This window comes from Lentzea jiangxiensis, assembly GCF_900104175.1.
In the GTDB taxonomy this organism is placed as follows: Bacteria; Actinomycetota; Actinomycetes; order Mycobacteriales; family Pseudonocardiaceae; genus Lentzea; species Lentzea jiangxiensis.
On sequence record NZ_FNIX01000001.1, the window covers coordinates 392,154 to 571,504 of the forward strand.

Annotated in this window: 187 protein-coding genes and 1 pseudogene (1 of these 188 only partly in view); 98 read left to right on the forward strand and 90 right to left on the reverse strand. The window is 70.5% G+C overall.

Features of this window, described 5'->3' with window-relative positions:
* The 5 genes in view from BLQ91_RS02100 to BLQ91_RS02120 are tightly spaced (at most 8 nt apart) and all read left to right on the forward strand, a layout consistent with a single transcriptional unit that may run on beyond the window.
* Positions 1–287, forward strand: partial view of an ABC transporter ATP-binding protein gene (locus BLQ91_RS02100; protein WP_090094838.1) — the end only. 1,312 nt of this gene lie to the left of the window's left edge; the window shows 287 of its 1,599 coding nt (coding positions 1,313–1,599); its start codon lies beyond the left edge, outside the window; it ends in the stop codon at positions 285–287.
* A complete protein-coding gene (locus BLQ91_RS02105) occupies positions 287–1,360 on the forward strand; it encodes an ABC transporter permease (RefSeq protein ID WP_090094839.1) in 1,074 nt (357 codons plus the stop codon). The genes BLQ91_RS02100 and BLQ91_RS02105 overlap by 1 nt, the downstream gene beginning before the upstream one ends.
* 8 nt (positions 1,361–1,368) lie before the next feature.
* A complete protein-coding gene (locus tag BLQ91_RS02110; protein WP_090095921.1) occupies positions 1,369–2,610 on the forward strand; it encodes an ABC transporter permease in 1,242 nt (413 codons plus the stop codon).
* Positions 2,603–2,992 carry a cytidine deaminase gene (locus BLQ91_RS02115; protein ID WP_090067213.1) on the forward strand — a complete coding sequence of 130 codons (390 nt, stop codon included), beginning with the start codon at positions 2,603–2,605 and terminating at the stop codon, positions 2,990–2,992. Before BLQ91_RS02110 ends, BLQ91_RS02115 begins: the two co-directional genes overlap by 8 nt.
* Positions 2,989–4,263: a thymidine phosphorylase gene (locus BLQ91_RS02120; RefSeq protein ID WP_090094840.1), complete on the forward strand. Its 1,275-nt coding sequence runs from the start codon at positions 2,989–2,991 to the stop codon at positions 4,261–4,263. Before BLQ91_RS02115 ends, BLQ91_RS02120 begins: the two co-directional genes overlap by 4 nt.
* A 6-nt stretch (positions 4,264–4,269) precedes the next feature.
* Here the strand turns inward: BLQ91_RS02120 and BLQ91_RS02125 are convergent, their stop codons facing one another.
* Positions 4,270–5,742 (reverse strand): serine/threonine-protein kinase, encoded by a 1,473-nt coding sequence (locus BLQ91_RS02125; protein WP_245732990.1) that lies wholly within the window; start codon positions 5,740–5,742, stop codon positions 4,270–4,272.
* A gap of 197 nt (positions 5,743–5,939) precedes the next feature.
* The gene (locus tag BLQ91_RS02130; protein ID WP_090095923.1) at positions 5,940–7,319 is read right to left on the reverse strand and encodes a hypothetical protein; all 1,380 of its coding nucleotides are present in this window, start codon (positions 7,317–7,319) and stop codon (positions 5,940–5,942) included.
* Positions 7,320–7,678: 359 nt separating this feature from the next.
* On the opposite strand from BLQ91_RS02130, the gene BLQ91_RS02135 reads away from it, so the two are divergent.
* On the forward strand, positions 7,679–8,773 hold the full coding sequence (locus BLQ91_RS02135; protein WP_090095924.1) for an adenosine deaminase: 1,095 nt from the start codon (positions 7,679–7,681) through the stop codon (positions 8,771–8,773).
* Positions 8,774–8,900: 127 nt separating this feature from the next.
* On the opposite strand, the gene BLQ91_RS02140 is transcribed toward BLQ91_RS02135, so the two are convergent.
* Genes BLQ91_RS02140 through BLQ91_RS02160 form a run of 5 tightly spaced genes read right to left on the reverse strand, consistent with a single transcriptional unit; the run spans position 8,901 to position 12,530 of the window.
* Complete coding sequence (locus BLQ91_RS02140; RefSeq protein WP_090094841.1) at positions 8,901–10,118, reverse strand: primosomal protein; 1,218 nt, start codon at positions 10,116–10,118, stop codon at positions 8,901–8,903.
* Between the two features lie 54 nt (positions 10,119–10,172).
* Entirely contained in the window at positions 10,173–10,619 is a 447-nt protein-coding gene (locus BLQ91_RS02145) for a YbaB/EbfC family nucleoid-associated protein (RefSeq protein WP_090094842.1), read from the reverse strand.
* Positions 10,607–10,960: a hypothetical protein gene (locus tag BLQ91_RS02150; protein ID WP_143022491.1), complete on the reverse strand. Its 354-nt coding sequence runs from the start codon at positions 10,958–10,960 to the stop codon at positions 10,607–10,609. The genes BLQ91_RS02145 and BLQ91_RS02150 overlap by 13 nt, the downstream gene beginning before the upstream one ends.
* 41 nt (positions 10,961–11,001) lie before the next feature.
* Positions 11,002–12,207, reverse strand: coding sequence for a C40 family peptidase (locus BLQ91_RS02155; protein WP_090094844.1), 1,206 nt, complete (start codon positions 12,205–12,207; stop codon positions 11,002–11,004).
* Entirely contained in the window at positions 12,204–12,530 is a 327-nt protein-coding gene (locus BLQ91_RS02160) for a hypothetical protein (protein ID WP_090094845.1), read from the reverse strand. Before BLQ91_RS02160 ends, BLQ91_RS02155 begins: the two co-directional genes overlap by 4 nt.
* A gap of 92 nt (positions 12,531–12,622) precedes the next feature.
* Here BLQ91_RS02160 and BLQ91_RS02165 point away from each other — a divergent pair, with 92 nt between their 5' ends.
* Positions 12,623–13,159, forward strand: coding sequence for an SMI1/KNR4 family protein (locus BLQ91_RS02165; protein ID WP_090094846.1), 537 nt, complete (start codon positions 12,623–12,625; stop codon positions 13,157–13,159).
* On the opposite strand, the gene BLQ91_RS02170 is transcribed toward BLQ91_RS02165, so the two are convergent.
* The 3 genes from BLQ91_RS02170 to BLQ91_RS02180 all read right to left on the reverse strand — a co-directional run bounded on the left by BLQ91_RS02170 (position 13,156) and on the right by BLQ91_RS02180 (position 16,636).
* Positions 13,156–13,683: a VanZ family protein gene (locus tag BLQ91_RS02170; protein ID WP_090094847.1), complete on the reverse strand. Its 528-nt coding sequence runs from the start codon at positions 13,681–13,683 to the stop codon at positions 13,156–13,158. The two genes, BLQ91_RS02165 and BLQ91_RS02170, sit on opposite strands and share 4 nt — an antisense overlap.
* Before the next feature lie 77 nt (positions 13,684–13,760).
* Complete coding sequence (locus BLQ91_RS02175; RefSeq protein WP_090094848.1) at positions 13,761–15,950, reverse strand: FtsX-like permease family protein; 2,190 nt, start codon at positions 15,948–15,950, stop codon at positions 13,761–13,763.
* Positions 15,947–16,636 carry an ABC transporter ATP-binding protein gene (locus BLQ91_RS02180; protein WP_090094849.1) on the reverse strand — a complete coding sequence of 230 codons (690 nt, stop codon included), beginning with the start codon at positions 16,634–16,636 and terminating at the stop codon, positions 15,947–15,949. The genes BLQ91_RS02175 and BLQ91_RS02180 overlap by 4 nt, the downstream gene beginning before the upstream one ends.
* Positions 16,637–16,745: 109 nt before the next feature.
* Here BLQ91_RS02180 and BLQ91_RS02185 point away from each other — a divergent pair, with 109 nt between their 5' ends.
* The 3 genes from BLQ91_RS02185 (at position 16,746) to BLQ91_RS02195 (ending at position 18,826) form a co-directional block, all read left to right on the forward strand.
* Complete coding sequence (locus tag BLQ91_RS02185; protein ID WP_176959534.1) at positions 16,746–17,876, forward strand: sensor histidine kinase; 1,131 nt, start codon at positions 16,746–16,748, stop codon at positions 17,874–17,876.
* Positions 17,873–18,499 (forward strand): response regulator transcription factor, encoded by a 627-nt coding sequence (locus tag BLQ91_RS02190; RefSeq protein ID WP_090094851.1) that lies wholly within the window; start codon positions 17,873–17,875, stop codon positions 18,497–18,499. The genes BLQ91_RS02185 and BLQ91_RS02190 overlap by 4 nt, the downstream gene beginning before the upstream one ends.
* 72 nt (positions 18,500–18,571) lie before the next feature.
* Positions 18,572–18,826: a helix-hairpin-helix domain-containing protein gene (locus BLQ91_RS02195; RefSeq protein WP_090094852.1), complete on the forward strand. Its 255-nt coding sequence runs from the start codon at positions 18,572–18,574 to the stop codon at positions 18,824–18,826.
* Here BLQ91_RS02195 and BLQ91_RS02200 read toward each other — a convergent pair.
* The 7 genes from BLQ91_RS02200 to BLQ91_RS02230 all read right to left on the reverse strand — a co-directional run bounded on the left by BLQ91_RS02200 (position 18,784) and on the right by BLQ91_RS02230 (position 24,805).
* Positions 18,784–19,647, reverse strand: a complete 864-nt coding sequence (locus BLQ91_RS02200; protein WP_090094853.1) for an aldehyde dehydrogenase family protein — start codon at positions 19,645–19,647, stop codon at positions 18,784–18,786. The genes BLQ91_RS02195 and BLQ91_RS02200 overlap by 43 nt on opposite strands.
* The gene (locus tag BLQ91_RS02205) at positions 19,640–21,067 is read right to left on the reverse strand and encodes an aldehyde dehydrogenase family protein (RefSeq protein ID WP_090094854.1); all 1,428 of its coding nucleotides are present in this window, start codon (positions 21,065–21,067) and stop codon (positions 19,640–19,642) included. The genes BLQ91_RS02200 and BLQ91_RS02205 overlap by 8 nt, the downstream gene beginning before the upstream one ends.
* A gap of 4 nt (positions 21,068–21,071) precedes the next feature.
* Positions 21,072–22,028, reverse strand: a complete 957-nt coding sequence (gene deoC / locus BLQ91_RS02210) for a deoxyribose-phosphate aldolase (RefSeq protein WP_090094855.1) — start codon at positions 22,026–22,028, stop codon at positions 21,072–21,074.
* A 166-nt stretch (positions 22,029–22,194) separates the two neighbouring features.
* Positions 22,195–22,839, reverse strand: coding sequence for a DUF1707 SHOCT-like domain-containing protein (locus tag BLQ91_RS02215; RefSeq protein ID WP_245732994.1), 645 nt, complete (start codon positions 22,837–22,839; stop codon positions 22,195–22,197).
* A 19-nt stretch (positions 22,840–22,858) separates the two neighbouring features.
* Entirely contained in the window at positions 22,859–23,056 is a 198-nt protein-coding gene (locus tag BLQ91_RS02220; protein WP_090094856.1) for a hypothetical protein, read from the reverse strand.
* Between the two features lie 111 nt (positions 23,057–23,167).
* Complete coding sequence (locus tag BLQ91_RS02225; protein WP_090094857.1) at positions 23,168–24,160, reverse strand: Gfo/Idh/MocA family protein; 993 nt, start codon at positions 24,158–24,160, stop codon at positions 23,168–23,170.
* 33 nt (positions 24,161–24,193) lie between these two features.
* Positions 24,194–24,805 (reverse strand): maleylpyruvate isomerase family mycothiol-dependent enzyme, encoded by a 612-nt coding sequence (locus BLQ91_RS02230; protein ID WP_176959535.1) that lies wholly within the window; start codon positions 24,803–24,805, stop codon positions 24,194–24,196.
* Positions 24,806–24,838: 33 nt separating this feature from the next.
* Here BLQ91_RS02230 and upp point away from each other — a divergent pair, with 33 nt between their 5' ends.
* Positions 24,839–25,462 (forward strand): uracil phosphoribosyltransferase, encoded by a 624-nt coding sequence (gene upp, locus BLQ91_RS02235; RefSeq protein WP_090094859.1) that lies wholly within the window; start codon positions 24,839–24,841, stop codon positions 25,460–25,462.
* A 95-nt stretch (positions 25,463–25,557) separates the two neighbouring features.
* Positions 25,558–26,856, forward strand: coding sequence for a glycoside hydrolase family 18 protein (locus tag BLQ91_RS02240; protein ID WP_090094860.1), 1,299 nt, complete (start codon positions 25,558–25,560; stop codon positions 26,854–26,856).
* An 87-nt stretch (positions 26,857–26,943) separates the two neighbouring features.
* Here BLQ91_RS02240 and BLQ91_RS02245 read toward each other — a convergent pair whose 3' ends face one another.
* The gene (locus BLQ91_RS02245; protein ID WP_090094861.1) at positions 26,944–27,543 is read right to left on the reverse strand and encodes a TetR/AcrR family transcriptional regulator; all 600 of its coding nucleotides are present in this window, start codon (positions 27,541–27,543) and stop codon (positions 26,944–26,946) included.
* A gap of 56 nt (positions 27,544–27,599) precedes the next feature.
* Here BLQ91_RS02245 and BLQ91_RS02250 point away from each other — a divergent pair, with 56 nt between their 5' ends.
* From BLQ91_RS02250 to BLQ91_RS02265, 4 genes are read left to right on the forward strand one after another with little or no spacing between them, the layout of a single operon-like run.
* Positions 27,600–27,806: a type II toxin-antitoxin system VapB family antitoxin gene (locus BLQ91_RS02250; RefSeq protein ID WP_090094862.1), complete on the forward strand. Its 207-nt coding sequence runs from the start codon at positions 27,600–27,602 to the stop codon at positions 27,804–27,806.
* 32 nt (positions 27,807–27,838) lie between these two features.
* Entirely contained in the window at positions 27,839–28,225 is a 387-nt protein-coding gene (locus BLQ91_RS02255) for a type II toxin-antitoxin system death-on-curing family toxin (RefSeq protein ID WP_090094863.1), read from the forward strand.
* A 34-nt stretch (positions 28,226–28,259) separates the two neighbouring features.
* Complete coding sequence (locus tag BLQ91_RS02260; protein ID WP_090094864.1) at positions 28,260–28,637, forward strand: MerR family transcriptional regulator; 378 nt, start codon at positions 28,260–28,262, stop codon at positions 28,635–28,637.
* Between the two features lie 47 nt (positions 28,638–28,684).
* Positions 28,685–29,596 carry an aldo/keto reductase gene (locus BLQ91_RS02265; protein ID WP_090095926.1) on the forward strand — a complete coding sequence of 304 codons (912 nt, stop codon included), beginning with the start codon at positions 28,685–28,687 and terminating at the stop codon, positions 29,594–29,596.
* A gap of 70 nt (positions 29,597–29,666) precedes the next feature.
* Here the strand turns inward: BLQ91_RS02265 and BLQ91_RS02270 are convergent, their stop codons facing one another.
* Complete coding sequence (locus BLQ91_RS02270; protein WP_090094865.1) at positions 29,667–30,119, reverse strand: flavodoxin family protein; 453 nt, start codon at positions 30,117–30,119, stop codon at positions 29,667–29,669.
* A 93-nt stretch (positions 30,120–30,212) separates the two neighbouring features.
* Between BLQ91_RS02270 and BLQ91_RS02275 the strand changes: the two genes are divergently transcribed.
* Positions 30,213–30,839 (forward strand): class I SAM-dependent methyltransferase, encoded by a 627-nt coding sequence (locus BLQ91_RS02275; RefSeq protein ID WP_090094866.1) that lies wholly within the window; start codon positions 30,213–30,215, stop codon positions 30,837–30,839.
* A gap of 21 nt (positions 30,840–30,860) precedes the next feature.
* Positions 30,861–31,196 carry a hypothetical protein gene (locus BLQ91_RS02280; protein ID WP_245732996.1) on the forward strand — a complete coding sequence of 112 codons (336 nt, stop codon included), beginning with the start codon at positions 30,861–30,863 and terminating at the stop codon, positions 31,194–31,196.
* On the opposite strand, the gene BLQ91_RS02285 is transcribed toward BLQ91_RS02280, so the two are convergent.
* From BLQ91_RS02285 to BLQ91_RS02295, 3 genes are read right to left on the reverse strand one after another with little or no spacing between them, the layout of a single operon-like run.
* The gene (locus BLQ91_RS02285; RefSeq protein ID WP_090094868.1) at positions 31,189–32,790 is read right to left on the reverse strand and encodes a phospho-sugar mutase; all 1,602 of its coding nucleotides are present in this window, start codon (positions 32,788–32,790) and stop codon (positions 31,189–31,191) included. The two genes, BLQ91_RS02280 and BLQ91_RS02285, sit on opposite strands and share 8 nt — an antisense overlap.
* Complete coding sequence (locus BLQ91_RS02290) at positions 32,787–33,578, reverse strand: purine-nucleoside phosphorylase (RefSeq protein WP_090094869.1); 792 nt, start codon at positions 33,576–33,578, stop codon at positions 32,787–32,789. The genes BLQ91_RS02285 and BLQ91_RS02290 overlap by 4 nt, the downstream gene beginning before the upstream one ends.
* A gap of 9 nt (positions 33,579–33,587) precedes the next feature.
* A complete protein-coding gene (locus tag BLQ91_RS02295) occupies positions 33,588–35,222 on the reverse strand; it encodes a serine/threonine-protein kinase (protein WP_090094870.1) in 1,635 nt (544 codons plus the stop codon).
* 143 nt (positions 35,223–35,365) lie between these two features.
* On the opposite strand from BLQ91_RS02295, the gene BLQ91_RS02300 reads away from it, so the two are divergent.
* The 7 genes from BLQ91_RS02300 (at position 35,366) to BLQ91_RS02330 (ending at position 43,794) form a co-directional block, all read left to right on the forward strand.
* Positions 35,366–37,123, forward strand: a complete 1,758-nt coding sequence (locus BLQ91_RS02300; protein WP_245732998.1) for a methylmalonyl-CoA mutase family protein — start codon at positions 35,366–35,368, stop codon at positions 37,121–37,123.
* Positions 37,120–39,255 carry a methylmalonyl-CoA mutase gene (gene scpA, locus BLQ91_RS02305; protein WP_090094872.1) on the forward strand — a complete coding sequence of 712 codons (2,136 nt, stop codon included), beginning with the start codon at positions 37,120–37,122 and terminating at the stop codon, positions 39,253–39,255. Before BLQ91_RS02300 ends, scpA begins: the two co-directional genes overlap by 4 nt.
* Positions 39,248–40,240, forward strand: coding sequence for a methylmalonyl Co-A mutase-associated GTPase MeaB (gene meaB / locus BLQ91_RS02310; RefSeq protein WP_090094873.1), 993 nt, complete (start codon positions 39,248–39,250; stop codon positions 40,238–40,240). Before scpA ends, meaB begins: the two co-directional genes overlap by 8 nt.
* 56 nt (positions 40,241–40,296) lie before the next feature.
* Positions 40,297–40,590 (forward strand): hypothetical protein, encoded by a 294-nt coding sequence (locus BLQ91_RS02315; RefSeq protein WP_090094874.1) that lies wholly within the window; start codon positions 40,297–40,299, stop codon positions 40,588–40,590.
* Between the two features lie 215 nt (positions 40,591–40,805).
* Entirely contained in the window at positions 40,806–41,978 is a 1,173-nt protein-coding gene (locus tag BLQ91_RS02320) for a M20 family metallopeptidase (protein ID WP_090094875.1), read from the forward strand.
* Positions 41,979–42,031: 53 nt separating this feature from the next.
* Positions 42,032–43,252, forward strand: a complete 1,221-nt coding sequence (locus BLQ91_RS02325) for a M20 family metallopeptidase (protein WP_425412434.1) — start codon at positions 42,032–42,034, stop codon at positions 43,250–43,252.
* A gap of 194 nt (positions 43,253–43,446) precedes the next feature.
* Complete coding sequence (locus BLQ91_RS02330) at positions 43,447–43,794, forward strand: hypothetical protein (RefSeq protein WP_090094877.1); 348 nt, start codon at positions 43,447–43,449, stop codon at positions 43,792–43,794.
* 81 nt (positions 43,795–43,875) lie between these two features.
* Here the strand turns inward: BLQ91_RS02330 and BLQ91_RS02335 are convergent, their stop codons facing one another.
* Positions 43,876–45,585, reverse strand: coding sequence for a glycerol-3-phosphate dehydrogenase/oxidase (locus BLQ91_RS02335; protein ID WP_090095927.1), 1,710 nt, complete (start codon positions 45,583–45,585; stop codon positions 43,876–43,878).
* Positions 45,586–45,871: 286 nt separating this feature from the next.
* Between BLQ91_RS02335 and BLQ91_RS02340 the strand changes: the two genes are divergently transcribed.
* Positions 45,872–46,615: an MIP/aquaporin family protein gene (locus tag BLQ91_RS02340; RefSeq protein WP_090094878.1), complete on the forward strand. Its 744-nt coding sequence runs from the start codon at positions 45,872–45,874 to the stop codon at positions 46,613–46,615.
* Between the two features lie 13 nt (positions 46,616–46,628).
* The gene (glpK, locus tag BLQ91_RS02345; RefSeq protein WP_090094879.1) at positions 46,629–48,137 is read left to right on the forward strand and encodes a glycerol kinase GlpK; all 1,509 of its coding nucleotides are present in this window, start codon (positions 46,629–46,631) and stop codon (positions 48,135–48,137) included.
* Between the two features lie 55 nt (positions 48,138–48,192).
* Here the strand turns inward: glpK and BLQ91_RS02350 are convergent, their stop codons facing one another.
* Both BLQ91_RS02350 and BLQ91_RS02355 read right to left on the reverse strand, forming a co-directional pair.
* Positions 48,193–48,732 (reverse strand): sortase domain-containing protein, encoded by a 540-nt coding sequence (locus BLQ91_RS02350; protein WP_176959536.1) that lies wholly within the window; start codon positions 48,730–48,732, stop codon positions 48,193–48,195.
* A 198-nt stretch (positions 48,733–48,930) separates the two neighbouring features.
* Entirely contained in the window at positions 48,931–50,334 is a 1,404-nt protein-coding gene (locus BLQ91_RS02355; protein ID WP_090094881.1) for an NAD(P)H-quinone dehydrogenase, read from the reverse strand.
* 109 nt (positions 50,335–50,443) lie between these two features.
* On the opposite strand from BLQ91_RS02355, the gene BLQ91_RS02360 reads away from it, so the two are divergent.
* Positions 50,444–50,893 (forward strand): gamma-glutamylcyclotransferase family protein, encoded by a 450-nt coding sequence (locus BLQ91_RS02360; protein ID WP_090094882.1) that lies wholly within the window; start codon positions 50,444–50,446, stop codon positions 50,891–50,893.
* Between the two features lie 370 nt (positions 50,894–51,263).
* Here BLQ91_RS02360 and BLQ91_RS02365 read toward each other — a convergent pair whose 3' ends face one another.
* The 8 genes from BLQ91_RS02365 to BLQ91_RS02400 form a co-directional block, all read right to left on the reverse strand.
* The gene (locus BLQ91_RS02365) at positions 51,264–52,043 is read right to left on the reverse strand and encodes an ESX secretion-associated protein EspG (RefSeq protein WP_245733000.1); all 780 of its coding nucleotides are present in this window, start codon (positions 52,041–52,043) and stop codon (positions 51,264–51,266) included.
* A 26-nt stretch (positions 52,044–52,069) separates the two neighbouring features.
* Positions 52,070–53,317, reverse strand: coding sequence for a PPE domain-containing protein (locus tag BLQ91_RS02370; RefSeq protein ID WP_090095928.1), 1,248 nt, complete (start codon positions 53,315–53,317; stop codon positions 52,070–52,072).
* A 2-nt stretch (positions 53,318–53,319) separates the two neighbouring features.
* Positions 53,320–53,685, reverse strand: a complete 366-nt coding sequence (locus tag BLQ91_RS02375; RefSeq protein WP_090094884.1) for a transcriptional regulator — start codon at positions 53,683–53,685, stop codon at positions 53,320–53,322.
* Between the two features lie 97 nt (positions 53,686–53,782).
* A complete protein-coding gene (locus BLQ91_RS02380) occupies positions 53,783–54,367 on the reverse strand; it encodes a DUF3558 domain-containing protein (protein ID WP_245733008.1) in 585 nt (194 codons plus the stop codon).
* Positions 54,368–54,373: 6 nt separating this feature from the next.
* Entirely contained in the window at positions 54,374–54,940 is a 567-nt protein-coding gene (locus tag BLQ91_RS02385; protein ID WP_176959537.1) for a GNAT family N-acetyltransferase, read from the reverse strand.
* 11 nt (positions 54,941–54,951) lie between these two features.
* Entirely contained in the window at positions 54,952–55,650 is a 699-nt protein-coding gene (locus BLQ91_RS40035; RefSeq protein WP_143022492.1) for an HAD-IA family hydrolase, read from the reverse strand.
* Positions 55,629–56,015: a DUF1707 SHOCT-like domain-containing protein gene (locus tag BLQ91_RS02395; protein WP_090094886.1), complete on the reverse strand. Its 387-nt coding sequence runs from the start codon at positions 56,013–56,015 to the stop codon at positions 55,629–55,631. The genes BLQ91_RS40035 and BLQ91_RS02395 overlap by 22 nt, the downstream gene beginning before the upstream one ends.
* Before the next feature lie 31 nt (positions 56,016–56,046).
* Positions 56,047–57,819 carry an acetyl/propionyl/methylcrotonyl-CoA carboxylase subunit alpha gene (locus BLQ91_RS02400; RefSeq protein WP_090094887.1) on the reverse strand — a complete coding sequence of 591 codons (1,773 nt, stop codon included), beginning with the start codon at positions 57,817–57,819 and terminating at the stop codon, positions 56,047–56,049.
* A gap of 133 nt (positions 57,820–57,952) precedes the next feature.
* Between BLQ91_RS02400 and BLQ91_RS02405 the strand changes: the two genes are divergently transcribed.
* Entirely contained in the window at positions 57,953–58,609 is a 657-nt protein-coding gene (locus BLQ91_RS02405) for a hypothetical protein (protein WP_090094888.1), read from the forward strand.
* Between the two features lie 87 nt (positions 58,610–58,696).
* Here the strand turns inward: BLQ91_RS02405 and BLQ91_RS02410 are convergent, their stop codons facing one another.
* The 3 genes from BLQ91_RS02410 to BLQ91_RS02420 form a co-directional block, all read right to left on the reverse strand.
* On the reverse strand, positions 58,697–59,983 hold the full coding sequence (locus tag BLQ91_RS02410; protein WP_090094889.1) for a dicarboxylate/amino acid:cation symporter: 1,287 nt from the start codon (positions 59,981–59,983) through the stop codon (positions 58,697–58,699).
* 183 nt (positions 59,984–60,166) lie between these two features.
* The gene (locus BLQ91_RS02415; RefSeq protein WP_090094890.1) at positions 60,167–60,766 is read right to left on the reverse strand and encodes a Maf family protein; all 600 of its coding nucleotides are present in this window, start codon (positions 60,764–60,766) and stop codon (positions 60,167–60,169) included.
* A complete protein-coding gene (locus BLQ91_RS02420) occupies positions 60,726–62,138 on the reverse strand; it encodes an MFS transporter (protein WP_245733010.1) in 1,413 nt (470 codons plus the stop codon). The genes BLQ91_RS02415 and BLQ91_RS02420 overlap by 41 nt, the downstream gene beginning before the upstream one ends.
* A 77-nt stretch (positions 62,139–62,215) precedes the next feature.
* Between BLQ91_RS02420 and BLQ91_RS02425 the strand changes: the two genes are divergently transcribed.
* Positions 62,216–62,605 (forward strand): hypothetical protein, encoded by a 390-nt coding sequence (locus BLQ91_RS02425; RefSeq protein WP_090094891.1) that lies wholly within the window; start codon positions 62,216–62,218, stop codon positions 62,603–62,605.
* On the opposite strand, the gene BLQ91_RS02430 is transcribed toward BLQ91_RS02425, so the two are convergent.
* A complete protein-coding gene (locus tag BLQ91_RS02430; RefSeq protein ID WP_090094892.1) occupies positions 62,602–62,838 on the reverse strand; it encodes an acyl-CoA carboxylase subunit epsilon in 237 nt (78 codons plus the stop codon). The two genes, BLQ91_RS02425 and BLQ91_RS02430, sit on opposite strands and share 4 nt — an antisense overlap.
* Positions 62,835–64,481, reverse strand: a complete 1,647-nt coding sequence (locus tag BLQ91_RS02435; protein WP_090094893.1) for an acyl-CoA carboxylase subunit beta — start codon at positions 64,479–64,481, stop codon at positions 62,835–62,837. Before BLQ91_RS02435 ends, BLQ91_RS02430 begins: the two co-directional genes overlap by 4 nt.
* A 117-nt stretch (positions 64,482–64,598) precedes the next feature.
* Here BLQ91_RS02435 and BLQ91_RS02440 point away from each other — a divergent pair, with 117 nt between their 5' ends.
* Genes BLQ91_RS02440 through BLQ91_RS02450 form a run of 3 tightly spaced genes read left to right on the forward strand, consistent with a single transcriptional unit; the run spans position 64,599 to position 66,859 of the window.
* The gene (locus BLQ91_RS02440) at positions 64,599–65,405 is read left to right on the forward strand and encodes a biotin--[acetyl-CoA-carboxylase] ligase (protein WP_090094894.1); all 807 of its coding nucleotides are present in this window, start codon (positions 64,599–64,601) and stop codon (positions 65,403–65,405) included.
* A 13-nt stretch (positions 65,406–65,418) separates the two neighbouring features.
* On the forward strand, positions 65,419–65,943 hold the full coding sequence (locus BLQ91_RS02445; protein WP_090094895.1) for a PH domain-containing protein: 525 nt from the start codon (positions 65,419–65,421) through the stop codon (positions 65,941–65,943).
* Entirely contained in the window at positions 65,930–66,859 is a 930-nt protein-coding gene (locus BLQ91_RS02450) for a hydroxymethylglutaryl-CoA lyase (protein WP_090094896.1), read from the forward strand. Before BLQ91_RS02445 ends, BLQ91_RS02450 begins: the two co-directional genes overlap by 14 nt.
* A gap of 161 nt (positions 66,860–67,020) precedes the next feature.
* Here the strand turns inward: BLQ91_RS02450 and BLQ91_RS02455 are convergent, their stop codons facing one another.
* Entirely contained in the window at positions 67,021–67,470 is a 450-nt protein-coding gene (locus tag BLQ91_RS02455) for a MaoC family dehydratase (protein WP_245733012.1), read from the reverse strand.
* Positions 67,471–67,566: 96 nt separating this feature from the next.
* On the opposite strand from BLQ91_RS02455, the gene BLQ91_RS02460 reads away from it, so the two are divergent.
* From BLQ91_RS02460 to BLQ91_RS02475, 4 genes are read left to right on the forward strand one after another with little or no spacing between them, the layout of a single operon-like run.
* A complete protein-coding gene (locus tag BLQ91_RS02460) occupies positions 67,567–68,037 on the forward strand; it encodes a YbaB/EbfC family nucleoid-associated protein (RefSeq protein WP_245733014.1) in 471 nt (156 codons plus the stop codon).
* The gene (locus BLQ91_RS02465) at positions 68,034–68,348 is read left to right on the forward strand and encodes a WXG100 family type VII secretion target (protein ID WP_090094898.1); all 315 of its coding nucleotides are present in this window, start codon (positions 68,034–68,036) and stop codon (positions 68,346–68,348) included. The genes BLQ91_RS02460 and BLQ91_RS02465 overlap by 4 nt, the downstream gene beginning before the upstream one ends.
* A 1-nt stretch (position 68,349) precedes the next feature.
* Positions 68,350–70,968 (forward strand): TNT domain-containing protein, encoded by a 2,619-nt coding sequence (locus tag BLQ91_RS02470; protein WP_090094899.1) that lies wholly within the window; start codon positions 68,350–68,352, stop codon positions 70,966–70,968.
* Positions 70,965–71,225 carry a hypothetical protein gene (locus BLQ91_RS02475; protein WP_090094900.1) on the forward strand — a complete coding sequence of 87 codons (261 nt, stop codon included), beginning with the start codon at positions 70,965–70,967 and terminating at the stop codon, positions 71,223–71,225. The genes BLQ91_RS02470 and BLQ91_RS02475 overlap by 4 nt, the downstream gene beginning before the upstream one ends.
* Here the strand turns inward: BLQ91_RS02475 and hisN are convergent.
* Positions 71,206–71,985 (reverse strand): histidinol-phosphatase, encoded by a 780-nt coding sequence (gene hisN / locus BLQ91_RS02480; protein ID WP_245733020.1) that lies wholly within the window; start codon positions 71,983–71,985, stop codon positions 71,206–71,208. The genes BLQ91_RS02475 and hisN overlap by 20 nt on opposite strands.
* A gap of 31 nt (positions 71,986–72,016) precedes the next feature.
* Here hisN and BLQ91_RS02485 point away from each other — a divergent pair, with 31 nt between their 5' ends.
* Both BLQ91_RS02485 and BLQ91_RS02490 read left to right on the forward strand, forming a co-directional pair.
* Positions 72,017–72,691, forward strand: a complete 675-nt coding sequence (locus BLQ91_RS02485; RefSeq protein WP_090094902.1) for a response regulator transcription factor — start codon at positions 72,017–72,019, stop codon at positions 72,689–72,691.
* Positions 72,691–73,965: an ATP-binding protein gene (locus tag BLQ91_RS02490; RefSeq protein WP_090094903.1), complete on the forward strand. Its 1,275-nt coding sequence runs from the start codon at positions 72,691–72,693 to the stop codon at positions 73,963–73,965. Before BLQ91_RS02485 ends, BLQ91_RS02490 begins: the two co-directional genes overlap by 1 nt.
* 18 nt (positions 73,966–73,983) lie before the next feature.
* Here the strand turns inward: BLQ91_RS02490 and BLQ91_RS02495 are convergent, their stop codons facing one another.
* From BLQ91_RS02495 to BLQ91_RS02505, 3 genes are all read right to left on the reverse strand, one after another.
* A complete protein-coding gene (locus BLQ91_RS02495; protein ID WP_090094904.1) occupies positions 73,984–74,520 on the reverse strand; it encodes a GtrA family protein in 537 nt (178 codons plus the stop codon).
* On the reverse strand, positions 74,450–75,049 hold the full coding sequence (locus tag BLQ91_RS02500) for a GtrA family protein (protein WP_425412435.1): 600 nt from the start codon (positions 75,047–75,049) through the stop codon (positions 74,450–74,452). The genes BLQ91_RS02495 and BLQ91_RS02500 overlap by 71 nt, the downstream gene beginning before the upstream one ends.
* A 111-nt stretch (positions 75,050–75,160) precedes the next feature.
* Positions 75,161–77,452 carry a sigma-70 family RNA polymerase sigma factor gene (locus BLQ91_RS02505; protein ID WP_090094906.1) on the reverse strand — a complete coding sequence of 764 codons (2,292 nt, stop codon included), beginning with the start codon at positions 77,450–77,452 and terminating at the stop codon, positions 75,161–75,163.
* A 141-nt stretch (positions 77,453–77,593) separates the two neighbouring features.
* On the opposite strand from BLQ91_RS02505, the gene BLQ91_RS02510 reads away from it, so the two are divergent.
* From BLQ91_RS02510 to BLQ91_RS02540, 7 genes are all read left to right on the forward strand, one after another.
* Positions 77,594–78,361 (forward strand): GGDEF domain-containing protein, encoded by a 768-nt coding sequence (locus BLQ91_RS02510; RefSeq protein ID WP_245733022.1) that lies wholly within the window; start codon positions 77,594–77,596, stop codon positions 78,359–78,361.
* Positions 78,362–78,472: 111 nt separating this feature from the next.
* Entirely contained in the window at positions 78,473–78,853 is a 381-nt protein-coding gene (locus BLQ91_RS02515; protein ID WP_090094907.1) for a GntR family transcriptional regulator, read from the forward strand.
* On the forward strand, positions 78,850–79,644 hold the full coding sequence (locus BLQ91_RS02520) for an ABC transporter ATP-binding protein (protein WP_090094908.1): 795 nt from the start codon (positions 78,850–78,852) through the stop codon (positions 79,642–79,644). Before BLQ91_RS02515 ends, BLQ91_RS02520 begins: the two co-directional genes overlap by 4 nt.
* Positions 79,641–80,600 (forward strand): ABC-2 transporter permease, encoded by a 960-nt coding sequence (locus BLQ91_RS02525; protein WP_090094909.1) that lies wholly within the window; start codon positions 79,641–79,643, stop codon positions 80,598–80,600. The genes BLQ91_RS02520 and BLQ91_RS02525 overlap by 4 nt, the downstream gene beginning before the upstream one ends.
* Positions 80,601–80,624: 24 nt before the next feature.
* The gene (locus BLQ91_RS02530) at positions 80,625–81,821 is read left to right on the forward strand and encodes a 5-(carboxyamino)imidazole ribonucleotide synthase (RefSeq protein WP_090094910.1); all 1,197 of its coding nucleotides are present in this window, start codon (positions 80,625–80,627) and stop codon (positions 81,819–81,821) included.
* Positions 81,818–82,306 carry a 5-(carboxyamino)imidazole ribonucleotide mutase gene (purE, locus tag BLQ91_RS02535; protein ID WP_281199204.1) on the forward strand — a complete coding sequence of 163 codons (489 nt, stop codon included), beginning with the start codon at positions 81,818–81,820 and terminating at the stop codon, positions 82,304–82,306. The genes BLQ91_RS02530 and purE overlap by 4 nt, the downstream gene beginning before the upstream one ends.
* Before the next feature lie 78 nt (positions 82,307–82,384).
* The gene (locus BLQ91_RS02540) at positions 82,385–83,548 is read left to right on the forward strand and encodes an acyl-CoA dehydrogenase (RefSeq protein WP_090094911.1); all 1,164 of its coding nucleotides are present in this window, start codon (positions 82,385–82,387) and stop codon (positions 83,546–83,548) included.
* Here BLQ91_RS02540 and BLQ91_RS40040 read toward each other — a convergent pair.
* The 5 genes from BLQ91_RS40040 to BLQ91_RS02560 all read right to left on the reverse strand — a co-directional run bounded on the left by BLQ91_RS40040 (position 83,478) and on the right by BLQ91_RS02560 (position 86,498).
* Complete coding sequence (locus BLQ91_RS40040; protein ID WP_143022493.1) at positions 83,478–84,167, reverse strand: hypothetical protein; 690 nt, start codon at positions 84,165–84,167, stop codon at positions 83,478–83,480. The genes BLQ91_RS02540 and BLQ91_RS40040 overlap by 71 nt on opposite strands.
* Positions 84,168–84,234: 67 nt before the next feature.
* Positions 84,235–84,999, reverse strand: a complete 765-nt coding sequence (locus BLQ91_RS02545) for a GntR family transcriptional regulator (RefSeq protein ID WP_090094912.1) — start codon at positions 84,997–84,999, stop codon at positions 84,235–84,237.
* A gap of 222 nt (positions 85,000–85,221) precedes the next feature.
* Positions 85,222–85,581 (reverse strand): hypothetical protein, encoded by a 360-nt coding sequence (locus BLQ91_RS02550; protein WP_143022494.1) that lies wholly within the window; start codon positions 85,579–85,581, stop codon positions 85,222–85,224.
* A 111-nt stretch (positions 85,582–85,692) separates the two neighbouring features.
* Positions 85,693–86,175, reverse strand: a complete 483-nt coding sequence (locus BLQ91_RS02555) for an SRPBCC domain-containing protein (RefSeq protein WP_090094914.1) — start codon at positions 86,173–86,175, stop codon at positions 85,693–85,695.
* A complete protein-coding gene (locus BLQ91_RS02560) occupies positions 86,172–86,498 on the reverse strand; it encodes an ArsR/SmtB family transcription factor (protein ID WP_090094915.1) in 327 nt (108 codons plus the stop codon). Before BLQ91_RS02560 ends, BLQ91_RS02555 begins: the two co-directional genes overlap by 4 nt.
* Before the next feature lie 109 nt (positions 86,499–86,607).
* Here BLQ91_RS02560 and BLQ91_RS02565 point away from each other — a divergent pair, with 109 nt between their 5' ends.
* The 3 genes from BLQ91_RS02565 to BLQ91_RS02575 all read left to right on the forward strand — a co-directional run bounded on the left by BLQ91_RS02565 (position 86,608) and on the right by BLQ91_RS02575 (position 88,262).
* Positions 86,608–87,366, forward strand: coding sequence for an META domain-containing protein (locus BLQ91_RS02565; RefSeq protein WP_090094916.1), 759 nt, complete (start codon positions 86,608–86,610; stop codon positions 87,364–87,366).
* Between the two features lie 10 nt (positions 87,367–87,376).
* A complete protein-coding gene (locus tag BLQ91_RS02570; protein WP_090094917.1) occupies positions 87,377–87,718 on the forward strand; it encodes an META domain-containing protein in 342 nt (113 codons plus the stop codon).
* A 127-nt stretch (positions 87,719–87,845) separates the two neighbouring features.
* Positions 87,846–88,262, forward strand: a complete 417-nt coding sequence (locus tag BLQ91_RS02575) for a DoxX family protein (RefSeq protein ID WP_090094918.1) — start codon at positions 87,846–87,848, stop codon at positions 88,260–88,262.
* Here BLQ91_RS02575 and BLQ91_RS02580 read toward each other — a convergent pair.
* The 3 genes from BLQ91_RS02580 to BLQ91_RS02590 form a co-directional block, all read right to left on the reverse strand.
* Entirely contained in the window at positions 88,243–88,926 is a 684-nt protein-coding gene (locus BLQ91_RS02580; protein ID WP_090094919.1) for a TIGR03089 family protein, read from the reverse strand. The two genes, BLQ91_RS02575 and BLQ91_RS02580, sit on opposite strands and share 20 nt — an antisense overlap.
* A 9-nt stretch (positions 88,927–88,935) precedes the next feature.
* Positions 88,936–90,123 carry an LCP family protein gene (locus BLQ91_RS02585; RefSeq protein WP_090094920.1) on the reverse strand — a complete coding sequence of 396 codons (1,188 nt, stop codon included), beginning with the start codon at positions 90,121–90,123 and terminating at the stop codon, positions 88,936–88,938.
* Between the two features lie 66 nt (positions 90,124–90,189).
* Positions 90,190–91,737, reverse strand: coding sequence for an LCP family protein (locus tag BLQ91_RS02590; protein WP_245733024.1), 1,548 nt, complete (start codon positions 91,735–91,737; stop codon positions 90,190–90,192).
* Positions 91,738–91,863: 126 nt separating this feature from the next.
* Between BLQ91_RS02590 and rfbB the strand changes: the two genes are divergently transcribed.
* Positions 91,864–92,850 (forward strand): dTDP-glucose 4,6-dehydratase, encoded by a 987-nt coding sequence (gene rfbB / locus BLQ91_RS02595; protein WP_090094921.1) that lies wholly within the window; start codon positions 91,864–91,866, stop codon positions 92,848–92,850.
* On the forward strand, positions 92,808–93,704 hold the full coding sequence (gene rfbD, locus BLQ91_RS02600; protein ID WP_245733026.1) for a dTDP-4-dehydrorhamnose reductase: 897 nt from the start codon (positions 92,808–92,810) through the stop codon (positions 93,702–93,704). Before rfbB ends, rfbD begins: the two co-directional genes overlap by 43 nt.
* Positions 93,705–93,935: 231 nt before the next feature.
* Here rfbD and BLQ91_RS02605 read toward each other — a convergent pair whose 3' ends face one another.
* Genes BLQ91_RS02605 through BLQ91_RS02625 form a run of 5 tightly spaced genes read right to left on the reverse strand, consistent with a single transcriptional unit; the run spans position 93,936 to position 99,453 of the window.
* Positions 93,936–95,027: a glycosyltransferase family 4 protein gene (locus BLQ91_RS02605; RefSeq protein ID WP_090094922.1), complete on the reverse strand. Its 1,092-nt coding sequence runs from the start codon at positions 95,025–95,027 to the stop codon at positions 93,936–93,938.
* The gene (locus BLQ91_RS02610) at positions 95,028–97,514 is read right to left on the reverse strand and encodes a glycosyltransferase (protein ID WP_245733028.1); all 2,487 of its coding nucleotides are present in this window, start codon (positions 97,512–97,514) and stop codon (positions 95,028–95,030) included.
* Positions 97,515–97,517: 3 nt separating this feature from the next.
* A complete protein-coding gene (locus tag BLQ91_RS02615) occupies positions 97,518–98,069 on the reverse strand; it encodes a hypothetical protein (protein WP_090094923.1) in 552 nt (183 codons plus the stop codon).
* Positions 98,066–98,500, reverse strand: coding sequence for a hypothetical protein (locus BLQ91_RS02620; protein WP_090094924.1), 435 nt, complete (start codon positions 98,498–98,500; stop codon positions 98,066–98,068). The genes BLQ91_RS02615 and BLQ91_RS02620 overlap by 4 nt, the downstream gene beginning before the upstream one ends.
* A gap of 50 nt (positions 98,501–98,550) precedes the next feature.
* Positions 98,551–99,453 (reverse strand): glycosyltransferase family 2 protein, encoded by a 903-nt coding sequence (locus BLQ91_RS02625; RefSeq protein WP_245733030.1) that lies wholly within the window; start codon positions 99,451–99,453, stop codon positions 98,551–98,553.
* A 20-nt stretch (positions 99,454–99,473) separates the two neighbouring features.
* Here BLQ91_RS02625 and BLQ91_RS02630 point away from each other — a divergent pair, with 20 nt between their 5' ends.
* The 3 genes from BLQ91_RS02630 to BLQ91_RS02640 all read left to right on the forward strand — a co-directional run bounded on the left by BLQ91_RS02630 (position 99,474) and on the right by BLQ91_RS02640 (position 102,550).
* Entirely contained in the window at positions 99,474–100,460 is a 987-nt protein-coding gene (locus BLQ91_RS02630) for a glycosyltransferase family 4 protein (protein WP_090094926.1), read from the forward strand.
* Positions 100,461–100,528: 68 nt separating this feature from the next.
* The gene (locus BLQ91_RS02635; protein WP_090094927.1) at positions 100,529–101,656 is read left to right on the forward strand and encodes a glycosyltransferase family 4 protein; all 1,128 of its coding nucleotides are present in this window, start codon (positions 100,529–100,531) and stop codon (positions 101,654–101,656) included.
* 48 nt (positions 101,657–101,704) lie between these two features.
* The gene (locus tag BLQ91_RS02640) at positions 101,705–102,550 is read left to right on the forward strand and encodes a glycosyltransferase family 2 protein (RefSeq protein ID WP_176959538.1); all 846 of its coding nucleotides are present in this window, start codon (positions 101,705–101,707) and stop codon (positions 102,548–102,550) included.
* 293 nt (positions 102,551–102,843) lie between these two features.
* On the opposite strand, the gene BLQ91_RS41005 is transcribed toward BLQ91_RS02640, so the two are convergent.
* On the reverse strand, positions 102,844–103,248 hold the full coding sequence (locus BLQ91_RS41005) for a hypothetical protein (RefSeq protein ID WP_090094929.1): 405 nt from the start codon (positions 103,246–103,248) through the stop codon (positions 102,844–102,846).
* A 101-nt stretch (positions 103,249–103,349) separates the two neighbouring features.
* On the opposite strand from BLQ91_RS41005, the gene manB reads away from it, so the two are divergent.
* Together manB and BLQ91_RS02655 are read left to right on the forward strand one after the other, a co-directional pair.
* Complete coding sequence (manB, locus tag BLQ91_RS02650) at positions 103,350–104,417, forward strand: mannose-1-phosphate guanylyltransferase (RefSeq protein ID WP_245733032.1); 1,068 nt, start codon at positions 103,350–103,352, stop codon at positions 104,415–104,417.
* Positions 104,410–105,291, forward strand: coding sequence for a DNA-3-methyladenine glycosylase family protein (locus BLQ91_RS02655; RefSeq protein ID WP_090094931.1), 882 nt, complete (start codon positions 104,410–104,412; stop codon positions 105,289–105,291). Before manB ends, BLQ91_RS02655 begins: the two co-directional genes overlap by 8 nt.
* On the opposite strand, the gene BLQ91_RS02660 is transcribed toward BLQ91_RS02655, so the two are convergent.
* From BLQ91_RS02660 to BLQ91_RS02675, 4 genes are read right to left on the reverse strand one after another with little or no spacing between them, the layout of a single operon-like run.
* Positions 105,288–105,815, reverse strand: coding sequence for an NUDIX hydrolase (locus BLQ91_RS02660; RefSeq protein ID WP_090094932.1), 528 nt, complete (start codon positions 105,813–105,815; stop codon positions 105,288–105,290). The two genes, BLQ91_RS02655 and BLQ91_RS02660, sit on opposite strands and share 4 nt — an antisense overlap.
* Positions 105,812–107,134 carry a coenzyme F420-0:L-glutamate ligase gene (locus BLQ91_RS02665; RefSeq protein WP_090095938.1) on the reverse strand — a complete coding sequence of 441 codons (1,323 nt, stop codon included), beginning with the start codon at positions 107,132–107,134 and terminating at the stop codon, positions 105,812–105,814. The genes BLQ91_RS02660 and BLQ91_RS02665 overlap by 4 nt, the downstream gene beginning before the upstream one ends.
* On the reverse strand, positions 107,127–108,080 hold the full coding sequence (gene cofD, locus BLQ91_RS02670) for a 2-phospho-L-lactate transferase (protein WP_090094933.1): 954 nt from the start codon (positions 108,078–108,080) through the stop codon (positions 107,127–107,129). The genes BLQ91_RS02665 and cofD overlap by 8 nt, the downstream gene beginning before the upstream one ends.
* Positions 108,081–108,113: 33 nt before the next feature.
* The gene (locus BLQ91_RS02675) at positions 108,114–108,869 is read right to left on the reverse strand and encodes a site-2 protease family protein (RefSeq protein ID WP_090094934.1); all 756 of its coding nucleotides are present in this window, start codon (positions 108,867–108,869) and stop codon (positions 108,114–108,116) included.
* Positions 108,870–109,114: 245 nt separating this feature from the next.
* Here BLQ91_RS02675 and BLQ91_RS02680 point away from each other — a divergent pair, with 245 nt between their 5' ends.
* Positions 109,115–109,420, forward strand: coding sequence for a WhiB family transcriptional regulator (locus tag BLQ91_RS02680; RefSeq protein ID WP_051784712.1), 306 nt, complete (start codon positions 109,115–109,117; stop codon positions 109,418–109,420).
* A gap of 31 nt (positions 109,421–109,451) precedes the next feature.
* Complete coding sequence (locus BLQ91_RS02685) at positions 109,452–112,613, forward strand: glycosyltransferase family 2 protein (RefSeq protein WP_090094936.1); 3,162 nt, start codon at positions 109,452–109,454, stop codon at positions 112,611–112,613.
* A gap of 299 nt (positions 112,614–112,912) precedes the next feature.
* Here BLQ91_RS02685 and BLQ91_RS02690 read toward each other — a convergent pair whose 3' ends face one another.
* Entirely contained in the window at positions 112,913–113,356 is a 444-nt protein-coding gene (locus tag BLQ91_RS02690) for a metallopeptidase family protein (RefSeq protein WP_090095939.1), read from the reverse strand.
* 93 nt (positions 113,357–113,449) lie between these two features.
* On the opposite strand from BLQ91_RS02690, the gene BLQ91_RS02695 reads away from it, so the two are divergent.
* The 8 genes from BLQ91_RS02695 to BLQ91_RS02730 all read left to right on the forward strand — a co-directional run bounded on the left by BLQ91_RS02695 (position 113,450) and on the right by BLQ91_RS02730 (position 120,892).
* A complete protein-coding gene (locus BLQ91_RS02695; RefSeq protein WP_218130139.1) occupies positions 113,450–113,809 on the forward strand; it encodes a DUF3499 domain-containing protein in 360 nt (119 codons plus the stop codon).
* A gap of 84 nt (positions 113,810–113,893) precedes the next feature.
* The gene (locus BLQ91_RS02700; protein WP_090095941.1) at positions 113,894–115,246 is read left to right on the forward strand and encodes a phosphomannomutase/phosphoglucomutase; all 1,353 of its coding nucleotides are present in this window, start codon (positions 113,894–113,896) and stop codon (positions 115,244–115,246) included.
* 13 nt (positions 115,247–115,259) lie between these two features.
* Complete coding sequence (locus tag BLQ91_RS02705; protein WP_090094937.1) at positions 115,260–115,460, forward strand: Trm112 family protein; 201 nt, start codon at positions 115,260–115,262, stop codon at positions 115,458–115,460.
* 4 nt (positions 115,461–115,464) lie between these two features.
* Entirely contained in the window at positions 115,465–116,541 is a 1,077-nt protein-coding gene (locus BLQ91_RS02710; RefSeq protein WP_090094938.1) for an SIS domain-containing protein, read from the forward strand.
* 7 nt (positions 116,542–116,548) lie between these two features.
* On the forward strand, positions 116,549–117,763 hold the full coding sequence (gene manA / locus BLQ91_RS02715; protein WP_090094939.1) for a mannose-6-phosphate isomerase, class I: 1,215 nt from the start codon (positions 116,549–116,551) through the stop codon (positions 117,761–117,763).
* Between the two features lie 47 nt (positions 117,764–117,810).
* Positions 117,811–118,734: a cation diffusion facilitator family transporter gene (locus BLQ91_RS02720; protein ID WP_090094940.1), complete on the forward strand. Its 924-nt coding sequence runs from the start codon at positions 117,811–117,813 to the stop codon at positions 118,732–118,734.
* A 141-nt stretch (positions 118,735–118,875) separates the two neighbouring features.
* Positions 118,876–120,411: an amino acid permease gene (locus BLQ91_RS02725; RefSeq protein WP_090094941.1), complete on the forward strand. Its 1,536-nt coding sequence runs from the start codon at positions 118,876–118,878 to the stop codon at positions 120,409–120,411.
* Between the two features lie 25 nt (positions 120,412–120,436).
* Complete coding sequence (locus BLQ91_RS02730; protein WP_090094942.1) at positions 120,437–120,892, forward strand: MarR family winged helix-turn-helix transcriptional regulator; 456 nt, start codon at positions 120,437–120,439, stop codon at positions 120,890–120,892.
* Here the strand turns inward: BLQ91_RS02730 and BLQ91_RS02735 are convergent.
* Positions 120,889–121,497 (reverse strand): hypothetical protein, encoded by a 609-nt coding sequence (locus tag BLQ91_RS02735; RefSeq protein ID WP_090094943.1) that lies wholly within the window; start codon positions 121,495–121,497, stop codon positions 120,889–120,891. The two genes, BLQ91_RS02730 and BLQ91_RS02735, sit on opposite strands and share 4 nt — an antisense overlap.
* Before the next feature lie 17 nt (positions 121,498–121,514).
* Here BLQ91_RS02735 and BLQ91_RS02740 point away from each other — a divergent pair, with 17 nt between their 5' ends.
* Positions 121,515–122,750 (forward strand): glutamate mutase L, encoded by a 1,236-nt coding sequence (locus BLQ91_RS02740; RefSeq protein WP_090094944.1) that lies wholly within the window; start codon positions 121,515–121,517, stop codon positions 122,748–122,750.
* Here the strand turns inward: BLQ91_RS02740 and BLQ91_RS02745 are convergent.
* Complete coding sequence (locus tag BLQ91_RS02745; RefSeq protein WP_090094945.1) at positions 122,747–122,965, reverse strand: helix-turn-helix domain-containing protein; 219 nt, start codon at positions 122,963–122,965, stop codon at positions 122,747–122,749. The two genes, BLQ91_RS02740 and BLQ91_RS02745, sit on opposite strands and share 4 nt — an antisense overlap.
* Complete coding sequence (locus tag BLQ91_RS02750) at positions 122,965–123,444, reverse strand: DUF2975 domain-containing protein (protein WP_090094946.1); 480 nt, start codon at positions 123,442–123,444, stop codon at positions 122,965–122,967. The genes BLQ91_RS02745 and BLQ91_RS02750 overlap by 1 nt, the downstream gene beginning before the upstream one ends.
* A 77-nt stretch (positions 123,445–123,521) precedes the next feature.
* Between BLQ91_RS02750 and BLQ91_RS02755 the strand changes: the two genes are divergently transcribed.
* Complete coding sequence (locus BLQ91_RS02755) at positions 123,522–124,100, forward strand: TetR/AcrR family transcriptional regulator (RefSeq protein WP_245733034.1); 579 nt, start codon at positions 123,522–123,524, stop codon at positions 124,098–124,100.
* Here the strand turns inward: BLQ91_RS02755 and BLQ91_RS02760 are convergent.
* Together BLQ91_RS02760 and BLQ91_RS02765 are read right to left on the reverse strand one after the other, a co-directional pair.
* Positions 124,093–124,617 (reverse strand): GNAT family N-acetyltransferase, encoded by a 525-nt coding sequence (locus BLQ91_RS02760; RefSeq protein ID WP_090094948.1) that lies wholly within the window; start codon positions 124,615–124,617, stop codon positions 124,093–124,095. The genes BLQ91_RS02755 and BLQ91_RS02760 overlap by 8 nt on opposite strands.
* 10 nt (positions 124,618–124,627) lie before the next feature.
* Complete coding sequence (locus tag BLQ91_RS02765) at positions 124,628–127,033, reverse strand: hypothetical protein (RefSeq protein WP_090094949.1); 2,406 nt, start codon at positions 127,031–127,033, stop codon at positions 124,628–124,630.
* A gap of 98 nt (positions 127,034–127,131) precedes the next feature.
* On the opposite strand from BLQ91_RS02765, the gene ahcY reads away from it, so the two are divergent.
* Both ahcY and BLQ91_RS02775 read left to right on the forward strand, forming a co-directional pair.
* Positions 127,132–128,595 carry an adenosylhomocysteinase gene (gene ahcY / locus BLQ91_RS02770; RefSeq protein WP_090094950.1) on the forward strand — a complete coding sequence of 488 codons (1,464 nt, stop codon included), beginning with the start codon at positions 127,132–127,134 and terminating at the stop codon, positions 128,593–128,595.
* Positions 128,596–128,645: 50 nt separating this feature from the next.
* Positions 128,646–129,116, forward strand: a complete 471-nt coding sequence (locus BLQ91_RS02775; RefSeq protein ID WP_143022495.1) for a hypothetical protein — start codon at positions 128,646–128,648, stop codon at positions 129,114–129,116.
* On the opposite strand, the gene BLQ91_RS02780 is transcribed toward BLQ91_RS02775, so the two are convergent.
* Together BLQ91_RS02780 and BLQ91_RS02785 are read right to left on the reverse strand one after the other, a co-directional pair.
* Entirely contained in the window at positions 129,100–129,273 is a 174-nt protein-coding gene (locus tag BLQ91_RS02780) for a DUF397 domain-containing protein (RefSeq protein WP_090094952.1), read from the reverse strand. The genes BLQ91_RS02775 and BLQ91_RS02780 overlap by 17 nt on opposite strands.
* Entirely contained in the window at positions 129,248–130,102 is an 855-nt protein-coding gene (locus tag BLQ91_RS02785) for a helix-turn-helix domain-containing protein (RefSeq protein ID WP_090094953.1), read from the reverse strand. The genes BLQ91_RS02780 and BLQ91_RS02785 overlap by 26 nt, the downstream gene beginning before the upstream one ends.
* Positions 130,103–130,258: 156 nt before the next feature.
* On the opposite strand from BLQ91_RS02785, the gene BLQ91_RS02790 reads away from it, so the two are divergent.
* Positions 130,259–132,382 (forward strand): TerD family protein, encoded by a 2,124-nt coding sequence (locus BLQ91_RS02790; RefSeq protein ID WP_090094954.1) that lies wholly within the window; start codon positions 130,259–130,261, stop codon positions 132,380–132,382.
* A gap of 147 nt (positions 132,383–132,529) precedes the next feature.
* Here BLQ91_RS02790 and BLQ91_RS02795 read toward each other — a convergent pair whose 3' ends face one another.
* Positions 132,530–133,498 carry a hypothetical protein gene (locus tag BLQ91_RS02795; RefSeq protein ID WP_090094955.1) on the reverse strand — a complete coding sequence of 323 codons (969 nt, stop codon included), beginning with the start codon at positions 133,496–133,498 and terminating at the stop codon, positions 132,530–132,532.
* A 142-nt stretch (positions 133,499–133,640) separates the two neighbouring features.
* On the opposite strand from BLQ91_RS02795, the gene BLQ91_RS02800 reads away from it, so the two are divergent.
* The 5 genes from BLQ91_RS02800 to BLQ91_RS02820 all read left to right on the forward strand — a co-directional run bounded on the left by BLQ91_RS02800 (position 133,641) and on the right by BLQ91_RS02820 (position 139,559).
* Positions 133,641–134,285 (forward strand): dTMP kinase, encoded by a 645-nt coding sequence (locus BLQ91_RS02800; protein WP_090094956.1) that lies wholly within the window; start codon positions 133,641–133,643, stop codon positions 134,283–134,285.
* 76 nt (positions 134,286–134,361) lie between these two features.
* On the forward strand, positions 134,362–135,192 hold the full coding sequence (locus tag BLQ91_RS02805; RefSeq protein WP_218130140.1) for an SAM-dependent methyltransferase: 831 nt from the start codon (positions 134,362–134,364) through the stop codon (positions 135,190–135,192).
* A gap of 185 nt (positions 135,193–135,377) precedes the next feature.
* Positions 135,378–136,055 carry an MtrAB system response regulator MtrA gene (gene mtrA, locus BLQ91_RS02810; RefSeq protein WP_030471262.1) on the forward strand — a complete coding sequence of 226 codons (678 nt, stop codon included), beginning with the start codon at positions 135,378–135,380 and terminating at the stop codon, positions 136,053–136,055.
* Between the two features lie 10 nt (positions 136,056–136,065).
* On the forward strand, positions 136,066–137,826 hold the full coding sequence (mtrB, locus tag BLQ91_RS02815) for an MtrAB system histidine kinase MtrB (RefSeq protein WP_090094957.1): 1,761 nt from the start codon (positions 136,066–136,068) through the stop codon (positions 137,824–137,826).
* Positions 137,823–139,559: an LpqB family beta-propeller domain-containing protein gene (locus tag BLQ91_RS02820; RefSeq protein WP_090094958.1), complete on the forward strand. Its 1,737-nt coding sequence runs from the start codon at positions 137,823–137,825 to the stop codon at positions 139,557–139,559. The genes mtrB and BLQ91_RS02820 overlap by 4 nt, the downstream gene beginning before the upstream one ends.
* A 228-nt stretch (positions 139,560–139,787) precedes the next feature.
* Here BLQ91_RS02820 and BLQ91_RS02825 read toward each other — a convergent pair whose 3' ends face one another.
* A complete protein-coding gene (locus BLQ91_RS02825; protein WP_090095943.1) occupies positions 139,788–140,405 on the reverse strand; it encodes a ComF family protein in 618 nt (205 codons plus the stop codon).
* Positions 140,406–141,394: 989 nt separating this feature from the next.
* On the opposite strand from BLQ91_RS02825, the gene hpf reads away from it, so the two are divergent.
* Together hpf and secA are read left to right on the forward strand one after the other, a co-directional pair.
* Entirely contained in the window at positions 141,395–142,060 is a 666-nt protein-coding gene (gene hpf, locus BLQ91_RS02830; protein ID WP_090094959.1) for a ribosome hibernation-promoting factor, HPF/YfiA family, read from the forward strand.
* 360 nt (positions 142,061–142,420) lie between these two features.
* Entirely contained in the window at positions 142,421–145,360 is a 2,940-nt protein-coding gene (gene secA / locus BLQ91_RS02835; protein WP_090094960.1) for a preprotein translocase subunit SecA, read from the forward strand.
* Between the two features lie 252 nt (positions 145,361–145,612).
* Here secA and BLQ91_RS02840 read toward each other — a convergent pair whose 3' ends face one another.
* On the reverse strand, positions 145,613–146,020 hold the full coding sequence (locus BLQ91_RS02840) for an Rv3235 family protein (RefSeq protein WP_090094961.1): 408 nt from the start codon (positions 146,018–146,020) through the stop codon (positions 145,613–145,615).
* 67 nt (positions 146,021–146,087) lie between these two features.
* Here BLQ91_RS02840 and BLQ91_RS02845 point away from each other — a divergent pair, with 67 nt between their 5' ends.
* On the forward strand, positions 146,088–146,498 hold the full coding sequence (locus BLQ91_RS02845) for an HAD-IA family hydrolase (protein WP_245733036.1): 411 nt from the start codon (positions 146,088–146,090) through the stop codon (positions 146,496–146,498).
* Between the two features lie 45 nt (positions 146,499–146,543).
* Here the strand turns inward: BLQ91_RS02845 and BLQ91_RS02850 are convergent, their stop codons facing one another.
* Positions 146,544–147,290 carry a TrmH family RNA methyltransferase gene (locus tag BLQ91_RS02850; protein WP_090094963.1) on the reverse strand — a complete coding sequence of 249 codons (747 nt, stop codon included), beginning with the start codon at positions 147,288–147,290 and terminating at the stop codon, positions 146,544–146,546.
* 105 nt (positions 147,291–147,395) lie between these two features.
* Between BLQ91_RS02850 and BLQ91_RS02855 the strand changes: the two genes are divergently transcribed.
* From BLQ91_RS02855 to BLQ91_RS02865, 3 genes are read left to right on the forward strand one after another with little or no spacing between them, the layout of a single operon-like run.
* Positions 147,396–148,061, forward strand: a complete 666-nt coding sequence (locus BLQ91_RS02855) for a phosphotransferase (protein WP_090094964.1) — start codon at positions 147,396–147,398, stop codon at positions 148,059–148,061.
* Positions 148,062–148,070: 9 nt separating this feature from the next.
* On the forward strand, positions 148,071–149,465 hold the full coding sequence (locus BLQ91_RS02860) for a WS/DGAT/MGAT family O-acyltransferase (protein ID WP_090094965.1): 1,395 nt from the start codon (positions 148,071–148,073) through the stop codon (positions 149,463–149,465).
* The gene (locus BLQ91_RS02865) at positions 149,462–149,953 is read left to right on the forward strand and encodes a DUF6912 family protein (protein WP_090094966.1); all 492 of its coding nucleotides are present in this window, start codon (positions 149,462–149,464) and stop codon (positions 149,951–149,953) included. The genes BLQ91_RS02860 and BLQ91_RS02865 overlap by 4 nt, the downstream gene beginning before the upstream one ends.
* Positions 149,954–149,956: 3 nt before the next feature.
* Here the strand turns inward: BLQ91_RS02865 and BLQ91_RS02870 are convergent, their stop codons facing one another.
* Positions 149,957–150,784, reverse strand: a complete 828-nt coding sequence (locus BLQ91_RS02870) for a GNAT family N-acetyltransferase (RefSeq protein ID WP_245733038.1) — start codon at positions 150,782–150,784, stop codon at positions 149,957–149,959.
* A gap of 2 nt (positions 150,785–150,786) precedes the next feature.
* The gene (locus BLQ91_RS02875; protein ID WP_176959540.1) at positions 150,787–151,173 is read right to left on the reverse strand and encodes a VOC family protein; all 387 of its coding nucleotides are present in this window, start codon (positions 151,171–151,173) and stop codon (positions 150,787–150,789) included.
* Between the two features lie 36 nt (positions 151,174–151,209).
* On the opposite strand from BLQ91_RS02875, the gene pruA reads away from it, so the two are divergent.
* Entirely contained in the window at positions 151,210–152,838 is a 1,629-nt protein-coding gene (pruA, locus tag BLQ91_RS02880) for an L-glutamate gamma-semialdehyde dehydrogenase (RefSeq protein ID WP_090094969.1), read from the forward strand.
* Here the strand turns inward: pruA and BLQ91_RS02885 are convergent.
* The 4 genes from BLQ91_RS02885 to aroA form a co-directional block, all read right to left on the reverse strand.
* Complete coding sequence (locus BLQ91_RS02885) at positions 152,835–153,551, reverse strand: NAD-dependent epimerase/dehydratase family protein (protein ID WP_245733040.1); 717 nt, start codon at positions 153,549–153,551, stop codon at positions 152,835–152,837. The genes pruA and BLQ91_RS02885 overlap by 4 nt on opposite strands.
* A 66-nt stretch (positions 153,552–153,617) precedes the next feature.
* Entirely contained in the window at positions 153,618–154,088 is a 471-nt protein-coding gene (locus BLQ91_RS02890; protein ID WP_090094971.1) for a hypothetical protein, read from the reverse strand.
* A gap of 2 nt (positions 154,089–154,090) precedes the next feature.
* Positions 154,091–155,089 (reverse strand): ribosome small subunit-dependent GTPase A, encoded by a 999-nt coding sequence (rsgA, locus tag BLQ91_RS02895; RefSeq protein ID WP_090094972.1) that lies wholly within the window; start codon positions 155,087–155,089, stop codon positions 154,091–154,093.
* A 2-nt stretch (positions 155,090–155,091) separates the two neighbouring features.
* Positions 155,092–156,360, reverse strand: a complete 1,269-nt coding sequence (gene aroA, locus BLQ91_RS02900; protein WP_090094973.1) for a 3-phosphoshikimate 1-carboxyvinyltransferase — start codon at positions 156,358–156,360, stop codon at positions 155,092–155,094.
* Between the two features lie 85 nt (positions 156,361–156,445).
* On the opposite strand from aroA, the gene BLQ91_RS02905 reads away from it, so the two are divergent.
* The 4 genes from BLQ91_RS02905 to BLQ91_RS02920 all read left to right on the forward strand — a co-directional run bounded on the left by BLQ91_RS02905 (position 156,446) and on the right by BLQ91_RS02920 (position 158,960).
* A complete protein-coding gene (locus BLQ91_RS02905; protein WP_090094974.1) occupies positions 156,446–157,135 on the forward strand; it encodes an SOS response-associated peptidase in 690 nt (229 codons plus the stop codon).
* Positions 157,132–157,743: an alpha/beta hydrolase family protein gene (locus BLQ91_RS02910; protein WP_090094975.1), complete on the forward strand. Its 612-nt coding sequence runs from the start codon at positions 157,132–157,134 to the stop codon at positions 157,741–157,743. The genes BLQ91_RS02905 and BLQ91_RS02910 overlap by 4 nt, the downstream gene beginning before the upstream one ends.
* Before the next feature lie 41 nt (positions 157,744–157,784).
* Entirely contained in the window at positions 157,785–158,327 is a 543-nt protein-coding gene (locus BLQ91_RS02915; protein WP_090094976.1) for a DinB family protein, read from the forward strand.
* Between the two features lie 126 nt (positions 158,328–158,453).
* Complete coding sequence (locus tag BLQ91_RS02920; protein WP_090094977.1) at positions 158,454–158,960, forward strand: hypothetical protein; 507 nt, start codon at positions 158,454–158,456, stop codon at positions 158,958–158,960.
* Here BLQ91_RS02920 and ybaK read toward each other — a convergent pair.
* Positions 158,957–159,433 carry a Cys-tRNA(Pro) deacylase gene (gene ybaK, locus BLQ91_RS02925; RefSeq protein WP_090094978.1) on the reverse strand — a complete coding sequence of 159 codons (477 nt, stop codon included), beginning with the start codon at positions 159,431–159,433 and terminating at the stop codon, positions 158,957–158,959. The genes BLQ91_RS02920 and ybaK overlap by 4 nt on opposite strands.
* A 50-nt stretch (positions 159,434–159,483) precedes the next feature.
* Between ybaK and BLQ91_RS02930 the strand changes: the two genes are divergently transcribed.
* Together BLQ91_RS02930 and rsrA are read left to right on the forward strand one after the other, a co-directional pair.
* Positions 159,484–160,149 carry a sigma-70 family RNA polymerase sigma factor gene (locus BLQ91_RS02930; RefSeq protein ID WP_245733212.1) on the forward strand — a complete coding sequence of 222 codons (666 nt, stop codon included), beginning with the start codon at positions 159,484–159,486 and terminating at the stop codon, positions 160,147–160,149.
* Positions 160,146–160,406 (forward strand): mycothiol system anti-sigma-R factor, encoded by a 261-nt coding sequence (gene rsrA / locus BLQ91_RS02935; protein ID WP_090094980.1) that lies wholly within the window; start codon positions 160,146–160,148, stop codon positions 160,404–160,406. The genes BLQ91_RS02930 and rsrA overlap by 4 nt, the downstream gene beginning before the upstream one ends.
* Before the next feature lie 63 nt (positions 160,407–160,469).
* On the opposite strand, the gene BLQ91_RS43705 is transcribed toward rsrA, so the two are convergent.
* Positions 160,470–160,544 carry a 50S ribosomal protein bL37 gene (locus BLQ91_RS43705; RefSeq protein WP_369809028.1) on the reverse strand — a complete coding sequence of 25 codons (75 nt, stop codon included), beginning with the start codon at positions 160,542–160,544 and terminating at the stop codon, positions 160,470–160,472.
* 54 nt (positions 160,545–160,598) lie between these two features.
* Between BLQ91_RS43705 and BLQ91_RS02940 the strand changes: the two genes are divergently transcribed.
* A complete protein-coding gene (locus tag BLQ91_RS02940; protein WP_090094981.1) occupies positions 160,599–162,077 on the forward strand; it encodes a sensor histidine kinase in 1,479 nt (492 codons plus the stop codon).
* A gap of 142 nt (positions 162,078–162,219) precedes the next feature.
* On the opposite strand, the gene BLQ91_RS02945 is transcribed toward BLQ91_RS02940, so the two are convergent.
* Together BLQ91_RS02945 and BLQ91_RS02950 are read right to left on the reverse strand one after the other, a co-directional pair.
* On the reverse strand, positions 162,220–162,474 hold the full coding sequence (locus BLQ91_RS02945; RefSeq protein ID WP_015104912.1) for a WhiB family transcriptional regulator: 255 nt from the start codon (positions 162,472–162,474) through the stop codon (positions 162,220–162,222).
* Positions 162,475–162,718: 244 nt separating this feature from the next.
* A complete protein-coding gene (locus BLQ91_RS02950) occupies positions 162,719–163,660 on the reverse strand; it encodes a diacylglycerol/lipid kinase family protein (protein WP_090094982.1) in 942 nt (313 codons plus the stop codon).
* A 251-nt stretch (positions 163,661–163,911) separates the two neighbouring features.
* Between BLQ91_RS02950 and BLQ91_RS02955 the strand changes: the two genes are divergently transcribed.
* From BLQ91_RS02955 to BLQ91_RS02965, 3 genes are all read left to right on the forward strand, one after another.
* A complete protein-coding gene (locus tag BLQ91_RS02955) occupies positions 163,912–164,331 on the forward strand; it encodes a hypothetical protein (RefSeq protein WP_245733042.1) in 420 nt (139 codons plus the stop codon).
* An 82-nt stretch (positions 164,332–164,413) separates the two neighbouring features.
* The gene (locus BLQ91_RS02960; protein WP_090094984.1) at positions 164,414–165,124 is read left to right on the forward strand and encodes a S1 family peptidase; all 711 of its coding nucleotides are present in this window, start codon (positions 164,414–164,416) and stop codon (positions 165,122–165,124) included.
* A 147-nt stretch (positions 165,125–165,271) separates the two neighbouring features.
* The gene (locus BLQ91_RS02965; protein ID WP_090094985.1) at positions 165,272–166,084 is read left to right on the forward strand and encodes an SAM-dependent methyltransferase; all 813 of its coding nucleotides are present in this window, start codon (positions 165,272–165,274) and stop codon (positions 166,082–166,084) included.
* Positions 166,085–166,163: 79 nt separating this feature from the next.
* Here the strand turns inward: BLQ91_RS02965 and BLQ91_RS02970 are convergent, their stop codons facing one another.
* The 3 genes from BLQ91_RS02970 to BLQ91_RS02980 all read right to left on the reverse strand — a co-directional run bounded on the left by BLQ91_RS02970 (position 166,164) and on the right by BLQ91_RS02980 (position 167,774).
* Entirely contained in the window at positions 166,164–166,580 is a 417-nt protein-coding gene (locus tag BLQ91_RS02970; RefSeq protein WP_218130141.1) for a DUF5684 domain-containing protein, read from the reverse strand.
* Between the two features lie 124 nt (positions 166,581–166,704).
* Complete coding sequence (locus tag BLQ91_RS02975) at positions 166,705–167,178, reverse strand: GNAT family N-acetyltransferase (protein WP_090095945.1); 474 nt, start codon at positions 167,176–167,178, stop codon at positions 166,705–166,707.
* Positions 167,178–167,774 carry a histidine phosphatase family protein gene (locus BLQ91_RS02980; protein ID WP_090094986.1) on the reverse strand — a complete coding sequence of 199 codons (597 nt, stop codon included), beginning with the start codon at positions 167,772–167,774 and terminating at the stop codon, positions 167,178–167,180. The genes BLQ91_RS02975 and BLQ91_RS02980 overlap by 1 nt, the downstream gene beginning before the upstream one ends.
* 68 nt (positions 167,775–167,842) lie before the next feature.
* On the opposite strand from BLQ91_RS02980, the gene BLQ91_RS41010 reads away from it, so the two are divergent.
* Both BLQ91_RS41010 and BLQ91_RS02985 read left to right on the forward strand, forming a co-directional pair.
* Positions 167,843–168,004, forward strand: a complete 162-nt coding sequence (locus BLQ91_RS41010) for a hypothetical protein (protein ID WP_176959541.1) — start codon at positions 167,843–167,845, stop codon at positions 168,002–168,004.
* A gap of 183 nt (positions 168,005–168,187) precedes the next feature.
* Positions 168,188–170,857, forward strand: coding sequence for a dienelactone hydrolase family protein (locus BLQ91_RS02985; protein ID WP_143022496.1), 2,670 nt, complete (start codon positions 168,188–168,190; stop codon positions 170,855–170,857).
* A gap of 82 nt (positions 170,858–170,939) precedes the next feature.
* Here BLQ91_RS02985 and BLQ91_RS02990 read toward each other — a convergent pair whose 3' ends face one another.
* Both BLQ91_RS02990 and BLQ91_RS02995 read right to left on the reverse strand, forming a co-directional pair.
* Positions 170,940–171,638 carry an SAM-dependent methyltransferase gene (locus tag BLQ91_RS02990; RefSeq protein ID WP_218130142.1) on the reverse strand — a complete coding sequence of 233 codons (699 nt, stop codon included), beginning with the start codon at positions 171,636–171,638 and terminating at the stop codon, positions 170,940–170,942.
* A 115-nt stretch (positions 171,639–171,753) separates the two neighbouring features.
* Entirely contained in the window at positions 171,754–172,578 is an 825-nt protein-coding gene (locus BLQ91_RS02995; protein ID WP_090094989.1) for a GAF domain-containing protein, read from the reverse strand.
* A 302-nt stretch (positions 172,579–172,880) separates the two neighbouring features.
* On the opposite strand from BLQ91_RS02995, the gene BLQ91_RS43710 reads away from it, so the two are divergent.
* Complete coding sequence (locus BLQ91_RS43710) at positions 172,881–173,309, forward strand: ATP-binding protein (RefSeq protein ID WP_425412436.1); 429 nt, start codon at positions 172,881–172,883, stop codon at positions 173,307–173,309.
* Between the two features lie 884 nt (positions 173,310–174,193).
* On the opposite strand, the pseudogene BLQ91_RS43715 reads toward BLQ91_RS43710, so the two are convergent.
* Positions 174,194–174,382 (reverse strand): annotated as a pseudogene (locus BLQ91_RS43715) (helix-turn-helix domain-containing protein); the annotation flags it as partial.
* Positions 174,383–174,460: 78 nt separating this feature from the next.
* Here BLQ91_RS43715 and BLQ91_RS03015 point away from each other — a divergent pair.
* Complete coding sequence (locus BLQ91_RS03015; protein ID WP_090094992.1) at positions 174,461–175,168, forward strand: HAD family hydrolase; 708 nt, start codon at positions 174,461–174,463, stop codon at positions 175,166–175,168.
* A gap of 531 nt (positions 175,169–175,699) precedes the next feature.
* On the opposite strand, the gene BLQ91_RS40055 is transcribed toward BLQ91_RS03015, so the two are convergent.
* The gene (locus tag BLQ91_RS40055; RefSeq protein WP_143022498.1) at positions 175,700–176,506 is read right to left on the reverse strand and encodes a hypothetical protein; all 807 of its coding nucleotides are present in this window, start codon (positions 176,504–176,506) and stop codon (positions 175,700–175,702) included.
* A 1,334-nt stretch (positions 176,507–177,840) separates the two neighbouring features.
* Here BLQ91_RS40055 and BLQ91_RS41015 point away from each other — a divergent pair.
* A partial coding sequence (locus BLQ91_RS41015) for a tetratricopeptide repeat protein (RefSeq protein ID WP_176959542.1) occupies positions 177,841–179,351 on the forward strand: 1,511 nt, incomplete at its 3' end.

The following is a 179,351-nucleotide window of genomic DNA, read 5'->3' on the forward strand; positions in this document are numbered from 1 at the left end:
GCGGCGTGGACGTCGGCGCGCAGGCGCTGATCTGGGACGAGATCAAGCGCGCCCGCGCCGCCGGTCTCGCGGTGCTGCTGATCTCCGCCGACCTGGACGAGCTGATCGGCCTCTCGGACACGATCAAGGTCATGCTGCGCGGCCGCCTGGTGGCCGACGCCGACCCGAACACCGTCACGCCCGAGGACCTCGGCAGCGCGATGACCGGTGCGGGTGCGACGAGTGCTTCCGTGCAGGAGACCGGCACCGCGCACGGAACCGCGGTAGTTGAGGAAGGCGCGAACTGATGGGACACCTGCGCGGCAAACTCCTGCCGCCCGCGTTGGCGATCGTCTTCTCGATGCTGCTGTGCGGCGTGGCGCTCGTCATCTCCGGCGCGAACCCGCTCAGCGCGTTCGGCGCGATGGTGACGCAGGTCGGCAAGGGCTCGACGCTCGTCGACATCGTCAACTCGACGGGCATCTACTACATCGCGGCGCTCGCGGTGGCGATCGGGTTCCAGATGAACCTGTTCAACATCGGTGTCGAGGGCCAGTACCGCGTCGCGGCCGTCATCGCGGCCGTCGTCGGCGGCTCGATCGCGCTGCCCCCCGGCATCCACACGCTGGTGATCATCGTCGTGGCGGCGCTCGCCGGTGCCGCCTGGGCCGCGATCCCCGCGATCCTCAAGGTGACCCGGGGCGTCAACGAGGTCATCTCGACGATCATGATGAACGGGCTGGCGATCGGACTGTCCGCCTACCTGATCCGCCGGGACGTCTTCGGTGAGCTGCGGGGCAACAACATCCGCACCGCCGAGATCCCGGAGAGCGGCTGGATGCCCGGCATCAGCTTCGGCGGCGGCGGCACGATGTTCGGCTTCATCTTCGTGGCCATCGCCCTGGGCGTCGGCTACTGGGTGATGATGAACAAGACCCGGTTCGGCTTCGAGCTGCGGGCCTCGGGCGAGTCGTCCACCGCCGCCTCGGCCGGTGGCGTCAACGCCAAGAAGATGGTGCTCGTCTCGATGCTGCTCTCCGGGGCCATCGCGGGCCTCATCTCGCTGCCGGAGCTGCTCGGCCGCGACCACACGTTCAGCCTGAACTTCACCGCGGGCATCGGCTTCTCGGGCATCGCGATCGCGCTGCTCGGCCGCAACCACCCCGGTGGCATCGCTTTCGGCGCGCTGCTCTGGGCGTTCCTCGACAAGTCGGGCCTCGCGCTCGACAACGTCGGCGTTCCCAGGGAGATCGTCACCATCATGCAGGGCTCGATCGTCCTGTCGGTCGTCGTCGCCTACGAGGTGGTGCGCCGCTTCGAGCTCGCCGCCGAACAGCGCCGCGTCGGCCGCGAGCTCGGAACTGTCGGAGGTGCCGCGTGATCACGACGATGGAGGAGAAGCCCCACGTCCCGGCGGCGCCTCGCAAGCGCAAGATTCCCGGCTGGGCGGTCGGCGTGCTCGGCGTCGCCGGCGCGATCGTGCTGCTGTCGACGACGTCGTACATGACGGGCTTCCCGCAGCTCACGTCGTCCGGCACGACGCAGACCGCGGTCCGCCTCGCGCTGCCGATCCTGCTCGCCGGTCTCGGCGGTCTGTGGGCGGAACGCGCCGGTGTGGTCAACATCGGTCTCGAAGGCATGATGATCATGGGCACCTGGGGCGCGGCGTGGGCCGGCTACCAGTGGGGTCCGTGGGCCGCGGTCGTCGCCGCCGTCGTGTTCGGCGCGCTGGGCGGGCTGCTGCACGCGATCGCGACGGTCACGTTCGGCGTCAACCACATCGTCTCCGGTGTGGCGATCAACCTGCTCGGCGCCGGCCTGACGAAGTACCTGTCGACGCTGATCTTCCTGCCGCTGTCGAACAACCCGCGGCAGTCGCCGCCGGTCACGCCGTTCGACACTTACTCGGCGGCGGGCTTCGCCGACTGGCTGGGCGAGCTCGAGGCGGGCCAGCGCGTGTTCATCTCGGACGTCGCCGGCATCCTGCGCGGCCTCGTCACCGGCGTCTCGCCGCTGACGATGCTCGCGATCCTGCTGCTGCCGCTGTCGTACTACCTGCTCTGGCGCACCCGCTTCGGCCTGCGCCTGCGCTCGGTCGGCGAGAACCCGCACGCGGCGGACTCGCTGGGCGTCAAGGTGTACTTCCACAAGTACGTGGCCGTGATCGTCTCCGGTGGTCTCGCCGGTCTGGGCGGCGCCGCGCTGGTGCTGAACCCCGGCCAGCTGTCCTACCTGGAGGGGCAGACCGGTGGCCGCGGCTACATCGGCCTCGCCGCGATGATCTTCGGCAACTGGCGGCCCGGTGGCCTGCTCGGCGGTGCGGCGCTGTTCGGCTACGCCGACGGCCTGCAGCTGCGCTCGGGCGGCGAGACCGTGCTCGGCCTCGTCTACGGCGTGGTGATCCTGCTCGGCGTGATCGTGGTGTGGCAGCTGGTCCGCCGGAAGTGGTTCTCCGCCGCGGCCGCGATCGTCGTCGCCGTGCTGCTGTACCTGCTGTACGTCAGCCTCGACGAGATCCCGAGCGAGTTCGTCTCGTACGCGCCGCACATGGTGACGCTGGCCGTGCTGGCCGTGGCGTCGCAACGGCTGCGGATGCCCGCGGCCGACGGCCTGGTGTACCGCCGTGGCTGAGGTCGACTGGGACCTGCTCCGGGCACGGGCGGTGGAGGCGGCGTCGTTCGCCCACTGCCCGTACTCGGGACTGCAGGTCGGCTCCGCGGCCCTGTGCGACGACGGCCGCATCGTGACCGGTTGCAACGTCGAGAACGCCTCCTACGGGGTCGGGCTCTGCGCCGAGTGCGCGATGGCGGGCCAGCTGCAGCTCACGGGCGGCGGCCGGTTCGTCGCCGTCGCCTGCCGGTCCGGTGCCGGTGAGCTGCTGATGCCGTGCGGGCGGTGCCGTCAGGTGCTGTACGAGCTGGGCGGTCGCGACTGCCTGGTGGACACCCCGTCCGGGATCCTGCCGATGTCGTCGGTGCTGCCGGACGCGTTCGGACCGGAGGACCTGCCATGAGCCTTTCCGCCGTGGACGTCATCCGCGCCAAGCGCGACGGCCGTGCGCTGTCGGACGCGGAGATCGACTGGGTCGTCGACGCCTACACGCGCGGCGCCGTCGCGGACGAGCAGATGTCCGCGCTGGCGATGGCGATCTTCTTCAACGGCATGACCGCCGCCGAGACCGCGCGCTGGACGCAGGCGATGATCTCGTCGGGTGAGCGGCTGTCGTTGCACGTCGACCGCCCGACCGTGGACAAGCACTCGACGGGCGGCGTCGGCGACAAGATCACGCTGCCGCTGGCCCCGCTCGTCGCCGCCTGCGGCGCTGCCGTGCCGCAGTTGTCCGGTCGCGGCCTCGGCCACACCGGCGGCACCCTGGACAAGCTGGAGTCGATCCCGGGGTGGCGGGCCGCCCTGTCCACCCGCGAGATCCTCGACCAGCTGTCCTCGGTCGGGGCGGTCGTGTGCGCCGCCACCGAAGGACTCGCGCCGGCGGACCGCAAGCTCTACGCGTTGCGGGATGTCACCGGGACCGTCGAGGCCATTCCGCTGATCGCCTCCTCGATCATGTCGAAGAAGATCGCCGAAGGTGCCGAGTCGCTGGTGCTGGACGTGAAGGTCGGCTCCGGCGCGTTCATGAAGGACCTGCCGTCCGCCCGCGCCCTCGCCGAGGCCCTGGTGGCCATCGGCGTCGAGCACGGCGTGCGGATCTCGGCCCTGCTGACGGACATGTCCGTGCCGCTGGGCCGTGCCGTCGGCAACGCGGTCGAGGTGGCCGAGTCCGTCGACGTGCTGCGCGGCGCTGGTCCCGCCGACGTCGTCGAGCTGACCGTGGCGCTCGCGTCGGAGATGCTGTCGCTGGCCGGGATCTCCGCCGACCCGGCCGCCGTGCTGGCCTCCGGCGAGGCGTACGAGGTGTGGGCGCGGATGATCCGGGCCCAGGGCGGCGATCCGGAAGCTCCGCTGCCGGTCGCCGCGCACCGCCACGTCGTGGAGGCACCGGCCTCCGGTGTGCTGTCCACTTTGGACGCCTACGGCGTCGGGGTGGCGGCGTGGCGGCTCGGTGCCGGCCGGGCGCGCAAGGAGGACCCGGTGCAGGCCGGTGCCGGCGTGCTCTGCCTCGCCAAGCCCGGCGACGTCGTCGAGGCCGGGCAGCCGTTGCTGGAACTGCGCACCGACACCCCGGACTCCGTCGCCGGCGCCCTGCAGGCGCTGGAAGGCGCCTACTCCGTCACGGACTCCGCGCCGGAGCGGTCGCCGCTGGTGATCGACACCATCCGGGGCTGAGCGGCGCTAGCCGACGAGCGAGCCCGCCAGGGGCGACCTGTCCTGCTTCCACAGCACGCACAGGACCTCCTGGCGGCCCGGCGCGGTGACGTCCTGGTAGGCGTCCCACTCCTTCTGCGTGGGGATGAGGCCGGTGAAGCCCAGCGGCTCCTCGATCTTCGGCTCGATCACCTTGAACTGCTCGGTGCAGTAGTTCTTCGTGAAGTCCGCCAGCCACTCCACACCGGGGTACGGCGAGTCCTTCGGCTTGTCCCACATCGGGGTCGCGGCCGAGAAGAGCTGGATGCCGTGCGGGCCGTCGCACGGCACGTCCGACCTCACCGGCGAACCCTGGGTGAGGAAGTCCTTGGCGCACTGCGTGCCGGAGATGTTCCACTCGGGCACGTCCCCGCCGCGGCCGAACGTGGCGATGCGGCGGGACGGCAGCGGCGCGCCAACCGGGAGCTGCGAGGCCTCGGTCCACTGGGTGGAGTTCTGCTCGCCGGACGCGGAGTTCGTGGTGCTCGGGCCGGCAGTGGCGGTGTCCTGCGGCTTGAAGGCCTGGTATCCGGCGAACGCCGCGCCCGCGAGCACCACGGCGCTGAGCGCGATCGCGCCGGCCACGACGAGCTTGTTCTTCTGGCGACCGCTGTTCTTCTTCCGCGGCAACGGAACCGGCGCCGTGCCCTGCACGATCGCGACCAGCATCTGACGTGCCTGGGGCGCGGTCAGGCGGTGCGCGGGGTCGACCGTGAGCAGCCCGCGGATGACCTGCGCCAGCGCGGGCGAGGCCAGCCGGAGCACCGGCGGCTCGTTCATGACGGCGTGCAGCGTCGACGCCGTGGACGTCCGCTCGAACGGGCTGATGCCCTCGACGGCGTTGGCGATCGTGACGCCGAGCGCCCACAGGTCCGACGCGGGCGAGGCCTCCCAGCCGCTCAGCCGGTCCGGCGACATGTACGCCGGCGACCCGACGATGCCGCCGTTGTGGGTGAGCCGCGGGTCGTCCGCCGCCTGCGCGATGCCGAAGTCGGTGAGCTTCACGGCCCCGTCCGGCCGCACCATGATGTTGCTGGGCTTGACGTCCCGGTGCACGATCCCTGCCTGGTGCGCGGCCTCCAAAGCCCCCAGCACCTGCAACGCGACCCCGGCCATCCAGGTGGAGTCGCGCGGCCCGTGCCGCTGCACGATGCTGGCCAGGTCGAGCGCGTCGACCAGTTCCATCGCGAGGTAGGTGCGCCCGTCCTCGCGGACGACGTCGTAGACGGTGACGACCGCCGGGTGGTTCAGCCTGCCCGCGGTCCGCGCCTCGCGGAGCATGCGCTCCTCCAGCACGGTGCGTTCCTCGGCGGCGATGCCCTGCGGCGGGTGCAGCTCCTTGAGCGCGACCGCGCGGCCCAGCAGCTGGTCCTGGGCGCGCCACACGACACCCATCGCACCTCTGCCGAGCTCGGCGAGCAGGGTGTAGCGGTTGGCGACGACTCGCTGTTGCTGCTGCACGGACTACCCCTTCTGGACGCCCCCCAGCTCCGGCGAGCATAGCGACGTCGTGTGAGCGCTCCCTCCAGCAGTCACGTGCCGCGCGCGCCGTTGGTTCGGCCGGAGCGCACGTCTCATTTGGTTTGCGGGCACCGAAAAGCGGAACGACCCCGGAGCGACGCTGCTCCGGGGCCGTTCCTCGTGGATGGCTCAGGCGATCAGGCGCCCTCAGCCGCCAGGTCGTCGTCGTCCATGTCCTTGCCGCCGCCTGCCGGCTTCGGGCCGCCGTTCTTGCGGGTGCGGCGCTGCGGGCGGGGCAGGGCGGTGGGCGGCGGGGGAGGCGTGGGCGAGCCGCCGCCGAGGATGAGCTCGGCGAAGGTGGCCATGGCCTCGTCCAGCTGGCCGCCGATGCGCAGTTCCGACTCCTGGTTCGACCTGCGGACCAGGGACTGCAGCGCGTCGGCGTCCGGGCGGGCGCCGACGGTCTCGGCGACCTTCGTGAGACCCGCGTCGACGCTGCCGCCGAGCTCGGAGATCCGGGCGGCGAAGCCGTCCTCGACCTTGTCCAGGCGGTTGGTCATGGTGTCGAGCTGCGAGGTGACGAGCTCCAGGCGGCGGGCCAGGGACTCGAGGCGGTCGGCGGCGTCGACCTGGTCGCGGGACTGCTCGATCGCCGCGTACAGGGCGGTGCGGGCCTCGTCCAGCTTGCCGTTGACGACGTCGCGCGTGTCGGCGACGGCGGAGGCGAGCTCGGTGCGGGTCTCGGCCAGCGACGACGCCAGGGCGTCGCGGGTCTCGGCGACCGTGCCGGCCAGCTCTCCGCGGGTCTCCGCCACGGCGCCGGACAGCTCGGTGCGGGTCTCGGCGAGCGCGCCCGCCAGCTGGTCGTGGCGGTCGGTCACCGCGGTCACCAGCTCGGCGCGGCTCTCGGCGACGGCGGCGGCCAGCTCGGCGCGCGCGGCGGCGAGGGCGTCGCGCTGCTCGTCGGCGCGGCCGTGGATGCCCGAGAACGACTCGGCGAGGATCTTCTGCAGCGCCTCGCGGGTGCCGTCGAGGTGCTCGTGCACGCCCTCGTCGACCTCGTCGAGACGGCCGCGCAGCGCGGCTTCGAGGGCCTCGACGCGCTCGCGCAGCGGGGTGGTGACCGCGCCGGGGATCGCGTCGACCTTGCCGTCCTGCTTGTCCAGGTGGCCGTCGAGGTCGTCGATGCGCTTGTGGATGCCGGCGAGCTTGTCCTCCAGCCCGTCCATGCGGCCCGCGACGCCCTCGAAGCGGCCGGCGACGCCGTCGAGGCGCCCGTCCAGCTGCGCGAACGGCTTGGCGAGCTTGTCCACCAGGGCGTCGACCGCGCGACCGATGCCGGCGACGGCGTTGTCCTGGGCCTCCAGCTTGGCGAGGGCCTCGTCCAGGCGCTCCGCGAGAACGCTGACCTCAGTGCGGTCCGGGAGCTCCGACAGGCGCTTGCGGACCGAACCCAGCGACTCCAGAGGCGACATCCGGGCGTGGATCTCGTCCAGCGCGTCGAAGATCTGCTGCTGCTCGCTCTCACGGATCTCCGCGGCGCGCGTGAGCATGTTGCGCATCCGATCGAAGCTCATCGTGGAGTTGTTGTTCTCTGTCACGGCTGAGTGCCTTCGTCCAAGGGGAGGGGAGACCACGGGAGCCTATCCGCGTCGCGGCGTGACCCTGTACCACCCCCGACGGAAAATCGCCGGGCACGGACGGGGGACTGCTCCGATCAGGCTACCTCGCTACGCTCAACGCCAAGTTACCGGTCGGAAGCGCGCAGTAGCCACGGATGATGTTCCTGCCTTGGGGTGATGCAAGCGCCGTCGTGGTTGCAGAAAGTTGCCGATCACGGATCTGCAACAACGGTGGAAGAGCAAAGGGCCATGCCGCCGCCAAGATCGTTTCGGTTGACGCTGAAGCGGCGTGTCGCCTGGAGTAACGTGTAGTGATGTCCACGCCGCTTACCTTGGAGACCATCCGCAGCGCGCCGAAGGTGCTGCTGCACGACCACCTCGACGGTGGCCTCCGCCCGCAGACGGTGATCGAACTCGCCGATGCCTCCGGCTACCGGGGCCTGCCCACCACCGACGCGGGCGTCCTCGGCGGCTGGTTCCGCGACAACGCGAACTCGGGTTCGCTCGTGCGCTACCTCGAAGGCTTCGCCCACACGTGCGGCGTCATGCAGGACGAGGCGTCCCTGGTCCGCGTCGCCGCCGAGGCGGTCGAGGACCTGGCGGCCGACGGCGTCGTCTACGCCGAGATCCGCTACGCCCCCGAGCTGAACACCGAGAAGGGCCTCTCCCTGGAGCAGGTCGTGGAGGCCGTCCAGGAAGGCTTCCGCGTCGGCACCGCCCGCGTCGCCGAGACCGGCCGCACGATCCGCGTCGGCACGCTGCTCTGCGCCATGCGCCAGAACGAGGGCTGGCTGCGCATCGCCGAGCTGGCCGTCCGCTACCGCGACCTCGGCGTCGTCGGCTTCGACATCGCGGGACCCGAGGCGGGCTTCCCTCCCACCAGGGGCCTCGACACGTTCGAGTACCTGCGCCGGCAGAACGCGCACTTCACCATCCACGCCGGCGAGGCGTTCGGCCTGCCGTCGATCTGGGAGGCGATCCAGCACTGCGGCGCCGAACGCCTCGGCCACGGCGTGCGGATCGTCGACGACATCAAGGTTTCCGGCAACGATCCTGCCGGTGCCGAGCTGGGCCGCCTGGCCGCGTACGTCCGCGACCGCCGCATCCCGCTGGAGATGTGCCCGACCTCGAACCTGCAGACCGGCGCCGCCCAGACGCTCGCCGACCACCCGATCGGCCTGCTCGCCGAGCTGCGGTTCCGCGTCACCGTCAACACCGACAACCGCCTGATGAGCGACTGCACGCTGTCGAGCGAGTTCGCCGCGCTGGCCGAGACGTTCGGCTACGGGTGGGCGGACCTGCAGTGGTTCACGATCAACGCCATGAAGTCGGCGTTCATCGGGTTCGACGAGCGGCTCGCGATCATCAACGGGCTGGTCAAGCCGGGGTACGCGGCGCTGTCGGCTTGACCGGTTCTCGTTCCGGCTCGCGTTGACCGGTAGACGACAGCTTCCGCCGGCGGGCCGGGAATGCCGGACGACGAGAAGAGGGTCACCCCCGCACCGGGGGGGTGACCCTCTTCCACGTCACGAAGGCTCAGTTGACGTTGAGCCGGTCCTCGAACTTCGCCTGCAGCTCGCGGAAGGCGGCCACCTCGGCGTCGTAGGGAGCGGACGGCGCGAGGCGCGTCGGGTCCGGTGACACGACGAACGACACGAGCCAGCCCAGCGACTCGGACGAGGCGAGCGCGTCCTTCACGGACTCGTCCTCGGCCCACTCCGCCGCGTCCTCGAACAGTTCGACGGCGAGGTCGAGCTGCTGCGGGTCGAGGGAGTCGGGGCCCTCCTCCATGTCCTCGGCGATGCCGGTCAGGACGTAGACGTTGTCGTCGTCCACCTCGACGTCGAGCTCGCCCGCGGTGGCCTTGACCTTGATGTCGTTCCAGGTCTCGACCTCGGCCAGGTCGTGCTCGTCGTTCTCGGCGACGAAGCGGCTCAGCGCGCGCGGCGAGCCGAAGACCTCGATCTTGCCCCGGCGGCCCAGGAACACCGGGTCGTCGCCGAGGTAGCAGCGCAGCGTGTAGAACTCGCCGGCGGACGTGATGATCTTGATGGGGTCGACGCCGACCTCGGCCCAGAAGCCGGTGGGCTCCTCGGCCTCGTCGTCGGAGTCCTCCGAGGGGGAGTCGACGGCGGCAGCGGCGGCCGTCTCGGCCTCGAGCGCGGCCAGCTCCTCCTGCGCGACGGCGAGCTCCTTGTCCGGGACGTCCGGCGTGTTCACCACGCCGTCGATCGCGTCGAGGACCTCGTCCCACTTCTCGGAGACGACCTCGGACAGCTCGGCCCACAGCTTCGCGCCGTCACGGCCGCTGAACGGCAGCGTGCCCTGCGGCAGCAGCGAGAAGCCCTCGGCGCTGTCGAGCACCTCGTGGACCTTCTCCAGGTCGCAGACCTCCGCGAGCGAGCGCACGATCGCGATCACGTCGGCGAGCTCGCCGATGGTCCAGGTGTCCGGGTCCTCGGCGACGAGCTCGGGCACGCCGACGAGGTCGAACTGGTGGTTGTCGTCCGGGGACAGGTCCGCGAGGCCCAGCGACGGCACGACCGGCCACGCGGGGTGGTCGATCAGGTCGTGCTCCTCGGCGGTGCGCACGAAGGCAGCGAGGTGCGCGGCGTCGGGGAAGACGAACAGGTCTTCCTCGTCGCCGAGGAACGCCTCCCACTCTTCGCCCTTCTCGCGCCAGCGGGGTGCCCACAGCGTGACCACGTCACCCTGCGTCAGCCCCAGCTCGATGGGGACGATGTCCTGCGCCATCCTGACCTCCCGGTCACGCCTGCCCGATGCCGTCGACGAGCCTAACGGTGCTGATCACCGAAGCCACGAGGGGTTGTCGAAGAAAGCGTCGTCGTCGGTGTCCGCGACGCGCGGGGACCGCGGCCTGCGCTCCGGTGGTGCCTGCTCAGCAGGGGGTTTCGGCGGCACGACCGGGTTCCACGTCGACCGGAAGGGCGAGTCGCCCGCGATCGACTCGACGTCGATCGCCATCCCGTCGCCGAGGGCCAGCGCCGTCTTGTTGAAGCTCGTCTGCACGGCCGCGTTGGTGGCGAGCCGGACGGTCTCGGTGACGACCTGGCCGACGGCCTGAGCGCCCTGCCGCAGCAGCGCCGGGTGCAGGTGCAGGGCCCTGATCTCGCCCGCCGGCGACGCCGTGACCGTGCACAGCCCGTTCGGGTGCTCGACCGTGGCGGTCAGGACGGCGAGATCGCGCCGGAGCTGCTCGGTGGCCCGCATGCGCTCCTCGTTCACCGGTGCCACCCGAAGTCGTCCTCGTCCGGCCCGCGTTCGATCCCCGTCGCCGCCAGCTCGCGCGGGTCGACGACCCGGTCCAGCGCCTGGTGCAGCCGGGTGTTCGCGGTGCGCCGCGCCCTGTCCGCGATGCGCATGATCTCGGCGGCGAGCCCCTGCGGACCCATCCGCAGCGCCGCCGGGCTCACCACTACCTGCTGCGGCGGGCCTCCCGGCGTGGCGACCACCGTCACCGCGCCGTCTGGAGACGACGCACGACCCGTGATGGGTCCTGTGCGCGTGACGCGTTCCGCCACGGCTTGCTCGACCTCGCGCACCTTCCGCGCGGCGCGCTCGACGTCATCGTCCACCTCGATCACCCCCTGCTGCCGACAGTGTGCCCCAACCGGGCTCAGCCCGTCGGCCGGTAGAAGCCGTAGAACGACATGCCGCTGTTCGTCGTGCGGATCGGCTGCACCTGCACCGGGTCACCGGCCTCGACCATCTGGCCGTTGCCGATCACCATCGCCACGTGCCCGTCCCACACCACGAGGTCGCCGGGCAGCAGCTGGTCCGGCGGCACCGAGGCGCCCATCGCCTGCGACGAGGCGGGACGCGGGACGTCGAAGCCCGCGCCGGCGTACGCCCACTGCGTGAGGCCGGAGCAGTCGGTGCCCTGGGGCGGGTTCGCGCCGCCCCACACGTACGGGGTGCCGAGGGCGGACAGCGCGTTGCGCACGGCCATGGCGGCGATCTCGTTCGGCGCCTCGGCGCTGCTGCCGTCGGGCAGGTTCACGCCGACGCCGTCACCGGGCTGCGGCGGGATCGCGACGGGCAGGCGCGGGCCGGAGCCACCGCCCCCGCCGCCTCCTCCTCCACCGCCGCCACCACCGCCCGAACCGCCACCGCCGCCCCCACCGGAGCCGCCGCCCCCACCGGAGCCGCCGCCGCTGCCGTTGCCGTTGCCCGAGTTCGAGCCGGGACCGGACTCCTGCCGGGGCGTGTCGGTGACTCCGGCCGCGACGGTGGAGCCCTCGTCACCGCCGAGCGGTTCGCCGAGCTTCTCCAGCGCGCCGGGATCCGGTTTCGGCAGGCCGCCCAGCTGCCCGACGAGCTGCGTGAGCTGGTCGCGCACCTTCTGCAGCTCGGCGGAGGTCCTGCCCTGGTAGCCCGAGGCCATTCCGGCCAGGTCCGCCACGGCCGCCAGCACCACGCCGGGACCCGCCACGACCGAGAGGGCCAGCGCGGCCGCGAGCTTCGGCGTCGCCTTGGCCGTGAACTCGTCGATCAGGCCCTGGATGGCGGTGCGGCCGCCGGTCACCGCGGCGACGCCGGTCGAGGCGACCGTCTTCACGGTGGAGGCGTTCGAGGCCAGCAGGGCCGCGGCCGAGGCGAAGGTGGAGACGCGGGAGGTGAAGGCGTTCGCCTTGTCGCCCGACCACGTGTTCAGCACCGCCGTCGAAGCCGAGCCGTGCCGCGAGCCCAGGTCCGCCAGCGCGGTCTGGGCGCGGCCGAAGGCGTCACCGGCCCGCGTGGCGCCGCCGGTGTCGCCGTCGAGCTTGGCCAGGTCCTCCTTCATGGGGGCGATGAACTGGCTCAGGAGTCCCTCGACGCTCATGCCCGCGCCGCCTTGCCGAGCGCGGCCCTGTTCGCGTCCTCCTGGGCGATGTAGGCCTCGCGGGCCTTCGCGACCGCCGTGCCGAGACCGGCGAGGCCCGCCGACGCCGCCTTGAGCGCGTCGAGCTGGACCTGGGCCGCCGCCTGGAACGCCGCGTTGAGGCCCACCTCGTTGCCGATCTTGCCGAAGCAGTCGCCCGGCAGAGCGGTGGTGCCGCTCAACGTGCCGGTGCCGACCGCGCCGACCTCGCTCGCCAGACCGCTCACCGCCGAGGCGTATCCCGTCAGGGCGTCGAGGTCGACCTCGAGACCTTGTTCCGCCATCTGAAAGCTCTTCCCCCAGTCGTGACCTGTTCGCCCCGATCCTGCCCCGATGAGCGGTACCTCGCCCGTCGTTCCGCCAAGATCATGGATCGGTGGGTGTGATCGAGCACTGGAACCGGATCCTGGCATGGCTGGCGGAACACGCTCCCGCCACCCGCGCCGTGCTGCGTCCCAGGTACGACGCACTGCCGGATCTCCGGGTTCCGATCGACCTGCAGCTGTGGTGGAGCGTCTTCGGCGGCACCGAGGACGGCCTGTACGCCGAGATCCTGCCGCCCTTCTACACGCCGCTGTGCGCCGACCGGGCGTTCGTGCTGAGGGACACCCACGCGAGCAAGCCGGTGGACTCGACCGAGGCGGGCGCGCCGACCTCGGGCTTCCACCCGGGCTGGCTGCCGATCGCGTTCGACGGCACGGGCGACGTGCTCGCGGTGGACCTGAGGCCCGGCGTGCTGCGCGGCTGCGTGGTCGAGTGGGACCAGGAGCGCAACGAGATGCTCAAGCCGGAGTGGTCGTCGATCGTGGAGATGTTCGACCAGGTGGCGACGGCTCTGGAGACCCGCAGCACGGTCGGGCACTGCTTCCCGGAGGTCAACACCGCGGGCGAGCTCGGCTGGCGCACGAGCTAGGAACCTGGCACGCCGGCGAGCTCGCGCGGCGGCACCGAGGCGGCCTTCACGCGGGCGTGGACCTTCACGGCGGCCAGCGCGCCGAGCCAGCCGAGCGCGGTGCCGGTGGTGTTGGTGATCAAGTCGTCGACGTCGAAGATCCGGTTGGCCCACAGCAGCTGCGAGGCCTCGATCAGCAGTGAGACGCCGCAGCCGATCAGCGCGGCCTGCCCGATGGTGCGCTTGCCCCAGAACACCAGCATCGTGCCGAGGGGCACGAACAGCAGCAGGTTCAGCGTCATCTGGTCGAACGCGACCTGCCCGTCGCGGAAGGTGTCGGTGATCCACTGGAACGGGACCAGCTGCACGGACTGGCGCGGCGGAACGGTCTGCACCGGCAGGAACGTCGCCGAGAAGAGCATGCTCGCGTAGACGGTGATCGCGGTGCCGCGAAACGTCAGCCGGCGGAACAACAGCTGCGGGAGCAGGAAGACGACGGAGAGGAAAACGCCCCATTGGATGCTCGCGAGCTGTGCATTCGTCATGAATCCAAGCTAGGAAAAAGGCCCTCGGCGCACATCGCGCTGAGGGCCGGTTCCGGTCTCGTACTTCCGGCCGAGCACTACTCCGCCGCGTAATCCCGTGGGCTGACACCGCGTAGTACCGGGCCGCAGGCCAGGGCCGCCACCAGCGCGACCAGCACTCCGACGGCCACCGGGGCCACGACCCACGGCGTGAGCGGCAAATCCTCACCGCCCACCATGCCGCGCGCCAAAGTGAGCAATCCGAGGCCCACGACGATTCCCGCGCCACACGCCGCAATTGTGACGGCGAGCACGGGCAGCACCACTTCGCGGCGCAATGCGTGAGCCAGCACGCGAACGGGAGTTCCGGCCGCGATCAACGCGCCGAAAGTGCGCCTTCGGTCGATCACCGATCCCGCCGCCGCGACCGCCGCGCCGATGCCGCCGAGCACCGTCGCGATGGAGAGGCCGATGACCGCGGCCCGCCGCAGGTCCTCGCTGAGCGTGTCGCCCCACAGGCCGGTGACCTCGCCGTCGGTCAGCGGTGCTCCGGGCAGCGCGCGGATGAACGCGGTGTGCACGGCCTCGCGGTTCTCCGGCGTGGTCGGCACCCCGACCAGGGACACCCTGCCCTGCACGGAGGGCAGCAGTTCGGGGTCGATCACCGCCTGGACCCTGCCGGTCCCCGGGAACGGCCGCGTCACGTGCTCCGCGGGCAGCTTCGCGGTGATCTCGTCGTCCTGCGAGCCGGCGCGGAAGTGGTCGTACCTCAGCTCTTCCGGCCCGTAGACGGCCGGGCCGTCCTGGCAGCGCAGGTCTTCGAGCACCCTGGCGACCTCGGTGCACCGGCCGACGAGCACGGAGTAGCCGTGGTGCTCGCGGTCGCCGTTGCCGACGTTGCCGGCGAGCATCGGGACGATCGGCGCCGAGGTCGCGAGCCGCAACGGCGTGACGTCGAGACCCACCTGCTCGGCGACGATCGCGTCCGCCCGCCACGTGCCGTCGCGGCTCGGCACCGTGGTTTCGAGGCCCGGCAGCATGGTCAGCGCCATCGAGCCGGTGAACACCGCGATCACCACGCCGGCCGAGCCGCGGAACGCCGCCACCGGGTCGCCGGCGAGCCTGCGTCCCGCGAGCAGCGTCGACGGCCTGCTCCACCGCCCGACGAAGAACCTGCCGACCCACGCCGTGACGACAGGACCGGTCAGCACCAGCGCGAGCGCCACCGCCCCGAGCCCGGTGAGCACGACGGTGAACTGGTTGTCGCCCCTGGCCTGCTGCGCGTACGCGATGCCGAGGAAGAACACGCCGATCGCGCCCGCGATCGTCAGCACCCGCCACGACCGCACCCTGCGCTTCTCCTCTGCCGCAAGGGGTTGCTGCACGACGCGGCGCAACCCCATGATCGCCGCGCCGACGACCAGGACCGGGGCGAGCACGGCCACCGCCGTGATCACGAACGGATCGGGCACGAAGTCGCCGGGGTACCAGGTGCCGCCCTCCCAGGGGATCTTCGCGGTGAGGTGGCTGAACGGCTGGGCGAGCAGCACGCCGAGCACGCTGCCGACGACGGCGCCGACCGCGGTCTCGATCGCGGTCATCACGACGACCTGCCGCGGGGACGCGCCGGCGAGCCTCAGCGCGGCGAGCCGCCGTTCGCGCTTCGCCGCCGTCAGCCTGGCCGCCGACGCGACCAGCACGAGGCACGGCACGACCAGCACCACCAGGCCCACGCGGGTGAGCAGGTGGAGCAGGCCCCGGTAGTCGTCGGTGTACGTCGCGTAGGTGTTCGCGAGCCCGGTCGTGGGCAGGCCGTTGGCCACGTCCTCGTGACCGACGATCGCGACGAGCTCGCCGTCGTGCTTCAGCGCTTCCCGGCCGAGCTCGGCGATCACCGCGCCGGGGAACCGGTTGCCGAGGTTCTCCGCCGGGGCCGCGCGCACGAGGTCCGCGAGGGCGGGGGACAGCAGCACCTCGCCCGCCTCCGGGAACCGCGCGATGCCCTTCGCGACGGGCACCTCGCCGGGCCGGTCGCGGGCGACGTCGTACCGCTCGATCAGCCTGCCCCGGTAGGAGTCCCTGGTCGCCGCGACGGAGATGGTGCTCCTGTCGTCCGCGTTGGTGGAGATGTCGCGCCACGCCGTGCGCTCGGCGCGCGCCTGGAGGCCGTTCGGTGCCGCGAGGAGCCACAGGACCAGCGACACGGCGATCATCACGCCGAGGGCGACCAGGCCGGTCGCGATCTGGCTGCGGCGGTCGCGGCGCAGCACCGCGAGAGCGATCCTCACGCGGGCACCGCCTTGGCGGAGTCCGTGTTCGCGATCTTGCCGTCCTGGATCTCGACGACGCGCAGCGCGCGGTCCGCGATGGCCTTGTCGTGCGTGACGATGACGACGGCCGCGCCCGTCTCCTCCGCGGCCCGCAGCAGGGCGGTCATCATCTCCTGGCCGGTGCGCGTGTCGAGCGCGCCGGTCGGTTCGTCGGCGAAGATCACGCGCGGCCGGTGCGCGAGGGCCCGCGCGATCGCGACCCGTTGCGCCTGACCGCCGGAGAGCTGGCTCGGCAGCCGCTTCTCGAGCCCCTGCAGGCCGAGCCGCGACAGCCACAGCCTCGCCGCGCCGAGCGACTCCTCCCGCGAACCGCCCGCGAGCAGCATCGGCAGGGCCGCGTTCTCCTCGGCCGTGAGCTCGGCGACGAGCATGCCCGACTGGAACACGAACCCGAACGCGGTGCGCCGCAGCGCGCTGCGCCCCGTCTCGTTCAGCTCGCCGATCGCGCGCCCGTCGAGGAACACCTCGCCCCCGTCGGCGCGCAGGATGCCGGACAGCACGTGCAGGAGCGTCGTCTTGCCGGACCCGGACGGACCGACGACAGCCAGCACGTCCCCGGCGGAGATGTCGACGTCCACCCCGGCGAGCGCGTGCACGTCGCCGTAGGTCTTGACCAGGCCACGAGCGGCCAGAACCGGATTCATGGTCCTCAAGGTGCTCCTCGCGCGCGGCGAAAACCTCAGCCTTGACGACACACCGGATCAGCCGGATGACCGAGGCCGGAGAGGTGTGGTGGTCCTACCGTTGTCTGCCGTGGACAGTCACCGGGGCCAATGGCCGATCGCCGCCGTGCTCGCCTTGCTGATGCTCGGCGAGCTGCTGCTGATGAGCGGGGGCAGCAGCCGCCAGGCGCTGGTGTGGCTGATGACCGTGCCCGTGTGCATCGTGGCGGTCACGTCGTTCAAGTCGCGCGTCTTCGCCATCCCGGTGGCCGTGGTGTCGATCTTCCTGTCGTCGTTCGTGATCCGGCTCTTCCAGGTCTACCTGCCGACGATCCTCAGCCCGCTGACCGTCGCCGAGACCGCCGCCTGCCTGGTCATCACGGCCGTCGTGGTCCGCGAGGAACCGCGCCGCGCGGCCACGTGGTCGGTCGGCTCCCTGATGGCCGTGAGCTTCTTCGCCGCGATCGTCCGCGACAACTGGCTCTCCGGCAGCAACTACAACGAGATGCTCGGCTCGCTCGTCCTCGGCTTCGCCGCCGTCGGCACGGGCCTCTACTTCCGCGCCCGCGACACCGAGAGCGGCCGCCTGATCGCCGCCGCCGTCGTCGACGCGCAGAAGGAGGAGCGCATCGCCCTGGCCCGCGAACTGCACGACGTGGTCGCCCACCACGTGACCGGCATGCTCGTGCAGGCCCAGGCGGCCCTGGAGGTCTCCGACGAAGACCCGCGAGCCGCCCACCGCCTGCTCCCCGGCATCGTCCGATCGGGCACGGAAGCCCTGGGAGCCATGCGCCGCCTCGTCGGCACCCTGCGCCAGGGCGAGAACGAGGCCGCCACCACCGACCTCGCCGCCGACGTCATCTCGGCCGTCGAACGCACCCGCGAACTCGGCTTCGACACCCGCCTGCGCATCGACCTCCCCGACGAGGTCCCGCCGGAGCTCGGCCGCTCGGTGCTTCGCCTGGTCCAGGAGTCCCTCACCAACGTCCACAAGCACGCGGTCTCGCCCACGATGGTCGACGTGGAGATCTCCCGGACGCCCGCGAGGGCGTTGCGCGTGGTCGTGGCCGACGACGGTCAGCCGCACGAGCTGAACCAGGGTGGCTACGGTCTCGTGGGGATGCGTGAGAGGGTCGACCTGCTGGGCGGCCTGTTCTCCGCGGGTCCGCGTGAGACCGGCTGGCAGGTGCTCGCCGAGCTACCCCTGGAAGGGAAGAAGTGATCTCGGTCCTCATCGCCGACGACCAGGAGATGGTCCGCGTCGGGTTTCGGATGATCCTGGAGAAGCAGCCGGACATCACCGTGGTGGCTGATGTCGCCGACGGGGTCGCGGCTGTGACCGCGGCTCGCGAGCACAAGCCGGATGTCGCGTTGCTGGACATCCGGATGCCCGGGCTGGACGGGCTCGAGGTGACGAAGAAGTTGTCGCCCACCACGAAGGTAGTGGTGGTGACCACTTTCGACCTGGACGAGTACGTGCACACAGCGCTCGAGAACGGTGCGTCCGGGTTCTTGACCAAGGATGCCGGGCCTGCGTTGCTGGTCGAGGCCGTTCGGGCTGCTGCCGCCGGGAACGCCTTGATCTCGCCCCGGGTGACGGTGCGGATGCTGGAGCACTTCGCCCGGCCGGCGTCCCGGCCTGACCTGGGGTTGCTGACCGCTCGGGAGCAGGACGTGGTCCGGGAGGTGGCTCGGGGGCTGTCCAACCAGGAGATCGCTTCCGAGCTCTACCTCTCCCTGTCCACCGTCAAGACGCATCTGGCGTCGGTGCAGGCCAAGTTGAACGTCCGGAACCGGGTGGGGATCGCTTCCTGGGCTTGGCGGGCCGGGTTGGTCAATTCCTGATCGCCGGTTCGCAGGCAAAAGCCGAAGCGGCTCGCCTTCGGCGTCGTGGGTGCGTGTGGTGGACTTCCTGGCATGTCCGAGCTGCCCGGGTCCGAGTTTCCGCGCACCATCGGCAAAGTCGCCGACCGTGAGTTGGTCGCGCACGGCTATGCGACGTTCGACTCGCTGACGAAGGTGCCGGCCAAGGCGCTGTTGAAGATCCACGGCGTGGGGCCGAAGGCGATCAGGATCCTCGGCGAGGAGTTGGCGGCGCAGGGGAAGGCCTACGCCGCCGACTGGGGGTGTCAGACGCCCATGGGGTGCCAGACCGTCTTCGTTTCGAGGTAGGCGCGCAGGCGGGACATGTCCGGCGTCGCGGTGAAGTCCTCGTTCGGCTTGGTGCGCAGCACGCGCTTCACGGTGCCTGCCGCCGCGCGTTCCAGGTCGGCGCGCAGGGAGTCCGGGGCGCCGGTGAGGTCCAGGGCGTTGACGTCCGCGTGCGAGGCCAGCCACGGGGCGATTTCCGCCGTGCGGCCGGTGATGATGTTGACCACGCCGCCGGGGACGTCGCTCGTGGCCAGCACCTCGGACAGGGTGATGGCGGGGAGCGGGCGGTCCTGGGAGGTGATGACCACGCAGGTGTTGCCGGAGGCGATCACCGGGGCGATCACCGAGACCAGGCCCAGCAGTGAGGACTGCTGGGGCGCCAGTACCGCCACCACGCCCGTGGGTTCGGGGGTGGAGAACGAGAAGTACGGGCCCGCGACCGGGTTCGAGGAGCCCAGGACGGCCGCGATCTTGTCGGTCCAGCCCGCGTACCAGACCCAGCGGTCGATGGCCGTGTCCACCAGGGACTGGGCCTTCTTCGCCGGGACGCCCTCGGAGGTGGCGACCTCGGAGATGAACTGCTCGCGGCGGCCTTCGAGGACCTCGGCCACGCGGTACAGGACCTGGCCCCGGTTGTAGGCGGTGGCGCCGGACCACGCGTCGAAGGCCTTGCGGGCGGCGGCCACGGCGTCGCGGGCGTCCTTGCGGGAACCCTGTGCGGCGTTGGCGAGGAAGGTGCCCTTGGCGTCCGCCACCGGGTAGCTGCGGCCGGACTCCGAGCGCGGGAACTTGCCGCCGATGTAGAGCTTGTAGGTCTTCGCGACCGTGAGTCGATCAGACATCGAGGTAGGCCTCCAGACCGGTGCGGCCGCCCTCACGGCCGAAGCCCGACTCCTGGTAACCGCCGAACGGGGCGGTCGGGTCGAAGCGGTTGAACGTGTTGGACCACACGACGCCGGCGCGCATGCGCTGTGCCATCCAGAGGATGCGCGAGCCCTTCTCGGTCCAGATGCCGGCGGACAGGCCGTACGGCGTGTTGTTCGCCTTGGCGACCGCCTCTTCGGGCGTGCGGAAGGTCAGGACGGACAGGACCGGGCCGAAGATCTCCTCGCGGGCGATGCGCATCGCCTGCGAGACGTTGGAGAAGACGGTCGGGGCGAAGAAGAAACCCTTGTCCGGCAACGGGCAGGAGGACGTCCAGCGCTGGGCGCCCTCGGCGTCGCCGGACTCCGTCAGCTCCTTGATCCTGGTGAGCTGCTCGCGGGAGTTGATCGCGCCGACGTCGGTGTTCTTGTCGAGCGGGTCGCCGACGCGCAACGTGCTGACGCGCGCGTGCAGCTTCTCGACCAGCTCGTCGGCGATCGACTCCTGCACGAGGAGGCGGGAGCCGGCGCAGCAGACGTGGCCCTGGTTGAAGAAGATGCCGTTGACGATGCCCTCGACGGCCTGGTCGAGCGGGGCGTCGTCGAAGACGATGTTCGCCGCCTTGCCGCCCAGTTCGAGCGTCAGCTTCTTCGACGTGCCCGCCAGCCGGCCCTGGATGACCTTGCCGACGTCGGTCGAGCCGGTGAAGGCGACCTTGTTCACGTCCTCGTGGCCGACGAGCGCGGCGCCGACGTCACCGGCGCCCGGGATGATGTTCACGACGCCCGGCGGCAGGTCGCACTGCTGGATGACGTCCGCCAGCACCAGCGCCGTCAGCGGCGTGGTCTCGGCGGGCTTGAGCACGACCGTGTTGCCGCACGCGAGCGCGGGAGCGATCTTCCACGCCGCCATCAGCAGCGGGAAGTTCCACGGGATGACCTGCCCAGCGACGCCCAGCGGCTGCGGGTCCGGGCCGTAGCCCGCGTAGCCGAGCTTGTCCGCCCAGCCCGCGTGGTAGAAGAAGTGCGAGGCGGCCGTCGGGACGTCGACGTCGCGCGACTCCTTGATCGGCTTGCCGTTGTCGAGCGACTCCAGCACCGCGAGCTCACGGCCGCGCTCCTGGATCTGCCGCGCGATGCGGTAGATGTACTTGGCGCGCTCGCTTCCCGGCATCTTCGACCACACGCGGTCGTAGGCCTTGCGCGCGGCCTTGACCGCGGTGTCCACATCGGACTGCGACGCGGTCGAGACCTCCGCGAGCACCTCCTCGGTGGCCGGGTTGACGGTCTTGAGCGGCTCGCCGGTGCCCTCGACGAACTTGCCGTCGACGAACATCTTGTACGAGGGCTTGAGGTTCGCGATGTCCCGCGACTCGGGCGCGGGGGCGTATTCCCACATGTCTTCAGTCCACCGTCACGTAGTCCGGGCCGCTGTAGTGGCCGTCCAACTGGGTCCGACGCTGCATGAGCAGGTCGTTGAGCAACGTCGACGCGCCGAACCGGAAGAGGTGCGGGTCGAGCCACTCCGGACCGGCCACCTCGTGCACGGCCACCAGGTACTTGATCGCGTCCTTGGTCGTGCGGATGCCGCCGGCGGGCTTCACCCCGCGCAGCTCTCCGGTCTGCGCCTTCCAGTCGCGCACGGCCTGCAGCATCACGTGCGTGACCGGCAGCGTCGCGGCGGGCTGCACCTTGCCGGTCGAGGTCTTGATGAAGTCGCCGCCGGCCAGCAGCGCGAGCCACGACGCGCGGCGCACGTTGTCGTACGTCACGAGCTCGCCGGTCTCGAGGATGACCTTGAGGTGCGCGTCCCCGCACGCCTCCTTGACCTTGACGATCTCCTCGAACACCTGCCCGTACCGGCCGCTCAGGAACGCGCCGCGGTCGATCACCATGTCGACCTCGCTCGCACCCTCCCGCACGGCGAACCGGGTGTCGGCCAGCTTGATGTCGAGCGTGCTGCGCCCGCTGGGGAACGCCGTCGCGACGCTGGCGACGTTGATCCCGGTGCCCTGCAGCTCCTTCGCCGCCGTGGCGACCATGTCCGGGTAGACGCAGACCGCCGCGACCGGCGGCACGTCCGGCCGCTCGGGGTCGGGCCGCTTCGCCTTCGCGGCGAGGCCGCGCACCTTGCCCGCGGTGTCCGCGCCCTCGAGCGTGGTCAGGTCCACCATGCTGATCGCCAGGTCGATGGCGTGCAGCTTCGAGGCCTTCTTGATGCTCCGCGTGCCGAGGCCCGCGGCTCGTTGCTCGACGCCGACCTGGTCGACGCCGGGGAGCCCGTGCAGGAAACGCCGCAGCGACGATTCGTCGCGCACGGCGTCAGCCAGGGCCGACGGCGGTGTCGTTGGAGCAGCCATGCCCAGGAGTCTAAGCGGAATGGGACGCCCGTCCTAAGTGAGCATGTTCGCGCAGCTCAGAGGGCCTATTCGGAGGTGTGACGAGCCCCGCGCACCGCCTCTGCGCGAGCACCGCCGGCACGGCGGTTCAGCGGCACCGCGCGCTCGATGGGGTCGGCCAGCCGCATCAGTCCAGCAGTTCGCGCAGGACCTGGGACTTCTTCCGCTTGGGTCCCTTCACCTCCACGCCGCCCATCAGCGCGAGCCCCGTGATCCGCACGGTCGGCGCGCCCGGGATGTGCCGGCGGCCGGGCGCGCGGTCCTCGAAGGCGCCCATGAAGCCGAACCCGTCGACGTGGACGTTGATGTCGTCGGGCACCCGGATCTCGACGCCGCCCCAGAACGCGAAGCAGCTGATGGTGACCTCCTGCTCGGCGAACCGGGCGTGGGTCAGGTCGATCTCGATGCCGCCCATCACGGCGACCGCGTTGTGCATGCGCGGGACGACCCACTGGCCCTTGCGGTTCACGCCCGACCAGAACGCCACCGACACCGCGCTGCCCGGTTGGCCGCCGATGCGGTCGCTCACCGCGGGCTGGTACTGCGGGATCGCCGGGCTCTGCGGCAGGCCGCTGATGACCAGGTCGGCCGTGATCGGGACGAGCTCGCCGTAGGTCTTCGCGGCGTAGACGGCCGCCAGGCGCTCGTCCAGCTCGTGGATGTCGAGGCGGCCTTCGGCGGTCGCCTTGTGCAGAACCTGCGCGATCTGTTCCCGGTCCGCGTCCGAGGCGCGCAGGTGACTCTGATCAGCGGGTACCAGCTCGTCGCTCACCCGATCGAGTCTAGAGCGCTCACTTGCGGTTAGGTGCGTACTTGACCGTGATCGCCAGGGCGAGCAGCAGGGCGGCGGCGAGCGCCGAGGCCAGGGCCGGGCTGTAGCCCCACGTCAGCGGCAGCACCCCGATCACCACGGCGATCGACACCGACACCCCCATGATGACCAGCGGGGACTCGCACCACTGCTGGGCGGGCTTCTGTTCGATTCTCACTGTCACACCTCCGCGTCTCCACTAGCTACGAGACACATCGGTGCCGGTGGGGCCGTTCTGCATTCCCGGAACGGGTTGTACAACCCCCTGATCAGGTGATTTTCGGTCGCGTCACGATGTCGGCCTGCGCGGCGGCAGCCCGGCCGCGCGGTAGACCGCGTCGATCACGGTCATGGTGCGCACCGCGTCGTCGGCGGTCGTCGGGAACGGCTCGCCGCGCAGCACCGCCGCGGTGAACGCGTCGAGCTGGTACGCGTAGGTCGAGCGCCGCCCGAACGTCTCCGTGGACTTCCTGTCCTTGAGCCGCAATGACAACCGGTGCGCCAGCTGCGGGCCGAGCGGGTTGAGGACGTGCAGCACGCCGTTCTCGCCGATAGCCTTCATCGACAGCTTGAGCACCGTCGACGACCACAGCGACGCGTGCACCGATCCCGTGTGGCCGGCCGGGAAGCGCAGCGTCGCGCGCATCGCCCGGTCGACGGAAGGCCCGTGCGGCAACGCCTTCGCGGACCGCACCTCGGGTTCCTCGCCGCCGAGCAGGCGGACCATGTGCACCGCGTAGCAGCCGGCGTCCATCATCGCGCCGCCCGCCAGCGAGTAGTCGTAGCGGATGTCGGAGAACTTCGGCAGCGGGAAGCAGACGGACGCCTCGACGTGCCGCAGCGGTCCGAGGACACCGGACCGCACGATCTCGTCCACGCGCACGGCCAGCGGGTGGTAGCGGTAGTGGAACGCCTCCATCACCACGAGGCCGGAGGCCTGCGCGGCCTTCGCCACCTCGGCCGCTTCGGCGGCGTTCGCGGTGAACGGCTTCTCGCACAGGACGTGCTTGCCGGCCTCCAGGGCTGCGAGCGTCCACCTGCCGTGCAGGCCGTTGGGCAGGGGGTTGTAGACGGCGTCGACGGCCGGGTCGGCCAGCAGGTCCTCGTACGAGTCGTGCACGCGCGCGATGCCGTGCCTGTCGGCGAACGTCCGGGCGCGCTCGGCCGACCGCGCGGCGACGGCCACGACCTCGGCGACCGTCGAGGAACGGGCCGGGCGGACGACGGCGATGGGCGCGATCGTGGCCGCGCCGAGCACTCCGATGCGCACGTGGTCTGTCACCCGGCCGACGCTACACCGGTTGGTTAACGGCGTTCACTCCACCAGATTGGTGTCCCTGAACGGGAAGAACGGCAGCTGGTCGACCGGCGACGGGTCCGACCACTTCCACGCCCGCACCTGCCGCCGCGAGCGCCTGCCGAAGAACGCGCGCCACAGCTCGTAGCCGTCGGCCTCCAGCGTGATCGGGCCGTCGCCGAGCACCCCCAGCTCCGTCTTCACCGCCACGCCGGCCAGCCGGCGAGGGGTGATCCAGACGAGCGTGGGCTGCCAGGCCGAGTCGGGGAGGCGTTCGCGGCCGAGCGCCGCCCGCAGGTCGGCCTCGTGCGTGAGCGCGTCGAGTGCCAGCTGGTAGGGGATGCGCGACATCTCGGCGATCCGGTCGCCGGAGGCGTTCCACTGCTCCAGCAGGTCGTCGGCGGGCACGTCCGCGCGCTCGGCGACGTGCCGCGCGGTCCACTCGTCCGACGGGGCTCCCTCCATGCGGCCGCCGGCGAGATCGGACGCCGCGCCGGACAGGTGCGCGAGGAGCTGGTGCACGGTCCACTCAGGACAGGCGGGGACGGCGCGCGAGAGCTCCTCGGCGCTCAGCCCCATGGTCAGGCCGACGATCCGCTGACGTGCCTCGCGGTAGATCTCTTCGAACACCCTTCGCTCCTCCCAGCGGTTACGGTGTCGGTCATGGACGTTCTCGTCGTCGATCATCCACTCGCCAAGGCGAGGCTCACAACCATGCGCGACGCGCGCACGGACAACGCCACGTTCCGCGCCGCATTGCACGAACTCACCGTGATGCTGGTCTACGAAGCGATGCGCGAGGCACCGCTGAAGGAAGACCGCACGCACACGCCGGTTGCTCGTACCACCGGCTACCGGCTGGCAAACCCGCCGCTGCTCGTGCCGGTGCTGCGGGCCGGTCTGGGCATGGCGGACCAGGCGCACAAGCTGATCCCGGACGCCCAGATGGGGTTCGTCGGTCTCGCGCGCGACGAGGAGACGCTCCAGCCGACGCCGTACATGGAGTCGTTGCCGGAGGACCTCGCGGGACGGCCGGTGTTCGTGCTCGACCCGATGCTCGCGACCGGCGGGTCGATGGCCTACACGATCCGGCTGCTGACCCAGCGCGGCGCGACCGACGTGACGGCCGTGTGCGTGCTCGCGGCTCCCGAGGGGATCAACCACCTCGAGGACTCGAAGCTGCCGTGCCGCCTCGTCACGGCGTCGGTGGACGAGAGGCTCAACGACTCCGGCTTCATCGTGCCCGGCCTGGGTGATGCCGGTGACCGTCTGTACGGGGCGGTTTAGGACATACCTCCGATCGGACGTAGCAGTGGTCTAGACCTTAGGCATATCGTGCTGTGGACCACATCGCCGCTGCCGCGATCTGACTGAGGAGTCACATGTCCAGACGGAGATGGGGTGTCGCCGCGCTCGCGGTCGGCGCCCTGTCAGCGTCGCTGGCCTCCGCGCCCGCGCACGCCGACGTCGCGACCACCGGGCACCACGGTTTCTCGAAGACCCGCACCGTCGGGTACTTCATCCAGTGGGGCGTGTACGACCGGAACTTCCGGGTCAAGAACCTCGTGGACAGCGGGGCCGCCGCGCGGCTCACGCACCTGAACTACGCCTTCGGCTTCCTCGACGAGTCGGGCAAGTGCGTGAGCTCCGACCCGTGGGCCGACTGGCAGATGCCCCACACCGCGGAGCAGTCGGTGAGCGGCAAGGCCGACGAAGCGGGCCAGGCGCTGATGGGCAACCTGAACCAGCTCAAGCAGCTCAAGGCCAGGTACCCCAAGCTGAGGGTCAACATCTCGCTGGGCGGCTGGACGGGCTCGCGCTGGTTCTCCAACGCCGCGCTGACGCCCGAGTCGCGGGCCGCGCACGTCAAGTCGTGCACCGACATGTGGATCAAGGGCAACCTGCCCGGTCTGCCCGAGGGCGCCGCGAAGGGCGTCTTCGACGGCGTCGACCTCGACTGGGAGTGGCCCGGCAGCAATGGCAACACGACGCCGCCGAACGTCGTGCGTCCCGAGGACAAGCAGAACTTCACCAAGCTGCTCGCCGAGTACCGCAGGCAGATGGGCTGGAACCGCGACCTGACGGCGTTCCTGCCGGCCGACCCGAGGCAGGTCGACGCGGGCTTCGAGGTTAGGAAGGTGTTCTCCTACCTCACCTTCGGCACCCTGCAGGGCTACGACTACCACGGCGCGTGGGACGCGGCGGCGAACCAGCAGTCCGCGCTGCGCGTGCCCAAGGGCGACCCGTCGGAGTTCGAGTTCAGCTCCGAGGTGACGGTCGACGCGTGGCTCTCGCGCGGTGCCCCGCGGTCCAAGGCGGTGCTCGGTGTTCCGTTCTACGGCCGCGGCTGGGACGGCGTCGCCCCCGGCGCGCGCAACGGCCTGTTCGGCACCGGCGTTCCCGCGCCCGCCAAGTACGAGGCGGGGTACGAGGACTTCCACCGCATCAAGGCGAAGCTCTCGGAGCCGGGCAACACGTACCGGATCTACCGCGACGAGCGCGCCGGCTTCGCGTGGATCTACGACGGCAAGACTTGGTGGACCTACGACGACGCGACGGAGATGAAGCGCAAGGCGCGCTACATCAACGACCGCAGGCTCGGCGGCGCGATGGTCTGGTCGCTCGACGGCGACACGCCGCAGGGTGAGCTGATCAAGGCGCTCGACGGCGCTCTCAGGTAGGCCGCACCGAAGACGGACTGTCCTAATCGGACAGTTCAGCGGGTCCGGGGAGGTTTCGCGGCGGCCGCCTCCCCGGATTCCGTGGTTCTACAGGGTTTTCCCGGCTTCCGCCCGCCAGCCCCTGCCGTGCGCGCGCAACGCCAGCTCGTAGGTGGCGGCCGCGTCCACACCGGGCGGCAGGTTGCCGTTGAGCTCCAGGCTCACCAGGCCGTGCGCGATGCCCCACATCGACATCGCGATCTGCTCCGGGTCCTCCGCGAGGTAGACGCCCTGCTCCACCGCGCGCCGCACCGCGTTGATCACCGGTGCGAACGTCCTGCCCGCCGCGCGGCTCATCTCCTTCGTCGGTGCGACGACCTTCGAGTAGAGCACCGAGTAGAACTGCGGGTCCTCCAGCGCGCTGCGCCGGTACGCCAGCCCGATCCGCAGCAGGTCCTCCGCCGGGTCGTCCGTGACCGGCACCGCGGCGAGGTTGCGGCCGAACCGCGTGAACGCCTCGTCGTAGAGCGCCTCGAGCAGCGCCGGCTTCCCGCCGAAGAGGGAATAGACCGCCGTCGTCGAGGTGTTGACGTCGGTGGCGATCTTGCGCAGGCTCACTGCGGCGGGACCTTCGGTGCTGAGCAGCTCGCCCGCCCGCTCGAGCAGACGCCGCCGCAGCGCGTCGTCGTGGGTCTTGGGCCTGGGCACCGGCCGATCCTATCTGCCCCTGGTCCGTGTGGTATCAAGTTGATACCGTGCTGGGAATGGCGATGACCTTGCGGTTGACCGACGAGGAGAACCAGCGGCTCGCTGAACTGGCGCACGCCGAGGGCCGCTCCAAGCAGGAGGTCGTGCGGCTCGCGATCGCGGAGCGCTACCGGCGCATGCAGCAGGAGGAGAAGCTCGGCGAGGTGCTGGGGCGGGTCCTGCCCAAGTACCGAGGTCTTTTGGATAGGCTCGGTTCTTCCTGAAACTGTCAGACCTCTGTGATCAACTGGATGCCGTGATCTCCTACCTCGACGCCGGGGACCTGTTGGTGCTGGCCACAGCCGTGACCGGCGGCGATCTCGTCGTCAGGGACATCGGCCTGCTGGACACGGCGGCGTACCGTCCCCGCGCGACCGTTCTCGGCGTGGAGGCGTACGACACGCTGTGGCTCAAGTCCTCCGCCCTGCTCGACTCCATCGTCAGGACCCGCCCTCTCGTCGAGGGCAACTGGCGGCTCGCCTGGGTCGCCGCCGTCACGATGTGCGACATCAACGGCTACTGGATCGACGCCGACGAGGACGACGCGCTGGACCTCGTCCGCTCCCTCGGCCGCGACAAGATCGACGTGCCGGAGATGGCGGGTCATCTCGAAGCGTGGGGAATCTCCAAGGATTCCGCTTGACCTAGAGTGCACTCCAGGTCATAGCGTCGCGTTCGTGAGTTACTCGATAGCCCAAGCCGCGCAGCGCAGCGGGTTGTCCATCGACACCTTGCGCTACTACGAACGAATCGGGCTCGTCGACCCGCCCGCCCGGGACTCGGGCGGCCGTCGCAGCTACTCGGAGGAAGACCTCGGCTGGCTGGCTTTCGTGACGCGGCTGCGCACGACCGGCATGCCGATTCGCATGATGCGCGAGTTCGCGCAGCTCAGGCACAAGGGCGACCTGACGGCAGGCCGCCGCAAGCAGATCCTCGTCGAGCACCGCGGCGACGTCCGCGCCCGCATCGCGGAGCTGCAGACCTGCCTGGAGGTGCTCGACTACAAGATCGACCACTACGCGGTGGTCGAGCGGGACTTGGAGGCGACGGCGTGAGCCGTTCATTGGGATCGCTGCAGGTCGGGCCGCAGGGCCTCGGCTGCATGGGGATGTCGGAGTTCTACGGCGCAGGCGACGAGCAGGAGTCGATCGCCGTCATCCACCGGGCCCTGGAGCTCGGCGTGACGCTGATCGACACCGCCGACATGTACGGCCCGCACGTGAACGAGGAACTGGTGGGCCGTGCGCTCGCCGGCCGCTCGGGCTACGTGCTCGCCACGAAGTTCGGCATCGTCCGCGAGGGCGGCGGCCGGTCGATCCGCGGCGACCGCGCCTACGTGCGCTCGTCGGTCGAGGGCTCGCTCAAGCGTCTCGGAGTGGAGACGATCGACCTGTACTACCTGCACCGCGTGCCGTCCGACACCCCGATCGAGGAGACCGTCGGCGCGATGGCCGAGCTGGTCACCGAGGGCAAGGTGCGGCACCTCGGCCTGTCCGAGGCGGGCGCCGACACGCTGCGCCGCGCCCACGCCGTGCACCCGATCACCGCCCTGCAGAGCGAGTGGTCGCTGTGGTCGCGCGACATCGAGGCCGAGATCGTCCCGACCGCCCGTGAGCTGGGCATCGGCATCGTGCCGTACTCGCCGCTCGGCCGTGGCGTGCTGACCGGGCGTTTCGCGTCGCCGGCCGACTTCGAGGAGGGCGACTTCCGCGCCGTGAACCCGCGGTTCTCCGGCGAGAACCTCGACGCGAACCTGAAGATGGTCGCCGAGCTGAAGGCGCTGGCCGCGGAGCGCGGTGTGACCGCCGGTCAGCTCGCGCTGGCGTGGGTGCAGCACCGGGGCTCCGACGTCGTGCCGATCCCGGGCACCAAGCGGATCAGGTACCTGGAGGAGAACGTCGCGGCGGCGTCCCTGGAGCTCTCGGAGGCGGACTTGGCCGCCGTCGAGGCCGCGGTTCCCGCGTCCGCCGTCGCCGGTGAGCGGTACCCGGACATGAGCTCGATCGGGCGTTAGAACACACGTTCGAAAGCATCCCCAGGGTTGTCCACAGGGTGGGGACAACAAGCTGTGGACAACCCTGGGATCATGTGGACAACTGGGCCGCCACGGTGGCGCCGAGCTCCCAGCACGCCTGGAGGTCGGCCTTCCCCGGCTCACCCGTGACGAGCACGTGCTGAGCCGCCTTCTCCCAGCCCAAGCCGGTCGTGGCGGTCTCCACGCTGCGCACCGCCCCCGTCGTGTCGTTGTTGCCGTGCACGTAAAGCCCGAACGGCCTGCCGCGCGTGGAATCGAGGCACGGGTAGTAGACGGTGTCGAAGAAGTGCTTCAGCGCGCCGCTCATGTACCCGAGGTTGGCGGGCGTCCCCAGCAGGTAGCCGTCGGCTTCCAGGGTGTCCACAGCGGTTGTGGACAACGCTGCCCGGCGCACCACCTCGACGCCCTCGACCTCGGGGGTGGTGGCACCGGCGAGCACGGCCTCGAACATCGCCTGGAGGGCGGGCGACGGGGTGTGGTGGACGATCAAGAGGCGCGGCATGGCCCCACGCTGACGTGCTGATCGCGGACGCGCAAGCCGCACGAGCGGCGTTCGCCGGACAGCGGGGCCCGCGGTGCAGCAGCATGGACGACCATGACCCGCGCCTCCTACGACACCGTCGCCGCCGACTACGCCCGGCTCCTCCCGGACGCGCACGACGGCCGCCCCCTCGACGCCGCCGTCATGCGCGCGTTCGCCGAGATGACCGAGGGTCTGGTGGCGGACCTGGGCTGCGGCACCGGCCGGATCACCCAGCACCTGCACGAGCTGGGCCTCACCTCGTTCGGCATCGACCTCTCCGACGGCATGGTCGACCAGGCGCGGCGGGCCTACCCGCACCTGGCCTTCTCCCAGGGCGACATGAACGCGCTCGACCTCCAGGACAACATCCTCGGCGGCGCCGTCGTCTGGTACTCCACGGTCCACATGCCGGCGAGCGAGGTGCCGTGGGAGGAGTTCTGCCGGGTCCTGAAGCCCGGCGGCCACCTGTTGCACGCCTTCAAGCTGGGCGACCGGAAGCAGCACCTGCCCCACGCCTACGGCCACGACGTGGACCTGGAGGTGTACTGGCACGGCATCGAGGAAACCGTGGCCAACGCGACCGCGGCCGGGTTCGACGAGGTGGCACGGCTGCAACGCCGCAAGGGTGCGGACGAAGGAGGACCGCAGGCGTTCCTGTTGCTGGGCAAACGGAACCCTGCGGCCGGAAGCACGTCCTAGAAGGTGTACACAGGAGGGACCATGAAGACCACCGCCCTAATGCACACCAGTCCTCGCCAGCGCCGCATCACCTGGGGTTCCGGCCTCGCCGTCGGCATCGGGATGATCGGGATCGGGCCTCTCTTCGCGTCCGTGTGGCCGGGGTTCGACCACAGCCCGTGGGACGTCAACACGATGCTGCTCGGGCTCGGCGTGGGGCTCTGCACGATCGCGTACATCTTCGGCCGGATCGCCGTCGCGGCGGTCACCGAAGGACGCCGCAACGCGGTGTCCCCGCCGACCAGGAGGGCCTACTTCGTGGCCGGCGGGGGTTTCGCCCTGGCTGCGCTGTGCCTCGCGATCGCGATCGCTAGCTGACGAGCGCCGTCACCCGTTCCCGCAGTTCCGCGAGCCTGGCCCTGCCCGCCGCACGGGCGGACTCCAGTCCGTCCGTGACCGGCTCGACGACCTCGAGGTACGCCTTGAGCTTCGGTTCGGTGCCGGAGGGCCGCACGATCACGCGCACGCCGTCCGCCGTCCAGCGCAGCACGTCCGCGCCGGGCAACAGGTCCTCCGACGCGAAGTCCGGCGGTGGTTCGGCGCGCAGCCGCGCCATCGTCGCGCCGATCAGGCTCAGATCGGTGTAGCGCAACGAGACCTGGTCGGTCAGGTGCAGGCCGTGGTCCACCGCCAGCTGGTCGAGCGCGTCCAGCAGCGTGCGGCCCGAGGCCTTGAGCCCGGCGGCCAGGTCCGCGGCGACGACGGCGGCCGAGATGCCGTCCTTGTCGGCCACGTGCTCGGGGTCGACGCAGTTGCCGAGCGCCTCCTCGTAGGCGAACACCAGGCCCTCGCCCGCGCGCGCCAGCCACTTGAAGCCCGTCAGCGTCTCGGCGTAGCGGGCACCGTGCGCGGCCGCGACCGACTTCAGCAGCGACGACGACACGATCGTGGTCGCCACCAGCGGGTCCGCCGACTCGGTGGTGGACAGCACGAGCGAGCCGAGCAGCACGCCCGTCTCGTCACCGCGCAGCATCCGCCACGTGTCGCCGTCCTTCACGCCGAGGGCGCACCGGTCCGCGTCCGGGTCGAGGGCGATCGCCAGGTCGGCGTCCACCGACGCCGCGAGGGACAGCAGCTCGTCGGCCGCGCCGGGCTCCTCCGGGTTCGGGAACACCACTGTCGGGAAGTCCGGGTCCGGCACCGCCTGCGACCGCACCACGTGCACGTCGGTGAAGCCCGCGCGCCGCAACGCTTCCACGGCGAACGCGCCGCCGACGCCGTGCATCGGCGTCAGCGCGATCTTCAGCTCACGCGAGTTCCCGCGCGGCAGCGACGCCACCCGTTCGAGGTACGCGTCCACCTCCGCGTCGGAGACCGTCGTGTACGAGGAGTTCCGAGGTACGGACACCGCGGCCGGAACGGCCTCGATCGCCTTCTCGATCTCGCCGTCGGACGGCGGGACGATCTGCGAACCACCGGCCAGGTAGAGCTTGTAGCCGTTGTCCGCAGGAGGGTTGTGCGACGCGGTGATCTGGATGCCCGCCACGGCGCCGTGCGCGCGCACCAGGTACGCCAGCACCGGCGTCGGCAACGGCTCGGGCAGCACCCGCACGTCGAAGCCCGCCGCCGCCATGACCTCGGCCGCGGCGGTGGCGAACTCCTCGGACCCGTGCCGCGCGTCACGACCCACGAACACCAGGCCGGACGTGCTGAGCCACGACGCCAGGCCGGCCGTCGCGCGGACCACGGTGGCCACGTTCATGCCGTTCGTGCCCGCCCGCACCGGCCCGCGCAGCCCGGCGGTGCCGAACGTCAGCGGACCGGCCATGCGGTCCCGCAGGTCCTCCAGAGCGGCGGGGTCGCCGCCCATCGCCCGTGCCAACACGCCCTGCAACTCGGTTCGAGTCACGTCCGACGGGTCGTCGGCGATCCACCGGAACGTCGCGTCACGCAGTGCCGGCGTCAGGCTCATGCCCGGTCCACCAGCTCGCGCAGCAGGGTGCCCATGCGCTGGGCCGCGGCGGCGCCGGCGTCCAGCACCTCCTGGTGGTTCAGCGGCTCGCCGGTGATGCCCGCCGCGAGGTTCGTGACCAGCGACAGGCCGAACACCTCGACGCCCTCGGCCCGTGCGGCGATGGCCTCGTGCACGGTTGACATGCCGACCAGGTCGGCGCCCAGGGTGCGCAGCATCCGGATCTCGGCGGGCGTCTCGAAGTGCGGTCCCGGCAGGCCCGCGTACACGCCCTCCTCCAGCGACGGGTCGATCTCCTGCGCGACCTTGCGCAGCCGTGGCGAGTACAGGTCCGTGAGGTCGACGAACCGCGCGCCGACCAGCGGCGACAGCGAGGTGAGGTTGAGGTGGTCGGAGATCAGCACCGGCTGCCCGACGGTCATGCCCTGCCGCAGGCCACCGGCGGCGTTGGTCAGCACGACCGTCTTCACGCCCGCGGCCGCGACGGCACGCACGCCGTGCACGACCTTCTGCACGCCCTTGCCCTCGTAGCCGTGGGTGCGGCCGAGGACGACGAGGACCTTCTTGCCGCCGACCTCGACGGAACGGATGGTGCCGCCGTGGCCGAGCGCGGTCGGCGCCTCGAAGCCCGTCAGCTCGCCCACCCCGATCTCGACGACGGGCTCACCGATCACGTCGGCGGCGGGCCGCCAGCCGGAGCCGAGCACGATGGCGATGTCGTGCTTCTCGTTGCCGGTGCGGCTCTGGATCTCTTCCGCGGCCTTGCCGGCCAGCTCTTCTGGAGTCACCGCCAGATGTTAAACCGGGGCGAACGTCGAGGCGATCGCGTCGAAGAGGCGCACCCTGGCCTCGTCCTCCTGCTCCGTCGGCACCACGACCTCGACCACCCACAGGTCGTCGCCGTGGGGGAGCACCCGGGAGAGGTGCGACCGCCGCAGCGCGTTGGGTTCGTCACCCTCGACCGTGCGGTAGAGGAACTGGGTGCTCGCCTCGGCGCGCGGCCCCGGGAGGTCCGGCGTCGGCACCCTCTCGCCGCCGAAGAAGCGCCCGGGCCACCGCGCCCGCACACCCGCGACGTACGCCTTGATGTCGCGCTTCGGGTAGTAGTCCGGGAACCGCTGCACGGTCACCTCGTACGCGCCGCTGCCCGACACGAAGTGCACGACCGCCGACACCGGGAACCGCGCGTCGGCGGCCCGCTGCTCGGCGTACGTCGTCCAGCTCTGGTCGACGCTCATGGTGAACTCGCCGCCCTGGTCGCCGATGGCCGTCACGGCGGAGGCGGTGCGCGGCCGCAGCGTCGCCGACGTGGGCAACGTCGGCAGCGTCTGCACCGTCTGCCGGGTCGGCGGCAGCAGCGTCGCGCCGGCCGCGAGCCTCGTCAGCGCGAACCCGCCGCCCGACCCCGCCAGGAACAGCAGGACGGCGGCGACCAGCACGAACGCCGAGGCGAGGCGTCCCCGCGGCGCCGGCGGGTGCGGTGTGGTGAGCGCGAACGGCAGCGGGCCGGGGTCGTCGGCCAGCGGCGCGTCCGGCTCGATCCTCGGCTTGGGCCGCACGACCACCGGCAGCGGCACCGTCTCGCGGACCTCGAACGCGTCAGTGCCGGGCTCGGGCAGCAGCGGGTACACCTGCTTGCGCACGTCGACGAGCGACAGCCGTTCGGCCGGGTCCTTGCGCATCAGCCCGCTGATCACCGGCGCGAGCCGCCCGGCCCCCGCGGGCACCGGCACGTCGCCGTTGATCACCGCGTTGATCGTCTGCATGACGTTCTTGCCGGCGTACGGCGGCTCGCCGGCCATCGCGGCCCACACCGTGGCGCCGAGCGACCACCGGTCCGCAGCCTCCGACACGTCACCGCCCTGCGCCACCTCGGGCGCGATGTAGGCGGGCGTGCCCAGCGTGATGCCGCGCGCGGTCATCGTGGCCTCGGCGACGTTGCGCGCGATGCCGAAGTCGGTGAGCTTCACCCGGCCGTCGTCGGCGATCAGCACGTTGCCGGGCTTGACGTCCCGGTGCGTGATGCCCGCCCGGTGCGCCGCCGCGAGCGCCGCCGCCACCGCGTCCAGCACCGCCGCACCTTGCTTCTCGGTGAGACAGCCCTGTTCCTGCAACACGTCGCCGAGGCTGCGTGACGGCACGAGCTCCATCACGACGTACGGGTCGCCCTCGTGCTGCACGACGTCGTAGAGCGTCACGACGTTCGGGTGGGAGAGCGCGGCGACGGCGCGGGCCTCGCGCATGGTCCGCTCGCGCAGCTCGTCGGCGGCCACGTCGGGCATGCCGGGCGGCCTCAGGATCCCCTTGACCGCGACCTGCCTGCGCAACACCTCGTCGTGAGCGGCCCAGACGGTGCCCATCGAGCCCTGGCCCAGCAGGTGCAGCAGCCGGTACCTAGCCGCGATCAAGCGATCCTGGTCACCGTTCTCCACGGCGTCATTCTTCCCGACACACCGGGGTCCGCTCCGGGGGTACCGCCCGTGGAGCGGAAAACTCCGCCCCGTCAACGGCGGTGAACCTCACATAGCCGTGCCGGTAGCGTTCGGTAACACTGCAACGCATGATGGAGTTGGCATTGACCGCCGAATTCCGCCCGAACGAGTTCCCCGCCGCGTCGGGAGAACAGTGGCGAGAGCTGGTCGACGCAGTTCTCCGCAAGACCGGCGCGAGCTTCGACTCGCTGGTCACGAAGACGTACGACGGCATCGAGCTCCAGCCGCTCTACACCCTCGACGACGCCCTCGAGCCGTACGCTCTCGCGCCGGTGAAGCAGGGCTGGGACGTTCGCCAGCGCCACTCGGTCCCCGATCCGGTCGCCCTGATGAACGACCTCGAGGGCGGCGTCACCTCCCTGTGGCTGGCGGTCCCCGCCTCCTCCCTGGAACGCCTGCTGGACGGCGTCTACCTCGACCTCGCGCCGATCGTGCTCGACGGCTCCGCCGACGCCGCCCGCGCGATGCTCCGGATCTACGACCAGGCGCCGGTGCTGGCCACCGAGGTGCGCGGCAACCTCGCCCTGCGGCCTTCTGGTGACGCTTTGGACGTCATCCGCGAGGCCCGCTCGCGGTTCCCCGGCCTGCGGACCGTGGTGGTCGACGCGCTGCCGTTCCACGACGCCGGTGGCTCGGACTCCGAAGAGCTGGGCGCCTCTCTCGCGCTGGCCGTGTCGTACCTGCGTTCCCTGACCGGCGCGGGGTTCACCGCTTCGGAGGCGTTCGAGCAGCTGGAGTTCCGCTTCGCCGCCACCGCCGACCAGTTCACGACCATCGCCAAGCTCCGCGCCGCCCGCCGCCTCTGGGCTCGCGTCGCCGAGGTGTCGGGCGTCGAGACCGTGCAGGTGCAGCACGCGGTGACGTCGTCGGCGATGATGACCCGCCGCGACCCGTGGGTGAACATGCTGCGCACCACGGTCGCCTGCCTGGCCGCCGGACTCGGCGGCGCGGACTCCGTGACGGTGCAGCCGTTCGACGCGGCGATCGGGCTGCCGGACGAGTTCGCCCGGCGGATCGCGCGGAACACGCAGAACCTGCTGCTGGAGGAGTCGCACCTCGGCGAGGTGATCGACCCCGCGGCCGGCTCCTGGTACGTGGAGCGGCTGACCGACGCGCTGGCGGCCGAGGCCTGGAAGTGGTTCCAGGAGGTCGAACGGGCGGGCGGGTTGCCGTCCGCGCACGGCCTGGTCGCCGCGCGGATCGCCTCGACCTGGGCGGCGCGGTCGGCTCGGCTGGCGGATCGGAGCGACCCGATCACCGGGGTGAGCGAGTTCCCGAACCTGGCGGAGAAGCCGGTGGTGCGCGACCAGGCCGCCGGAATCGATTCCGACTCGCAGACCCCCAGGGGGGACGCGCCCCCCACCCCAAGTGTCTCGAGCGGGTCTGACACCTTCGGCCTCCCGAGGGTCCGCTACGCCCAGGCCTTCGAGGAGCTGCGCGACCTCGCCGACGCCCAGCCCGAACGCCCCCGGGTCTTCCTGGCCACCCTCGGACCGGTCGCGGCCCACACCGCGCGGGCCACCTTCGCCGCCAACCTCTTCAACGCGGGCGGCTTCGCCACCCCGGACGCGGGCGCGACCGCCTCGGCGGAGGAAGTGGCCCGCAGGTTCGAGGAGTCCGGCGCCAGGATCGCCGTCCTGTGCGGCAGCGACGGCAGCTACGCCGACCAGGCCGTCGCCACCGTCGAGGCGCTGCGCGCCGCGGGCGCCGAACGGGTGCTCCTCGCGGGCAAGAAGACCGACGCCGAGGTCGACGGGTTCGTCCACCTCGGCTGCCCGGCGCTCGAGATCCTCACGAACACGTACGGGTTCCTCGGCATCGACAAGGGAGCGGAGCGATGATCCCCAACTTCGCGGACGTCGACCTCGGTCCTCTCCCGAGGGCGGAGTACAAGACCGACCTGCCGCCGTGGGAGACGCCGGAGGGCATCGCGGTCAAGCCGGTCTACGGCCCGTCCGATGTGGAGGGTCTCGACTTCCTGCGGACGTACCCCGGCATCGCGCCGTTCCTGCGCGGCCCGTACCCGACGATGTACGTCAACCAGCCGTGGACCGTGCGCCAGTACGCGGGTTTCTCGACGGCCGAGGAGTCGAACGCCTTCTACCGGCGCAACCTCGCGGCTGGGCAGAAGGGCCTGAGCGTGGCGTTCGACCTCGCCACGCACCGCGGCTACGACTCGGACCACCCGCGCGTCGCCGGTGACGTCGGCATGGCCGGGGTGGCGATCGACTCGATCTACGACATGCGCACGCTGTTCGACGGCATCCCGCTGGACAAGATGTCCGTGTCGATGACGATGAACGGCGCGGTGCTGCCCGTCCTCGCCCTGTTCGTCGTGGCGGCGGAGGAGCAGGGGGTGAAGCCGGAGCAGCTCATGGGGACGATCCAGAACGACATCCTCAAGGAGTTCATGGTCCGCAACACCTACATCTACCCACCGCGGCCGTCGATGCGGATCATCTCCGACATCTTCAGCTACACCTCGCGGCACATGCCGAAGTTCAACTCCATCTCGATCTCCGGCTACCACATGCAGGAGGCCGGGGCGACGGCCGACCTGGAGCTGGCCTACACGCTCGCGGACGGTGTCGAGTACCTCCGCGCGGGCCGGGAGGCCGGGCTGGACGTGGACGCGTTCGCGCCGCGGCTCAGCTTCTTCTGGGCCGTCGGCATGAACTTCTTCATGGAGATCGCCAAGATGCGGGCCGCGCGCCTGCTCTGGGCCAAGCTCGTCAACGAGTTCCAGCCGAAGTCGCCGAAGTCCCTCAGCCTGCGCACCCACTGCCAGACGTCGGGGTGGAGCCTCACCGCGCAGGACGTGTTCAACAACGTCGCGCGCACGTGCGTCGAGGCGATGGCCGCGACGCAGGGACACACGCAGTCGTTGCACACCAACGCACTCGACGAGGCGCTCGCGCTGCCGACGGACTTCTCCGCGCGCATCGCCCGCAACACGCAGCTGCTGCTCCAGCAGGAGTCCGGCACGACGCGCGTGATCGACCCGTGGGGCGGCAGCGCGTACGTCGAACGGCTCACCGCGGAGCTCGCGGCCAAGGCCTGGGAGCACATCACCGAGGTCGAGAAGGCGGGCGGCATGGCCCGCGCGATCGACGAGGGCATCCCCAAGCTGCGCATCGAGGAAGCGGCGGCGCGGACCCAGGCGCGCATCGACTCCGGGCGCCAGCCCGTCATCGGCGTCAACAAGTACCTCGTGGACGCCGACGAGCAGATCGAGGTCCTCAAGGTCGACAACGCCGGCGTGCGCGCCCAGCAGCTCGAGAAGCTGCGCAGGCTCAGGGAGGAGCGCGACCAGTCCGCGGTGGACAGTGCGCTCGAGGCCCTGACGAACGCGGCGGGCAGCGGCGGCAACCTGCTGGAGCTGGCGATCGGCGCCGCTCGCGCCAAGGCCACGGTCGGGGAGATCTCCGAGTCGCTCGGCAAGGTGTGGGGCCGCCACAGCGCGCAGATCCGCACCATTTCCGGCGTGTACCGGCAGGAGGTCGGTTCGGTGTCCAACGTGGACGGCTGCCGCGAGGTCGTCGAGGCGTTCGCGGAACAGGAGGGCCGCCGCCCGCGCATCCTGGTCGCCAAGATGGGCCAGGACGGGCACGACCGAGGCCAGAAGGTGATCGCCACGGCGTTCGCGGACCTCGGCTTCGACGTCGACGTCGGCCCGCTGTTCCAGACGCCGGAGGAGGTCGCGCACCAGGCCGTCGAGGCCGACGTGCACATCGTCGGCGTCTCCTCGCTCGCCGCGGGCCACCTCACGCTGGTGCCCTCGCTGCGCGAAGAGCTCGCGAAGCTCGGCCGCGAGGACATCATGATCGTCGTCGGTGGCGTGATCCCGCCGCAGGACTTCGACGAGCTGCACGCGGCGGGCGCGGCGGCCATCTTCCCGCCCGGCACCGTGATCGCCGACGCTGCGAAGGACCTGCTCGTGAAGCTGGCCGGCCAGCTCGGGCACCATGCCTAGGGTCGTCGACGTCGCCGAGTACGCGAAGGGCGTCCTCGACGGCAACCGCGGTGTGCTGGCCAGGGCCATCACGCTCGTCGAGTCGACGCGCGCCGATCATCGGGCCCGGGCGCAGGAGCTGCTGGTCGAGCTGCTGCCGAAGTCCGGTGACGCGATCCGGGTCGGGATCACCGGCGTGCCCGGCGTGGGCAAGTCGACGTTCATCGACGCGCTGGGCACCATGCTGACCGAGCGGGGGCACCGGGTGGCGGTGCTCGCCGTCGACCCGTCCTCGACCCGCACGGGCGGCAGCATCCTGGGCGACAAGACCCGCATGCAGCGGCTGTCGGTCAACCGCGACGCGTTCATCAGGCCGTCGCCGACCAGCGGCACGCTCGGCGGCGTCGCGCAGGCCACCCGCGAGACGATCGTGCTGGTCGAGGCCGCGGGTTTCGACGTGGTGCTGGTGGAGACGGTCGGCGTCGGGCAGTCGGAGGTGGCCGTCGCGAACATGACGGACTGCTCGTTGTTCCTGACGCTCGCGCGCACGGGTGACCAGTTGCAGGGCATCAAGAAGGGCATCCTGGAGCTCGCGGACGTCATCGCGGTCAACAAGGCCGACGGCGAGCACGAGATGGACGCCCGCAAGGCCGCCCGCGAACTGGCCGGGGCCCTCAAGCTGCTGCGCCCGCCGGACGCGGTGTGGCACCCGCCGGTGCTCACCTGCTCAGGCCTCACCGGAACCGGTCTCGACGAGCTGTGGTCCCGCGTGCTGGAACACCGCCGCACCCTCGAGCAGGCAGGCGAGCTGGACGAACGCCGGCGCCGCCAGCAGGTCGACTGGACCTGGATGATGGTCCGCGACGAGCTGTGGCGGCAGGTCCGCGAGAGCCCCGCCGTGCGGTCCGCCGCCGGCGTCCTGGAGGAGAAGGTGCGGTCGGGAGAGCTCACCGCGACGCTGGCCGCCGAGCAGCTTCTGCAGGCGTTCCAATCGGACTCCCCGTAGGCGCTTAACTAGTTTGGGTGACCTTCGATCGTGGTATTCGAGGTAGAGTTCAGGCCATGTCGAGGTTGCTGCTGGCCTGCGTGTTCTCGGTGTTGAGCGTTCTCGGGATCGCCGGTGCGGCGTCCGCGCAAGAGGCGGCGGACACGCCCGTGGCGGCTGCGCAGCAGACCGCGGTCAACCCGGCTCCGGACGTGAACGCGCCGCAGGCGCCGTCGCCTGAAGCTCGTCAGGAGACCAAGCGCAAGCTGTGGATCGGCGGCATCGCCGTGGTGCTGTTCGCGCTGGTCTACTACCGCAACAAGAAGCGGTGGGCGAAGTGGCGCAAGGAGCGGGCGGCCAAGAAGGGGTAACCGGGCGGCCGCCCCGACCGTTCGACGCCGAGACACCGCGTTCCACCTGGTGGGACGTAATAGTGGAAGTTAAGCGTGTCTCCCGACCATCTGCGTCATCGTTGATCGGTCAGACCGAAACTCGCTCACCGCTTGGCGCAGCGCTGCGACCGGCCGTCCGGTTGATCATCATCAGCGCACCGCGTCCCACGGGCGGTGATGCAGGATGGTGGCCAATGGGTACCGACTTGAAGACCAGCACGCGCTCGGCCGTCGAGCGGTACTCCGACGTGCTGCTGGACCTGTCGCACTCGATCCACGCCGAGCCCGAGCTGGCCTTCGAGGAGCACCGCAGCGCCGAGAAGATCGCCACCCTGCTGGCTCGCGAGGGCTTCGAGGTCGACCGCGGGGTGGCCGGCCTGGACACCGCCTTCGTCGCGACGTACGGCGCCGGTGAGCTGGTGCTGGGACTGTGCGCTGAATACGACGCGTTGCCCGAGGTCGGGCACGCGTGCGGGCACAACGTCATCGCCGCGGCCTCGGTCGGAACGGCCCTTGCGCTGCGTGACGTCGCTGACCAGCTGGGTGTCACCGTGAAGGTGATCGGCACCCCGGCGGAAGAGGTCGGCGGCGGCAAGGTGCTCATGCTGGAACGGGGCGTGTTCGACGACGTCTCGTTCTCGATGATGGTGCACCCGGCGCCGTACGAGTCGTGTGCCGCGAAGTCGCTGGCCATCACCGATCTCGAGGTGCACTACCAGGGCAGGCCGTCGCACGCGGCCGCCGCCCCGCACCTCGGCATCAACGCCGCGGACGCGGTGACCGTCGCGCAGATCTCGATCAGCCTGTTGCGGCAGCACCTCGAGCCCGGTCAGATGGTGACCGGCATCGTCACCCACGGCGGCACCGTGCCGAACGTAATACCCGCCCACGCGTCGGCGATGTTCGACGTGAGGGCGGAAAACCTGGAATCGTTGCAGCGTCTGGAGAACCGAATCCGGGACTGCTTCACAGCCGGCGCGCTCGCGACCGGCTGCACCCATGAGGTCGTGCAGGTCTCACCGATCTACGCCGAGCTGACTCCTGACCCGTGGCTCGCGGACGCCTACCGGCGTGCTGCCACTGACCTGGGACGACGGCCGCTTTCGCGAGAGCAGGAGCAGCGCGAGAAGATCGGGAGCACCGACATGGGCAACGTCACCAGAGTGTTGCCCGCCATCCACCCGACCATCGCAATCGACTGCGGAGACGCGGTGAACCACCAACAAGAGTTCGCGACCGCCTGTGCCTCGGCGTCGGCCGACCGAGCGGTGCTCGAAGGAGCACTCGCCATGGCTTGGACGACGATCGCGACGGCCACCGATCCACGGCAGCGTGAACGGCTGCTGGCCCGCGGAGGTGCGGCATGACGGTCCTGGACTCCCGACCTTCGGGTTCCTCAACTGTGAAGACGTCCCCTGAGATGCTCGTGGACCCCACCGGGGTGAGCATGTCTGTTGTGGATGATCTGGGTGAAGGCCGCGGCCCCGCGTGGCTCGACGACTGGTTGAAGGCGCACGCCGCGGACGTCATCGCGTGGCGGCGCCACATCCACTCCCACCCCGAGCTGTCCCGGCGCGAGTACAACACCACCGAGCTCGTGGCGAAGCTGCTGCGCGAGGTCGGCCTCAAGCCGCGGGTCCTCCCCGGCGGCACCGGCCTGATCTGCGACATCGGCAGCGGCCCGCGCTGCGTGGCCCTCCGCGCGGACATGGACGCCCTGCCGCTGCACGAGAACACCGGCCTGCCGTTCTCGTCCACTGTGGACGGTGTGTCGCACGCGTGCGGTCACGACGCCCACACCACGGTCCTGATCGGCACCGCGCTGGCCCTCGCGTCCGCGACGGAGCTGCCGGGCCGGGTGCGGCTCGTCTTCCAGCCCGCCGAGGAGGTCATGCCCGGAGGCGCGCTCGACGTGCTCGCGGCCGGTGGCCTCGACGGCGTGGAGCGGATCTTCGGCCTGCACTGCGACCCGCGCCTGCAGGTCGGCCGCATCGGCACCCGCATCGGCGCCATCACGTCGGCCTCCGACCTGCTGGAGCTGCGCCTGTCCTCGCCGGGCGGCCACACCTCGCGCCCGCACCTGACGGCCGACCTGGTGCACGCGCTCGGCACCGTGATCACCGGCCTGCCGACGATGCTGTCGCGCCGCGTCGACCCCCGTTCCGGCACCGTCCTGGTGTGGGGCGCGGTGCACGCGGGCGAGGCGCCGAACGCCGTGCCGCAGGAGGGCCTGGTGCGCGGCACGCTGCGCACGGGTGACCGCGACATCTGGGCCGAGCTGGAGCCGCTGGTCAAGGACCTGGTGACCGGTCTGCTGGCGCCCACGGGCGTCGGTTTCGACCTGCACCACCGCCGCGGTGTGCCGCCGGTCGTGAACGAGCGCGAGTCGACGCAGATCCTGCGCGCAGGCATCGAGGCCGCTCTCGGCGACGACGCCCTGGCGGGCACCGAGCAGTCCTCCGGTGGCGAGGACTTCGGCTGGTACCTGGAGCACGTGCCCGGCTCGTTCGCGCGCCTCGGCGTGTGGAACGGCGTCGAGAAGCAGCTCGACCTGCACCAGCCGACGTTCGACCTGGACGAGCGCGCGCTGCTCGTCGGCGTCCGCGTCATGGTCCACACGGCGCTCGCCGCACTGGCTTAAAGCGAACCCCTTCGGTCCGAGCAGTGTTGTGGCGTGCGGAGCAGTTGCGCACGCGCCACAACACTGTCCGGGGTCCGTTCAGGTCGATCTCGCAACGCCGGACCGCTCGCGAAATCGGCTGGCAAGCGGATCACACCGCTCATCAGGCTCCCGCCGGCGAATGATCTGATCAACTGAGCGGGCGGGGGTGCACCGTGGACCAGTCGACCACCGTGCTGTGGCGGCCGACCGGCCCGGAGGAGCTGGAACTCGTCCGGGAGTCCGGCTGGCACGCGTGGCCACCCCGCCTCCCCGAGCAGCCGATCTTCTACCCCGTGCTCGACGAGGAGTACGCGATCAAGATCGCCCGTGAGTGGAACGTGCCGCACCACGGGGTCGGCTACGTCACCCGCTTCCGGGTCGAGTCGGAGTTCCTCCGGCGCTACCCGGTTCAGCAGGCGGGCGGCAGGACCATCCTGGAGCTGTGGGTTCCGGCCGAGGAGCTCGACGAGTTCAACGCGCACCTCGTGGGTCCGATCGAGGTCGTGCACGAGTTCCGGTGAGCCACCACCGCTCCGGATCGTCGATCCGCGAACGACTCCGGCGGGGCACCTGTGGTGCCCCGCCGGAGTCGTCTCAGAGGCTCAGCTGACCGGTTCTTCCAGCTGCGGACGGGCCTCGGGCGCAGCGGCCCGGACGGCGTCGGCCGCCTGGTCGTCCGCCTTCGTCTGGGACGCGCGCTCGGACTCGACGCGGGCGTTGTAGACCTCGACCTCGCGCTTGATCGCGTCCTCGTCCCAGCCGAGGACGGGGGCGATCAGCCGTGCCACCGCCTCGGACGAGTCGACGCCGCGGTGCGCGTACTCGATAGAGATGCGGGTGCGGCGCGTCAGCACGTCCTCGAGGTGCATGGCGCCCTCGTGCGAGGCCGCGTACACCGCCTCGACCTGGAGGTAGTCGGGGGAGGCCGGGATCGGCTTCAGCAGTTCCGGGTTGTCGGCGGCCAGCGACAGCACCTCGTGCACCAGCGAGCCGTAGCGGTCCAGCAGGTGCCGCACGCGGTACGGGTGCAGGCCGTGCTTGGCCGCGAGCTGGTCGGCCTGGTTCACCAGGGCGTGGTAGCCGTCGGCGCCGACCAGCGGCACCTTGTCCGTGATCGACGGCTGGATGCGGCCCGGCAGGTCGACGTGCGCCGCGTCGACGGCGTCCGCGCCCATCACCCGGTACGTCGTGTACTTGCCGCCCGCGATCGCCACCAGGCCGGGCGCGACCCGTGCCACGGCGTGTTCGCGCGAGAGCTTCGACGTCGAGTCCGACTCGCCCGCCAGCAACGGCCGCAGGCCCGCGTAGACGCCCTCGATGTCGTCGTGCGTCAGCGGGGTCGCGAGCACCGAGTTGACGCGTTCGAGGATGTAGTCGATGTCGTGCTTGGTGGCCGCCGGGTGCGCCAGGTCGAGGTTCCAGTCGGTGTCGGTGGTGCCGACGATCCAGTGGTTGCGCCACGGGATCACGAACAGCACGGACTTCTCGGTGCGCAGGATCATCCCGGCCTCGGCGACGATCCGGTCGCGCGGGACGACGATGTGCACGCCCTTCGACGCCCGCACGCGGAACCGGCCGCGCGAGCCGGAGAGCCGCTGCAGCTCGTCGGTCCAGACGCCGGTCGCGTTGATCACCGCGTGCGCCCGCACGTCGACCTCGCGGCCGTCCTCGACGTCGCGCACCCGCACGCCGGACACGCGGTCCGCCTCGCGCAGGAAACCGACCACCTGGGTCGACGTCCGCACCACGGCGCCGTAGTGGGCGGCTGTGCGGCCGACCATCATCGTGTGGCGGGCGTCGTCGGCCTGGGCGTCGTAGTAGCGGATGCCGCCGATCAACGCGTCGCGCTTGAGCGCGGGCACCAGCCGCAGGGCGCCGGCACGGGTGAGGTGCTTCTGCCCCGGCACGGACCGGGCGCCGCCCATCGTGTCGTAGAGGAACAGGCCGGCCGCCGTGTACGGGCGCTCCCAGCCGCGGTTCGCCAGCGGGTAGAGGAACGCGACGGGCTTCACCAGGTGCGGGGCGATGCGCGTCAGCATCAGTTCGCGCTCGCGCAGGGCCTCGCGGACCAGCCCGAACTCCAGCTGTTCCAGGTAGCGCAGGCCGCCGTGGAAGAGCTTGGAGGACCGGCTCGACGTCCCGGACGCCAGGTCGCGGGCCTCGACGAGGGCGACCCGCAGGCCGCGCGTGGCGGCGTCGAGTGCCGCGCCGACGCCGACGACACCACCACCGACCACCACGAGGTCGAACGTCTCCGAGCCGAGCCGCCGCCACGACTCCTCGCGCTCGGCCGGGCCCAGTCTGCCGGTGATCGGGGGTTCGGCATGGGTGTGCGGTGCTGCAGCTGCGTTCTTTGGCGTGGTCACGACGGGCGCCTCCCTGTGACGGCTCGCAGATCACGTTACCTGCAGCGACGCCGCTCCGCCGGTGGGCGCGCGGCCCAGTACCCAACGGCCTGAAAATGGCCCTTTCCCCGGCACCCGGCATGGACAACTGATCAGCTCGGTAATAGCGTCCGAGCACGTTGCAGGCGGGCGGCGCGGCCCTGACCTCGGGTTTGCGCGTCCTGTCCTGGCCGCAAACGAGTGGAGGCCGACGATGAGCGCAGGCTCGATCTTCGTCTGGGAGACGCTGGGGACCGCGGTCCTCATCCTCCTCGGCACCGGTGTCGTCGCGAACCAGGTGCTCAAGAACACCCTCGGCAACAGCACGGGATTCCTGTTCGTCAACATCGGCTGGGCCTTCGCGGTCTTCGCCGGCGCGAGCATCGCCAACCCCAGCGGGGCGCACCTCAACCCCGCAGTCACCCTCGGACTCGCGATCGCGGACAAGACTCCGTGGGGCGACGTTCCCGTCTACGTCCTCGGGCAGATGGTCGGTGCCGTTCTCGGCGCCATGCTCTGCTGGGCCACCTACAAGCTGCAGTTCGACACGCACGACGAGCCGCAGAACACGCTCGGCATCTTCTCCACCGGCCCGACCGTGCCGAGCGCGCCGTGGAACCTCGTCTCCGAGATCATCGGCACGTTCGTGCTCGTCCTCTGGATCCTGTTGTCCCCCGGCGCGAAGGAGTCGGTCGACGGGGTCCCGCAGTTCGGCAACTCGGCGCTCGGCTACGCGGGTGTCGCGTTCGTCGTCCTGGTGATCGGCACGTCGCTCGGTGGCCCCACCGGCTACGCGATCAACCCGGCGCGCGACCTCGGTCCGCGCATCGCCTACGCGTTCATGATGCCGATCCGCAACAAGGGCAACGCCAACTGGAGCTACTCGTGGGTCCCCGTCGTCGGCCCCCTCGTGGGTGGCGCGCTCGCCGCGCTGCTCTTCCTGGTTCTCCCGGTCTGAAAGGACTTCTCGCATGACGCAGTACGTGGCCGCGATCGACCAGGGCACCACGTCGACCCGGTGCATGATCTTCGACCACTCGGGTCGGGTGGTGTCGGTCGACCAGAAGGAGCACGAGCAGATCTTCCCGAAGGCGGGCTGGGTCGAGCACGACCCGAAGGAGGTCTGGCAGAACACCCGCCAGGTCGCCGCGGGCGCGCTCGCCAAGGCCGACCTGTCCACTTCGGACATCGTCGCCGTCGGCATCACCAACCAGCGCGAGACCGCGGTGGTCTGGGACCGCAACACCGGCGAGCCCGTCTACAACGCCATCGTCTGGCAGGACACCAGGACCGACAAGATCGTCACCGAGCTCGGCAACCTCGGCGGCGGGCAGGAGCGCTACCTGCAGAAGGTCGGGTTGCCGCTCGCGACGTACTTCTCCGGCCCCAAGGTCCGCTGGATCCTCGACAACGTCGAGGGCGCGCGGGAGAGGGCGGAGGCCGGTGACCTGGTGTTCGGCAACATGGACACCTGGGTGCTGTGGAACATGACCGGCGGGGTGGACGGCGGCGTGCACGTCACCGACCCGACGAACGCGTCGCGCACCATGCTGATGGACCTCGACACGCTGCAGTGGGACTCCTCGATCGCCGCCGACATGGGCATCCCGATGTCGATGCTGCCGGAGATCCGGTCCTCGTCGGAGGTCTACGGCCAGGTGCGCGAACGCGGCGCGCTGGCCGGGGTGCCGATCGCGGGCATCCTCGGCGACCAGCAGGCGGCCACGTTCGGCCAGGCCTGCCTGTCGCCCGGCGAGGCCAAGAACACCTACGGCACCGGCAACTTCATGCTGCTCAACACCGGCACCGAGAAGGTGATGAGCCGGAACGGGCTGCTCACCACCATCTGCTACAAGATCGGTGAGGCCGCCCCGGTCTACGCCCTGGAGGGCTCGATCGCGGTCACCGGCTCGCTGGTGCAGTGGCTGCGCGACAACCTCGGCATGATCAGCAACGCGGCCGAGATCGAGGAGCACGCGAAGACGGTGGAGGACAACGGCGGCGCGTACTTCGTGCCCGCGTTCTCCGGGCTCTTCGCGCCGTACTGGCGTTCCGACGCCCGTGGCGCGATCGTCGGCCTGACCCGGTTCGTCAACAAGGGCCACCTCGCGCGGGCCGTGCTGGAGGCGACCGCCTTCCAGACCCGCGAGGTGCTCGACGCGATGAACGCCGACTCGGGCGTCGACCTGACCGCGCTGAAGGTCGACGGCGGCATGGTCGTCAACGAGCTGCTGATGCAGTTCCAGGCTGACATCCTCGGCGTGCCGGTGATCAGGCCGGTGGTCAACGAGACCACCGCGCTGGGTGCCGCCTACGCCGCCGGTCTCGCGGTCGGGTTCTGGGAGACCGAGGACGACATCCGCGAGAACTGGGCGCAGGACAAGCAGTGGGAACCGCGGATGGACTCCGCGCGCCGCGACTCCGAGTACAAGAACTGGAAGAAGGCGGTGACGAAGACCTTCGACTGGGTCGAGGGCTGAGTTCTCGCCGAGTGCGCCTCGGGGCCCGTTCAGGCGGCTTCGGGGCGCGCTCGCGTCACTGGGCCGGGGTGGCGTGCACGATCACGTTGTCACGGGTGCCGCACGTGATCAGCCGCAGCCCCTGCTCGTCCTGGTCCCTGGCGACGGCCTCCGCGAAGAAGTCGTCGCGGATGATCCTCTCCGTGCGCGCCACGGTGAAGCGGGCGACCGAACCGTCCTTCTTGGACACCTCGACCAGGTCGCCCTGGAGCAGGTCGTTGAGCCGGTAGAAGACCCCTATGGCCTTGTTGCTCTCGATCCGGCCGACGATGATCCACTGCTGGGGTCGCGTCTGGTGCCAGCCGGCCTGCATGCCCTCGTTGACCGGCGGCATCTGGACGAGGCCCTGCGGGTCGAGCCCCAGCGCGATCAACGAGGACCGCACGCCGATCCGTTCGATCCGCAGCTCCATCGGGTCGGAGTTGCCGAGCGGCGACATCACCGGCGCCGGAGCGCTGTCGCTCGGCGGCGCCGACGACGGCTTCGGTGCCGGCGCCTGCGAGCAGGCCGTGGCGAGCGCCACGCTCAGCACCGCGATCAAGACACGAGTCCCCACGAACTCATTGACGCACATCCGGTGTGCTCGTTGCCCGTCAGGACGGCCAAGATCCGAAATGTGATCGTCACGACCCCGCCGGTGCGCCGTTCGACGGCAGTTTCCGTCCACTTCGGACTTCGTTCGGGACGCGGCAGTGCCCCGGACACAGCGGTGTCCGGGGCACTCCTCGTCGTACCGGTGCGGTGCCGGCGTCGCTCAGTCGAGGTCGTCGTGCCGCATGAGCTGACGGCCCGACTCCGTGATCGAGCCCGACAGCGACGGGTAGACCGAGAAGGTCGTCGCGAGGTGCTCGACGGTCAGCTGGTTCTGCACGGCGAGCGCGATCGGCAGGATCAGCTCGCTCGCGTTCGGGGCCACGACGACACCGCCGATGACCACCCCCGTCGCCGGGCGGCAGAACAGCTTCACGAAACCGCGGCGCAGGCCCTCCATCTTCGCGCGGGGGTTCGTCGCGAGCGGCAGCATGATCGTGCGCGCGGGCACCTCGCCCGAGTCGATCGCCTGCTGGCTGATGCCGACGCTCGCGATCTCGGGGTTGGTGAAGACGTTCGCGGCGACGGTCTTGAGCTTGATCGGGCTGACGCCCTCGCCCAGCGCGTGCCACATCGCGATGCGGCCCTGCATGGCGGCCACCGACGCGAGCAGCAGCACACCGGTGCAGTCGCCCGCGGCGTAGACGCCGCTGACGTTCGTCCGGCTGACCCGGTCGACCGGGATGTACCCGCCGCGCCCGAGCTCGATGCCGATCTTGTCGAGGCCGATGTCGTTCGTGTTGGGCACCGAGCCGACCGTCATCAGGGCGTGCGATGCCTCGATCGTGCGACCGTCTTCCAGGTGGATCAGAACGCCGTCGCCGGTGTTCTCGACCCGGTCGGCGCGGGCGTGCTTGACGACGGCGGTGCCGCGCTCGGCGAACACGTCCTCGAGCACCACGGCCGCGTCGGCGTCCTCGTGGGGCAGCACCCGGTCGCGGCTGGAGACCATCGTCACCTTCACGCCCATCTCGGTGTAGGCGCTGGCGAACTCGACACCCGTGACGCCCGACCCGATCACCGCGAGGTGTTCGGGCAGCTCGGGGAGGTCGTAGATCTGCCGCCAGGTGAGGATCCGCTTGCCGTCGGGCTCCGCGCCCTGCAACACGCGCGGCGTCGCGCCCGTTGCGATGAGCACCACATCGGCGTTGAGGATCTCCTCCGACCCGTCCGCGCCCGTCGCGACGACCCGGTGCTGAGCGAGCCCGCGCGAGTCGTCGACGAACTTCGCGCGCCCGTTGATCAGCCGCACACCTTCGCGCTGAAGACGCGCCCGGACGTCTGCGGACTGCGCCAGGGCCAAGCCCTTCACCCGTCCGTGTACGACCGGCAGATCCACCGCGGCCTGCTCGTTGTGGGTCTGAATCCCCAGCTCACCGGCATTGCGGAAGGCGCTGCGGGCCCCCGCGGAAGCGATGAAGGTCTTGGACGGCACGCAGTCGTACAACACGCACGCGCCCCCCGCCCCGTCGTTCTCGACCACGGTCACGTCGGCGCCGTGCTGGGCCGCGACCAGGGCTGCCTCGTAACCTGCGGGTCCGCCGCCCATGATGACGATGCGGGTCACGATCAGTTCCCTTCTGCGTGCTTGCTGGCCGGCACAACCGTACGCGTTGACCGAAACCAGCGTGTCGTCAGTACCGAAAGGTGATCGATGGGTCGCTACGCTGTCGGACGTGCCGCTCTATGCCGCGTACGGGTCGAACATGGATCCGAACCAGATGATGGAGCGAGCCCCGTACTCCCCGCTCGCGGGGACCGGTTGGCTCGTCGGTTGGCGCCTGACGTTCGGCGGCGAGGACCTCGGCTGGGAGGGTGCCCTCGCGACGATCGTCGAAGAGCCCGACCACCAAACGTTCTGCGTGCTCTACGACGTGTCCCCGCGCGACGAGTCGCGGCTGGACCGGTGGGAGGGCGCGCTCGGCCTGTACAAGAAGATCCGCTTGCGGGTGCAGACCCTCGAAGGGTCCGTGGTGGCCTGGCTCTACGTGCTGGACGCGTACGAGGGCGGGCTGCCGTCGGCTCGGTACATCGGGGTGGTCGCGGACGCGGCCGAGGCCGCCGGCGCGCCGGGCGACTACGTGAACGACCTGCGGAACCGGCCTTGTCAGGGGATCGGGCCCTGACGGGTGACGGGTGACGGTGGGCCGGTGCGGGTCGGCTTGCGGTGGCCGGTGCCTGTTCCAGCGGGGTGATCGCCTTCTGCGGTGACGTCGCCTTTGCGCGGTGGTCGCCTTGAGACCCGCATCGCGCGTGGTTGAGTCATCGCCGCTGGTCAGAGCCGCATGGTCCGGCGGCTCGGCTTCGCCGTCGCGGATGGCGGTCAGGTGGCTCGCCTTCGGCTTCGCCCTGGGGTTGGTGCTCGTCACGGCTCGTCCGCGGCTTCGCATTGCTTGGCGCCGGAACTGTCAGACCCTCTGAGTACATTCGGTCCGTGCCTGCTGGACAGTGCCCCTGACCTCGGTCCGGGCACCGCGCTGCCGGACCGCCCGAGCCTCAGACCCCGGTCGCCTCCACCAGCAGCTCCACCAGGTGGTGGTGCAGGCGGCGGTAGTCCACCGGCGTGATGGTCGACCACGGCTCCTGGCCTTCGGAGGCGCGGCGCATCTGCAGGTAGCGGCCCTTCGGCGTGTCGTAGAAGGCGACCACGCGGTCCGGGCGGACGCGTTTGCCCCACTTGTCGCGGGCCGCGGCGCCGAACTGACCCCGGTTCGAGGCGTCTCGGACCATTTCGGCCAGGGTGTGGGCGTCGTCTGCCCGGATTCGGCCCTGGAGGGCCTGTTCCAGGTCTTCCGGGGTGGTGGCGGAGGTGGCGGCCGCGTCCAGCTCCGCCGAGGGCAGGGTGATGGAGTGGCCTTCGCCCGCCGGGGCGGCGGGGAGGGCGGTCAGGGCTTCTCGTGGCAGGCCGTCGGCTTCCGCCGGGCGCAGGACCAGCTGGCCGCCGTCGAGGACGGCCAGCACGCCTGCCTGGCCCTTGCCCGCCGCCAGGACCCGGAGGCTGCGTTCCTGGAGCCACATGCGGCCGTCGATCTCCTGCTGCGGGCGGTTCAGGACGTGCAACAGGTCTTCGAGGGTCGGGTCCAGGGAGCGCGGGCCGCCCAGGCCTCGTGCTCCCAGCTGGAGCCAGACCTGGTCCTCGATGGCGCGGCGTTCCTCGGTGGTCCTGCCCGGTGAGGGGACCTTGAGGACCAGCGGCATCGTTTCCAGGCCCAGGTGCTCCCAGAGGACGTCGAACTCCAGTGCCGAGATGATCACCGGGTCGCGCGTGTCGCTCATTCCGACGTCCAAGCCGAACAGAGTCATCAGTCCGTCGTGCTCTCCCCGATCACGGGCAGCGCGTAGCTGCCCACGCCGTAGATGTCATCGCGCTCGCGGAGGTAGTCGGCGGCCTTGTGCTCCAAGTCCTCCTCTTCCTCGCCCTTGCGCGGGCCCCCCATGCCGCCGAACGGGTCGAACGCCTGCGGCATCGGCACAGCGCGGCGGTGGACCTGGTCGTTGTTGTTCGACGCGCCGACCGTGCCCATCGGGCCCATGGCCGAGCCCGAGGCGTTCGCGACGCCGGCCACGTGGCCCTGCTGCATGACCGTGCCGACGGCGGCGCTGGAGGTCGCGGTCGCGCCCTCCTCCATCTGCTTCGCCTCGGAACCGGACTTGGACGAGTCGGAACGGCCGGAGGTGCGCTGGCCCGGCAGGCCGACGCCCGCGGTGCCGGTGCCGGTGCCGATTCCGGTGCCGGTTCCGGTCCCGACGAGGCCCGTGCTCGTCGTCGACGACGACGACGAGACCGACGTGGAACCCTTCGCGGCCGCAGCCGGGGTCACCGCGGTGCCCGAGGTGCGGGTCGTGGAGCCCGGCGTGGTGGTCGTGGTGGTGGTGCGCGGCGACGAGGTGGCCGAGCCGCGCGAGCCCGAGCCGGTGCGGCCGCGGGTGGCGCTGCCGCCCCTGCCGTGCGGGCCGAAGCCCCAGACGGCCGCCGTGCCGATCTGGGTGCCGCCGCCGTTCACGGTGCCGGTGCCGCTGATCTGCAGCTGCGGGGGCTGGGTGAACTGGCCGAGGGTCGAGGTGTTCGCGGTCGTGGACGACGCGTAGGTGGACATGACCTCACGGGCGCGGCGCTCGGCCGCGTCCTGGGCCGCCTCCTGCTTCTCGTGGTCGGTCTGGCCGCCGAAGAGGTGCGTGAGGCCGGTGACGAGGGCACCCGGCTGCTCCGCGGTCACGGCGACCGGGGCCGGCATGTCCGCGCGGGCCTTCGAGATGTAGCCCGCCTGCAGTTCGGCCGAGTAGCGCATGACGTCCGAGCCGGTGCGCGCGGTGTCGGCCCAGGCGGCGACCGGGTTGAGGCCCGACTGCGCCATCTCGGCGGCCTTGCCGCTCCACTTCGCGCCGGACAGCGCGATGCCCTTGTGCAGGTCCTCGTTGATCTCGGTCAGCGCGGCCGACACGCCCTCCCAGCGCTCCATGGAGGCGAACGACGCGGAGGGGCCGGGACCGGAGTGGATGCGTTCGTACAGCTCTTTGTGGCTGTAGCCCTGCCAGCGGTGATCAGCCATCGTCAGCACCCGCTCTTGTTCATCATGCCGGTGTTGTCGCCCTCGACCGTCTGGTACTGGCGCTCGATCTTGTTCAGGTTGTCCATCGCGGTCTTGAGCTGCCGCTGGTAGTTCAGCAGCGCCTGCAACGCCGAGTCGCCGTCGCTGATGGAGCGGTCGTTGAACTTATCCGCGGCCTCGGCGCTGACCGGGTCACCCGCCCACGGGCGCACGCGGAACTCGGTGATCGCCATCTCGATCTGCTTGTCCAGCTTGATCAGGGCGGCCGAGAACGTGTTCCGCAACGCTGGGATCGCCTCCGGTTCCACGTTCAGCTGGTGCTGGGCGGGTGGCGAGGAGTCTGCCCCGCTGCGTCCCCCTGGCGGCATCGTGAAACCTCCGGCGGTTGTACCTGCAAGCGCTTCGACACTCTATCCACCCAAGGTGACGCTGTGGAGTGCGATCAGTGACATCCGCCCGTGTGGGTCAGCGCTTCTGGAGCAAACTGGCCATCACGGCCTCGGCCACGCGCTGGGCCCCGAGGCAGAGATGATCTTGTTGTACCGCGGTCGAATTGCCGCCGTCGCGGAACATGACGTCGACGAACTGCCCATCAGCAACGTCTATTTCCACATTGCAGACGTCGTGCACGTCGGGTGTGCGGACGGTGATCGCCGTGAAGCCCTCGATCGTGCCGAGCGTGTAATCCACCTGAGCGTTCTCCGACAGCCACACGTCGGCGCCCGAGACGACGACGAGTGCGATCCTCGCCACATTTCCACTCGTGGTGCTCCTGATGGTGCACGCCCGCGCGCTGCCGAAGCTCGGTTCGACGTACGCGCCGGGCGGGTTGTCGAGGCTCAGCGACGTGCGTTGGTCAGCGGTGAGCAGAGCGCAGGGGTCCACCTCGTCGAGCGGCACCGCGCGCGGCCGCGGCGGGAGGTCGAGCGGCGTGGCGGAGGTGGTGGCCGGCGGGGGAGGCGGCGGCGGGGTGGTCAGCGAGCTCTGCTGGGGCACCGCCGTGCAACCGGCCAGCGCCACCGCGACGATCAGGAGCGCCGGGGTCCGCATGGCCGGTCACCGTAGCTGCTCCGGGTAGGGGTCGGTGGCCAGTCGTGACCACAGCAACTGGTCTTCTCGCTGCTCATCGACGATCGTCTCCTCGCGAAGTCGACCCTCCAGGGTGAACCCGCACTTCTCCGCCACGCGCTGCGACGCCTTGTTCGAGGCGGCGTGCCGGTAGGCGATCCGGTGCAGCCCCGCTCCGCCGTAGACCCAGCCCAGGATCGAGTTGAGCGCGGTCGGCAGCACGCCCTTGCCGCGGTGGCGGGGCTGCGACCAGCACATCACCTCGCCGACGCCCGTCTTGAGGTCGATGTCGCGGACGACGATCCCGGCCAGCAGCTCCGCCGTCGTCGCGTCGCACACCGCCCACGACCACCGGTGGTCGTGCTTCCAGCTGGTCGTCAGGAACTGCACGTAGATCTCCGCCGCCCCCGGACCGGTGATCTCCAGGTTCCCGAGGTAGCGGTTGGTCTCCTCGTCGGCGAACGCCTCGACGATCGCGGGGACGTCGTCGACGCGGTCGTCGTGGCGGAAGGCGCGCAGGTAGTACTCACCCGCGTTGATCTCAACTGGCTCCACAGGCGCCGAGGCTAGTGGTCGCCGGTGAAGCCGTCGTGCCGTTCCGCCAACTCGTCGAGCTCCGCGCGGTGCGCCGACGCGGGCAGGCCGTCCGGCGCGGTCGTCAGCTCGACGACCCAGTCCACGTCCTCGGCGTCGTCCTCGCCCGCCAGCATGTCGCGGTGCACCGCGCACGGGCCCCAGCCGGCCTCCAGCAGCTCGGCCGCGAGCTCCTCGGCCTCGTCGCGGTCCGGCAGGACCAGCAGCACGGTCGCGGGGACGAGCCCGCGCACCGCCAGCGCCTTCCGCAACGCCGCCGTGTCCGGCACGTGCACGCCGTCGAGCCCCGCCGCCGTCGCGGCGACCGCGTTCTCCTCGGTGTCGTCGCAGAAGACACCGGTCGAGCACCCGAGCTCGTCCAGCACCCGCCGGTAGAGCGCGGGGTCGGGCTTCGCGAGACCGAGCCGCGCCGAGTGGAAGACCGCGTCGAACTCGGTGTCGAGGCCCAGCAGGGCCAGGTCGTCTTCCAGCCGCGTGGTGGCGTCGGACAGCAACGCGACGAAGCACCGCCGCCGGGCCAGCCGCACCAGCGCCAGCGCCTCGGGGATCACCTCGCCGGTGCCGGCCCAGCCCTCGACCTCGGCGATGTGCGGTGGCGTCGGCAACCAGGAGCGCAGGACGCCGTCGAGGTCCAGCAGCAGCAACGGTTTCAGCGCCGGCGTCCGTTCCACGCGCCCCACAGGATGGCGAAGGCGGGGATGAGCAGGAAGATCAGCGGGTTCCTCACGAGCACGAAGAACGCGATCGCGACGGCCACGCCCACGACGGGCACGACCGCGCCTTCCCAGCGGCGCGCGGGCGCCTTGGCCGGCTCGGCGAACATCGGCACCGGCGCGACGAACTGCGGCCGCGGGTCGGGGAGGTCGTGGAACAGCGCCATCAGCTCGCCGCGGGTCTTCGCGGTGGTGATCCTCGCGGACCGTTCGCCGTACTCCTCGACGTCGATGCGACCGGCGCTCATGTGCTCGCCGAGCACCTGCAACGCCTGCTGGCGCTCGGTGTCACCTACGCGGATGTCCCTGGACGGGTCGCTCACACACCCAATCGTAGGTGAGCGACCCGGCCGGTCAGTCCTTCAGCTCGCAGATCACGGTGCCCTGGGTGATCGGGTCGCCGGGCGTGGCCGCGAGCCCCGTCACGGTGCCGGCCTTGTGCGCCGTCACCGGGTTCTCCATCTTCATGGCCTCCAGCACCACGATCAGGTCGCCCGCCTCGACGGTCTGCCCGTCCTCGACCGCCACCTTCACGATCGTGCCCTGCATCGGCGCGGCCACCGCGTCACCGGACACGGCGGCGCCGCCACCACCGGCGCGCTTGGTCTTCGGCTTCTTCGCGGCACCACCGGCCGCGGCGGGCCGCGCACCCACGGCGAGGTCGCCCGGCAGCGACACCTCCAGGCGGCGCCCGCCGACCTCGACGACCACGGTCTGGCGCGGCGTCTCGTCGGTGGCGTCGGCACCGCCGCCGGTGAACGGCTCGATGCGGTTGTCGAACTCGGTCTCGATCCAGCGCGTGTGGACGGTGAAGCCCTCGGGCTTCTCGGCGGTGAACGCCGCGTCCCGCACGATCACGCGGTGGAACGGCAGCACCGTCGCCATGCCCTCGACGACCATCTCGTCGAGCGCCCGCCGCGACCTCGCCAGGGCCTCCTCGCGGGTCTCGCCCGTGACGATCAGCTTGGCCAGCAACGAGTCGAACTGCCCGCCGATCACCGAGCCGCTCTCGACACCGGCGTCCACGCGGACACCGGGACCGGACGGCGCGATGAACGTCGTCACCGTGCCCGGCGCGGGCAGGAAGCCGCGACCGGCGTCCTCGCCGTTGATCCGGAACTCGATGGAGTGCGCGCGCGGGGTCGGGTCCTCGGTGTGCCGCAGCTCCTCGCCCGCGGCGATGCGGAACTGCTCGCGCACGAGGTCGAGACCCGTCGTCTCCTCCGACACCGGGTGTTCGACCTGGAGACGGGTGTTGACCTCCAGGAACGAGATCGACCCGTCGAGGCCGACGAGGTACTCCACGGTGCCGGCGCCGTGGTAGCCCGCCTCCAGGCAGATCGCCTTGGCGGAGCTGTGGATCGTGGCGCGCTGCTCGTCGGTGAGGAACGGCGCGGGCGCCTCCTCGACCAGCTTCTGGTGGCGGCGCTGCAGCGAGCAGTCGCGGGTGCCGACGACGATCACGTTGCCGTGGGTGTCGGCGAGGACCTGCGCCTCGACGTGGCGCGGCTTGTCCAGGTAGCGCTCGACGAAGCACTCGCCGCGGCCGAACGCCGTGACGGCCTCGCGGACCGCGGAGTCGAACAGCTCCGGGATCTCCTCGAGGGTGCGGGCGACCTTCAGGCCGCGGCCGCCGCCGCCGAACGCCGCCTTGATCGCGACGGGCAGCCCGTGCTCCCGCGCGAAGGCGATGATCTCGTCCGGGCCGTTGACCGGGTCCTTGGTGCCGGGCACCAGCGGCGCGCCCGCGCGCATCGCGATGTGCCGCGCCGTCACCTTGTCGCCGAGGTCGCGGATCGCCTGCGGCGTCGGGCCGATCCACACCAGACCGGCGTCGATCACGGCCTGCGCGAAGTCGGCGTTCTCGGACAGGAAGCCGTAACCGGGGTGCACCGAGTCGGCACCGGACTGCGCGGCGGCGTTCAGCACCTTCTCGAACGAGAGGTAGCTCTCGCCGGGGGTGGTGCCGCCGAGCGCGAACGCCTCGTCGGCGAGCCGGACGAACGGCGCGTCGCGGTCGGGCTCGGCGTAGACGGCGACGCTCGTCAGACCGGCGTCACGGCAGGCGCGGATGACCCGGACGGCGATCTCACCGCGGTTGGCGATGAGGACCTTGCGCAGCGACACGGCGTCGTACCTCCTGCTGGACCGGTAATTACGGCTCGGGCTGGTGCCGCAGTCTACGGAAATCGGTGAACCCCGAGAGGGAGAGACGGCTCACTTCACATCCATCGTGGGTGCATCGAGCACAATTTGCGACGTGGGTGGAACCAGGTCCGTGCAGGTGGTCGCCGTCGCCGCGGCCGTGGTCGTCGTCGCGGGGCTGGTGTTCGCCTATTTCCAGCGCCCCGACAACACCGATTCAGGTCAGTACGGAACCGATCCCGGAATGCGCTGCGGTACCACCGTCTGCCAGGTCGTCATCGGCAAGTCGGTCGGCGGGGACCTCGTCGAGCTGCTCTCCGGCACCGGCGGCGGCCGCATCAGGGTGACCGGCGACTCGGGGCCGTTCATCTTCGAGATGACCATCGCCGAGTCCGGCGCGGTGGTGACCGACAAGTCGCTGCAGTGCGCGGAAGCGGCGGTCAGCGTGTGCCTCGTGCGCGGCGAGAACGGCGGAAAGGTGCTCGGCGAGGTGCTGCTCCGCAAGGACGGCACGTGGTCACGCGCGCAAGCGGCCTACCTGTCCAGTGCCGGTTACCTCGGGCTGCACGACGTCGACGAGGACGGCACCGCGGACATCGTCGCCGCCCAGCTCGCCTGCGACGGCCTGTGCAAGGACTCGTTCGTGCAGGTGTTCTCGGCGCTCGGTCCGAACGTGGGCTGCACGACGCCGGCGCCCGCCCGTGAACAGCTCCCCGGCTGGCCCACGCCGGTGCCGGAGCTGTCGCAGTTGCGGCCCTGCGCCGATTCCTAGCGGCGTGCCACCCCGAGCCGCAGCCGAGAACGGAAGAGGGGACGAAGAGCGGCGGCTCTTCGTCCCCTCGAACTCCTGGAGCGGGCGTCAGGCGTTGACGAGGTCCTTCTCCGCCGGAGCGGCGGGCTCCTCGATCAGGCCCTCGCCGCGGGCGACGACCACCGGCACGGTGATCTGGCCGGCCACGTTGGTCGCGGTGCGCATCATGTCGAGGATCGGGTCGATCGCGTAGACCACGGCCACACCGGTCGCGATCACCTGCGGCGGCAGGCCGACGACGCTCAGGGTCAGCGTGAGCATCGTGTACCAGCCGGTCGTGCCGGCCGTGGCCAGCGCGCCGAAGACGGCGACACCGACGATGGCGACGTACTGCCACACCGAGAGCTGGATGCCGAACAGGTTCGCGATGAAGATCGTCGCGACGGCCGGGTAGACCGCGGCGCAGCCGTCCATCTTGGTCGTCGTGGCCAGCGGCACGGCGAAGTTCGCGTACTCGTCCGGGACGCCGAGGTCGGCGGCCGCCTTGCGGGACAGCGGGAGCGTGGCGCCCGAGGAGCGCGACACGAACGCGAACTGCAGCGCGGTGCCGGCCTTGCGGAAGAACTCGACCGGCGAGGTCTTGCCGACGAACTTCAGCAGCACCGGGTAGACGACGAACAGCACGAGCGCCGAGCCGAGGTACACGGCCAGGATCAGCGAGAACAGCGGCTTGACGAACGAGTTGCCGTAGGACGCCACGGCGTTGCCGATGAGGCCGAAGATACCGATCGGGGCCAGCAGGATGATCCAGCCGACGACCTTCTGGACGATGTCGAAGAACGAGCGCACGAGGTTGGTGAACGGCGCGGCCTTGTCACCCAGCGCGTAGGCGGCGAAGCCGACCAGCACGGCGATGAACACGACCTGCAGCACGTCGCCCTCGGTGAACGCGCTGAAGATGTTGGTGGGCACCAGGTTGTCGAGCAGCGCCTGCCACGAGCCGGACGCGCGCTTGGCGAGCTTGTCGACGGCGCCGGCGGCGGGCTCGATCTGCAGGCCCGCGCCGGGCTTGACGATCGAGGCGACCGCGATGCCGATCAGCACCGCGATGAACGACGTGATGGCGAACCACAGGAACGTCTTGCCGCCGAGGCGTGCGGCGGTGCGGCCGCCGCCGAGGTTCCGCAGCGACGCGATGCCGACGACGATCGCGGTGAAGACGAGCGGGATGACCGTCAGCTGCAGCAGCGCGGTGAACGTGGAGCCGATCTTGGCGAGGACGGGCGCGAGCCACGTGCCCTTGCCGAGCCAGCCGGCCAGCGCTCCGAGCACGAGCGCGCCGAGGACTGCGAGTCCGAAGACCTTGGGTTTGCGGTATGTCTGGACGAACGACACGGGGACATCTCCTGGGCAGGGATGAGCTGAGCGGGGTGGCGGAGGCGTTGGCTCCGACAACCCGTGCTCGTCCTGCGTGCCAGGTCGATGTGCCTGCGACGCGTCAAGTACATGTTCACCGCTAGTTCCCAACGCCGGCGTCGGGGCTGAGTCTTCCCTGATCGGGTGAACTGTGACCAGCGTCTACCAGAGTGTGGACGCGGGAACACCCAGCCGGCCGAGCAGCCTCCGGGTGAGGGGCAGGCTGATGCCGATGACGGACGTGTGGTCGCCCTCGACGCCGTCGATGAACCAGCCGCCGAGGCCGTCGATCGTGAAGCCGCCGGCGACGTGCAGCGGCTCCCCGGTCGCGATGTAGGCCTCCAGTTCCTCGTCCGTCGGCGTGCCGAACCGCACCGTCGTCGACTCGGCGGCCGACGCGCGGTCCACGACCACCCCGCCGGAGACGCGCAGCACGGTGTGGCCGGTGATCAGCACACCGCTCTTGCCCGCCACCCGGCGCCACCGCTCGCGCGCGACCTCGGCCGTGCCGGGCTTGCCGACGAGCTCGCCCTCGAAGAGCAGCATCGAGTCGCAGCCGACGACGACGCACTCGTCGTCGTGCTCGACCGCCTCGGCCTTCGCCGCGGACAGCGCGACGACGGTCTCCTCGGGCGTGGGGTCGTCGAGCGCCGCCACGAGCGCGTCCTCGTCGACGCCGGAGACCCGGACGACGGGCTCGACGCCCGCGGACCGCAGGACGCTAAGACGGGCGGGTGACTGGGAGGCCAGGATCAGACGCACGCGCGGAGTCTGTCACGCCGCCCGGAGCGGCGACCCGGCGAAAGGCGAACGCGGCCGCGATCCCGACCGCCATCACCGCGAGCAGCAGGTAGAACGACGCCCGCACGGCCGCGGTGAAGTCGCCCGTGGCCGCCAGCACGATCTGCAGCACGGCGGCCGTCGTGGCGCTGCCCAGCACGTTCCCGAACTGCCGCGAGGTGTTGTAGACGCCGGCCCCGGCGCCCAGCAGCGACCGGTCGAGCGTCCGCGTCGAGATGTTCGTGAGCGGCGAGAACACGAGGCCCATGCCGATGCCCAGCGCCACCATCGACGGCAGCAGGACCCACTGGGGACCGTCGCCGAGCAGGAACGTCATCGCGCCGGTGCCGAGCGCCATCAGCGCGAAGCCGGTGATCGGCAGGTACTTGGCGTCCGCCCGGTTCGACAGCCGTCCCGCGAAGTGCGCCACCACGCCGGACATCAGCGACGCCGGTGCCGTGACCAGGCCCGTCATCAGCGGTGACAGCTTCGGCACGGTCTGCAGGAACAGCGCCAGCGGGACGAAGACGCCGGTCACGCTGATGCCGATGGCGATGTTCGCGACGTTGCCGAGCGAGAAGTTGCGGTTGCGGAAGATCCGCAACGGCATCAGCGGCTCGGGGTTGCGCGCGGACGCCTGCCACAGCACGAACGCGGCGAGGAACAGCACGCCCGCCGCGATGATCTCGGCGATCGTGAGCGGCCCGGCGACCCGGCCCCACCCGTAGTGCTCGCCGTTCTGGACGCCGAACACCAGCAGCCCGAGGCCCAGGCAGCACAGCACGACCCCGAGCACGTCGAACTTCGGCGCGCGGCGCGGCTTCAGGTCGGGGACCCACAGCACCAGCAGCACCACCGCGAGCACGCCGATCGGCAGGTTCACGAAGAAGATCCACTCCCAGCCGAGGTGCGTGACCAGCACGCCGCCGAGCAGCGGCCCGGAGACCGTCGCGAACCCGGCGACCGACCCCCACGTGCCCAGGGCCGCACCGCGCTTGTCCGGCGGGAACAGGTGCGTGATGAACGCCATCGTCTGCGGGGTCATGGCCGCCGCACCCAGGCCCTGCAGGACGCGGGACGCGATCAGCGCCTCCACGCTGGTCGAGAGGCCGCACGCCAGCGACGCGAGGATGAAGAGCACGAGCCCGACGCCGTAGAGCCGCTTGGGCCCGTACCGGTCGCCCAGCCGCCCGGTCAGCAGCAACGGCACCGCGAACGCGAGCAGGTAGGCGCTGACCACCCAGATCACGTCGTTCAGGGAGGCGCCCAAGTCCGTGATCATCGACTGCAACGCCACGTTCACGATGGTCGTGTCCAGCAGCGTCATGAAGAAGCCGATGCACAGCGCGTACACGGTCCGCCAGTTCGCACGGTCCGATTGAGTAGTACTGCTGATGTGCGATCACCTCTTCAGTCGGCACTCTCAGCGGAGTGAAGCGCTGGGTGCTTGTTCTCACCGAACGCGGTTCCGATCGCGAAGGCAAGCGCAGACGGATCGCGGCACTGCTCGTCGTCCTCGGCGGGCTCATTGGATCGTGGGGCGTTGGAGGCGTGCTCGCGAGCGACCCGATCGGCTACGGAGTTCCCGTTTGGCCGTTCGCCGACACCGCCGATCGCGCGGAGAACGCGCTCCTCACGTCCGTCGTGCCCGCTGTGCGCGGAAACCTGCCGGTCAACCAGGCAGGCGTGCAGGTGCTGAGGCGGACCACCGCCTACGGCAGCGCGTTCTGGACGCTGAAGCTCGAGGTCGACGGCGAGACCCGCTGCCGCGAGGTCGCCGTCGGTCTCACCGTCTCGAGCCGCCGGGTGGAGTGTTCCTAGCCCGGGAAGCCGGACGCGCGCCACGCGCCCGGACCGTGCTGCAACGGCCGGCGCACCCGGCGGGCGTGGTTCGCCCACTCCGGACGCCGCTCCGGCTCGTCCTCGGCGGGAGCGGCCGAGGCCAGCCCCGCGACGACCGCGGCCAGCGCGGCCAGCTGGTGGTCGTCCGGGTCGCCCTTGACGACCCGGAGCAGCGGCTGTTGCTGGGGCTCGTTCTCCTCGGACGCGGTCACAGCGGGATGTTCCCATGCTTCTTGGGCGGCAGGGTCTCGCGCTTGTCGCGCAGCATCGACAGCGCCCGCGCCACGTAACCGCGGGTGTAGGACGGCGGGATCACCGAGTCGACGTACCCGCGCTCGGCGGCCACGTACGGGTTGCACAGCGTGTCCTCGTACTCCTGCTGCAGCTGCGCGCGCAGGGCGTCGACGTCCTCACCGTTCTGAGCGGCGGTGGCCAGCGTCTTGCGGTGCACGATGTTCGCGGCGCCGCTGGCGCCCATGACGGCGATCTGCGCCGTGGGCCACGCGAGGTTGATGTCGGCGCCGAGGTGCTTGGAGCCCATGACGTCGTACGCGCCGCCGTACGCCTTGCGCGTGATGACGGTGACGAGCGGGACGGTGGCCTCGGCGTAGGCGTAGATCAGCTTGGCGCCGCGGCGGATGATGCCGTTCCACTCCTGGTCGGTGCCGGGCAGGAAGCCGGGCACGTCGACGAACGTGAGCACCGGGATGTTGAACGCGTCGCAGGTGCGCACGAACCGCGCGGCCTTCTCCGAGGCGTCGATGTCTAGGCAGCCGGCGAACTGGGTGGGCTGGTTCGCGACCACGCCGACGCTGTGGCCGTCCACGCGGCCGAAGCCGACGAGGATGTTCGGCGCGAACAGCGGCTGGACCTCCAGGAAGTCGCCGTCGTCGAGCACGCGGTTGATGACCTCGTGCATGTCGTACGGCTGGTTCGCGGAGTCCGGGATGAGCGTGTCGAGCTCGCGGTCGGAGTCGGTGGTGGAGTCCGGGACCGACCCCTGCCCCAGCGTGCCCTCGAACGTGGGCGGGTCGGAGAGGTTGTTCGACGGCAGGTAGCTCAGCAGCTCCTTGACGTACGCGATCGCGTCCTCCTCGTCGCTGCCGAGGTAGTGCGCGTTGCCCGACTTCGTGTTGTGCGTGCGGCCGCCGCCGAGCTCCTCGAACGTCACGTCCTCGCCGGTGACGGTCTTGATGACGTCCGGGCCGGTGATGAACATGTGCGAGGTCTGGTCGACCATCACCACGAAGTCGGTCAGCGCGGGGGAGTAGACGTGCCCGCCCGCGTTCGAGCCCATGATCAGCGAGATCTGCGGGATCACGCCGGAGGCCTTCACGTTGCGGGAGAAGATCTCGCCGTAGAGGCCGAGCGAGACCACACCCTCCTGGATGCGCGCGCCGCCGCCCTCGTTGATGCCGATGATCGGGCGACCGGTCTTGATCGCGAGGTCCATGACCTTGACGATCTTCTCGCCGTAGACCTCGCCGAGCGAGCCGCCGAACACCGTGACGTCCTGGGAGAACACGCACACCGGACGGCCGTCGACGGTGCCGTAGCCGGTCACCACGCCGTCGCCGTACGGCCGGTTGCGCTCCTGGCCGAAGTTCGTGGAGCGGTGGCGCGCCAGCTCGTCCAGCTCGACGAAGGAGCCGGGGTCGAGCAGGAGGTCGATGCGCTCGCGGGCTGTCTTCTTGCCCTTCGCGTGCTGCTTCTCGACCGCGCGTTCCGAGCCGGCGTGAACCGCCTCGTCGTTGCGCCGGTAGAGGTCAACGAGCTTGCCCGCGGTGGTGTGGACGTCCGGGGCGCCTGAGGCCTCGGTGGGGGCGTGCCCAATCGGCTCGGTCGCACTGCTCATGGGCTCGCAGCCTAACGAGACCATTGCTGAACTGCCCCGTGCAGTTGTCCAGGTCACGGCAACCTGTTCGCCGTGTTCCATCGCACGTACCCTCTTCCGTTCCAATAGCCTGGCGCGATGGACACCGCACTCGACACCGAAGCGCTGCGCGCGAGGCTCGTCGCACCCAACGGCCCGTACGCCGCCCTCGACGTCGTGGAGAGCACTCCGTCCACGAACGCCGACCTCGCCGCAGCACCCGGTGCCGCCGACCGCACCGTGCTGATCGCGCTGGAGCAGACCGCCGGCCAGGGCCGTCGCGGCCGCACCTGGTCGTCTCCGCGCGGTGGCCTCTACGTCAGCGTGCTGTTCCGTTCCGCCGACGTGCCGCCGTCGCGGCTGCCGTGGCTGAACCTGATCGCCGGCCTGGCCCTCGTGCGCGTGGCCCAGTCCGTCGGCGTCGAGGCCTCGCTGAAGTGGCCGAACGACCTGCTGCTCGGCCCGGACGCGGGCAAGGGCGCCGGGATCCTCTCCGAGATCACCGCCGACGGCTCGGTCGTCGTCGGCATCGGCCTGAACGTGGCCGAGCTGCCCTCCGACGTCCAGCCCGCCCCCGGCGGCCTCGCCCCGACGTCGCTGGAGGACGCGGGCGCCGCCGATCTCGACCGCGAGGAGCTGGCGTTCCGGCTGCTGGTCGAGCTGGCCGGCCTCGAAGGCGTGTGGCGCAAGAACGGCGGCGACGCCGAGGAGTCCGGCGTGCTGGAGGAGTACCAGGAGCACTCGGCGACCATCGGGCAGCGCGTGCGCGTCGAGCTTTCGGGTGGCGTGGAGCTGGAAGGCGTTGCTCAGCGCATCGAACCCGACGGCACGCTGACCGTGCGCGGCACCGATGGGGTGGACCACGGCGTGTCCGCTGGTGACGTGGTGCATTTGCGCCGGGCGTGATTAGGGTTGGCCCATGGCCTACCCCGACGACCTGCTGAGTTCCGGCGAGCACGTCGTGATCCACCGGCACCCCCACTGGAAGGTGCTGATCTTCCCGGTGTTCTGGCTGCTGGTGGTGGTCGCTCTCGGCACCTACCTCGCAGGACTCGTCGCGGACCAGTCGTGGGCCTCCATCGCGCTGGTCGCGCTGGCCGTGGTCGGCGCCGTGCTGGTCCTCTGGCTGACGGTCGCACCGCTCGTGCGATGGCGGACGACGCACTTCACCCTCACGTCGGACCGCGTGATGTACCGCGAGGGAGTGTTCAAGCGCACAGGCCTCGACATCCCTTTGGCTCGTGTGAACAGCGTCCGCTTCGAGCACTCTTTCGTGGACAGGCTGCTCGGCTGCGGCACGCTGGTCATCGAGTCGGCCTCGGACGAGCCGCTCGAGTTCGACGACATCCCGTCCGTGGAGAAGGTGCACACGATGTTGTACCGAGAGGTCAACGACAACCCCGGCGACGACTACCACCCGGGAGTCGTCGATGGGCGCGCGTGAGGTCGGCCTGCCCGACGTCGTGGGGTCCGGGTCGCTGCCCTCGCGGGTGACGATCTGGGAGGTCGGCGCCCGCGACGGCCTGCAGAACGAGTCGGTCGTCGTGCCGGTCTCGGTGAAGCTCGAGTTCCTGGCGCGGTTGGCCGCCTCGGGCCTGTCCGTCCTGGAGGCCACGTCGTTCGTGCACCCCAAGTGGGTGCCGCAGCTGGCCGACGCCGCCGAGCTGCTGGCCGGGCTGGAACCCGCGCCCGGCGTCGTGTACCCCGTGCTGGTGCCCAACGAGCGCGGGCTGGACCGGGCGCTGGAGGCCGGGGTCTCGCACATCGCGATCTTCGCGTCGGCCACGGAGACCTTCGCTTCCCGGAACCTGAACCGGACGCTCGACTCGCAGTTCGAGATGTTCGAGCCGACCGTCTCCCGTGCGCTGGCCGCCGGGCTGGAGGTTCGCGGGTACGTGTCGATGTGCTTCGGGGACCCCTGGGAGGGTCCCGTCGCCCGCTCCCAGGTCGTGGAGGTGGGGGAGCGGCTGCTGGAGATGGGCTGCTCGCAGCTGTCCCTCGGAGACACCATCGGGGTGGCCACGCCGGGGCAGGTCGAGGCTTTGCTGGCGGGGTTCTCGGACGTGTCGTCGTTGGCCGTGCACTTCCACGACACCTACGGGCAGGCGTTGTCCAACACCCTGGCCGCGTTGCGGTGCGGGGTGACCACTGTGGACTCCTCCGCCGGCGGGCTCGGCGGGTGCCCCTACGCGGAGTCCGCCACCGGGAACCTCGCCACCGAGGACCTGGTGTGGATGCTCGACGGGCTGGGGGTCGAGACCGGGGTCGACCTGGACCGGTTGGTGGAGACCTCGGTGTGGATGGCGGAGAAGCTGGGGCGGCCCAGTCCTTCTCGGGTGGTTCGGGCGTTGGCCGGGTGACGGCTGCTCGTGCCGCGAGCTCGTCCTGATGATCTTGTCCGGGGTGCTGGATAGGTTGTGTTGCGAGGGGTCCTGAGGTCGGGGGACGCCTGCGTCAGCATGCGTTCCCCTGTTGCGTTGGGCGGCTGCCTGGTGCGTAGCGGGGTACGTCCTCGTGCCCGTCAGGCGCCCTGAGCGCCCCGGGACGTGAACATGCCCGTCGCCACGAAGCGGTAGACCAGCTCGTCGCCGCGCTTCGCCGTTCCCTCGAACTCCACCAGGCCCAGCCCTGGGCGCTTCTTCGACAGGCGGGCGCTGAGCACCGTCGCCGCGAAGGTCAGGCGGTCGCCGGGGTGCACGGGGGCCGGCCACGAGAGTTCGCGGCCGCCCGGCGAGCCCTGGGAGGTGCTGTCGGAGAGGACCTCGTCCACCCAGCGGCGCATCCACAGGGAGGCCGTGTACCAGCCGGAGGCGGACAAACCGCCGAAAATCGAGTTCCTGCCCGCTTCCTCGTCCAGGTGGAAGGGCTGCGGGTCGAACCTCCTCGCGAAGTCCAGCATGTCCTCCCGGTCGACGATCACCTCGCCGAGCGGGATGATGCGGCCTGCGGGCAGATCCTCGTAGGCGATCACGCGTTGATCGTACGCAACTGAATTCGCTGGGAACCGATTCCTGGGCGGGGGCGTCCTAGAGCCCGAGCCCAGGGCTATGCGTGTGAGGGGGACTCGGTGGACGACCACCGTGCGCAGGTCGAGGAACTGCTCGCCGACTACCGGCGCAGCCGCGAGCAGCTGGTCGCCGTCCAGCGCGAGCTCGCTGCCGTGTCCGGGCAGGCGTCCAGTCCTGACGGGACCGTCACCGCGACCGTGGACGGCGGGGGCAAGCTCGCCTCGCTGGAGCTCTCCGAGCTGGCTTATCGGCGGCACCGGCCGGAGCAGCTGGCCGAGTTGATCGTGCGGACCGCGGCGGCTGCTGCCGCGAGTGCGGCTGAGGACACCTACAAGGCGTTGAGCACGGTGTTGCCCGCCGCCACCGATCCTGCCGCGCTGGTCGCCGGCACCGCCGACCTGCGGCCCTCGGAATACGAAACCGTGGATCGGGGTCAGCAGCCCGTTCGTGGTCGTGTCGTCGACGACGAGGACAACGAGCAACGGGAGAGCTGGCTCGACTCCGAGCTCATCGACAGGAGGGTCCGATGACCGGGTACGGGGCCGACCTCGGGCGGCTGGACGCCGGGGCGCGCGACCTCAAGGGCTTCGCCGGGCAGGCCAACGAGATCGCGGGGTCGCTCGACAGGGCGCTGGCCGCGTTCGGGGCCTGCTGGGGGGACGACGCCGTGGGGCAGAGCTTCGCCGCCTCGCACGAGAAGCCCTCCGGGGATGCCGCCGGGGCGTTGGCCGGGCTCGCGACGACGTTGGGGGACGTGGGCGAGAAGCTCGCCGCGACGGCCGAGACGTACCGGCACGTCGAGCAGAGCAACGCCTCCGCGATGAGAAGGTTGGACGGCTGACATGGGCATCGAGCTTCCCGCCGAACTCGCCGGCATCGCCGCCAAGGCGGGCGTTTCGTGGCCCAAGGCCGACGAGGACGCCATGCGGTCCAGCGCCACCGCGTGGCGCGAGGCGGGCGACAAGATCAAGAATCTGGGCACCTCGTCCGACGGCGTCGCCACGCGCGCACTCGACGGGCTGACGGGCGGCACGGGTGACGCCGCGCGCGGCCGGTGGGCCAAGGTCGTGGCTCCGGACGGCGACTTCCAGCGCGCGGCACGCGGGTGCCACGCGGCCGCCGACCGGCTCGACCACGCCGCCCGGCAGGTCGGTGCGGCCAAGGTGGAGATCGTCCGCGAGCTCGTGGCGCTCGCCAAGAACAACGACGCGGCGACGGCGTCGGCCAGCGCCGGCAACCCCAACGCGCTGCTCGGCCTCGACACGTTGACCAGGGGCGCGGCGGCCAACGTCGCGAACCTCACCAACCTGCTGTCGTCGGCCATCCGCCTCGACAGCGGCCTGGACATGAGCCAGGGTTCCCCGCCCGTCAACACCTCGCCCGGTGCCCACGGTCCCGGTGGCGGAGGGGGCGGTGGACTGCTGTCGCCGATCACGGACGTCGTCGGTGGCGTCGTGGCTCCGGTGGCGAGCGTCGTCGCTCCCGTCGTCGAGCCCGTTGCCGCCGTGGTCGCCCCGGTCACCGAGGCCGTCGCGCCCGTCGTGGGTGCGGTGACGGCTCCGGTCGCCCCTGTCGTCGGTGCCGTGACGGCGCCCGTCGCACCGGTCGCCGGTGCTGTGACCGACGCTGTCGCGCCCGTGCTGGACGCCGCTGCCCCGGTGACGGCACCCGCCGCCGCTGTGGTGCAGCCCGTGGTCGACGCGGTGCCCGGTGCCCACCAGGCCGTCGGCCCGGTGCTCGACGGTCGTGGCGACGGTGACGGGCCGCGGGGCGACGGGCCGCGCGGTGACGGTCCCGGTGACGGACACGGCCGCGGCGAGGGACAGGGACGCGGCGAGGGCAGGGGTCTTCCGGGGCTCGTGGCCGACACAGGTCACGCCGTCGGTCACGTCGTCGCGCCTGTCGCGCACCACGCGGCCGACGCGATCCCGAGCGTTCAGGGCACTCTCGGCCCGATCGCCGAGGGCACGACCCGGGCGTCGGCCGCCGTGCTCGAGCAGCCGCTGGTCCGCGGTGACGTGCCCGGCCAGGCGGCTGCGGCGGCGCAGGCGTCCGCGCCCGCGGCTCCTGCCGCTCCCGCTGCTCCGGCAGCCGGGCCGGTGGCCGGTGCTCCGGCCGCGGGTCCGATGGGTGCGCCCGTCGGCGGTGCCGCGGGTGGTGCCGCTCCGGCGGTGGCCTCCCAGGTCGGTGCGGCCGTCGGTCAGCAGGCCGGTGCGCAGCCCGGTCAGGCCGCCCAGGGCCAGCAGGCGCAGCAGGCCGCCAAGGCCGCGGAGGCGAAGGCCGGCGAGGTCAAGGCCGGTGAAGCCAAGGCGGGCGAGGCGAAGCCGGGCGCTCCGGCGTCCCCGGCGGCCAGGACGGGCCTGCCCGGTGCCGCGCCGGCGCCGGGTGGTCAGGCGGGCGCGCTGCCGGGTCAGACCGCGAGCCAGGTGCAGGCGCCGGCCCAGGGACAGGGCGGCCAGGCCCAGCAGGGCCAGGTGCCCGGCAAGGAAGGCCTCGCCAAGGACGCCCACAAGGACCCGTGGAAGGACGCGCTGCACCGGGACCCGGAAGCGGGCGACTTCGGCACCGACGGCTCGGCGTACGGAACGCGGAAGCTCGGTGACACCATCGCCACGCCCGCGGTTCCGCTCGCGGGTGTCGACCTCGGTCCGGCGGGCGGGGCGGGGGCCGGTGTGCCCGGCGAGACCGCCACGACGGCCCCGCTCTCGGGCGTCGACCTCGGCGGTGCGCGGCCGAACGCCCTCACCGACCGGCTCGAAGGCCAGCAGAACCAGGCGCTGGCCGACACCGGTCTGGCGGGCGACGTCCTCCGCCACACCTACACCGCCGCGGCCGCCGGCAGCTGGTTCATGGCGATCTTCCTCAGCGCCGGGCAGGCACCGCGCCGCGCGCCGAAGCCCGCCCGCCAGCTCCCGCCCCCGCCGCAGGAGCAGGAGCAGCAGCGGGTCGTGCCGAGGTTCGCGCCCGGCGACCACCCGCGGGCGGACATGGTCGGCACGTCCGCGTCACAGCCGTCGGCGCCGTCCGAGGGGCTGCGCCGGGACCACCCGGTCGTGCAGGAACTGCTGAAGGACCACGACCCGCTCGCGGGCATGCACGAACGCGACTGGGACAGCCTGTTCCTGAACGAGGACGGCACCCCGCGCTGGCCCGTCGAACGAGAGGGCGGCTACGAGGACAGCCTGCCCGAGGTGCTGGAGGCGGGCGCCGAGATCGACCGGTTCGGCACCCCGGAAGGCCGCGTCCTGAGCACGGCCGGCACGCCGTTCCGGGAGCGCTCGCTGCCCCCGCAGGCGGCGGACGAGGGCTACCGGCGGTACCGGGTCGAGAAAGACCTGCCGGTCCACCGCACGATCAGCGCGCCCTGGTTCGGGCAGCCCGGCGGCGCGAGCCGCTACCGCACCACCCACCCCGTCGCGGACCTCGTCGCGCTCGGCTACCTCACGGAGATCACCGCATGAACGTCGAGTCGCTGCCCGAGTGGCTGACCAGGATCGGCGTGCCGGACGACGTCGTCAGCATCGGTGAGGAGGCGGACCAGCGCTGGTGCCTGCTCACCGACGACGACGGCAAGGGCCACGAGGTGTTCTGGCAGGAGCAGGGCAACCGCTACGACTGGGCCCGGTTCGACGACGAGAGCGTGGCGTGCCACTACCTCTTCGGACGGCTGGCCTGGGCTCAGGTCGCGCGCGGAAGTCTCACCGTGCCAACAGCTTGAGCGCTTCCTCGTGCAGGTGGCCGTTCGACGTCAGCACGCTGCCGCCGTCGTAGCGCTCCTCGCCGTCGAGCGAGGTGAAACGGCCACCTGCCTCCGGGACCAGGACCTGGAACGGGGCGATGTCCCACGGGTTCGCGACGCACTCGGGCGCGAGGTCGACGGCACCCTCGGCGACCAGGCAGTGCTGGTAGAAGTCGCCGAACGCGCGGCTCTCCCACGTCGCGTCCACCAGCCGCAGGTACGCCTCGCGGGAGTGGTGTTCGACCCACGACTTGATGTCCGTTGTGGACACGTAGGCGTCTTCGAGAGAACGCACCCCCGACACGGAGATGGCGCGCTCACCGGAGGCGTCCGACGCATAGGCGCCGGCGCCGGCGGCAGCCCACCAGCGGCGGCCCAGCGCGGGCGCGGACACGACGCCCACGACCGGCGTGCCGTCGACGACCAGGGCGATCAGCGTCGCCCAGATCGGCACACCGCGCAGGAAGTTCTTGGTGCCGTCGATCGGGTCGAGCACCCAGACGCGCGCCGCGTCCAGCGTGCCGCCGCGCTCCTCGCCCATGACGACGTCGTCGGGGCGTTCGGAGGCCAGCACGGCCCGGACCGCGTCCTCGACGGCGACGTCGGCATCGGTGACGGGTGTGCGGTCCGGCTTGCGCTCGACGGCGAGGTCGTGGGCGCGGAAGCGGGTCGCGGTGATCGCGTCGGCGGCGTCGGCGAGGCGGAGGGCGAGTTCGAGATCAGCATCGTGGCGTGACACGCGGCGATCGTTCCACGAATACGCTGGGCGCGTGAGCGTGGTGTTGCTGGCCGAGGACGACCCGGCCATCGCGGAACCCCTCTCCCGCGCGTTGACGCGGGAGGGGTATTCGGTGCAGGTCGTCGGGGACGGGCCGAGCGCCTTCGAGGCCGCCATCACCGGGGGCATCGATCTCCTGGTGCTGGACCTCGGCCTGCCCGAGATGGACGGGCTGGAGGTCTGCCGCAGGCTCCGGCAGAGCGGCAGGGGCATCCCCGTGCTGATGCTCACCGCCCGTGCCGACGAGGTCGACTTCGTGGTCGGGCTCGACGCCGGGGCGGACGACTACGTCGCCAAGCCGTTCCGCCTCGCCGAGCTGATGGCCCGCATCCGCGCCCTGCTGCGCCGCCGGGCGCCCGGCACGCTCGAGGTCAACGGCGTGCGCGTCGACCTGGCCGCCCGCCGCGTCACGGTCGACGGCAGCGAGATCCAGCTGGCGAACAAGGAGTTCGAGCTGCTCAAGGTGCTGATCCAGCGCGCGGGGCAGGTCGTGAGCCGCGACGAGATCCTCTCCGAGGTCTGGAACGACCCGGACCTCAAGGGCAGCAAGACGCTCGACATGCACATGTCGTGGCTGCGCCGGAAGCTCAGCGACGGCACCCCGAACTCCGCCGAGAAGCGCATCGCGACCGTGCGCGGCCGCGGCTTCCGCTTCAACGCCGACTGATGCGCCGCCGGATCCTGCGGGCCATCCTGCTCGCCGTCGCCGTCACGGGCTTCGTGCTCGGCATCCCGCTCGGCTACACCGCGCTGCAGCTCGTCGAGGACACCGCCCGCGGCGACCTCACCGAACGGGCCCAGCGCATCGCGACGACGCTCGACGACCAGATCGCGAACCGGCAGAGCATCGACGTCGAGGCGGTGAAGATCGCCATACCGACGGACGGCCGCCTCACGGTCGTGTCGGGAGGCGTCACCAGCGCCACCGGCCCCTCACCGGGCGACCAGCCGCTGACCGTCGAGCTGCCGATAGCGCAGCAGGGCAGCGTCCGGCTGGAGGTCCCCTCCGGACCGATGCACACCAGCCAGGCGCAGGTGGCGGGCCTCGTGCTGCTCCTGCTCGCGCTTTCGGTGGGCACCGGCACGGTCGTCGCCCTGGTGACGGCGCAAACGCTCGCCCGGCCGCTCGGCCACGTCGCCGCCCGCGCGTCCCGCCTGGGCGCCGGCGACTTCCGCGCGGACGAGAAGCGCTACGACATCCCCGAGCTGGACGCGGTCTCCGAGGCGCTCGACACCTCGGCCACCGCGCTCGCCCGCCTGGTGCAGCGCGAACGCGAGCTGGTCGGCGACGTCTCCCACCAGCTCCGCAGCCGGCTCACGGCCCTGCAGCTGCGGCTGGAGGCCCTGGCGGAGCACCCCGAACCCGACACGGCCGCCGAGGCCCGTGCCGCGCTGGAACAGGCCGAACGCCTCGCCGCCGTGCTGGACGAGCTCCTCGCCGCCGCCCGCGCGGCCAGGGCCGTGGGCGCCGAGCCGCTGGAGATGCGGCCCGCGCTGACCGCGATCGCCGAGGAGTGGCGCGAACAGGTCAAGAGCCAGGGCCGGGCGCTGCGCGTGCGGGTCCCGGACGGCCTGCTGGCCCGCGCGACCCCGGCCCGCCTGCGCGAGGCCATCGGTGTGCTGCTCGACAACGCCCTGCGCCACGGCGAGGGTTCGGTCGTCGTCTCCGCCCGCGGCGAGGACGGCACGGTCGTGGTCGAGGTCAGCGACGGCGGTGCCGGTGTGCCGGACGAGCTGGCGGCGCACATCTTCGAGCGCGGCGTCTCCGGCGGCGGCTCGACCGGTGTGGGGCTGGCGCTCGCCCGTGCGCTGGTGGACGCGGACGGCGGCAGGCTCGAGCTCTCGACGGCGCGGCCGGCGACGTTCGCCGTGTTCCTGCCGGTGCCGAAGGCCCAGGACGTGGTGGGGATCCCCTGGAAGACGCCGACCACGCCGCGGTAGTGGTGTGGCGGCGCGCGACTAGGAGTGGCCGAGTTCCTTCTCGTCTTCGATCGACCGCTTGGCACCCCGGGCGTTCTCCTCGGGGAACACCCAGTTCTTGTAGCCGTACCAGCGGAAGACCATCGCGACGAGCGTGCCGACGATCTGCGCGCTCAGGAAGTCCGAGATCTCCTCGGTGAGCCGCGACACGTGCGGCTCCTGCAGGTGGAACGCGTACCGCGCGATGTAGAGCGGCGCCGAGTTCAGCACGATGCCGATGCCGTTGACCAAGAAGAACAGCGCGGCTTCGTGGTGGCGCTCACGGCCACCACGGGTGCGGAACGACCATTCCCTGTTCAGGACGTACGACACGATCGTGGCGACCAGGGTGGCGATGATCTTCGCCGTCACCGGGTTGTTCGGCAGCACGACCGTCTTGATCCCGAAGAACAGGACCGTGTCGATCACGAAGCACGTGCCCCCGACCAGGGCGAACTTCACTAGTTCACGATGCTTCAGCGCGATCGACCGGATCGGCTCCGGAAACCGGGAGACCACTGTTTCGGCTAGGGACACGGGGCGAGTCTACGGAGATCGGGTGAACGCGCCGGTCCGGTCGAGCTCCGGCGTCCGGGAAGACCCAGCGGCGCATGGCCCAGAACTTGAAGCCGGTGGCGAGCAGCATGCCGATGATCGAGCCCGAGACGAAGTCCGCGATCTCCTCGGTCATGACCGCGACGAACGGGGCCTGCAGGCCGAACAGGTGCCGCGACAGCCACAGCGGCAGGATGTTGATGCCGACACCGAGGCCGCTGACCAGGAAGAACAGCGCGGCCTCGTGGTGGCGTTCGCGGCCGCCGCGGGTGTGGAACGACCACTCGCGCGAGAGCACGTACGAGGCGATGACCGCCACCAGGACGCCGATGACCTTCGCCGTGACGACCTTGTCGGTCAGCACGGTGAGCTTGAGCGCGTACCAGATGCCGTTGTCGATGAGGAACGTCGTGCCGCCGACCAGGGCGAAGCGGATCAGCTCGCGGTGCTTGTGCAACAGGAACTGGAGCGGTTCCGGCAGCCGGCTCATGGCGCGGCGAACGACTGGCAGCACCGCGCCAGCTTACGGATCAAGGTGACGACGCCTGGCCTCGGGTGTCGCATTCCGCCACTCAGAGGTGCACCACCTGCACGTTCAGTGACGAACGAAGATCAACGGTCGTCAACTCCGCGGCGGTGCGCAGTCCGGCCACCCGATGATGCCGCCGATCAGCCTTGGGACCAGACCGGACGGCGGCTCGCACGGCTCGGGCCTCGGCGTCGGGGGCGTCGACGGCGGAGTGGACGGCGGCGGAGTGGACGGCGGCGGCGTCGGGGTGGGCTCGACCGGCAGCGACGGCAGCGTCGGGACCACCGGTGCCGAGGGCTCGGCCGGGTCGACCGGCACCGCCGGTGACTCCGGAGCCTTCGGCTCGGTGGGCTTCGCCGGCCTGGCGGGCCCGGTCGGCCGCGTGGGCTGCGTGGGTTGCGTGGTTGTCGGCGGGACCGTGGTCGACGTCGGCGGCTCCGGCTCCTCTTCGACCGGCGGGTGCCACGGCCAGCCCTTCACCGGCACGGTGACGGACTTCGCCGCGTTGCCCAGCGATGCCCTGACGGTGATCTCGCCGCCCCGGTGCGGCCGCCCGAACGCCCACAGCGACATCCGGAACTTGCCGCCCTTGTCGAGGTCGGCGACGCAGCGGATCGAGTTCTTGTCCGTGCGACGGCATTCGGGGTACGCGGTGAAGAGCACGACGTTCTCCGACGACGTCACGTCGAGCTTCAGCGTGCCGGCGCGCGGGCCCTTGTTGCGGACCTGCACGTCCACGCGCGGGTCCCAGTGGATCTGCTGCCACGTCGACACGGTGAGGTCGATGTCGTCGTTCACCGGCGGCACGTCGACCGCGACGCTGACGTTGACCGAGATCGACGCGCCCGCGCTGATGGTGCCCGTGATCGTGCCGGGAACGGCGGAGTCGGTCGCGCGCAGCCGGAACAGGAACGTGGCCTGGCCGCCGGGCGCTATGCCCCGCGGGGTCGCGCACGTGATCACGCCGGTGCCGGCCGGGCAGGTGACGTTCTGCTCGGCCGAGGCGTCCGGCTGCAGCACCCTGGCGGTGAACGACGAGGCCCCGCCGGTCGAGACCACGCCCGGCGGCAGGTTCAGCACCATGCTCGCGGGCGGTGCCGCGGTGCCGCCCGTGTTCCGGACGGTGATCGGGAAGTCCTTGGGGTCCTCGCCCGGCGTCAGCGCGTACCCGCTCGGCGTCGTCGGCGTGAGCGACGGCGGAGCGGGTTCGGGCTCCGGCTCCGGCTCCGGCTCGGGCTCGGGTGCGGGCTCGGGAGCCGGCTCCGGCGCGGGCGCGGGAGCGGGAGGAGCCGGTGGTGGTGGCTCCGGCGAGGGCTCCTGGGCCGCGGCCGGTGGCGGTGCCGGCGTCGGAGCAGGAGGAACGGGTGCCGGCGGCACCGGCCGCTGGGGCTGGACCTGGGTCTGCGCCGGGGACGTGGGGATGGCCTGGACGACGGGAACCTGCTGCTCACCGCCGCTCGCGGCCAGCGCGATCGCCACGGCGGCGGCGACCGCGGCGGCGGAGCCGCCGACGGTGACGAGCTGGCGGGGGATCGCGGCACCGGCCGCGCCCGCGCCACCCGTGGCCGCTCCGGCGCCGACGGCGGCCGTGGTCGTGCCGGCCGCCACCAGGTACGTCGTGGCGCCGATGCCCAGCACCAGCGGGGCGACGAAGATCCGCAGCGCGCCGTTGACGTCCGCGAGCTCGGCGGCGAGCGCCCGGCACCGGCCGCACTCGTCGAGGTGCGTCTCGACCTGGGTCGCCTCGCGCTTGGACAGGCCCCCGCGGGTCCAGGCGCCGAGCCGGTCGACCGTCGCCCGGCAGCGTTCGGCGTCGGTCTCGGTCAGGTGCATCTGCAGGTACTGCTGCTTGAGGCCCTCACGGGCGCGGTACGCGAGCGCGGACACGCCGTTGGCCGTCATCCCGAGCAGCGGGGCGACCTCGGCGGGCGACTGGCCCTCGATCTCGGTGTGCCACAGCACCATCTGCCAGCGCTCCGGCAGGGCCGCGAACGCGCGGGCGGCCAGCGACCGCTCCAGACCGGCGACGGCCGTGTCCCTGAACGCGACCGGCGGCGCGACGTCGGTCATGTCCTCGGTGAGGGCGACCTTCCTGTCGCGGCGGGTCTTGTCGTACGCGGTGTGGCGCAGGGCCGTGAGCAGGTAGGCGCGGAAGGCCGAGTCGGGGCCGCGGCCGGCGCGGAGCGTGTCCAGCACCTTCGCGAACGCCTCGGACACGAGGTCGTCGGCCTCGGCCTGCGACCGGGCCAGCTGGCGGGCGAGGTTGTAGGCCGCCGAGACGTGGCGTTCGTACAGCTGGCCGTAGGCGTCGATGGTGCCGCCGCGCACGGACTCGATGAGTTCCGCGTCGCTGGGCCCCTGGACGTCCGCAGGAACGATCGCCACAGTCTTCGTTTCCCTCCTCGTGGCGCTCAGTGTGACTTACGGCGCGTCGCGCAGTCATCTCAATCCCCCGCGCGGGTTGCGTCACGAACGGGCGACGGGCGCGTCTCCCACCTGGAATCGGGTGAGCTGAGAGGAGACCGGGTGGGTGTCGCACAAGCGGAACGCCTCCTGAAGTCGAGGTGGCGCACCGCCACCATGGCCGCAGGCTGGGCTTTCCCCGCGGACTGGCCGCTGGCCGAGGTCGACGACGTGTGCGCGGCGGTGCTGGAGGGCGCCGACCCCGGCGACGTGCTGGCCCGCCTGGGCCGGGCGAGGGCCGAGGCCGGAGCGGACCTCGGCGAGACGTTGGTCGACCTCGCCGCGCTGCACGCCGTGCTGACCGACCCGTCGCACGTCGGGGCACCGGACGTCGACGCGCTCCCTTCGGGGATGCTGCGGATGACGGCGCTGGGCTGGGCGGACGTCGTGACGAGGCAGGCGGGCGACTGCGCGGCCGAGAACCCGCTGACCGGGCTCGCGACCGCCGCCTACCTGCGGACGCGCCTCGGCGAGGTGTACCGGGAGACACCGGTCGCGCCGCTGGACTACGTGCTCGTGCTGCTGCGCCTCGACGTGCACCGCGCCTCCGGCTGGTCGCGCGTCGTGGCCATGACCCTCGTGTCCGACGCGCTGCGCACCGTCTTCGACAGCGGGGAGACGTTGGCGACCCTCGGGCCGAGCGTGGCCGCGGTGCTCGTTCGTCGTGACGAACTGCTCTCGCGCAAGGTGTCGAACCTCCGGGTGCTGGCGGCCGACCGCCTCGCCGACGACCCGAACGTCCGGCCGGCCGGACCCGCGAAGGTCTGGATCGAACGCCTTCCGGACTCGCACACCGAGGCGTGTGCGCTGCTCACCTCACTTGGGCGCTGATTTCCCCTGTCCCGCGCCCAGGGGTTCTCCCCGAGTCCCCGCCGGGCCGCTTCCCCACGCTCCTGGAAGTGTTCTATTGTGCTAGTTCACTAGAACAATCTGGGAGCGTGCGTGGTCGAGTTCCACGTTGACCGCGGCAGCGGCTTTCCCGCGTACCTGCAGCTCGGGCAGCAGGTCAGGGAGGCGCTGAGGCTGGGCTGGCTGAAGCCGGGCGACCGGCTGCCGACGGTTCGCGACGTCGTCGCCACGAGCGGCGTGAACGCGAACACCGTGCTCAAGGCCTACCGCGAGCTGGAGCTCGCGGGCCTCGTCGAGGCACGTCAGGGCTCCGGCACCTTCGTCAAGGCGTCCCTGGGGTCCGCCGCCCCCGAAGACCTGGGCCCGCTGCGCGAGAGCCTCGCCGGGTGGGTCGCGGAGGCACGCTCCGCCGGGTTGGAGGACGAGGACATCTACGCGCTGCTGCGCGAGGTGCTGAGTGGGGGAGCGCAATGAGCGTGGTCGCGGCCGGGCTGTCGAAGTGGGCGGTCCGCAACGTCTCGTTCGAGCTGCCGCCGGGAAGCGTCACGGCGGTGGTGGGGGCCAACGGCTCCGGCAAGTCGACGCTGCTGAACGTGCTGGCCGGGCACCTGCGGCCGGAGTCGGGGCACACCTCGACCGCGGGCAGGGTGGCCCACGTGCCGCAGCACAAGCCGATGTACCGCAGCTTCAAGGTCGCGGACGTGCTGGAGTTCGGGCGTCGCATGAACGACGTCTGGGACCACCGGCGCGCCGACGAGTGGCTCACCAGGTTCAAGGTCCCGCGCAAGCTCCAGGCGGAGGACCTGTCCGGCGGCCAGCGCACGCACGTGACGCTCGCGCTGGCGCTGGGCTCGCGCCCGGACGTGCTGCTGCTGGACGAACCGCTGTCCGAACTGGACCCGCTCGCGCGCCGCAAGGTCATGCGCGAGCTGCTGACCGAGGTCAGCGACAACGGCACGACGCTCGTCTTCTCCACGCACGTCGTCGCGGAGATCAGCGGCGTCGCCGACCGGCTGCTCCTGCTGTCCGGCGGGAAGGTGCTGATCGACGGGGACACCGACGAGCTGCTCGAAGAGCACGTTCTCTACACAGGCCCGCACGCCTCGAAATCACCCGTGGAGGGACCTGTGGTCCTCGCGAAGCACGGTCAGTCGCAGTCGTCGTTCCTCGTGCGCTCCGGCGGCACGCCGATCGACGAGCCGTGGACCGCGCGGTTCGTGACGCTGGAGGAGCTCGTCGTGGCACACCTGGAGCGTGCGGCATGAGGCTCGAGTCGCTCGCCTGGCTGACCTGGCGCCAGCACCGCTGGTCCATCGCCGGGGTCTCGGCGTTCGCGCTGCTCGCCACCGCCGCCCTGCTCTCGACGGAGACCGGCCAGGCGGGTTCGCTGCTGATGGCCGGCTTCTACGGCCTCATGGCGCAGCTCGTGTTCGGTGGCGTGGTCGGCGTCTTCTGGGGTGCGCCGCTGATCGCCCGCGAGCTCGAGGAACGCACCTACTTCGTCGCGTGGGGACAGGACGTCACCCCGGTGGAGTGGTTGCGCGGCAAGGCTCTCGTACTCGGCGCGCTGGCCGTCGCGCTGGGTGCGCTGGTCGGGGCCGGCAACGGCATCGGCGGCCGGGAGTGGGCGTGGGCGGGTTTCGAGTCGTCCCCGCTGGTGCAGGCCGGCTACGCGGCCCTCGGGTTCGCGCTCGGAGTGCTGATCGGCCTGCTGTCCCGGCACGTGGTGACGGCGATGGCCGCGACGCTGGTGGGTTTCACGGTCCTCCGCGTGCTCTTGGCCGTGTACGTGCGGGACCACTACCTGCCTCCGAAGCGGTTGATCGCCACCTGGGGGGAGACCGCGACGCCGCCCGGCGGCAGCGTCGAGCTCGGCAGCGGCTTCGTCGGTGCCGACGCGGAACCCGTGTCCGTGGCGGAGGCGTGCCTGGGGGTCAACGCGGACACCTGCATGCGCGGCAAGAAGTTCGCGATAGGCACGTACGTCGACTACCAGCCGGTCGACCGGATCGGGCTGTTCCAGTTCTTCGAGTTCGGCGTCTGCGCGCTGCTCGCCGCCGGTCTCCTCGTGCTGGCGTTCCGGGTGCTGCGCCGCGGCGGAACCTGGAAGCCCTCCCGTTCGCGCCGCCGCATCACGCCCGAGGCTTCAGTCGTGGTGCTCACCGAGTCCGCCGCGGACGGGGAGGACGCGCAGAAGGCCACCACGACCAAGGCCGACTGAAGCCGCAGGTAGAATGCCTGAACCGTGGACTCTCGCACCCGTCTCCCCGTCGTCGGAATGATCGGCGGCGGCCAGCTCGCCCGCATGACGCACCAGGCCGCGATCCCGCTCGGGCAGTCGCTGCGCGTGCTCGCCGTCTCCGAGAACGACCCCGCCGCGCTCGTCGCGCGGGACGTGGTGCTCGGCACGCACACCGACCTGGACGCGTTGCGCGCGTTCTCGAAGGGCTGCGAGGTCGTCACGTTCGACCACGAGCACGTGCCCGGCGAGCACCTGCGCGCGCTCGTGGCCGAGGGCGTGAAGGTGCACCCCGGTCCGGACGCGCTGCAGTACGCGCAGGACAAGCTGAAGATGCGCGTGCGGCTCGCGGAGCTGGGGTTGCCGGTGCCGCCGTTCGCCGAGGTCCACGACGTCCGCGACGTGCTGAAGTTCGGCGCCGAGCACGGCTGGCCCTGCGTGCTGAAGGCGGTCCGCGGCGGCTACGACGGCCGTGGCGTGTGGATGCTGAACACCCCGCAGAGCGCCGAGCGGGTCGTTCCCGAGCTGCTCGAGGCCGGGACGCCGCTGATGGTCGAGCAGTGCGTGCCGATGCGCCGCGAGCTGGCCGCCGTCGTGGCGCGCTCGCCGTTCGGCCAGGGCGCGGCGTGGCCGGTCGTCGAGACCGTGCAGTCCGACGGCATCTGCGTCGAGGTCCTCGCGCCCGCGCCGGCGCTGGAGGGCGACGAGGCCCAGGCGCTCGCGCTGAAGGTCGCCGACGCGCTGGGCGTCGTCGGCGTGCTGGCCGTCGAGCTGTTCGAGACCGCCGGCGGCGTGGTCGTCAACGAGCTCGCGATGCGCCCCCACAACTCCGGCCACTGGTCGATCGAGGGCGCCCGCACCTCGCAGTTCGAGCAGCACCTGCGCGCCGTCCTCGACTACCCGCTGGGCCGCACCGACCTGATGGCGCCGGCCGTCGTGATGGCGAACGTCCTCGGCGCCTCCGAGCCGCCCGCGATGGGCCCGGACGAGCGCGTGCACCACCTGTTCGCCCGGTTCCCGGACGCGCACGTGCACCTCTACGGCAAGGAGGAACGGCCGGGCCGCAAGGTCGGCCACGTGACGTTCCTCGGCAACGACATGGCCGACGTCCGCCACCGCGCCCGCCTGGCCGCGGACTGGCTCTCCACGGGCGTCTGGTCCGACGGGTACGACATCCACGGCGAAGAGCGGAGCGCGGAGTGACTCAGGTTGGCGTGATCATGGGCAGTGACTCGGACTGGCCGGTGATGAAGGCGGCCACCGAGGCCCTCGCCGAGTTCGACGTGCCGTTCGAAGTGAGCGTCGTCTCCGCCCACCGCACCCCGCAGCGCATGCTCGACTACGCGAGCTCGGCCGCGGACCGCGGTCTGCGCGTGATCATCGCGGGTGCCGGCGGTGCCGCCCACCTCCCCGGCATGGTCGCCTCGGCCACCGTGCTCCCGGTGATCGGCGTCCCCGTGCCGCTGAAGTACCTCGACGGCATGGACTCGCTGCTCTCGATCGTGCAGATGCCCGCGGGCGTCCCGGTGGCGACGGTGTCCGTGGGCGGCGCCCGCAACGCGGGCCTGCTGGCCGTCCGGATGCTGGCTTCCTCCGACGTGGCCCTGCAGGAGCGCATGGCCCGCTTCCAGGCGGAACTCGAGCAGCTCGTACTAGACAAGGACGCGGCTCTGCAGAAGTCCCTCTGAGTGCTGAACAGCACAGCAGCGCTCGACGTGAACGGGCGCTAACATCGTGCCGAGCACTCGCTACTGGGAGGTAACAAGGTGAACCCGAGCTTCGGCACCTATCAGCTCGCCGAGGAGCACGAGGCGCTGCGAGAGGCCGTCCGCTCGCTCGCCGAGAAGGAGATCAAGCCGTACGCGGCCGAGGTCGACGAGAACGAGCGCTTCCCGGTAGAGGCCCACAACGCCCTGGTGAAGGCGGGCTTCGCGGCCGTCCACGTCCCCGAGTCCTACGACGGCCAGGGCGCCGACTCCGTCGCCACCTGCATCGTCATCGAGGAAGTCGCCCGCGTCTGCGCCTCGTCCTCGCTGATCCCGGCCGTGAACAAGCTCGGCACGATGCCGATCCTGCTCTCGGCCTCCGAAGAGCTGAAGCAGCTCGTCATGCCGTCCATCGCCTCGGGCGAGGCCATGGCCTCCTACGCCCTGTCCGAGCGCGAGGCGGGCTCCGACACGGCGTCGATGCGCACGCGCGCGGTGCTGGACGGCGACCACTGGGTGCTCAACGGCACCAAGTGCTGGATCACCAACGCCGGCGAGTCCACCTGGTACACCGTCATGGCCGTGACGGACCCCAACGCCGCGAAGAAGTCCGCCGGCATCTCGGCGTTCGTCGTGCACAAGGACGACCCCGGCTTCTCGGTGGGCCCGAAGGAGCGCAAGCTCGGCATCAAGGGCTCGCCGACCCGCGAGATCTACTTCGAGAACTGCACGATCCCGGCCAACCGGATCATCGGTGAGCCGGGGACGGGTCTGAAGACCGCTTTGAAGACGTTGGACCACACGCGTCCGACGATCGGTGCCCAGGCCCTCGGCATCGCGCAGGGCGCGCTTGAGGCCGCGGTCGCGTACGTCAAGGACCGCAAGCAGTTCGGCAAGTCCATCTCGGACTTCCAGGGCGTGCAGTTCATGCTCGCCGACATGGCCATGAAGATCGAGGCCGCCCGCCACATGGTCTACGTCGCGGCCGCCAAGGCCGAGCGGGGCGAGGCGAACATCGGCTTCATCACCGCCGCCGCCAAGTGCTTCGCGTCGGACGTCGCCATGGAGGTCACGACCGACGCCGTGCAACTGTTCGGCGGGGCCGGGTACACGCGCGACTTCCCGGTGGAGCGGATGATGCGCGACGCGAAGATCACGCAGATCTACGAGGGCACGAACCAGATCCAGCGCGTCGTGATGTCGCGCGCCGTCCTGAACGGCTGACATCTCCCGTCGTCGTCCCGCTCACCTCGTCGAGCGGGACGACAACGCACCCGCGCAACTCACGGATCAGCGCGGAAGCGAGAACCCTGCGCACCGCAGGATCGCCGTAGGTGAAGTTCCCGGCGTCGGCAGCCACCGGCGCCAGCACGCTCTGCGCGTAGAGCACACCTCGAACGCCGACGACCGGGCAGTCCTTCACGCGGACTGCCACGGCTCCGCGGTGCAGCGCAGGGCACATCCGAGTCGCGACGGGTACGCACGGCGAGCAGATCGGCGGCTCGACCGAAGCCATCCCGTCCGGCCATTGTGGCCAGTCGTCGCGGTGGTCCCGGCACAACCACAGAACTCCGTCGTCGTTCTGATCCGCAGGTCCGCCACAGACCTGGCACAGCAGCAGTTCCATCGCACGCCGTTGCCGCCGCGGGTGCAGCCTGGCGAACTCGGGCTGTCCGACGTGACGTCGCAACGAGGTTTGCCGCCACAGCACGCCCAGTCGGTCGCGGTCGCTCACCAACTCGCTGGCGTACCCGATGCTGTGGTCGGGCCGCTCCACGAGCACGCAGGGCAGATCCTGTTCGGCGCTCCACGCGGTGACGTACGGCGCGACGATCTTCGACATCCCAGCCATCCGTTCTATATAGAACTCGATGCCGGTAGTAGAGCATAGTTCTATATAGAAGCTTGGATCAGTCCTGCGAAGTGAACTTGTACTCGAGGACGTACGCTGCCGAGTCGAGGACCATCTCGCTGACCTCGACCGGCTGGTCGTCGATCGTGTAGGCCGTTCGCGTGATCAGGACGATCGGCATGTCCTGCGTGAGCTCGAGCGCTTCGCGTTCGGCTTCGCGCGGCATCCGGATGCGCAGCTCCTCGCGGAACCTGACAGGTTCGTGGCCGAGTTCTCTGAGCCGTGCGTAGGCGCCGCCCTCGCCGGTGTCGATCTCCGTGATCGCTGACCCCGCGACCAGCGCCTCCGGGTAGTAGGAGGTGGCGAGTTGCACCGGTTTGTCGTCGACCACGTAGGTGCGACGCCGGACGACTACGCGCGCGCCGTCGTCGAGCCGCAGCACCTGGGCGACCGGAGCAGATGGCTGCTCGACCTCGACGAAGACGCTCTCCGTCCGAGGACGTGTGCCGACATCGGTGGTCCAGATCGGTCGGCCCGCACCCCACGAGGCGGTGGCCTTCAGCCGGTCCGGCGACACGCGCCTGATCGGCTTGAACTCGCGGACGAACGTGCCCGATCCGCGTTTCGCGACGATCAGACCCTCGGATTTCAGCACGTCCAGGGCGTGACGTGCGGTCAGGGGCGCGACGCCGTAGCGGCTCGTGATGTCGTTCTCGCCGGGGACTCTGCTGCCGGGCGGAAGCTCACCGGAGTCGATCTTCCGTCGGAGGTCGTCCGCGATGTCCCGATAGCCAACGCGCCCTGACTGGGCGTTGTCGGTCATGAGCCATCTCCTCAGCGGGGCACGGTTCTGTACGCGACCAAGCTACCCGCGGAGGGGCGGAGATCCCCCGATGCCCTGCCTCGCCGAGAACCACGTGGTGGGAGCGGCACCGATGTCGTGTTCAGCGGCCTGGGCCGCACCTCTCAGTCGTCCCACGAGGCCTGTTCGGACACCGTCCCCGACCGTCGTCCCCCGGCTCCCTGATGACCCGAGCAGGGATCGCTACCTGGAAGCCACGCAGGTCCCGATCGCCTCGCCCACGGCCCCCTTCGCCCCGAGCACGCACGGCGACTCCGCGGTCAGCGACCTGTCCGCGAACTGCTGCGCGGCCGCGATCACCACGTTCATGACCCGTGTCGGGCTCCCGCTGTCGGCCGCCGCCTCGACCGCCGCGGAACGGGCTTCCTCGGTCGTGCAGGACAGATCCGTGCCGACGCGGTCGACCCGCGGCAGCCACAACGCCTTCGTCCCGGCGGGGCAGGGCTCGACCTGCCACCGGGTGTTGTCCGCGGCCGACGCCGCCGGCGCCGAGAACACGACGAAGCCGAACACGAGACCCAGAGCCAAAAGGAAACGTCGCATGAGCCCGAACTTAACCGCGGCTTCCGTCCTCATCCGGGGGAACCGTTGTCACGAAAGGTGATTACGCAGAGCCAGGGGGAACGGCCACTGTGGACCGTTCCCCCTGGCGCGTCACGACAGTGTGGCCAGGACCTCGCCCAGCCGCTCGTACGACCGCCCGGCACCGTCGGCCATCCCCGTGGCCAGCACCGCGTCGCGCGCCTCCTGCGACACGAGCCGCATGGTGGTCGTCATGGTCGTCCGGCCGCCCTCCTCGACGAACTCGACCACGGTCTGCGCCGGCGGGTTGTCCTCGAAGACCTCGGTGTTCGCGATGCGGGAGTGTGGAACCACCTCGGTGTACTCCCCGTGCATCTCGAACGCCTGCGAGCCGTCCGGCAGCGCCCAGCCGTAGCGCCACTGGCCGCCGACGCGGAGGTCGATCTCGCAGATCGGCATCTCCCAGCCGTCGGGGCCGAGCAGCCAGCGCCGCAGGAACTCCGGTTCGGTGTACGCCTTCCACACCAGCGCGGCGGGCGCGTCGAACGTGCGCGTCATCGCGATCTCGGTGTCGGACGGCAGGGTGACCTCGGTGCCGAACTTGGTGGTGCTCATCGGTCGTTCTCCTTCATCTCGGTCAAGAGCGCGTCCAGGCGCGCGTAGTTCGCATCCCAGAAGCGGCGGTAGTTCTCAGCCCACACGGCGACTTCCTCCAGCGGTGTCGCGTCGAGCCGGCAGGGGCGCCACTGGGCCTCCCTGCCGCGGGTGATCAGGCCTGCCTTCTCCAGCACGCGCAGGTGCTTGGAGATCGCCGGGCCGCTGATGTCGAACGGCTCGGAGAGCTCCTTCACCGTCGCCGGGCCCTCGGTCAGCCGCGCGAGGATCGCCCGGCGGGTGGGGTCCGCCAGGGCGGCGAAGGTGACGCTCAGCTGGTCCATCTCTTACCTAACCACTTGGTTATCTAACCTCTGGGTTAAGTAAGCCGCATCGACGTGCCGGTGTCAAGCCCCGGGCAACCGCGGAGCGTGCCGGTTCCGTCCTGGAACCATGAGCAGCCGAATCGTCCTCGCCGTCCTGTTGCTGGCCGTCGCCGGATGCGGTGACCGGGCCGCCGGTCAGGGCGCGGACCTGCGGGGCAAGGTCTACGTCTCGTCGTCGGTCACCGAGCAGGGCAAGCCCCGAGCCCTGGTCGAGGGCACGAACGTCGAGCTGAGCTTCACCGGCGACGGCAGGCTGATCGCCCGGGCGGGCTGCAACCAGATGCAGGGTCCGGTGAGCCTCGACGACGGCAAGCTCTCGGTGGCGGAGCTCAGCACCACCACGATGGGCTGCCCGAACCCCGAGCTGCACCGGCAGGACCAGTGGCTGTCGGACCTGCTCGACGCGAAGCCCGCCTGGAAGCTCGACGGCGCGAACCTCGTGGTCACCGGCTCCGGCGCGGAGATCGTCCTCGCGACCGAGCAGCCCGCCACCCTGGAGGGCGCCTGGACGGTCGACGGACTCGTCACGAGTGACGCCGTCTCGTCGGTGCCGCAGGGCGCGAAGGCCACGCTCGTCTTCCGGAACGGCGTCATGAAGGTCGACACCGGGTGCAACTTCAACGGTGCGGACCTGCCGTACGAGCTGAGCGGCCAAGCGATCAAGGTTCAGCTCGGGCCGACGACGCTCAAGTCGTGCGGTGCGGTGGACGAGGTCGAGAACGCCATCAGGGCCGCGTTCGAGGGTGGCGAGGTCACCCACGAGATCAAGCGCAGCACGCTGACGCTGACCAACGCGTCCGGCGCCGGTTTGACGCTCAAGAAGTAGGAGGAACGCTGTGCGGGAACTCGAAGGTGCGTGGACGGTCGACGGGCTCGTCGCGGACGGCGACGTGTCGCCGCTGCCGGCCGGGGTGAAGGCGACGATCTCCTTCGAGGAAGGGCGGATCCACGTGCACGGCGGCTGCAACAGCGGGTCGGCCGACGGGTGCGAGGTGGACGGTCGGACGATCACGTTCGGCCCCCTGGTCTCGACGTTGATGCTGTGCGGCCCGGACGAGATGGCGGTGGAGCACGCGGTGTTCACGGTGCTCGGACGGGGCGAGGTCACCTACCGGGTCGACGGCGAGGCGGTGACGCTGACGAACGCGGAGGGCGCGGGACTGCGGCTCAGGAGGTAGCCCGAACTGCGAACCTGTGGACTCGCTGTTGGCTTCCTGTCGAAATCATGAGGTCGTTCAAACCTGCACTACTTTGGTTCGAGGTTGAACGACCTTCAGCGAACGACAGGATCGGGGAGCAACGAACATGGTCAAGGACATCGCCGCACTCATCGGGCGCATCGCCGTCGGCGTCGTCTTCGTCGCGCACGGCTGGCAGAAGATCACCGAGTTCGGCATGGCCGGCACCGCCGCGTCGTTCGACAAGATGGGGGTGCCGCTGCCGACGCTGTCCGCGTGGTTCGCCGCGGTGGTCGAGCTCGTCGGTGGCCTCGCGCTGATCGCGGGCCTCGCGCTGCCGGTCGCCGGTGTGCTGCTCGCCGTCAACATGCTCGGCGCGTGGCTGATCGTGCACCTGCCGAACGGCCTGCTCGGCGAGGGCGGCGCCGAACTGGTCGTCGTGCTCGGTGCCGCGGCCCTCGCGCTCGGCTTCAACGGTGGCGCCTACGCGCTGGACCGCGTGCTGTTCAAGAACAACAGGGTGCTCAACCCAGCTGCAGCGTGACCTTCTCGCTCTCCCGGCGCGCGGCCACCAGGCCCGCGTCGGGATTGCTCACCTGCACCAGCGATCCACCGGCCGCCAGCACGGCCAGGAACCCCTCCACCACACCGGCGGGCACGTTCCACTCCACAGTGGACAACATGCGCTGGTCGGTGCCCAGCTTCGCACCCAGGTCGCGCGCCTCGGCCACGAGTTCCTCCACAGTGGACCCGCACAGCGCCGGCGTCGTGCCGGGCGTCGGCTGCCACGGCGTGAAGTCGTCGCCGTGCACCCGCACGTCATCCATGTAGTCGACGGGTGCGCCGGAGCCCCGGCCCCAGACGTCCAGCGAGGCGACGGCCACGACGTCCGCGTCCGCCGTGCCGCCGGGCGGGACGACGGCGACCTTGGCCTCCTCGCCCGCGCCGACCACGTGGGCACCGCACCACCACGCGCCGAGCAGCAGGCCCGCCGTCTGCCAGTGCGCGGGCAGCAGCACCGCCACCGGGTCACCCGGTTCGACGTCGTGCTCGTCGCGCAGCCAGTTCGCGGTCTTCGCCGCCCAGTTCGCCGTCGTGGCGCGGGACAGCTCCATGCGCGTGCCGGCCGCGTCGTCGAAGTGCGTGATCAGCGGACGGCCGGGGTCGGCCTTCAGCAACGGCGTGAAGAGGATCTCGGTCACGCTCACGCGGCACTCCTAGTCGACGCAGGGCACATCCTGTTGGGCCTGGACGGCGTGCGCGCCGTCCAGCGAGAGCAGCTTTTCAGGGCCGAACCGCGACGGGGCGGCCGGGGTCGTGGACGACGGGGCGGGCGCCGGGGTCTCGCCGATCTGCCGCGCGACCCACGCCTTCACCGCCTCGCGGTCGACCGTGACCACGCTCTGGCCGCGCTCGTTGCGCGCGTCGATGTTCGTCACCGGGATCGTGGCGAACTCCACGTTGCCCGACGCGAGGCCCTGCGCCTGCGCCGCGAGCGTCGCGAGGTCGAGCTTCTGGTCCACGACGACGGACTTGGACACCGCGTCCAGCAGGCCGTTCATCTTCGCCGGGTCGGCGAACGTGCCCGCGGACAGCAGCTGCTTCATCGCCTGCGACATGAACACCTGCTGCCGCGCGATGCGACCCAGGTCGCCGCCGGGCATGTTCCGCTGCCGCACGAACGACAACGCGTCGCCGCCCGAGACCAGCTGTTCGCCCGCGCGGAAGTTCGCGCCGGAGTTCGGGTCGGACGTGCCCGCCCTGAGACACACCTTCACGCCGCCGATCACCTCGGTCAGCAGGTAGAAACCGTAGAGGTTGATCTCCGCGTAGTGGTCGACGCGCATCCCCGTCAGGTCCTGCACCACCTGCACCAGCGCCTTGCGCCCGGCCTCGTCCGACCGGCGCTCGCGCTCCTGCTGGTCGCTCACCCCTTCGGCCTGCAACCGCTCGGCGGTGAGGTACTTCACCGCGCCGTACGCCGAGTTGATCTTGTCCTCGCGGAAGCCGGGGATCGGCACGGACGTGTCGCGCGGGATCGAGATCGCGCTCGCCTTGCCGCCGTTGCGCGGCACCCGCATCACGATGATGGTGTCCGTGTTCACCGTGTCCGTGCCCTCGGTGCGCAGCTTGCGCAGCACGTCCGCGGGAAGTGGCCTGCCCTGCGCGTCCGTCCGGCTGTCGCTGCCCACCAGCAGGATGTCGATCGCGCCGTCCTCCACGGGCGGGGAGTTCGGGATGTCCTCCAGCACCTGGAGGATCTCCGTGGTGTTGGTGTTCTGCTTCACCAGGCGCAGAGCGGTCCAGAAGTAGCCGGAGAACGCCAACGTTGTCACGGCCGCGAGTGCGATGACCGTACGGCCCAGTACCCGTGCGGTCTTCTTCGCGCGTGCGGCAGTGCTCACCGTCGGTCCTCCGTGTGCTGGATTTGCGTGCTCAGCGTAACTATCGGAAGACCGTTACGCGGGGTTTCAGTTCACGCAGACCAGTCCGCCCGCCGTGATCGGCGGGGTGTTGCTCGAGGTCGCGGCGGACGAGGAGCCGGGCACGCCCTGCAGGTCGACGTCCTCGGAGTCGTCGGGCGGGGTGTAGTCGCTGCCGACGAGGACCTGCACCTGTCCCTTTCGGACGGACGCGTCCTCCTCGACCTTCGTGTTCGCGCCGAGCTCGGCCGCCACCTTGCGGGCGGAGCCCTCCTCGCCGGGCGCGTGCCGCACGACGGTGGTGTCGCTCGTCTGCTGCGCCGACGACACGGACCCGCGCTGGAAACCTTTGGCCGCCAACGAGTTCATCACCTCGGCCGCGAGGCCCTGCACGCCGGCGGCGTTGAGGACCTGCACGGTGATCGACGAGGCCGGCGGCGCGGGCGGCTGCGCGGTCGTCGTGACCGCGGGCGGGCTGCTCGCCGTCGTCCTGTCCGCGGCCAGGGTGGTGAGGAACTTCTTGACCTCGGCGGCGTTCACCGGCAGCACGTTGCCGTCGCTGTACGTGTCCGTCGGTTCGCCCACCGGGATCGTCTTGAACTCGATGTTGCCGCCCACGAGGCCCTGCATCTGCTCGGCGAACGTGGTGATGTCCCAGCCCGAGCTGAGGATCACCGACTTCTGCACGGCCTCGACCAGCCCGTTGAGCTTGGTGGGGTCCGTCAGCGTGCCGGTCGACAGCACCTTCTTCGCCAGCGCCCCGATGAACACCTGCTGGCGCACGACCCTGTCCAGGTCGCCGCCGGGCAGGCCCTTGCGCTGCCGCACGAACGACAGCGCGGACACGCCCTCGATCGTCTGCCGGCCGGCCTTGAAGTTCGCGCCGGAGTCGCGGTCGGCGGTGTCCTCCTTCAGGCACACCTCGACGCCGCCGATGGCCCTGGTGACCTCGTAGAAGCTCGCCAGGTTGACTTCGGCGTACCGGTCGATCCGCACCTGGTTGCCGGACAGGCCCTCGATGGTCTTGATCAGGGTCTTGCGCCCCGCGGCCATCGACTCGGTGCGGATGCGCGCCTCGTCGGTCACCCCCTGCGCCCGCAGCTCCTGGTCGACCGTGTTGCGCTGGCGGGCGAACGCCGAATTGATCTTGTGCTTGCCGAAGCCGTCGGCGATCTCGACGTAGGAGTCGCGCGGGAACGAGATGGCGACCGCGCGCGTGCCGTCGACCGGGATGTGCACGAGGATCACCGTGTCGGTGTTCTGCTCGCCGTCCGGGATGCCACCGTTGAGCAGGGCCAGCGCCTCCTGGGACAGCGGGTTGCCCTGCGCGTCCGTGCGGCTGTCCATGCCGACCAGCAGGATGTCGACCGCGCCGTCGAGCGGCTTGGGACCCTGCTTGGTGAGCTCGTCGGAGATGACCTCGGTCTTGACGATGCCGTCGTTCGCCGTCCGCAGCCTGTTCCAGCCGTAGGACGTGATGACGAGCACAGCCGAGGACACGAGGGCCACGAAGATCTTTCCCGCCACCAGGAAAGCGCGGAAAGCCGCCGACGGTCGGGCTCCCGTCACCCCGACCGGCAGACTTCTGCCTTCCACAGCCGTTCCCTCCCCCACAACCACCACTCTAGTTCTTTATAGGTCAGACGACGTGACGTTGCTGTGGGTTGCAGCGATTGCGTACGTGAAAGACTGCGAGCGGGGAACTCCACGGGAGGAAATGGCATGCGCGTACTGGTGACAGGTGGGGCCGGGTTCATCGGCTCGCACTACGTGCGGGAGTTGGTGAGCGGGTCCTACCCGGCGTTCGCCGGTGCCGAGGTGGTGGTGCTCGACAAGCTCACCTACGCGGGCAGCGAGACGAACCTCGCGCCGGTCGCGGGCAAGTTCGAGTTCGTCCGGGGGGACATCTGCGACGCCGCCGTGGTCGCCGAGCAGATGCGCGGCATCGACGTCGTGGTGCACTTCGCGGCCGAGTCGCACGTCGACAGGTCCATCACGGGGTCGGCCGACTTCGTCCTCACCAACGTCCTGGGCACCCAGACGCTGCTCCAGGGCGCCCTCGACGCGGGCGTCGGCCGGTTCGTGCACGTCTCGACGGACGAGGTCTACGGCTCGATCGAGGAAGGCTCCTGGACCGAGACGCACGTCCTCGAGCCCAACTCGCCGTACTCGGCCTCCAAGGCCTCCTCGGACCTGTTGGCCCGCGCGTTCCACCGCACCCACGGGCTGCCGGTGAGCATCACGCGGTGCTCGAACAACTACGGTCCGTACCAGTTCCCGGAGAAGGTAATCCCGCTCTTCGTCACCAACTTGATCGACGGCGAGAAGGTGCCTCTCTACGGCGACGGGCTGAACGTCCGCGACTGGCTGCACGTCGACGACCACTGCCGCGGCATCCAACTCGTCGCCGAGGGCGGCCGGCCCGGCGAGATCTACAACATCGGCGGCGGCACCGAGCTCACCAACCGCGAGCTGACCGAACGGCTGCTGGCCGCGACGGGCCGCGACTGGTCGGCCGTCGAGCCGGTGCAGGACCGCAAGGGCCACGACCGCCGCTACTCGGTCGACATCTCCAAGATCTCCTCCGAGCTGGGCTACGCGCCGCGGGTGGACTTCACCGCCGGCCTCGCGGACACCGTCGAGTGGTACCGCGAGAACCGCGCCTGGTGGGAGCCGCTCAAGCGCCGCGCCGCGCCGGCGAAGGGCTGAGGGCGTTGATCCTCGTCCCCGGTGGTCGTGGCCAGCTCGGCCACGACCTCGCCGCACTGTCCGCCGACGTCCGCGCGGTGTCCTCGGCCGAGCTGGACGTCACCTCGGTGACGGCCGCCGACCTGGCCGGCGCCTCCGCGGTGGTCAACTGCGCCGCCTACACCGCCGTCGACGCCGCCGAGACCGACGAGGAGCGCGCGTTCGCCGTCAACGCCGTCGGCGCCGGGCTCCTCGCCGAAGCGTGCGCCACCGCGGGCATCCCGATGGTCCACGTGTCGACGGACTACGTCTTCTCGGGTGACGGCACGCGCCCCTACGAGCCGTCCGACCCGGTGGGGCCGAAGTCCGCCTACGGCCGCACGAAGCTCGAAGGCGAACGCCGCGTGCTGGAGGCGGGCGGGTACGTCGTGCGCACCGCGTGGGTGTACGGCGTGCACGGCTCGAACTTCGTGAAGACCATGGCGGCACTGGAGTCCTCGCGGCCGACTCTGTCCGTTGTGGACGATCAGGTCGGCTCGCCGACGTGGTCGCGCGACCTCGCGGCCGGTCTTCTCGAACTGGTGTCGGTGCTGCCCTCCGAGCGCCTGCTGCACGCGACGGGCGGCGGTGAGACGACGTGGTTCCGCTTCGCGCAGGCGATTTTCGAGGAACTGGGGGCCGATCCCTCGCGCGTGCGGCCCTGCGCCACCGCCGACTTCCCGCGCCCCGCCCCGCGACCTGCCTACTCGGTGCTGTCGGGGGCCGCGTGGGCGAAGGCGGGACTGCGCCCGTTGCCGCAGTGGCGAAGCGCCCTTTCGGAGGCGTTCCGGGCGGGCGTCGTGGCTCCTCGTGCCGGTGCTGCGCCATTGGGGTGACCGGTCTGGCCCGGCCGTTCCCGGTGCGGCAGCCTGTTCGGCATGGTCGATTCCGGGCGCACACCTCAGCGTCCCGCGACAGAGGATTCCGAACGGCAGCGCTTCCTCAAGAGCGTTGCCGTCGTCACGGGCTCGCGACAGGTGTCGATGAGCCAGCTCGACAAGCGTTCGCCGAGGCCGCACTCCCGGTGAAGCGCGGGGGCGCCGGGGTTCCGGCGCCCTGCGGCGAACTCAGGAACGGCTGCGCCGGTACGCCTCGACGGTCTTCTCCGCGCACCGCCGCCAGGTGAACCCGGACGCGTGCGCCCGGCGTTCGGACTGGGCCTCGGGGGTGGTGGGAGCCGCCACGGCCCTGGCCAGCCCGTCGGCGAGCGCCTCGACGTCCCCGACCGGCACGTGCAGCGCGTGCCCACCGGCGACCTCGCGCAGGGCGGGCACGTCCGAGCACACCACGGGAACGTTGCAGGCCAGCGCTTCCAGCACCGGCAGGCCGAAGCCCTCGTCGCGCGACGGCAGCACCAGTGCTGTCGCCCCGGCCACCACCGACCGCAGGTGCACGTCCGAGAGGTACCCGGTCCGCAGCACCCGTCCGTCCACACCGGACCGGCCGGGTCCGACGATCACCAGCGGCGGCAGCGCCGGGTCGGAGGCGTGCGCCTCGGCCAGGTACCCGAGTCCCTTGCGCGGTCCGTCCGCACCCACGAACAGCAGGTACTCCGACGGCAGCCCGAGCCGGCCGCGCAACGTCGTGGACGGCGGCCGTGCGGCGAACCAGGCCGGGTCGACGCCCAGCGGCGTCACGACGATCTTCTCCAGGGGCACCGAGAACCGGTCCGCGACCACGGAGGCCACGGCGGCGGTGGGCGTGCAGATCACGTCCGCGCGCTGGGCGGAGAGCCGGACCAGCTCCGGCAGCCGGCGGTCCGACGGCGGCAGGTCGCCGGGGGCGTCGAGGAACGCCAGGTCGTGGATCGTGACGACCTTGCCGGCCCGGATCGTCGGTGGCAGCACGAAGTTCGTGGCGTGCATGACGTCGGTGAACCCGGCGAGCACCTCGACCGGCGGGAACGGGGCGCTGAGCCACATCTGGCGCAACGCGCGCGCCGAGACGGGCAGGCCGCGTGCCGTCACGTCGTGCGGCAGCACCGTCCGCAACGCGCGCCAGCCGCGCAGGGTGAACGCCACCGCCCGGACGTCGACCTCCTCCGGCATGGACGCCAGTTCCTCGGCCAACGCCGCTGTGTAGCGGCCGATTCCGGTGCGGTGCCCGAGCAGGGGGGTGCCGTCGAGCAGCACCTTGAGGGGTTTGCGGGATCTCGCCATCTACCTGCCACCACGCGCGATCTTGCGCAGACGCCCCGTCGCCCGCTTGGCCAACTCGGTCGGGCCGCCCGCGTCCAGGTACTCGCGCACCAGCAGCAGGTCCCGCTTCACCTTGTCCGCCGTGCTCAACTCCGGTGTGCGCACCATCGGTGCGGAGCCGGGCAGACGGTCCGCGGCGGGCCTGGGGTTGCGGCAGAACTCCGCCAGCGGCGCGAGCGCCGTCTCCCAGGTGAACCGCTCACGGACAACGGCGATGCGCTCGCGGCACGCGGCCGCGAACTCCTCGTCGTAGAGCACCTTCTCCAGCGCGTCGGCCAGCGCCTCCGGGTCCTCCGGTGGCACGACGACGCCCAAACCCTCGCGCAGCACCAGGTCCGCGAACGAGTCGCCGGACGTGGTGACGATCGGCAGGCCCGCCCACAGGTAGTCGAGCACCCGCGTGCGGAACGCGAACGTGGTCTCCACGTGCTCGTAGTGCGTGGTGACACCGCAGTTCGCGTCGAGCAGCCAGTTCTGCCGCTCGGTGTAGGGCACCCAGCCGTCGTTGAAGAACACGGTCTCGCCGGTCAGCCCCAGTTGCGCGGACAGCGCCCGCGTCCGGCCCGCGATGTCCATGTCCGGGACCTCGGGGTTCGGGTGCTTCATGCCGAGGAAGTAGAGCTTCGCGGACGGCTGCCGCTCGCGCAGGTGGCCCATCGCCTCGATCAGCGACAGCGGGTCGAACCAGCTGTAGACGCCACCGGCCCAGATCACGACCTTGTCGGAGTCGCTCACACCGGGCACGACGCCCTTGATCGCCGGGCCGGTGCGCTGTGGCGGCTTGCCCGACAGTCCGAACGGGACGATCCCGAGCAGCGACTGCGTGGTCGGGTCGTTGTCGTACAGCGTCGGCGTCAGGCGGCCGAGCGCCGCCAGGTGGCCGAGCCAGAAGTGCCGCTGCCGCTCCGACGCGCACAGGAAGAAGTCGCCGCGTTCGAGCTGCGTGTTCAGGACCCTGGTGACGGTCTCCAGGTCGAGGGCGCGCTTCTCGTCCGTGTCGTCCTTGCCCTGCTCCAGCAGTTCCAGGTGCATCGGGTCGTACATGTCGCAGACCACGATCTTGGTCGACGACGCCTTCTTCAGCTCGCTGACCATCTCCAGGGCGTGGCCCTGCAGCACGACCACGTCCGCCCACTCGACGTGCGGCGGCAGCTCCTTCGGCCGGGCGCGCTCGACGCCGAACGGCGCGTCCGGCGGCGCGCACAGCGGGTTCGTCGTCACCAGGCGGACCTGGTGCTCGCCGGACAGCACGTCGGCCATGTGCCAGGCGCGGATTGCGGGACCCGCCATCCGGTCGGAGATCGCGTCACCGGTGATCACGAGGATCTTGCGCGGCTTGCCGAACACGTCGTCGAGGCCGAGGACGTCGACGAGGACGTCGTGCGCCGCGAGGTAGCGCGGCAGCGGGTACGCGGGCTCCAGGGCCTTGCGCATCAACGGGACGAGGTCGGTGTCGGACAGCCGGCGCGCGGCCTGCTCGACCTTGCGCGACTCGGCCAGCGACGGCATCTGCTCGACGAACTGGTCGATCGCGAGGAACCCGGCGAGCGCCTGCCGCGACATCCCGACCGGCTCGCGGTCCTGCGCGGGGTCGGCGGGCCTGCGGGTGATCTCCAGCTGCGTCGGGTCGATCTCCCCGCGCGCGGTCGCCCGGCGCACGCACAGCGCGAGCGCGGCCGGCAGCACCTTGGCCAGCGTCTCGTCGGAGAAGTTCTTGTACAGCGACATGAGCGCGTTGCGCTCCAGCAGGTACAGCTCGCGGCTGTGGTCGATCGAGCTCATCGACGCGTGGTGGCGGTGGTACGTGAGCGACGCCGGTTCGTAGCGGACCCGCCAGCCGCGCAGGTTGAGCCGCCAGCCCAGGTCGACGTCCTCGTAGAACATGAAGAACCGCTCGTCGAACCCGCCGAGCTCGCGGTAGAGCTCCGCGCGCACGAACATCGCCGAGCCGGTGCCGAACAGCACGTCCTTCGCGCCGTCGTGCGAGCCGTCGTCGTCCTGGCCCGCGTGGCGCTTGTAGCCCATGCCGAACCAGGTCAGCCCGCCGTCGACGAAGTCGATCTTCTCGCCCTCCCAGTCGAGGACCTTGCTCGCGACCGAACCGACCGCGGGCTCCGCGTGGAACACCCTGATCGCGGCCTTGATCCAGTTCCGGTCCGCGCGGGCGTCGTTGTTGAGGAACGCGAGCACGCCGCCCCTGGCGTGCTCGACGCCGAGGTTGCAGCCGCCGGCGAAGCCGAGGTTGCGCTCGGAGGTGATGATCTCGGCACCGGGCAGGGCGGACCTGAGCCGTGCGGTGTCGTGCGCCTCGTTGTCGACGACGATCACCTGGAGCAGCTCGGCGGGGTAGTCCACCTCGGCCAGCCCGCGCACGCAGGTGATGGTGTCCTCCGCGCCGCGGTAGTTGACGACGACGACGGACACGACGGGCAGTGAGGATCGATCCACGCGCTAAGCCTGCCTCATCACTCTGCGCGCCCGCAGTGTGGTCGCACAGATCAACAGCAGCAGGACGGCGGCGGGCACCCCGAAGACCCACTCGCCGGACCAGTCGTTGCGGTCGGCGAGCAGCGGCTTCATCAGCGGGTGGCGCAGGACGGTGGCCGGGCCGGGCCGCATCCTCTTGTCCTGTTCACCCCGCACCACGATCCGCAGCTCGGCGCCGTCGGGGCAGGTGACGTGGTGGGCGAACACCGGGTTGTCCGGTCCGGGGACCTCCTCCACGCTCGTGATGGCGCACGTCTGCCGCGTGGCGAGGACGTCCATCAACGCGCGGTGACCGTCGCCGACGAGCACCGCCGTGCCGGGGATCACGACCATGAACGCGGGCAGCACCAGCCACGCCGGGCCGAGCTTGCCGACGCCCCACGCGAACGCGAGCGACAGCAGGCACGCCGGTACGAGCACCACGAGCTGGTACTCCTCGGGCACGACGGCACCCAGCACGACCGCGGCGGCGATCGCGGCGAGCCCGACCACGACGAGCGGCACCGGCCGCCTCACGGCTGCTTCCTGATCAGCCAGGCGAGGGGAACGAGAAGAGTCATCGCTACGGGGACGCCTGTGACCGGTAGGAGGTTCCACCGCGAATCGCCGGCCCACAGCGGCCACAGCGGCGGCCCGGCGAGCACCTCGGCCTCGCGCACCGCGAGGCGGTCGTCCCGGTCGCGGTCCAGCTCGACCTCGCCGCTGCGGCACGTCAGCACGTGGTCGGCGGACGGGTACTCGGCGGACGGGTGCTCGTCGGTCCCGGCGACGACGCGGCGCTCGGCGTGCCCGATCCGCTGCATCAGCACGCTGTGCACGCCGAACGTCAGCAGGAACGGCGCCAGCGGGCCGAGGGCGAACGCGGGCAGCGCGACGCTGAGCCCGACGCCGATCGCCAGTGCGACCAGACCGCCGGTGACCAGCAGCAGGGCGAACCGCCGCGGCACCGGCGAGGTGTCCGGCCGGTGGACCGCGCGGGGCCCGCGGCCGCGGGACGTCAGCGGCCCGCCCAGTCCTGCCAGACGCGGCGGCGGGGGACCTCGGTGGTGATCCTCACCCTCTGGACGAGCGTGGCCGGGAGCCGCAGCACCACCTCTCCCAACACGCGGGCGCGCAGGCCCGGGCGGAAGTTGGCCGCGTCCGGGACGTCCTCGCGGAACGGCAGCAGCACCGTGATCGCGAGGAACCGGGCGAGCTGGGTGGCCGCGACGCCCGCGGGGGCGCAGCGCAGCAGCATCAGCAGGCGGTTGCGCTCGTTCCAGCGGTGGAAGAGCACCGAGCCGGGACGCGTGCTGGCGCCGTGCCTGTGCCGGACGCGCGCCGGCCCGACGGAGATCACGCGGTGCCCGGCCAGCCGCAACCGCCAGGCCGTGTCGGTGTCCTCGTAGTAGCAGAAGAAGCTCGCCGGCACGCCGCCCACGGACCTCAGGACGTCCGTCCGGAGCAGTGCCGCGCCCCCGCAGAACCCGAACACCTCGCGCCCGGCCAGCACGAGGTCCCTGCCGTGGCCGTCCGCGGTCAGCGCCACGCCGACGGACTGCGTCGAGCCGTCCAGGAGCAGGATCGACGAGGTGGCGGCCGCTGCCAGGGGGTCGGCTTCGAGAGCGCTCTCCAGCTCGGCCAGCCACGACCGGTCCGGCGCCGCGTCGTCGTTGAGCCACGCGACGTACGGGGTGTCCACCCTGTCCAGGACGGCCGCGAGCCCGCCCGCGTAGCCGCGGTTGCGCGGCAGCCGGACGACCTCGTGCCCGCTGATCAGCTCGGCCGTGCCGTCGTCGGAGGCGTTGTCCACGACGATCGTCCTGTGTGGACTCTTCTGGGCGGCGAGGGCGTCCAGGCACGCCTTGATGTGGTCACGGCCGCGCCACGTCACGACCACCACGGTGCTGAGAGCGGACACGGCGTGAGACGGTACGCGACGTGCCCGAGCTAGTAGTGCTGACCGAGCAGCTCAACGCCCCGGTCCCCGGCGGTACCGGCCGCTACACGGCGGAGCTGCTCCCGGCGTTGGCGAAGACCGCCCCGGACGGCTGGTCCGTGACGACCGCGGCGACGGCCCGCGCCGACCGCGTGATCAGGGTGCCGCGCCGGGTGCTCGTGGCGCTGTGGGAACGCGGGCTGCCACCGGGGCTCGGCCCGCACGTGCACGCCCCGACGCCGCTCGCCCCGCTGCCGGGGGCCGTCGTCACCGTGCACGACGTGGTGCCGTGGACCCATCCGGAGACGCTGACCCCGCGCGGCGTCGCGTGGCACCGCAAGGTGATCTCCCGTGCGGCGCGTGAGGCCCGTGCGCTCGTCGTGCCCACTCAGGCGGTTGCATCTCAGTTGGCGGAGTGCGTTCGGGTCGAGGTGCCGGTGCACGTCGTGCCGAACGGCGTGACACGGCTCGTCAGCGCTTCACGGCCTGATGACCTGCCACCGTCGTACGTGCTCGCGGTGGGAACGATCGAGCCGCGCAAGGGCTTCGGGTTGCTGGTGCGGGCGACCGAACGGCTGCGGGTGCCGCTGGTCGTGGTCGGCCCGCAGGGCTGGGGCGACGTCGACCTGCGCGCGCCGCACGTGACGTTGCTGGGCAGGGTCTCCGACGAACGGCTCGCCTCGGTGCTGGCCGGTGCGACGGTGCTCGCCGCCCCCAGCCTGGCCGAGGGCTTCGGGCTGCCGGTGCTGGAGGCGATGGCCGCCGGCGTGCCCGTCGTGCACTCCGACGACCCGGCCCTGGTGGAGGTCGCGGGAGGCGCCGGAACCGTCGTGAGGCGGGGAGACCTGGCGTCGTTGACGGAAGGACTGCGGGCCGTTCTGGCGGATCCTGGTCACACCGTCTCGGCCGGTCGCACCCGTGCGGGCGAGTTCACCTGGGAAAAGACGGCGGAGGGCGTTTGGGCGGCCCACGCTGCACGAGCGGATTAGCGCATTCCTGCTCGACGCTTTCCCCGAGGACATTACGCTAGCTGATCGTGCCGAGTGCCGAACCCAGCGTGCTGATCGACGCCACCGCGATCCCCGCAGACCGTGGTGGCGTCGGCCGTTACGTGGATTCGCTCGTCGCGGCACTGGACGCGGACGGCACCAAGCTCTCCGTCGTCTGCCAGGCACGGGACGAAGAGCTGTTCAGCAAGATCGCGCCGAACGCCCGCGTGGTCCGCGCCGTCGACGCCGTCGCCACCAGGACGGCCCGCCTGGCCTGGGAGCAGACGACGCTGCCCCGGCTGGCCCGCGTGCTCGGCGTCGACGTCGTCCACTCGCCGCACTACACGCTTCCGCTGGCCAGCAAGGCCGCCTCGGTCGTGACGCTGCACGACGCCACCTTCTTCACCGACCCGGTGCTGCACTCGTCGGTCAAGGCGCGCTTCTTCCGCGCGTGGACCCGAGCCTCGCTGCGCCGCGCCGAACTCTGCGTCGTCCCGTCCCAGGCGACCGCCGACGAACTGGTCCGCGTCGCCGCGGCCGACCGCCGGGTGCTGCACATAGCGCAGCACGGCGTCGACACCGAACGCTTCCACCCGCCGTCACCGGACGAGATGGCGACCGTCCGCCGCACCCTGTCGCTGGCCGACACCCCGTACGTCGCGTTCCTGGGAGCCCTGGAACCGCGCAAGAACGTCCCGGCCCTGATCCGCGGCTTCGCGCAGGCGGTCGCCGGCCGCACCCACCCGCCCGCCCTGGTGCTCGCGGGCCAGCCCGGCTGGGACAGCCAGGTCGAACGGGCGCTCGACTCGGTCCCGCACCGCATCCGCGTGATCCGCGCGGGCTACCTGCCGTTCGAACAGCTCGCCGGCTTCCTCGGCGGCGCCGAGATGGTCGCGTACCCGTCGCTCGGCGAGGGCTTCGGCCTGCCGGTGCTGGAGGCGATGGCGTGCGGCGCGTGCGTGCTCACCACCCGGAGGCTTTCCCTGCCGGAGGTCGGCGGCGAGGCGGTCGCGTACTGCGGCGTCGGGGCGGGGGACATCGCGGCGGCGATCGCCGACCTGCTGGACGACCCGGCCCGCCGCGCGTCGCTCGCGGCTTCGGGGCAGCAGCGCGCCAAGGACTTCTCGTGGGCCGTGAGCGCCGAGCGCCACCGGCTGGCCTACGAACGCGCCGCGATGGTGCGCCGCCGCAAGTGACCCCGGTGCCGCACAGGGCCGTCGGCTGACGGCGCTACTGTGTCGCGCGTGAACTACGGCGACGGACTTGGTGTCGTGACGGTCACGTACTCGCCGGGCGAGACGCTGGCTCCGTTTGTGGACACCCTCGCGAAGGCCACTTCCCGTCCGGTGCGGGTGGTCCTCGCCGACAACGGCTCCACCGACGGGGTGCCGGAGGCCGTCGCGGCGTCCCGGGACCACGTGGAGTTCGTCCCGACGGGCGGCAACCTCGGCTACGGCGGCGGGGCCAACCGCGGCGTCGCCGCTCTGGGACCCGACGTCGGCTGGGTGCTGATCTCCAACCCCGACATCGAGTTCGCTCCCGGCAGCGTCGACGCGCTGCTGGAAGCCGCCGAGCGGTGGCCCCGCGGGGGGATGTTCGGGCCGTTGATCCGGGAGCCCTCCGGGGAGGTCTACCCGTCCGCCCGGTTGCTGCCCTCGATCGGGCGCGGGATCGGGCACGCCCTGTTCGGGTCCGTGTGGAAGTCGAACCCCTGGACGCGGGCCTACCGGCAGGAGACCGAACCCGTCGAGCGGACGGCCGGGTGGTTGTCCGGGTCCTGCTTCCTGATGCGGCGCGAGGCTTTCGACGCCGTGGGCGGGTTCGACGAGAAGTACTTCATGTACTTCGAGGACGTCGACCTGGGGGAGCGGGTCGCCGCCGCCGGGTGGGACAACGTCTACGTGCCCGACGCCGAGGTCGTGCACATCGGTGGGCACTCGACCGCTCGGGCCTCCGCCCGGATGTTGAGGGAGCACCACCGGAGCGCTTACCGGTACCTGGCTGATCGGCACCCCGGGGTGCTGTGGGCCCCGTTCCGGGCGGCCTTGAAGGCCGGGTTGGCTCTGCGGGTGAAGATTCTCACCCGGTGAGGGTTGTGGGTTCCTGTTTCCTGCTCGGGGCTCCGGCCCGGACCCCGCCGATCTGATCCGAAGCCGGGCCGGCGCCGTAGGCGGGTTGACGGCTCGCCTTCGGCGTCGCGGGTGGTCTGGGTGCGGCTGCCAGGCGGCTGCTGGCGTCGGCGTTCTGTCGCGCCGGACTGTCAGACCTGCCGAGTACGTTGGGTCGCGGGGGGTCCTGATCCACAGGGGACGCCTGCGTCAGCATGCGCGGCCGCGCCCGTGGTGTGTGCCGCGTCCCGGCTTGCGCGCGGGTGCGGCAGAGCTCACATGTCGCCGCTGAGCCGTTTCGACAGCGAGTTGCGGTTCTGCTGGTGGTTCGAGACGGTCGGGATCATGCCCGGCTGGACGACCTGGGTGATCTCCGCGTCGTCCTTGTGCTGGGGCTGCGCGGGCATCGGCTGCGTCGGCATCGGGGGCTGCTGCGGCTTCTGCGGCTGCTGCTGGTGCGGGGGGCGCTGAACGTGCTGGTGCTGACCCATTTGCGCTGATGGCAGGATCATGGTGGAGTCCGGGTCCCGGCGCGGGTCCACGGCGTTGACCAGCGTTCGGGGGATCTGCTGCGTGTCGGACGCGTCCATGGGGGACGTCATGTTGTCCGGAGTCACGATGTTCCGCCCACGTGCGCGGGCGCGGGCGAGCATGGCGTCGGCCCGGTCGCGGGGGTCCATGTCGGATTTTGCTCCTTGCCGGGACCAGATCCCGTATGACGATCTGCTTCGTGTCAGAGTATTCCGTCGAACGGCTCGCTGTAACGCGGAGGAGGAAAAAGGTGCACGGCGTCGAAGCTGTGGTGCTGGTCGGGGGCAAGGGCACCCGTCTTCGCCCGCTGACCCTGTCCGCTCCCAAACCCATGTTGCCGACCGCGGGGGTGCCATTTTTGACGCACCTCCTGTCGCGGATCAAGGAGGCCGGCATCACGCACGTGGTGCTGGGGACCTCGTACAAGGCCGAGGTGTTCGAGGAGTACTTCGGGGACGGGTCCCGGCTCGGGCTGGAGCTCGAGTACGTGGTCGAGGAAGTGCCGCTGGACACGGCGGGGGCGATTCGCAACGTTGCGGACAAGCTGCGTGAGCCCGATGTGATGGTCTTCAACGGCGACATCCTCTCGGGGGTCGATCTGACGGGGATCGTGGACACGCATCGCAAGCACGAGGCCGATGTGACGCTGCACCTGGTGAAGGTGCAGGACCCCAGGGCTTTCGGGTGCGTGCCGACGGACGACGAGGGGCGCGTCCAGGCGTTCCTGGAGAAGACGGAGAACCCGCCGACGGACCAGATCAACGCCGGGTGCTACGTGTTCCGGCGTGAGGTGATCGACGCGATTCCCGCCGGTCGGCCGGTGTCGGTGGAGCGCGAGACGTTCCCCGGGCTGCTCGAGTCGGGCAAGCGGTTGCAGGGCCACGTGGACGCCACGTACTGGTTGGACCTCGGCAAGCCGGAGGCGTTCGTGCAGGGGTCCGCGGACCTCGTGCGCGGCGTTGCGCCGTCTGCCGCGGTTGCACAACCCGGCGACTACCTGGTGCTGGAAGGCTCGGCGGTGCATGAAGGCGCCACGGTCAAGGGTGGCAGCACGGTCGGTTTGAACTGCACGGTCGCAGAGGGGGCCGTGCTCGACGGCGCGATCCTGTTCGACGGTGCGGTTGTCGGTGAGGGTGCCGTTGTGGAGCGCTCGATCGTGGGTGCCGGTGCGCTCGTGCAGGCCGGTGCGGTGCTGCGGGACGCCGTGATCGGCGACAGCGCCGTGATCGGTGCCCGGTGCGAGCTGATCGGTGGGGCGCGCGTGTGGCCGGGTGTGGTGCTGCCCGAGGCCGGCGTGCGCTTCTCGACGGATGCCTAGCAGAGCCTGGACACCACCGTTCCCACTCGACCTGGGCGCGGTGCTCATGCCGCTGCGCCGCGGACCCGGCGACCCGTCCTTCAGCGCGGAGGGCGGCGTCTGGTTCGCGGCGAACACGCCGTGCGGTGCCGGAACGGTCCACATCAGGCACGTCGGCGGCGAAGTGCTGGCGGAGGCTTGGGGTGAGGGCGGGCAGTGGCTGCTCGACGGGCTGCCCGCCCTGCTCGGCGCGGACGACCCGGTGGACGAGTTCGTCGCGCACCACCCGGTGATCGCCGAGTCGAGGAGACGGCGTCCGGGACTGCGGCTCGGGTCCACCGGACGCGTCTGGGACCTGCTGTTCGCCTCGGTCCTGGAGCAGAAGGTCACCGGCGTGGAGGCGTTCCGGACGTGGCGCGAGCTCGGCCGGCGGTTCGGTGAGAACGCTCCCGGGCCGAAGCCGCTGAAGGTTCCGCCGACGCCGCAACGGTTGCTGGGCCTGCACGACTGGGAGTGGCACCAATGCGGCCTCGACGGCGCGCGCCGCCGGACGCTGGTCAAGGCCGCGCAGGTCGCGCACCGGCTGGAGAAGGCCGCCGAGATGCGCAGCCGCGAGCTGCTCGAGAAGGTGCCCGGGATCGGCGTGTGGACCTCCGCCGAGGTGGCGCAACGGTCCTGGGGCGACCCGGACGCGGTCAGCGTCGGCGACTACCACGTCGCCAAGAACGTCACGTGGGCGTTGACCGGCACGCCGGGCGACGACGACGCCATGATGGAGCTGCTGGCGCCGTACCAGCCGCAGCGCCACCGCGCGGTCCGCTACCTGCTGGCGGCCGGGCTGACCCGGCCGCGGCGGGCACCGAGGTTCTCGCCGCGCGACTACCGCGCGTTCTAGCGCAGCCGGGCGAGAGCGCTCTCGATCAGGGGGTGCAGGTCGTCCACGTTGTCGGGCAACCCGTCCAGCGGCCACCACTGCAGGTCGACCGACTCCGCCGAACGCACCGGTTGCGCGCCGACGGGGGCGCGGACCAGGAACCGCACGTCGAAGTGGCGCGTCGGCTTGCCGAGCGAGCACGTGATCGGGTGCACGTCGAGGTGGATCGGTGCCGGCTCGATGCGCAGGCCCCGCATGCCGGACTCCTCGGTGGCCTCGCGCAGGGCCGCGGCGGACAGCGACACGTCCTCCGGCTCGCAGTGGCCGCCGAGCTGGAGCCACCGGCCCACCCGCGGGTGCAGCGTCAGCAGCGCGTGCTCGGCGGTGGCGTCCAGGACCAGCGCCGAGGCCGTGATGTGCCCTGGTTCGCAGGACCGCAGGCAGGCGTCCTCGCGGGCCGCCAGGAAGCCCAGGTAGGCCTCGCGCAGGGCGTCCTGGCCCGGGAACCGGCTCAGCGTCGAGACGGCGTCGGCGTGCAGCGTCACAGTTCGACCAGCCCTTCCAGCGGCTCGCGCGGAACGAGCGGCTCGACCGGGTGGCCGACCGCTACCGCGCCCAACGGTTCCCAGTCACCGGGGACACCCAGCACGGAACGCACCACGTCCGCGCAGAAGATCGTCGACGACACCCAGCACGAGCCGAGGCCCTCGGCGGCCAGCGCCACCAGCAGGCCCTGCACGGCGGCGCCGCCGGCGACCGTGAACATCGTCTTCTCGGCTTCGGCCCGGCGCTCGTCGGGGTAGCTGTGCGCCCCGTCGCGCACGAGGAACGGCACCACGACCTCGGGCGCCTCGACCAGCAGGTCGCCGCGGCGCACCCGGCGCGCGATCTGCTCGGGCGTGAACCCGTCGGCGCGCAGGTCGGTCTCCCACTGCTCGCGCATGGCCCGCAGCAGCTCGGCGCGCTTCTCCCGCACCAGGACGAACCGCAGGGGCTTCGTGTGGTGCGGCGCGGGCGCGGTGAGCGCCGCACCGACGGCACGCTTCAGGACGGCGAGGTCGACGGGTTCGTCGGAGTAGAACCGCACGGACTTGCGCAGCAGCACGGCCTCCGCGCGGCCCCGCGCCAGCGCCTCCTCCGTGCCGAGGCTGAACAGGTCCTCCTCGACGGGGCGGTTCAGGTCGCGCGCGGTGGAGCCGTCGTCGACCACGTCGAACCCGCGCAGCACCGCCACCGGAACCCCGCCGAGCTTGCCCTTCACGAGGTCGGCGGCCGCCGCGATCTCGTCGGCGACCGCGACCAGCGTCACCGCGAGCTGGTTGCCGTGCTCGTCCACCGCGCCCGCGTAGTCGTGCAGCACACGGATGCCGGACGAGCCGATCGCGGCGTCGGTCTGGCCCATCCGCCACGCGCGGCCCATCGTGTCGGTGACCACCACGGCGACCTCGACGCCCAGCAGGGCCTTCACCGCGGCGCGCAACGAGGCCGCGGAGCCGTCCGGGTCGACCGGGAGCAGCGCGATCTCGTCGCCCGCCACGTTCGAGGCGTCGACGCCGGACGCGGCCTGCACGACGCCGAGCTTGTTCTCGGTGATCAGCGTCCGCATCTTGCGGGCGAGCACGCGCACCGACTCGGCGTCGACGTGTGCACGCCGGATCCTGTCGCGTTCCTCGGGATCGGCCGGCACGCGGACCAGTCGTCCCTCTACTTTGGACAGGACTTTGGAGGTGACGACCAGCACGTCGCCGTCGCGCAGCCAGGGCGCGGCGGTCACGATCGCGCCCGCCAGGTCGTCGCCGGGGCGGAACTCCGGCAACCCGGTGACCGGCAGCAGCTCCAGCGCCGCGGCGGCGTGGTCAGTCAACGTCGACCCCGGCCAGGTCCAGCGCGGCGCGGGCCATCCGCGCCGTGGCGTCCACATCGGACATCAGCAGCGGGACGGCGCGGACCGCGACACCGGGGACGTCGGCGCGGTCGCCGGTGTGCACCAGCCACGCGTCGAGGATGCCGTCCTCGGAGCACTTGCGGGAGCCGTAGTGCCGCCCGACCGCCTCGGCCGAGGTCTCGACACCGATCGCGTCCAGACAAGCGTCGGCCATGCCCCGCAACGGCTTCCCGCCGATGATCGGCGACAGGCCCACGACCCCGGCGTCGGTCTTGCGCAACGCGTCGCGCACTCCGGGCACGGTGAGGATCGTGCCGATGCTCACCACGGGGTTGGACGGGGCGAGGACCACGGCGTCGGCCTCGCCGATCGCGTCCAGCACGCCGGGACCCGCGGTGGCCGTCTCGGCGCCGACGAACGCGAACGACCTCGCGGGCACGGCGGCGCGGTGCTTGACCCACCACTCCTGGAAGTGGATCGCCTTCTGCTCGCCGTCCAGTTCGACGACGACGTGCGTCTCGACCCTGTCGTCCGACATCGGCAGCAGCTTCACGCCCGGCTGCCACCGGTCGCACAGGGCCTCCGTCACGGCGGACAGCGGGTAGCCGGCGCGCAGCATGCGGGTGCGGACGAGGTGCGTCGCGATGTCGCGGTCGCCGAGGCCGAACCACGTCGGCTCGGCGCCGTACGCCGCGAGCTCGTCCTTGACGGTCCACGACTCGCCCTCGCGGCCCCAGCCGCGGTCGACGTCGATGCCGCCACCGAGCGTGTACATGCAGGTGTCGAGGTCAGGGGTGATGCGCAGCCCGTGCATCCACACGTCGTCACCGGTGTTCACGACGGCGGTGACGTCCGCTCCGAGTGCTTTGAGTCCCTGCAGGAACCTGGCGCCGCCGACCCCGCCGACGAGTGCTACGACCTTCACGCCCGCCCATGCTTCCACAGCGCCGGATCGGCCTCACAGGTAGCGCCAGAACGAGAACGTGTCGGAACCGACGTAGGCCGCGAAGGCGTCGCCGCCGACGAGCTCGAACACCCAGGCCGAGACCTGGAAGAAGAGGCGGCTGACCGCGCTGAAGCCGATCAGCACGGCGAACAGGACCAGCGGCGCCCACGGCCGGGCCTTGGCGCCGAACCGCTGCGCCTCGTAGGGCAGGAACGGCTCGATGGCGCCCCAGCCGTCGAGACCGGGGATCGGCAGGATGTTGAGCACGAACGCGAACACCTGCAACAAAGCAAGGTACGAAATCGCGGCGGCGAGGGCGGCGGGCGGTGAGAAGATCGCCACGACGAGCGCGAGCAGGACGCCGATCACGAGGTTCGACAGCGGTCCCGCGAGTGAGACCAACGACTCGACCCGCTTGTTGCGCAGGGCGTGGTGGTTGATCCACACGGCGCCGCCCGGCAGCGGGATCCCGCCCATGACCAGCAGCACCAGCGGCAGGACGATGCTGAGCACGGGGTCGGTGTAACGGCGGATGTCGAGGGTCAGATAACCCTTGTCGCGCACGGAGAAATCGCCGCCCTTGTACGCGACGGCGGCGTGCCCGAACTCGTGCAGGCACAGCGTCACCGCCCACCCGGCGAGCACGAAGAGGATCGTGCCCGAGATGACGGCGACTTCCCCTTCGGACAGGGTGAGAGCAGCTCCCGCGGCCGTCGCCGCGAGCAGGCCGAGGAACAGCGGACTGGGGCGCACTGCTGATCGCTTCACCCCTCCAGTGTGGCGTGTCGGCCGGCCTCCTGGGCCGTTCGAGGAGGGGTTGCGACACATGGATCACTGTCTGTGCTGCACGTCAAGGTTTGAGCGGCCATTCGCGGGAATATCCCCCGACGTGTGGACTCCGCTTGACCGCCCGCTGTGACGCAGGTGTAATCACATCGGTGTCATTCGTCGTTGTGGGAGCGGCGTCTGGCGTCCGCCAACCGGGGAGAGCGGAAGGCGAGGAGGCGGACGAAATGCAGGAATTCGAAGAGCTCGAAGAAGATCACGTCACACAGCCGGTGGTGCAGGGCGAGCTGTCATACCTGTTCGACCCTGCCGACGAGCAGGATTGGCAGGAGCGCGCGCTGTGCGCGCAGACCGATCCCGAGGCGTTCTTCCCCGAAAAGGGCGGATCGACTCGGGAGGCCAAGCGCATCTGCCTGGGCTGCGAGGTTCGATCGGAGTGCCTCGAGTACGCACTCCAGCACGACGAGCGCTTCGGCATCTGGGGCGGTCTCAGTGAACGGGAGCGCCGCAAGCTGAAGAAGCGAGCTGTCTAGAAGCGTGATCTTCTTGCCTTAACTTGGGGATGTGACAAGTCCTCACCCGAGGCTCCGGACAGCGCCGGTGCTGTGCGTCCTGGTCTGCCACGACGGCGACCAGTGGCTCAGCACGGCGCTGTCGGCCTTGCGGCGCCAGCGAATTCGTCCCCGGCACGTGATCGCGGTCGACACCGGGTCGACGGACCGGACGGCAAAGATCCTGGCAGAGGCGGAAGATCTGCTGGACGGGGTGCTGACGGCGCCGCGCGGCACGGGTTTCGGCACCGCCGTGCGCATCGCGGTCGAGCACGCCGTCGAACGCTGGGGTGATCCCGGCCGGTGGCTGTGGCTGTTGCACGACGACAGCGCGCCCGAACCCGACTGCCTGGCCGCGCTGCTGACCGCGGCCGAGGTGTCCCCGTCGGCTGCCGTCCTCGGTCCGCTGTGCCTCGACTGGGTGGATTCCCGCCTGGTCGTCGAGGCGGGTCTGTCGACGGATTCTTCAGGACATCGACAGACCGGTCTGTCCTCTGCGGAACATTCCGCATCGTTTCAGCAGAGCACCGAGGTTCTCGCCGTCTCGTCCGCGGGATCTCTGGTCAAACGTGAGGTTTGGCACGCGCTCGGCGGTTATGACGAAGCGATGCCGCTGCTGCGCGACGACGTCGACTTCGGGTGGCGCGCCAATCGCGCGGGTCATTTGGTCCTGTGCGTACCCGTCGCACGCATGCGACATGCGCGCGCCGCGACTAAAGGCGCACGCCGTTTGGACGCGGCGATGGCGCGGCCCGGTCCGTCATTTCGAGGCGTCGACCGGGCGCACGGCATGCGCACTTTCCTGGTCAATTGTTCGGGTCCGTCGTTCCTCGTCGGGCTTCCGCGCCTGCTGTTGCTGTCGTTGCTGCGCGCGCTGGGCTTCTCGCTCCTCCGGCGTTTCGCCGACGCACACGCCGAGGTCGGCGCCGCCCGCTACCTGCTGACGAGAGGCCGTCTGCTCGAAGGCCGCCGCGCCCGCCGCGGTTCCGCGGTCGTCCGCGGCCTCTTCACCAGCAGACTCACGAGACTGCGCAACGCGATCCGCGCCGGAGCCGCGTTCCTGGTCCGCCGCCGCCTCGAAGCCGACGCAGCCCTGGGTCGTTTGCCCGCAACCGATTCGAGCGCGACGTGGCTGGAACCGTCCGAAGTGGACCCGCGCCCCGTCGGTCCGGCGGCGTTGCCCGCCGGTGCGTCCCGCGGCCGTCCGCGCGTCGCCGGCCTGCGCCGCCCGCCGGTGGTCGTCCAGGTCGAGGCGGCCGTTCCCGGTGCACTGCGACCTTCGCCACGCCCGCGCCCGTCGCCGGGTCCGCGCGCCACGTCCGGGATGGTCTTCGTCGAGGTCGACCAGTCGCGGATGCTCCGCAAGCTGCTGCTCGCGCCCCCCGTGCTGCTCCTGCTCGGGCTTTCGGTGGTCGCCGTCGCGGCCAACTCCTCCCGCCTCGGTCTCGACCTCGCCGGTGGCCGCCTGCTGCCCGTCGGCTCGGTGGGCGAGGTCTGGTCGACGTACCTGGCCTCGTGGCACCCGGTCCACGGCGGCACCGCGGCCCCGGCACCCGCGGCCCTGGCCGTCCTGGGCCTGATCCCCGGTGGCCCCTCGTTCGCCGTCGCACTGCTGCTTCTCGGCGACATCCCCCTCGCCGCGTTGTCCGCCTACATCGCGTCACGCGGCATGCGCGTACGGCGTTCCGTGCGCGCGGTGATCGCCGCCTTCTACGGCCTGCTGCCCGTTGCGACCACTGCCGCGTCCGAGGGTCGTCTGGACGTAGTCGTCGTCCACGTCGTGACGCCCGTTGTCTTCGCGGGCGTGTATGCCGTCTTGCGCGCGTCGTCCACACACGCCTGGTTGCCCATGGCGTCCGGCACCGCCATCGGTGTCGCCGTGCTGGGTGCCTTCTCGCCGCTGACACACGCGGTGGTGATCGTCGGCGCTCTCGCGGGCTTCATCGCCGTGGCGGGTGGCGCACGCCGTATCGCGGCTTTGTTCATGATCGTGCTTCTGCCGATGGCGTTGCTTCTGCCGTGGCCGGCTGTGCTGCTCCAGCACCCGGAGATGGTGCTGAACGGCCTCGGCGCGGCCTTCGACTCGCCGCCACCGAACCTGGTCGTGTGCTCGGTCTTCGTCGCGGCCGGGTTCGCGGCCGCCGTGCTGCGGCCGAACCTCTCGATGCTGCCCGGTCTGCTGGTGATCGTGCTGGGCATCGGGGCTCTCGCCGCCGTGGCCGCCGTGGGGGCGTGGCCGGGGACGCCGTTGGTGATCCTCGCCTGGGGGCTCGTGCGCGTGGTGCTCGCCGGGTGCCAGCGCGGCGTGACCCCCGGTGTGGCCGGGCGGGCTCCGGTGCGCCGGGCCGTGTACGTCGTGGGCGTCGTGACGCTGGTCAGCCTCGGTATCGCCGGGGTCCTGGACCTCCGGACCGGGCCGTTGAAGGCGGACGGCGGCCTGGCCCTCAACGCGTCGCTGACCGCCGAACTGGAGCGGAGCGGGCGGTCGGTGCTGGTCCTCGGCTCGCCTGCGCGTCAGGTCGCGGGGCGGATGCCCGCGTTCGGGGACGACGACCTGGTGCCGACCGTGTCGTCGCCTGCCCGGTTGCGGCGGTGGAACTCGTCGTTGCTGGACGGGGCTCCGCCCGCGGTGAAGGTCGCTGTGGCCCAGGCCGCGTCCTCCGGGGTGGCGTTCGTGGTGCTGCCCTCCCAGGAGGCCGCCGCGCGGGTCGCCTCCGCTGCCGGGGAGCTGGTGTCGGTGGCGCCTCCCGCTTCGGACGGACGGCCGGTCCTGCGGGTCCGGCTGGCCGCGGACACCGGGGTGCTGCTGGCGCCCGACCTCGCCCGGCGGGCCCGGACCGGCGGGGAACCTCCCGCCGAGCCGGCCGCGGGTGGGGTGGCGCCGGTCACCGTGTCGCTGCCCGAGGTGGCTGTGCGGGTCTCGCCTGGTGGCGAGGGGCGGGTGCTCGTGCTGGCCGCTGAGGACGAGCCCGGGTGGCGGGTCTTCGTGGACGGGACCGAGGTGCCTGTCGTGCGGGCTTGGGGGCATCTGGTGGGGGTGCCGTTGCCCGCCGGTGGGGCAGAGGTCACCGCGTCGATGTCGACTGTTTTGAGGGATCTGTTGTTGCTGGGGCAGGGGGCGGCCGGGTTGTTCGCCTTGTTGACCGCTGTTCCTTCTCGGCGGCGGGGGGCTTAGGGGCGGCTGGTGCTCTCGTTGTGCTGGCGGGTGCCTGTTCCAGGAGCGGGGCTCCGCACCGAACCCCCCCATCCGATCCCACCCGAGGTGTCCGGGAAGGACGGCTCGCCTTCAGCATCGCGTGCGGATCTGCGTGCGGCTGGGCGTTGGTGAGACGGCTCGCCTTCGGCGTCGCGGGAGTGTCAGACCTGCTCGGTACGTTGGGTCGCGGGGGATCCCGAAACCGAGGGGACCCCTGCGCGAGCGCGCCGTCGTGGTCGACCGGGTACCTGGGCACCCGGTCGGGTGTGAGAGGCGTCTCAGCCCTCGTCGATCACGTCCGGGTCGAGGCCCAGGTAGTTCGCCACCTGTTCCACGAGGACTTCGTGCACCAGGTCCGCCAGGTCCGCGCCGTCCTTCGCGCGCGCCTCCAGCGGGCGGCGGTAGAGAACGATCCGGGCACGGTTGTCGGAGACCGCGGGGAGCAGGCGGGCCAGGGGGACGCTGCCGTCCTCCACCACGCCGTCCTCGCCTTCGACCTGCACTTCCGGCACGTCGTCGACTGCCACGTCCAGCTGCGTGAGCTCGGTCCGCCAGCGGGCCTCGATGGGTTCGAGGGCCTCGATGACCAGGGCGTCGAAGCGTTCCGCCCTCGAGCGGGCCGCCGGGAGGGTGGCCGGGTAGAGCGGGCCGCGCAGGCCTCTGCCGTGCCGGTCGCGATTGCGCCGACGTGGCGAATCCTGTCGCCGTGAACCCCTTGCCATCACCACAACCCAGCAGCCTAGTTGCTCCCCCCGACGACTAAACACAGCGTGCCTCACACACAGCCTCACGTGGACGCGCTATCGTCCCCGATCGTGCGGAGCGTGAGACGGTGCTCGCGAACCGGGTGTGCTAACCCGGCTGTCGCCACGCTCACCTACGCCTATGCGGACTCCACCGCAGTCGTCGGACCGCTCGCCACGTACTCCGAACCGCACAGCTACGACCTGTGCGAGGAGCACGCCTTGCGGCTCACGGCGCCGCGTGGCTGGGAGGTCGTGAGGCACCAGGGTGAGTTCGCGGCGCCCGAGCCGAGTGTGGACGACCTGACGGCCCTGGCCGAGGCGGTGCGGGAAGCTGGGCGGGCTGATGTCAGCCCGAAGCTCCCCGACGTGCCCGCGGGGTCTCAGCGGCGTGGGCACCTGCGGGTGCTGCCCGATCCGTACGAGGACTGAGCGACCACACGCACCACTAATCTTCTCGCCGGTAGGCTGCCCAACCAGTGGCCGTCAAGAGCGAGTTTCCTGGGAGTGTGCTGCGTGCGTGACCTGTCCGGCATCGTCAAGGCGTACGACATCCGCGGGGTGGTCGGCGAACAGCTGGACGCCGGCGTGGTTCGCGACTTCGGCGCGGCGTTCGCGCGCCTGGTCGGTGGACCCGCGATCGTGATCGGTCACGACATGCGCGACTCGTCGCCCGAGCTGTCGCGTGCCTTCGCAGAGGGGGCGCAGGCGCAGGGCGTCAATGTCATCAGCATCGGTCTGGCCAGCACCGACATGCTCTACTTCGCGTCCGGCAAGCTCGACCTGCCGGGTGCCATGTTCACCGCGAGCCACAACCCGGCGCAGTACAACGGCATCAAGCTGTGCCGCGCGGGCGCCTCGCCGGTCGGCCAGGACTCCGGTCTCGCGCAGATCCGCGAGGACGCCGAGAACCGGGTGCCGGACGCCGAGGGCGTCGAGCCGGGCGGGTTCGAGGAGCGGAACATGCTCGCGGACTACGCCGAGTACCTGAACCAGCTGGTCGACCTCAAGGGCATCCGCCCGCTCAAGATCGTGGTCGACGCGGGCAACGGCATGGGCGGCTACACGGTGCCCAAGGTCTTCGAGGGCCTGCCCGTCGAGGTCGTCCCGATGTACTTCGAGCTCGACGGCAGCTTCCCGAACCACGAGGCGAACCCGCTCGACCCGAAGAACATCGTCGACCTCCAGGCCCGCACCAAGGCCGAGGGCGCGGACGCCGGTGTGGCGTTCGACGGTGACGCGGACCGCTGCTTCGTCGTCGACGAGAACGGCGACCCGGTGAGCCCGTCGGCCATCACGGCGCTGGTCGCGGTGCGCGAGCTCGCCAAGGACCCCGGCGGCACGGTCATCCACAACCTGATCACGTCGCACGCGGTGCCGGAGATCGTGCGCGAGCACGGCGGCAAGCCCGTGCGCACGCGCGTCGGCCACTCGTTCATCAAGGAGGAGATGGCCAAGACCGGCGCCATCTTCGGTGGCGAGCACTCGGCGCACTACTACTTCCGCGACTTCTGGCGTGCCGACACCGGCATGCTGGCCGCGCTGCACGTGCTGGCCGCGCTGGGGGAGCAGGACGGCCCGCTGTCCGCGCTGACCTCGGTCTACAACCGCTACGCGGCCTCCGGGGAGATCAACTCCACGGTCCGGGACCAGGCCGGACGCATCGCCGCCATCAAGGCCGCGTACGGCTCCAAGGACGGCGCCACGGTCGACGAGCTGGACGGTCTCACCGTGCAGCTCGCGGACGGGTCGTGGTTCAACCTGCGCGCCTCGAACACCGAGCCGCTGCTGCGCCTGAACGTCGAAGCCGCCACCCCCGAGGCCGTCGCCGCGCTCAGCGACGAGGTCCTCGCGATCGTGCGGGCCTGAGGAGAGAACAGAAGTGGCCGTCAAGCTGGAAGAGCAGTTGCTGGAGATCCTCGCCTGCCCGTGCCCGGAGCACGCGCCGCTGCAGGTCGGCACACCCGCCGACCCGGAGGCCGACTTCCTCACGTGCACCGCGTGCGGTCGTTCGTTCCCCGTGCGCGACGGCATCCCGGTGCTGCTGCTGGACGAGGCGGTCGAGCCTCCGTCGGCTGGGTGAACCAGTGCTCGACGACACGCTGCTCGACGACGCGAGCCGCCTCGCCGACGCCGACACGGGTGGCTGGCTGCGCGCCGCCGCACGGGCGGGGGCGCAGGTCCGCGCCACCGCCGAGGCCGCGGCCGAGGCGGGCGTGGAGCGGATCTTCGACGAACGGCCGCGCGCGGTCGTGCTGGTCACCCGGCCCGGCCACGCGGTCGCGGTCTCGGGCGTCGTCATGGCGTTGCTCGGTTCCGGCTGCCCGGTGCCGGTCGTGGTGTCCGACGAGGTGCCGCCGTGGGTCGGTGCCCTCGACGTCGTGCTCGCCCACACCGAGGACCCCGATGACCGGGTGCTCGCGGAGTCGATCGACCGGGCCGTCCGCCGGGGCGCCAGGACGCTGCTGACGGCGCCGGACTCCGGTCCGATCGCCGCGGCCGCCGCCGGCCGGGCCGTGCTGCTGCCGTCGCGCATCGACGTGCCGCCCGGCTTCAGCTTCCACCGCGCGCTCGCCGCGTGGATCATCGTGCTGAACGCGCTCGGCCTGCTCAAGGTCGACGTCGAGCTCATCGCCGACGAGCTCGACCGCGAGGCCGAGCGCGACCACCCGATGCACGAGTCGTTCGTGAACCCGGCGAAGTCGCTGGCGCTGCGCGTCGCCGACCGCACGCCGCTGCTGTGGGGCCTCGACGAGGTCGCCACGTCGGTGGGCGTGCACGGTGCGGGCGCGCTGGCGGCGTTCGCCGGGGTTGCGTGCGACGTCGCCGGGTATCCGCAGGCACTGACCCGCCCGGTGCTGCACCGCCGCGCGGTCCAGGGAACCTCTGGTGCGGACCTCTTCGCGGACCCGGACGACGAGCCGGGCAGCGGACTCGTGCGCGTGCTGCTGCTGGCCGTGCGCCAAGGCCCGGCGGCCGACGCCCTGCGGCGCGCCGCCGAGGACGCCCTGCCGGGAGCGGACGTGCTGGAGCCGGCCGTCGAGGTGGCGGGAGGCGACGCGGTCAGCGCCGCGCTCCTCGCGCTCCGCTTCGAACTGGCCGCGCTGTACCTCGGGCTCGCCGCCGGAACGCTCGGCGGCAACCCGTACTGGTTGGGGAGCTGACTCAGAAGTGGACCTGCTGCACAACGCGGTCAGGCCGTACGCGTGGGGCTCGCGCACGGCCATCGCAGAGCTGCTCGGCAAGGAGGTGCCCGCACCCCATCCCGAGGCGGAGCTGTGGATGGGTGCCCACCCCGGCGACCCGTCCCGCGTGCTCGGCCCGGACGGCGTCCAGCGCTCGCTGCTGGACCTGCTGACCGCGGACCCCGAAAGCCAGCTCGGGCCTCGCCTCGCGCGGCGCTGGGGCAGCAGGCTCCCGTTCCTGCTCAAGGTGCTCGCCGCCGAGGAGGCGCTGAGCCTGCAGGCGCACCCGTCCCCGGCGCAGGCCGCCGAGGGCTTCGCGCTCGAGGAGGCGCGCGGCGTGCCGCTCGACTCCCCGGTGCGCAACTACAAGGACCCGGCGGCCAAGCCGGAGCTGGTCTGCGCGCTGACCGAGTTCCACGCCCTCGCCGGCTTCCGCGAGCCGTCCCGGACCGTCGCGCTGCTGCGTTCGCTCGACGCCCCCGCGCTCGCGCCGTACACCGAGATGCTGGTCGCGCAGCCGGACTCGTCGGGCCTGCGGGCGTTGTTCACGATGCTGATCACGCTGCCGCAGACGTCGCTGTCGGTGCTGCTCCCGCAGGTCCTCGACGCGTGCGTGCTGCACGTGAAGGAGCGCGGCGAGTTCGACCTGGAGTGCCGCACGATCCTGGAGCTGGGCGAGTCCTACCCCGGCGACGCGGGCGTGCTGGCGGCGTTGCTGCTCAACCGGATCGTCCTGCAGCCGGGCGAGGCGATCCACCTGCCCGCCGGCAACCTGCACGCGTACCTGCGCGGCACGGGCATCGAGATCCTGGCGAACTCGGACAACGTCCTGCGCTGCGGCCTCACGCCGAAGCACGTCGACGTGCCCGAGCTGCTGCGCGTGCTCGACTTCACGTGCGGCGACATGGAGGTGCTGCTGGGCGAGGAGGTCCAGCCCGGCGTCCGGGTCTACCGCACGCCCGCGCCGGAGTTCGAACTGTCCCGGTTGGACGCGGTCGCCGAGACGCGCGTCGACCACGAAGGCCCGCAGATCATGATTTGCACGAGGGGCGCCGTGGTACTCACGAACGTGCGCGGTGAGGAACTGCGGTTGGCGCGAGGTGAGTCCGTGTGGCTGCCCGCGTCGGATCCGGCGGTGCTCGTCCGACCGGATGGTGTTCAATCCGCTGAACTTTTCCGCGCGACCGCGGGAACGGACTAAGGTTCACCACCGGACAAACCGGACTGGCTTTCAGCAAGGAGACAGGCGTGTCAGCAGGGGGCGGGACCAAGGCCATCGTCGCGGCGTTGGTGGCGAATGCCGGTATCGCGACGGCCAAGTTCGTCGGATTCTTGATCACCGGTTCGTCGTCGATGCTCGCCGAGTCGGTGCACTCGGTCGCCGACACGTCGAACCAGGGTCTGCTGCTGCTCGGCCAGAAGACGGCCCAGCGCAGGGCGACCAGGCTCCACCCGTTCGGCTACGGCCGCGACCGCTACTTCTGGTCGTTCGTGGTGGCGCTGCTGCTCTTCAGCCTCGGCTCGGTCTTCGCGCTGTACGAGGGCATCCACAAGCTGCAGCACCCCGAGGGCCTCACCAGCCCGCTGGTCGCGGTCGGCATCCTCGTCGTCGCGATCGGCCTCGAGACCTACAGCTTCATCACCGCGATCAACGAGTCGAAGAAGATCAAGGGCGACGCCTCGTGGTGGGGCTTCATCCGCAACTCCCGCACGCCGGAGCTGCCGGTCGTGCTGCTGGAGGACCTCGGCGCGCTCGTCGGTCTGGTGCTCGCGCTCTTCGGCGTCGGACTCACGATGATCACCGGCAACCCGATGTTCGACGCGCTCGGCACCGTCTGCATCGGTGTGCTGCTCGGCGTCATCGCGATCATCCTGATCATCGAGATGAAGTCGCTGCTGATCGGCGAGGGCGCGCCTGACAAGGACCTCGACGTGATCTGCGACGAGCTCGCCGCCGGCAAGGTGCAGCGCGTCATCCACATCAAGACCCAGTACATCGGGCCGGAGGAGCTGCTGGTCGCGGCGAAGATCGCGCTGGAGCCGCAGCTGTCGCTCGACGAGGTGGCGCAGGCGATCAACGACGCCGAGCAGCGGGTGCGCAACAAGGTGCCGCACGCCCGGCTGATCTACCTGGAGCCGGACCTGGACCGCTCGACGGTCGCCAGCTCCTGACGCTTTCCGCACGCGGGGACCTTTCGTTCGCATCACGCGAGCGGGAGGTCCCCGCGTGCGTTCGGAGGGGAGCTTGGGCATCTCAGCTGGTGGATACCTCTAGGGTGGGCCGATCGGGGATCCATCGAGGAGGTATGCACCGTGCCGGGGAACGGGTTGTGGCGCACGAAGTCGATCGAGCAGTCGATCGCGGACACGGACGAGCCGGGCACCAAGCTCCGCAAGGAACTGACGGCGTGGGACCTCACGGTCTTCGGCGTCGCGGTCGTGATCGGAGCCGGCATCTTCACGCTGACGGCGAGCACGGCGGGCAACATCGCGGGGCCGTCGGTCTCGCTGTCGTTCGTGCTGGCGGCGATAGCGTGTGCGCTGGCCGCGTTGTGCTACGCCGAGTTCGCCTCGACGGTGCCCGTCGCGGGTAGCGCGTACACGTTCTCCTACGCCACGTTCGGCGAGTTCGCCGCGTGGATCATCGGGTGGGACCTGGTGCTGGAGTTCGCGGTCGGGTCGGCCGCGGTCGCGAAGGGCTGGTCGGCCTACCTGCAGACGACGCTGGGGCTCATGGGGCTCGACGTGAAGACCGAGGTGGGCGACGGCATCAAGTTCGACTGGGGCGCCGTGCTCCTGGTCGCGGTGCTCACGGCGTTGCTCGTCGTGGGCACGAAGCTGAGCTCGCGGGTCAGCGCGGTCATCACGGCCATCAAGGTCGCGGTGGTGCTGCTCGTGATCGTGCTCGGCATCAGCTACATCAAGGCGGAGAACTACTCGCCGTTCATCCCGCCGGCCGCGGAGAGCGGTCCCGCCGCGCACACCGGCATCGAGCAGTCGCTGTTCTCGCTGATCACCGGTTACTCGGGCAGCACCTACGGCGTGCTCGGCATGCTGGCGGCGGCGTCGATCGTGTTCTTCGCGTTCATCGGCTTCGACGTCGTGGCCACCACGGCGGAGGAGACCAAGAACCCGCAGAAGGCGGTGCCGAGGGGCATCCTCGGTTCGCTCGCGATCGTCACGGTGCTGTACGTGGCCGTCACGCTGGTCATCACCGGCATGGTCCCGTACACGAAGCTCGCGACGCAGCCGGACGGCACGCGCGCGACGCTCGCCAGCGCGTTCGCGGACAACGGGGTCGACTGGGCGGCGACGGTGATCTCGGTCGGCGCGCTCGCCGGTCTCACCACGGTCGTCATGGTGCTGATGCTCGGCCAGAGCCGCGTGCTGTTCGCGATGTCCCGGGACGGCCTGCTGCCGCGCGGTCTCGCGAAGACCGGCAGCCACGGCACCCCGACGCGCATCACGATCATCATCGGTGTGCTGGTCGCGGTCGCCGCGGGCTTCTTCCCGGCGGGCAAGCTCGAAGAGATGGTGAACGTCGGCACGCTGTTCGCGTTCATCCTCGTGTCCGGGGGTGTGCTGGTGCTGCGCAAGACCCGGCCCGACCTGTCGCGCGGCTTCCGCGTGCCGCTGGTGCCGCTGGTGCCGGTCCTCGCGATCCTCGCCTGCCTGTGGCTGATGCTGAACCTGACCGCGCTCACGTGGGTCCGGTTCCTCATCTGGATGGGCCTCGGCGTCGTCGTCTACTTCGCCTACAGCCGGCGCAACTCGGTGCTGGGCAAGACGGGCGAGAGCAGGGTCGAGCCCGAACCGGTCGTGGAGCGCGGCGAAGAGCCGGGCCACTAGCTCGTCACCAACTACCCTGCGCACCATGGAAAATCCGCCGTGGCTCTCCGAGGAGGAGGCGAACGCCTGGCACCACTTCGTCCAGGCGTACCACCTCCTCGAAAGACAGATCGAACAGCAGCTGCAGCGCGACGCGGGCCTCTCGCACGCGCAGTACAACGTGCTGATCGTGCTGTCCGAGCAGCCGGGGAACCGCATGCGGATGACCGAGCTGGCGCGCAGGGTCGTGGTGTCGAAGAGCTCGTTGACCTACCAGATCGGCAAGCTGGAGAAGTCGGGACTCGTGCGGCGCGAACCGCACGAGTCCGACGAGCGCGGCATCGTCGCCGTGCTGACCGACGCGGGCAAGGAACTGCTGCGGACCGCCGCGCCCGGTCACGTCACCACGGTCCGCGAGTACCTGATCGACCTCTTCACGCCGGAGCAGCTCGCGCAGCTCGGCGCGTTCATGCAGGTCGTGCACGAGAAGGCGGACGATTAGGGGAGTGCCAGCAGTCCCCGTTCGCCGAGCCACCCCGCCACGTCGTCGGGGCCGTGCCGGGTCACGTCGAACTCGAACACCGGCAGGACCGACTTCGCCGCGAGCGCCCGGAGCTGCTGCTGTTCGGCGATGAACGGCTCCAGCGACACGTACTGCTTCGGGTTCGCGCTGATCTTCAGCCTTTCCTCCCGTGCCTCCTCGAAGGTGTCCTCGGGGCGTGTGCACAGCACGATCGCGAAGTTCAGCGGCTTCAGCCGTTCCTCCAGCCAGCCGAAGTCGAACGTCCGCCCCTGCCGTGCCTGGTAGGCGAGCGTGGACAGGTGGAAGCGGTCGACGATCCACGAGTAGTAGCGCTGCAGCTCGAACATCCGCACCCACGTCTCGTAGGTCTCGATAGCCTGCGCTGTCTCGTCCGGGGCGAAGTCGATCAGCCCGCGGCCCCACGGCTCGTTGGTGAACCCGCTCCACTCCGCCGAGATCAGCGGCGAGTGGTAGCGGTACCTGCGGTGGCCGACGAGGCGCGGGTGCTCGTTGAGCGCGTAGGCCAGGTCCGTCTTGCCGGTCAGGCGCGTGCCTTCGAGGATCACCTTGGGCGTGAGCTTCATGGTGGTTAGCTTGCCCTGTGATCCTGTGTCTCGACGTCGGTTCCACCTGGACCAAGGCCGCTCTGGTGACCCCGGAGGGCGAACTGGTCAGGACCGGCCAGCACCCGACCACGCCTCCCGAGGTCCTGCGCGGCATCGACGTGCTGCGCGCGGAGGTCGGTGACGGCGAGGTCCTCGCCTGCTCGTCGGCCGGTGGCGGGCTGCGGCTCGCGGTCGTCGGTCAGGAACGGGTCGTGAGCGCCGAGGCGGGCTACCGGGTCGCCCTCAGCGCGGGCGCCAAGGTCGTGCACGTCAGCGCGGGTCCGGTCGACGTTCGAGCGCTCCGCACGCCGGCGCCGGATCTGGTCCTGCTGGTCGGCGGCACGGACGGCGGCGACCAGTCGGTGCTGCTGCACAACGCCGCGAAGCTCGCCCGTGTCGCGGTGCCGATCGTGCTGGCGGGCAACGTCGAGGCGCAGCCGGAAGCGTTGGCACTGCTGGGGAAGCGGACCGTGGTCGCCTGCCCGAACGTGCTGCCGGACGTCGGCCGGCTCGCCCCGGAACCGGCTCGCAGGGCGATCCGCGAGGCGTTCCTCCAGCACGTGATCGGCGGCAAGGGGCTGTCGCGCGGGCCGCGGTTCCGGCGGCTGGTGCGGGCCGTGACGCCGGACGCCGTGCTGGCCGGGGTCTCCCGGCTGGCGGCGCAGGACCGCGAGGGCGCGGTGCTGGTGGTGGACGTCGGCGGCGCGACGACGGACGTCTACTCGGCGGTGTCTACTGTGGACAGTGAAGGTCTGGAGAGGACGGTCGCGCTGCCACCGGACCGTCGCACGGTGGAGGGCGACCTGGGCATGCGCTGGTCGGCGCCGGGCGTGGTGCGGGAGGCTCTCGCCGAACGGCTGACGACCGAGGACCTCACCGCCGAGGCGCGGTTCCGCGCCGAGAACGTCGACTGGCTCGCGGACGACCCCGCCGTGGACGTGCGACTGGCGTCGTTCGCGGCGATCCTGGCCGTGCGCCGGCACCTCAGGCAGGTCGACGGTCAGCTCGGGCCGCACGGCGCGGGGCTGCTGGTGCTGTCGGGCGGGGTCTTCCGGCACACGCCGGACCTCTCGCCGGTCGTCGAGGCGCTGCGGGCGGACCCGGTGCTGCGGCCGGTGCTGCGGACCGCGGAGATCACCGTGGACCGCGACTACGTGCTGGCACCGGTCGGGCTGCTCGCCGAGTCGGGGCGGCTCGAGGCCGCCGACCGACTGGCGCAGCGGCTGGGTTAGGACGCCTCTTCGTCGTCCACGAACTCCAGGAGATCACCGGGCTGGCACTCCAGCACGCGGCACATGGCTTCCAGGGTGCTGAACCGGACGGCCTTCGCGCGGCCGTTCTTCAGCACCGCGACGTTGGCCGGCGTCAGCCCCACCTTCTCCGCGAACTCGCCGACGCTCATCTTGCGCTTGGCCAGTTCGACGTCGATGCGCACGACGATGGCCATCAGATCACCGCTTCCATGTCGGAGCGCAGGTCGGTCGCCCGCCGCAGCAGCGCCCGCATCACGACCATCACCAGGCCCACCACGGTGACCCCCGTCGTCAACAGGAACAACAGCAGCGGCAGTCCGGGGTCGTCCGCGTTGAAGCCGACCCACAGGAACACGCCGACGAGCACGACCCACCCGGCCGCGATCGCCCACACCATCACGTCGACCCACTTCAGCGCGCCCTCGGTGAAGATCAGATCCTTGCGCACGAGCGTGAGCAGCTTCCACGTGGCCACGACCACGACCTGCACGCACACGACCCAGAACACCGTGATGATCGTCGCGGGCCACCTCAGGTGGGCGTCGTCCGGGTTCTCCTGCGCCATGTGCGCGAACTGCCCCGGCAGCGACATCGTCTCGAACACGACCAGGATCCCGAACAGGACCACCAGGAAGACCCGCAGGGCGGTCACCGCCCAACGCTCAGCAATCATGCATCGAGTATCGGTAATCATCTATCGAAAGTCAATCGGTAGTGATCGTGTCGCAACAGGTCTCTACAGTGATCGCCGTGGGACTGCGTGAACGCAAGAAGACCGAGACCCGGGCCGCCCTGGCCGCCGCCGCACTGCGCCTCGCCCTGGACAAGGGCGCCGACAACGTCCGGGTCGACGAGATCGCCGAGGCCGCGAACGTCTCACCGCGCACCTACAACAACTACTTCCCGAGCCGCGAGCACGCGATCGTCGCCGGCATCACGGCCTCGCGCGCTCTTCAGGTGGCCGAGGAGCTGCGCGCACGGCCCTCGGGCGAACCGCTCGTCGAGTCGATCACCGCCGCGTTCGCCGCGCAGTACCGCGAACCGCCGTCGGAGGCGCTGGCGCTGGTCACCTCGACGCCCGCGCTGCGCGAGGCCTACCTCGACTCGGTGTCCTCGGTGGAACCGCCGATCGCCTCGGTCATCGCCGAACGCCTGGGCAAGGACGAGCTGGGCGCCTCGGTGCTCGCCGCCGCGGTGTCCGCGGCGGCCCGGATCGCCGTGCGGCGGTGGGTGGACGTGCGCCCGTCGGGACTCGTGGTGGTGCCGGCCGTCTCGCTCGAGGACCTGCTCCGCGAGGCGATCGGCCACCTGGAGCCCGCTCTCAGGTGAGCTCGTCCTTCAAGACGCACATCAGCAGCGCGTCGTGCCACTCGCCGTCGCGGAAGAACGACTGCCGGAACCGGCCGTCGACCTGGAAGCCGACCTTCCGGTACGACTTGATCGCCCGCTCGTTCGCCTCGACGACGCCGAGCTCGATCGAGTGCAGCCGCAGGGTGTCGAAGCCGTAGCGGCACATCGTGCGCAGGGCGTCCGTGCCGTAGCCGCCGCCCCAGTGGTCCTTCTCGCCGATGTAGATGTCGACCTCGGCCCGCGCGTTGATCGGGTCCGCGTCCCGCAGCACGACGACACCGATGAGCTTGCGCTCCTCCAGCGTCTCGATGCAGAAGGTGACCTTTTCGTAGGAGTTCTCCTGGCGGTCCGCGAACCGCTTGCGCGTCGAGGCGAGCGACGAGTGGAAGTAGCTCTGCAGCCAGCGCATCACTTCTTCGTCGTTGTGCCAGCGGTTGAACGCATCGGCGTCCTCCGGCTCGACGGGCCGCAGTCGGACGAGATCACCGGTCAGCATGGTCCGCAGACTAGGAGCCGCCCAGCGGATCGCGCGACCGCGTTTCCGGCTTGCGCGCGAACGGCAGCGCAGGCGACTCCGGCGCGTCCACCCGCAGCAGCCCCGCCGCGACCGCCACCGCCCGGTCCCACTCGGGGTCCGAGGTGTAGTCCGCGTGCCCGGACACCCCCGACCGCCACCGCCTGCCGGGGAACGGACCGCGCTGCGGGTCCGGCAGCCAGTGGTCGCCACCCAGCACCAGCGCCCCCGTCGGCCCGCGCAACGCCGGTGCCAGCGCGCCCTCCGAGCCGTCCTCGCGGTAGCCGACGCCGAGCAGCATCCCGTCGAACACCTGCCGCCGCCACGTCATCACCGCGCCGCCCAACGGGTCCGTGCCGCGGCACAGCGCCCGCCACCGGCCGTCCAGGCCACCGGCCAGGCGGGCCAGGGACGCGTGCGGCACGACGGCCGGGAACGCCCTCGGGTAGGCCCACTGCAGCTGAGACCCGGCCGTCACGAGCCCGATCCGTTCGCGCTCGTGCGCCGGCAGTTCCTCCAGCAACCGGGCCGCGGCCACGGCGACCAGCAACGACCCCTGCGAATGCCCGCACAGGACCACGCGGGTGCCGGGGTCGCGCAGGTGGTCCTGCACGCGCGAGACGAGCTCCGGCACCACCTTGAGCGCGTAGCAGGGCGGCACGATCGGGTGCGCCTCGCGCGGCCAGAACTGCGCGATGTCCGCGATGATCCCGAGCCGCCGCCCGGACTCCGGCTGCCGCGCCGCGAGGTACACCGCCCGCAGCAACGACACGGCCAGCATGCCCAGCACGAACACGCCGAAGGCCGAGAACGGGTCCGTCCACGACGCCAGCGGCACGTTCCGCAGCCGCTGCAGTGAAGCCAGCACGGCGCCAAGAGCCAGCACGGACGCCACGACCATGATCATGTGGTGGCCGTGGTTGCGCTCCCAGCGCGCCCACCACCACGCCCGCGTCGCCGCGCGGAGGTCGCGCATCCGGCCGGAGTGCAGCAACGAGGCCTCACGCGCCCACACCTTGCCCTTGCGGAACGCCCGCCACCGCACGGCGCTGGTGAACGACACCACCGCGAGGACGCTCAGCAGCGCGAGCACACCGGCCACACCCCACAGCAGGGTGATGTACCGGTAGCCCTCCGGCAGCTGGAGCCCTGATCCCAGCGCCTTGCGCACCGGCAGCGCGACCCCGGCACCGAACCCGCCGCCGAGCAGTCCGGCGATCGCCAGCACCGGTGCGGCGAACCAGCCGCCCGCCCACGGCCGCAGTTCGCGGGGGAGCTTCCTCCACGTCCCGCGGGCCAGCAGCGCGGCGGGCACCAGCAGCAGGCCGAACAGCACCAGCACGAACGCCATCAGCAATGCCACGACCTGCACCGCCACGTCCGCGCCGGGCACCCTCAGCGGCAGCTGTTCCTGCAGGCCGAGCGTCGTCAGCACGAGCAGCGCCGAGATCACCAGGAGCACGCGGCGCGGTTTGCGGCTCAACGCCGCCCGCAGCCACCGTCCGCCGCGATGAGGCGCACCGCCCGTGGGGTCGTCCAGCAGCAGCACGCCGAGCACGGACAGGCCGATCAGCACCAGCGACGCGACCCATGCCGCCGTGACCGCGACACCCATGCCGCCCGAGGCCGTGAGCTGCTTCAACGGCCCGCCCAGCGCAATCAGCGACGCCACCGCGAGAGCCGTCACGACGTGCAGGGACCGCAGCGCCGGCGTGTCCGGGTCCGTGGCGACGTGCGCGCCGGGCAGCCCGGACAACGGCTGCTTCTCCCGCTGCTCGGCGTCGGCGATCTCCCGGCGCTCGATCCGCCACTCGACGTGCGAGACGCGCCGCATCACCGCGACCACCACGACGATCGGCAGCAGCCCGAGGAAGGCCCGGAACCACGGGAACGAACGCACGTCACCGGGAATGCTGCTCAGGCACGCGGTTCCGGGACGCAGGCACTGCGCCGCGAGCAGGTCGAGGCTGACCACGGAGATCTGCGCGACCAGCAACGCGGTCAGCAGCAGCGCGAACACCCGCAGCAACGACCGCAGGCCGATCCCGAGCAGGTGGGAGGGCAGGCTGCGCTCCGGGACTGGCGGGAGCATCCAGTGCGCGACGTTCGCGATGCTGAAGGGGAAGAGCAGCGCCCACGTGGCCTTGGCCACACCTCCGGACGTCATCCCGCCCCACAGGTACCCCTCGACCACGCGGGGGGTGGAACGGCCCTCGGTCTGCAACACTGGACCCGGCGCGGGCCTGCGGAGCCTGTCGGCGGGACGCACGATGCGCCCGAGTCCGTCTCCGGCAACGTCCACGGCCGCGACGGCGTCGACCAACGTCTGCGGCGTCGTTCCCTGGACGCCGTGGACGCGCAGTTCGACGACACGTGTGTCCGGGCCGGCAATCAACACCCGAGACCTCCCTCACCCAACGTGGGGGACATAGTGGTGCATCAGCGGGCGGTATGGTCGGACGACACCCTCTCTGAAGTGCCTTGGAGGACTTCGCAATGACCGCGGACCGGTTGCAGACCCGCAACGGCATCGACTTCGCAGTGGCCGACCTGTCGCTCCACGAGTTCGGTCGCAAGGAGATCCGTCTGGCCGAGCACGAGATGCCCGGCTTGATGGCGTTCCGCCGCGAGTACTCCGGGGTGTACCCCCTCAAGGGCGCGCGCATCTCCGGCTCGCTGCACATGACGATCCAGACGGCCGTTCTCATCGAGACCCTGGTTGACCTGGGCGCCGAGGTGCGCTGGGCGTCCTGCAACATCTTCTCGACCCAGGACCACGCGGCCGCAGCCGTCGTCGTCGGCCCCCACGGCACCGAGGAGGAGCCCAAGGGCATCTCCTGCTTCGCGTGGAAGGGCGAGACCCTCCCCGAGTACTGGTGGACGGCCGAGCAGATGCTCACCTGGCCGGACGGCAAGGGCCCGAACATGATCCTGGACGACGGTGGCGACGCCACCCTGCTCGTCCACAAGGGCGTCCAGTACGAGGCGGCCGGTGTCGTCCCGGCGGCCTCCGAGGACGACTCGGAGGAGTGGGCCATCGTCCTCGACACGCTGCGCGCGTCGCTGGAGAAGGACGGCAAGAAGTGGACGAACATCGCCGAGGACATCCGCGGCGTCACCGAGGAGACCACGACGGGCGTCATGCGCCTGTACCAGCTGGCCGCCGCCGGTGAGCTGCTCTTCCCGGCGATCAACGTCAACGACGCCGTCACCAAGTCGAAGTTCGACAACCGCTACGGCATCCGCCACTCGCTGGTCGACGGCCTGAACCGCGGCACCGACGTCCTGATCGGCGGCAAGGTCGCGGTCGTCTGCGGCTACGGCGACGTCGGCAAGGGCTCCGCGGAGTCGCTGCGCTCCCAGGGCGCCCGCGTCATCGTCACCGAGATCGACCCGATCTGCGCCCTGCAGGCCGCGATGGACGGCTACCAGGTCGCGCGCCTCGAGACGGTCCTCCCGACCGCCGACATCATCATCACGACGACGGGCAACAAGAACGTCGTCACCGTCGAGCACATGGCCCAGATGAAGCACCAGGCGATCCTGGGCAACGTCGGCCACTTCGACAACGAGCTCGACATGGCGGGCCTCGCCCGCTACCCCGGCATCCGCAAGAACAACATCAAGCCGCAGGTCGACGAGTGGGTCTTCCCGTCGGGCCGCACGATCATCGTGCTGTCCGAGGGCCGCCTGATGAACCTGGGCAACGCCACGGGCCACCCGTCGTTCGTGATGTCGAACTCCTTCTCCAACCAGGTGATCGCCCAGATCGAGCTGTTCACCAAGCACAAGGAGTACGACAACGAGGTCTACCGCCTCCCGAAGGTGCTCGACGAGAAGGTCGCGCGCATCCACCTGGAGGCGCTCGGCGGCGAGCTGACCAAGCTCACCAAGGAGCAGGCCGAGTACATCGACGTCGACGTCGAGGGCCCGTTCAAGCCGGAGCACTACCGCTACTGATCTGCCTTTCGAAGGGGCCTCCCGCGCTGGTCGCGGGAGGCCCCTGTTTCATGGACGGCGTGGGATTCTTCGGCACCTATGCCTACGAGCACGGCTCGTGGAAGACGCTGTCCGAGGGCGAGCTGCCGCCGCTCGCCGAGCCGTTCCTGTGGATCGACATCCACGACAGCGACATCACCTCGGTCGTCTACGCCCCCGCCGGCCCCGGCTCGGGCGTCGCCTACCTGGGCCTGACGCCGCGCACCTACTTCGAGAACCCCAGCGCCTCCGACCCGACCGACACCCTGCGCGAGGCCGCGGGGCTGGCCGCGTGGTGGGAAGAGCGGAACCCCGGCGGTGACGTGCCGGCCAAGCAGGCCGAGCTGCTGCAGTACCTGGCCGAGGACGAGGACCCGGACGCCTTCGAGTGGGACGAGTCCGAGGACGTCGACGAGATCGACGACGGCGAGGTGTTCGTCGAGGTCAAGACCCGGCGGTTCCTGGCGGCGCTCGACCTGCCGCTGCCTACCGGGCTCGGATGAACTCCTGCCAGGCCCCGGCGCTGAAGGTCAGCTCGGGGCCTGCGGTGTTCTTGGAGTCGCGGACGCGGACGGCCTGGGAGAACGCGACCTCGACGCAGTTGCTCCCGTCGGTGCCACCGCTGTAGCTGCTCTTACGCCAGGTGCAGTTTCCGGCCACTGAGGTCCTCCCGCGATCGGCTGGCTAGATCCGCCACCATCGACCGCGATTGTTCCTCATCCAGCGCGAGTGCATCCAGGTGCGTGAAGATCGACTTGCAGTGCTTGATCCCAGCCAGGTCCTGCACGAACACCTGTGCAAGATCCGACTCGGTGTAGGCCACGCTGTTGCGCTTGTCGTACTTCCACAGCACGTAGTTGGCCGAGTAGACACCCGCGGCACCACTCGTCGCGGGCACGATCCGGATGACGTGCGTGTGGAAGAGCAGCCGCATGAGCTGGTCCTCCATGACCTCGTCACTGCCGACCTTCAGCCGCAGCGCGTACTCGTGGATGAAGAAGGTGCACTCCGGCCGGTTGTGGCGTCGGAGGATCGCCTGCCGCTCCATGCGGAAGCGAACGTTCCTCTCGATAACCTCCGGGCTCGCGAGGCCGCGCGCCCGGAACAGTCCGAACGCGTACTCCTCCGACTGCACAAGGCCAGGTATGGAGGTCAGGTCGTAGCTGGTGATCTCGTCCGCCATCGACTCGGCCAGCGACATCGTGCGCAGGTTGTCGGGCACCTGCACGAAGTAGGGGTTGAAGGCCGACCGGTACCTGTCCAGGAAGTCGGTGATGAAGGCCTGGCTGCGGCCACACCGCCCCAGGTACTGGATGATGTCGATCTCCGTGGCGCGCACCTTGCCGTGCTCGATGTTCGAGACCTTCGCGGGATCCCACCCGAGCATCCGGGCGATCTTCCGCCCGCGAAAGGTGGTGAAGCGCTCTCGGACCTGCCGCAACTCGTCGCCCAGGTCACGGCTGTATGGAGTGGACGGATCGCCGTTCATGGAATCCGACGTTAGGCGATGGAGAGACAACAACAGCGTGCCCAAACGGGTGGAATCGCGCTGCGCGGCGAGCGGGTCGACAGCGGGTCCGAGCCCTGCCGGTTCGACCGCGCGCGGTACGAGGAGGTGGTCGCGGAACTCGGTTGACGTGCGAGGTTGACTTACCTCGTGCTCACGACGGTCATCCGGAGAACTCTGCGCGTGCCCACCTCGGCCGGGGCCGCCGGTGACGGCAGGGCCGCCGCACGGCAATTGGACGCCGTGCTGCTCAAGGTCGGGTTCAAGGCCTCGAAGGAACTGCTGGAGCACGTCGCCGGTTTCGCGCAGCCCACCGCGTACACGAAGTCCATCGTGGACGCCGTGCGCGGGCTCGTCGGCGACGACGTCAAGCACAACCCGTACTTCCTGACGTTCCCGTACGACGTGCCGGACACGGCCGAGTTCTGGACGGACTGCCTGCGGGACGCGCTCGCTCGTGAGGTACCGGCGGAGGAACTGCGCGTCAACAGCTTCTTCAACCTGCTGGCGATGCCCAAGTACGGGCGCCGCCAGCACACCTACGAGGAGCTCCTCGCGGCGCACGACGAGCTGGTGCCGTCGATCAAGAACCGCCTCACGGTGCTGCACCTCGGCGGCACCCTCGAGGAGGAGACCCGCCGCCTCTACCTGGACCTCGCCGCGAGCCCGACCGTGCTCGGCGAAGCCGACCTCGCGCTGTTCGTCGAGCTGGCCGAGCGGATCGGCGAGGTGCCCGAGACCATCCCGCTGCGGGAGAACCGCGCGGTCGTCAACGCCGCTCGTCTGAACGGCGGGCTGGCCCCGGTCGGGGTCGACACCGTCACCGACGTGCTGCGGCTGGCCTGCCAGGCGTCGGGCGGCGACGTCACGTTGCTGGAGGCGACGCGGTTCCGGTCGTTCCGGCGTTCCGAGCGCCGCGTCCTGCTGGCCGCCCTCGACGAGGTCGTCGCGGGCAACGCGGGCAAGCTCGGCGACGTGCCGCAGCGGCGCGAAGCCTGGAAGCGGCTCGGCGAACGGCTGCACCCGCACGAGTACGGCCAGTGGCCGCACGCGCAGGACGTGTTCGCCGTCGCGCGCGGGGAGAAGGCCACCAGCTCGTTCGCCGGACGCGCGGAAATGGCGTTCCAGGCAGGCGACGTCCGCAAGGCGGCGGAGATCCTGACCGCGGCTCCGGGCATGCTGTTCCGGCAGCTGGACCGGTTGCTGCGCAACGGCACCGCGGACGACGTCCCGGTGATCGTCGCCGCGGTGCGCGAAGTCGTTCCCGAGGTGTCCGGCCGGGTGCTCTGCTCGGTGCTGGAACACCTGGAGAACCGCGGAAAGCCGGACGTGGCAAGGGTGTTCGCGAACCGGTCGCGCCGCGCGTGGATCGCCGAGGACACCCGGCCGCCGCTCGACGCGGACACCGTCGAGGCCGCCACCTCGGTGCTGGAGGACGAACTGGTCCGGCGGCTGCCCGCGGTGTCCGGGCTGACCGTGGAACCCGCGGCGCTCGACGTCGTGGTCCCGTTGTCCGGCAATGCTTCCGAGGAGGGCTTCGGCGTGCAGCCGCGCGGCTCCAGGGTGCCGCTCGACGGCGAGCTGCTGCGGTTCTTCACGTACTGGCGCCAGGCGGAGTTGCCCACCGACTACGACCTGTCGGCCGTGCTGCTCGACGAGAAGCTGGAGCACGTCGGCCAGGTGTCGTGGACGAACCTCAGCGACGACGGCGCGTACTACTCCGGCGACCTCACCAGCGCGGCCGAGGGCGCGACCGAGTTCATCGACGTGCCGCGCCACGCCGTGCGGACGAAGTACGTCGTGCCGCAGGTGAACCTCTTCTCGGGTGAGCCGTTCACCAAGGTCGCGGAGTCGATGTTCGGCTTCATGGGCCGCGACCTCGACGAGTTGGGAAAGCCGTACGAGCCGAGCACCGTGCAGGCCCGCATGCCGTTGAACGGCTACGGCAACATCGCCGTGCCCGTGATCTTCGAGCGGACGGAGACCGGCTGGACCGGCACGTGGCTGCACCTGTACCTGCGCGGAACGCCGTGGTCGAACCAGCTGGAGGCGAACCGCGACATGGTCCGGCTCATCACCTCAGGTGTGTTGCGGCGCAAGTACTTCACGGTCGCGCGACTCGCCGGCCTGATCCGCCGCAAGACCACTGTGGACGCGCCGGCGCTGCACATCGCGTTGTCGAGGCCGGAAGGGCGTCACGTCGTCACGGTGGACCAGCTCGCGAAACTGCTGGAACCGGAAGGCGCGTCACTGCTAGCGTGAGCACCAGCGAGGCCATGGGAGTGCTTCCTCCTAACCACTCCAGCGATTAGCGCTCCCGCTTTCCTCGCCACTCCCTTCCGGGGGACGTGTGTCCGCGAACCGCGCGGACCACGTCGCTCGTGGTGTTTTCCGGGGACACCCCGGCCGCTAGCTCCACTCGACGGCGATGCCCGCGATGCCCGGCCCGACGTCGGCGAAGTACGCGCTGACGACGCCGCCGAGCCCGCACACCAGCTCCTCGACGTCGACCGGAGTCGCGTCGGCCGAGGCCAGGAACTGCTTCATGCAGCGCGCGGGCATCGCGCGCCGGTGGAACGACAGCTGCACGAGGTACGAGCCGCACGAGTCGCGGAACGTCCGGTGGTGGCCCGGCGTGGCGCTGCCGGTGTCGTCGACGATCGTGAAGCTGAAAACGTGCTCCTCACCGGCCGCGAGCCGCCGGTCGAACAGCATCTCGACCGCCAGGTTGCGGGAAACGCCCTCCCTGCGCAGACGGCCCTGGCGGCAGCCTTCACCGGCTCGCACCATCGCGTTCTCGATCGGCGCCCCTTCGTCGCCGTTGTGCGTCGCCAGGTACCGATCGGGTCCCTGCCGCAACGCGCGCACGACGAGCCGTGTGGTGATGGAGCGTTGTTCGCGGTGCATGCCTATCTGGACGGTGTCGTGGACGGACAGCACTTCGAGGTCCGCGTTGCCTCGCGCGGCTTCCGGTACGGAGTCGAACGCTGCCAGCAGCGGCGCGGGCTCGGGCCACGTCGCCACCGGGCGCGGCGCGTAGGTGTTCCCGGTTCGCGGACCGATGAGGTCCAACAAGGACGATGGCGGCAGGCGCAGAACCGTCTCCAGCGCGCGCACGGTGCTTATCGCGCGCGGCACCTCGGGGTGGCGCAGGCCGCGTTGCCAGTACGAGAGCGTCGACTGACCCACCTGGACACCGAGTTGTTCGAGGTGAGCGCGCAGCCGGGCGAGCGAGAGGCCGCGGTGGGCGATCGCCTCGCGCAAAGCGCGGTGGAACGGCCCGTAACGCAGCGTCTCGGCGAGCGGGGTCGGCAGACCCCCGGTCGGGTTACCGATCGGCTCGTTGACCGACTCGGCGTGCCCGGAATCCGCGGTCACCGCGGCACCTACCCTTCCAACGCGCCGTGTGACTGTTCACCGTAGTCACTCGTTCTGGTGATCGAAAGATCGGATTTCGTCCGTGTGGGGGACGTGCTGCGGCCGTGTGAGTGGCCGGAACCGGTCCCGTTAGGGTTCGGGCGTGGGAAAGCTCGTAGTGATCGAAGGCCTCGACGGCGCCGGCAAGCGCACCCTCGCCAACGGCTTGACCGAGGCGCTCGGTGCTCAGGGCAGGACCGTGGCCACCCACGCGTTCCCGCGCTACGGCCGCAGCGTCCACGCCGACCTGGTCCGCGACGGCCTCTACGGCAGGCTCGGAGACCTCAGCGACTCGGTCTACGGCATGGCCGTCCTCTACGCGCTCGACCGGCGCGGCGCGGCCGAGGAGATCCGCGAGGACCTCGAGAAGCACGACGTCGTCCTGCTCGACCGGTACGTGGCGTCCAGTGCCGCCTACAGCGCCGCGCGTCTGCACCAGGACGAGAACGGCGAGTTCGTGCGGTGGGTGCACGAGCTCGAGATCGAGCGCTTCGGGCTGCCTGTTCCGGACCTCCACCTGCTGCTGCGCGTGCCCGTCGAGGTCGCGGCCGAGCGGGCGGCGAAGCGGGAGCAGCACGACGAGTCGCGCGCCCGTGACATTTACGAATCCGATGGCGGGCTGCAGGCCCGGTGCGGGGTCGTTTACGACGGATTGGCGAAGATCGGCTGGCTCGCGCCGTGGCAAGTGGTGGACGGGCGGTCAAACGTGAACTTTTCTTCGCTCCTGGAATCACTCTTCACTCCTTGAGTGGTCGCTCACGTGCGTACCGGTTGACACGATCGAGTGTCCGGTACGTAACTGTGAGTGCATAGGAGATCACAATTTGAAGCGTGTCCTGCAGCGCCCTCCGGTCGGTGTCGCCCGTACGGCGGTGCTGATCGCTGCCGCCCGCGCACAAGAGCAGAGCCGGCTCCACCCACTCTTCGACGACCCCCTCGCCGCCGGCCTGGTGCAGGCCGCCGGCTCCGCGAACGACCTCAACGGCGTGCGCACCCTCGCGGGCGACCACTTCGTCCTGCGCACCCGGTACTTCGACGACGTGCTCCTCGGCGCGTCCCGGCCCCAGGTCGTGGTCATGGCCGCGGGCCTCGACACACGGGCGTTCCGGTTGCAGTGGCCACCGGGCACAAGACTCTTCGAGCTCGACCTGCCCGAGCTCGTCGAGTTCAAGGAGGACGCCCTGCACGACCTGGGAGCCCGGCCCGCGTGCGAGCGCGTCGTCGTTTCCTGCGACCTGCGCGACGACTGGCCGACGGCCCTGATCCGCGCGGGCTTCGACCCGAACAGGCCCACGGCGTGGTTGCTGGAGGGCCTGTTCATGTTCCTGCCGCCGGACGCGGGCGAGCGGTTGCTGTACTGGGTGAGCGCGCTCTCCGCCCGGGACAGCACGCTCGCGCTCGAACACGTCAACCGCGCCTTCCGGGAGCTGCCGCAGATGAGGGCGGTGCACCAGCGGTTCGGCGCGATGGACGCGCGCTGGCAGTCCGACGTGGAGGATCCGGTCGGGTGGCTCGACGCCCACGGGTGGGACGCCGAGCTCACGCACCAGGTCGACCTCGCCGCGCAGCACGAACGAGCTGTTCCGGCGATCACCGACCCGCGGAAGGTGGGTGATGCGCGGATCTGGCTGGCCTCCGCTGTTCGCACGACCTGAGAGCACCCGGTAACGAAAGGTGACCCTCGCGCGGTTACTCCCGCGACGAACAGGTCAAACGGGGTGAGGTGGGGTACGTGGAGCGGCAGTTCCGGCCGGTTACCGAACGGGCGCGCATCGCCACCAGCGGCAACGGAGCCTGGGTGGTGCGCGAACGCGCGGCCGGGAGTGCGACGATGTTGAGCATGAAGGCACGCGTGCTCGTCGTCGATGACGACCCCGCCCTGGCGGAGATGCTGACGATCGTGTTGCGCGGGGAGGGCTTCGACACCGCGGTGGTCGCCGACGGTGCCCGTGCCCTGCCCGCGCTGCGCGAGCTCAAGCCCGACCTCGTGCTGCTCGACCTGATGCTGCCCGGCATGAACGGCATCGACGTCTGCAAGGCGATCAGGTCCGAGTCGGGCGTGCCGATCGTGATGCTCACCGCGAAGAGCGACACGGTCGACGTGGTGCTGGGCCTCGAGTCCGGCGCGGACGACTACGTCGTCAAACCGTTCAAGCCGAAGGAGCTGGTCGCCCGCATCCGGGCGCGCCTGCGCCGCACCGAGGCGGAGCCGTCCGAGGTCCTGCAGATCGGCGACCTCACGATCGACGTCCCCGGCCACGAGGTGCTGCGCGAGGGCCGTCCGATCCAGCTCACGCCGCTGGAGTTCGACCTCCTCGTCGCGCTCGCCCGCAAGCCGCGGCAGGTCTTCACCCGCGAGGTGCTGCTCGAGCAGGTGTGGGGTTACCGCCACGCCGCCGACACCCGTCTGGTGAACGTCCACGTGCAGCGGCTGCGGTCCAAGGTCGAGCGGGACCCGGAGCACCCCGAGGTGGTGTTGACTGTCCGCGGTGTCGGCTACAAGGCCGGCCCTCCGTGACAGGTGGCGTATGAAGTTCGTTCGTCCGGTCGTCGCGAAGGCGCAGCTCCTCGCTGAGGAGGCGCGCAAGCGGTGGGCCGCGTTCGGTGACCTTTGGCGTCGGTCGCTGCAGCTGCGCGTCGTCGTGTCCACGCTCGCGCTCTCGTCCGCCGTGGTGTTCGTGCTGGGCATGGTGCTGCAGATGCAGATCACCAACCAGCTGCTGAACACCAAGGACGAGGCCGCGGTGCGGCAGGCGATGGCGTCGCGGGCGCTGATCCAGTCCGACCTCGTCGGCCTGAACCCCGGCCCGGACAGCGTGCAGACGCGGTTCACCAGCGCGATCAACAAGCTCGCCGTCGGTGGCAACGGAACCGACGCCACGACGGCGGGCGCCGGCGCGTTCGAACCGGTGCTGGCGGACGGACTGGGTTCGGCCGGTGCCGGGCGCGTGCCGTCCGTCGGCAAGCTCGAGGACGTGCCGCGCGGCCTGCGCGAGATGGTCGAGAACGGCACCGAGGGCACCCAGATCCACACGGTGCAGCGCGACGGCGCGGCGACGACGTTGTTCGTCGTGGGCCTGCCGATCAGCACGTCCGCGCGCTCCATGCAGATGTACCTGATCTTCCCCCTGACCGCCGAGCAGCGCACCGCCGAGGTCGTGCAGTCGACGCTCGCGGTCGGCGGCATAGTGCTGCTGGTCCTGCTCGCGCTGATCGCGAACCTGGTGACGCGCCAGGTCGTCCGGCCGGTGCGGCAGGCGGCCGAGGTCGCGGAGCGGTTCGCGGACGGCACGCTGCACGAGCGCATGCACGTCGTCGGCGAGGACGACGTGGCGCGCCTGGCCGAGTCGTTCAACGAGATGGCCGAGTCGATCCAGGCCCAGTTCAAGCAGCTGGAGGAGTTCGGCCAGCTGCAACGCCGCTTCACCTCCGACGTCTCGCACGAGCTGCGCACACCGTTGACGACGGTGCGCATGGCCGCGGACGTCCTGCACGCCTCCCGCGAGCAGTTCCCCGCCGGCCTCGCCCGCTCCACCGAGCTGCTGGTCGACGAGCTCGACCGGTTCGAGTCGCTCCTCGGTGACCTGCTGGAGATCTCCCGCCTCGACGCCGGCGTCGAGGAGCTGACCGCCGAGCAGGTCGACATCCGAGTGCTGGCCCGCCGCGCGCACGACTCGGTGCGCGCGATCTCCACGAGCGCCAACTCGCCGGTCGTGCTCGACCTGCCGGACGACGAGCTCACCGCGGAGCTCGATTCCCGCCGCGTGGAACGGATCCTGCGCAACCTGCTGGCGAACGCCATCGACCACGGCGAGGGCCAGCCCGTCGAACTCACCATGCGAGGCAACGCCGACGCCGTCGCGATCACCGTGCGGGACCACGGCGTCGGTCTGCGGCAGGGCGAGGCGGAACTGGTCTTCAGCCGCTTCTGGCGCGCGGACCCGTCGCGCAACCGCCGCACCGGCGGCACCGGCCTCGGCCTGTCGATCTCGCTGGAGGACGCCCGCCTGCACGGCGGCTGGCTGGAGGCGTGGGGCGAACCCGGCCACGGCGCCGTGTTCCGCCTGACGTTGCCGCGCAGGCACGGCGAGGAACTGCGCGAGAGCCCGCTGCCGCTCGCGCCCGCGATCCAGCACGAATCCGTCGTGGTGACCGAGGAGCCCGCCGCGGCCGAGGAGCCGGGCGAGATCGAGCTGAGGCCGGAGGAGATCACCTGGCAGCCCGCGGAGCCCGTCGACGGCACCGGCGCGGAGAAGTCGCCGGACGAGGTTTCGGAGGAAGTGCGGTGAAGCGGTTCGCATTGCTGTGGCTCGTCCTCGTCACCCTGACCGGCTGCGCCGCGATCCCGACGAACACCCAGCCGAAACCGATCGGCCCCAAGGACAGCAAGGGCGCCGACGCCCCGGACGCACCCGAACCGCGCCAGAACATCGACCCGTTCATGCTCGTGCGCGACTTCATCGACGCGACCTCCAACCCGGACGGCGACTACGCGGCCGCCCGCGCGTTCCTGACGCCGGAAGCCGCGAAGAAGTGGGACACCAAGAACCCCACGATCATCGAGACCGGTTTCTCCACCGTGCCGAGCTCGCAGGCGCCGCAGGAGAAGGCGCAGACCGTTCTGCTGCAGGGCAAGTACGTCGGCCGCCTCGGCAGCGACAACGCGTTCGTGCCGCAGCTCGGCGACTTCCAGAAGGCCGTGAAGGTCGAGCGCAACGCCGACAACCAGTGGCGCATCTCCGAGCCGCCTCCGGGCGTCTACATGCCGCAGAGCCTGTTCAACAACGCGTACCGCCGCATCACGCTCTACTTCTACAACCCCGAGTTCACCGTCCTGGTGCCCGACCCGCGCTACGTCGTGATCCCGCCCGTGACGAGCATCCCGACGCGCGTGACCGAGCTGCTGGTCAAGGGCCCCGGCGACGCGGTGCGCGACACGCTGGTGAGCGCGCTCGGCTCGGACGCCGACAAGTTCTCCGACACCAAGGAGTCCGACGACGGCGCCCTCGAGGTCAACCTCACCAACGTGGGCAAGGACCTCACCCCCGAGAAGCGCAAGCAGATCGTCGCGCAGGTGGTGAAGTCGTTCTCCGGCATCACCTCCTCGCGCGTGCGGGTGCTCGTCGAGGGCCAGCAGATCCTGCCGGACCAACGCGACTACCGGCCGTCCGACGTGTCGGCGACCGCGGGCGAGTCGTTGCTGGCGCTGAACGCGAACCTCCAGGGCATGCTCGTGGTGGACGGGTCGATCCGCTCGCTCACCGACGGCAACCCGATCAAGGGCCCCGCCGGCGCCGGCACGTACGGCGCGGTCTCGGCAGCGCAGTCGCTCGACGGCTCACGCCTCGCCGTCGTGTCCCGCTCGGGCGGCGGGGTTCGCCTGCGCGTCGGGGAGCTGGAGCAGGACCTGTCCGAAGTGGACCTGCCCGCCACCACGCTCTCCAGACCGACGTGGCTGCTCTCCACCGGCCCGAAAGAACCCGGCATCGAGGTCTGGACGGCCGTGGACGGCAAGTCCGTGGCCCGCCTGACCCGGTCCGACAACGGCAGCTGGACCGCCAAGGGCGTCAACATCACCGACATCGAGCCGTTCGGCTCGATCAGCGAACTGCGCCTGTCCCGCGACGGCACCCGAGCGGCCCTGGTGATCGCCGGCAAGCTCTACGTCGCCTCCGTGGTGCGCGACAACCAGGACGTCTCCCTGCGCGCACCCCGGCAGCTGCAGCCCTCGACTCTGGGCTCAGCGGTGCAGTCGATCGACTGGCTCTCCCAGGACGTGCTGGCGGTTTCCTCCTCGCTGCCCTCCTGGCCGGTCACGAAGGTCTACACCGACGGCTACCGGATGGACCGCTACAGCCAGTCGAACCTCACCGTGCCGGTGGGTTCGGTGGCTTCGGCGCCCGCGCGTCAGGTGCAGGTGGTCGACCCCTCCGGGCTGTGGTCGGCGTCGGACATCACCGACGTGTGGAAGTCGAGCGGGATCCGGGTGCCGCCGGGCTCGCTGGTGTTCTACCCGGGCTGAGTCCAGGGTGCCGTGCCGCGCCGGGAGGCGTGGTGCGCGGGCGCGAGCCGGGTGGCCGCGAGGACGGGGCTGCCCGTCTCCTCGGCGCCGTGCGGCACGGGTGCGGCCGCCACTGTGCCATGCCGCCGTGTCGAGCCACAGCCCGAAGCCTCAGCCCTGAGCCACAGCCCCGAGCCGCAACGCGGCCTCGCGCCAGTCAGCCATCGCCGCGAACGGCGCGACGCCTGCCTAGTCGCCGGGCCGGTGCGGCCGTGCCGAGGTCAGCGCGAGCACGGCGTTCGTCCGCACCCCGGCTGCCCGCAAAGCGCGCACGCAGGCCGCGGCCGTCGCGCCGGTCGTGATCACGTCGTCCAGCAGCACGACCGTCCCCGGCGGTGGCCGCCCCACGACCTCCACCCGCCCGGCCAGGTTCCGCCGCCGGGCGCCGGCGCTCAGCCCCACGGAGTCGGCCACCCCGGGCCCGAGCCGCAGCACCGGCGCGACGGCGGCGACGTCCACCTCCCGGGCGATCCGCACCATGTGGTCACCACCGCGGTCCCGCGCGGCACTGCGCCGGGAGGGCGCCGGCACGATCGTCCAAGGCGGAGGCCCGACCGCGACCAGGGCCACCGCGACCATCGCGCCGAACCAGGCTGAGAGCGCCCGTGCGCTCCGTTCCTTGAAGGCCAGCACGAGTTCCCGTGCCGCACCGTTGTAGGTCGCGAGCGTCCACACGGGCGGCGCCACACCGGGCACCTGGAGGCGCGTGGGCGGGCCGAAGCCGTCGAGGCACGTGGCGCAGCAGGCGGTGCCGGAGAGGCCGCAGCCGGAGCAGACGGGAGGCAGGAGCAGGTCGAGAGCGGTCATGGGAACCAGGATGGCGGCGGGGTCCGACAGAAAATCGCGGTCGGCCGGGGAAGGGGCCGGGACGCCGGCCGCGACGGGCCTTTCGGCACCGCCCACTAGGGTGAAGTTCCGGTTGCGTTGTCGATCTCCACCGCCTCCGCGCACCACCTGAATCCGCAGCTCGGAGCGAGTTCTGTGACGACGTCCCAAGATCCGGTAGCTCGTTTCGCCCCGTTTGTCCGAGCGTCTGTCGAGCCGATGTTCCGGAACTGAGCGGTCCGCACGTCCGCCGCCGACGCCCGGCCACGCGCGCTCAACCGCGGCCCCCTTGGGTGGCCCGCGGCGGCCTTCGTGACACCTCCGAGTGGTTAACGATTATTCACATGTCGGGCTGACCAGCGGTTATTACTTGAAATGCGCTCGCGTTCGGCGCGCGGCGTGATCAACCGCCTTGTCCGTCATTGGGCGAAATCCGCCGTTCAGCCCGGCGTGACTGGGTCGTGATCGGGCATCTGCACCGATTGGGACGGGCGGAAGAAGTGAGTCCGCAACCCGCTCCGCGGATCGGAATCGATCTCCTCCCGGTTTCGGGAACATGACGCGGGGGTCGCCCGTTGGCTGGGTATGAGGCCGCGACCGGAGCCGTTCGACGCAGCAAGCCTGCCGTCGAGTGCCGGTGCGCGGCTGGGCCTTGCGGGTGAGTGGGAAGGTGGCGGGTTTGGCTCGCGGCACGCTCGGGAAACGTTTGGCAACACGCTGTCGTTGCGCTGCGTAGTCGTCGAAAAATCTCGTCGTTCCCCCGGCAAGGGGGCTTACGCGACGGTGAATCCCAAGCTAACGTGCACCGCTATCAGCGTTCCGGCCCGCGGGGAGGAGGCGAACAGCCCATGATCCTGGCGCCGTGAGAGCTGGGGGAGACGACCCTCTGCGACACATCCGCGATCCAAGATCGCCACGGCGCTTTGAATGCAGTCCAGCCATAGCTCGCAGCAAAGCGAGGGAGGTCGTGTATGGACATCGTCGTTAAGGGCCGCAATGTCGAGGTGCCCGATCACTACAGGGTGCACGTCGCCGAAAAGCTGGCCCGGCTTGAGCGCTACGACCGCAAGGTCATCCGCTTCGACGTGGAGCTTTTCCACGAGCCGAACCGCCGTCAGTCGAAGAACTGCCAGCGGGTCGAAATCACCGGCAAGGGACGTGGACCCGTGGTCCGTTCCGAAGCCTGCGCGGGTGACTTCTACGCCGCGCTCGATTCTGCGGTCGCGAAGCTCGAGAACCGCCTGCGTCGGTCACATGACCGCAGGCGCGTCCACCACGGGGCGCGTGCCCCGATCTCGGTGGCCGAAGCGACAAGCGGACTGGGTGAACCGTCCGCCGGCGAAAGCATGACGTCGCGCCGCGCGAAGACCGCGGTGCTCGACGCACCCGAGGCCGACCACGAGGGCATGGCGGAAGTGCCCGCGCAGCGTTGGGAAGAGGGCCTCGAAGACAAGTTGCCCGGACGCGTCGTACGCGAGAAGGAGCACGCCGCCAAACCGATGACCGTCGACCAGGCCCTCTACGAGATGGAGCTGGTCGGCCACGACTTCTACCTGTTCGCCGACGCCGAATCCGGGCGCCCGAGTGTCGTCTACCGCCGGAAGGGATTCGACTACGGCGTGATCAGGCTGGCCTGACCCGCGCGGACCCGTACCTCCTACCGCCGCCGCCCCGCACCCCTCGCGTGCGGGGCGGCGGCGTGCGTCTACCGCCGGTCGGACCCATTGCGACCCCGGACGTTCACCGTCAAGGTGAACTTGGCCGCGCCAGGAACCTTCACGCGGTCCCCGTACGTTCTCCAGACCAGTAGCCGAGGTGGGGGCACCGGCGACAGGAGGTCTGCGACACCGCAGAACCGGCACCTGACCTGCGCATACCAGGTCGGGGGTGCCAATCCGCCTGTGTCCGTGCACACATCTTGGCGACTTGCCTACGATGGGCAGGGGAAAGGCGTCCGTGGTGGGCGCGCCGCGATACAGGTGATGAGGTCTATCCAGATGGTGCTGTCCCGACTGCTCCGCTCCGGCGAGGGCAAGATGCTCAAGCGCCTCCGCAACATCGCACAGCACATCAACCACCTGGAAGAAGAGGTGGTGGACCTCTCCGACGCCGAGTTGCGCGGCAAGACCGAGGAGTTCAGGAAGCGTCACGCCGAGGGCGAGTCGCTCGACGAACTCCTTCCCGAGGCGTTCGCCGTGGCCCGCGAGGCCGCGAAGCGCACCCTGGGCCAGCGGCCCTACGACGTGCAGATGATGGGTGGAGCGGCGCTCCACCTGGGCCAGATCTCCGAGATGCGCACCGGTGAGGGCAAGACGCTGACCTCGGTCATGCCCGTGTACCTCAACGCGCTCGCCGGCAAGGGCGTCCACGTCATCACCACGAACGACTACCTGGCCAAGCGCGACGCGGACTGGATGGGCCGCGTGCACCGCTTCCTGGGGCTGTCCGTCGGCGCGATCCTCTCCGAGATGACTCCGGAGCAGCGCCGCGCGTCGTACAACTCGGACATCACCTACGGCACGAACAACGAGTTCGGCTTCGACTACCTGCGCGACAACATGGCGTGGAGCCTGGAAGAGTGCGTGCAGCGCGGCCACTTCTTCGCGATCGTCGACGAGGTCGACTCGATCCTCATCGACGAGGCCCGCACGCCGCTGATCATCTCCGGCCCGGCCGAGCAGTCGGCCCGCTGGTACACGGAGTTCGCACGCCTGGTCCCGCGCATGCGCGGCATCGACGTCACCCAGCTCTCCCAGAAGGACCGCATCGAGGTCATCGAGGAGAAGTCGAAGTCGTACCACTACCAGTACGACGAGAAGAAGCGCACGGTCGCCGTCACCGAGCTCGGTGTGGAGTTCATCGAGGACCAGCTCGGCATCGACAACCTCTACGAGGCCGCGAACACGCCGTTGGTGGGCTACCTGAACAACGCCCTCAAGGCGAAGGAGCTCTACAACCGCGACAAGGACTACATCCTCCGCAACGGCGAAGTGATGATCGTCGACGAGTTCACGGGTCGTGTGCTCGCCGGTCGTCGCTACAACGAGGGCATGCATCAGGCCATCGAGGCCAAGGAGGGCGTGGAGATCAAGGCGGAGAACCAGACGCTCGCCACGATCACCCTGCAGAACTACTTCCGCCTCTACGAGAAGCTCGGCGGCATGACCGGTACCGCCGAGACCGAGGCGGCCGAGTTCCACCAGACCTACAAGCTGGGCGTCGTCCCGATCCCGACGAACCGCCCGCCGCAGCGCAAGGACCAGCCCGACCTCGTCTACAAGAGCGAGGAGGCGAAGTTCGAGGCCGTCGCCGAGGACATCGCCGAGAAGCACGCCAAGGGCCAGCCGGTCCTGATCGGCACGACGAGCGTCGAGCGCTCCGAGTACCTGTCGAAGCTGCTGGTGCGCAAGGGCATCCCGCACGAGGTGCTGAACGCGAAGCACCACGACCGCGAGGCGCTGATCATCGCGAAGGCGGGCCGCAAGGGCGCCGTCACCGTCGCGACGAACATGGCCGGTCGCGGTACCGACATCGTGCTGGGCGGCAACCCGGACATCATCGCCGACCACGAGCTGCGCGACCGCGGCCTCGACCCGGTGAACACGCCGGAGGAGTACGAGGCCGAGTGGGCGAAGGTCGTCGAGGAGCTGACGACCCAGGGCAAGGCCGAGGCCGACGAGGTCCGCGAGGCCGGTGGTCTCTACGTGCTCGGCACCGAGCGCCACGAGTCGCGCCGCATCGACAACCAGCTCCGCGGCCGCACCGGCCGTCAGGGCGACCCCGGTGAGTCGCGCTTCTACCTGTCCCTGCAGGACGAGCTGATGCGCCGCTTCAACGCGTCCATGGTCGAGATGGTCATGACGCGCCTGAACGTGCCGGACGACGTGCCGATCGAGCACAAGATGGTCACCCGCGCCATCCGCAGCGCGCAGACCCAGGTCGAGCAGCAGAACTTCGAGATCCGCAAGAACGTCCTCAAGTACGACGAGGTCATGAACCGCCAGCGCACGGTGATCTACGCCGAGCGCCGCCGCGTCCTCGAAGGCGAAGACCTGAGGGAACAGGTCGAGCACATGATCCAGAGCGTCATCGAGGAGTACGTCAACGGCGCCACCGCCGACGGCTACGCCGAGGACTGGGACTTCGACAAGCTCTGGACCGCGCTGAAGACCCTCTACCCGGTCTCCCTCGACCCGAACGAGCTCCTCGAGTCCGACGAGGACATCACCCGCGAGTACCTGCGGGAAGCCCTCATCGAGGACGCGATGAACGCCTACCGCGCCCGCGAGGCCGACATCGACAGCCGAGTCGGCGAAGGCGCCACCCGCGAGCTGGAGCGCCGCGTCCTGCTGTCCGTCCTGGACCGCAAGTGGCGCGAGCACCTCTACGAGATGGACTACTTGAAGGAGGGCATCGGCCTGCGCGCGATGGCGCAGCGCGACCCCCTCATCGAGTACCAGCGCGAGGGCTTCGAGATGTTCAACGCGATGCTCGACGCGCTGCGCGAGGAGACCGTCGGCTTCCTGTTCAACCTCCAGGTCGAAGCAGCGGAGCCGGAGCCGGCCCAGCCGGAGGTCCCCGTGACCCTCGCCGCGGCCCCGCAGGCCCTCCCGCAGGTCTCGGGCAACGGCGGAGGCGCCCGTGCCCGTGCCCGCGCGGCAGCAGCCGCCCAGCAGCAGGCCCAGCAGCAGGCCCAGGCCCCCGCAGGCCCGGCGATGGCCCAGCTGGCCAGCGGCAACGCCATCCCGCCGGCCCTGCGCGGCAAGGGCCTCGGCGGCCCCGGCCAGCAGAACCTGAGCTACAGCGGCCCGGCCGAGGACGGCGGCGTGGAAGAGCACGCCGAGGCGACCGGCGGCGCCGGCCAGCAGGGCGGCACCCGCAAGGAGCGCCGCGAGGCCGCCCGCCAGGCGGCCAAGAACCAGCGCCGGGGTCGCTGACTCCACCTCTTGTCGCCGCGTGGGCCGCACTCCTCCGGGAGGGCGGCCCACGCGGCTTTTCAGGCCTGCGGCCGTCAAAGTGCGAGGCGGGGGTGTGAGGCCGGTGAAACGCGCAGGCTCGCGCAGGGGTTCTCCTCTGATTTCGGCTCCACCGCGGCCGAATTCACTCAGCGGGTCTGACAATTACGGCAATGAAGCGCGTACGCGCGATACGGGACCCAAGGCGACCACCGCACCCGCTGAAGCAGCCCCTCACTCCAGCACCGCGAACGAGGTGAACCACCACCTCCCACCCCGGTGCTCGACCCGGCAGGCCACGGCCAGCACCCGCCCCTCCCTGCGGACGGTCGCGGAAATCTCGGCCACGAACCGGGACGGGTGACAGACCCGAGGCATCCGGACCATCCGGGTGGTCCGAGGCCGCACCATCGCCCCGAGCCGCACCGCCAACCCCGGCACCGCGACCTGCCGCAGCAACCGAGCCGGCCGCCGCCCGTCCAGCACCTCCAGCACGGCACCCACCAGCCGCAGCGGATCCAACGCGGGCGACGGTGGATCGGGCTCCGGCACCCGGGCGGGGCGTGGCCGGGGCCGGGGCAGCGGAACGGCTCCGCCCACGGGCGGCTCGTAGGCGGGCAGGCGGCGGACGACTGGCGGCATGCCCTACCAGGCGAGCGGCGGACGTGATCAGGACACGGGCCACTCGAAAGTGGGTACCGTCGCCAAGGTGCTGAAAGCTCTGGTGCTCGACTACGGCGGCGTCCTGACCGATCCCGGCGAGGACAACCCGGCCGAGCCGCCGCTCCTCACCGCCCTGCGCGAGGTCAAGCGGCACGGGCTCAAGACGGCGTTGCTGTCCAATGCGGACGGTTGGTGGCAGCCGCCGCGAGCCTTCGACGGGCTCTTCGACGTGACGGTCCTCTCCGGTGAGGCCGGGCTGGCGAAGTCGGACGTCGGCATCTACCTGCTCGTGGCGCGGAAGCTCGGTCTCGAGCCCGGGGAGTGCGTGTTCGTCGACGACCTCGCGGTCAACATCCGCGGTGCTGCCGAAGCCGGAATGGTCGGCGTCCACCACCGGTCGACGCGGTCCACCCTCGAGGAGTTGGAGATCCTGCTGGGGATGGCGCTCCGCGAATGAGGGACCAGGGGATCGGTTGCCGCGCCGACCGGCTCCGAGCCCTTCTCACTGAGAGCGGCGCACCAGTTCGAAGCAGAGGACGGCCGCTGCCGAGGCGACGTTCAGGGACTCCACACCCGCCGCCATCGGAATGGAAAGCCACGACGTGATGTGCGGACGCACGTCGTCGGTGATCCCGGACGTTTCGCTGCCCAGGACGAAAGCGGCGCGGTCGCCGAACGAAGCGGAGTAGATGGTGTCGGACGCGTGGGAGTCGAGCGCGAAGAGCGGATAGCCGGACGCGCGCAACGAAGCCGAGGCCTCCGCCGCGGTGCCGCAGCGCAGCACGGGCGCTCGGAAGGCCACCCCGGCGGAGGCCTTGACCACGAGCGGGTCGATCGACGCGACGCCGCGGCGCGGGACGACGATGCCGTCGATCCCCGCCGCGGTCGCGGTGCGCAGGATCATGCCGACGTTCGCGGGCGTCGTGATGCCGTCGAGCACCAGCACGGACCGCAGCGACCCTTCTTCCAGGGCCAGGGCGAGCGGCTTCATGCGCGGCGCGACCACGTCGGCGAGCACGCCCTGGTCCTGCTTCCCGTTGCCCGCCAGCACCTTCACGCGTTGCGCGGTGGCCCGCTGCACCTGGACGCCACGGGAACGGGCCGCGTCGAGGATCTCGCGCGCGGCGGGGCCTCGGGCCGTGTCGGCGAGCACCACCTTGTCCACTGACAGCGCCGGGTCGTCCAGCGCCTCCAGCACGGGCTTGCGGCCGTAGACGGTGACGAAGCGGTCCTTGGGCGAGATCTCCACGTGAAGAGGGTGACAGAGGCGGGCACGGCGGGTTCGAACGGGTGAAGAGCTCCACTAGAGCCGTTCGGCCCTTGTGTTTCGGATCATATCGATGATGATCGTCACATGACGGCAGGTGTGCGCAGCGTTGCGCAACGTCAACATCTCGCGAGCGGTCAGGACTCGGATGTGTTCATCCGGTCGGACGGCTTGCTGGTCAAGCGCACCCGCACCGGCCGTGACCTGCGGCGCGAGGCGGAGATGATGGTGTACCTGAGCGGGTGCGGCATCCCCGTCCCGCGCGTTCACGACGCCGCGCGGGACGAGCTCGTCATGCAGTACGTGCCCGGCCCGCGGATGTCGGAGGAGATCGGTCGCAAGCCGTGGTTCGCCGGCGGTCTCGGCAAGGAGCTCGCGGACCTGCACCGCCGCCTCGACGTCATCCCCGCGCCCGACTTCCTGAGCGGCGAGGGCGACCTCCTGCACCTCGACCTGCACCCCGGCAACGTCGTGCTCGGTCCGGAGGGGCCCGTCGTCCTCGACTGGGCCAGCGCCACCAAGGGCGACCGCCGGCTCGACGTCGCGCTGAGCTGGGTCTCGCTCGCCGTCGCGAGCCTCGCCCCGGTCAAGAAGCTCACGCGGTGGCGGTTCCTGCGCTCGTTCATGGCCAACGCCGACCCGTTGGCGGTCGAGGCGATCCCGGAGGCCGCGCGCATCCGGCTGGGCCGCCACGACCGCGATCCGCGGGAACGGGCCGTGCTGCAGAGGTTGATGGACCGCGATCGCCACTAGGCTGGGTGCATGCCGGACCGACTGTCAGCGCTGGACGCCTCGTTCCTGTACATGGAGGGCTCCACGACGCCGATGCACGTCGGTGGCGTGGCGGTGTTCCGACGGCCCAAGGCGGGCTTCGACTACGACAAGCTCGTCGACCTCATCGAGCAGCGCCTGAGCCTCGTGCCGCGCTACCGGCAGAAGGTCGTGCACGTGCCGGGCCGCATCGCGCGCCCGGTCTGGGTCGACGACCCGGACTTCGACGTCACCTACCACGTCCGCAGGTCGGCGCTGCCCAAGCCGGGCAACGACACCCAGCTGCACGACCTGGTCGCGCGCCTGATGTCGCGCCCGCTCGACCACTCCCGCCCGCTGTGGGAGATCTACCTCGTCGAGGGCCTCGCGAAGAACCAGACCGCGGTCATCACCAAGACCCACCAGGCCATGGTCGACGGCATCGCGTCGCTCGAGATCGGCCAGGTCATGCTGGACGTGTCGCCGTCGCCGCGCACGAACGTCGAGAACCTCTGGATGCCGCAGCCGGAACCCAGTTCGCTGCAGCTCGTGGCCGACGCCGTCACCGACATCGTGCAGCGCCCCGGCGAGCTCGTGGAGAACGTCCGCAGCGCCGCCCTCGACACCGTCAACACGGTCGAGAAGGTCTTCCACGCGTTCGGCGTGCTCGCCTCGGCGGTCCGCACCGCCGCGACACCCGCGCCCGGGACACCGCTGAACGTCCGCATCACCTCGCCGCAGCGCCGGTTCGCCGTCGCCCGCACCCGGCTCGACGACCTGCGCGCCATCCGCAAGGCGCACGGCGGCACCGTCAACGACGCGGTGCTCGCCGCCCTGAGCGGAGCGTTGCGCAACTGGCTGCTCAGCCGCGGCGAGAACGTCACCGGCAGCACCACGATCCGCGCGATGGCCCCGCTCTCGGTACGTGAAGCGGACCCGGACTCGGGCAACAACGTCAGCGCGTACCTGGTCGACCTGCCCGTCGGCGAGCCGAACCCGGTCGTGCGCCTGCACCACGTGAGCCACGCGATGCGCGCCCACCAGGAGTCCGGCCAGTCGGTGGCCGCCGACGCGCTGGTGAAGGTCTCCGGTTTCGCACCGCCGACGCTGCACGCGCTCGGTGCGCGCGCTGCGAGTTCGTTCAGCCGGCGGCTGTTCAACGTCATCGTCACGAACGTCCCCGGCCCGCAGGTGCCGCTGTACGCGGCGGGCGCGAGAATGACCGAGATCTTCCCGGTCGTGCCGCTCGCCAGGAACCAGGCGCTGGCCATCGGGGTGACGTCGTACGACGGCGGTGTTTACTTCGGGTTGAACGGCGACCGCGACGGGATGTCCGATGTGGACGTTCTGGCGGCCATGGTCGAGGAGTCGGTGGAGGAACTGATGGGGACGGCGAACGGGTCATGAGGGTCTACATCCCGGCCACGGTGCCGATGCTGCGCGCGTTCGTCGACAACGGCGAACTGGCCCCGGTCACGGGCACGGCCTTCGCGCTGACGCCGGCGCTGCGCGAGTCCTACGCGGCGGGCGACACCGAGGAGCTGGAGTACGCGGCCATGATGGACGCCGCCCGCGCCTCGCTGCGGCTGCTGGCGGCCGACGAGAAGGCCGAACCGCGGCGCGCGGTGCTCGCGGTGGACATGGACGACGTCACGTTGCGGCCCGACCTCGACTTCTCGGTCGTGAAGGTCGGCGGCTCGTTCACCCTGAAGGACGTCGCCTCCGTGCACCTCGACACGGCCGAGGCCGAGCAGGACGTGCGCGCGGCGGTGGAGGTCGTGGACGCCGCGGACCTGGGCGACCCGGACGCCGAGTTCACCCTGGGCAGCGCCGAGGACCACGAGCTGGCCTGGTACGCGGCCCAAGAGCTGCCGTTCGTCCTGGAACTGCTCTAGGCCCTAGTCGCGGCGCTGGTCGTGCACCTCGGGCAGCGCGGTGAACCCGGCTGCCCGGTAGGTGGCGACGGCGCCCGCGTTCGAGCTCGGCGTGCAGACGACCGCGCTCGACGAGCCGAGGTCGCGCAGCGCGGCCGCGCCGGCGAGGGTGATCGCCCTGCCGAGGCCGCGGCCCCGGTGGTCGTGGTGCACACCCATCGGTTCGACCACTCCCGGCCTGCCGGGACCGGCCGACCACACCGTGATCGCCGCCGCCGCGTCCTGCCCGTCGAACGCGACGAGGCACCGCGCGTCCGCGAACGGCAGGCCCGAGGCCATCGCGTGCCAGCGTTCTTCGGTGAAGGTCGACTTCTCGAACGACGCCCTGATCACGGCGGCGTGCAGGGAGGCCTTTCCGGGTTCGACGACCTCGACCCGCACGCCGGGGCCGGGCACCGGTGAGGAGAGGTCGAGTCGCAGCGACGTCCACGGCTCGTCGGACTGCCAGCCGCGTTCGGACAACAGCTCCTTGAAGCGCGTGCCCGCAGGGGACTCGACGTAGACCTTCCCGGCGGGCAGCACGCCGCGGTCCGGGTCGCAGACGTCGTCGGCCAGCCGCCGCGCCAGGTCCTCGTCCTGCCGGGCGTCCGGCGCGATCGCGCACCGCAGCAGGTCGGCGCCGTCCAGCAGGCCGACGGCGAGCACCCGCCCGTCCCGGCGCCAGACGCGGACCGCCGCCTCGGTGGCCTCCTCGCCGAACCGCCAGTACCAGCCCACGTCGCCGGGGTGGAGCTGGAACGGCAGGTCGTCGCGCTGCCATTCGCGCAACGCGCGCACGGCGTCGTCGAGCACGGTCACATCCCTTCCGCGGGTTCCCACAGCTCGATCCGGTTGCCCTCGGGGTCGACGCACCAGCCGAAGCGGCCGAAGTCCGAGTCCTCGGTCTCGGGCAGCACCTCGACGCCGCGCGCCTTGAGCTTCGCCATCAGCGACGGCAGGTCGTCCACGCGCAGGTTCAGCATGGTGCGCTGGTCGGGTTCGCCGATGTACTGGGTGTCCTGGGCGAACAACGCCATCGTCGTCGTGCCGGGGTGCTCGTTCGTCGCCGTGTCGAGCCAGTGGAAGGTGACGGTGCCCTTCTCGCTCATCGGCACGCCCAGGTTCTCGCGGTACCAGGTGGCCAAGCGCACAGGATCCCGTGAACGCAGGAAAACCCCGCCGATGCCAGTCACCCGCGCCACCCGACGGACCCTACTACCGCGTGCCACGATGGGGGAATGGACGCAGTCACGTCTGCACCCGAACCGATCAACGAGCCCGTGCGCACCTATGCACCCGGTAGCGCCGAACGGACCAGCCTCCAGGCTCGCATCGCGGAACTCGAAGGCACCACCCACGAACTGACGATGACCATCGGCGGTCGGCAGCGCATGGGCGGTGGCGACCGCATCGACGTGGTCCAGCCGCACGACCACCGGCACGTCCTCGGTGTGACGGCGCAGGCCACCAACTCCGACGTCGCCGAGGCGATGCGCGCGGCCCAGCACGCCGCTGCGGGCTGGCAGGAGCTGCCGTTCGACGAACGCGCCGCGGTGTTGCTGCGCGCGGCCGACCTGCTCGCCGGGCCGTGGCGCGACACCCTCAACGCCGCCACGATCCTCGGGCAGTCGAAGTCCGTGCAGCAGGCCGAGATCGACGCCGCGTGCGAGCTGATCGACTTCCTGCGCTTCAACGTCCACTTCGGCCGCCGCGTCCTGCAGGAGCAGCCGCTGTCCTCGCCGGGCGTGTGGAACCGGATGGACCACCGGCCGCTCGACGGGTTCGTCGTGGCGATCACGCCGTTCAACTTCACCGCCATCGCGGGCAACCTGCCGCTGGCGCCCGCGTTGATGGGCAACACGGTGCTGTGGAAGCCGTCGCCGACGCAGCAGCTCGCCGCGCACTTCACCATGCGGCTGCTGGAGGAGGCCGGTCTGCCGCCGGGCGTGGTCAACCTCGTCACGGGCGACGGCCGGGCGGTGAGCGAGGTGGCGCTGAGGGACAGGTTCTTCGCGGGCCTGCACTTCACCGGCTCCACGCGCACGTTCAAGTCGCTGTGGCGGACCATGGCGGGCAACCTCGACCACTACCGCGCCTACCCGCGCATCGTCGGCGAGACCGGCGGCAAGGACTTCGTGCTGGCACACCCTTCGGCGGATCCGAAGGCGCTCGTCACGGGGCTCGTGCGCGGTGCTTTCGAGTACCAGGGCCAGAAGTGCTCCGCGGCGTCACGGGCCTACATCGCGCGGTCGCTGTGGGAGGGCGGTGTGCGCGAGCACTTGCTCGACGTCACGAAGTCGTTGTCCTACGGCGATGTCACGGACCTCTCGGTGTTCGGCGGCGCGGTCATCGACCACCGCGCGTTCGCCAAGCAGAAGGAGGCGCTGCTGATGGCGTCCGCGTCCACTTCGGTGGAGGTCCTCGCCGGCGGTTCGTGCGACGACTCGGTGGGCTACTTCGTCGACCCCGCGGTGCTGCTGGGCACCGACCCGCACCACGACATCTTCACGACGGAGTACTTCGGCCCGATCCTCGCGGTGCACGTCTACGAGGACGCGGACTTCCCGAGGATGATGGAGATCATCGACACCTCCACGCCGTACGCGCTGACCGGCGCGATCTTCGCCCGCGACCGCGCCGCCGTGGAGCAGGCCCACCGCGCCCTGAGGTTCGCGGCGGGCAACTTCTACGTCAACGACAAGCCGACCGGCGCCGTCGTCGGGCAGCAGCCGTTCGGCGGGTCGCGCGGCTCCGGCACCAACGACAAGGCGGGCTCGATCTACAACCTGCAACGGTGGACGAGCCCGCGCACGGTCAAGGAGACCCTGGTCCCGCCGGCGGACCACCGGTACCCGCACATGGGTTAGCGGCGGGGCTTCCAGCCGGTGGCCTCGGTGAGCTTCGTGCTCACGACCCGCTGCGACCGCCCGAACACCTCGAACGACGCGGCGAGCTTCCCGGAGAACCGCGGCAGGCGCGTGATCCCCGTGTCCCGCTTGAGCACCGGCGTCCCGACGTTGTAGACGCCGGGAGGCGCGTCGAGGGCGGCGACCGCCGCGGCCGCCGCGTCGGCGGGGTGCACGACCGACATCCAGCCGTCGCCGACGAGCACGGGCGGTGACATGGCGTCGCCGCCCATCAGCAACCCGAAGCGCAGGAACACGCCGCCGGGGTGCCGCAGCACGTTCTCCTGCGCCGTGACCGAACTGGCGACGTGCCCGACCGGGTCGATCGGCGCGCTCTCGTCGAGCTCCCGGTCGCCGCCGTCCGCGTAGACGAACGAGATGCCCTCCTGCACGACCCGCCCGACCCCGGCCCTGGTCGCGGCCTCGACGACGGCGGCGCTGCCCTCGGTGCGGATGCGGTTGTTCTCCGCCCACGCGCGGGCCAGGACGGCCTTCGCGCTCAGCGGGATGCGGGTGGCGAGGTTGACCACGGCGTCGTGGCCCGCGAACGCGGCGGTGAGCTGACCGACGTCGAACATCGAGGTGGTGTGCCGGTCCAGCACACCGACCTCGTGACCCGCCGCCCGCAGCCGCGGCACCGCTTCCCGTCCCAGAACGCCCGTCGCACCGATCACGAATACCTTCATGACCAGTGGACGGGGTAGGGCGTCAGTACGTGACGGGCACCCGTGTGAGGGCGCTCACTTCGGAAGCCGTTCGAAGGCTTTGGCCGCGAGACCCTGGACGACCTGCCCGACGGCGTTGGGGTCGGTGCCGCGCTGCACCACCTCGAACCGGACGAGCTGCCGTTCCCGCACCTCCAGGACGGCGTCGCACCTCACCTCGCCGGAGGTCTCCGCACACCTGCGGGTCAGCGGGCGGTTGTTGCTCTCGCCCTCGCCGCCCGCGATCACACCGCCGTAGCCACCGTCGGACAGCAGTGCCCGCGACTCGTCCGCGAACGCCGCCTCCAGCAGCGTCAGCTCGACGGTCAGCGAGTCGAACCTGAAGTCGCACACCCGGTCGGACCTGGCCGGCGTGCCGCTGAGCCCGCCCGCGTCACCGGGCCGCAGCAGCGAACACGGGTCCACCTCGGCGAAGGCCGGTTCGCCGCCGGTGGCCGAGCACGCGGCGAGAGTGACCAGCAGGGGCAGCAACCAGCGCATGCTCATGATCAGTCAGCGTAATCGTCGATGCCCGCGCGCGAAGCCAGCAGCCGCCGCAACGAGGTGAGGCGGCCCGCCGCGTCCGGCACGAGCTCGTCCAGCACGCAGCCGGGGTCCTCGGGCGGGCCGAGGTGGCCGCAGCCCGGCGGGCACTCCTCGGCGGCCTCGGCGAAGTCCGGGAACGCCTTGACGATGTCGTCCGGCGTGATGTGCGCGAGGCCGAACGAGCGGATGCCGGGCGTGTCGACGACCCACCCGCCGCCGGGCAGGCGCAGCGCCACGGCCTGGGTGGAGGTGTGGCGGCCCTTGCCGACGCCGGACACGACGCCCACGGCGCGGTTCGCGTCCGGCACGAGCTTGTTGACCAGGGTGGACTTGCCGACGCCGGAGTGGCCGATGAGGCACGACACCGTGTCCGCGAGGCGTGCGCGCAGCTCGGCGGGTTCCTCGTCGGACCTCGTCACGATCACCGGCACGTCGAGCTCGGTGTAGAGGGCGAGCAGCGCGTCGGCGGACGCCAGGTCCGACTTCGTCAGGCACAGCACCGGTTCCAGGCCACCGGCGTACGCGGCGACGAGGCAGCGGTCGATGAAGCCGGTGCGCGGCGGGGGATCGGCCAGCGCGACGACCATGATGAGCTGGGAGGCGTTCGCGACGACGACGCGTTCGAACGGGTCCGTGTCGTCCGCGGTCCGGCGCAGCACGGACGTGCGCTCCTCGACGCGCACGATGCGGGCCAGCGTGTCCGGCAGGCCCGTGGTGTCACCGACGATGCCCACCTGGTCGCCGACCACCACGGGCGTGCGGCCCAACTCGCGCGCACGCATCGCCGTGACGATGACGCCGGACTCCAGTGCGCACGTCCAGCGCCCGCGGTCCACGCCGATCACCATCGCGGTCTCGGCGTCGGCGTGTTCCGGCCGCCTCTTGCTGCGCGGCCGCGTCCCCTTGCCGGGGCGCACGCGCACGTCGGACTCGTCGAGCTTGCGCCAGTCCCGCTTGCCCACTTCTACGCGCCCCCGGTGAGCATGGCGTCCCACATGCCGGGGAAGTCGGGGATCGTCTTGGTCGTCGACCCGATGTCGTCCACCTCGACGCCCGGCACCACCAGGCCGATGATCGCGCCCGCGGTCGCCATCCGGTGGTCGGCGTAGGCCTTCCACACGCCGCCGTGCAGCGGAGCGGGGTCGATCACCAGGCCGTCCTCGGTCTCGGTCGCGGTGCCGCCGAGCGCGTTGACCTCGTTCACGAGCGCCGCGATGCGGTCCGTCTCGTGGCCGCGGATGTGCGCGACGCCGCGGATCGTCGTGCGCCCCTCGGCCAGCGCGGCGAGGGCGGCGACGGTCGGCGTGAGCTCGCTCTCGTCGTGCAGGTCGATGTCCACACCGGACAGCTTCGCCGGCCCGCGCACGGTCAGGCCGCGCTCGGACACCTCGACCTCGCAGCCCATGCGCTCGAGGATGCCGCGCACCGCGTCACCGGGCTGCGTGGTCGTCGCGGGCCAGTGCGGGATCGTCACCTCGCCGCCGGTCACCGCGGCCGCCGCCAGGAACACCGTCGCGTTCGACAGGTCCGGCTCCACGTGCCACGTGCGCGCCTTGATCACCCCGGGCTCGACGCGCCACGTGTTCGCCGTGCCGGCGTCCACCTCGACGCCGACCGAACGCAGCGTCTGCACCGTCATGTCGATGTGCGGCAGCGAGGGCACGGGCTTGCCGTCGTGCCGGATCGTCACGCCCTTGTCGTACCGCGCGGCCGAGAGCAGCAGCCCGGAGACGAACTGCGACGAGCTCGACGCGTCGATCGTCACCTCGCCGCCGGGCACCGATCCCCTGCCGTGCAACGTGAACGGCAGCGCGCCGCCCTCGACGTCCGCGCCCAGCGCCCGCAGCGCACCCAGCACGGTGCTCATCGGCCGCAGACGGGCGTGCGGGTCGCCGTCGAAGCGGATCTCGCCCTCGGCCAGCGCGGCGGCGGGCGGCAGGAAGCGCATGACCGTGCCCGCGAGACCGCAGTCGACGTCCGCCGGCCCGCGCAGCGCACCGGGCGTGACGTCCCAGCCGCCGTCCTCGCGGTCGGCGAACCCCACGCCCAGCGACGACAGCGCGGCAGCCATCAGCACCGTGTCGCGGCTGCGCAACGGCGCGTGGACCGTCGAGGGCCCGTCGGCCAGCGCCGCGAGCACCAGGACGCGGTTCGTGATCGACTTCGAGCCGGGCACCGGCACCGTCGAGTGGACTGGGCCGGACGCGCCGGGGGCTGACCAGTGCTGAGTCATGCCTGAATCTTCCCGCATGGGCGTCGGGGCAGCTCGCACAGGTGTTCCCGGCGTGGGATCATCGTGACTTCGGAGGTGATCGGTTTTGTGTGGTAGGTACGCCTCCACCAAGGACCCGGCGCTGCTGGCGGCCGAGTTCGACGCGGTGGACGGAACCGGCGACGAGGCACCGGGGGCGGACTACAACATCGCCCCCACCAAGCACGTCATGGCCGTGGTCGAGCGCAAGCCGGAGGACGAGGAGCTGGAGCGCAGCATCCGCGTCCTGCGCTGGGGTCTCGTCCCGCACTGGGCCAAGGACCTCTCCGGCGCGGCGAAGATGATCAACGCGCGGGCCGAGACCGTGCTGAGCAAGCCCGCGTACAAGCAGTCGGTCACCAAGCGGCGCTGCATCATCCCCGCCGCCGGCTGGTACGAGTGGCAGCCGGGTGAGGGGCGCAAGCAGCCGTACTTCATGACGCTCGGGGACGACACGTCCCTGGCGATGGCGGGCATCTGGTCCGTGTGGTGGAAGGACGACGTTCCGACCGTCACGTGCGCGGTGCTCACCACGGAGTCCATCGGCGCGTTGACCGAGGTGCACAACCGCATGCCGTTGCTGCTGCCCCAGGACCGCTGGTCGGCGTGGCTCGACCCGACGTCGCTGGACCCGTCCGCACTGCTGAGCCCGGACCCGTCGCTCGTCGAGGCACTGGAGCTGCGCCCGGTCTCGACCGCCGTGAACAGCGTGAAGAACAACAACGCCTCCCTGCTCGAACGCGCAGAGCTGTCGTGACGACGCTGTTGGTGGACACGCCGCACGGCCCCGCGCGGGCCTCCCTGCACTGTGCCCACGAACCGCGGGCGGCGTTGCTGCTCGGCCACGGCGCCGGTGGTGGCGTCGAAGCCCCGGACCTGGTCGCCGCGTGCCACGCCGCCAACAAGGTCGGCGTGCACGTGGCACTGGTCGAACAGCCCTACCGCGTCGCGGGCCGCCGTGCCCCGGCGCCCGCGAAGCAGCTCGACACCGCCTGGATGTCCGTAGTGGACGACCTCGGCGAACGCTGGTTCGACGGCCTGCCCCTGGTGTTCGGGGGCCGGTCGTCGGGCGCGCGCGTGGCCTGCCGGACGTCGGTCGAGGGGCAGGCCGTGGCGGTGCTCTGCCTCGCGTTCCCGGTGCACCCGCCGGGCAAGCCGGAGAAGTCGCGGATGGCCGAGCTGGACGGCGTCGAGGTCGCCACGCTGGTGGTGCAGGGCGAGAACGACCCGTTCGGGCAGCCGAACCGCGCCCACCACCGCGAGGTCGTGCTGCTCAAGGGCGACCACTCGCTGAAGGCGTCCTTGGCCGACGTGGGCCGGTCGGTCGGGGAGTGGCTCGACCGGGTGCTCCGGCCGCTCGATTAATCGCCTGCTCCCCGCCTGCGCCGGCACTACTGTCCGGCCCCATGACGGTTCTCGACGAGCAAGGCAGGCCCGAACCTCCCACCGACGGCGACGAGCTCGCCACGCTGACCGGGTTCCTGGAGTTCCAGCGCGCGACCCTCGCGTGGAAGGTCGGCGGGCTGACCGCGCAGCAGCTCGCGCTCACCACGGCGAAGTCCGAGATGACCCTCGGCGGCCTGGTCAAGCACCTCGCCTACGTCGAGCAGCAGTGGTTCCACGTCGTGCTGCACGACCGCGAGCCGCTGGAGCCGTGGAAGAGCGTCGACTGGGAGGCCGACCACGACTGGGACTGGCACTCGGCCGCCGACCACACCGCCGAGGACCTGGTCGCGCTCTGGCAGGACGAGGTCGAGCGCTCCCGCGAGGCCGTCGCGCAGGCCCTGGAGACCGGGGACCTCGGTCAGGCGGCCAAGCGCAAGCCGTGGCGCGACGACCGGACCGTGAGCCTGCGCTGGATCCTCGCGCACATGGTCGAGGAGTACTCCCGCCACAACGGCCACGCCGATCTGATCAGAGAAGCGGTCGACGGTCAGACCGGTGAATAGAGCGGTTCCCAACTGAGACGGACATCGGCCGGAAGTACGGGAATCCTTCCGGTGACAACCGAAGGCGAAGCGATTGCGTTACCGGGGTTGTAAGAGAACGCAGTCGCTTCGCATCCGGGAGAACACTTGAACAGGTTCCGCAAGTCCGCGACCATCGGCTCGCTGGTCGCGGTCGCCGCTCTGGCCCTCGCGGGGACGTCCGCGGCGCAGGCCGCCGGCACGTCGTCCGCCGCGCCCTGGTGCACCGGTGACGATCTGGTGATCGCCGCCCACGACATGCGCCCGACGTCGAACCCGGACAAGGGCCACGTCCTCAGCTTCACCGCCGCCGAGGGCGTCACCTGCACGATCGGCGGCAGCCTGAGCAACGTGCGGTTCCTCGACGCCAAGGGGCAGGACATGAACGTCCCGCTGACCGGTGGTCAGGGCCAGTACACCGAGACGACGGTCCACGGGATCTTCGCCTCCGTCGTCTACATCGGCTCGCCGAAGAAGAGCTTGAGCGTGACCCCCGCGTTCATCCAGTTCGACCTCCCCGGCCAGGGCAGCCTCGGTGACCGGATCACCACCGCGTGGCCGTCGTGGATCGGCGTGCCCGTGCAGATCGGCAACATCATGTGGCCGGTCAGCTAGGCGCTGATCTGTGCGACCACCGCGCCGGTGAGGCGCACCAGGTCGGCAGGCGTGATCTCGACTTCGAGCCCACGCCTGCCGGCGCTGCAGAAAATCGTCTCGAACTGAGAAGCCGACTCGTCGAGCACGACGGGCAGCCGCTTTTTCTGGCCGAGAGGAGAAATGCCGCCGGCGACATAACCCGTGGCGCGCTCGGCGTCGGCGACGACGGCCATCTTGGCCTTCTTGCCCTTCACCGCGGCGGCGAGGCCCTTGAGGTCGAGCTGCGACGTCACCGGCACGACGCCGACCGCGAGCTTGCCGTCCACGTCGGCCACCAGGGTCTTGAACACGCGTTCCGGCGCCAGGCCGAGGGCCTCGGCCGCCTCCAGCCCGTACGACTCGTGGCGGGGGTCGTGCTCGTACGAGTGCAAGGTGTGCGCCACCCGCTGCTTGTCCAGCAGCGCTGTGGCGGGAGTCCCACGTCCGGCCATGCGGAATTACTACCAGCACCTCCGTTGTTGGTCAGAACGTGGCAACGAACATGCTCGAGCGGTCACGCGTAGAGTCAGTCCCGACCCAGAACCTGTGGGAAGGGAGCGCGGTGCCCGCCACCGGCACGACAGAGACGACGGCGGAGCGCGCTGCGCGTTTCGAGCGCGACGCTATGCCCATGCTCGACCAGCTGTACTCGGCGGCCCTGCGCATGACGCGCAACCCTGCCGACGCCGAGGACCTGGTGCAGGAGACCTACCTCAAGGCCTACTCGGCGTTCGCGTCCTTTTCGGAGGGCACGAACCTCAAGGCGTGGCTGTACCGGATCCTGACGAACACCTACATCAACGGCTACCGCAAGAAGCAGCGCCAGCCCATCCAGCAGCCGACCGAGGAGATCACGGACTGGCAGCTGGCGCGGGCGGAGAGCCACACCTCGTCCGGCCTGCGCAGCGCCGAGGTCGAGGCACTCGACAACCTGCCCGACAGCGACGTCAAGGAAGCATTGCAGCGGTTGCCGGAGGACTTCCGGATCGCGGTCTACCTCGCCGATGTCGAAGGCTTCGCGTACAAGGAGATCGCAGACATCATGGGCACCCCGATCGGCACGGTGATGTCCCGGTTGCACCGGGGCCGTCGCCAGCTCCGCGACATGCTGGCGGACGTCGCCCGTGACCGCGGTTTCCTCCGAGGCAGCAACGGAGACGCGTCATGAACTGCGGCGAACCCCACGACACCGACTGCTCCGAGGTGCTGAGCGAGGTCTGGCTGTTCCTCGACCAGGAATGCGACCAGTCCCGCCGCGCGGCCCTGCAGACGCACCTCGACGAGTGCCATCCGTGCCTGGAGCAGTTCGGGCTGGAGGAGCACCTCAAGGCGCTGCTGGCCCGCAAGTGCGGCGGCGACTACGCGCCGGCCGACCTCAAGGCGCGCATCCGGGCGACGATCGTGGAGATCCGCGCCGAGGACTGACCGTTCTTCAGCAAGACGAAAGGCCCTGGTCACCGTGGTGGTGTCCAGGGCCTTTCGCAGCACTCAGGCGTTGGGGCGCTTGCCTCGGTTGGCGCCGCCCTTTTTGCGGTCGCGGCGCTTGCGAGCACGCTTCGACATGGGTGTCTCCTAGGATCAGAACTGCTTCATCGACCAGTTTCTCATGGAGGAGTTCTGTCTACTCTCACGGACCTGCTGGCCGAGCACACCAAGCTCTCCGGCGCCGCCGTCGACCACCTGCAACTGGTCGTCGCCGAGTGGCAGCTCCTCTCGGACCTCTCGTTCGCGGACTTCCTCATGTACGTGCCGCTGGACGACGGGAAGTTCCTCTGCGTCGCCCAGGCCCGCCCCACGACGGCGCCGACGGCCCACCCGGAGGACGTCGTCGGCAGCGCGGTCGGCTCCGAGGAGCACCCGCAGCTGCGCCGGGCCATGGACGAGTCGCGGATCTGCCGCGAGGAGGACCCGCGCTGGCACCTCGGCGTGCCGGTGCGCCGGGAGACCATCCCGGTGCGGCTGGGGACGCAGGTGATCGCGGTGCTGAGCCGCAGCACGAACCTGGCCGTGCCGCGCGTGCCGTCGCCGTTGGAGATCTCCTACCTCGGCAGCGCGGCCGACCTGTGCCAGATGATCGCCGACGGCACGTTCCCCGCGCCCGAGCCCTCGCCGGACGTGCACACCAGTCCGCGCGTCGGTGACGGCCTGATCAGGCTCGACCCGTCCGGCGCGGTGGTGTTCGCCTCGCCGAACGCGCTGTCGGCCTACCACCGCATGGGGCACGCGTCCGACCTCGTGGGCGTGCACCTGGCGCCGTTGACGCGCAGCCTGATCGGCGACCCGTTCGACGCCACCGAGGTCGCCCAGCGCATCCGGCAGGCGCTGGACGGCCAGACGTCGATGCGCATGGAGGCCGAGTCGCGCCGCGGTGCCGCCGTGCTGTTCCGTTCGCTGCCCCTCCGGCCACGGGGGCAGGCCGCCGGCGCCATCGTGCTGTGCCGCGACGTCACCGAGGTGCGCCGGCGTGACCGGGCGTTGATGTCCAAGGACGCCACGATCCGCGAGATCCACCACCGCGTGAAGAACAACCTGCAGACCGTCGCGGCCCTGCTCCGGCTGCAAAGCCGCAGGCTGAGCAACCCGGAGGCGAAGGAGGCGCTCGCCGAGTCGGTGCGCCGTGTGACGTCCATCGCACTGGTCCACGAGACCTTGTCGATGTCCGTCGACGAGCGCGTGGACCTGGATGACGTGGTCGACAAGGTCATCCCGATGATGAGCGACGTCGCCGTCACGGAGACCCAGGTGAGCGTGCGCCGCGAGGGCGGTTTCGGCATCGTCCCCGCCGAGATCGCGACCCCGCTGGTGATGGTGCTGACCGAGCTCGTGCAGAACGCCTTCGAGCACGCCTATGCCCCTGGCCAGCGCGGGGAGGTCGTCGTGCACTCCGAGCGGACCGCGAAGTGGCTCGACGTGACGATCACCGACGACGGCAAGGGCCTTCCGCAGGGCTTCTCGCTGGAACGCACCGACCGGCTGGGTCTGCAGATCGTCCGGACCCTCGTCGATTCCGAATTGAGAGGCTCGTTGAGCTTGCGGCGGAGGCCTCGAGGCGGTACTGAGGCGGTCCTGCGCGTGCCGCTCAGAGGGCGGCGCTAAACTAACGCCGTGCACACGTGACGATCAGCCTCAGCGGTCTCACGTGGTCATGCGGGAGGGTGTGCAAACAAAAGAAAAAGCCCGACACCTGGCACGGTGTCGGGCTTCTTCTTATGTGCAGCTCTTGAGGCTAACTGCCTGCTCAGGCGTTGCTGCGGGCGCGCGTGCGAGCGTTGCGGCGCTTGAGGGCGCGGCGCTCGTCCTCGCTCATCCCGCCCCAGACGCCGGCGTCCTGCCCGCTCTCGAGCGCCCAGGCGAGGCAGTCGGAGACGACGGGGCAACGGCGGCAGACGGTCTTCGCCTCGGCGATCTGAAGCAGCGCGGGACCACTGTTCCCAACGGGGAAGAACAGCTCGGGGTCCTCGTCGCGGCAGATCGCGCGGTGGCGCCAGTCCATTGGAACTACTCCTCAGCTAGGCGCGCACAAAGGCACGCCGGTTGTCAGCGGTCGTTTTGGGGTGCTTGTGAATGCTTTCACGAACGGCTGGGATGTCAAGGGGTAAGCACTGACCCGGTGAGTGAACTCACCCAAAAGATCGACAGCGTTCACCTGGGGTTTCACGCTCTGCTGTCACTCGACTGCAGTACATCCCGGGTGGGTACCAGGACGGTCACGAAGCGATCACGGACTGTCAAGTTGCCTATACCGCAACAGCCAACGCATCGGGAACCGCCCGGAACTCCACCGCCGTGGTCGTTCCGAGGAAATCTCCGTCGACCTGGAGGTTCGCGGGCTCCTCGGACTTCACTCTCACATAGCCCACGTCATCACGCCGAACGAGTTTCGTGCTCTTCGGATTGCCCGTCGCGAGGACCTGGGCGATGTAGCGCCCGACGGTGGGTACCCGCAAAGTCTCCAAAGCACTCAACCCGAGACCGCCGTCGAACGACGTGCTGGGGTTGAGCTGGATCGGCTTGTCGCCGAAGTACGTCCACGGGTCGGTGTTCGACACGAACACCATGCCGACGTCGTCGAACGGCGGCTCGTCCGGGATCTCGACGGTGAAGTGCTGCGGCTTGCGCACGTTCCGCGCGTAGGCCTTGAGCGCGACGCTCAGGTAGAGCGCGGGACTCGCGTGGCGACCTTTGGCGCGCTTGCGCTCCACTTCCGCGACGACGTCGGCGTCGAGACCCATGCCGGCGTTGAAGGTGAACCAGCGGCCGTCCGCGCCCTCGGCGACGTCCGCGAACACCTGGCCGAGCCCGATGCGGCGGCTGGTGCCGTGCTCGATCGCCTGGAGCAGGACGTGCGTGGCCTCGACCGGGTCGCGCGGGATGCCCAGAGCGCCGGCGAAGACGTTCGCCGACCCGCCGGGGACGACGCCGACCATGGGCGTGTCCGGACGGGCGCCGTCGCGCAGGACCCCGTTGACCACCTCGTTGACCGTGCCGTCGCCACCGTGGGCGATGACCAGGCCGAACCCGTCCGCGACGGCCTGATGCGCGGCGTCGGCGGCATGTCCGCGATAGGAGGTCTCCACGACCTCGAGCTTCACGTCGCTGGCCAACGCGTGCGCCAACACGTCACGGCCCGCCGGCGTCGTTGTAGTCGCCTGCGGGTTCACCACGAGAAGAGCGCGCACTACTTGAGGGTAAGACAATGCGTGACTATCGGCGTCTCGCATGTCCTCCCTCGGTGTGGCTCCAGCCTCACGAAAGTGGCGCAAGTCTCCCTTCCGTCGCACCGCATCGCGCCTCGCAGCCGAGTGCACCCCGGACGACCGCCGGCTCGCTGAAGGCCCCTTGATCTTCCCCCGCGGGACGTGCTTCCAGAGCCCTCCAACCGGGTGGCCTACGATCCGTGACCAGTACAGAACGTGAGGAAAGGTCTCCCGTGACCACTGGCACCCCGGCACCGCCGAACTCGGTGCGCGCCGCCGCCGCGCTCACCTCCCTGCAGGGCCTCGGCGGCATCGCGCTGGCCGTCGCGCTCGTCGTCCGCGTGCTCCAGGGAGCGCCCTCAGCAGGGCCGATCCTCGGCGCGGCAGGTGTGCTCGTCCTCTGGTTCGGCGGCGTGACCTTCGCTTCGGTGATGTTGTTCCGCGGCCACACGGGTGCGCGCACGCCTGTGATCGTCACGCAGCTGCTGCTGCTCGGCTGCGCCTGGTACGCCTACGGACCGTCAGAACAGCCGTTGCTCGGCTCGCTGGGTGGCATCTACTGCGTCGTGGTGCTCGTGCTGCTCTTCACCAACGACGGCCGCAAGTGGGCGCTCGGCCTGACGGACGTCGCCGAAGGAGACAAAGCCGACTAACGGAGGGTGGTCACAGTCACACGGCCGGGTGAAGCTGTGGGTGGTTGCTTAACCACTCCCTGCTCTCACGAGGTGACCAACCATGCGTGTGATGACCGCGATCGCGGGCGCCTTCCTGGCGGCGCTCTCCCTCGCCCCCGCTACCGCCACGGCGGCTCCGGAGAACCCGGACATGTCGCCGATGATCATCGGCGGCAGCTACGCCCAGAACTTCCCGTACGGCGCTCGCCTGTTCTTCAACGGGCGGGAGAACTGCTCGGCCACCAAGATCGCGCCGAACTGGATCCTGACCGCCGAGCACTGCGTCTCGGGCAGCGGCACGTACACGTTCCGCGCGGGCAGCCTGGACCAGACCTCGGGCGGCCAGCTCGTCACGGCCACCCAGATCATCAAGCACCCCTCCGCGGACCTGGCGCTCGCGCGGGTCGGCACGGCGATGTCCGCGCCGTTCTCCCCGCTCGGCAACCCGGTCACGGTCGGCCAGACCGTGCAGCTCTACGGCTGGGGCGCGACCTGCACCAACCAGCCCGAGATCAACTGCCAGTCGCGCTACCTGAAGGTCGCGAACACCCGCGTCACGTCCACCAACGGCCGTGACTACCGCGGTGGCCAGGCCATCTCGGTGCAGCGGGTCGACGGCATCGCGGCCGGCGGTGACTCCGGTGGCCCGATGTTCGCGAACGGCCGCCAGGTCGGCGTCGCCTCGACGTCGGACCGCTCGACGCGCTCGAACTACACCAGCATCAACAACACCAGCTACCGGTCCTGGATCCAGCAGTACGCCGGTGTCTGACACACCCTGATCGACCTGCGGCAAACCCTGCGATGGCCCTCTGCTCCGGCAGGGGGCCATCACCCTGCGTGTTCACTAAATGGTGTATGGACACGAACGGAGTAGCCGGTTACCGTGCCCCCAGCGTTCGCGCCGCTCGGGAGCAGGGTGAGGTGCGCAGTGCAGGACGGCCCGAAGCGGGTGACGACAAACGGCGGTTCCGAACGCCCGAACGTCGCCCGCCTGTTCGACTACTACCTCGGCGGAGCGCACAACTTCGCGGTTGACCGCGCGTTGGCCGAGGAGAGCGTCAAGAAGTTCCCGGTGGCCGAGGTGGCGCGCACCATCAGGTCGTTCTCCCGCCGCGTCGTGCGGCTGTGCGTCGAGGAGCACGGCATCCGGCAGTTCCTCGACCTCGGCAGCGGCATCCCGACCGCCGGCAACGTCCACGAGGTCGCCCAGTCGATCGACCCGTCGTGCCGCGTCGTCTACGTCGACCACGACCCGGTCACCGTCGCCCACGCCCGCACGATGCTGCGCGACAACCTCAGCACCGCCATCGTGCAGTCGGACGTCGGCGACGTCGGCGCCGTGCTGCGCCACCCGGAGACGCGCCGCCTCATCGACTTCACCGAACCGACCGCGATCCTGATGGTCGGCATCCTGACGTACGTGACCGACGAGCCGGCCGGAGTCGTGGCGCGCTATCGGGCCGCTTTGTGCGAGGGCAGCATCCTCGCGTTGACGCACCTCACCAAGGACGTCGAACCCGAGCTCGTCGACCAGCTGGTCGCTCTGGGGACCGCGATGGGCTCGGAACTCGTGCCGCGGTCCAAACAGGACGTGGAGGAGTTCCTCTGCGGCCTGAAGCTGCTGGAGCCCGGCCTGGTCCTGGCCGCCCACTGGAGGGCCGACGGCGAGCTGCCCGGCACCTCCCCGGCCGCCGACGCGTCCACGTACGGCGCCGTCGGCATGGTCTAGGCCGGCTCATCCGGGTCCGGACACGGCGAAGGCCGGGTGGGAAGTGCGAGGACTCCCGACCCGGCCTCCGCGCTGGCTCTCAGCCCTGGTACGCGGGCTGCTGGCCGGCGAGGGCGGCCGGGCCGCGGTACTGCGCGCCACCGAACGCGAGGATCGCGTAACCGATGACGCTGAACAGCCACAGGCCCACGACGCCGAAGACGGTGTCCTTGGCGAAGGACTTCGCGACGTCGATCGAGACGATCAGCGCCATGACGATGTTCACGAACGGGATCAGGAACAGGACCAGCCACCAGCCCGGACGGCCCGCGACCTTCAGCCACACGTAGATGTTGTAGATCGGGATGATCGCCGCCCAGCCGGGCTGGCCGGCCTTGGTGAAGACCTTCCAGAACACCACGACGGTGAAGACGAGGAAGGCGAGGTAGATGATCGTTCCGACGATGCCGATACCGGCAGCGGCGTTCGGGTCGATGGTGCTCGGGTCAGTGCCCACGGTCGTTCCTTCTCTCAGGCTTGCATGTGCCGGGGGATCGGCGAGCGGGGACGCTGCCAGCACCGGGGACCCGTCCTGTGTGGAATTCCCGTTTCGTGAGCCTTTCGAGACCAACCGTCAACCTTCAGCGTGGAGAACCGAGCTCCCTCAGCGCCTCGTCGGCCACCCGCATGACCGTCCACCCGTCCATCGGGACGGCACCGAGCTTCTTGTAGAAGCCGATGCTCGGCTCGTTCCAGTTGAGGACCCACCACTGGAACCGCGTGTAGCCCCTGGCGACGCACTCCTGTGCAAGTGTTTCCAGCAGCTGCCTGCCGAGGCCGCTGCCGCGGTGCTCCGGCGTGACGTAGAGGTCCTCGAGGTAGATGCCGTGCACGCCGTCCCACGTCGAGAAGTTGAGGAACCACAACGCGATCCCGACGACCTCGCCGTCCACTTCGGCCACGTGGCCGAACAGCGCGGGGCTGTCGTTGAACAACGCGGTGTGCAACTGTTCCGACGTGAGGTGGCATTGCTCCGGCGCCTTTTCGTAGAGCGCCAGCTCGTGCACCAGCCGCACGACCGCGTCGACGTCGCGCGGTTCCACCCTCCGGATCATCACACCTCCCAGGCGGGCACGTTGAGCCTGCGCACCTGCGGGTCGCCCCGCTCGTCGCCCAGCTGGCAGGTGCCGGCCGGGTCCAGTCCGAAGTGGACGCCCTGGTCGGGCGCCAGTCCGAGCCACGCGGCGATCAGCACGCGGCTGAAGTGCCCGTGCCCCACGAGCACGACGTCGCCGCCGGGCAGGATCCTGCGCACGTCGCCGAGCACCTTGCGCGCCCGCTCCTGCACCTCCGCGTGCGTCTCCCCGTTGGGCATCGGGTGCGTCCACACCGTCCAGCCGGGAACCCGCTCGCGGATCTGCGGCGTGGTGATGCCCTCGTAGTCGCCGTAGTCCCACTCGGCCAGGTCCTCGGTCGTCCCGCTGACCTCCAGCCCGGCGAGCGCCGCCGTTCTGGTGGCGCGCTGCCGCGGGCTCGTCAGCACGAGCGCCGGAGCCTGGTCCGTGCCTCTCAGCCGGGCGAGCGTGGCGCCCGCCCGGCGTGCCTGCTGCTCGCCCTCGGGCGTCAGTTCGATGTCAGTGCGTCCCGTGTGCCTGCCGCTCTCGGACCACTCGGTCTGGCCGTGGCGCAGCAGGTAGAGGTGGGTGCTCACCTGTTCGATCCTAGGCAGTGACGGGGCCCACGTTTGGGTCAGTCCACCTTCGAGGTACCCCGCTCCCCATGACCGCCGAGCACCCCGACCACGGCGCACCCGACGAAGTCGACGCCCGGGAGATCCGCGAGGCCTTCGGCGTCCGCGTCGCCCGCATCCGGACGGAGCTGACCTCCACCTGGAACAAGCTGAGCCAGAACGAACGGGACGGCGACATCAGAGGCCGGTGAGGCTCGCCGCCCACTGGTCCGGTACTGCGCTTATAGGGAAAATCTCTCGGCGTTGCGCCGAACGGCGCACGACACCTGTCTGTTTGTCGTTTCGTATGGCAGATTCCCGCCGGTAACGCCTCCCGCGCGCGGTGCTGCCTCGCTAGAACGGAGCGGATCGTCCTTCTCGAGGGGGACCCGCTCATGCGTCGCACAGTCGCGCTCCTGGTACCTGTCCTGCTGGCCGCGGTTCTCCCCGCGCCGCCCGCCTCGGCCGCACCGCAACCGCCACCCCGACCACCTTCGACCGGCTGGACCGTCTCCGGTGACGAGATCCGCTGGACCACGGCCACACCGATGCCGGTGCTCGACGCCGGCGTGGAGTTCTGGGAGGGCGACCGGTTCCTCGGCCGGGCCCGGGAGTCGGCGAACCTGCGGTCGTTCACGGTGAGCGCGGCTCTGCGGGACCCGGCGGCGCTGCAGGTGCGGTCGGCGGGCAAGCGCCTGGACGTGGTGGAGCCGTCGTCGCCGAGTCCGTCCGCACCCGCACTGCCCGCGTTGCTGCCGGGAGCGGCGGTGGACCCGGGCACGCCCGGGCCGTACGCCACGGAGACCGGCGAGTACGCGCTCGACCCGGTCAGGCTCCCCGGCTACGCGGCGCCGATCGAGATGGAGGCCGTCGTCGTCGCACCGGAGGGCGCCGGGAGCGACCGGCCACTCGTGCTCTTCCTGCACGGCAGGCACTTCACCTGCTACAGCAAGACGAACCCGGACCAGATCAGCCTGGACTGGCCGTGCCCTGGCGGGCTGACGCCCGTGCCGAGCCACCGCGGCTACCTGAAAGCGCAGGAACTGCTGGCGTCGCAGGGCTATCTGACGGTGTCGATCTCCGCCAACGGCATCAACGCCCAGGACGCGTCGACCGCCGACGCGGGGGCGCAGGCGCGGTCGTCGCTGGTGCGCCACCACCTCGCGAAGTGGGCCGACTGGTCGGGTGCCGGACGCGCCTCGGCGCCCGGCGCGGTGAAGGCGTTGCCCGCGGCGGACATGTCGAAGGTGCTGCTCGTCGGCCACTCGCGCGGCGGCGAGGGCGTCAACCGCGCCGCCACCGACAGCCTCACGCCGCCGCCCGGTGACACGGGGTTCGACGGGCCGGTGCGCTGGAACATCCGGGGCGACGTGCTGATCGGGCCGACGATCTTCGGCCACAACCCGGCGCCGGACGTGCCCTCGGTGACGTTCCTGCCGGGCTGCGACGGTGACGTGTCCGACCTGCAGGGGCAGATGTTCCTGGACCAGACGCGCGGCCTGAGCCGCGGCGAGGCGTTGCACAGCGCGCTCTACCTGGTCGGCGCGAACCACAACTACTTCAACAGCGAGTGGACCCCGGGCCAGGCCGAGGCGCCCGCGTTCGACGACTTCTGGCCGGGCCAGCAGCCCGACCCGATCTGCACGCCCGGTGCGCCGACCAGGCTGACCGCGCAGCAGCAGCAAACCGCGGGCGCCACCTACATCGCGGCGTCCGCGGCCCTGTTCCTGGCCGGTGACCAGTCGGTCCTGCCGCTGCTCGACGGCTCGGGTGTCCGCGCGCCGTCCGCCGACCCCGCCCGCGTGCTCTCCCACGCCCTCGGCGCCGGCCGCCGGCCGTTCGCGGTGCCGGACGCTTCCACCGCGGCCACCGGCTCGGCGCGGGTGTGCCAGCAGGTCTCGCGTGACGCGGCGGTCACGTGCGGCACCGCTCGCTCCCCGCACTTCGTCGGCTTCCGCTTCGCCTCGGTGCAACCCGAACGCCTGGCGGTGGCGATGAAGTGGTCGGCAGCGGGGCAGGCCGGTGTCGTCACGCCCGCCGCCCCGGTGTCCCTGGACGGCTCCACCGACCTGGCGTTGCGCCTGGCGGTTCCGGGGAATGCCGCTCCTGCGACGTTCGGAGTCGTCTTGAACGACCAAAGTGGACGGAAGCACCCGCTGGGTTCCGTCTCGGTGGCGGGGCTTCCGTCCTCGGAACGCACGAGCTCGTTGTGGGCTCAGGAAGTCCGCGTGCCGCTGCCGTCCGGGCTCGGGCAGGTCACGTCGCTGGAACTGGTGCCCGAGTCGGCGTCCGGCGAGGCGTGGTTGATCGACGCCTACGGCTGGAGCAAGGGGCTCGTCCCCGTCACTCCCGTGCGCGTGCCCCGGGTCGACGCCACCCTCGTCGCGGTGGACGAGGGCAACTCCGGCACGCAGACGCACAACATGGTCGTCACCGCCGATGGTGACGGCACGCGCGTGATCCGGTTGTTCCACACCGAAGCGCAGACGCCGAAGACCCAGCTCGTGACGCTGGCGCCCGGCCAGAACCGCGCCGAGGTGCCGCTGACGTTCACCGGCAACACCAGGTGGAGCAGCGACGTGCTCAACACCGTCGCGGTGCAGGCGATCTCCCACGCCGTGGTCGGTTCGGCGGTCGGCGGCCTGCTGGTGCGCAACGACGACCCGGCGCCCCGGATCGCGGCGACCCCCGTCGCCGGCAGCGTGGCCGAGGGCGGTTCGCTGAAGTGGAAGCTGACGCTGTCCGAGGCCGCCGACTCGGCGTTCTCGGTCAGCGGGGTGCCGCTGGCGCCCGCCTCCGGCGCCGAACTGTCCACAACGGACGTCAACGCCGACTGGCTGCTCCGCAACTCCGGCGAGGCGGCGCTGCCCTCACGACCGCTGTCGGCCACCCGGCTCGAGCTGTACGTGTCGATCCCGGCCGGGCAGACGTCCGCCGAGGTGCCGGTGCCGACCGTGACCGACACCTCGGCGGAGGGAGAGGAGTCGGTGCGCCTGAGGTTCACCGGGGTGTCGCCGGCCGGCGTCGAGTTCGAGGTGACCGGGGAGGTCACCGAGGCGGCGTGACCGTGCACGGGTGGCCGCCCGGACGCGGAACGGCGCCGCTCCCCGAGGGGAAGCGGCGCCGTTCCGCGAGTCAAGGGTTCCCTCAGGACACCCCAGTCGATGCCGGCGGAGGTGTGCGCCGCAGCAGGAGCACGACGAACCCGAGGAATCCGCGGTAGCCGCCCAGCCAACTGGCGCGGTGGGTCGTCGACATCTGAAGGGCGAGGTCGCTGTCCGGGTGCTCGGGATTGTCGAGAGCCCACCGGGCGAGGGTGCCGGTCCAGCACCATTGGTACTCGTCCCACTCCGCGGTGGTGCTGATGTACCCGTAGATCGGCGTCCATCCGTCGGCGACGACCTGGGCCACGGTGGTCGGGAGATCCGCGTACTTCTGCGGACCGTCCTCCAGTTCCGCTCGGACGGCAGCGTCGGGCTCGCGTTCCCAGAAGCAGTCGCCGAGCAGGAGCAGCCCGTCTTCGGTGAGGTGCTCCCGAGCGGCGTTCAACGTCTGGAGCAGCCCGCCGAACGCGTAGGCGGCTCCCACGCTGAGCACCAGGTCCGCTTTCCTGGCCGACCGGTACTCGGCGACGTCCTGGCGGCGCAGTTCGAGCCGATCTGCCAGACCGAGCCGGGCGGCCTCGCTGAGGACGTGGTCGAAGCCTTCACCCGAGATGTCGACACCGACAGCCGTGGCGCCGCCGTGCGCCTGCAGCGCGCGGAGCAACCAGGTGCCGTCGCCGCAGCCCAGGTCGAGCAGGTGATCGTCCTGCCCGCGGATGGCCCGGTGGAGGAGGTGCTCCACTGTGCTGTCGCTCAGCGGAGCCGAAATCGGATGGTCTGCGTGCGCGAGAGCGCTGAGTTCGCGTCGGCCCATCAGCGCTGTCTAGCAGAACGCAGACCCGTTCGTGGTCGACGTGTTAGGACGTGCCTCCCGGTCCGGTGTTGCGGATCTCCGCGCGTCGCAGGTAGCGCTTCAGCCCGTTGAGGTTCTGGTCGGCAATGAACGTCGACCGCTCGTGAATGATGATGTCCTCGGCATGCCGGATGCACGCCCACGCCGAGTCCCCCCACGGGTCGGCGACCTTGACCTCCACGGGCTCGTCGCACGGGCCTGACAAGCCGAGCTCGCACGCCTGGGGGTGCTCGCCGTCGAGGTGGTTGGCCGCGAGGTGCCGCAGCTGGCCCGCCAGCTTGGCCGACGCGGTGGTTCGCGGGCCGGGGACCTGGTCCAGGCCGCGTTCCGCGCGCACCGCTTGAATGGCCGCCAAGCGCAGTTCCAGCTGGTCGGCGACGATGCCGGCCAGCGCGGTGAGTGTCGCGACCTGAGCATCGGTGACTTCGCGGGGCTCACGGTCGATCACGTTGACCGTCCCCAGCCGGTGGCCGTCGCCGGTGATGATCGGCGCGGCGGCGTAGAAGCGCAGACCCAGGTCTCCGCGCACCAGCGGATGGTCGAGGGTGCGGGGATCGACCGCGCCGTCGTTCACCACGTACACCCCGTCCTGCAACACGGCCGAGGCACACAGACCAGGCTCGGTACCGATCTGCGCAACACCCTCCAGGCCGTGACAGGCCGCGAACCACACCCGGTCGACGTCGACGATCGTCACGGTCGCGATCGGTGTATTGAAGACCTGTGCGGCCACACGGGCAACACTGTCGAAACTGCCGTCGGCCGGCGCGTCCAAGATGTGATAGCGGCGGACCGCGGAGAGACGTTCTGCATCTGTATGGGTCAGCACGCGAGCAGGATAACCAGGGTTCGACGCAGTCCGAGCCTGAACAGTTCCTTGACCGTGCTGGGTGCCACATTGGCCGCCGCCGACGTCAGTGGCGCACGCGGGCCCCGGTGGGCCAGGTGGTCGGCCTGATCAAGCTGGTCTTGGCGCTCGGCTGCCGCGCCTGTGGACAGCTCGATGCCTTGACGGCATCGATCAGCCGACAGGCTTGCCATCGTTGTTGGGAGCCAGCTACCCGTGTGGGGGGAGCTCCGATCGGGTAGCCCTTGGATTGCCCGCGAATGGACGCGACCCCGGAGGGACTCATGGCCCGCTCTTCCTACGGGCGCGATGGATTGGTCTTCAACCTGAGCCTGGACGGAGCTGAGACGCCTCCGCTGCGCGAACTGCGGCATTCAACACGGCGAACTTTGGCGCACCTGGACGAGGAGTGCGCGGAAGACGCTGAACTGCTTGTTACTGAACTTGTCAGCAACGCGTACGACCACGGACACCCGCCAGTCGGCTTTCGTCTGTGCCTGGTGCCGGACTCTCCAGTGCTGCGCATCGAAGTGGAAGACGGGGACCGGGCGAACCTCCCGCAGCTGGGAGCCTCACGGTTGGGTGGAGAACGCGGACGCGGCTTGGTGCTGGTGGACCAGCTGTCTCTTGACTGGGGCTTCAACGTCACCACGACGGGCAAGGTCGTATGGGTCGACCTGAGCTGCCGCGGATCAAGCCTCGTTGGCAGTTGATCTAGTCGGCGAAGGCGGTTGAGTTGATCGCTCCCGCTACGGACGTTTCGAGTTTCAGCGACTGCGTCACACCGGAACGCCACACGACGTTCGATAGAGGGGGAGCGGTCGTGGTCGATCCGTTCGGCCAGCCGCAGCCCGTCCGCAGCCGAGCCAGCTTCGACCTCAACGCTGACCGCGTGCATCGCGACGTTCGTTGGACCGAAGACAGTCCACAATGTGTTGCGTTCGCCGGTCTGCTTCGCCAGCGGCTCAACTGTTTGCACGCGCTCCCGTGCCCTCCAGACGTCTCCTCGACGCGCGGCCGCAATGGAGCCGACGAGCAGGAGTGCACCGCGGAGCGCGACGGCATCGAGGTCGTTGTCCGTGCAGGCGGACAGGGCCTCAGCCGCCTGCATCGCGACGTCCTCGGCGCCCTCAGCTTCGCCATCGGCAAGCAACACCTGAGCAAGGTTCCATTGGGCCACCGCCAACCGCAGCGGATCGTCTGCGTTCTCGCCGGCACGGATCGCACGATCCGCCGCGAGCAGCGAGACGTCCACCCTGCCGAGCCTCTTGGCGACGCTGCGCAGCAACGCATACAGGTCAGCAGCGCAGCACTGAACCTCTCGCTGATCAGATGCTGAACCGTTCGCGCGGTCACGCAAGGCCTGCTCGGCCTCGATCACGAGTGCCGGAAGTTCCGGGGCGAGCTGGCTGTATCGCGTGGCCGACGTTTGCCAGGTCTGCCAAGCATCTAAAACGTTGCGGCGCAACGCCTTCAAATCGATGGCGACTGCATCGGACTTCACTGGCCTGGTAAACGCTCGATACAACGCATCGCCCGCTGTCTCCGGTCTAGTAGACGGCGCCCGCGTCGAAGTGGAGCTCAACAACTCGTCAGCCGAGACGTTCAGCACCTCGGCCAGTTGCTTCAGCACCGTGACAGTGGGGAGCTTGAGGCCGCGTTCAATTTGATAGAGGTAGTCGGGCGTGATGCCTGCCAGTCCGGCGATCACGGTCTTCGGCAGGCGCGACGCGAGACAGCGCAGACGCACTCGTTCGCCGATCATGGCTGCGAGTTGTTCGTCCATCCCCACCCCTGCGAAGCGTTGACCTGCACTGACGCTACACCCCAGCGCGAGACCCCAACTGAGTGACAAACTCGAAGCATGATCGCGCCGAACGAGCTGCGACGGCTCGTGCTCTGGGACATCGACCACACGTTGCTTCAGTCTCGCGGCATGGGCCGGGAGATGTACGAGCGAGCGATCCCGAGGGCGTTCGGCCAGCCTTTCCAGCAGCTTGCCGACGTGAGCGGCAGGACCGAGCTGGACATCATCGCCGAGACCTTGAAGCTGCACGGGATCGAGCCAACCGACGCGGCAGTAGGCAAGCTGGTGAACGCACTCATCGACAGCTACGAGGCCGGCCGCGATGAGTTCGCGTCACGAGCCCGGGCACTGCCGGGAGCACGCGAAGCCCTGGTAGCGCTGGAGTCTGAACCGACTGTTCATCAAGGGGTGCTGACCGGAAACCTTCGGGCCGTTGCGCGTATCAAGCTGGTCGCGCTCGGACTGGAACAGTTCCTCGACCTGGAGACGAGTTCGTACGGCGACGACCATGCCGACCGCGCGGAGCTGGTGGCGATGGCCAGGGAGCGCGCGACTCAGCAACTTGACACGCAGTTCGGCCCGGACGACACGGTGCTCATCGGCGACACTCCGCGGGACGTGACCGCCGCCCTGACCGCAGGCGTACAGGTCATCGCCGTGGCAAGCGGAAAGAGCACCGTCGAGGAACTACAGGCCGCTGGGGCTCGGAAGGTGCTGGCAGACCTGACGAACACCGCCCACTTGATGCAGTTAATCAAGGCTTAGAGCAGCCGCGTTCAGAGTTTCTTTTCTTCATCAAGGCGGCCCCCTCCGGGGGCCGCTGGCCGTTGGTGCCTACCCGACAACGGCAGACCGACGCGCCTCTTTCTCCGCCGCGCCCAAGGCCGCCTCCGGCGTCCGAGCGCGGCGGGCGAGGCATGCGCGCCGGTCGACCGTTGTCGGACAGGAACGGCCAGCGGCCCCCGGAGTGAACCGCAGTGAGTTCAAAGCATGTCCTCGCCGGACGGGCAGGTCTCCAAAATGGTGCGGGGAGATGCCGGCACATCGCGTTCCAGCGGGGGCCGGGGCACGCACCATCCCGTATGACCTCCCCGAGAGCAACCACACGTGTCAAGGGGGCCGTCCCAGCGCATGATCACGTCAACGCGGTAGGTGCCCCCTTGACACGCGCGGTTGGGACGAGCCAGGTCATACGGGATGGTGCGAGGCCCCTCTTTCAGGGTCGCGATAATCGCTCTAGCGTCAAGCTGACAGTTGATCGAGCATCGACTCGAACCTTCTGAACTACTTGCATGCCTAGAATGGAGGTTCATCAGCGAAGCCTCCTGACGGAGAATTCGCAATGGAATTCCACGTCGACTGAGCTGATGTCAGGATTCTTTCGGCCCACTGATCATGCGAAGGAGAGGTGTCATTGTTGATCAGGAAATCGCGGTCGCTTGTGAAAATTCTCCCGTCGGCAAGAAGGTGCTGAACAAATTCACGAAGCGCTGCATGATCAGCAGATGGCCTACGCTGGCGGTGGTTTCCGAGAATTGCTCTTTTAAGTACCGTCATCTCCTCCATTATATCGGCAATTCCTCGCGCCTCGGAATTGTCCGACTGCCTTAGCTGCTGGAGATCAATGGTGTATGTCACAGGTGTTTCAACAGGTGCGCCATCCTCAATGACCTCAACCATGTTTACCAGCTGACGCTTTGCTTCGTAAACAGAATCCAGGTCTTGGTAATTGAAAAATACGGTGCGCATACCCTGAATGTCGAAGGGGATAGATTGACCTTCTGCCATCAGGTGAATGAATGGCTTACTCGCCGCATGACGCACCGCAAGCTCGTAGAAAACATTAGGATTGTGGTCAGTAAGGTCGGCGATAACCAGTTCGGAATTAAGTAGCTTGTCGATCACCTGCGTAGTGATCAGCCCGGACTGATCTATGGTATCCCCGCGGGTAACTTTGTATCCAAGTGGCTCAAGAGTTGCGGCGATGACATGCTTAAAAATTTGATTTGAACGTTTTCTGGTGTCTGAATTTGCTGGACCTATGGGACACACATAAAAACATTCTTTTACGGGTGTCTTCGCCGGGTCTTCTGCTTCCGTCATGGCTTCTTCATCTACATAGTTACGAGCCGCGTTACATTACAGACTCCCATGGCGTTGAAGTGGCCTCAGTTCAGTCGCCAAGAGTCGCCGCGATCGTCGGAACGAGCGCCGAGGGTAGCCTGTTCCGGTGGTCGGGGCGCTCGGCTGCCGCGCCTACGGACAGCTCGATGCCTTGGGGGCGTCGACCAGCCCACAGGCTTGCCCTCGGTATCACGTGGTTGCGACCGCATGATCATCTCCACACTTTTCCCTCATCTAATGACAGAAAACATCCACTGCCAGCACCTTGAGACGGCGACCGTGAGACTGGATCTCCGCAGGTAAACCCAAGTATTAACAGGGGATGGCAGACGTCCGTAGAGGCCACGTCTTATCCGTCAGGTCATGAGTTGGGACGAGCGCCAGGTGGTCGCCAAGGAAGTGGTCGGGGCGCTCGGCTGCCGCACCTGTGGAGAGCTCGCCGCCTTGGCGGCGTCGACCAGCCCACAGGCTTGCCCACGGAACATGTACGGAACAGCGAGCGCGGAACACGAGCCGAGGGTGACGAAGTAGCAGGTCAAGGCCAACTCGTGAGGTTAACCGGTAGATCCTGCGCAAGGATTTGAGCCTGAGCCGGTCTGATGTGGCAGCGTGTCTCCGCCTTCGAGTTGTGGGACAGCTACAGGACACGTGCGCAGGACAGAGGTGTCCGAGCACGTCAACAAAATGATGATCTTGTGTCCAGGCGTTAAGCCAGCAGGGACAAGGGGACCGGGAAGTGTGGTCGCGGCGGTCAGTCTGGACGCCTAGTGGCGGATGTGCGGGAGTTAGTAGCGTTGGGCGGGCCGAGTGCGATCACCTGGGGTACGGGTTCCAGTTGTGGGGCGGTGCTGTGGGTTGAGTGGACGCATGGTGAGTGTGGGACGGCGTGCGTGGTGGACGGCTGGTGTGGCGGTTGCAACTGGCGCTGGAGTGTGGACGCTGTTGCGGTTCGGTGTGCCGATCTGGCTGACTGACAAGGAGCACCCGGCGCGACCGGTCCTGGAGGCGTTGGGCTGGATCGCTGGGATCGGCAGCCTGGTGGTGGCAGTCGGGGCGTTGGTGGTGGCCCGGCGGCAAGGCCAGGCCACCGATCACGCTGGTGCGAGCACACCGAGCTCGTCGATGTCGCATTCGGCGACCGATGGCAGCGCCATTCTGTACGGAAACGTTACGGGGGGTGCCAGCGGAGGCCCGACGGTCGGAGTGAATTTTGGCCAGGTAGGCGGGCCGCCGGACCCTACCGAGCCGACGCGGGGCCAGGCCCGGCCGCGTCGGGCGAGCGGGGGCCCGCACCGGTCTCGATCACCGGAGGCGTGAGCGGCAAGACCGCCATCGGCGCCGCGTACGGTCCCGTGATCGTCGAGGGTTCTGGTGTGCCCTCCATGGAGTCCACGCCTGCGGTGAGGGGAATGGACCGACGACCGCCCGACCCTCTTATGTTCGTGGGACGGTCACCGGAGTTGAAGCAGTTGGAGGCGGCGGTGGCCGGTTGCGGCCGGGCCGTCGTGGTCGCGGTACATGGGCTCGGCGGGGTAGGCAAGAGCACCCTGACTGCCCGTTTCGCCGCCAGCCAGGCAGACCGGTTCTCGCTGGTGTGGTGGATAGTCGCCGACTCGGCGACCGCCATTGACACAGGGCTGGCCGACCTGGCCGTGGCGGTCGCGCCGGAGACGGGGGTGATGCCGTTGGAGCAGTGCACCGAGTTGGGCGTGCGCTGGTTGGCCACCCATACCGATTGGTTGTTAATTTTGGACAATCTCGCCGGCCCGGCTGACGCGGCTGGGCTGCTGGACCGCGTGCATACCGGCACGATTGTGATCACCAGCCGTCAGGGCGGAGGCTGGCGCGGCATGCAGACCGTTGCACTGGACGTCTTGCCCGCCGCGCAGGCGGTTGAGCTGCTCATCCGAATCGTCCGGGCCGAGTGGCCCGACGCCGAGCTGACCGGTGCCGACAGGTTGTGTGCGGAGCTGGGGTGGCTGCCGCTGGCTATTGAGCAGGCAGGCGCCTACCTCGGCCAGCTCCGCATCACCCCCGCCGCCTACCTCGATCTGCTCGCCCGGTTTCCGGCACGGATGTTCACCGCGATCGCGGAGGGCGGCGACGCTCAACGCACTGTGGCCAGGGTTTGGCATGTCACCCTCGACCGGCTCGCCGACACCCCGCTGGCCGGGCAATTGCTGCGCCAGCTGGCCTGGTACGCCCCCGATGGCATCCCTCGCGAACTGCTGGCCGGGACCGCCGACGAACCCGACGTGCTGGCCGCGCTCGGCCGACTCGCGGCCTACAACATGATCACCCTGACTGGTGACACCATCGGCGTGCATCGCCTGGTGCAGGCTGTCAGCCGCACCCCCGACCCCGATGATCCTCACCGCCAGCCCGACGACGTCACCACCGCCCGCGACACCGCGGCCACCACGCTCACCACCGCCTTGACCGGACAGCATCACGAATCCCCGGCGAGCTGGCCGTTATACCAGCTGGTCCTGCCCCACGCTCAGGCCCTGATCGATCACACGCCCCCAGGCCGCGACACCCCGACCACCTGCCAACTACTCAATCACTTTGGCACCTACCTCGGGGGGCAAGGCAACGTCACGACCGCGATCACCTACTTCACCCGCACAAACCGATGCCTGGAGAACCTCCACGGGCCAGATCACCCCGACACGCTGACGTCGCGGAACAACCTGGCCAGTGCCTACGAGTGGGCGGGTGATCTGGGGCGGGCGGTCCCGCTGTACGAGGCCACCCTCACGGACTGCGAGCGGGTATTGGGGCCTGACCACCCCGACACGCTGACGTCGCGGAACAACCTGGC

What these genes read in the sequence shown, in the direction of transcription:
- BLQ91_RS02775 (WP_143022495.1), top strand. Translation starts at nt 128,646, where the DNA reads ATGGACGGCGTGGGATTCTTCGGCACCTATGCCTACGAGCACGGCTCG.
- BLQ91_RS02555 (WP_090094914.1), bottom strand. Translation starts at nt 86,175, where the DNA reads ATGAGCACCACCAAGTTCGGCACCGAGGTCACCCTGCCGTCCGACACC.
- BLQ91_RS02985 (WP_143022496.1), top strand. Translation starts at nt 168,188, where the DNA reads ATGCGTCGCACAGTCGCGCTCCTGGTACCTGTCCTGCTGGCCGCGGTT.
- scpA (WP_090094872.1), top strand. Translation starts at nt 37,120, where the DNA reads ATGATCCCCAACTTCGCGGACGTCGACCTCGGTCCTCTCCCGAGGGCG.
- BLQ91_RS41010 (WP_176959541.1), top strand. Translation starts at nt 167,843, where the DNA reads ATGACCGCCGAGCACCCCGACCACGGCGCACCCGACGAAGTCGACGCC.
- BLQ91_RS02180 (WP_090094849.1), bottom strand. Translation starts at nt 16,636, where the DNA reads ATGAATCCGGTTCTGGCCGCTCGTGGCCTGGTCAAGACCTACGGCGAC.
- BLQ91_RS02270 (WP_090094865.1), bottom strand. Translation starts at nt 30,119, where the DNA reads ATGCCGCGCCTCTTGATCGTCCACCACACCCCGTCGCCCGCCCTCCAG.
- mtrB (WP_090094957.1), top strand. Translation starts at nt 136,066, where the DNA reads ATGAAGTTCGTTCGTCCGGTCGTCGCGAAGGCGCAGCTCCTCGCTGAG.
- BLQ91_RS02605 (WP_090094922.1), bottom strand. Translation starts at nt 95,027, where the DNA reads ATGGCGAGATCCCGCAAACCCCTCAAGGTGCTGCTCGACGGCACCCCC.
- BLQ91_RS02975 (WP_090095945.1), bottom strand. Translation starts at nt 167,178, where the DNA reads ATGATCCGGAGGGTGGAACCGCGCGACGTCGACGCGGTCGTGCGGCTG.
- BLQ91_RS02785 (WP_090094953.1), bottom strand. Translation starts at nt 130,102, where the DNA reads ATGAACGGCGATCCGTCCACTCCATACAGCCGTGACCTGGGCGACGAG.
- BLQ91_RS02735 (WP_090094943.1), bottom strand. Translation starts at nt 121,497, where the DNA reads ATGAAGCTCACGCCCAAGGTGATCCTCGAAGGCACGCGCCTGACCGGC.
- BLQ91_RS02520 (WP_090094908.1), top strand. Translation starts at nt 78,850, where the DNA reads ATGAGCGTGGTCGCGGCCGGGCTGTCGAAGTGGGCGGTCCGCAACGTC.
- BLQ91_RS03015 (WP_090094992.1), top strand. Translation starts at nt 174,461, where the DNA reads ATGATCGCGCCGAACGAGCTGCGACGGCTCGTGCTCTGGGACATCGAC.
- BLQ91_RS02840 (WP_090094961.1), bottom strand. Translation starts at nt 146,020, where the DNA reads ATGCCGCCAGTCGTCCGCCGCCTGCCCGCCTACGAGCCGCCCGTGGGC.
- BLQ91_RS02130 (WP_090095923.1), bottom strand. Translation starts at nt 7,319, where the DNA reads ATGAGCTTCGATCGGATGCGCAACATGCTCACGCGCGCCGCGGAGATC.
- BLQ91_RS02545 (WP_090094912.1), bottom strand. Translation starts at nt 84,999, where the DNA reads ATGACCGACAACGCCCAGTCAGGGCGCGTTGGCTATCGGGACATCGCG.
- rsrA (WP_090094980.1), top strand. Translation starts at nt 160,146, where the DNA reads ATGAACTGCGGCGAACCCCACGACACCGACTGCTCCGAGGTGCTGAGC.
- BLQ91_RS02155 (WP_090094844.1), bottom strand. Translation starts at nt 12,207, where the DNA reads ATGAGCGTCGAGGGACTCCTGAGCCAGTTCATCGCCCCCATGAAGGAG.
- BLQ91_RS02365 (WP_245733000.1), bottom strand. Translation starts at nt 52,043, where the DNA reads ATGAGCGACACGCGCGACCCGGTGATCATCTCGGCACTGGAGTTCGAC.
- BLQ91_RS02865 (WP_090094966.1), top strand. Translation starts at nt 149,462, where the DNA reads ATGAGGGTCTACATCCCGGCCACGGTGCCGATGCTGCGCGCGTTCGTC.
- mtrA (WP_030471262.1), top strand. Translation starts at nt 135,378, where the DNA reads ATGAAGGCACGCGTGCTCGTCGTCGATGACGACCCCGCCCTGGCGGAG.
- BLQ91_RS02825 (WP_090095943.1), bottom strand. Translation starts at nt 140,405, where the DNA reads ATGACCGCTCTCGACCTGCTCCTGCCTCCCGTCTGCTCCGGCTGCGGC.
- BLQ91_RS02200 (WP_090094853.1), bottom strand. Translation starts at nt 19,647, where the DNA reads ATGTCTGATCGACTCACGGTCGCGAAGACCTACAAGCTCTACATCGGC.
- BLQ91_RS02890 (WP_090094971.1), bottom strand. Translation starts at nt 154,088, where the DNA reads ATGAGCATGCGCTGGTTGCTGCCCCTGCTGGTCACTCTCGCCGCGTGC.
- BLQ91_RS02855 (WP_090094964.1), top strand. Translation starts at nt 147,396, where the DNA reads ATGACGGCAGGTGTGCGCAGCGTTGCGCAACGTCAACATCTCGCGAGC.
- BLQ91_RS02205 (WP_090094854.1), bottom strand. Translation starts at nt 21,067, where the DNA reads ATGTGGGAATACGCCCCCGCGCCCGAGTCGCGGGACATCGCGAACCTC.
- secA (WP_090094960.1), top strand. Translation starts at nt 142,421, where the DNA reads ATGGTGCTGTCCCGACTGCTCCGCTCCGGCGAGGGCAAGATGCTCAAG.
- upp (WP_090094859.1), top strand. Translation starts at nt 24,839, where the DNA reads ATGGACGTTCTCGTCGTCGATCATCCACTCGCCAAGGCGAGGCTCACA.
- BLQ91_RS02475 (WP_090094900.1), top strand. Translation starts at nt 70,965, where the DNA reads ATGAACGTCGAGTCGCTGCCCGAGTGGCTGACCAGGATCGGCGTGCCG.
- BLQ91_RS02240 (WP_090094860.1), top strand. Translation starts at nt 25,558, where the DNA reads ATGTCCAGACGGAGATGGGGTGTCGCCGCGCTCGCGGTCGGCGCCCTG.
- BLQ91_RS02730 (WP_090094942.1), top strand. Translation starts at nt 120,437, where the DNA reads ATGGAAAATCCGCCGTGGCTCTCCGAGGAGGAGGCGAACGCCTGGCAC.
- BLQ91_RS02690 (WP_090095939.1), bottom strand. Translation starts at nt 113,356, where the DNA reads ATGGCAAGGGGTTCACGGCGACAGGATTCGCCACGTCGGCGCAATCGC.
- BLQ91_RS02280 (WP_245732996.1), top strand. Translation starts at nt 30,861, where the DNA reads ATGAAGACCACCGCCCTAATGCACACCAGTCCTCGCCAGCGCCGCATC.
- BLQ91_RS02315 (WP_090094874.1), top strand. Translation starts at nt 40,297, where the DNA reads ATGTCGAGGTTGCTGCTGGCCTGCGTGTTCTCGGTGTTGAGCGTTCTC.
- BLQ91_RS02575 (WP_090094918.1), top strand. Translation starts at nt 87,846, where the DNA reads ATGGTCAAGGACATCGCCGCACTCATCGGGCGCATCGCCGTCGGCGTC.
- BLQ91_RS02440 (WP_090094894.1), top strand. Translation starts at nt 64,599, where the DNA reads ATGGACACCGCACTCGACACCGAAGCGCTGCGCGCGAGGCTCGTCGCA.
- BLQ91_RS02550 (WP_143022494.1), bottom strand. Translation starts at nt 85,581, where the DNA reads ATGCGACGTTTCCTTTTGGCTCTGGGTCTCGTGTTCGGCTTCGTCGTG.
- BLQ91_RS02250 (WP_090094862.1), top strand. Translation starts at nt 27,600, where the DNA reads ATGGCGATGACCTTGCGGTTGACCGACGAGGAGAACCAGCGGCTCGCT.
- BLQ91_RS02110 (WP_090095921.1), top strand. Translation starts at nt 1,369, where the DNA reads ATGGAGGAGAAGCCCCACGTCCCGGCGGCGCCTCGCAAGCGCAAGATT.
- BLQ91_RS02370 (WP_090095928.1), bottom strand. Translation starts at nt 53,317, where the DNA reads ATGGCTGATCACCGCTGGCAGGGCTACAGCCACAAAGAGCTGTACGAA.
- BLQ91_RS40055 (WP_143022498.1), bottom strand. Translation starts at nt 176,506, where the DNA reads ATGACGGAAGCAGAAGACCCGGCGAAGACACCCGTAAAAGAATGTTTT.
- BLQ91_RS02525 (WP_090094909.1), top strand. Translation starts at nt 79,641, where the DNA reads ATGAGGCTCGAGTCGCTCGCCTGGCTGACCTGGCGCCAGCACCGCTGG.
- BLQ91_RS02135 (WP_090095924.1), top strand. Translation starts at nt 7,679, where the DNA reads ATGTCCACGCCGCTTACCTTGGAGACCATCCGCAGCGCGCCGAAGGTG.
- BLQ91_RS02945 (WP_015104912.1), bottom strand. Translation starts at nt 162,474, where the DNA reads ATGGACTGGCGCCACCGCGCGATCTGCCGCGACGAGGACCCCGAGCTG.
- BLQ91_RS02465 (WP_090094898.1), top strand. Translation starts at nt 68,034, where the DNA reads ATGACCGGGTACGGGGCCGACCTCGGGCGGCTGGACGCCGGGGCGCGC.
- ahcY (WP_090094950.1), top strand. Translation starts at nt 127,132, where the DNA reads ATGACCGCGGACCGGTTGCAGACCCGCAACGGCATCGACTTCGCAGTG.
- BLQ91_RS02915 (WP_090094976.1), top strand. Translation starts at nt 157,785, where the DNA reads ATGACGGTTCTCGACGAGCAAGGCAGGCCCGAACCTCCCACCGACGGC.
- BLQ91_RS43710 (WP_425412436.1), top strand. Translation starts at nt 172,881, where the DNA reads ATGGCCCGCTCTTCCTACGGGCGCGATGGATTGGTCTTCAACCTGAGC.
- hpf (WP_090094959.1), top strand. Translation starts at nt 141,395, where the DNA reads ATGGACATCGTCGTTAAGGGCCGCAATGTCGAGGTGCCCGATCACTAC.
- BLQ91_RS02435 (WP_090094893.1), bottom strand. Translation starts at nt 64,481, where the DNA reads ATGAGCAGTGCGACCGAGCCGATTGGGCACGCCCCCACCGAGGCCTCA.
- BLQ91_RS02195 (WP_090094852.1), top strand. Translation starts at nt 18,572, where the DNA reads ATGTCCGAGCTGCCCGGGTCCGAGTTTCCGCGCACCATCGGCAAAGTC.
- BLQ91_RS02340 (WP_090094878.1), top strand. Translation starts at nt 45,872, where the DNA reads ATGAGCGCAGGCTCGATCTTCGTCTGGGAGACGCTGGGGACCGCGGTC.
- BLQ91_RS02470 (WP_090094899.1), top strand. Translation starts at nt 68,350, where the DNA reads ATGGGCATCGAGCTTCCCGCCGAACTCGCCGGCATCGCCGCCAAGGCG.
- rfbB (WP_090094921.1), top strand. Translation starts at nt 91,864, where the DNA reads ATGCGCGTACTGGTGACAGGTGGGGCCGGGTTCATCGGCTCGCACTAC.
- BLQ91_RS02170 (WP_090094847.1), bottom strand. Translation starts at nt 13,683, where the DNA reads ATGACGAATGCACAGCTCGCGAGCATCCAATGGGGCGTTTTCCTCTCC.
- BLQ91_RS02275 (WP_090094866.1), top strand. Translation starts at nt 30,213, where the DNA reads ATGACCCGCGCCTCCTACGACACCGTCGCCGCCGACTACGCCCGGCTC.
- BLQ91_RS02105 (WP_090094839.1), top strand. Translation starts at nt 287, where the DNA reads ATGGGACACCTGCGCGGCAAACTCCTGCCGCCCGCGTTGGCGATCGTC.
- BLQ91_RS02860 (WP_090094965.1), top strand. Translation starts at nt 148,071, where the DNA reads ATGCCGGACCGACTGTCAGCGCTGGACGCCTCGTTCCTGTACATGGAG.
- BLQ91_RS02380 (WP_245733008.1), bottom strand. Translation starts at nt 54,367, where the DNA reads ATGCGGACCCCGGCGCTCCTGATCGTCGCGGTGGCGCTGGCCGGTTGC.
- BLQ91_RS02325 (WP_425412434.1), top strand. Translation starts at nt 42,032, where the DNA reads ATGCTCGTGGACCCCACCGGGGTGAGCATGTCTGTTGTGGATGATCTG.
- BLQ91_RS02160 (WP_090094845.1), bottom strand. Translation starts at nt 12,530, where the DNA reads ATGGCGGAACAAGGTCTCGAGGTCGACCTCGACGCCCTGACGGGATAC.
- BLQ91_RS02560 (WP_090094915.1), bottom strand. Translation starts at nt 86,498, where the DNA reads ATGGACCAGCTGAGCGTCACCTTCGCCGCCCTGGCGGACCCCACCCGC.
- glpK (WP_090094879.1), top strand. Translation starts at nt 46,629, where the DNA reads ATGACGCAGTACGTGGCCGCGATCGACCAGGGCACCACGTCGACCCGG.
- BLQ91_RS02140 (WP_090094841.1), bottom strand. Translation starts at nt 10,118, where the DNA reads ATGGCGCAGGACATCGTCCCCATCGAGCTGGGGCTGACGCAGGGTGAC.
- BLQ91_RS02930 (WP_245733212.1), top strand. Translation starts at nt 159,484, where the DNA reads ATGCTCGAGCGGTCACGCGTAGAGTCAGTCCCGACCCAGAACCTGTGG.
- BLQ91_RS02120 (WP_090094840.1), top strand. Translation starts at nt 2,989, where the DNA reads ATGAGCCTTTCCGCCGTGGACGTCATCCGCGCCAAGCGCGACGGCCGT.
- BLQ91_RS02445 (WP_090094895.1), top strand. Translation starts at nt 65,419, where the DNA reads ATGGCCTACCCCGACGACCTGCTGAGTTCCGGCGAGCACGTCGTGATC.
- BLQ91_RS02285 (WP_090094868.1), bottom strand. Translation starts at nt 32,790, where the DNA reads ATGAGCCTGACGCCGGCACTGCGTGACGCGACGTTCCGGTGGATCGCC.
- BLQ91_RS02960 (WP_090094984.1), top strand. Translation starts at nt 164,414, where the DNA reads ATGCGTGTGATGACCGCGATCGCGGGCGCCTTCCTGGCGGCGCTCTCC.
- BLQ91_RS02450 (WP_090094896.1), top strand. Translation starts at nt 65,930, where the DNA reads ATGGGCGCGCGTGAGGTCGGCCTGCCCGACGTCGTGGGGTCCGGGTCG.
- BLQ91_RS02490 (WP_090094903.1), top strand. Translation starts at nt 72,691, where the DNA reads ATGCGCCGCCGGATCCTGCGGGCCATCCTGCTCGCCGTCGCCGTCACG.
- aroA (WP_090094973.1), bottom strand. Translation starts at nt 156,360, where the DNA reads ATGACTCAGCACTGGTCAGCCCCCGGCGCGTCCGGCCCAGTCCACTCG.
- deoC (WP_090094855.1), bottom strand. Translation starts at nt 22,028, where the DNA reads ATGGCTGCTCCAACGACACCGCCGTCGGCCCTGGCTGACGCCGTGCGC.
- BLQ91_RS02680 (WP_051784712.1), top strand. Translation starts at nt 109,115, where the DNA reads ATGCAGGAATTCGAAGAGCTCGAAGAAGATCACGTCACACAGCCGGTG.
- BLQ91_RS40040 (WP_143022493.1), bottom strand. Translation starts at nt 84,167, where the DNA reads ATGTCGAAGATCGTCGCGCCGTACGTCACCGCGTGGAGCGCCGAACAG.
- BLQ91_RS41005 (WP_090094929.1), bottom strand. Translation starts at nt 103,248, where the DNA reads ATGGACCCCCGCGACCGGGCCGACGCCATGCTCGCCCGCGCCCGCGCA.
- meaB (WP_090094873.1), top strand. Translation starts at nt 39,248, where the DNA reads ATGCCTAGGGTCGTCGACGTCGCCGAGTACGCGAAGGGCGTCCTCGAC.
- pruA (WP_090094969.1), top strand. Translation starts at nt 151,210, where the DNA reads ATGGACGCAGTCACGTCTGCACCCGAACCGATCAACGAGCCCGTGCGC.
- BLQ91_RS02655 (WP_090094931.1), top strand. Translation starts at nt 104,410, where the DNA reads ATGCCTAGCAGAGCCTGGACACCACCGTTCCCACTCGACCTGGGCGCG.
- BLQ91_RS02320 (WP_090094875.1), top strand. Translation starts at nt 40,806, where the DNA reads ATGGGTACCGACTTGAAGACCAGCACGCGCTCGGCCGTCGAGCGGTAC.
- BLQ91_RS02745 (WP_090094945.1), bottom strand. Translation starts at nt 122,965, where the DNA reads ATGGCCATCGTCGTGCGCATCGACGTCGAACTGGCCAAGCGCAAGATG.
- ybaK (WP_090094978.1), bottom strand. Translation starts at nt 159,433, where the DNA reads ATGGCCGGACGTGGGACTCCCGCCACAGCGCTGCTGGACAAGCAGCGG.
- BLQ91_RS02760 (WP_090094948.1), bottom strand. Translation starts at nt 124,617, where the DNA reads ATGCTGACCGGTGATCTCGTCCGACTGCGGCCCGTCGAGCCGGAGGAC.
- BLQ91_RS02565 (WP_090094916.1), top strand. Translation starts at nt 86,608, where the DNA reads ATGAGCAGCCGAATCGTCCTCGCCGTCCTGTTGCTGGCCGTCGCCGGA.
- BLQ91_RS02375 (WP_090094884.1), bottom strand. Translation starts at nt 53,685, where the DNA reads ATGCCGCCAGGGGGACGCAGCGGGGCAGACTCCTCGCCACCCGCCCAG.
- BLQ91_RS02265 (WP_090095926.1), top strand. Translation starts at nt 28,685, where the DNA reads ATGGGGATGTCGGAGTTCTACGGCGCAGGCGACGAGCAGGAGTCGATC.
- BLQ91_RS02750 (WP_090094946.1), bottom strand. Translation starts at nt 123,444, where the DNA reads ATGATTGCTGAGCGTTGGGCGGTGACCGCCCTGCGGGTCTTCCTGGTG.